The organism is Haloferax sulfurifontis (assembly GCF_014635105.1).
In the GTDB taxonomy this organism is placed as follows: domain Archaea; phylum Halobacteriota; class Halobacteria; order Halobacteriales; family Haloferacaceae; genus Haloferax; species Haloferax denitrificans.
The window spans coordinates 388,954-603,966 of the sequence record NZ_BMCI01000003.1 but is presented as its reverse complement, the minus strand read 5'-3'; the positions used below and the strand labels follow the sequence as shown (position 1 = coordinate 603,966).

238 protein-coding genes, 4 tRNA genes and 2 pseudogenes (1 of these 244 only partly in view) are annotated in these 215,013 nt (G+C 68.0%); 117 read left to right on the top strand and 127 right to left on the bottom strand.

Translation table 11 applies throughout. The features are described 5' to 3' along the window. The 3 genes from folP to IEV64_RS11460 form a co-directional block, all read left to right on the top strand. A protein-coding gene (folP, locus tag IEV64_RS11470; RefSeq protein ID WP_188423914.1) for a dihydropteroate synthase crosses the window boundary here: on the top strand, positions 1-1,155 show its end. Its footprint begins 1,359 nt before the window's first position; the window shows 1,155 of its 2,514 coding nt (coding positions 1,360-2,514); its start codon lies beyond the left edge, outside the window; the stop codon is at positions 1,153-1,155. Between the two features lie 66 nt (positions 1,156-1,221). Then, positions 1,222-1,974 carry an NRDE family protein gene (locus tag IEV64_RS11465; protein WP_188423913.1) on the top strand — a complete coding sequence of 251 codons (753 nt, stop codon included), beginning with the start codon at positions 1,222-1,224 and terminating at the stop codon, positions 1,972-1,974. Between the two features lie 25 nt (positions 1,975-1,999). Further along, positions 2,000-2,353 carry a helix-turn-helix transcriptional regulator gene (locus tag IEV64_RS11460; RefSeq protein WP_004970927.1) on the top strand — a complete coding sequence of 118 codons (354 nt, stop codon included), beginning with the start codon at positions 2,000-2,002 and terminating at the stop codon, positions 2,351-2,353. A gap of 168 nt (positions 2,354-2,521) precedes the next feature. On the opposite strand, the gene psmA is transcribed toward IEV64_RS11460, so the two are convergent. The 11 genes from psmA to dapA all read right to left on the bottom strand — a co-directional run bounded on the left by psmA (position 2,522) and on the right by dapA (position 11,607). Beyond that, positions 2,522-3,280 carry an archaeal proteasome endopeptidase complex subunit alpha gene (gene psmA / locus IEV64_RS11455; protein ID WP_188423912.1) on the bottom strand — a complete coding sequence of 253 codons (759 nt, stop codon included), beginning with the start codon at positions 3,278-3,280 and terminating at the stop codon, positions 2,522-2,524. Between the two features lie 6 nt (positions 3,281-3,286). After that, positions 3,287-3,766, bottom strand: coding sequence for an Rpp14/Pop5 family protein (locus IEV64_RS11450; RefSeq protein WP_188423911.1), 480 nt, complete (start codon positions 3,764-3,766; stop codon positions 3,287-3,289). 9 nt (positions 3,767-3,775) lie between these two features. Further along, positions 3,776-4,399 (bottom strand): class I SAM-dependent methyltransferase, encoded by a 624-nt coding sequence (locus IEV64_RS11445; RefSeq protein ID WP_188423910.1) that lies wholly within the window; start codon positions 4,397-4,399, stop codon positions 3,776-3,778. Continuing rightward, positions 4,383-5,078, bottom strand: coding sequence for an RNase P subunit p30 family protein (locus IEV64_RS11440; protein ID WP_007273421.1), 696 nt, complete (start codon positions 5,076-5,078; stop codon positions 4,383-4,385). The genes IEV64_RS11445 and IEV64_RS11440 overlap by 17 nt, the downstream gene beginning before the upstream one ends. Positions 5,079-5,247: 169 nt before the next feature. Beyond that, positions 5,248-5,805, bottom strand: coding sequence for a BGTF surface domain-containing protein (locus tag IEV64_RS11435; RefSeq protein WP_007273422.1), 558 nt, complete (start codon positions 5,803-5,805; stop codon positions 5,248-5,250). Positions 5,806-5,855: 50 nt separating this feature from the next. After that, positions 5,856-6,965 (bottom strand): M20 family metallopeptidase, encoded by a 1,110-nt coding sequence (locus tag IEV64_RS11430; RefSeq protein WP_007273423.1) that lies wholly within the window; start codon positions 6,963-6,965, stop codon positions 5,856-5,858. Beyond that, positions 6,962-7,828 (bottom strand): diaminopimelate epimerase, encoded by an 867-nt coding sequence (gene dapF, locus IEV64_RS11425; protein ID WP_188423909.1) that lies wholly within the window; start codon positions 7,826-7,828, stop codon positions 6,962-6,964. Before dapF ends, IEV64_RS11430 begins: the two co-directional genes overlap by 4 nt. Before the next feature lie 20 nt (positions 7,829-7,848). Continuing rightward, on the bottom strand, positions 7,849-9,096 hold the full coding sequence (gene lysA / locus IEV64_RS11420; RefSeq protein WP_007273424.1) for a diaminopimelate decarboxylase: 1,248 nt from the start codon (positions 9,094-9,096) through the stop codon (positions 7,849-7,851). Next, positions 9,093-9,935, bottom strand: coding sequence for a 2,3,4,5-tetrahydropyridine-2,6-dicarboxylate N-succinyltransferase (locus IEV64_RS11415; protein WP_007273425.1), 843 nt, complete (start codon positions 9,933-9,935; stop codon positions 9,093-9,095). Before IEV64_RS11415 ends, lysA begins: the two co-directional genes overlap by 4 nt. Further along, complete coding sequence (gene dapB, locus IEV64_RS11410) at positions 9,932-10,693, bottom strand: 4-hydroxy-tetrahydrodipicolinate reductase (RefSeq protein WP_188423908.1); 762 nt, start codon at positions 10,691-10,693, stop codon at positions 9,932-9,934. The genes IEV64_RS11415 and dapB overlap by 4 nt, the downstream gene beginning before the upstream one ends. Next, entirely contained in the window at positions 10,690-11,607 is a 918-nt protein-coding gene (gene dapA, locus IEV64_RS11405) for a 4-hydroxy-tetrahydrodipicolinate synthase (RefSeq protein WP_188423907.1), read from the bottom strand. Before dapA ends, dapB begins: the two co-directional genes overlap by 4 nt. Before the next feature lie 389 nt (positions 11,608-11,996). Here dapA and IEV64_RS11400 point away from each other — a divergent pair, with 389 nt between their 5' ends. Further along, positions 11,997-12,494 carry a LabA-like NYN domain-containing protein gene (locus IEV64_RS11400; protein ID WP_007273428.1) on the top strand — a complete coding sequence of 166 codons (498 nt, stop codon included), beginning with the start codon at positions 11,997-11,999 and terminating at the stop codon, positions 12,492-12,494. Between the two features lie 10 nt (positions 12,495-12,504). Here IEV64_RS11400 and IEV64_RS11395 read toward each other — a convergent pair whose 3' ends face one another. Then, positions 12,505-13,425 carry a DUF7847 domain-containing protein gene (locus IEV64_RS11395; RefSeq protein WP_007273429.1) on the bottom strand — a complete coding sequence of 307 codons (921 nt, stop codon included), beginning with the start codon at positions 13,423-13,425 and terminating at the stop codon, positions 12,505-12,507. A gap of 88 nt (positions 13,426-13,513) precedes the next feature. Beyond that, complete coding sequence (locus IEV64_RS11390) at positions 13,514-13,681, bottom strand: hypothetical protein (RefSeq protein WP_167321005.1); 168 nt, start codon at positions 13,679-13,681, stop codon at positions 13,514-13,516. A 119-nt stretch (positions 13,682-13,800) separates the two neighbouring features. Here IEV64_RS11390 and IEV64_RS11385 point away from each other — a divergent pair, with 119 nt between their 5' ends. Together IEV64_RS11385 and IEV64_RS11380 are read left to right on the top strand one after the other, a co-directional pair. After that, complete coding sequence (locus IEV64_RS11385) at positions 13,801-14,280, top strand: PUA domain-containing protein (RefSeq protein ID WP_188423906.1); 480 nt, start codon at positions 13,801-13,803, stop codon at positions 14,278-14,280. 144 nt (positions 14,281-14,424) lie between these two features. Beyond that, positions 14,425-14,826, top strand: coding sequence for a hypothetical protein (locus IEV64_RS11380; protein WP_188423905.1), 402 nt, complete (start codon positions 14,425-14,427; stop codon positions 14,824-14,826). Positions 14,827-14,908: 82 nt separating this feature from the next. Here IEV64_RS11380 and IEV64_RS11375 read toward each other — a convergent pair whose 3' ends face one another. The 4 genes from IEV64_RS11375 to IEV64_RS11360 all read right to left on the bottom strand — a co-directional run bounded on the left by IEV64_RS11375 (position 14,909) and on the right by IEV64_RS11360 (position 17,721). Next, on the bottom strand, positions 14,909-15,922 hold the full coding sequence (locus tag IEV64_RS11375) for a presenilin family intramembrane aspartyl protease PSH (RefSeq protein WP_188423904.1): 1,014 nt from the start codon (positions 15,920-15,922) through the stop codon (positions 14,909-14,911). Positions 15,923-15,970: 48 nt separating this feature from the next. Next, positions 15,971-16,195 (bottom strand): H/ACA ribonucleoprotein complex subunit GAR1, encoded by a 225-nt coding sequence (locus IEV64_RS11370; protein ID WP_007273433.1) that lies wholly within the window; start codon positions 16,193-16,195, stop codon positions 15,971-15,973. Then, a complete protein-coding gene (srp19, locus tag IEV64_RS11365; RefSeq protein ID WP_007273434.1) occupies positions 16,195-16,473 on the bottom strand; it encodes a signal recognition particle subunit SRP19 in 279 nt (92 codons plus the stop codon). Before srp19 ends, IEV64_RS11370 begins: the two co-directional genes overlap by 1 nt. Before the next feature lie 96 nt (positions 16,474-16,569). Next, positions 16,570-17,721: a PGF-CTERM-anchored ABC transporter substrate-binding protein gene (locus tag IEV64_RS11360; RefSeq protein WP_007273435.1), complete on the bottom strand. Its 1,152-nt coding sequence runs from the start codon at positions 17,719-17,721 to the stop codon at positions 16,570-16,572. Between the two features lie 60 nt (positions 17,722-17,781). Here IEV64_RS11360 and btuC point away from each other — a divergent pair, with 60 nt between their 5' ends. The 4 genes from btuC (at position 17,782) to IEV64_RS11340 (ending at position 22,380) form a co-directional block, all read left to right on the top strand. Further along, on the top strand, positions 17,782-18,876 hold the full coding sequence (btuC, locus tag IEV64_RS11355) for a vitamin B12 ABC transporter permease BtuC (protein ID WP_007273436.1): 1,095 nt from the start codon (positions 17,782-17,784) through the stop codon (positions 18,874-18,876). Further along, a complete protein-coding gene (locus IEV64_RS11350) occupies positions 18,873-20,354 on the top strand; it encodes a heme ABC transporter ATP-binding protein (protein WP_188423903.1) in 1,482 nt (493 codons plus the stop codon). The genes btuC and IEV64_RS11350 overlap by 4 nt, the downstream gene beginning before the upstream one ends. An 83-nt stretch (positions 20,355-20,437) precedes the next feature. After that, a complete protein-coding gene (cetZ3, locus tag IEV64_RS11345) occupies positions 20,438-21,607 on the top strand; it encodes a tubulin-like protein CetZ3 (protein ID WP_188423902.1) in 1,170 nt (389 codons plus the stop codon). Positions 21,608-21,681: 74 nt separating this feature from the next. Next, positions 21,682-22,380 carry an RNA ligase partner protein gene (locus IEV64_RS11340; RefSeq protein WP_007273438.1) on the top strand — a complete coding sequence of 233 codons (699 nt, stop codon included), beginning with the start codon at positions 21,682-21,684 and terminating at the stop codon, positions 22,378-22,380. Between the two features lie 27 nt (positions 22,381-22,407). Here IEV64_RS11340 and IEV64_RS11335 read toward each other — a convergent pair whose 3' ends face one another. Both IEV64_RS11335 and IEV64_RS11330 read right to left on the bottom strand, forming a co-directional pair. Beyond that, on the bottom strand, positions 22,408-22,608 hold the full coding sequence (locus tag IEV64_RS11335) for a DUF7511 domain-containing protein (protein WP_007273439.1): 201 nt from the start codon (positions 22,606-22,608) through the stop codon (positions 22,408-22,410). Further along, complete coding sequence (locus IEV64_RS11330) at positions 22,608-22,955, bottom strand: winged helix-turn-helix domain-containing protein (protein WP_007273440.1); 348 nt, start codon at positions 22,953-22,955, stop codon at positions 22,608-22,610. Before IEV64_RS11330 ends, IEV64_RS11335 begins: the two co-directional genes overlap by 1 nt. Positions 22,956-23,138: 183 nt before the next feature. Between IEV64_RS11330 and IEV64_RS11325 the strand changes: the two genes are divergently transcribed. Then, complete coding sequence (locus tag IEV64_RS11325) at positions 23,139-23,780, top strand: helix-turn-helix domain-containing protein (RefSeq protein WP_188423901.1); 642 nt, start codon at positions 23,139-23,141, stop codon at positions 23,778-23,780. Between the two features lie 94 nt (positions 23,781-23,874). Then, positions 23,875-24,009, top strand: coding sequence for a DUF7560 family zinc ribbon protein (locus IEV64_RS19975; RefSeq protein WP_004970899.1), 135 nt, complete (start codon positions 23,875-23,877; stop codon positions 24,007-24,009). Between the two features lie 89 nt (positions 24,010-24,098). On the opposite strand, the gene IEV64_RS11320 is transcribed toward IEV64_RS19975, so the two are convergent. After that, on the bottom strand, positions 24,099-24,620 hold the full coding sequence (locus IEV64_RS11320) for a halocyanin domain-containing protein (protein WP_007273442.1): 522 nt from the start codon (positions 24,618-24,620) through the stop codon (positions 24,099-24,101). A gap of 73 nt (positions 24,621-24,693) precedes the next feature. Here IEV64_RS11320 and IEV64_RS11315 point away from each other — a divergent pair, with 73 nt between their 5' ends. The 3 genes from IEV64_RS11315 (at position 24,694) to IEV64_RS11305 (ending at position 26,519) form a co-directional block, all read left to right on the top strand. After that, complete coding sequence (locus IEV64_RS11315) at positions 24,694-25,065, top strand: Htur_1727 family rSAM-partnered candidate RiPP (protein WP_188423927.1); 372 nt, start codon at positions 24,694-24,696, stop codon at positions 25,063-25,065. Continuing rightward, the gene (locus IEV64_RS11310; protein WP_188423900.1) at positions 25,062-26,270 is read left to right on the top strand and encodes a TIGR04347 family pseudo-SAM/SPASM protein; all 1,209 of its coding nucleotides are present in this window, start codon (positions 25,062-25,064) and stop codon (positions 26,268-26,270) included. The genes IEV64_RS11315 and IEV64_RS11310 overlap by 4 nt, the downstream gene beginning before the upstream one ends. Before the next feature lie 63 nt (positions 26,271-26,333). After that, complete coding sequence (locus IEV64_RS11305; RefSeq protein ID WP_004043815.1) at positions 26,334-26,519, top strand: hypothetical protein; 186 nt, start codon at positions 26,334-26,336, stop codon at positions 26,517-26,519. Between the two features lie 59 nt (positions 26,520-26,578). Here IEV64_RS11305 and IEV64_RS11300 read toward each other — a convergent pair whose 3' ends face one another. Continuing rightward, the gene (locus IEV64_RS11300) at positions 26,579-27,628 is read right to left on the bottom strand and encodes an NAD(P)/FAD-dependent oxidoreductase (protein ID WP_148413324.1); all 1,050 of its coding nucleotides are present in this window, start codon (positions 27,626-27,628) and stop codon (positions 26,579-26,581) included. Positions 27,629-27,769: 141 nt separating this feature from the next. Here IEV64_RS11300 and IEV64_RS11295 point away from each other — a divergent pair, with 141 nt between their 5' ends. Continuing rightward, complete coding sequence (locus IEV64_RS11295; RefSeq protein ID WP_188423899.1) at positions 27,770-28,054, top strand: DUF357 domain-containing protein; 285 nt, start codon at positions 27,770-27,772, stop codon at positions 28,052-28,054. A gap of 66 nt (positions 28,055-28,120) precedes the next feature. After that, on the top strand, positions 28,121-28,624 hold the full coding sequence (locus IEV64_RS11290) for a hypothetical protein (protein ID WP_188423898.1): 504 nt from the start codon (positions 28,121-28,123) through the stop codon (positions 28,622-28,624). Positions 28,625-28,632: 8 nt separating this feature from the next. Here IEV64_RS11290 and cysS read toward each other — a convergent pair whose 3' ends face one another. The 3 genes from cysS to IEV64_RS11275 all read right to left on the bottom strand — a co-directional run bounded on the left by cysS (position 28,633) and on the right by IEV64_RS11275 (position 32,607). Further along, positions 28,633-30,117: a cysteine--tRNA ligase gene (gene cysS, locus IEV64_RS11285; RefSeq protein ID WP_007273448.1), complete on the bottom strand. Its 1,485-nt coding sequence runs from the start codon at positions 30,115-30,117 to the stop codon at positions 28,633-28,635. Positions 30,118-30,234: 117 nt separating this feature from the next. Continuing rightward, entirely contained in the window at positions 30,235-32,046 is a 1,812-nt protein-coding gene (locus IEV64_RS11280) for a globin-coupled sensor protein (protein WP_188423897.1), read from the bottom strand. 66 nt (positions 32,047-32,112) lie between these two features. Continuing rightward, positions 32,113-32,607: a DUF7523 family protein gene (locus IEV64_RS11275; RefSeq protein ID WP_188423896.1), complete on the bottom strand. Its 495-nt coding sequence runs from the start codon at positions 32,605-32,607 to the stop codon at positions 32,113-32,115. 189 nt (positions 32,608-32,796) lie between these two features. On the opposite strand from IEV64_RS11275, the gene IEV64_RS11270 reads away from it, so the two are divergent. Next, a complete protein-coding gene (locus IEV64_RS11270; protein WP_188423895.1) occupies positions 32,797-33,675 on the top strand; it encodes a CbiX/SirB N-terminal domain-containing protein in 879 nt (292 codons plus the stop codon). Beyond that, positions 33,675-34,865, top strand: a complete 1,191-nt coding sequence (locus IEV64_RS11265) for a DR2241 family protein (RefSeq protein ID WP_188423894.1) — start codon at positions 33,675-33,677, stop codon at positions 34,863-34,865. The genes IEV64_RS11270 and IEV64_RS11265 overlap by 1 nt, the downstream gene beginning before the upstream one ends. A 62-nt stretch (positions 34,866-34,927) precedes the next feature. Here the strand turns inward: IEV64_RS11265 and IEV64_RS11260 are convergent, their stop codons facing one another. The 3 genes from IEV64_RS11260 to IEV64_RS11250 all read right to left on the bottom strand — a co-directional run bounded on the left by IEV64_RS11260 (position 34,928) and on the right by IEV64_RS11250 (position 37,202). Next, on the bottom strand, positions 34,928-35,509 hold the full coding sequence (locus IEV64_RS11260) for a DUF7524 family protein (protein WP_007273453.1): 582 nt from the start codon (positions 35,507-35,509) through the stop codon (positions 34,928-34,930). A gap of 57 nt (positions 35,510-35,566) precedes the next feature. Next, a complete protein-coding gene (locus IEV64_RS11255; RefSeq protein ID WP_013035425.1) occupies positions 35,567-35,752 on the bottom strand; it encodes a methytransferase partner Trm112 in 186 nt (61 codons plus the stop codon). 118 nt (positions 35,753-35,870) lie between these two features. Further along, on the bottom strand, positions 35,871-37,202 hold the full coding sequence (locus tag IEV64_RS11250; RefSeq protein WP_188423893.1) for an adenylosuccinate synthase: 1,332 nt from the start codon (positions 37,200-37,202) through the stop codon (positions 35,871-35,873). A gap of 232 nt (positions 37,203-37,434) precedes the next feature. Between IEV64_RS11250 and IEV64_RS11245 the strand changes: the two genes are divergently transcribed. After that, entirely contained in the window at positions 37,435-37,740 is a 306-nt protein-coding gene (locus IEV64_RS11245; protein ID WP_004043804.1) for a hypothetical protein, read from the top strand. Between the two features lie 265 nt (positions 37,741-38,005). Here the strand turns inward: IEV64_RS11245 and IEV64_RS11240 are convergent, their stop codons facing one another. Then, positions 38,006-40,243 carry a DUF7527 domain-containing protein gene (locus tag IEV64_RS11240; RefSeq protein WP_188423892.1) on the bottom strand — a complete coding sequence of 746 codons (2,238 nt, stop codon included), beginning with the start codon at positions 40,241-40,243 and terminating at the stop codon, positions 38,006-38,008. A gap of 177 nt (positions 40,244-40,420) precedes the next feature. On the opposite strand from IEV64_RS11240, the gene IEV64_RS11235 reads away from it, so the two are divergent. Next, positions 40,421-41,326, top strand: coding sequence for a class I SAM-dependent methyltransferase (locus IEV64_RS11235; RefSeq protein ID WP_188423891.1), 906 nt, complete (start codon positions 40,421-40,423; stop codon positions 41,324-41,326). Here the strand turns inward: IEV64_RS11235 and IEV64_RS11230 are convergent, their stop codons facing one another. Both IEV64_RS11230 and IEV64_RS11225 read right to left on the bottom strand, forming a co-directional pair. Continuing rightward, positions 41,327-42,151, bottom strand: coding sequence for a CDP-alcohol phosphatidyltransferase family protein (locus IEV64_RS11230; protein ID WP_188423926.1), 825 nt, complete (start codon positions 42,149-42,151; stop codon positions 41,327-41,329). 166 nt (positions 42,152-42,317) lie between these two features. Continuing rightward, the gene (locus tag IEV64_RS11225) at positions 42,318-42,671 is read right to left on the bottom strand and encodes a hypothetical protein (RefSeq protein WP_007273458.1); all 354 of its coding nucleotides are present in this window, start codon (positions 42,669-42,671) and stop codon (positions 42,318-42,320) included. Between the two features lie 53 nt (positions 42,672-42,724). Here IEV64_RS11225 and IEV64_RS11220 point away from each other — a divergent pair, with 53 nt between their 5' ends. Continuing rightward, positions 42,725-44,383, top strand: a complete 1,659-nt coding sequence (locus IEV64_RS11220) for a potassium channel family protein (protein WP_188423890.1) — start codon at positions 42,725-42,727, stop codon at positions 44,381-44,383. A 75-nt stretch (positions 44,384-44,458) separates the two neighbouring features. Here IEV64_RS11220 and IEV64_RS11215 read toward each other — a convergent pair whose 3' ends face one another. Both IEV64_RS11215 and IEV64_RS11210 read right to left on the bottom strand, forming a co-directional pair. Beyond that, a complete protein-coding gene (locus tag IEV64_RS11215) occupies positions 44,459-45,307 on the bottom strand; it encodes a cytochrome c oxidase subunit 3 (RefSeq protein ID WP_007273460.1) in 849 nt (282 codons plus the stop codon). Positions 45,308-45,518: 211 nt separating this feature from the next. After that, entirely contained in the window at positions 45,519-46,595 is a 1,077-nt protein-coding gene (locus IEV64_RS11210) for a phytoene/squalene synthase family protein (RefSeq protein ID WP_049918188.1), read from the bottom strand. Between the two features lie 117 nt (positions 46,596-46,712). Here IEV64_RS11210 and IEV64_RS11205 point away from each other — a divergent pair, with 117 nt between their 5' ends. Next, positions 46,713-47,855 carry an acyl-CoA dehydrogenase gene (locus IEV64_RS11205; protein ID WP_007273461.1) on the top strand — a complete coding sequence of 381 codons (1,143 nt, stop codon included), beginning with the start codon at positions 46,713-46,715 and terminating at the stop codon, positions 47,853-47,855. 2 nt (positions 47,856-47,857) lie between these two features. Here the strand turns inward: IEV64_RS11205 and IEV64_RS11200 are convergent, their stop codons facing one another. Further along, the gene (locus tag IEV64_RS11200) at positions 47,858-48,208 is read right to left on the bottom strand and encodes a DNA-binding protein (protein WP_188423889.1); all 351 of its coding nucleotides are present in this window, start codon (positions 48,206-48,208) and stop codon (positions 47,858-47,860) included. 120 nt (positions 48,209-48,328) lie between these two features. Here IEV64_RS11200 and IEV64_RS11195 point away from each other — a divergent pair, with 120 nt between their 5' ends. Both IEV64_RS11195 and IEV64_RS11190 read left to right on the top strand, forming a co-directional pair. Beyond that, positions 48,329-48,604: a DUF7111 family protein gene (locus IEV64_RS11195; RefSeq protein WP_007273463.1), complete on the top strand. Its 276-nt coding sequence runs from the start codon at positions 48,329-48,331 to the stop codon at positions 48,602-48,604. A gap of 71 nt (positions 48,605-48,675) precedes the next feature. After that, positions 48,676-48,939: a hypothetical protein gene (locus tag IEV64_RS11190; RefSeq protein ID WP_188423888.1), complete on the top strand. Its 264-nt coding sequence runs from the start codon at positions 48,676-48,678 to the stop codon at positions 48,937-48,939. Positions 48,940-48,953: 14 nt separating this feature from the next. Here the strand turns inward: IEV64_RS11190 and IEV64_RS11185 are convergent, their stop codons facing one another. Next, the gene (locus IEV64_RS11185; protein ID WP_049918186.1) at positions 48,954-49,625 is read right to left on the bottom strand and encodes a protein sorting system archaetidylserine synthase; all 672 of its coding nucleotides are present in this window, start codon (positions 49,623-49,625) and stop codon (positions 48,954-48,956) included. Between the two features lie 166 nt (positions 49,626-49,791). Between IEV64_RS11185 and IEV64_RS11180 the strand changes: the two genes are divergently transcribed. Beyond that, a complete protein-coding gene (locus IEV64_RS11180; protein WP_007273466.1) occupies positions 49,792-50,238 on the top strand; it encodes a cupredoxin domain-containing protein in 447 nt (148 codons plus the stop codon). Between the two features lie 128 nt (positions 50,239-50,366). Here the strand turns inward: IEV64_RS11180 and IEV64_RS11175 are convergent, their stop codons facing one another. The 4 genes from IEV64_RS11175 to IEV64_RS11160 are packed head-to-tail and all read right to left on the bottom strand — an operon-like array spanning position 50,367 to position 52,857. Continuing rightward, the gene (locus tag IEV64_RS11175; RefSeq protein ID WP_007273467.1) at positions 50,367-51,032 is read right to left on the bottom strand and encodes a 30S ribosomal protein S3ae; all 666 of its coding nucleotides are present in this window, start codon (positions 51,030-51,032) and stop codon (positions 50,367-50,369) included. Further along, on the bottom strand, positions 51,025-51,267 hold the full coding sequence (locus tag IEV64_RS11170; protein WP_004970863.1) for a KEOPS complex subunit Pcc1: 243 nt from the start codon (positions 51,265-51,267) through the stop codon (positions 51,025-51,027). The genes IEV64_RS11175 and IEV64_RS11170 overlap by 8 nt, the downstream gene beginning before the upstream one ends. Next, on the bottom strand, positions 51,264-52,385 hold the full coding sequence (locus IEV64_RS11165) for an exonuclease (protein WP_188423887.1): 1,122 nt from the start codon (positions 52,383-52,385) through the stop codon (positions 51,264-51,266). The genes IEV64_RS11170 and IEV64_RS11165 overlap by 4 nt, the downstream gene beginning before the upstream one ends. A gap of 4 nt (positions 52,386-52,389) precedes the next feature. Next, on the bottom strand, positions 52,390-52,857 hold the full coding sequence (locus tag IEV64_RS11160; protein WP_004970861.1) for a 30S ribosomal protein S15: 468 nt from the start codon (positions 52,855-52,857) through the stop codon (positions 52,390-52,392). Positions 52,858-53,091: 234 nt separating this feature from the next. Between IEV64_RS11160 and IEV64_RS11155 the strand changes: the two genes are divergently transcribed. Further along, a tRNA-Ala gene (locus tag IEV64_RS11155) sits at positions 53,092-53,163 on the top strand. 354 nt (positions 53,164-53,517) lie between these two features. Here the strand turns inward: IEV64_RS11155 and IEV64_RS11150 are convergent. Next, positions 53,518-53,730 carry a DUF8149 family protein gene (locus IEV64_RS11150; RefSeq protein WP_007273470.1) on the bottom strand — a complete coding sequence of 71 codons (213 nt, stop codon included), beginning with the start codon at positions 53,728-53,730 and terminating at the stop codon, positions 53,518-53,520. Between the two features lie 152 nt (positions 53,731-53,882). Between IEV64_RS11150 and IEV64_RS11145 the strand changes: the two genes are divergently transcribed. Both IEV64_RS11145 and IEV64_RS11140 read left to right on the top strand, forming a co-directional pair. Then, positions 53,883-53,954: transfer RNA gene (locus tag IEV64_RS11145), tRNA-Ala, on the top strand. Positions 53,955-54,500: 546 nt separating this feature from the next. After that, complete coding sequence (locus IEV64_RS11140) at positions 54,501-56,015, top strand: DUF7289 family protein (RefSeq protein ID WP_229722584.1); 1,515 nt, start codon at positions 54,501-54,503, stop codon at positions 56,013-56,015. A gap of 5 nt (positions 56,016-56,020) precedes the next feature. Here the strand turns inward: IEV64_RS11140 and IEV64_RS11135 are convergent, their stop codons facing one another. The 9 genes from IEV64_RS11135 to tatA all read right to left on the bottom strand — a co-directional run bounded on the left by IEV64_RS11135 (position 56,021) and on the right by tatA (position 65,627). Further along, a complete protein-coding gene (locus IEV64_RS11135) occupies positions 56,021-56,791 on the bottom strand; it encodes a DUF7289 family protein (RefSeq protein ID WP_007273472.1) in 771 nt (256 codons plus the stop codon). After that, on the bottom strand, positions 56,788-57,303 hold the full coding sequence (locus IEV64_RS11130; protein WP_188423886.1) for a DUF7266 family protein: 516 nt from the start codon (positions 57,301-57,303) through the stop codon (positions 56,788-56,790). Before IEV64_RS11130 ends, IEV64_RS11135 begins: the two co-directional genes overlap by 4 nt. After that, complete coding sequence (locus tag IEV64_RS11125) at positions 57,300-58,334, bottom strand: hypothetical protein (protein WP_188423885.1); 1,035 nt, start codon at positions 58,332-58,334, stop codon at positions 57,300-57,302. Before IEV64_RS11125 ends, IEV64_RS11130 begins: the two co-directional genes overlap by 4 nt. Next, positions 58,322-58,957, bottom strand: a complete 636-nt coding sequence (locus IEV64_RS11120) for a DUF7288 family protein (protein WP_007273475.1) — start codon at positions 58,955-58,957, stop codon at positions 58,322-58,324. The genes IEV64_RS11125 and IEV64_RS11120 overlap by 13 nt, the downstream gene beginning before the upstream one ends. Next, positions 58,951-59,454 (bottom strand): DUF7287 family protein, encoded by a 504-nt coding sequence (locus tag IEV64_RS11115; RefSeq protein ID WP_188423884.1) that lies wholly within the window; start codon positions 59,452-59,454, stop codon positions 58,951-58,953. Before IEV64_RS11115 ends, IEV64_RS11120 begins: the two co-directional genes overlap by 7 nt. Then, the gene (locus tag IEV64_RS11110; protein WP_007273477.1) at positions 59,451-61,493 is read right to left on the bottom strand and encodes a type II secretion system F family protein; all 2,043 of its coding nucleotides are present in this window, start codon (positions 61,491-61,493) and stop codon (positions 59,451-59,453) included. The genes IEV64_RS11115 and IEV64_RS11110 overlap by 4 nt, the downstream gene beginning before the upstream one ends. Further along, positions 61,494-64,742 carry an ATPase, T2SS/T4P/T4SS family gene (locus IEV64_RS11105; protein WP_188423883.1) on the bottom strand — a complete coding sequence of 1,083 codons (3,249 nt, stop codon included), beginning with the start codon at positions 64,740-64,742 and terminating at the stop codon, positions 61,494-61,496. A gap of 455 nt (positions 64,743-65,197) precedes the next feature. Beyond that, a tRNA-Arg gene (locus IEV64_RS11100) sits at positions 65,198-65,270 on the bottom strand. 81 nt (positions 65,271-65,351) lie between these two features. Next, on the bottom strand, positions 65,352-65,627 hold the full coding sequence (tatA, locus tag IEV64_RS11095; protein WP_004970850.1) for a twin-arginine translocase TatA/TatE family subunit: 276 nt from the start codon (positions 65,625-65,627) through the stop codon (positions 65,352-65,354). A gap of 261 nt (positions 65,628-65,888) precedes the next feature. Between tatA and IEV64_RS11090 the strand changes: the two genes are divergently transcribed. Both IEV64_RS11090 and IEV64_RS11085 read left to right on the top strand, forming a co-directional pair. After that, positions 65,889-66,389 (top strand): redoxin domain-containing protein, encoded by a 501-nt coding sequence (locus IEV64_RS11090; protein ID WP_188423882.1) that lies wholly within the window; start codon positions 65,889-65,891, stop codon positions 66,387-66,389. A gap of 81 nt (positions 66,390-66,470) precedes the next feature. Beyond that, positions 66,471-67,283: an HD domain-containing protein gene (locus IEV64_RS11085; RefSeq protein ID WP_188423881.1), complete on the top strand. Its 813-nt coding sequence runs from the start codon at positions 66,471-66,473 to the stop codon at positions 67,281-67,283. Positions 67,284-67,358: 75 nt separating this feature from the next. Here the strand turns inward: IEV64_RS11085 and IEV64_RS11080 are convergent, their stop codons facing one another. The 3 genes from IEV64_RS11080 to IEV64_RS11070 form a co-directional block, all read right to left on the bottom strand. Continuing rightward, entirely contained in the window at positions 67,359-68,267 is a 909-nt protein-coding gene (locus tag IEV64_RS11080; protein WP_188423880.1) for a mechanosensitive ion channel family protein, read from the bottom strand. Continuing rightward, the gene (locus IEV64_RS11075; RefSeq protein ID WP_007273482.1) at positions 68,264-68,512 is read right to left on the bottom strand and encodes a YhbY family RNA-binding protein; all 249 of its coding nucleotides are present in this window, start codon (positions 68,510-68,512) and stop codon (positions 68,264-68,266) included. Before IEV64_RS11075 ends, IEV64_RS11080 begins: the two co-directional genes overlap by 4 nt. A gap of 111 nt (positions 68,513-68,623) precedes the next feature. Continuing rightward, the gene (locus tag IEV64_RS11070; protein WP_004970845.1) at positions 68,624-68,899 is read right to left on the bottom strand and encodes a ribonuclease P protein component 4; all 276 of its coding nucleotides are present in this window, start codon (positions 68,897-68,899) and stop codon (positions 68,624-68,626) included. A gap of 123 nt (positions 68,900-69,022) precedes the next feature. Between IEV64_RS11070 and IEV64_RS11065 the strand changes: the two genes are divergently transcribed. Continuing rightward, positions 69,023-70,084: a glycosyltransferase family 4 protein gene (locus IEV64_RS11065; protein WP_007273483.1), complete on the top strand. Its 1,062-nt coding sequence runs from the start codon at positions 69,023-69,025 to the stop codon at positions 70,082-70,084. Between the two features lie 134 nt (positions 70,085-70,218). Further along, positions 70,219-71,334: a glycosyltransferase gene (locus IEV64_RS11060; RefSeq protein WP_188423879.1), complete on the top strand. Its 1,116-nt coding sequence runs from the start codon at positions 70,219-70,221 to the stop codon at positions 71,332-71,334. Between the two features lie 26 nt (positions 71,335-71,360). On the opposite strand, the gene IEV64_RS11055 is transcribed toward IEV64_RS11060, so the two are convergent. The 3 genes from IEV64_RS11055 to IEV64_RS11045 all read right to left on the bottom strand — a co-directional run bounded on the left by IEV64_RS11055 (position 71,361) and on the right by IEV64_RS11045 (position 73,666). Continuing rightward, on the bottom strand, positions 71,361-71,798 hold the full coding sequence (locus tag IEV64_RS11055) for a hypothetical protein (protein ID WP_007273485.1): 438 nt from the start codon (positions 71,796-71,798) through the stop codon (positions 71,361-71,363). A 58-nt stretch (positions 71,799-71,856) separates the two neighbouring features. Further along, positions 71,857-72,603 (bottom strand): DUF2797 domain-containing protein, encoded by a 747-nt coding sequence (locus tag IEV64_RS11050; RefSeq protein ID WP_188423878.1) that lies wholly within the window; start codon positions 72,601-72,603, stop codon positions 71,857-71,859. 115 nt (positions 72,604-72,718) lie between these two features. Then, positions 72,719-73,666, bottom strand: a complete 948-nt coding sequence (locus IEV64_RS11045) for an NAD-dependent epimerase/dehydratase family protein (RefSeq protein ID WP_007273487.1) — start codon at positions 73,664-73,666, stop codon at positions 72,719-72,721. A gap of 144 nt (positions 73,667-73,810) precedes the next feature. Here IEV64_RS11045 and IEV64_RS11040 point away from each other — a divergent pair, with 144 nt between their 5' ends. From IEV64_RS11040 to IEV64_RS11015, 6 genes are all read left to right on the top strand, one after another. Beyond that, positions 73,811-74,353: a tRNA (cytidine(56)-2'-O)-methyltransferase gene (locus tag IEV64_RS11040; RefSeq protein WP_188423877.1), complete on the top strand. Its 543-nt coding sequence runs from the start codon at positions 73,811-73,813 to the stop codon at positions 74,351-74,353. Between the two features lie 84 nt (positions 74,354-74,437). Continuing rightward, entirely contained in the window at positions 74,438-74,968 is a 531-nt protein-coding gene (locus IEV64_RS11035) for a transcription factor (RefSeq protein ID WP_004043767.1), read from the top strand. Next, positions 74,969-75,646 (top strand): DUF2110 family protein, encoded by a 678-nt coding sequence (locus IEV64_RS11030; RefSeq protein ID WP_188423876.1) that lies wholly within the window; start codon positions 74,969-74,971, stop codon positions 75,644-75,646. 4 nt (positions 75,647-75,650) lie between these two features. Beyond that, a complete protein-coding gene (locus IEV64_RS11025) occupies positions 75,651-76,406 on the top strand; it encodes a DUF5803 family protein (protein ID WP_188423875.1) in 756 nt (251 codons plus the stop codon). A gap of 84 nt (positions 76,407-76,490) precedes the next feature. Next, positions 76,491-77,183, top strand: coding sequence for a competence/damage-inducible protein A (locus IEV64_RS11020; RefSeq protein ID WP_188423874.1), 693 nt, complete (start codon positions 76,491-76,493; stop codon positions 77,181-77,183). 282 nt (positions 77,184-77,465) lie between these two features. Continuing rightward, positions 77,466-78,530, top strand: a complete 1,065-nt coding sequence (locus IEV64_RS11015) for an ATP-NAD kinase family protein (RefSeq protein ID WP_188423873.1) — start codon at positions 77,466-77,468, stop codon at positions 78,528-78,530. A gap of 78 nt (positions 78,531-78,608) precedes the next feature. Here the strand turns inward: IEV64_RS11015 and IEV64_RS11010 are convergent, their stop codons facing one another. Then, positions 78,609-78,983 carry a carboxymuconolactone decarboxylase family protein gene (locus IEV64_RS11010; protein ID WP_004970833.1) on the bottom strand — a complete coding sequence of 125 codons (375 nt, stop codon included), beginning with the start codon at positions 78,981-78,983 and terminating at the stop codon, positions 78,609-78,611. 314 nt (positions 78,984-79,297) lie between these two features. On the opposite strand from IEV64_RS11010, the gene IEV64_RS11005 reads away from it, so the two are divergent. Next, a complete protein-coding gene (locus IEV64_RS11005; protein ID WP_004970831.1) occupies positions 79,298-80,329 on the top strand; it encodes a phosphate signaling complex PhoU family protein in 1,032 nt (343 codons plus the stop codon). A 30-nt stretch (positions 80,330-80,359) separates the two neighbouring features. Here the strand turns inward: IEV64_RS11005 and IEV64_RS11000 are convergent, their stop codons facing one another. After that, complete coding sequence (locus IEV64_RS11000; RefSeq protein WP_188423872.1) at positions 80,360-80,803, bottom strand: DUF7528 family protein; 444 nt, start codon at positions 80,801-80,803, stop codon at positions 80,360-80,362. A gap of 183 nt (positions 80,804-80,986) precedes the next feature. After that, positions 80,987-82,153 carry an LEA/WHy family protein gene (locus IEV64_RS10995; protein WP_188423871.1) on the bottom strand — a complete coding sequence of 389 codons (1,167 nt, stop codon included), beginning with the start codon at positions 82,151-82,153 and terminating at the stop codon, positions 80,987-80,989. A 152-nt stretch (positions 82,154-82,305) separates the two neighbouring features. On the opposite strand from IEV64_RS10995, the gene IEV64_RS10990 reads away from it, so the two are divergent. The 4 genes from IEV64_RS10990 (at position 82,306) to IEV64_RS10975 (ending at position 84,010) form a co-directional block, all read left to right on the top strand. Continuing rightward, complete coding sequence (locus IEV64_RS10990; protein ID WP_007273494.1) at positions 82,306-82,488, top strand: DUF7525 family protein; 183 nt, start codon at positions 82,306-82,308, stop codon at positions 82,486-82,488. A gap of 61 nt (positions 82,489-82,549) precedes the next feature. Next, on the top strand, positions 82,550-82,774 hold the full coding sequence (locus IEV64_RS10985) for a DUF7123 family protein (protein WP_004043755.1): 225 nt from the start codon (positions 82,550-82,552) through the stop codon (positions 82,772-82,774). A 43-nt stretch (positions 82,775-82,817) separates the two neighbouring features. Next, a complete protein-coding gene (locus IEV64_RS10980; protein ID WP_188423870.1) occupies positions 82,818-83,249 on the top strand; it encodes an SRPBCC family protein in 432 nt (143 codons plus the stop codon). Between the two features lie 446 nt (positions 83,250-83,695). Then, entirely contained in the window at positions 83,696-84,010 is a 315-nt protein-coding gene (locus IEV64_RS10975) for a DUF7526 family protein (protein ID WP_188423869.1), read from the top strand. Positions 84,011-84,062: 52 nt separating this feature from the next. On the opposite strand, the gene IEV64_RS10970 is transcribed toward IEV64_RS10975, so the two are convergent. After that, positions 84,063-85,589, bottom strand: coding sequence for an aldehyde dehydrogenase family protein (locus tag IEV64_RS10970; RefSeq protein WP_007273497.1), 1,527 nt, complete (start codon positions 85,587-85,589; stop codon positions 84,063-84,065). A 132-nt stretch (positions 85,590-85,721) separates the two neighbouring features. Between IEV64_RS10970 and IEV64_RS10965 the strand changes: the two genes are divergently transcribed. After that, positions 85,722-86,441 carry a helix-turn-helix domain-containing protein gene (locus IEV64_RS10965; protein WP_004970824.1) on the top strand — a complete coding sequence of 240 codons (720 nt, stop codon included), beginning with the start codon at positions 85,722-85,724 and terminating at the stop codon, positions 86,439-86,441. 30 nt (positions 86,442-86,471) lie between these two features. On the opposite strand, the gene IEV64_RS10960 is transcribed toward IEV64_RS10965, so the two are convergent. Next, the gene (locus IEV64_RS10960) at positions 86,472-87,311 is read right to left on the bottom strand and encodes a proline dehydrogenase family protein (RefSeq protein WP_188423868.1); all 840 of its coding nucleotides are present in this window, start codon (positions 87,309-87,311) and stop codon (positions 86,472-86,474) included. A gap of 180 nt (positions 87,312-87,491) precedes the next feature. Here IEV64_RS10960 and IEV64_RS10955 point away from each other — a divergent pair. The 5 genes and pseudogenes from IEV64_RS10955 (at position 87,492) to IEV64_RS10935 (ending at position 92,454) form a co-directional block, all read left to right on the top strand. Then, a pseudogene (locus tag IEV64_RS10955) lies at positions 87,492-88,802 on the top strand (ABC transporter substrate-binding protein). A gap of 52 nt (positions 88,803-88,854) precedes the next feature. Further along, the gene (locus IEV64_RS10950) at positions 88,855-89,796 is read left to right on the top strand and encodes a branched-chain amino acid ABC transporter permease (RefSeq protein WP_004970821.1); all 942 of its coding nucleotides are present in this window, start codon (positions 88,855-88,857) and stop codon (positions 89,794-89,796) included. Continuing rightward, entirely contained in the window at positions 89,793-90,917 is a 1,125-nt protein-coding gene (locus IEV64_RS10945) for a branched-chain amino acid ABC transporter permease (RefSeq protein WP_188423867.1), read from the top strand. Before IEV64_RS10950 ends, IEV64_RS10945 begins: the two co-directional genes overlap by 4 nt. Next, entirely contained in the window at positions 90,914-91,720 is an 807-nt protein-coding gene (locus tag IEV64_RS10940) for an ABC transporter ATP-binding protein (protein WP_007273501.1), read from the top strand. The genes IEV64_RS10945 and IEV64_RS10940 overlap by 4 nt, the downstream gene beginning before the upstream one ends. Further along, positions 91,717-92,454, top strand: coding sequence for an ABC transporter ATP-binding protein (locus IEV64_RS10935; RefSeq protein WP_007273502.1), 738 nt, complete (start codon positions 91,717-91,719; stop codon positions 92,452-92,454). The genes IEV64_RS10940 and IEV64_RS10935 overlap by 4 nt, the downstream gene beginning before the upstream one ends. A 57-nt stretch (positions 92,455-92,511) precedes the next feature. Here the strand turns inward: IEV64_RS10935 and IEV64_RS10930 are convergent, their stop codons facing one another. Both IEV64_RS10930 and IEV64_RS10925 read right to left on the bottom strand, forming a co-directional pair. After that, on the bottom strand, positions 92,512-93,309 hold the full coding sequence (locus tag IEV64_RS10930) for an RIO1 family regulatory kinase/ATPase domain-containing protein (protein WP_007273503.1): 798 nt from the start codon (positions 93,307-93,309) through the stop codon (positions 92,512-92,514). Positions 93,310-93,348: 39 nt separating this feature from the next. Next, entirely contained in the window at positions 93,349-93,786 is a 438-nt protein-coding gene (locus tag IEV64_RS10925) for a universal stress protein (protein ID WP_007273504.1), read from the bottom strand. A 153-nt stretch (positions 93,787-93,939) separates the two neighbouring features. On the opposite strand from IEV64_RS10925, the gene IEV64_RS10920 reads away from it, so the two are divergent. Next, entirely contained in the window at positions 93,940-95,082 is a 1,143-nt protein-coding gene (locus IEV64_RS10920) for an acyl-CoA dehydrogenase family protein (protein ID WP_007273505.1), read from the top strand. A gap of 24 nt (positions 95,083-95,106) precedes the next feature. Here IEV64_RS10920 and IEV64_RS10915 read toward each other — a convergent pair whose 3' ends face one another. After that, entirely contained in the window at positions 95,107-95,562 is a 456-nt protein-coding gene (locus tag IEV64_RS10915) for a FlaD/FlaE family flagellar protein (RefSeq protein WP_004970812.1), read from the bottom strand. Positions 95,563-95,883: 321 nt separating this feature from the next. On the opposite strand from IEV64_RS10915, the gene IEV64_RS10910 reads away from it, so the two are divergent. Continuing rightward, positions 95,884-98,010, top strand: coding sequence for a histidine kinase N-terminal 7TM domain-containing protein (locus IEV64_RS10910; protein WP_188423866.1), 2,127 nt, complete (start codon positions 95,884-95,886; stop codon positions 98,008-98,010). Positions 98,011-98,107: 97 nt separating this feature from the next. Here the strand turns inward: IEV64_RS10910 and IEV64_RS10905 are convergent, their stop codons facing one another. The 6 genes from IEV64_RS10905 to IEV64_RS10880 all read right to left on the bottom strand — a co-directional run bounded on the left by IEV64_RS10905 (position 98,108) and on the right by IEV64_RS10880 (position 103,048). Further along, entirely contained in the window at positions 98,108-99,196 is a 1,089-nt protein-coding gene (locus tag IEV64_RS10905) for an actin-like salactin (RefSeq protein WP_188423865.1), read from the bottom strand. Between the two features lie 102 nt (positions 99,197-99,298). Beyond that, positions 99,299-99,841 (bottom strand): FlaD/FlaE family flagellar protein, encoded by a 543-nt coding sequence (locus IEV64_RS10900; protein WP_007273508.1) that lies wholly within the window; start codon positions 99,839-99,841, stop codon positions 99,299-99,301. Positions 99,842-100,145: 304 nt separating this feature from the next. Continuing rightward, positions 100,146-100,655 (bottom strand): chemotaxis protein CheD, encoded by a 510-nt coding sequence (locus IEV64_RS10895; protein WP_007273509.1) that lies wholly within the window; start codon positions 100,653-100,655, stop codon positions 100,146-100,148. 21 nt (positions 100,656-100,676) lie between these two features. Then, positions 100,677-101,864: a chemotaxis protein CheC gene (locus tag IEV64_RS10890; RefSeq protein WP_007273510.1), complete on the bottom strand. Its 1,188-nt coding sequence runs from the start codon at positions 101,862-101,864 to the stop codon at positions 100,677-100,679. Then, the gene (gene cheY / locus IEV64_RS10885) at positions 101,861-102,229 is read right to left on the bottom strand and encodes a chemotaxis protein CheY (RefSeq protein ID WP_004043735.1); all 369 of its coding nucleotides are present in this window, start codon (positions 102,227-102,229) and stop codon (positions 101,861-101,863) included. The genes IEV64_RS10890 and cheY overlap by 4 nt, the downstream gene beginning before the upstream one ends. Positions 102,230-102,370: 141 nt before the next feature. Next, complete coding sequence (locus IEV64_RS10880) at positions 102,371-103,048, bottom strand: DUF7500 family protein (RefSeq protein ID WP_007273511.1); 678 nt, start codon at positions 103,046-103,048, stop codon at positions 102,371-102,373. 132 nt (positions 103,049-103,180) lie between these two features. Between IEV64_RS10880 and IEV64_RS10875 the strand changes: the two genes are divergently transcribed. The 3 genes from IEV64_RS10875 (at position 103,181) to IEV64_RS10865 (ending at position 104,981) form a co-directional block, all read left to right on the top strand. After that, a complete protein-coding gene (locus tag IEV64_RS10875; RefSeq protein ID WP_004043733.1) occupies positions 103,181-103,519 on the top strand; it encodes an ArsR/SmtB family transcription factor in 339 nt (112 codons plus the stop codon). 214 nt (positions 103,520-103,733) lie between these two features. Continuing rightward, on the top strand, positions 103,734-104,375 hold the full coding sequence (gene flgA1, locus IEV64_RS10870) for an archaellin A1 (RefSeq protein ID WP_007273512.1): 642 nt from the start codon (positions 103,734-103,736) through the stop codon (positions 104,373-104,375). A 9-nt stretch (positions 104,376-104,384) separates the two neighbouring features. Next, positions 104,385-104,981, top strand: coding sequence for an archaellin/type IV pilin N-terminal domain-containing protein (locus IEV64_RS10865; protein ID WP_188423864.1), 597 nt, complete (start codon positions 104,385-104,387; stop codon positions 104,979-104,981). 325 nt (positions 104,982-105,306) lie between these two features. Here the strand turns inward: IEV64_RS10865 and IEV64_RS10860 are convergent, their stop codons facing one another. Beyond that, a complete protein-coding gene (locus IEV64_RS10860; RefSeq protein ID WP_004063737.1) occupies positions 105,307-106,047 on the bottom strand; it encodes an RAD55 family ATPase in 741 nt (246 codons plus the stop codon). A gap of 295 nt (positions 106,048-106,342) precedes the next feature. Between IEV64_RS10860 and IEV64_RS10855 the strand changes: the two genes are divergently transcribed. The 8 genes from IEV64_RS10855 to IEV64_RS10820 all read left to right on the top strand — a co-directional run bounded on the left by IEV64_RS10855 (position 106,343) and on the right by IEV64_RS10820 (position 114,388). Then, positions 106,343-107,806, top strand: coding sequence for a flagella accessory protein C (locus IEV64_RS10855; protein WP_188423863.1), 1,464 nt, complete (start codon positions 106,343-106,345; stop codon positions 107,804-107,806). Continuing rightward, entirely contained in the window at positions 107,790-108,227 is a 438-nt protein-coding gene (arlF, locus tag IEV64_RS10850; protein WP_007273515.1) for an archaellum stator protein ArlF, read from the top strand. Before IEV64_RS10855 ends, arlF begins: the two co-directional genes overlap by 17 nt. After that, positions 108,228-108,677, top strand: a complete 450-nt coding sequence (gene arlG / locus IEV64_RS10845; protein ID WP_007273516.1) for an archaellum stator protein ArlG — start codon at positions 108,228-108,230, stop codon at positions 108,675-108,677. Continuing rightward, positions 108,674-109,423 carry an archaellum protein ArlH gene (arlH, locus tag IEV64_RS10840; protein WP_004970800.1) on the top strand — a complete coding sequence of 250 codons (750 nt, stop codon included), beginning with the start codon at positions 108,674-108,676 and terminating at the stop codon, positions 109,421-109,423. The genes arlG and arlH overlap by 4 nt, the downstream gene beginning before the upstream one ends. After that, the gene (locus IEV64_RS10835; protein ID WP_188423862.1) at positions 109,424-111,088 is read left to right on the top strand and encodes a type II/IV secretion system ATPase subunit; all 1,665 of its coding nucleotides are present in this window, start codon (positions 109,424-109,426) and stop codon (positions 111,086-111,088) included. A gap of 4 nt (positions 111,089-111,092) precedes the next feature. Beyond that, complete coding sequence (gene flaJ / locus IEV64_RS10830; RefSeq protein WP_007273518.1) at positions 111,093-112,835, top strand: archaellar assembly protein FlaJ; 1,743 nt, start codon at positions 111,093-111,095, stop codon at positions 112,833-112,835. 101 nt (positions 112,836-112,936) lie between these two features. After that, entirely contained in the window at positions 112,937-113,950 is a 1,014-nt protein-coding gene (locus tag IEV64_RS10825; RefSeq protein ID WP_004970796.1) for a CheF family chemotaxis protein, read from the top strand. Positions 113,951-114,025: 75 nt separating this feature from the next. After that, a complete protein-coding gene (locus IEV64_RS10820) occupies positions 114,026-114,388 on the top strand; it encodes a hypothetical protein (protein ID WP_188423861.1) in 363 nt (120 codons plus the stop codon). Between the two features lie 56 nt (positions 114,389-114,444). Here IEV64_RS10820 and IEV64_RS10815 read toward each other — a convergent pair whose 3' ends face one another. Genes IEV64_RS10815 through cheB form a run of 4 tightly spaced genes read right to left on the bottom strand, consistent with a single transcriptional unit; the run spans position 114,445 to position 119,446 of the window. After that, positions 114,445-115,311 carry a CheF family chemotaxis protein gene (locus IEV64_RS10815; protein WP_188423860.1) on the bottom strand — a complete coding sequence of 289 codons (867 nt, stop codon included), beginning with the start codon at positions 115,309-115,311 and terminating at the stop codon, positions 114,445-114,447. A gap of 3 nt (positions 115,312-115,314) precedes the next feature. Continuing rightward, on the bottom strand, positions 115,315-116,157 hold the full coding sequence (locus IEV64_RS10810; RefSeq protein ID WP_007273522.1) for a CheR family methyltransferase: 843 nt from the start codon (positions 116,155-116,157) through the stop codon (positions 115,315-115,317). Further along, entirely contained in the window at positions 116,157-118,343 is a 2,187-nt protein-coding gene (locus IEV64_RS10805) for a chemotaxis protein CheA (protein ID WP_188423859.1), read from the bottom strand. Before IEV64_RS10805 ends, IEV64_RS10810 begins: the two co-directional genes overlap by 1 nt. A 2-nt stretch (positions 118,344-118,345) precedes the next feature. Then, entirely contained in the window at positions 118,346-119,446 is a 1,101-nt protein-coding gene (cheB, locus tag IEV64_RS10800) for a chemotaxis-specific protein-glutamate methyltransferase CheB (RefSeq protein WP_188423858.1), read from the bottom strand. A gap of 248 nt (positions 119,447-119,694) precedes the next feature. Between cheB and IEV64_RS10795 the strand changes: the two genes are divergently transcribed. Then, positions 119,695-120,168, top strand: coding sequence for a chemotaxis protein CheW (locus IEV64_RS10795; RefSeq protein ID WP_007273525.1), 474 nt, complete (start codon positions 119,695-119,697; stop codon positions 120,166-120,168). A 39-nt stretch (positions 120,169-120,207) separates the two neighbouring features. Here the strand turns inward: IEV64_RS10795 and IEV64_RS10790 are convergent, their stop codons facing one another. Beyond that, on the bottom strand, positions 120,208-121,557 hold the full coding sequence (locus tag IEV64_RS10790; protein ID WP_188423857.1) for an MFS transporter: 1,350 nt from the start codon (positions 121,555-121,557) through the stop codon (positions 120,208-120,210). Between the two features lie 133 nt (positions 121,558-121,690). On the opposite strand from IEV64_RS10790, the gene IEV64_RS10785 reads away from it, so the two are divergent. Together IEV64_RS10785 and IEV64_RS10780 are read left to right on the top strand one after the other, a co-directional pair. After that, on the top strand, positions 121,691-123,277 hold the full coding sequence (locus tag IEV64_RS10785; RefSeq protein WP_007273527.1) for a uracil-xanthine permease family protein: 1,587 nt from the start codon (positions 121,691-121,693) through the stop codon (positions 123,275-123,277). A gap of 75 nt (positions 123,278-123,352) precedes the next feature. Further along, positions 123,353-125,818, top strand: coding sequence for a DUF5059 domain-containing protein (locus IEV64_RS10780; RefSeq protein WP_188423856.1), 2,466 nt, complete (start codon positions 123,353-123,355; stop codon positions 125,816-125,818). Positions 125,819-125,836: 18 nt separating this feature from the next. Here the strand turns inward: IEV64_RS10780 and IEV64_RS10775 are convergent, their stop codons facing one another. Together IEV64_RS10775 and IEV64_RS10770 are read right to left on the bottom strand one after the other, a co-directional pair. Continuing rightward, positions 125,837-125,974: a hypothetical protein gene (locus IEV64_RS10775; protein WP_007273529.1), complete on the bottom strand. Its 138-nt coding sequence runs from the start codon at positions 125,972-125,974 to the stop codon at positions 125,837-125,839. 102 nt (positions 125,975-126,076) lie between these two features. Beyond that, positions 126,077-127,285 (bottom strand): mechanosensitive ion channel family protein, encoded by a 1,209-nt coding sequence (locus tag IEV64_RS10770; RefSeq protein ID WP_188423855.1) that lies wholly within the window; start codon positions 127,283-127,285, stop codon positions 126,077-126,079. A 96-nt stretch (positions 127,286-127,381) separates the two neighbouring features. Between IEV64_RS10770 and IEV64_RS10765 the strand changes: the two genes are divergently transcribed. The 3 genes from IEV64_RS10765 (at position 127,382) to IEV64_RS10755 (ending at position 128,812) form a co-directional block, all read left to right on the top strand. Next, positions 127,382-127,876 carry a metal-dependent hydrolase gene (locus tag IEV64_RS10765; RefSeq protein WP_007273531.1) on the top strand — a complete coding sequence of 165 codons (495 nt, stop codon included), beginning with the start codon at positions 127,382-127,384 and terminating at the stop codon, positions 127,874-127,876. Positions 127,877-127,951: 75 nt separating this feature from the next. Next, complete coding sequence (locus tag IEV64_RS10760; RefSeq protein WP_007273532.1) at positions 127,952-128,533, top strand: peroxidase-related enzyme; 582 nt, start codon at positions 127,952-127,954, stop codon at positions 128,531-128,533. A gap of 84 nt (positions 128,534-128,617) precedes the next feature. Continuing rightward, positions 128,618-128,812 carry a cold-shock protein gene (locus tag IEV64_RS10755; protein ID WP_004043709.1) on the top strand — a complete coding sequence of 65 codons (195 nt, stop codon included), beginning with the start codon at positions 128,618-128,620 and terminating at the stop codon, positions 128,810-128,812. Positions 128,813-128,934: 122 nt separating this feature from the next. Here the strand turns inward: IEV64_RS10755 and IEV64_RS10750 are convergent, their stop codons facing one another. From IEV64_RS10750 to IEV64_RS10735, 4 genes are all read right to left on the bottom strand, one after another. Further along, a complete protein-coding gene (locus IEV64_RS10750) occupies positions 128,935-130,431 on the bottom strand; it encodes a cryptochrome/photolyase family protein (protein ID WP_188423854.1) in 1,497 nt (498 codons plus the stop codon). A gap of 49 nt (positions 130,432-130,480) precedes the next feature. Beyond that, positions 130,481-131,275: a creatininase family protein gene (locus tag IEV64_RS10745; RefSeq protein ID WP_007273534.1), complete on the bottom strand. Its 795-nt coding sequence runs from the start codon at positions 131,273-131,275 to the stop codon at positions 130,481-130,483. Positions 131,276-131,344: 69 nt separating this feature from the next. Then, positions 131,345-132,961: an acetate--CoA ligase gene (locus IEV64_RS10740; RefSeq protein ID WP_007273535.1), complete on the bottom strand. Its 1,617-nt coding sequence runs from the start codon at positions 132,959-132,961 to the stop codon at positions 131,345-131,347. Between the two features lie 63 nt (positions 132,962-133,024). Further along, a complete protein-coding gene (locus IEV64_RS10735; protein WP_007273536.1) occupies positions 133,025-134,146 on the bottom strand; it encodes a bactofilin family protein in 1,122 nt (373 codons plus the stop codon). Positions 134,147-134,357: 211 nt separating this feature from the next. On the opposite strand from IEV64_RS10735, the gene IEV64_RS10730 reads away from it, so the two are divergent. After that, complete coding sequence (locus IEV64_RS10730; RefSeq protein ID WP_188423853.1) at positions 134,358-135,332, top strand: aldo/keto reductase; 975 nt, start codon at positions 134,358-134,360, stop codon at positions 135,330-135,332. A gap of 43 nt (positions 135,333-135,375) precedes the next feature. Continuing rightward, positions 135,376-135,869, top strand: a pseudogene (locus tag IEV64_RS10725) (hypothetical protein). Here the strand turns inward: IEV64_RS10725 and IEV64_RS10720 are convergent. The 3 genes from IEV64_RS10720 to IEV64_RS10710 are packed head-to-tail and all read right to left on the bottom strand — an operon-like array spanning position 135,845 to position 138,848. Continuing rightward, positions 135,845-137,062 carry an MFS transporter gene (locus tag IEV64_RS10720; RefSeq protein WP_188423852.1) on the bottom strand — a complete coding sequence of 406 codons (1,218 nt, stop codon included), beginning with the start codon at positions 137,060-137,062 and terminating at the stop codon, positions 135,845-135,847. The pseudogene IEV64_RS10725 and the gene IEV64_RS10720 sit on opposite strands and share 25 nt — an antisense overlap. A 56-nt stretch (positions 137,063-137,118) precedes the next feature. Continuing rightward, positions 137,119-138,180 carry an iron transporter gene (locus IEV64_RS10715; protein WP_188423851.1) on the bottom strand — a complete coding sequence of 354 codons (1,062 nt, stop codon included), beginning with the start codon at positions 138,178-138,180 and terminating at the stop codon, positions 137,119-137,121. Then, entirely contained in the window at positions 138,177-138,848 is a 672-nt protein-coding gene (locus tag IEV64_RS10710; protein WP_007273540.1) for an SCO family protein, read from the bottom strand. Before IEV64_RS10710 ends, IEV64_RS10715 begins: the two co-directional genes overlap by 4 nt. A 147-nt stretch (positions 138,849-138,995) precedes the next feature. Between IEV64_RS10710 and IEV64_RS10705 the strand changes: the two genes are divergently transcribed. Next, positions 138,996-140,294, top strand: a complete 1,299-nt coding sequence (locus tag IEV64_RS10705) for a DUF7405 family protein (protein WP_007273541.1) — start codon at positions 138,996-138,998, stop codon at positions 140,292-140,294. Between the two features lie 39 nt (positions 140,295-140,333). On the opposite strand, the gene IEV64_RS10700 is transcribed toward IEV64_RS10705, so the two are convergent. The 3 genes from IEV64_RS10700 to IEV64_RS10690 form a co-directional block, all read right to left on the bottom strand. Further along, entirely contained in the window at positions 140,334-141,026 is a 693-nt protein-coding gene (locus IEV64_RS10700; protein WP_188423850.1) for a cytochrome c biogenesis CcdA family protein, read from the bottom strand. Beyond that, a complete protein-coding gene (locus IEV64_RS10695) occupies positions 141,026-141,613 on the bottom strand; it encodes a TlpA family protein disulfide reductase (RefSeq protein WP_007273543.1) in 588 nt (195 codons plus the stop codon). Before IEV64_RS10695 ends, IEV64_RS10700 begins: the two co-directional genes overlap by 1 nt. 147 nt (positions 141,614-141,760) lie before the next feature. Further along, positions 141,761-142,444, bottom strand: a complete 684-nt coding sequence (locus IEV64_RS10690; RefSeq protein ID WP_007273544.1) for a DsbA family protein — start codon at positions 142,442-142,444, stop codon at positions 141,761-141,763. Positions 142,445-142,623: 179 nt separating this feature from the next. Here IEV64_RS10690 and IEV64_RS10685 point away from each other — a divergent pair, with 179 nt between their 5' ends. Then, the gene (locus tag IEV64_RS10685; RefSeq protein ID WP_007273545.1) at positions 142,624-143,010 is read left to right on the top strand and encodes a 2Fe-2S iron-sulfur cluster-binding protein; all 387 of its coding nucleotides are present in this window, start codon (positions 142,624-142,626) and stop codon (positions 143,008-143,010) included. Between the two features lie 13 nt (positions 143,011-143,023). On the opposite strand, the gene IEV64_RS10680 is transcribed toward IEV64_RS10685, so the two are convergent. After that, positions 143,024-143,602: an NUDIX hydrolase gene (locus IEV64_RS10680; protein ID WP_188423849.1), complete on the bottom strand. Its 579-nt coding sequence runs from the start codon at positions 143,600-143,602 to the stop codon at positions 143,024-143,026. Between the two features lie 161 nt (positions 143,603-143,763). Here IEV64_RS10680 and IEV64_RS10675 point away from each other — a divergent pair, with 161 nt between their 5' ends. Beyond that, a complete protein-coding gene (locus tag IEV64_RS10675; protein WP_004968012.1) occupies positions 143,764-143,973 on the top strand; it encodes a hypothetical protein in 210 nt (69 codons plus the stop codon). A 34-nt stretch (positions 143,974-144,007) separates the two neighbouring features. Further along, positions 144,008-144,436 carry an RNA-binding protein gene (locus IEV64_RS10670; RefSeq protein WP_007273548.1) on the top strand — a complete coding sequence of 143 codons (429 nt, stop codon included), beginning with the start codon at positions 144,008-144,010 and terminating at the stop codon, positions 144,434-144,436. A gap of 39 nt (positions 144,437-144,475) precedes the next feature. Here the strand turns inward: IEV64_RS10670 and IEV64_RS10665 are convergent, their stop codons facing one another. Continuing rightward, positions 144,476-145,039: a thioredoxin family protein gene (locus IEV64_RS10665; protein WP_089778254.1), complete on the bottom strand. Its 564-nt coding sequence runs from the start codon at positions 145,037-145,039 to the stop codon at positions 144,476-144,478. A gap of 82 nt (positions 145,040-145,121) precedes the next feature. After that, positions 145,122-145,547: an EamA family transporter gene (locus IEV64_RS10660; RefSeq protein WP_004968015.1), complete on the bottom strand. Its 426-nt coding sequence runs from the start codon at positions 145,545-145,547 to the stop codon at positions 145,122-145,124. Between the two features lie 197 nt (positions 145,548-145,744). On the opposite strand from IEV64_RS10660, the gene IEV64_RS10655 reads away from it, so the two are divergent. After that, the gene (locus IEV64_RS10655) at positions 145,745-145,942 is read left to right on the top strand and encodes a DUF7501 family protein (RefSeq protein ID WP_004063678.1); all 198 of its coding nucleotides are present in this window, start codon (positions 145,745-145,747) and stop codon (positions 145,940-145,942) included. A 38-nt stretch (positions 145,943-145,980) separates the two neighbouring features. Here the strand turns inward: IEV64_RS10655 and IEV64_RS10650 are convergent, their stop codons facing one another. From IEV64_RS10650 to IEV64_RS10615, 8 genes are all read right to left on the bottom strand, one after another. Beyond that, positions 145,981-146,427, bottom strand: coding sequence for an ester cyclase (locus IEV64_RS10650; protein ID WP_188423848.1), 447 nt, complete (start codon positions 146,425-146,427; stop codon positions 145,981-145,983). A 125-nt stretch (positions 146,428-146,552) separates the two neighbouring features. Beyond that, on the bottom strand, positions 146,553-147,791 hold the full coding sequence (locus tag IEV64_RS10645) for an MFS transporter (RefSeq protein WP_188423847.1): 1,239 nt from the start codon (positions 147,789-147,791) through the stop codon (positions 146,553-146,555). A 66-nt stretch (positions 147,792-147,857) separates the two neighbouring features. After that, positions 147,858-148,757 (bottom strand): DUF58 domain-containing protein, encoded by a 900-nt coding sequence (locus tag IEV64_RS10640; RefSeq protein WP_007273552.1) that lies wholly within the window; start codon positions 148,755-148,757, stop codon positions 147,858-147,860. A gap of 7 nt (positions 148,758-148,764) precedes the next feature. Then, on the bottom strand, positions 148,765-149,781 hold the full coding sequence (locus IEV64_RS10635) for an AAA family ATPase (protein WP_188423846.1): 1,017 nt from the start codon (positions 149,779-149,781) through the stop codon (positions 148,765-148,767). Next, positions 149,774-150,706 (bottom strand): DUF7502 family protein, encoded by a 933-nt coding sequence (locus tag IEV64_RS10630; protein ID WP_188423845.1) that lies wholly within the window; start codon positions 150,704-150,706, stop codon positions 149,774-149,776. Before IEV64_RS10630 ends, IEV64_RS10635 begins: the two co-directional genes overlap by 8 nt. Beyond that, entirely contained in the window at positions 150,699-151,322 is a 624-nt protein-coding gene (locus tag IEV64_RS10625; protein ID WP_188423844.1) for a chromosome partitioning protein, read from the bottom strand. Before IEV64_RS10625 ends, IEV64_RS10630 begins: the two co-directional genes overlap by 8 nt. Next, positions 151,319-153,781: a VWA domain-containing protein gene (locus IEV64_RS10620; RefSeq protein ID WP_188423843.1), complete on the bottom strand. Its 2,463-nt coding sequence runs from the start codon at positions 153,779-153,781 to the stop codon at positions 151,319-151,321. The genes IEV64_RS10625 and IEV64_RS10620 overlap by 4 nt, the downstream gene beginning before the upstream one ends. Next, positions 153,781-155,577 (bottom strand): vWA domain-containing protein, encoded by a 1,797-nt coding sequence (locus IEV64_RS10615; RefSeq protein WP_188423842.1) that lies wholly within the window; start codon positions 155,575-155,577, stop codon positions 153,781-153,783. Before IEV64_RS10615 ends, IEV64_RS10620 begins: the two co-directional genes overlap by 1 nt. Before the next feature lie 230 nt (positions 155,578-155,807). Here IEV64_RS10615 and arcD point away from each other — a divergent pair, with 230 nt between their 5' ends. After that, positions 155,808-157,265, top strand: a complete 1,458-nt coding sequence (gene arcD, locus IEV64_RS10610) for an arginine/ornithine antiporter ArcD (protein WP_188423841.1) — start codon at positions 155,808-155,810, stop codon at positions 157,263-157,265. Positions 157,266-157,328: 63 nt separating this feature from the next. Here arcD and IEV64_RS10605 read toward each other — a convergent pair whose 3' ends face one another. After that, complete coding sequence (locus IEV64_RS10605; RefSeq protein WP_188423840.1) at positions 157,329-157,976, bottom strand: PH domain-containing protein; 648 nt, start codon at positions 157,974-157,976, stop codon at positions 157,329-157,331. Beyond that, positions 157,973-158,626: a PH domain-containing protein gene (locus tag IEV64_RS10600; protein WP_188423839.1), complete on the bottom strand. Its 654-nt coding sequence runs from the start codon at positions 158,624-158,626 to the stop codon at positions 157,973-157,975. The genes IEV64_RS10605 and IEV64_RS10600 overlap by 4 nt, the downstream gene beginning before the upstream one ends. A gap of 136 nt (positions 158,627-158,762) precedes the next feature. Here IEV64_RS10600 and IEV64_RS10595 point away from each other — a divergent pair, with 136 nt between their 5' ends. The 5 genes from IEV64_RS10595 (at position 158,763) to IEV64_RS10575 (ending at position 163,957) form a co-directional block, all read left to right on the top strand. Continuing rightward, complete coding sequence (locus tag IEV64_RS10595) at positions 158,763-159,248, top strand: Lrp/AsnC family transcriptional regulator (protein WP_007273561.1); 486 nt, start codon at positions 158,763-158,765, stop codon at positions 159,246-159,248. Beyond that, complete coding sequence (locus IEV64_RS10590; protein WP_188423838.1) at positions 159,245-160,396, top strand: pyridoxal phosphate-dependent aminotransferase; 1,152 nt, start codon at positions 159,245-159,247, stop codon at positions 160,394-160,396. The genes IEV64_RS10595 and IEV64_RS10590 overlap by 4 nt, the downstream gene beginning before the upstream one ends. 97 nt (positions 160,397-160,493) lie before the next feature. Next, entirely contained in the window at positions 160,494-160,919 is a 426-nt protein-coding gene (locus IEV64_RS10585) for a universal stress protein (protein WP_188423837.1), read from the top strand. 153 nt (positions 160,920-161,072) lie between these two features. Beyond that, complete coding sequence (locus IEV64_RS10580) at positions 161,073-161,789, top strand: DUF7504 family protein (RefSeq protein WP_188423836.1); 717 nt, start codon at positions 161,073-161,075, stop codon at positions 161,787-161,789. A gap of 50 nt (positions 161,790-161,839) precedes the next feature. Further along, complete coding sequence (locus tag IEV64_RS10575) at positions 161,840-163,957, top strand: hypothetical protein (protein ID WP_007273565.1); 2,118 nt, start codon at positions 161,840-161,842, stop codon at positions 163,955-163,957. Here the strand turns inward: IEV64_RS10575 and IEV64_RS10570 are convergent, their stop codons facing one another. The 4 genes from IEV64_RS10570 to guaB all read right to left on the bottom strand — a co-directional run bounded on the left by IEV64_RS10570 (position 163,958) and on the right by guaB (position 167,820). Next, the gene (locus tag IEV64_RS10570; protein WP_007273566.1) at positions 163,958-164,098 is read right to left on the bottom strand and encodes a DUF7503 family protein; all 141 of its coding nucleotides are present in this window, start codon (positions 164,096-164,098) and stop codon (positions 163,958-163,960) included. Between the two features lie 218 nt (positions 164,099-164,316). Then, a complete protein-coding gene (locus tag IEV64_RS10565; RefSeq protein WP_188423835.1) occupies positions 164,317-164,907 on the bottom strand; it encodes a HalX domain-containing protein in 591 nt (196 codons plus the stop codon). Positions 164,908-165,060: 153 nt separating this feature from the next. Then, positions 165,061-166,149, bottom strand: a complete 1,089-nt coding sequence (locus IEV64_RS10560) for a TrmB family transcriptional regulator (protein WP_188423834.1) — start codon at positions 166,147-166,149, stop codon at positions 165,061-165,063. Between the two features lie 174 nt (positions 166,150-166,323). Then, complete coding sequence (gene guaB / locus IEV64_RS10555; RefSeq protein WP_188423833.1) at positions 166,324-167,820, bottom strand: IMP dehydrogenase; 1,497 nt, start codon at positions 167,818-167,820, stop codon at positions 166,324-166,326. A 418-nt stretch (positions 167,821-168,238) separates the two neighbouring features. On the opposite strand from guaB, the gene IEV64_RS10550 reads away from it, so the two are divergent. From IEV64_RS10550 to IEV64_RS10530, 5 genes are all read left to right on the top strand, one after another. Beyond that, the gene (locus IEV64_RS10550; protein WP_083874832.1) at positions 168,239-168,436 is read left to right on the top strand and encodes a DUF8099 family protein; all 198 of its coding nucleotides are present in this window, start codon (positions 168,239-168,241) and stop codon (positions 168,434-168,436) included. Positions 168,437-168,520: 84 nt separating this feature from the next. Next, positions 168,521-169,408, top strand: coding sequence for a DUF5794 domain-containing protein (locus tag IEV64_RS10545; protein WP_007273570.1), 888 nt, complete (start codon positions 168,521-168,523; stop codon positions 169,406-169,408). A 42-nt stretch (positions 169,409-169,450) separates the two neighbouring features. Continuing rightward, positions 169,451-169,837: a secondary thiamine-phosphate synthase enzyme YjbQ gene (locus tag IEV64_RS10540; protein ID WP_188423832.1), complete on the top strand. Its 387-nt coding sequence runs from the start codon at positions 169,451-169,453 to the stop codon at positions 169,835-169,837. 101 nt (positions 169,838-169,938) lie between these two features. Next, the gene (locus IEV64_RS10535; protein ID WP_013035372.1) at positions 169,939-170,166 is read left to right on the top strand and encodes a DUF5795 family protein; all 228 of its coding nucleotides are present in this window, start codon (positions 169,939-169,941) and stop codon (positions 170,164-170,166) included. Between the two features lie 56 nt (positions 170,167-170,222). Next, positions 170,223-170,399, top strand: a tRNA-Trp gene (locus IEV64_RS10530). Positions 170,400-170,507: 108 nt separating this feature from the next. On the opposite strand, the gene IEV64_RS10525 is transcribed toward IEV64_RS10530, so the two are convergent. Next, positions 170,508-170,765 (bottom strand): hypothetical protein, encoded by a 258-nt coding sequence (locus tag IEV64_RS10525; protein ID WP_188423831.1) that lies wholly within the window; start codon positions 170,763-170,765, stop codon positions 170,508-170,510. Positions 170,766-170,870: 105 nt separating this feature from the next. Between IEV64_RS10525 and IEV64_RS10520 the strand changes: the two genes are divergently transcribed. The 3 genes from IEV64_RS10520 to IEV64_RS10510 all read left to right on the top strand — a co-directional run bounded on the left by IEV64_RS10520 (position 170,871) and on the right by IEV64_RS10510 (position 173,229). Next, positions 170,871-171,251: a DUF7522 family protein gene (locus tag IEV64_RS10520; RefSeq protein WP_007273576.1), complete on the top strand. Its 381-nt coding sequence runs from the start codon at positions 170,871-170,873 to the stop codon at positions 171,249-171,251. A gap of 89 nt (positions 171,252-171,340) precedes the next feature. Then, positions 171,341-171,826: a dihydrofolate reductase HdrA gene (gene hdrA / locus IEV64_RS10515; protein WP_007273577.1), complete on the top strand. Its 486-nt coding sequence runs from the start codon at positions 171,341-171,343 to the stop codon at positions 171,824-171,826. A gap of 98 nt (positions 171,827-171,924) precedes the next feature. Further along, positions 171,925-173,229, top strand: coding sequence for an MFS transporter (locus IEV64_RS10510; RefSeq protein WP_007273578.1), 1,305 nt, complete (start codon positions 171,925-171,927; stop codon positions 173,227-173,229). On the opposite strand, the gene IEV64_RS10505 is transcribed toward IEV64_RS10510, so the two are convergent. From IEV64_RS10505 to IEV64_RS10485, 5 genes are all read right to left on the bottom strand, one after another. Next, a complete protein-coding gene (locus IEV64_RS10505) occupies positions 173,226-174,323 on the bottom strand; it encodes a glycosyltransferase family 4 protein (RefSeq protein ID WP_188423830.1) in 1,098 nt (365 codons plus the stop codon). The genes IEV64_RS10510 and IEV64_RS10505 overlap by 4 nt on opposite strands. A 1-nt stretch (position 174,324) precedes the next feature. Then, positions 174,325-174,702, bottom strand: coding sequence for a 6-pyruvoyl trahydropterin synthase family protein (locus IEV64_RS10500; protein ID WP_007273580.1), 378 nt, complete (start codon positions 174,700-174,702; stop codon positions 174,325-174,327). Positions 174,703-174,708: 6 nt separating this feature from the next. Then, positions 174,709-175,707: a zinc-binding dehydrogenase gene (locus tag IEV64_RS10495; RefSeq protein ID WP_007273581.1), complete on the bottom strand. Its 999-nt coding sequence runs from the start codon at positions 175,705-175,707 to the stop codon at positions 174,709-174,711. A gap of 3 nt (positions 175,708-175,710) precedes the next feature. Then, entirely contained in the window at positions 175,711-176,496 is a 786-nt protein-coding gene (locus IEV64_RS10490; RefSeq protein ID WP_007273582.1) for a GTP cyclohydrolase III, read from the bottom strand. Positions 176,497-176,566: 70 nt separating this feature from the next. Further along, complete coding sequence (locus tag IEV64_RS10485) at positions 176,567-176,821, bottom strand: hypothetical protein (protein ID WP_007273583.1); 255 nt, start codon at positions 176,819-176,821, stop codon at positions 176,567-176,569. A 78-nt stretch (positions 176,822-176,899) separates the two neighbouring features. Between IEV64_RS10485 and IEV64_RS10480 the strand changes: the two genes are divergently transcribed. From IEV64_RS10480 to IEV64_RS19970, 3 genes are all read left to right on the top strand, one after another. After that, entirely contained in the window at positions 176,900-177,682 is a 783-nt protein-coding gene (locus tag IEV64_RS10480; RefSeq protein WP_188423829.1) for an HAD-IIA family hydrolase, read from the top strand. A gap of 108 nt (positions 177,683-177,790) precedes the next feature. Beyond that, on the top strand, positions 177,791-178,387 hold the full coding sequence (locus tag IEV64_RS10475; protein WP_004063616.1) for a DJ-1/PfpI family protein: 597 nt from the start codon (positions 177,791-177,793) through the stop codon (positions 178,385-178,387). 78 nt (positions 178,388-178,465) lie between these two features. Next, complete coding sequence (locus tag IEV64_RS19970) at positions 178,466-178,600, top strand: hypothetical protein (RefSeq protein ID WP_004968055.1); 135 nt, start codon at positions 178,466-178,468, stop codon at positions 178,598-178,600. Between the two features lie 101 nt (positions 178,601-178,701). Here IEV64_RS19970 and IEV64_RS10470 read toward each other — a convergent pair whose 3' ends face one another. Both IEV64_RS10470 and IEV64_RS10465 read right to left on the bottom strand, forming a co-directional pair. Continuing rightward, the gene (locus IEV64_RS10470) at positions 178,702-179,100 is read right to left on the bottom strand and encodes an OsmC family protein (protein ID WP_007273585.1); all 399 of its coding nucleotides are present in this window, start codon (positions 179,098-179,100) and stop codon (positions 178,702-178,704) included. 104 nt (positions 179,101-179,204) lie between these two features. After that, entirely contained in the window at positions 179,205-179,921 is a 717-nt protein-coding gene (locus IEV64_RS10465; RefSeq protein WP_004968057.1) for a metal-dependent hydrolase, read from the bottom strand. Positions 179,922-180,251: 330 nt separating this feature from the next. On the opposite strand from IEV64_RS10465, the gene IEV64_RS10460 reads away from it, so the two are divergent. The 11 genes from IEV64_RS10460 (at position 180,252) to tpiA (ending at position 189,198) form a co-directional block, all read left to right on the top strand. Further along, on the top strand, positions 180,252-180,983 hold the full coding sequence (locus IEV64_RS10460) for a fumarylacetoacetate hydrolase family protein (RefSeq protein WP_188423828.1): 732 nt from the start codon (positions 180,252-180,254) through the stop codon (positions 180,981-180,983). A 48-nt stretch (positions 180,984-181,031) separates the two neighbouring features. After that, entirely contained in the window at positions 181,032-181,436 is a 405-nt protein-coding gene (locus IEV64_RS10455) for a DUF1648 domain-containing protein (protein WP_229722583.1), read from the top strand. Between the two features lie 26 nt (positions 181,437-181,462). Beyond that, positions 181,463-182,080 (top strand): gluconate 2-dehydrogenase subunit 3 family protein, encoded by a 618-nt coding sequence (locus tag IEV64_RS10450; protein ID WP_188423827.1) that lies wholly within the window; start codon positions 181,463-181,465, stop codon positions 182,078-182,080. After that, positions 182,073-183,653: a GMC family oxidoreductase gene (locus tag IEV64_RS10445; protein ID WP_188423826.1), complete on the top strand. Its 1,581-nt coding sequence runs from the start codon at positions 182,073-182,075 to the stop codon at positions 183,651-183,653. Before IEV64_RS10450 ends, IEV64_RS10445 begins: the two co-directional genes overlap by 8 nt. A gap of 78 nt (positions 183,654-183,731) precedes the next feature. After that, entirely contained in the window at positions 183,732-184,817 is a 1,086-nt protein-coding gene (gene hisC, locus IEV64_RS10440; protein WP_188423825.1) for a histidinol-phosphate transaminase, read from the top strand. Then, on the top strand, positions 184,814-185,323 hold the full coding sequence (locus tag IEV64_RS10435) for an adenylate kinase family protein (RefSeq protein ID WP_007273591.1): 510 nt from the start codon (positions 184,814-184,816) through the stop codon (positions 185,321-185,323). The genes hisC and IEV64_RS10435 overlap by 4 nt, the downstream gene beginning before the upstream one ends. Then, positions 185,320-185,922 carry a CDP-alcohol phosphatidyltransferase family protein gene (locus IEV64_RS10430; RefSeq protein ID WP_007273592.1) on the top strand — a complete coding sequence of 201 codons (603 nt, stop codon included), beginning with the start codon at positions 185,320-185,322 and terminating at the stop codon, positions 185,920-185,922. Before IEV64_RS10435 ends, IEV64_RS10430 begins: the two co-directional genes overlap by 4 nt. A 296-nt stretch (positions 185,923-186,218) precedes the next feature. Continuing rightward, a complete protein-coding gene (locus IEV64_RS10425) occupies positions 186,219-186,362 on the top strand; it encodes a hypothetical protein (protein ID WP_188423928.1) in 144 nt (47 codons plus the stop codon). Continuing rightward, complete coding sequence (locus IEV64_RS10420) at positions 186,362-187,789, top strand: sensor histidine kinase (RefSeq protein WP_188423824.1); 1,428 nt, start codon at positions 186,362-186,364, stop codon at positions 187,787-187,789. Before IEV64_RS10425 ends, IEV64_RS10420 begins: the two co-directional genes overlap by 1 nt. 75 nt (positions 187,790-187,864) lie before the next feature. Further along, entirely contained in the window at positions 187,865-188,386 is a 522-nt protein-coding gene (locus IEV64_RS10415) for a multiprotein bridging factor aMBF1 (protein WP_081909201.1), read from the top strand. Positions 188,387-188,553: 167 nt separating this feature from the next. Then, a complete protein-coding gene (gene tpiA / locus IEV64_RS10410; RefSeq protein ID WP_004043637.1) occupies positions 188,554-189,198 on the top strand; it encodes a triose-phosphate isomerase in 645 nt (214 codons plus the stop codon). A gap of 54 nt (positions 189,199-189,252) precedes the next feature. Here tpiA and IEV64_RS10405 read toward each other — a convergent pair whose 3' ends face one another. The 6 genes from IEV64_RS10405 to aroC all read right to left on the bottom strand — a co-directional run bounded on the left by IEV64_RS10405 (position 189,253) and on the right by aroC (position 197,256). Further along, a complete protein-coding gene (locus IEV64_RS10405) occupies positions 189,253-191,013 on the bottom strand; it encodes a helicase HerA domain-containing protein (RefSeq protein WP_188423823.1) in 1,761 nt (586 codons plus the stop codon). 63 nt (positions 191,014-191,076) lie between these two features. Next, a complete protein-coding gene (dinB, locus tag IEV64_RS10400; protein ID WP_188423822.1) occupies positions 191,077-192,417 on the bottom strand; it encodes a DNA polymerase IV in 1,341 nt (446 codons plus the stop codon). Between the two features lie 98 nt (positions 192,418-192,515). Next, positions 192,516-192,944: an HTH-type transcriptional regulator LrpA1 gene (lrpA1, locus tag IEV64_RS10395; protein ID WP_004968072.1), complete on the bottom strand. Its 429-nt coding sequence runs from the start codon at positions 192,942-192,944 to the stop codon at positions 192,516-192,518. Positions 192,945-193,061: 117 nt separating this feature from the next. Further along, entirely contained in the window at positions 193,062-194,000 is a 939-nt protein-coding gene (locus IEV64_RS10390; RefSeq protein ID WP_004043633.1) for a thiamine pyrophosphate-dependent enzyme, read from the bottom strand. 3 nt (positions 194,001-194,003) lie between these two features. Beyond that, positions 194,004-195,899: a 2-oxoacid:acceptor oxidoreductase subunit alpha gene (locus tag IEV64_RS10385; protein ID WP_007273597.1), complete on the bottom strand. Its 1,896-nt coding sequence runs from the start codon at positions 195,897-195,899 to the stop codon at positions 194,004-194,006. Between the two features lie 199 nt (positions 195,900-196,098). Next, positions 196,099-197,256, bottom strand: coding sequence for a chorismate synthase (aroC, locus tag IEV64_RS10380; RefSeq protein WP_007273598.1), 1,158 nt, complete (start codon positions 197,254-197,256; stop codon positions 196,099-196,101). 106 nt (positions 197,257-197,362) lie between these two features. On the opposite strand from aroC, the gene IEV64_RS10375 reads away from it, so the two are divergent. Then, the gene (locus IEV64_RS10375; RefSeq protein WP_188423821.1) at positions 197,363-197,899 is read left to right on the top strand and encodes a DUF6653 family protein; all 537 of its coding nucleotides are present in this window, start codon (positions 197,363-197,365) and stop codon (positions 197,897-197,899) included. 108 nt (positions 197,900-198,007) lie between these two features. Here the strand turns inward: IEV64_RS10375 and aroA are convergent, their stop codons facing one another. Further along, positions 198,008-199,300: a 3-phosphoshikimate 1-carboxyvinyltransferase gene (gene aroA / locus IEV64_RS10370; RefSeq protein ID WP_007273600.1), complete on the bottom strand. Its 1,293-nt coding sequence runs from the start codon at positions 199,298-199,300 to the stop codon at positions 198,008-198,010. A 323-nt stretch (positions 199,301-199,623) separates the two neighbouring features. Between aroA and IEV64_RS10365 the strand changes: the two genes are divergently transcribed. After that, entirely contained in the window at positions 199,624-200,799 is a 1,176-nt protein-coding gene (locus tag IEV64_RS10365; RefSeq protein WP_188423820.1) for a M24 family metallopeptidase, read from the top strand. Positions 200,800-200,838: 39 nt separating this feature from the next. Here IEV64_RS10365 and IEV64_RS10360 read toward each other — a convergent pair whose 3' ends face one another. Continuing rightward, on the bottom strand, positions 200,839-201,360 hold the full coding sequence (locus IEV64_RS10360) for a hypothetical protein (RefSeq protein WP_007273602.1): 522 nt from the start codon (positions 201,358-201,360) through the stop codon (positions 200,839-200,841). Positions 201,361-201,532: 172 nt separating this feature from the next. Then, a complete protein-coding gene (locus tag IEV64_RS10355) occupies positions 201,533-202,378 on the bottom strand; it encodes an SDR family oxidoreductase (protein ID WP_188423819.1) in 846 nt (281 codons plus the stop codon). 145 nt (positions 202,379-202,523) lie between these two features. On the opposite strand from IEV64_RS10355, the gene IEV64_RS10350 reads away from it, so the two are divergent. The 5 genes from IEV64_RS10350 (at position 202,524) to IEV64_RS10335 (ending at position 206,228) form a co-directional block, all read left to right on the top strand. Next, a complete protein-coding gene (locus IEV64_RS10350; protein WP_007273604.1) occupies positions 202,524-203,330 on the top strand; it encodes a prephenate dehydrogenase/arogenate dehydrogenase family protein in 807 nt (268 codons plus the stop codon). An 87-nt stretch (positions 203,331-203,417) separates the two neighbouring features. Then, a complete protein-coding gene (locus tag IEV64_RS10345; protein ID WP_188423922.1) occupies positions 203,418-204,821 on the top strand; it encodes a small ribosomal subunit Rsm22 family protein in 1,404 nt (467 codons plus the stop codon). 82 nt (positions 204,822-204,903) lie between these two features. Continuing rightward, complete coding sequence (gene surE, locus IEV64_RS10340) at positions 204,904-205,695, top strand: 5'/3'-nucleotidase SurE (RefSeq protein ID WP_007273606.1); 792 nt, start codon at positions 204,904-204,906, stop codon at positions 205,693-205,695. Between the two features lie 57 nt (positions 205,696-205,752). Next, positions 205,753-205,881: a hypothetical protein gene (locus IEV64_RS19965; RefSeq protein ID WP_268237538.1), complete on the top strand. Its 129-nt coding sequence runs from the start codon at positions 205,753-205,755 to the stop codon at positions 205,879-205,881. A gap of 122 nt (positions 205,882-206,003) precedes the next feature. Beyond that, on the top strand, positions 206,004-206,228 hold the full coding sequence (locus tag IEV64_RS10335) for a hypothetical protein (RefSeq protein WP_007273607.1): 225 nt from the start codon (positions 206,004-206,006) through the stop codon (positions 206,226-206,228). A 4-nt stretch (positions 206,229-206,232) separates the two neighbouring features. Here the strand turns inward: IEV64_RS10335 and IEV64_RS19840 are convergent, their stop codons facing one another. Next, positions 206,233-206,484 (bottom strand): hypothetical protein, encoded by a 252-nt coding sequence (locus tag IEV64_RS19840; RefSeq protein ID WP_007273608.1) that lies wholly within the window; start codon positions 206,482-206,484, stop codon positions 206,233-206,235. Positions 206,485-206,568: 84 nt separating this feature from the next. On the opposite strand from IEV64_RS19840, the gene IEV64_RS10325 reads away from it, so the two are divergent. Then, complete coding sequence (locus IEV64_RS10325) at positions 206,569-207,375, top strand: AAC(3) family N-acetyltransferase (RefSeq protein ID WP_188423817.1); 807 nt, start codon at positions 206,569-206,571, stop codon at positions 207,373-207,375. Positions 207,376-207,430: 55 nt separating this feature from the next. Here the strand turns inward: IEV64_RS10325 and IEV64_RS10320 are convergent, their stop codons facing one another. The 3 genes from IEV64_RS10320 to IEV64_RS10310 form a co-directional block, all read right to left on the bottom strand. Next, a complete protein-coding gene (locus IEV64_RS10320) occupies positions 207,431-207,856 on the bottom strand; it encodes an OsmC family protein (RefSeq protein WP_089778149.1) in 426 nt (141 codons plus the stop codon). Positions 207,857-207,955: 99 nt separating this feature from the next. Beyond that, positions 207,956-208,522 carry a LysE family translocator gene (locus tag IEV64_RS10315; RefSeq protein ID WP_229722611.1) on the bottom strand — a complete coding sequence of 189 codons (567 nt, stop codon included), beginning with the start codon at positions 208,520-208,522 and terminating at the stop codon, positions 207,956-207,958. A 202-nt stretch (positions 208,523-208,724) separates the two neighbouring features. Continuing rightward, positions 208,725-209,579: a hypothetical protein gene (locus IEV64_RS10310; protein ID WP_188423816.1), complete on the bottom strand. Its 855-nt coding sequence runs from the start codon at positions 209,577-209,579 to the stop codon at positions 208,725-208,727. A gap of 107 nt (positions 209,580-209,686) precedes the next feature. Here IEV64_RS10310 and IEV64_RS10305 point away from each other — a divergent pair, with 107 nt between their 5' ends. Further along, positions 209,687-210,073 (top strand): CopG family ribbon-helix-helix protein, encoded by a 387-nt coding sequence (locus IEV64_RS10305; RefSeq protein ID WP_007273612.1) that lies wholly within the window; start codon positions 209,687-209,689, stop codon positions 210,071-210,073. Positions 210,074-210,126: 53 nt separating this feature from the next. Here IEV64_RS10305 and IEV64_RS10300 read toward each other — a convergent pair whose 3' ends face one another. Further along, positions 210,127-210,435: a chorismate mutase gene (locus IEV64_RS10300; protein WP_007273613.1), complete on the bottom strand. Its 309-nt coding sequence runs from the start codon at positions 210,433-210,435 to the stop codon at positions 210,127-210,129. Next, on the bottom strand, positions 210,432-211,301 hold the full coding sequence (locus IEV64_RS10295) for a shikimate kinase (RefSeq protein WP_188423815.1): 870 nt from the start codon (positions 211,299-211,301) through the stop codon (positions 210,432-210,434). Before IEV64_RS10295 ends, IEV64_RS10300 begins: the two co-directional genes overlap by 4 nt. A gap of 146 nt (positions 211,302-211,447) precedes the next feature. Between IEV64_RS10295 and IEV64_RS10290 the strand changes: the two genes are divergently transcribed. Together IEV64_RS10290 and IEV64_RS10285 are read left to right on the top strand one after the other, a co-directional pair. Beyond that, complete coding sequence (locus IEV64_RS10290; protein ID WP_007273863.1) at positions 211,448-211,876, top strand: DUF5796 family protein; 429 nt, start codon at positions 211,448-211,450, stop codon at positions 211,874-211,876. Then, entirely contained in the window at positions 211,876-212,112 is a 237-nt protein-coding gene (locus tag IEV64_RS10285; RefSeq protein ID WP_049920405.1) for a DUF7508 domain-containing protein, read from the top strand. Before IEV64_RS10290 ends, IEV64_RS10285 begins: the two co-directional genes overlap by 1 nt. Positions 212,113-212,169: 57 nt before the next feature. On the opposite strand, the gene IEV64_RS19960 is transcribed toward IEV64_RS10285, so the two are convergent. Then, a complete protein-coding gene (locus IEV64_RS19960; RefSeq protein ID WP_004968097.1) occupies positions 212,170-212,304 on the bottom strand; it encodes a DUF7128 family protein in 135 nt (44 codons plus the stop codon). 78 nt (positions 212,305-212,382) lie between these two features. Here IEV64_RS19960 and IEV64_RS10280 point away from each other — a divergent pair, with 78 nt between their 5' ends. Together IEV64_RS10280 and IEV64_RS10275 are read left to right on the top strand one after the other, a co-directional pair. Then, positions 212,383-214,590 carry a CDC48 family AAA ATPase gene (locus IEV64_RS10280; protein WP_188423814.1) on the top strand — a complete coding sequence of 736 codons (2,208 nt, stop codon included), beginning with the start codon at positions 212,383-212,385 and terminating at the stop codon, positions 214,588-214,590. 100 nt (positions 214,591-214,690) lie between these two features. After that, positions 214,691-215,008: a hypothetical protein gene (locus IEV64_RS10275; protein WP_007273860.1), complete on the top strand. Its 318-nt coding sequence runs from the start codon at positions 214,691-214,693 to the stop codon at positions 215,006-215,008. The last annotated feature ends 5 nt before the right edge of the window (positions 215,009-215,013 follow it).

The window sequence follows — 215,013 nt, the reverse complement described above, 5'->3', positions numbered from 1 at the left end:
GAGCGCGCGAAGCGGGCGGTCAACCGAACGGTCCACACCCGCGTCCAGCGCCGGCAGGCCCGGATACTCCGCGAGGAACTGCTGTCGGTCGGCGGCGACTGCGCCGTCTCGGGCCACGAGTTCGGCGGGGAACTCGTCGACGTGGTTCTGACCGGGACGCTCAACCAGTTCGAGCGCCTGACGGCGGGCCTCGAAGCCCAGCCGTACGCGCTCGCGGGCGTCGCCGAGGAGATTCGCGGGACGCTCGACATCGGGGCGGCCGACGCCGGCGAAGACGACGAGGGCGGCGACGCGAGCGACGCCGGCCGCGACGAAGCCGGCGACTACCCGTGGGACGACGGCACGGCCGTCATGGGCATCCTGAACGTGACGCCGAACAGCTTCCACGACGGCGGGGAGTTCTACGACATCGACGACGCCGTCGAGCAGGCGCGGGCGATGGTCGACGCCGGCGTGGACATCATCGACGTGGGCGGCGAGAGCACCCGCCCCGGCGCGGCCGAGGTGCCCGTCGACGAGGAGATTCGCCGCGTCGCGCCCGTCATCGAGGCCATCGCCGACCTCAACGTGCTCGTGTCGGTAGACACCCGGAAGGCCGCGGTCGGCGAGGCCGCTCTCGACGCCGGCGCGGACATCCTCAACGACGTGACCGGCCTCGAAGACCCCGAGATGCGCTTCCTCGCGGCCGAGCGCGACGCGCCGGTAATCGTGATGCACAGCATCGACGCGCCGGTCGACCCGTCCCGCGAGGTCGACTACGACGACGTGGTCGAGGACGTCATCGACGAGCTGACCGAGCTGGTGTTGCTCGCCGAGAAGGCGGGCATTCCGCGGCGGAACATCATCGTCGACCCCGGCCTCGGCTTCGGGAAGTCGAAGGCCGAGAACTTCGAACTCCTCGGGCGCACCGACGAGTTCGCCGCGCTCGGCTGTCCGATTCTCGTCGGCCACTCCCACAAGTCGATGTTCTCGCTCGTCGGCGAGAAGCCGGGCGACAACCTCGCGGCGACCGTCGCGGGCACGGCCATCGCCGCCGACCGCGGGGCCGACATCGTCCGCGTCCACGACGTGCCGGAGAACGTCGCCGCCGTGAACGTCGCGCTCGCCTCGCGGGACCCGAGTCGGTTCGAAGACGACGCGGAACGCGAAGACTGAGAACCGACGCCCAGCGCGTCGGGGTGAAACCGGTGTTTTTCTGCGCCGGGCGTCTACTCTCTCCTCGTGTGCACACTCATCCTCGCGTGGCAGGTGTTCGAAGCCGCGCCGGTCGTCGTCGCCGCCAACCGCGACGAACTCCTCGGCAGGCCCGCCGAACCGCCCCGGCGGTGGGAAAACGGCGACGGCCCCGCAGTCGTCGCTCCGCGAGATGCCGAGGCTGGCGGCACATGGGTCGGTTACAACGACGCGGGCGTCTTCGTCGGCATCACCAACCGCTGGGTCGAGGTTTCGGGCGGCGGCGAGCGCTCTCGCGGTCACCTCGTCCGCGACGCGCTCCGCCGCGAGACCGCCGAGGACGCGGCGCGGTTCGTCGAGCGCGCGGTCGACAAGCACGTCTACGACGGCTTCAATCTCGTCGTCGCCGACGAGAACGCCGCGCTGTTCTTCGAGTGGGACGGCAGTCTGTCGGTTCGGAACTTCGACCCCGGCGTCCGCGTCGTCGTCAACGTCGGGACGCCCGACTCGTGGTTCGTCCCCGAGCGACGCCCCGAGGTGGGCGAACGGCAGGCCGACAACGCCCGGCGGCTAGAGGAGGCGCTTCAGCCCGAGCCGAGCGAGTCGGTGGGCGCGTGGCGCGAGCGGGCGAAAGCCGCGCTCGGCGACCACGACTTCGGCGTCTGCGTCCACGACTCGGAGGGTCGGTTCGGCACGCGCTCGTCGTCGGTCATCACGCTCGGCGAGGCGGAATTCGCGTACGAATTCGCCGACGGCCCGCCGTGTCAGACCGCCTTCGAACCGGTCGAACGTCAGGATTAAACCGCTCGCACGACGTGTACGTGGTATGAGCGCGAGCGAAGCCGAGCAAGACCTTTCTTCCGACGAGCGCGCGGGACTGGAACTCATCCGCGAGTCGGGCGGCATCCACCAGAGCGACTTCTGGAAAGAACTCGACATCTCCTCCCGGAAGGGGAGTCGCATCGCCGAGGTGCTGGAGTCGCTCGGTCTCATCAAGCGGACCGAGACGGTCTACAACGGCCACACCACCTACTACCTCGAACCGGCCGCGCGCGACCTCGACTTCGCGATGCTGATGGCGGGCGACATGCTCTCGCCGCTCATCGGCGAAGAGGAGATTAACGCCAACAGCAACGCCTTCTCGCAGTGGCTCATGAACCTCGCCTACGAGGAGTACTGAGCCGCCTGCGGTCTCTCTCCGCGGCCCGATAGCCGACCGTTTTCCAGATTCTGTTTCCGTTTTCCGTTCCCGCCTCGTCGTTCCGACCGCGAGCGACGCGGTCGCTCGCCGGACGGGGGTCGGAGAAGAACGCGCGGGAACCGAGAACCGAGAACCGCGGGACGCGGCTTACTCTTCGGTCTGTTCGTCGTCCTCGGTCGCCAGCAGGTCGTTGGCTTCGAGGTAGCTCTCGATTTCGTCGTTAGACAGTTCGACGAAGCGCTCGGACTCCGCGGAGACGGTCGCCACGTCGACGCCGTCGGGGGCGGTGCCCTCGTCGCTGGTCGAGGCGATGGCTTCGAGCGCGAGTTCGATGCCCTCGTCGAGGCTCAGGTCGTCGCGGAAGTTCTCTTCGAGGTGCTCTTGGTGGTCGCCGCGGTCCGCCCCGATGGAGACGGCCTTCCACTCGTAGGGGGTCCCCGAGGGGTCCGTCTCGTAGAGGCGGGGCGTGCCGTTTTCGACGCCGCCGATGAGGAGTGCGACGCCGAACGGGCGCGCGCCGCCGACCTGCGTGTACTGCTGGATGTGGTCGGTGACTTCCTTGGTCAGCGTCTCGATGCCGATGGGTTCGCCGTAGCGGAGGCGGTTGACCTGCGACTGGCGGCGGGCGAAGTCGATGAGCTGGCGGGCGTCGGCGACGTGGCCGGCGCTCGCGATGCCGATGTGGTCGTCCGCCTTGTGAATCTTCTCGACGCTCGTCGGTTCCATCAGTGGCGAGCGAGAGCGCTTGTCCGCCGCGAGGACGACGCCCTCGGGCGTTCGCACGCCGATGCTCGCGGTGCCGCGCTTGACGGCCTCGCGAGCGTATTCGACCTGATAGAGTCGACCATCCGGCGAGAAGATCGTAATCCCGCGGTCGTACGCCTGTTGTTGCGCTTGTCCCTGCATGGAATATCACTCGAAATCGAGTTGCGTCGCGCCCGTGAACCCGTCCGAACCGCGAACGTCGAAGAGGGAGTCGCGGACGACGGCGGTTCGGGATTCGTTCTCGAACACGACGGTTCTCTCCTCGGAAATTCCGGCCCGGCCGTGTAAATACCTTTCCGAACAGGCACGCACTGTCCCCGAGACGCCTCGCACTCTCACCCCCACTGGGTCGCCGCCGACGGCGTTGATGCAGGCGAGCGCGGCCCGGGCGTCTTCGACGTGACCGCGTCGGGCGCGGACGACGGTCTCGGCGACGCCGTCGGCGTAGTCGAACCCGAGGACGGTCAGGTCGGCGTCGGCGCTCCCGGCGTCGCCGTAGAGGTTCTGGGCGGCGTACCAGAGTTCGCGCTGGAACGGCCCGCGGGCGAGGTCGGCGTCGGGCCACGTCTCGACTTCGACGGCGAGGTATCGCCGCCGCGGCCGGAGGTGTTTGGGCAGGTGTTTCATCGGCTCAGCTCACTCGTCGGCGGTCGGCGCTCGCTCTGCGACGAGGACACCCACCTGCTCGTGGACCGATTCGACGGCCGTGAGGACGAAGCCGGCGTCCGTGAGCGCGTCGGCGAGGAAGCCGACGGTCGCGGGGTCGTCCACCTCGGGCGAGTAGAACGGCTCGTCGGGGTCGGGCGTCCCGAAGAACATCACGTCGCCGAGGACGAACCGCCGCGGTCCGAGGTCGGCGATGACGTCGATGGCCTCGCGCTTTTCCTCGTCCGAGAGGTGGTGCATGGCGAAGTTCGTGACCACGATATCGACCTGTTCGTCGCCGACGTTGGGGTCGCGGAACCGGCCCTCGCCGAACTCGACGTTCTCGATGCCGACTTCGGCGGCCTTGGTGCGGGCCTGTTCGAGCATTCCCTCGCTGATGTCGCGGCCGACGACGCGCTTCGCGTCGGGGGCGAGTGCGAGGGCGATAGCGCCCGTACCGGTTCCGAGGTCGAGCACCACGTCCTCGGGGGAGGGGTCGACGTAGTGGACGACGAGCGAGACGCACGCGCGGTACTCGTCGCTGTCTTGGGAGTCGTCGTACTCCGCGGCGATGTGGGAAAAGCGGGCGGCGTGTTCCTCAATCGTCTTCTTCATACCGTCCCCGTTTGACGCCGGGGGCTATGAACGACTCGGACGTGCGCTCGCGGTTGCGCGCCGCGAGGCGGCCCCACTCGCGGAGGCCGTCGAGCACCTGCTCGCGGTCGAAGCCGATGACCTCGCCCAGCCCCGCCAACTCGCGGGGGCTCCGCAGTTGGAGGTGCGACGACGGGGTCGCGGAGACGACGTAGGGCGCGTCGTAGTACTCGACGAGTTCGCGGAGTTTCCGGAGCGCCGAGATGGCCTGCACGCGGGTTCCCCCGTCGCTTCGGAGCACCGGCCCGAAGTCGAACTCGACGCGGACGCCGTTGTCGCGGGCGGCCTTGGCGAGGACGTGGTTGAAGTTGCCCTCGCCCGCCATCGGCCGGGAGAGCACGTCTATTCGCGGCTGTTCGACGGCGAATCGGTTGAGCGCGTTCGTCCCCCCGCGGAGGACGAGCAGTTCGCGCTGTGGCCGGTAGTTGCCGACCGCGCCGCTGGCTTGTTCCGGGTTCGAGGCGTCGATTTCGACGGCGTCGACGAGGTCAACGTCGAGCGCCTCGCGGAGACGGTCGTAGTCGGGGCGGGCGTCGAGCGCGCGGACGACGACGCCGTCGTAGTCGTACCGCCCGGCGGCGACGGCGACGCGACTGACCGTGCTCTCGCCGTCGGGGTGTGCGTAGACCGCCTCGTACATACGTCGACTCAGGTGCGGGTGGGAAAAGGGCGTTGCGTTCCGGAGCCGCGGGGCGGTCGGCGCGAGCGAACGGGTGAGTAGGCGAGCGAACGGTCGAACGGGCGAGCGGGTGAACAGGCGAACGGGCGAGCGGGTGAACAGGCGAACGGGTGAACAGGCGAACGGGCGCTCAGACGCCGCGGGCGGCGACGAGCGACGCGACGAGGAGCGCGGCGACACCGACGCCCACGCCGAAGCCGGGGATTTCGATTCCGGACGGCGAATCGCTCGTCGTCGCGGGCGACGAGGCCGCCGTCTCGGCCGTCGCGTCGGCCTCTCCGATATCGGGCGTGAGCGTCGAGTTCTCGGGCATGTCGTACGTCACGAGCGTGGCGTTTTCCTCGTAGGTGGTCTGTTGGTCGCGGCGAACCGAGACCTTGACCGGCCCGCCGCGGAGTCGCGCCAGTTCCGAGAGGTCGAACGTCACGTCGAAGCTTCCGTTTTCGCCGACGCGGACGGCCTTCGAGACGAGGAACGGGTGGGTGTCGCCGACGGACTGCACGCGGACGCCGATGAGCGTCCCGGTCGCGTACGGGGTCGTTCCGTGGACGTGCTCGCCGTCGACCGCGTCGAGCGTGAGTTCGTCGCCCGGGTGGTCGATGACGGTGCCGCTGTCGGCCGCGGCGACGCCGGACAGCGACAGCGCGACCACGACGAGGAGAGCGACGCTGAGGTGGGGAGGGCGCATCGTCCGAAACGTATCGTTCGGACAACAAGTACGTTGTGATTAGCCGACACTTAGGCGACGATTGCGGCGACCGCGGCTTCGAGCGCGGCGGCCGCGGTCCGCACGTCCTCGGTGCGCACGTACTCTCTGTCGGCGTGCGCGACCGCGCCCTCGTCGTCGGCGAGGTGGCCGGGTCCGAAGACGACGACGGGCGCGGGAGAGAAGTAGGAGGCCTCGGTCGCGGCGGTGAAGGGGCGGACGTCCGCCCGCCCGCCGGCGTCTCGGGAGGCCGCCGCGAGCGTCGTCACGAGCTCGTGGTCGGGGTCGGTCGCGAACGCTTCGAGGAACGGCGTCGGGCGCTCGGTGAGCGCGAAATCGACGCTCACGTCGTCGGACACGCCGTCCGACACCGCGGCCCGGAGCGTCGACTGGAGTTCCTCGCGGAAGCCGTCGGCCGTCTCCGGGGGAACGCTCCGGCGGTCGACCACGAGCCGGCAGTCGGCGGGGACCTGATTCGAGTTCGCGCCGCCGTCGACCATCGTCGGCGTCAGCGTCGCCGGGCCGAGTTCGGGGTGGGCCTCGCGGCCGTCGTCGAACGACCGGAGGGCGTCGAGCACCGGCGCGAGCGCGTCCACGGCGTTGGCGCCCGACTGCGGCTCGGCCGCGTGCGCGGCGACGCCCGACAGCGACACCGTTCCCTCGAACCGGCCCTTCGCGGCCGTACAGACGTCGAGGCCGGTCGGCTCGCCGACGATGTACATGTCGCCGTCGAGGTCGAGTTCGGCCGCGCCGGTCGAGAGGAGTTCCTCGTCGGGCGTAACCGCCAGCGTGACTCGGCTGTCGGGGCCGGGGTCGACGGCGAAAAAGGCCGATAGCAGGGCCGCGAGCGGCCCTTTCGCGTCGCAGGAGCCGCGGCCGCGGATGACGCCCTCGTCGCGTTCGTACGGGACGTGCGGCGAGACGGTGTCGATGTGCGTGTTGAGGACGAGGTGCGTCGCCGGCTCCGCCGCTCCCTTCGAGGCGACGGTGTTGCCGGCGTCGTCCACGGTCGGCGAGACGCCCTCGGTTTCGAGCGTCTCGACCAGCAGGTCGCGCATCTCGCCCACGTCGTCGTTCGACGCGACGGGGACGGCGCGTTCGAGGAACGCGACGGGGTCGAACCCGTCGGCGTCGCCGCTCATCGCTCGCGGAAGACGATGTCGGCTTCGCCGTCGCCCTCGTAGACGGCCGGTCCGCCGAGGAGTGCCGACCCCTCGTCGGGGACGGTCACGGAGAGCGCGCCGCCCGGCGGAGAGACGGTCACGGACTCGTCGCCGGAGACGCGACCGAGTCGCTTCGCGGCCGCGACGACGGCGACCGCGCCGGTGCCGCAGGACTGCGTCTCGCCTTCGACGCCGCGCTCGAAGGTGCGCTGGCGGAAGCCGCCCTCGCCGTCGGGGGAGGCGAGCGTGACGTTCGCGCCGTCCGGGAACACCGGGGCGTGGCGGACCGCGGGTGCGACCGATTCGAGGTCAACGTCGTCCACGTCGTCGACGAACGCGACGGCGTGGGGAACGCCCGTGTTGACGGCCGTGACCGTCAGGCCCTCGACCTCGGTCTCGACGAGTTCGTCGTCGGCCGAAAGCGGCACGTCGCGGGGCGAAAAGGAGGGCGCGCCCATCTCGACGGTCACGTCGGTGCCGTCGAGGTTCGCGCGGCGGGTGCCGGCGGGCGTGTCTATCATGACTTCGTCCGTGCCGGTTCGCTCGGCGGCCCACGCGGCCGCGACGCGAGCGCCGTTGCCGCACATGGCGGCGACCGAGCCGTCGGGTTGGACGAGCGTCATGACGACCCGCGGCGGGTCGTAACGCGATTCGAGCGCGAGAAACAGGACGCCGTCTGCGCCGCGTCGCTCGCTCTCGCTCATGGTGATTCCGGCCTCGCGGTCGCAGTGGGTGCGCGCGAAGGCGGGTCGGTCCGGGACCGGGTCGTCTGCGTCGACGACGAAGAAGTCGTTTCCAGTGCCGTGGAACTTTTCGAAGGGAACGGTGTTGAGTACGCTCATGATTCTGTGTTGGTGCTTGGTCAGTTGGGGATGTGCTCGGATGCGGTTCGTTCGAGTGCGGTGACGTCGTCGAGGGTCTCGCGCCGGCGGGCCAGTCGGGGGCCGTCGGCGTCGAGGACGACTTCCGGGGGGCGCGGTCGAGAGTTGTAGGTGCTGGCCATCTCGTAGCCGTACGCCCCCGCGTTGCCGAGCGCGAGACAGTCGCCGCGCTCGGGTTCGGGGAGGTCGCGGCCGTCGGCGAACACGTCGCTCGTCTCGCAGACGGGGCCCGCGACGATGGTCGAAACCGGGTCGGCGTCGGGCCGAGAGAGATTGGAAATCGCGTGGTACGCGTCGTACATCGCCGGTCGGAGCAGAGTCGTCATACCAGCGTCGATGCCGACGACGGTCGTCTCGGGGGTCTCTTTCACCGTGTTGACTTCCGAGAGGAGGACGCCCGCGTCGGCGACGACGTAGCGGCCGGGTTCGACTGCGAGTCGCGCGTCGACTTCGCCGAGCGCCTCGCGGGTCGCGTCGGCGACGGCGGCGAGGTCGAGCGGCGGTTCGTCCTCGCGGTAGGGGACGCCGAAGCCGCCGCCGACGTCGACGAATTCGAGGTCGCCGACCTCGCGGGCGAGGTCGCCCATCCGGCGGACCAACTCGCGGTGCGCCGAGAGGTCGTCGCCGGAGATGCCGCTTCCGGCGTGGGCGTGGACGCCGACGAGGTCGAACTCCTCGCGCACGTCGGTGGCGAGGTCGGGGACGCGGTCGATGGGGATGCCGAACTTCGCGTGCCCGCCGGTCGTGACCTTCTCGTGGTGACCCGCGCCGACGCCGGGGTTCGCCCGGAGGCAGAGCCGCCCGTCGAAGCCGCGCTCGCGCAGGCGGTCGATAGTGTCCGCCGCGCCGACCGTGACGGTCATCTCGGGGTTCGACTCCCAGCGCGAGACGACGTGGTCGAGGTCGGCGTCCGGCGGGTTGACCGCCGTGTAGCGGACGCGCTCGCCGGGGAAGCCCGCGTCGAGGGCGCGCTCGACCTCGCCCGCGGAGGCGCACTCGGCGTCGACGCCGGCCTCGCGGACAGCTTCGAGCACCGCTCGCCCGGCGTGGGCCTTGACGGCGTAGCTGACGTGCGCCTCGGGGAACGCCTCGCGGAGTCGGAAACAGTTCTCGCGGACGCGACGGAGGTCGGTCACGTACAGCGGCGAGCCGAACTCGTCGGCGAGCGACAGCAGGTGCTCGCGGTCCCAGTCCGAGAGCCGCCGGACGGCCGGCCCGCCGCCGCTCATTCGCGCAGTGCCTCCTCCCGACGGGTCGCGTCGAGGGTGTCGTCCTCGATGTCGAGGGCGACGACCGCGGGCTTGTACGCGCCGCCGGCAAAGAGGTCGTGGTCGCCGAGCGACGACTCCACGAACCGCGTGAAGGCGCGGCGGTTCGCGGGCAGGTGGCCGTAGTAAATCTCCTCGTCCACGAGGTCGTAGACGGGGATGCGGGGCGTCAGAAGCGTGTTCTCACCGACGATGGAGTTCTCGCCGACGACGAAGCCGGAGGTGACCCGACAGCCCGCGCCGAGCGCCGCGCCGTCTTCGACGACGACCGGGGCGTCCTCGACGGGTTCGAGCACGCCGCCGATGAGCGTGTTCGCGCCGAGCTTGACGTTCGCGCCGATCTGCGCGCAGGAGCCGACGGTGTCACAGGAGTCCACGAGCGTGCCGTCGCCGACGTGCGCGCCGACGTTCACGAACGAGGGGCTCATCATGATGCAGTCGGAGCCGAGGTACGCGCCGCGGCGGATGGCGGTGCCGTCCGGGGTGTTGCGCGTGCCGCGCTCGCCGAGGTCCTCGGTGTCGCGCAGGGGGAGCACGTCGTGATAGCGGACGTCGCCGTACTCGCGGGCGAGCGTCTCGCGCAGGCCGAAGTTGAGCAGGATGCCCCGCTTGACCCACTCGTTTGCCTCCCAGGAGGTCACGTCGGAGCCGGTCTTCTCGGCGGCGCGCACCTCGCCCGCTTCGAGGGCGTCGAGGAACGCGTCGAGCGTGTCGAGCTCGTCGACGGTCGCCGATTCGGCGTCGACGTCGCCGTCGTCGTATCGCTGCCACAGGTCTCGTACGTCGGATTCCAGATTCATTCGAGTACCTCGGTGAAGTCGTACCACCCGGCGTCGCGGTCGGCGAGCCACGCCGCGGCGTCGAGCGCGCCGGCGGCGAACACTCCCCGCGACCCCGCGCGGTGCGTGAGTGAAAGAGACTCGTGATTTCCAGCCAGTAATACCTCGTGCTCTCCGGCAATATCCCCCGCCCGGCGAGCGTGGACGCCCACCTCGCCTTCGGACCGGGGCGCTTCGCCCTCGCGGCCGTGGACGCGCTCGGACTCGCCGCGCACGTCGTCGATATCGTCCAAGAGGGTCAGCGCCGTCCCGCTCGGGGCGTCGCGCTTGGCGTTGTGGTGCGTCTCGGTGAGTTCGATGTCGTAGCCGTCGAGGGCCGGGACCGCCTCGCGGACGGCCCGGCGGAGCGCCGCGATGCCCCGCGAGAAGTTCGACGCGTACAGCACCGGGACTTCCGATGCGGCCTCGCGGAGCGCGTCGAAGCCGCCCTCGCTCAGCCCGGTCGTGCCGGTGACGAAGGCGACGCCCGCCTCGCCGCAGGCCGACGCGTACTCGATGCAGGACGCCGGACCGGTGAAATCGACGACGACGTCGGGCTGGTTCGAGGCGAGCAGGTCGGCGAAGTCGGCCGCGTCCTCGACGGCGACCCCTTCGACTGACTCGCCGGGCGAGCGACTGACCGCGAAGGCGACCGAGAGGTCGTCGCGGTCGGTGGCCACGGCGAGGACTTCCCCGCCCATGCGGCCGGTCGCGCCGGTGACGCCGACGGAGACCGTCACTCGTCGCTCCCCCCGTCCGGAATCGCCTGCCCCGCTTCGAGGTCGGACAGCAGGCGGCGCAGTTCCTCGGTGTTGTCCTCCGTGAGTCGGGTGAGCGGCGGGCGCAGGCGCGCCGGGCCGTAGCCCCGAATCTCCATGGCCTCCTTGACCGGGATGGGGTTCGTCTCGGAGAACAGGTGGCGGTTCAGCGGGGCGAGGTCGTGGTGGATGTCGCGGGCGCGCTCGTAGTCGCCCTGTAGCGCCGAGTGGACCATCGCGCCGACGCGCGCGGGTTCGACGTTCGCCGTGACCGAGATGGCGCCGACGCCGCCGACCGAGAGAATCGGGAGCGTGAGCGCGTCGTCGCCCGACAGCACCGCGAACTGCTCGTCTCGGGTCCGCTCGACGACCTCCGAAACCTGGCCGAGGTCGCCGCTGGCGGCCTTGTAGGCGGTGATGTTCGGGTGCTCGGCGAGCGTCGCGGCCGTCTCGGGCAGGATGTTGCTTCCGGTCCGGCTGGGGACGTTGTAGACGATCTGCGGCAGGTTGATTTCGTCGGCGATGGTCCGGTAGTGGTCGACGAGGCCGGCCTGCTCGGGCTTGTTGTAGTACGGCGAGATGAGGAGCAACGCGTCGGCCCCGGCGTCGGCGGAGCGCCGGGAGAGTTCGAGCGCCTCGCGGGTCGAGTTCGACCCGGAGCCGGCGATGACGGGCACGTCCTCGACGGCCTCGACGGCCGCCTCGACGACTTCGACGTGTTCGTCGTGGGAGAGCGTCGCGGACTCGCCGGTCGAACCGACGGGCACGACGCCGTCGACGCCGGCTTCTTCGAGGCGTCGCACGTCGGCTTGGAACTGTTCGAAGTCGATACTGCCGTCCTCGTGGAACGGCGTGGTCATCGCGGGATAGACGCCGCGGAAGTCGAGTGATGTCATTGTGGTTGGTGGGTGTGGTGACGGTCGTGGGAGCGTCGATATCGGTCGTGTGACCGGAACGTGCGTCAGCCGAAGGCCGCCCGAGACGGGGTCGCTACTCCCGCAACGAGCGATTCAGTACGCACGTTTTTTCGAAAAGAAAGCGGCACGCGACGCTGTCGAAGGTGTGGTGACCTGCGAGGGCCGCGTCGCGTCGTTCACACCGGATGCAGGTGCCGGAAGCGTAATATAACTTGCGTCGTCTGCAGGTCCTGCCGGAGCGAGTGGGCGGGCTGAAGGGCGTCTCGGGACGCCTTCCGCCGGTTCTCGGTCGCCGAGGTGGACGTCCGTCCGCCGCGTTCCCGTCTCCCCGGACGGTTATTAGTCCGCGCCGTCCAAGCGTCGTACGAATGACCGAGATTCACCCCGACCAGCGCGTCGCCATCCTGGCCGACGCACAGAACCTCTACCATACGGCACAGAGCCTGTACTCGCGGAACATCGACTACTCGTCGCTCCTCCAGAAGGGGACGGCGGGCCGCGCGCTCACCCGCGCCATCGCCTACGTCATCCGGGCGGATTCGCCCGACGAGGTGAGCTTTTTCGATGCACTCGTCGACATCGGTTTCGAGACGAAAATCAAGGACATCAAGACGTTCGGCGACGGCTCGAAGAAGGCCGACTGGGACCTCGGCATCGCGCTCGACGCGGTTAGCCTCGCCGACCACGTGGACACGGTCGTCCTCTGTTCGGGCGACGGCGACTTCGAGCGGCTCTGTACCCACCTCCGCCACGAGGGCGTCCGAGTCGAGGTGATGGCGTTCAGGGAGTCTACCGCCGAGGAACTCGTCGCGGCGGCGGACACGTTCATCGACCTCTCGGAGCGAAAAGAGACGTTCCTGCTGTAATCCCCGCCGACTACTCGAACTGCGGAATCGCCGAGTCGCCGTCGATGTCGGGGCCGGCGGTCCCGGTCGGGCCGTCGCTCCCGGCGTCGTGAGCCTCGAAGAAGGCGACCGCGTAGGTGTACTGGAACGCCGCGAGAACCGTCTGCGTCGCTATCGAGAGGACGGCGATGGCGGCGATTTCCGTCGGCGAGAAGCCGAGGCCGGCCTGCACCGCCGCCGGGTCAGCCGCGTTCTGTGCCTGCTGGACGTTCTGTATCGTCCGAAAGACGATGAGGCCCGTCGCGGGGACGCTAACCAGAATCCCGACCACGAACCGGATGGCGGAGTAGCCGAGCGAGGGGACGACGTTGTGCCGGACGAGCCGATAGCTCTCGCCGAACGCCTCGATTGCGCCCGCGTCGCCGACGACGACCGCGACGGGGTAGAACTGGACGAGGAAGATGACGACGAGGTACGCCAGTCCGAGGAGGCCGAGGACGGCGATGCCGACGAGGAAGCCGCCGCCGAGGGCGAGGTTGGGGACGCCGCCACCGCCCGTTGCGAGGCCGCCGAGGCCGAGCGAGACGGCCATGGCGACCATGATGATGACGAACACGATACCGAAGACGAGGACGATGCCGAGTTGGACGATGTTCGCGAGGAGCATGGGGACGTACTTCTCGCGGCCGACCGCCGTGAGCGTCGACAGCGAGGTCGAGCCTCCGCCCCCGCGGTCGACCGCCTCGTCGGCCATCCCGTAGAGACCGGCGGCGACGAACGGCGTGACGAAGAACGTCACCGCCGTGAGGACGGTCGGGACGAACGGTATCTGCGCCAACTGCGTGGCGAGTTGCGGGAGCGTGACGAGGCCCAAGGCGAGGCCGCCGAGGAACAGTACCGGGTTCGACCGGATGCCTCGGAGGGCGGTCTGGAGGGAGCTAATCGCGGCCATACCTCGACCTGTCGGTGCGGTAATACGTAAAACGGGAGGGTCGAGACGCCGGCGTGGTCGGGGGCGTATCCGGGCCCGCGAGTGGGAATCAGGCCGTCGGCGTCGCCAGCCGAGCGGCGGTGGCGACCGCGCCGACCCCCGCGATGGCGGCGAGCACCGTCGGGAGCCGCCAGTCGAGCGCCGTCTGCGTGAGAAGCGCACTGCTCGCGAGCAGTAGCGCGGTTCCCACGGCGGCGAGTCGAACGTCCACAGACATACTCCGAGGGCGGTCGGTCCCGTACTTAGGACTTTCCGTCTCGGGCGTGCGTGGTAGCTCGGCGCACGCGGTCGAACGGGACCGCGACCCACTTTAGCCGGCGGGGCAAAGGGCGAGGTATGACCGAAGGCCACGCGACCGATTTGGACGACCTCCGGGTCGTCGCCGACTACCAGTTCGGGGCCGGCGCGGGCGACGCGCTGTTCCCGGCCGACGCGGACATCGAACTCTCGCGCTCGCGGAGCGGCCGCCCGCGACAGGTGTACGTCGAGGGCGACCGCGTCACCTCCTACGGCACCGACGGCCGGTTCACCCTCGGCGTCGCCGGCGGCCGCCGCCTCTACGACGACCTCGGCGGCGACGCCTACGTCGTCCGCGTCGGCGACGAGTCGGTCCCGTTCGTCCGCGACGGCAAGAACGCCTTCGCTAAGTTCGTCACCGACGCCGACCCGGCGGTCCGCTCGGGCGACGAGGTGTGCGTCGTCGGCCCCGACGGCGACCTGCTGGGCGTCGGTCGCGCGGAGCTCTCCGCGGACGCGATGCTCGACTTCGGGGCGGGGATGGCGGTTCGCGTCCGCGAGGGCGCGGACGAGGAGTGAGGTGAAGCCGGGGAACTCGGGCGGTACGTCGCTGTTGAGATTCTAGCGGGGTGAGAGAAACGGCGTGCGAGACTGAGGGGTGAGTTCAGCACTTCTTCACATTCCCAGAAGACATATATCTTACACGGGGGTCGTTGATTTGTAATGCGTGGGACATTTTTTACCACTGCTTTGGTGATTCTGGTGATTAGCAGTGGGTGTCTTGGTTCTCCACCGAATCAAGGGAGAGATAACACTGAAACTGAAGGTACTGACCCCGAGATGAATCCCCCGGTGAATAAACTGATTATCGAAGATGACTACTCCGGCAACTTCTCTGTTGTAATTATTGACCCATCTGAGGGAGCGGTATTCAACGAGAGTTACTCTGCGAACAATACCGAAGACATTGATTTGAGTGGATATTTCCCGGCGAGGGAAACGAGGACAGTAGAGATATATATCAATGACACCCGTGCTTGGAGAAAATCCATCGCGTGGTATGAGGGATATATGTTGGAAATAAACGAAGACGGGACTATTCGTGAAGGAAACGTCGAAGTTTGAGAGGCATTGACCGACTTGCGCCCGCCAGTCAGCACAGCCTAAACAAACCAGCACCGGACGAGAACTTCGACGGAGCCGCGTTTCAGAGGTACGGCGCAAGTCCGAGCGCGGAGACGAGCGGGACGCCCGCGACGACCGAGCCGACGAGGTAGCCGCCGATTGCGCCGCCGTTGAGAAGCGGCAGGCCGGCGTGCGCCCGCCCTTTCATCACGGCCCACATCAGCCCGCTGAACCCGGCGAACGTCCCGACCATGGCGAGGAGCGCCGGGAGGTTGAGCGCCGGGAGCGCGCCGAGGCCGAGCGACGGCGCTTCGGAGAAGAACGCGCCCGAGGCGACCATCACGGTCGGCATGACCGCGTCGCCGAGGCCGATGAAGAAGGCGTCTCGCTCGCCGGAATCTGACTCGTTGTCGGCCGTCTCGGCGTCAGCCACCTCCGAATCGACCGCGCCCGTCGATTCGCCCCCGTCGGTCGCGTTCCCGCCGTCGCCGACGTCGTTGGCGTCGCTGGCGAAGTCGTCGCCGAGAATCGAGTACGACAGCGTCGTCGGGATGACGAGCACGACCGGGATGCGGAGGTCCATCACGCCCTCCGCGAGGTCGAGCATGTGTTTGGTCTTGTAGACGCTGATGGCGTCGTAGACGGCGAGGACCGAGAGGAGGACGATGGCGGGCAACAGGCCGAAGCTGATGCCGAACAGGGCGGCCGCGCCCGCGCCCATGAGCGTCCCGGCGGCGTCGATGACGTACCACTCGGGGTAGACGAGAAGCGCGAGCGCGACGGCCGCCGAGAGGCCGACGGCGACGAGCGCGCTGGGAATGAGCGCGGCGAAGACGTACCACGCGAGCAGGCCGCTCGTGAAGACGATGACGAGGCGGATGAGCTGGTCGAGGTCGTACTTGAACGCCGCGAGCATGAACGCGGTCATGACGATAATCGCGCCGATGTAGAGGAGGCTGTTCGTCGGGTCGGTGGGGTCTTCGACCGTCTGGTACCCCTGTTCGAAGAACGTCGGCACGAGGGCGAGCGCACCCACCTGCACGACGAGGAAGATGAGGGCGGCGAGGGCGACCCCCCGATAGGCGCGGCGTGACATGCAGGGGCGTTCCCACCCGAGGGGTATGGGGGTTGCGCTCTGGCGTCGTCAGCGAGCGTAGAGCTTGCTCCCGACGAGCCGGGCGGGCGAGCCGTCGTCGGCCGTGACGGCGACGTAGGGACGGTCGACCGGACCGAACACGTCCACGATGCGGCCCACCGTCGACAGCGACTCGTCGAGGACCATCGTGCCGATGTCCGGCGCGTCGTCGTCGTCGAGGCGGACGATAGCGAGGCCCTGCGCCGTCCGGGAGACCGTGCCGATTCGCCGCATCAGTCGCGGAGGATTCCGACGTAGGCGGCGACCGCCTGCACGATGTCGTTTTTCGTGGCGTCGTCGGCGTTGTTCACGAGGACGCGCCCGCGGGTTTCGAACTCGCGGGAGTATCGCTTGCCCCGTTCGATGACGGCGTCGTAGCCGACCTGCTGGACGGCCTTCGCGATTTCGTCGACGGTCGGTTCTTCGACCGCCGCGGACTGGGCGACCCGCCGACCCTCGCTACGCGAGAGAGAGGCGTCGAGGTAGGCGGGGTAGATGACGTTCTCGACCATACCCGTGTGTCCGCCATCCGACGGTAATACGGTTGTGGTCTCACGGAGCCGAGCGCGTGCGGTGGAGAAACAGAGACGGCGCGGGTGTCTGTGCAGTTATCGCCGGCGCGCGAGCAGGGCGACCGCGCCGACGGCCGCGAGGCCGACGACGGCGCCGAACCCGGGCGCGTCGCTCTCGGTGGTCGATTCCGAGGACTCGGCCGTCGCGGTTGCCTCGGTGGCGTCGGTTGCAGTCGCGGCGGTCGCAGTCGCGTCCGCGACCGTGGTCGTCGCGGTCGCGGTCGAGTCCGACTCCGTCGCCGACTCGGTTTCGAGTTGCCGGTAGCGCTCGTAGGCGTCGGGGTGGACCGCTTCGAGAATCACCTCGCTCGCCTCGATTGCTCGCGGGGCGGGCTGTTGGAGCTTGTGCGCCTCGATGACGATGACGTTGCCCTCCTGCATCGCGGTCGTGCTGTTGTACGCCGGACTGCTCGGGACGGGCGCGTGGTCGGGGACGACGATGTACTCGGGGTTCATCTCGACGACGAGCTCTTCGTTAATCTGTGCGAAGCCGGTGAGGTTCGCCTCCGCCGCGCCGTTGCGCAGGCCGGCGGTCGTCATGATGTCGGAGATGAACGTGCCCGACCCGGAGGAGTAGCCGAAAAAGGAGTTGAGACCGACCGGGCGCTCCGCGCCGTCGAGGGCCTGCCGCATGTGCCGAATCGACTCGCGCATCTCGGCCGCGCGCTCGACGCCGGCCTCGCAGTTGCCGGTCATGCGGCCGACGCGCTCGGTCTTGTCGGCGACGGCGTCGAGCGACTTCCCGGACTCGAAGACGACGACCGAGATGTCCGCCGAGCGAAGCTGTTCGATGCGGTCGGGCTCGGCGTTGTACGAGGAGTTCGGGACCAACACGAGGTCGGGTTCGAGACCGATGACCGCCTCGACGTTGAGCCCGCCGGAGCCGGAGACGTTCCCCTTTTCGGCCGCGCCGTCGAGGTACGTGGCGTACTGCGAGACGCCGACGACCTCGTCGCGCGCGCCGAGTTCCCACATGGTCTGGGCGGCGCTCGGGTTGGTCGTGACGACCCGCTCGGGGTCCTCGGCGATGGTGACGTCGGTCCCCGTGGCGTCGGTGACCGTCACCGGGAACGTACACGTCGCGGTCTGGTGCGGTGCCGCTTGCCCTACCGCGGCCGCGGCCGGTGCCGGAACCCCGGCGAACACGGTCGCGAACGCGAGCAGGGCGACGACGAGTTGTCGGTTCACGGTAGTGGCCTCAGCGGCTGTTCAATAAATATTTACCTACTGAAAGCGCGGTTGTGCTCAATGAGCGTTCGAACGCGGGCGACCACGTGGTCGCTCGGTCTCTCCGGGCTCCTGCTTTTGGTCGTCGTCGCGAGCGCCGGAATCGGGGCCGTGACCATCCCGCCGCGGACCGTCGCCGCCATCCTCGCGGACGCGTTGCCCGTCCCCGTCGGCGTCTCTCTCGGCGGCGCGACGGCCCTCCCCGTCGTCGGGCCGGTTCCGACGCCGACGCTGGAGTTCGCCTCGCCGTTCGAGTTCGCCGTCCCCAGACCCGCCCGCATCATCGTGCTCTCGGTCCGCCTGCCCCGCATCCTCCTCGCGGCGCTCGTCGGCTTCGCGCTCGCCACCGCGGGAACCGTGATGCAGGGCTTCTTCCGCAACCCGATGGCCGACCCCTCCATCGTCGGCGTCTCCTCCGGGGCCGCCGTCGGCGCGGTCGCGACCATCGTGCTGTCGCTTTCGATTCCGTTCGGGATGGAGGGCGCGGCGTTCGTCAGCGCCGTCGTCACCGCCTTCGTCGTCTACCTCATCGCCACCGAGAGCGGTCGGACGCCCGTGGCGACCCTGCTTCTCGCGGGGGTCGCCGTCCAGACGTTCCTCGGCGCGGTCATCTCGTTTCTCCTCCTCCAGAGCGGCGAGAGCCTCCGGCAGGTCGTCTTCTGGCTCATGGGCCACCTCGCGGGCGCGACGTGGAGCGAGGTCGGCATGCTCGCCCTCGTCCTGCCGCTTCCCTTCGTGCTCCTCGTGGCCCACGCCCGCGACCTGAACGTCCTGCTCCTCGGCGAGGAGGACGCCCACGCTCTCGGCATCGAAGTCGAGCGGACGAAACAGCTCCTCCTCGCCACCGCGAGCGTCGTCACCGCCGCGGCCGTCTCGGTCTCCGGCGTCATCGGCTTCGTCGGCCTCGTCGTCCCCCACATGCTCCGGCTCCTCGTCGGCCCCGACCACCGGGTGTTGCTCCCGGCGTCGGCGCTGGCGGGCGCGTCGTTCCTCGTCGCCACCGACACCGTCGCCCGCTCCGGCGGCGCGGAGATTCCGGTCGGCGTCGTCACCGCGGCCGTCGGCGCGCCCTTCTTCCTCTACCTGCTCCGCACGCGGGAGGTGCGCTCGCCGTGAGCGACCGCGACCCCGCCGCCGACGCGGATTCACCGGACTCAGACCCCTTCGGCGACGCCGACCCGGCGATTCGCCTCGACGACGTGTCGGTCTCCCTCGGCGGCACCCGGATTCTCGACGCCATCTCGGTCGACGTGGGCGAAGGCACGTTCGTCGGCCTCATCGGTCCCAACGGCGCGGGGAAGACGACGCTCCTCCGGGTCCTCAACGGCGCGCTCGCACCCGACGAGGGAGCGGTCCGCGTCGCCGGCGAGGACGTCCACGCCCTGTCGTCGAAGGCGGCGAGCAGGGTCGTGGCGACGGTCCCCCAGACCACGAGCGTCACCTTCGACTTCCCCGTCCGCGACGTCGTCGAGATGGGCCGCACGCCACACCGCGGGCGCTTCGAGGGTTGGCGCGAGCGCGACGAGACCGCCGTCGAGGCCGCCATGCGCCGGACCGCCGTCGAATCGCTCGCCGAGCGCCCCGTCACGGAAGTCAGCGGCGGCGAGCGCCAGCGCGTCCTCATCGCCCGCGCGCTGGCACAGGAGACGCCCGTCCTGCTCCTCGACGAGCCGACCGCCAGCCTCGACATCAACCACCAGGTCCGCACGCTCGAACTCGTCTCCGACCTCGTCGCCGACGGGACGACCGCGGTCGCGGCCATCCACGACCTCAACCTCGCGGCCCACTACTGCGACGCGCTGGTCCTCCTGTCGGGCGGGCGCGTCCTCTCGGCGGGCGACCCCGCGGCGGTGCTCTCCGAGGAGAACCTCCGCGAGGCGTTCGACGCCGAGGCGGTCGTCTCGCGGCACCCCGTCACCGGTTCGGTGTACGTGACCGCCCTCCCACCGCCTTCGGACGACGCCAACGGCCGGGTCCACGTCGTCGGCGGGGGCGGCACCGGCGCGCGGGCGCTCCACCTGCTGTCGGCGGCCGGCTACGCGCTGTCCGCCGGCGCGCTCAACGAGGGCGACACAGACGCCGAGGCCGCCCGCGGGGTCGGCGCGGACCTCGTGACCGTGCCGCCGTACTCGCCGGTCGACGACGCCGCGCGGGCCGCGGTCGAGTCGCGGGTCGAAGCCGCCGACGTGACCGTCGTCGCCGACGTGGAGGTCGGCGGCGGCAACCTCGCCAACCTCGAAGCCGCGGCCGGGGCCGACCGCCTCGTCCTCGTCGAACAGCGACCGTTCTCGGAGCGGAACTACGCCGGCGACGACGGCTTCGCGGTCTACGAGCGCCTGCGGGAGCGCGGCCGAGTCGTCGAACCGGGCGACCTCCTGTCTGTCGTCGGCGAACTCGCCTGCGACTCGTTCCGGGAGCGCGACGGCGGACCCACCGACTCCGACGACGGTGAAGGCGGTTCCGACGACGGTGCAACCGGCCCCGAGGACCGCGAGACGCCCGCGGGCGCCGACTTCACCGACTCCACCGACCGCGAATCGACCGACTCCGACACTGTCACCGACGGCCGAGCGTCGGACTTATTTTCCAGTTAAGCTGTCGTTGCGCGGTGCTACGGGCAGTATATTCAAGCCCTGAGCGCGCGTCTAGTAGTACGATTTCTGAGAGGAACACGGCCATGAAACTCGCACTCATCGGTATCGGACAGGCTGGCGGCAAGGTAGTCGACGCCATCGTCGACTACGAGCGACGGACGAACACGGGGTTCGTCGTCGACGTAATCGCCGTCAACACGGCCCGCTCGGACCTCCGGGGGCTCCGAAACATCCCCGAGTCGCGGCAGGTGCTCGTCGGCCTGACCCGCGTCAAGGGCCACGGCGTCGGCGCGGACAACGAACTCGGCGCGGAGGTGACCGCAGAAGACGTCGGCGAGGTGCTCTCGATGGTCGACGACCTCCCGGTCCACGAGATAGACGCCTTCCTCGTCGTCGCCGGCCTCGGCGGCGGCACCGGCTCCGGCGGCGCGCCCGTCGTCGCGCGCGAACTGAAGCACATCTACACCGAGCCGGTCTACGGGCTCGGCGTCCTCCCCGCGCGGGACGAAGGCGGTATCTACACGCTCAACGCCGCGCGCTCCTTCCAGACGTTCGTCCGCGAGGTCGACAACCTCATCGTCTTCGACAACGACGCCTGGCGGAAGACCGGTGAGTCGCTCGAAGCGGGCTACGGCAGTATCAACGCCGAACTCGCCCGCCGCCTCGGCGTGCTGTTCAGCGCCGGCGAGGGCGACGGCTCCGGCGCGGTGGCGGAGTCCGTCGTGGACGCCTCCGAGATAATCAACACGCTCGCCAGCGGCGGCATCTCGACTATCGGCTACGCCTCCGTCGAACTCGACCGCCCGAAGCGCGGGCTTCTCTCCCGGCTCTCCGGCGGGGCGGCCGACGCCGAGGACGGCGGCGACTCGACGAACCGAATCACCAGCCTCGTGCGCCGCGCCGCGCTCGGCCGGCTCACGCTCCCCTGCGAGATTTCCGGCGCGGAGCGCGGCCTCGTCGTCGTCGCCGGGCCGCCGGACGTGCTCTCGCGCCGCGGCATCGAGCGCGCGCGGACGTGGCTCGAAGACGAGACCGGGACGATGGAGATTCGCGGCGGCGACTACCCCGTCGGGTCGAACTTCGTCGCCGCGGTCGTGCTCCTGTCGGGCGTCTACGACGTGCCGCGGGTGAAAGAACTGCAGGCGGTCGCCATCGAGACCCAACGCGACATGCTCGCCAAGCGCGAGTCGAGCGCGGCGTCGCTCGACGACCTCATCTCGACCGGCGACGACCGCATCGAACCGCTGTTCTGAGCCGCCTCCGCACGGTTTCTCTCACCTTCGTCCACGGGGAAGGGTCATAGTGCCGCGGTACCAACTGACGAACGATGGCCGAGTACCCGCTGAAACAACGTTTCGTGCTCGACACCTCGCTGTTTCTCTCCGAGGAGATTCGAGACGACGACGAGACGTTCGAGGAGGGAATCGAACGGCTCCTCGACACCATCGCCGCCGCGCGACTGGACCTGAACATCTCGTGTTACATGCCGCCGTCTATCGCCGCGGAGTTGGAACACATCCTGCGCGACCGCGGCGTCTCGGAGGACGTGCTCGGCAAACTCGACACGTGGGTCATCAAGAAACACCCCGACCGCTACGAGGTGTACATCCCCGCCGAGGTCGTCTACCGCTTCATCGACGAGATGTCCGACCGCGTCAACCGCGGCCTCCGGGTCTCCGAGAAGGCCGTCCGCAAGGCCGAGGAGTCGAAACAGCGCTCCAACGGCGGGTCGAAGCTCTCCGACGTGGACAAGGTCATCTCAGACCTCCGGGAGGACTACCGCGGCGCGCTCAGACAGGGCGTCCTCGACTCCCGCGAGGACTTCGACCTCCTCATCCTCGCGCGCGAACTGAACGCCGGCGTCGTCACGGAAGACACCGGCATCATCAGTTGGGCCGCCGACTTCGGCCTGCGAAACCTCCGCGGACGGGCGTTTCCGACCCTCTTAGAAGAGTACCTCATGGCGCTCGACAGCCCGCGCCCGTGGAGCAGGGGCGACGACGGCGTCGACGCCGACCGACTGTAACCCGGCTGTCACGCTCACTGCAGACTGCTACTCCATCGAGTCGAGGTCGACGTAGCTCCCCTCGAACGCCGATAGCCACTGCGTCAGTTGGTCTTCGGGCGTCGCGTCAGCCGGGTAAATCGTACACTCCTCGCGCCCGTCGGGATGGGTGGTCAGCCGCGACGCGAGCCGCGGGCGGACGGGGTGTTCGCCCCCCGAGTCCGGCGGATGCACCGGCTCCGACCCCATCAGCGGTCTCCTCCGAGGGCGACTTCGAGCCCCCGGTCGTCGTTCAGCGACACCGTGACCGACTCGACGCTCGACCGGTACTGGTGGGTGTGGGTCCCGTTGGCCCGCAGTTGAAGCGTCTCTTCGAGCAGGCTCGCCTCCGAGAGCTGTTCGACCTTCCGGTAGGTCGTCGACAGCGGGACGTTGCACGCCTCGGAGAGGTCCTGTGCGGTCATCGGCTCGGTCGCACCCTGAAGCGTGGTGAGGATTCGCCGGCACGCGCGGTCCGACAGCGCTTCCAGCACCTGTTCCGCCTCCAGTTCGGCGGGCTTCGGTCCGGTCGGCTTGCGTCTGAGGCCGGTCTGCATGCTCACCCGTAGATTCGCCCGCGTCGCCCGTCGAAGGGCACCCAGAATATGCAGGGCGCTTTATACCTCACACGAGCGGCCGCGCCCCGTTCGACGGGGGCGACGACTGGAAACGGACCACGATATAAAGGCCCGGTGTATCGGGGGTGTTTATATCAGGGGCTGGGGCGACTTCGTACTCTTATGACGAGCGCAGCGGGCATCAGAGCGGAGTTGAAAGTGACGGGGCCGGACGGCTGTCCCGTCGCGGCGGTCTCCGAGGGCGACACCTCGGGCTACGCGCTCTCGCGGAGCATGGCTCCCAACGAGCGCGGGTCGGTCGTCGAGGAGTTCGTCTTCGACGACGACACCGAGGTCCCCGAAGAGATGGAGCGGCTGTTCGAGTACGGCGACGGGAGCGTCTACCGGTTCGACCGCGAGGGCGGCGTCGGCTGTCCCTGCGAGCGCGTCGAGGCGTTCGACTGCCCGGTCGTGGACGTCCAGACGCGCGACGGCGCGCTGTTTCTGACGTTCCACGCCCCCGACATCGACACGCTCCGCGACGTGGTCGCCTCCCTCCGGGAGTCGTCGGGGTCGGTGGACGTGCGCCGACTGCTCCAGTCGTCGGTCGACGAGTCGCGGGACCTCGTGTTGGTCGAGCGGGGCCAGCTCACCGACCGCCAGCGCGAGGTGCTGGAGACGGCCCACGAGATGGGCTACTTCGACCACCCGCGGCGCGCGAACAAAGGCGAGGTCGCGACCGAACTCGGCATCACGACCTCGACGTTCTCTGAGCACCTCGCCATGGCACAGAAGAAGCTCATGGGTGCCATCCTTCAGGGGTGACGAGATGAGACGTGTCGACGGGATATCAGTCCCCCGCGAATGCAGGGTGCGCCCCCTCGGGTCCCCGCGGCGTACCACTAGTCGGTGAGAAACGATGCGCGAGTTCGACGTGACCTGTCCCGAGTGCGGCGAGCGCTACCGGGTCAACGAGCCGATGATGCGGACGCTCCGGGAGACCGGCTGTGTCCTCTGTACCGCGCCGCTGAACGACGCCCCGAAGTCCGCGTGACGCCGACGCCGGACGACCTGCCCGCGGACTGAGGTGGTCGCTCGTCCGGAACGGCGCGAGGGCAGTGCCGACGCCGCGGCCGCTGACGCTTATTCGACGACGACGACCCCGACCATGCCGAGCGTCTCGTGGGGGACACAGACGTACCTGTACTCGCCGGATTCTTCGAACGTATACTCGAAGGTGTGGCCCTCCGAGACGGTGAGCTCCGACTCGAACAGCCCGTCTTCGCGGTTGACGACGTTGTGGGTGCCGCCGTTTCCGGTCCACTCCCAGACGACCGTCGTTCCCGGCGAAACTTCTATCGCGGCCGGAGCGAACGCGTAGCCGCCGCCGTTACCGCCCGCGCCGACCGCGACCGTGACGCTGTCCTGTCCCGTCAGGTCGTGGACGCCGTCGTAGTTCCCCGTCCGGTCGAACCAGCCGCCGAAGTCCCGCATCTCGTGTTCGGCGGTGCTCTCCCCACCGGACGAGTCGCCGCCGGCCCCGCCACCGTCGCCCGCGCCGCCGGAGCCGCCGCCGGACGAACTCGAACAGCCCGCCAGGAGCGCGATACCTGTCGACGCCGCCGTTGCGTGGAGAAACGACCGCCGGGAAACCCGTTGCGTCATTAGCTGGCGCTAGTGAGTGGCCGAACAAGTCGAAAGCTTCGATTCCCACGCGCTGAAAACGGGCGAAACGAGCGTGGCCGTCCCGCCCGAAGGCGACGGCATGGACGACGACGACCCGAGGCGACGACCGCGGATCGACGGCACCCGCCAGTGGGAAGTGTTCTACCGCGACACGCCGACCGAGCCGATGCGCCACGTCGGGAGCGTCACCGCCCCCTCCGAGGACCTCGCGACCGAGCAGGCGCGGACGCTGTTCGGCGACGGCGGCGACGGCGACGGCGACGCGGACCTCTGGCTCGCGCCGGCCGACGAGTTCCTCCGACTCGGCGGCAACGACCTCGCGGCGAAAGGCGAGGAGTCGACCGACGGGACGGAACACGGCGGGATGGAGCACGACGGCGCGGGAGACGCCCGCGGTGTCGAAAACGGGGTGTCCGTCGAGTGATTTCCATCAGCAAGCTCCTGTGCGGACAGGGAGCCGAGGGCGACGGGCTCCGCTACGACGACCCCGACGCGGACATCGAACAGATACGCGAGGAGAAACAGAAGCGCCCGGTCGTGGTCTGGAACACGACGCGGCGCTGTAACCTCTACTGCGAACACTGTTACGCCGGGGCCGACCTCGACCCCGCGCAGGGCGAACTGTCGACCTCCGAGGCGAAGGGCCTCATCGACGGCCTCGCGGCCTACAACGTGCCCGTGCTCCTGTTTTCGGGCGGCGAGCCGCTCGTCCGCGAAGACCTCGTCGAACTCGTCGACTACGCCACCGACGCCGGCATCCGGGCGGTGCTTTCGACCAACGGGACGCTCATCACCGAGGAGAAGGCGCGGGCGCTCCGCGACGCGGGGCTCTCGTATGCGGGCGTCTCAGTCGACGGGTTAGAGGAGCGCAACGACCGCTTCCGCGGGAAAGACGGCGCGTTCGACGCCGCCGTCCGCGGCATCGAAAACTGCCTGTCGGTGGGCCTCAAGACCGGCCTCCGGTACACCATCACCGAGCACAACGCCGCCGACATGGAGGACGTGGTGGACCTGCTGTACGACGTGGGCGTCGACCGCTTCTGTTTCTACCACCTCGACTACGGCGGCCGCGGCGGCGACATCGCCGACGCCGACCTCGACGACGAGGCCCAGCGCCGCGCCGTCCGCCGGCTGTTCGACATGACCCGCGAGTACCACGCCGAGGGCGAGGAGATAGAGACGCTTCTGGTCGGCAACTACGCCGACTCCGCCTACGTGGTCGAGTACGCCCGCGACGAACTCGACGCCGACCACGCCGAGCGGATTCACCGGTATCTCCGCGTCAACGGCGGCGACCCGACCGGCGAGCGCGTCGCCGACGTGGACTACCGCGGCGACGTGCACCTGACGCAGTTCTGGCAGGGCTACAGCCTCGGCAACGTCCGGGACCGCCCGTTCGGCGACATCTGGGACGACGAGTCGAACCCGCTTCTCGCCAAGCTCCGCGAGCGGGAAGAGCATCTGACCGGCAAGTGTGCTTCGTGCCAGTATCGGGACGTCTGCCGCGGCTCCTCGCGGCTTCGGTCGCTCGCGGCGACGGGCGAACTGTTCGGCCCCGACCCGCAGTGTTACCTGACGGCCGACGAGCGCGGCGCGGGTGCCGACGCGAGTCCGGGCGCGGCCGACTGAAGTTCCCTTTCACCCGCTGGGAACGCACCCTACGCTTATTTTTCGGCGAGTCCAACCGCGGCTATGGAAACCAAACGAGGAGTCCCGAACATCCTCGGGAACGGGCTCGTCGGCGTCGGTCTCGTCATCTTCGCCGTCGCGGTCGCGGACGCGGTCGGCGTCGTGGACGCGCGATTCTCGCCGGGCGTCTACCTGATTTTCGTGGCGATTAGCTTCGTCCTCGCGTGGCTGTTGCGGTCTTTGACGTAGGGCGCATCGAAAAGAAATCGAGAGAATACGGAACGCCGAGCGCGGGCCGTGTATGCCGCCTATTCGGCCGCGCCCGCGGCCGCCCGCTTCTCCTCGCGTTCGAGCTCTTCGAGGTAGTCGTCGGCGTCGAGGGCGGCCTTCACGCCCATGCCGCCGGCGGTCGCGGCCTGCTGGTAGTGGTAGTCGACCACGTCACCCGCGGCGAAGATGCCGGGCACGTCGGTCGCGGTCTGGCCGCCGCCGGAGCCGCCCTTCGCGATGATGTAGCCGTCGTCGTCGCGCTGGACGCCCGTGCCGTCGAGGTAGTCGGCGTTCGGCGTGTGGCCGATGGCGTAGAACACCGCGCCCACGTCGAAGTCGAACTCCTCGGTCTCGGGGTCGTCGAGCTTGTCGCTCGGGTGGCCCTCGGGGTTGCGGACGAGTGTCACGTGGTCGACGCCCTCCTCGGGCGAGCCGTGAAGCTCCGTCGCCTCGGTGTTGAGCATGAGTTCGATTTCGCCCTCGTCGACCTTCTCCATCAGGCGGTCGACCCAGTAGTCCTCGGCGCGGAACTCCTCGCGGCGGTGGACGAGGTACACCGTCGAGGCGAACTTGGTGAGGAAGTTGGCCTCCTCGACGGCGGCGTCGCCCCCGCCGATGACCATGATCTTCTCGTCGCGGAAGAACGCGCCGTCGCAGGTCGCACACGTCGAGAGGCCGTAGCCCATCAGGTTCTCCTCGCCGGGGATGCCGAGGGTGCGGGCCGACGCGCCCGACGCCGCGATGATGGCGTCCGCGGTGTACACGTCGCCGTTCTTGAGCGTGACCGTGAACGGGCGCTCGGAGGCGTCGACGTCCTCGATGATGCCGTGGCGAATCTCCGTGCCGAAGCGCTCTGCCTGCTCTTTCATGTTGTTGATGAGCTCCGGCCCGGAGATGCCCTCGGGGAAGCCGGGGTAGTTGTCCACCTCGGTCGTGAGCGTGAGCTGTCCGCCCGGCTCGTCGCCCTCCAGCACCAGCGGCTCGTTGTTGGACCGGGCCGCGTAGATGGCCGACGAGAGTCCGGAGATGCCCGAGCCGGCGATGATGAGTTTCCTGTGTTCCACGAACGAATCGGCGTCCTCTGTCATGTGCGATAGTTCGCTACACCGGCGTCTTAAGGTTTCGCTGTATTGCGAGGAGTGCTACACCACCGCCACGACAACGCATGCCACGGCGCTCGCGGCCCGCGGAGCGAAAGACCGGTATCCGTCGCCGACGCATCACTCCGCATGGCCGCCGACCTACGGGAGAAGACGAACCGCTACGAGGGGATGCTCGCCGACGCGCTCGACGAGGCGGTGCAGGCCGTCCCCGACGAGACGCCGCTCGGCGACGCCGCCGCCGACTGTCTGGAGATGGCCGAGTCATACCTCGACGACGGCCGACACTTCAAGGAGGCAGACGACTGGGTGAACGCGCTGGCGTCGTTTTCGTACGGCTACGGCTGGCTCGACGCGGGCGTCAGGATGGGGCTGTTCGACGTGCCCGACGACTCGCACCTGTTTACGATGTGACCGGCGTCGTACCTGTTCGCCGTGTGACTGATTTTTCTCCGACGGGCGCGTACGACACGCGAACAGATGTCCCCGACCGTCGTCGCCGCCGTCACTGCCGCCATCGCCCCCGCCGCCGCTCGCGTTTCGGACGCACAGCGAACGCTCGAACAGCGGTTCGCCAACCCGTTTCTGCGTCGCGTGCTCCGCTCGCCGCTCCGCCGACTCGCCAGTCGCTGGTTCGTGCTCGTCTCCTACGTCGGCCCCAAGAGCGGCCGACGGTACACGTTCCCCGTCGCCTACGCCGTCGCGGGCGGCGGCATCGTCGCCGTCACGCCGAAGGCGGAGAGCAACTGGTGGAAGAACTTCCGCCGGCCGATGGCGTGCCGCCTGTGGTACCGCGGCCAGCGACGCGAGGCGACCGGCGAGGTCGTCACGGGCGAGTTCGCCGTGGATCTCCTCGACCGCTACGCCGCGGCCCACGGCCTGTTGGCTCGCGAACTCGGACTTTCGGAGAACGGCGGCGGTCGCACCGGGGTCGACGAGACGGCGCGAGACGACTTCGCGGTCGTGCTGTTTCGGTTCGACTGACTCTCGAACTACTCGAACCGGAACGTCGCGCCGTCGGGGCCGTCTTCGACGTCGACGCCGAGCGCCGTCAGGTCGTCGCGCAGGTCGTCGGCGCGCTCGTAGTTGCCGGCCTCGCGCTCGGCCTCGCGGACGTCCAAGACGAGTTGGACGAGGTCCTCGGCGACCGACACGTCGCCGCCCTCGCCCGCGTCGCCGAACGAGAGGCCGAACACCTCGCCGCCGAGGTCCTCGAACGCCTCGACTGCGCGCCGGAGCGCGCGGTAGTCGTACTCGTCGGCGTCGGCGACGTGGCGGTTGACCGCGCCGGCGAGGCCGAGCAGTTCGGCCATCGCCTCGCGGACGTTGAAGTCGTCGTTCATCGCCTCGCGGAAGTTCTCGCGGGTCGCGGTCACCGTCTCGCGGAGAGCCTCGGCCTCGACTTTCGTCCGGGCGTCGGGGCTGTCGACCGCGTCGACGGCCGACTCGTAGGCGCGTTCGAGGCGCTCCCAGCGCTCCTCGGCCTCGGCGATGGTCTCCTCGGAGTACGTCTGCTCGGAGCCGTAGGCCGTCGAGAGGTAGAACGTCCGAATCACGTCCGCGCCGAACTCGTCGAGCGCGTCGCCGACGGTGAAGAAGTTGCCGAGGCTCGAACTCATCTTGTCGCCCTCCGTCTGGAGCAGGCCGACGTGGAGCCAGTAGCGAGCGAACTGCTGGCCGGTCGCCGCCTCCGACTGGGCGATTTCGTTCTCGTGGTGCGGGAACACGAGGTCGCGGCCGCCGACGTGGATGTCGAGGGTGTCGCCGAGGTGCGTCATCGACATCGCCGAGCACTCGATGTGCCAGCCGGGGCGGCCCTCGCCCCACGGCGACTCCCACGTCTCGCCGCACGGCTCGTGGAGCGGTTCGAGGTCGGGGTTCCGGTGTTCGGCGGCCGTCTTGGGGTCGACCGCGCCGGCCTTCCAGAGCGCGAAGTCGGTCGGGTTGCGCTTCTCGGAGCGCTCGTCTTTCGTCGCCCGCGACTCCAGTTCTTCGAGCTTCTGGTTCGAGAGCTTCCCGTAGTCGTCGAACGTGGAGACGTCGAAGTAGACAGAGCCGTTGGACTCGTAGGCGTGGCCGCGGTCGACGAGCGTCCGAATGAGGTCGATAATCTCGGGGATGTGCTCGGAGACGCGCGGATAGACCTCGGCGCGCTTCAGATTCAGCCCGCGCATGTCGCGAATCACGTCGCCGACGAAGTGCTCGGCGACGCCCGCCTCGTCGTCGCCGAGGTCGTCCTCGCCGATGCGGGCGGCTATCTTCTCGTTCACGTCGGTGAAGTTCTCGACGTGGCGCACGTCGTAGCCCTCGTAGGCCAGCCAGCGGTGCATCAGGTCGGCGTGCATCCACAGGCGGGCGTGGCCGAGGTGCGCGTGGTCCGAGACCGTCAGTCCGCAGACGTAGAGCAACACTTCGTCGCCGTGCGACTCGAACTCCTCGCGCTCTCCCGTCAGGGTGTTGGTCACGGACAGGGTCATCGGACTCGGCTACTCCCGGCACCACTTTCAACCCGTCGGAAACACGGTCGGTTCGGAGCCGATACGAAGTCGGCCCGACGAGGCGACCGCCGCGCCGTCGTCACCCCCTCGCGGCGGCTACTTCGTCCAGTCCGGTCGGTCGGCCTCGCCGCGGCGAATCTTCGCCAGCGTCTCCTCCGAGAGGAGTCGCTTGACGAACGCCGGAATCCGGTCTGTCGGGTCGCCGTCGGCTGGGTTGCCGTCGATCGAGTCGCCACCGGTCGAATCGCCACCAGTCACGCTCGACCCCGCGCCGCCGACTCGGTCGCCGGTCGCGCCCGTCGGCGCTGTCTCTCCGCCGAGCGCGCGGTCGGCGTTCGCCGCCGACGCGAGCGCGTAGTGCCCGCCTCTGGTGGCGACGCCGCCGTCGGTCGTCGTCTCCGCGCGCCGGCGGAACGATTCGAGGTCGGCCTCGCGGTCCAGGTCCTCGACCGCCGTGTCGAGGTCGGCGGCCTGTTCGGCCTGCTCGGAGACGCTCTCGGAGATGCGGTCTATCTCCGCTGTCACCTCGTCGACCTGCGTCGCCGCGTCGTCGACGAAGGTGGCGATGTCGGAGGTGAGCGTCGCCTGCTCGTCGGTCGCCCGCGCCACCTCGTCGATGCCGTCGGTCACGTCGGCGACCGAGTCGGTTATCTCGTCGAGGCTCTCGACGGTCGACTCGACCCGCTCGATGCCGTGGTCGATGTTCTCGTCGGCCGACGACAGCGCCTCCGCGGTGTCCTCGATGTGGTCGGTCACGTCCTCTATCATCTGGCCGATGCGCTCGGCCTGCGACTTCGACTCGTTGGCGAGCGACTTCACCTCGTCCGCGACGACGGCGAAGCCGGAGCCGGCCTCGCCGGCGCGGGCGGCCTCGATGGAGGCGTTGAGCGCGAGCAGGTTCGTCCGGTCGGCCACCTCGTCGATGACCTCGACGATGTCCTGAATCTCGTCGATGGCGGCCACGAGCGCCTCGACGTTCACGGTTATCTCGTCGCGGTCGTCGCCGACCTGCCGCATCGCGCCGATTGCCTCGCCGGCCTCGGCGCGGCCCTCCTCGGCCCGCGTGGTGGCCTCGTCGCTCCGGGAGGAGACGTCGTCGGCGGTGGCGGCGACCTCCTCGACGGTCGCGCTGAGGTTCGACAGTTCGGCGGCGATTTCCTCGGTCATGTCGGCCTGCCGGCCCGCCAACGCCTCGATTTCCGCGATGCTCTCGCTCGTGCCGGCGGTCTCCTCGTGGAGCTGGGACGCGACCGACTCTAGATTCCCGCGGCTCTCTCTGGCCCGGCGGACCTCCTCGCGGACGTCCAGCGAGTACGAGTAGAGGTAGGTGGCGTTGACGACCTGTCGGTCGAGGTTGAGCCCGCGGACGACTGCCATCATGTCCGCGAACGCCTCGTCGACGGCGTTTTCGACGCGGTCGGCGTCCTCGCCCGACAGCGACTCGGTGGCGTCGGCGACGGCGCGCCCGCGGAGTTCGTCCGCGAAGATGCCGGTGACGTTGGCGAACATCCCGCCGAAGTAGTGCAACGGCATATCGAGTTTGTCGTGGAGCAGGCCGATTCGCGTGCGCGCCGCGTAGTGGTTCTGGTCGTAGTTCCCGTCGGTGAACGAGCGGTAGTAGCCGGAGACGACCGCGCGGAGGCCGTCGAGGTCGCTCTTCGAGCGGTCGACGACGTCCGCCGTCCGCTCGTTGGCGAGAATCGGTTCGACGAAGCCGTCGACGAGCGCCTCGTCGCGGGCCTCGACGACGCTCCGGAGGTCGGCGAGACGCGCGGCGTCCTCGTCGTCGAAGCCGACGAACGACTGCCGCCAGCCCAACTCGTCGGCGTCGAGGTCGAGTTCGGCGAGGAGTTCCGTGGATGAAAGCGAGATGTTGCCGTCGTCGTCGCGGGGGCTGGGCGAAACCATTGACCGATTCAGCGACTCCGTGGTAATAAGCGCCGTCCGCCGGATATCACGGTTGATAGCCGGAAATCAGACGTATAAATCGCTGACGGCCGCTTCGACCACGCGGAGGGTGGCGGCCCCCTGTCGGCGCGGCACGACCACGGCGAGCGCGTCGCCCGCGACGCCCGCGGCGTCGACGACGACGGATTCGGCGTCCAGTCGGGAGAGGACGGCGGTGAGGACGGTCGGGTCCACCTCGCCCTCAGCGATGATAGCCGTGAGCGGGCCGCCGCTCGCGAGGTCGACGCCGGCGACCGAGAGCACGGGGTCGTCGTCGGATTCGTCGACGTCCTCGCCGACGAGGCCGACGCCGCTCCGCATCGTCACGGAAGCGTCTCGGGGGTCGGCTTCCAGCGGCGGGAGGTCGTCGGCGAACCGGCGGAGCGCGGCCGCGACCGCCTCGTCGTCGCCGAGGTCGAGTTCGGCCGCGGCGGCGGCGTAGTTGACGACGCCCGCGCGGAGCGCGGCGAGGAGATACGGTCGTTCGCGGACTGCGTCGCGCGCGTCGGCGGCGAGGGACATGGCTCAGCCGTGGTCGGGCGCGCGCAAAAAACCGCCGCTCGGCGGGCGCTGTCGCGGTCGTCGTGGGTCGCGACTCCCCGCGCCCCGTCTCGCGTTTCCTGAACGGGTGGCGAACGCGAGTTGTCCGAACCCGAAGATTCCTTTCCCCGATGCGAAGTTCATAAGACACTCCCCTCGTAACCCCCGGACATGCAAGCTCTGGTCATCGTGGCGCACGGGTCCCACCTGAACCCGGATTCGAGCGCCCCCACCTACGACCACGCGGACACGGTCCGCGAGGTGGGCGCGTTCGACGAGGTGCGGACCGGCTTCTGGAAGGAAGAGCCGTCAATCCGCGAGGTGCTCCGGACCGTGGAGGCCGACGAGGTGTACGTCGTCCCGCTTTTCATCAGCGAGGGCTACTTCACGGAGCAGGTCATCCCGCGGGAACTCCGCCTCGACGGGTGGGACGTGGCCGACTGGGACTCCGACGGCCTGTCGGCGTCGCACGTCACGCTCACCGCGACGGACGTGCCCGAGAAGACGATTCACTACTGCGGGCCGGTCGGGACGCACGCGGCGATGACCGACGTGTTGGTCCGCCGCGCCGAGACGGTCACCGGCGACCCGAACGTCGGCGAGGGCTTCGGCCTCGCCGTCGTCGGCCACGGGACCGAGCGCAACGAGAACTCCGCGAAGGCCATCGAGTACCACGCCGACCGCATCCGCGAGATGGACCGCTTCGACGAGGTGCAGGCGCTCTACATGGACGAGGAACCCGAAGTGGACGACGTGACCGACTACTTCGAATCGGAGGACGTGGTCGTCGTCCCGCTGTTCATCGCCGACGGTTTCCACACCCAAGAGGACATCCCGGAGGACATGGGCCTGACCGACGACTACCGCACGGGCTACGACGTGCCCGCCGAGGTCGACGGCCACCGAATCTGGTACGCCGGCGCGGTCGGGACCGAGGGGCTCATGGCCGACGTGGTGCTCGAACGCGCCGCCGACGCGGGTGCCGACATCGGGAACAGCCTCGAAGTCGTGCGCGAACGCACCCGAAAGACGGCTCAGGAGGCGAACTGATGGGACACCACCTCGACGCCCTCGTCGACGCCGCGACGACCGGCGACGGCGTCTCGCTCGACGGACTCTCGGTCGCCCGCGACGGCGACGGCTACCGCCTCGAAACGCCCGACTCGACGCTTTCGGGGCTCACGGAAGACGGGCTCCGCGAGGCCCTCGCCGACCACGACGACTACGCCACGAACTGGTACTTCTGGTCCGAGGTCGTCGGCGAGGTCAGCCCCCAGCGACGGGCGTTCCTCCGCTGGGTCGAGGGCGCGTCTGTCGATGCGGGCGGCGACGACGATGGAGACGGAGACGCCGACGACGATGGAGACGGAGACGCCGACGCCGATGCCGATGCCGACGCTGACGCCGCTTCGGTCCCCGAGCGCTACGACGCCCTCCGAGACGGCGCCAGCCGCGAGTGGGGCCAACTGCTCGTCACGGCCACCGTCGACGACCACGGCGAGCGGTCCTACGAACTCCGCCACGCCGACGAGGCCGACGCCGACCGCGACTACCTCGACGCCTACCGCGAACCGCTCGCGGCCCGGCAGTTGGCGACCTACGACGAGAAGGGTCGGTACCGCCCGCTGAAGTCCGGCAACAACCTCGCCGGCGGCTGGGTGTTCCCCGACCTCGGCGGCCGCGACCTCGTCGAGACCGTCGAGACGTTCTACCCCGCGTCGGTGCCGAACTGGTACCGCGAGCGCCGGGGCGAACTCGACGTGACCCACTGGGAGGACGCCATCGGCCGCCAGACCGGGATGTACAGCGTCGTGAAGACGTGGAACCGCGGCGACGGCCACGAGCACGTCGACTGGGTCGCGGAGGCCTGCTGTGACGACAGCCAGTGCGTCAAGCGCCGCGAGTGGGAGTACGACGACGACGCCGACCTCGACGTCGACGGCGGCGACGGCGCGTTCCCGTGCCGCGAGCCGTGTTCCGTCGTCATCGCGGCGTCCCGCAAGTGGACGCGGCTGGAGGGCGAAGAGACCCAGACGTACGAGTTCGAACTGACGCCCTCGGAGAAACAACAGGTCGAGGACATCATCGACGCCGTCGCGGACGACCGCACCGACGACATCCGCGAGGCCGACGTGTACGAGGGCGCGAACCGCTACCGGGCGCGGTTCCTGCGCGCGAAGCTGTTCGACGACGAGGGCAACCTCGGAGGCGTCCCGACCGACGCGCCCGACGGCGAGTAGGCCGCGCCGCGAGAAATCGGTCCGATTTCTCGGACGCGGACGCGCTCAGCGCGTCGTCAGCGTCATCGCATCGTCAGCACCAGCGCCGCGAGGACGCCGCCGACGACGACGCCGGCCCCGAGGGTGATGGCGAAGCTCTCGAACAGCGAGGCGAGCGCCACCGCGAGGACGAGCGCGACGAGCGCGAGGCCGAAAAGCGGGGCGGCCCGCGGGTCGACGCTCGGGAACACGTCGGCGATGCTTTCTGTCACGCTCGGCTCCGGTTCGGGTTGCTTGGGCTTCGAGAGCGTCTCGTCCACGTCGACCGGCGGTTTGCCGCCGGAGCCGGGTTCGACGGTCACGTCGACGTACCTCGTCTCCGAGCCGTGGCCCGAGACGATTTTGAGCTTCCCCGACACCGGTTCGGGCGGCGAGGTGACGAACACCTCGACGGTCTTCGTCTGGCCGCCGTCGACGAAGTGGTTTCCTTCGGACAGGCTCGCCGCGCGCGAGAGTTCGTCGTCGATGTGGAGGTGGACGTGCACCGCCTGTCCCTCGTTCGCGAGCTCGACCGAGAACGGCCCGTTCGTCGAGAACGACGGCGCTACCGAGAGGTCGTGAGGGCGCTCGTCGTTCAGCGTGACGGTGAGCGGCGCGTTCGACACGGCTTCACCGTCGAGACGAGAATAGAAAAACGTTCAGGTCCGATGAGGTGTCGCGCCTCAGTCGTCGCGCATGTCCGGCGGCAGGAGGTTCGGGATGCCGTCCTCGATGGGGTACACCTCGCCGGTGACCGTGCCGATGAGCCGCCCCTCGATGATTTCGTCGCCGTCGCGCTCGTCGACTTCCAGCTCGAGTTCGCTCTTGTCGAGGGGGTCACAGAGGATGTCCATCAGGGATTCTTTCATCGTCGTGACGGTGGATTGCGCGAAGTAAAAGCGTACGGGTTCGCCGCCGTCGCGGCGGTGGTCGCCGATGGTTGTCGGGCGACGGCCGGCCGTCAGCGGTCGGCCGACTGCGGGGCGCTCAGTCGTCGAACGGGTTCTCGATGTGGACCGTCTGCTCGCGGCCGGGGCCGACGCCGACGGCGTAAATCGCCACGTCGAGTTCGTCCGAGAGGTATTCGAGGTAGTCCTGTGCGGCGTCGGGAATGGCGTCGTAGCCTTCCTCGGCGACGGCCGCCCAGTCCACTTCGGGCCACGTGTCGAACTCCTTGAGAACGGGTTCGCACTCGCCCCAGCGCTCGGTCGTCGCGGGCATCGTCAGGCGTTCGTCGCCCTCCAGTTCGTAGGCGTGGCCGACCTTGACCTCGTCGAGGCCGGCGAGCACGTCGAGGTGGTTGACGGCGATGCCGGTGAACCCGCTGACGCGGGCGGCGTGGCGGAGCATCGGCATGTCGAGCCAACCGATGCGGCGCGGGCGGCCGGTGACGGTGCCGAACTCGCCGCCCTTCTCGCGGATGAAGTCCGCGAGCTCCTCCTCGCGGTCGTCGTCTTTCAGCTCGGTCGGCATCGGGCCCTCGCCGACGCGGGAGAGGTAGGATTTGACGATGCCGACGACCTCGCCCTGTCCGACGACGGTCGGGCCGACGCCGGTGCCGGTGGCCGCGCCGCCCGCGGTCGGGTTCGAGGAGGTCACGTACGGGTAGCTCCCGTGGTCGATGTCGATGAGGGTGCCCTGGGCGCCCTCGAACATCACGTTGTCGCCGGCCTCGCGGCGCTCGGCGAGGAAGTCGCCGCAGTTGACGGCCATGTCGTCCTCGCGGAGGCGGCGGCCGATTTCGGTGTACTCCTCGACGAGCGCTTCCACGTCGCACTCCTCGCCGGCTTCGAGGCCGTACACGTCCTCGATGAGCGCCTGCTTCTGGGGGACGACGTACTCCAGTCGCTGGCGGAGCACGTCGGGGTCGAGCAGGTCGCCGACGCGGATGCCGCGGCGGCCGGCCTTGTCCTCGTAGGTGGGGCCGATGCCGCGGCCGGTCGTGCCGACGGTGAGGTCCGAGTCGGCTTTCGCCTCCTCTTCGATGTTGTCGAGGCGGCGGTGGTACGGCATGATGACGTGCGCGCGCTTGGCGAGGCGCACGTCGGGGTCGAGGCCGCGCTCGCGGAGGTCGTCAATCTCGGAGAACAGCGTCCGTGGGTTGATGACACAGCCGTTTCCGAGGACGCCGACCTTGTCGCGGACGGCCCCGCTCGGGACGAGCGACAGCTTGTACTCCTCGCCGTCTTCGACGACGGTGTGGCCGGCGTTGTCGCCGCCCTGATAGCGGACGACGATGTCAGCGTCGCCGCCCCACAGGTCGACGAGCGCGCCTTTGCCCTCGTCGCCGAGTTGCGAACCGACGATGGTAACAGTCATACGTCGGCCGTTCCCCGCGCCGGACTAAACAGATTACGGTCGCGGCCGACGAGCAATACACGTTCGTGGCTAATTCTCCCGAAGTCGCCGAGGAATACGCCATGAACACGCATTGGCGTGGCGACGGATAACACAACGGTTAATTAGTGTCCTCAGTAAGGTCGGGTTACCGGATTTTTCGCCGGCTCGGAGGGCAAGGCTTAAAGCCTACCAAGAAGAGTTAACAAATGGCATGATAGACCGACTTGAGAAGGAAGTCGATATGTTGGAGCGCCATCTCCAGGTCCTGAAGATGGTCATCGAAAGTGAGCCAATCGGCATCGTGAAGATGTCCAACGAGACGGGCTACCCGCACCACAAGGTCCGCTACTCCCTCCGCGTTCTCGAAGAAGAGAACCTCATCGAACCCTCCAGCCAGGGCGCAATCACTACCGAGCGCACCCAGGAGTTCGTCGACGAACTCGACGACAAGCTTGACGAAATCGTCGGCAAGCTCGAATCGATGAAAATCGAGGAAGCGGCCGAAATCGAGAACTAACCACACTTCAGGCGCACGCGGTCGTTCTATCCTGTTTCGTCCGACGAGTCTTTCCGGGCACGACATCGGACCGACCGCGGTAGCGACGCTTCGACGCGCGGTACCGGCTGTACCGACACGACACGACACCACGGACACTATCCGCGGTCGCTCTCCAAGCACCGCGGTCGTTTCACTATTGCTCAGTCGCACCGCCAGCCGCGGCGCTCCGCGGGCGTAGAACACCACAGCGACAGCGACCGACGACGGTCGAAGCTGGGCCGACTCAGAGGTCGGGGACGTTCAGGTGGAACTCGCCGCCCCGCGCTTCGACCAGACAGAGGTGGTAGCCCTGCTTCCGCGAGAGCTTCACGAAGCTCTTGCGCTTCGACCGGCTCAGGAGGCCGCCGCCGGTCTCCTCGGTGGCGGCTTCCAGCGCCCCCGGCTCGAAGAAGCTCTTCGTGACCATGAACGCCGAGCCGAGCGTCTCCTTCGCGTTGGCGACGCCCTTCGAGTCCTTGATGAGCTGGGTGACCATCGGCCGGGTCGCCGGGTCCCGCGAGTCGTTCAGGTTCGCCACGAACAGCGGCTCGCCCATCTGGTCGCGGACGATGATGTCGAACTGGCGCGACTCGGCTTCGCCGTCACCGAGGGGTATCGAGACGCTCCCGTACAGCTCGATTCGGTCGGCCTTCGGAATCGAGTCGAAGACGCCGGCGAGGCTCGACCGATTGCCCGTCTCGCCGATTTCGTAGAGCAGGTCGGTGACGACCCACTTGGCGAAGCCGTACTCGGGCGTCTCGTGGAGGAACTCCTCGTAGGGCTGGCCGTCGATGCCGAGCCCCTCCGTGTCGAACGTGGTGTGGTGTTCGAGCCGGAGGTTCTCGACGACCTCCTCGCGGGAGGCCTGCCCGTCGTGGGCCTTCTCCAGCGTCGCCTCGCCCTTCCGGGCGTAGCGGACGAACAGGTTCGTCCCGCGGAGCGCCTCGTCGGCCGACATCGAGCGGTCGGTCGACCGGATGCCCGCCTCGTCGAGCTGTCCCCGAAGCCGCTCGACCTCGGATTCGAGTTCGGCGACGCGGCCTTCCAGCTCCTCGGCGCGCGAGCGGTGTTCGTCGCGCTCCTCGCGGAGGGCGTCGCGCTCGGATTCGAGCCGGTCGCGCTCGGACGCCAGCGCCTCGACTCGCTGTTTCAGCGACTCGGCTTCCACCGGGTCGACCGCGGGCTCCTCCGACGTCTGTTCGTCCGGCTGAGACCGCCGCTGGGGCGGCTGGTCTTCCGACGACGGCCGCGACTCGGCGGCCGCCCCGCCCCGCGACGGTCGGCGGTGCGTCGCGTGCGTCGTGTTCCGCTGGTGGCTCCGGGGCGTCCCGGGGCGGCCGTCGACGGACTCGCCCTCGGCGTCGCGGGGGTCGAGCGAGGGAATCGACCGGGCGTTTCGCCACTGCGCCTCGGCGGAGAACACGTCGTCGCCGGTCGCGTCGTCCGCCGCGGGCGGTTCCGGAGACGTCTGCTCGCCGTTCTTCTGCGGGGCGTCGACGACGACCGACCCCTCGGCCGTCGGGGACCGCGACTCGGCGTCGGCCTGCGCGGACCGGCTCGCGGACGGCGCGGTCGCCTCGGTCGACTCCGACGACTGCAACCCGCTCGCGGGTTCAGACGGGTCGGATTCCGACCCAGTCGGCCCATCGTCGGGAGTCGACGGTTCGGTCGGCTCGGCGTCGCTCGCGGCCGCGTCGGCCGAGGCGGCAGGGGCCGGCTCTTCGTCCGCCGGCTCCGGCTCGTCACCGACGAGGTCGCCGTCGCCGTCGTCGACCTCGGGGGTCTCGTCGCCGTCCTCGTCGGCAGTGGCGGTCGCTCCCGGCTCGTCGGTGGCCGTCGGGGCGTCCGCGTCCTCGGCCCCTTCGTCGCCCGTCGGAGCGACACCGCCAGCGACGCCGCCAGCGGCGACTCCCGCCGTCTCGTCGGCCTCCTCGTCGGGGTCGCCCCCGGGAATGTCGACGAGGTCGATGTCCACGTCGTAGACCTTGTAGATGCCAACCTCGTCGCTCGCGCGCTCGAACGCCTCGTCGCCGGTGATGAGTCGCCTGCTGTTGCCGACGAAGGCGGCGCTCATCGACTTCCCCCCGTGGTAGACGACGTAGTAGTCGCCCGAGAGCACGTTCTCCGACAGTTCGACGTAGCCGGTGAAGCCGCCCGCCGAGAGCGTTCCGTCGGCGTCCTGTAGCGGCGTCTCCTCCGTGTAGTACTGCGCGCGGACGTCGCCGCCGGTCTCCCGCATCGCGTACAGAAGCGGCAGGGCCGGGTCCGGTGCGCGATACGCCTCTATCGATTCACCCTCGAAACCGTCGACCGTCCCGTCGAAAACCCCGAGGAGACGGCCGTTGAGCATGAATCCCCACGTCATGCCTGCGACGACGGCTCCTGTGAAGCCGTCGTCCGCGAGCGACCGGAGACCACCGTAGCCTCGTTCGGCGGGCGCGGAGTCCCACCCGGTCACCGCGTCAATAATCTCGCTATCCATTTGGCGTTACATCACCGGAACCGAATCAAATACTTTCCGGGCGAATCGAGTGAACGTTTAGCTCAGTTCACACTTGAGCGTGTCCGCCGTGACCGATTCGCTCGCCGCGCCCGAGGCCGGACCGGGCGGAGTCGGGCCGGGAGAACGGTTATACGAGTCCGCCGAGACGAGTCGGTCGTGACCAGCCACGACGACCGGTTCGTCCACTACCTCCGCGCGAAGGAGTCCGTAGACGACCGCGCGCTACACCGACCGACGCTGGCGAGCCTCGAAGACCGACTGGAGGCGCGCGCCGAGTCGCGGTCGGGAGAGCCGCTCCGCGTCGTCTCGGTCGGGGCTGGGACGGGCGCGATGTGTCGGCGACTCCTCTCGTGGGGCGTCTTCGACGCGCACGACGAGATAAAGTACGTCCTCGTCGACCGAACGCGCGGGATGGCCGACAACGCGGCCGCGGCGTTCGCCGAGTGGGCCCGCGCCGCCGGCTGGACCGCCGAGCCGACGTCGAACGGGTTTCGCATCGACCGCCACGGTCGCTCCGTCTCTCTCACCTACGTGACGAGCGACATCTTCGAGGCGATGACGGTCCTCCCGAAGGCCATCGACCTCGTGGTCGCCCACGCGGTCCTCGACGTGCTCCCGCTTCGCCGCGCGGTCGCCGCGCTCCTCTCGCGGCTGACCGACGACGGCCTCTTTTACGCGCCCATCACGTTCGACGGCCGAACCGCGTTCCGCCCGAGCCACCCCGACGACGACGCGGTGCTCGGCGCGTACCACGAGACGATGCGCGACGACGACCGCGCGGGCCCGGACACCGGCTCCGACCTCCTCACGGCGCTCCCCGACCTCGGCGCGCCGGTCGTCGCGGCCGGCGGCTCCGACTGGGTCGTCCACCCGCCGCACGACGACGAGGCGCGAGTCTTCCTCGACCGCATCCTCGGCTTCGTCGAGGAGGCGGTCGGCGAGTCGGACGCGGTCGACCGCGAGACGCTCGACGGGTGGCTCCGCGCCCGACACGATGCCCTCGCGGGCGACGAACTCGCGTACGTCGCCCACAACCTCGACGTGTTGGCCGAACTGGACTGATTACTCCGCGACTGACGCGTCTCCGCCGGCCTCGCTCCCGAATCGCCCCGAGACGTAGCCCCAGTCCCGAGCGAAGCCGACGAGGAGCGCCGCGGCCGCGACGCCGGTCACGAGGGGCATCGACGGGTCGAAGACGCCGGGCGCGAGCGCCAGCGGGACGACGCCCATCTGGACGCCGGCGAGGACGCGGCGCGAGGCGCGGGGCGGGAGGTCGAACGTCGCCCGGCCCGCCCGCTGGCGGAGCCTGAGGCCGAGGAGAAACACGTACCGCGCCGCGCCGACCGAGAGGTACCACCACGCGAGTTCGCCGAGGAGGACGCCAGCGAGGGGGGCGACGAGCAGGCCGAATGCGTCGACCGCGGTGTCGAGTCGCGCGCCGAGTCGGCTGACGCGGTCGAGCCTGCGGGCGAGCGCCCCGTCGAGCGCGTCGAGCGCGGCGGCGACCCCGTAGCCGACGGCGGCGGCCCACGCCCACGGCGGACTCAGCGGCCCGTGGAGCGCCACGCCGGCGACGCCGGCGACTCCCGCGACGAGAAACCCGCGGGTGAGTGTGACCGCGGTCGGCACTCCGAGGCCGTCGTAAGCGCGGGCCTGCTCCGCCGCGGACTCGGCCGTCTCGCCGCCGCGGGGCGCGACGTTCTCGTTCGCGTTCGCGTAGGTGTACGCGCAGAGTCCGACGACGACGAACAGCGTCCCGGCGGCCCACGTCGCCGCGGCGGTCTCGGGCGAGGGTTCGGCCCGCGAGACGAGCCAGACCCACTCGGTCGCGAGCAGTCCGCCGAACACGAGCGTGGCCGCGGCCGCCGCGCCGCCGGTTTCGAGCACGCGGCGTCTCGTCCGGCGGGTCGGCGGTGGGGTCGCACCCCCGTCGGCCGAGGCCGTCACGGTCGCCGTCCGTCGTCTCGGCGGTCGAAGGCTGTGCTACGCATACCCGTACTGGGGGACGGATGTCGGTTAAGTATTCCTCGCGTAACAGGTTCGAGGGGCCGAATCACGGACGGCGCTCGGGACCGGAGCGGCGACTTTGGAGCTCGACCACCGCGAGGAGAAGCAGATACGTCGAGAGCCCGGCCGCGACGACGAGGAGCGACGCCGGCCCGAAGACGACGACGGCGAGGGCGGTGCCGACGATGGCGAGCGCGACGGACGCGGCTCGCACGCCCCGTCGTTCCCACAGTCTACGGGCGCTCGACGCCCGCATCGAGAGCGCGAGTTCGAGCGCGAGCGCCCCGACGACGCCGACGAAGGCCGGCTCGGCCGTCACCGGGGTCCGCAGGAGGGCCGCCGCGACCGCGACGGGGACGAGCACCGCTCCGGCGAGCGCGGCGTCTCGACGGCGGGTCATGGAACTCCTACCGCGTCAGGACGCTTTTAGCCACCGGCGGTCATAGCGGGAGTATGTCTATTTCGGGCGACGGCCCCGGGTTGTCGAAGGCGAAGCGACGACTCGGCCGCTATCTCGCGGGTGCCGGGCTGTTGATGCTCTCGTTCTCTATCGCGTACCAGTGGGCGGCTGGCTTTTTCGCCGGCGAGGACGTCACCTTCCTGCAGGCGGTCCACGTCGTCGTCGAGACGTTCACGACGACGGGCTACGGCGAACAGACCCGGTTTTGGGTCGACCACCCGCCGTTGCTCGCGCTGTCGATTCTGATGCAACTCACGGGCGTCACGACCGTCTTCCTCACGCTCCCGCTGTTTCTCGTCCCGCTCGTCGAAGACGCCCTGCGGACCGCGCCGCCGACGGCGTCGACGCACACGGGCCACGTCGTCATCTGCACGTTCACCCCCCGCGGCGACGCCCTCGTGGACGAACTCGACTCGATGGACGTCCCCTACGTGATTCTCGAAGCCGACCGCGACCGCGCCGAGGAGCTGTACGGCGAGGGCTACGAGGTCGTCCACGGCGACCCCGAAGAGGTCGAGTCGCTGGAGGCGGCGAACGCGCCCGAGGCGCTCGCCATCGTCGCCGACGACGACGACGAGACGAACGCGAGCATCATCCTCGCCGCGAAGCAGGCCGCGCCGGACGCCCGCGTCGTCAGCCTCATCGAGGACCCCGAGGTCGCCGACTACCACCGCTACGCCGGGGCCGACCGGGTCGTCTCGCCGCGCCGGCTCCTCGGCGAGAGCCTCGCGAGCAAGGCGACCACGTCCATCTCCTCGGAGCTCGGCGACGCCATCGAAATCGGCGAGGACTTCGAGGTCGCGGAGTTGCTCGTCCAGCGCGGCAGTCCGGTCGAGGGGCGGAGCATCGCCGAGAGCGGAATCGGGCAGGTCACCGGCGTCAACGTCATCGGCGCGTGGTTCACCGGGGAGTTCGTCTCCCCGCCCGGCCCGGACGCCGTCATCGACGAACACACCATCCTGCTCGTCGTCGGCCGCGAGAAGCAACTCGAAGAGCTCCGCGCGCTGACGCTGTCGTCGGCGCGGCGCTTCCGCCGCGGGACCGTTATCGTCGCGGGGTACGGCGAGGTCGGCTCCACCGCGGCCGAGACGCTGGCGAGCGCCGGCGTCCCGCACCTCGTCGTGGACAAGCGGGACAAACCCGGCGTAGACCTCATCGGCGACATCACCGACCCCCAGACGCTCGCCGAAGCGAACGTCTCCGAGGCCCGCGGCGTCCTCCTCGCGCTCGACAACGACACCACAGCCGTCTTCGCCACGCTCGTCTCCGAGCGCGTCTCCGAGGAGACGGAGGTCATCGCCCGCGCCAACGAGACCGAAAGCATCGCCAAGCTCTACCGGGCCGGCGCGGACTACGTCCTCGCGCTCTCGACGGTCGCCGGGCGGATGCTCGCCTCGACGGTGCTCGACGAGGAGGTCATCGCCCCGCAGTCCCAGATAGAAATCGTCCGGACGAACGCCCCCGGCCTCGTGGGGCGGACCCTCGCCGGGGCAGACGTCCGCGCTCGGACGAACTGCACCGTCATCGCCGTCGAGCGAAACGGCGACCTCGTCACCGAAATCGAACCGGGGTTCCGGGTGGAAGCGGGCGACGACCTCGTCGTCGCCGGCATCGACGAGGACATCTACCGGTTCAACGAACAGTTCGGGTGAGCGGCCGCGGCTCTCGGAGGACAGAGCGCTTCGAAAGAATCGGTGCCGCGGCGTCGCGGCGACGGACGAGGACGGTTACGCGCCGACTTCCGCGCCGACGTAGAGAACGACGACGAGGAAAATCCAGACGACGTCCACGAAGTGCCAGTACATCGAGGCCGTGCTCACGGAGACGTGGCGCTCGGCGGAGTACTGCCCGCGGAGCGCGCGGACGAAGACGATACCGAGAAGCACCGCGCCGAGGCTGACGTGGAGGCCGTGCAGGCCGGTGAGGCCGTAGAACGCCGACCCGAAGATGCCGTCGGTGATAGAGAAGTTCGAGTGGACGATGAACTCGTAGTACTCGTACACCTGCCCGCCGATGAACACCACGCCGAGCAGGAGAGTGACCGCGAGGCCGAGAACGAAGTTACGGTGGTTCTCCTCGCGGATGGCGACGTGCGCCCAGTGGAGCGTGAAACTGGATATGATGAGGATTGCGGTGTTGGCCAACACTAACGACCCGGTTAGCTCCGGCAGTTCCTGCGGCGGCCACGTCCCCGCGCGGATGAAGAAGTAGTAGGTGAACAGCGCGCCGAACGTCCCGAGTTCGGAGCCGAGGAAGGCAATCATCCCCCAGCGGAGCTTCGAGGCGCTCTTCTGGTTCGCGTCGCGCGACCAGAAGTGGCTCACGAACGCGTGGTACAACCAGCCGTAGAGTCCGGCCAGGAAGAGGAAGATACTGCCGATGAACACGGCGGGACCCGCCGTCTGGCCGACGATTCCGTCCTGTCCCATGACGTACAGCCCGGCACCGGCGTAGATGCCCGCGCCACCGACGGCGGTGACGAACGGCCACCAGCTCGCCTCGCCGAAGCCGCGCGGCCAGTCCTGAACCGCCGGCAGGTGATGGCCGTGGTCGTCGTGTGCTTCTTCGGTACTCATAGACGCCCGTTATGCTTGGGTTACTAAAAATCCTCCCAAACTGCGTTCGTCACGGGACCGCATGGGTCTCGAACCGCGGCTCCGACGGCGACCGCGACGGCTCCGACACAGAGCGCTCGCGAGGGTCGGTTGCTCGGCGGGTTGGCGGCGCTCGGCGCGAGAAGAGACGCGAAAACGGAGCCGGGGCCCGACCGACGGTGCGGCGGTGTCTTCAGTCGGCGTTCGTCGTCGCCCGGTGGAACGGCTGTCGCGAGATAATCTCGCGCATCTCCGCCAGCGACTCGGAGCCGGAGCCGTTCATCTCGGTGACGACGGCGAACACCTCTTGGCGGGAGATTTTGACGCCCTCACCCGTCACCGCGTGTTCGGGGTTGGCGACGAGTTCGCGGAGCGTCCCGACCGCGAGCAGGAACGGAATCGCCCACGCGGCGAGCGTGTTGCCCTCGCGGAGCGGCACCGTCTCCAAGTAGGTCTGGGCGTCGTCGAGGAACGACTTGGCGTGGTCGGCGGTCCGCTGGACCACCGAGGCCGTCCGGTCGTTGTGCTCGGGGGCGACGACCTCCTCTTGGGGGACGCCGGCGTCGTCGAGCCAGTCGGCGGGGAGGTAGACGTTGTTCTCGGAGGTGTAGTCGTCGTGGACGTCCTTCGCGATGTTCACGAGCTGGAGGAGTAGGCCGAACTCCTCGGCGGTGTCGTAGAGCCGCGACCGGCGCTCGCTGTCGATGTTGCCGCGAGTCACGAGGTTCGTGATGAGGTTGCCGACGGTGCCGGCGGCGTAGTAGCAGTACTCCTCTAACTCCTCGCGGGACTGGATGCGGAGCCCGCCGGTCTGGGAGTAGCGTTCGACGAACATCGCCATGCCCGAGACGAGTTCGCGGACCGGCGGCGTGACCGCCTCCCGAACGTCCTCCGGAAGCGCCTCGAACGTCCGGAAGACCCGAGCGGTGTTGGCGACGACCATCCAGTCGTCGGACTGTTCGCCCTCCGGGGGGAGGTGCGGCTGTACTGCGTGCACGAACTCGTCGACGGTGGTGTCGTCGTCGGGGTCGAGCGCGCGGTCGTAGAGTCGAAGGAGGTGTGCCTGCTCGTCGGGCGCGATTGAAGACGAATCCTCCACGGTGTCGGCGATTCGACAGAGGAGATATCCGATACAGATGTGCGACGCCATCGGTTCGTCGAGGACGTCGACCGTGAGGGCGAAGGTCCGAGAGACCCCCTGAACTGCATCGTGACACCAATCGAGGTCGTCATCAGTTGCCGGTGGCCGGGCATCGGCGTGTCGAGACATTCGAAGCGTACCCGTATTACGGAAGGGGGGATAAAAAGTCTCGTGGGGAACCGAACCCAGCGGCGCTCGGCGGCGGCACAGGAGAAAACATAAGCATAGTCGATGACAGACTCACGTATGGACTTCGCGCTCACTGCGGAGCAGAAGCAAATCAAGGAGATGGTCTCGGAGTTCGTCGACGAGGAGGTCAAACCTCGCGCGGCGGAGATAGACGAGACCGACGAGTTCCCCGCCGACCTCGTGGCCGAGATGGGCGAACTCGGCTTGATGGGCATGCCCTTCCCCGAGGAGTACGGCGGTGCCGGCCTCGACTACCACTCCTACGCCATCGGCCTCGAAGAGATTTCCCGCGGCTCCGGCGGCCTCGGCACCATCGTCGCCGCCCACACGAGCCTCGCCGGCAACATGCTCTACGAGTTCGGGAACGAAGACCAGAAACAGACCTACCTGACCCCGCTCAACGAGGGCACCGATATCGGCGCGTTCGCGCTCTCCGAACCCGGCGCGGGAAGCGACGTGCCCGCCATGGAGACGACGGCGAAGAAAGACGGCGACGAGTACGTCGTCGACGGCGGCAAGCTCTGGATTTCGAACGGCTCCGTCGCCGACACGGTCGTCGTCTTCGCCAAGACCGACCCCGACGCGGGGAACAAGGGCATCTCGTCGTTCGTCGCCCGGCCCGAGGCGGACGACGGCTTCGTCGTCGAAGGCACGGAACACAAGCTCGGCGACAAGGGCTGTCCGACAGCCGAACTCCGCTTCGACGACATGCGCATCCCCGAAGACCGGCTCCTTGGCGACGAGGGCGACGGCTTCGTGCAGGCGCTGAAGACGCTCAACGGCGGCCGCATCACCATCGCGGCGCGCTCTATCGGCATCGCCCGCGCCGCCCTCGACGACGCGGTGAAGTACGCCGGCGAGCGCGAGCAGTTCGACCAGCCCATCGGCGACTTCCAGGCCATCAAGCACAAACTCGCCGACATGGACACGAAGGTGCAGGCCGCGACGCTCCTCATGCACAAGGCCGCGGACCTGAAGATGCGCGACGAGACGTTCATCAAGGAGGCCGCGCAGGCGAAGCTCTACGCCAGCGAAATCAGCCGCGAGGTGGCCAACGAGGGCATCCAGATTCACGGCGGCTACGGGTACACCAAGGACTTCGCCGCCGAGCGCTACTACCGCGACGCGAAGCTCAACGAAATCTACGAGGGGACGAGCGAGATTCTCCGCAACACCATCGGCGACTGGCTCCAGAAGTAACGTCAGTCGACGACCGACTCGCCAGCGTCGCCCAGTTCGTCTGCACCGCCCATCTCGTCCGCGCCGGCCGTTCGTCGCTCCCCGTTTTCGACCCGCGCCGCGAGCCATTCGTAGTACGATTCGACCCGGCTCGCGCCCGCGTCGGTGAGGCCGTACACGTCGTAGATGCCCTCGGTCCGGCGTTCGAGGTGCCCCGACTCCACGAGCGCGTCGAGCGTCCCGTAGAACAACTGGGGGTCGAGTCGGAGGTCGTAGTAGCGTTCCAACCGGGTCTTCAGCTTCTGTCCGCGGAGTTCGCCCGCGTCGTAGAGGACGGCACACAGGTCCCGGCGGCGGCCGCTCTGAAACCACATACCACCACCTCGGCGGAGAGACACACGTCACTTTCGTTCCGCGGTCCGCCGCGCCTCCGGTCCCGTCTCCCGTCCGCCGGAACCGGTAGTTTAGACAGTCCCGACTCCCTAGCGCCTCGCATGACCGACGCAACCGCCGAGGCGAACGGCGTCACCGCCCGCTACTACGTCACCGACTCCGAGCGCGTCCTCGAATTCGACCGCGACGGCCGGACCGCCGCCGTCGCTCAGAACGTCGACGGCTACGCGATGCTGAAGGTCCGCCCGACCGTCGACGGCGACGAGCTCGAACGCTACTACGGGTTCGACATGGCGCTCGACCACGCCGCGGAACTCCTCGGCGTCTCGCCGCACGACCTGCCGGTCCCGGAGGACGCGGCGGACATGGGGATGTGACTCCGGGCGTCGACCGCGAGCCTCCGCGAACGGGAAACCACTTTTCTCCGAGGCAACTGTGAGTTGCGGATATGTCAAACGAGGGACTCCCCCAGCGAGCGACCCGCGCCGCGAAAACCGGCGGTCCGCCGGCGCTTATCACCGCGGGCATCGGCGTCGGCGCGACCGGCGCTGTCGGCTCTCGCATCGAGTCGCGGACGGCCCCCGTCGCGCGCGGTGTCGCACAGACCGTCGGCGTCGCACCGGAACTGGGGCCGGCCGTGTTGGTGGTCGCCGCCGCCCTCGTGGTAGTCGTCGCGCTCTTCGTTCCGGAGCTGTTCGACCGCCGCCGATAGCGCCCGCGGTCGGGTTACCCCCAGTAGAACCGCGGGCCCAAAAACAGGTAGCCGAGCGCCAAGAACAGCAGGCCGAACGAAAACCCCTCGCCGAGCGTCCCGGAGCAGACGATCGCGAGGCCCTGCACCGCGCCCATGACGAGCGCGTCCTGCGCGTGGAGGTCCGGGTAGCACACGTCGGAGAGCATGAGCGCGGCCATAATCGCCGAGAGGCCGACGAGCAACATCGGCTCGACGAAGCCGACGAGCACGCCCGCCGAGAGAATCGTCGCCGCGAGCGTCGTCGGCACCCCAATCGTCTCGTCGGACCCGCTGTCGTAGGCGGTGTACAGCGCCAGCCGGACGACCGCGGCCGCGACGAACAGCGCGGCGACGCCGACGCCGGCTACGACCCGGACCCGGTCGAAGCCCCACATCTCGCGAACGACGGCGACGACGAGCAGGGCCGGGGCGACGCCGAAAGAGGCCACGTCCGCGAGCGAGTCGAGGTACGGCCCGGCGTCGGTCCCGCCGTAGCGTCGGGCGACGACGCCGTCGAGACCGTCGGCCATCGCGGCGAGGAGGATGACCTTGGCGGCGAGGTGCACGTCGACCGCGGTTAACACCGCCGCGACGAATCCCAGCGCCGCGTTCCCGGCGGTGACCACGTCGGCGGGGCCCAACCGGCCGACGAATCGGGGTCTCATACCGATGCGATTGCGTACCTTCCCTTTCCCTCTTACGTTCCGTCCGTCGGCGGCCGACGCCGCGTCGCCGCCGCCCGAACCGGACAGAGACGGCGTGTTTCGCTTCGTTCGGCGGTTCGGCGGGCGAACCATGCGACCTTTATCGGTCGCGTCCCGAGGGACGGACATGCGAGACCACGGGTCTTCGGACGGCGGTCGGACGCGGCGTCGATTCCTCGCGGCGGCCGGTGCGGCGGCGACCGCCGGCCTCGCGGGCTGTGCGACCTTGATGGCTTCGGGCGACGACTTCGATATCGGGATGACCGCCGTCGCGTTCGACCCGCCGACGCTGACCGTCGAGGTCGGCGACGAGGTCGTCTGGCGCAACACGAGCTCGCGCGGGCACACCGTCACCGCCTACGAGGGCGTCCTCCCCGAGGACGCCGCGTTCTTCGCGAGCGGGGGCTACGAGAGCGAGCAGGCCGCCCGCGACGCCTACTCCAACTCCCTCGGCGGCCTCATCGGGAGCGGCGAGACGTACGCCCACACCTTCGACGTGCCGGGCGAGTACGAGTACCTCTGTATCCCCCACGAACAGGCCGGCATGGTCGGCACCATCGTCGTCGAGGAGTAAGCTCGGCGCACGGCGTCGAATTCTGAGGGTTAGTTTTTCGCATCCGACCCGAGAGCGACGTGACTCTCGCTCAGCGCGCAGTCGGCGAAAAAGTCGGGATTCGAAGTCGAGCCGTCGGCGAGACGGGCTTACGCTTCGGTCGCTTCGTCCTCGTCGACGTCGACCGCGACGTCGCCTTCGTCGACGCTGACGGCGGCTTCCTCTTCGGCCTCGACCTCTTCGGGGTGGGCTTCGAGGGAGAACTTCTTGACCTCGACGCGGCGCAGGGGGTAGATGACCTTCGCGTCGCCGTAGATGGCCGACGAGAGGCGACCCTCGACGACGCTCTCGGTGAGCGCGTCGTAGGTGTGGCCCGTGATGGCCTCGCGGGTGAGCTCCGTCATGATGCGACGGATCTCGTGTTCCTGGCTCCGGTCCGCCTTCTTCGTGGTGAAGGCGACGGGCTGGAGCTGGACGCGGTAGTCGTCCTTGGTGATGGCCGTGACGTTGGCCTCGATTTTGGACGCGCCGCGGCGGACGAGACTACGGAGGTAGTCTCGGGTGAGCTCCTGCTGGATGAACTCGGTGTAGGCGGCGTCGCTACCGACGTCGGTGATCTTGAAGGTGAGCTTGACGTTGTTCGCGCCCTGGTCGTCGTTGAGGTCGCCGAGGGTGGACTCGACGGTGCGACCGTTGATTTTCTCGGGTTCGTCCGCGAAGGTCGAACCGAGTTCCTTACGGTCGAAATTCTCGGGAGCGATGACGGTGTACCATCGCTTTCCGCGCTTCTGCTTGGAGACGGATCGTTCACTCATGGTTAGTGTCTGTGTGCGTTCGTGTGGCTTCGATGACGGTCTCGGCGACCGTCACGTTGACGACGTAGTCATCGACCGTGGCGTGCAGGCCGCCGGTCGAATCGCGTTCGATTGTGGTGACGAGTTCGTCCCCCTCGACTCGGCTGTGCATCGACTCCGTGTTGTCCGGTTCGAGCGCGCCGGCGACGATACCGGGGTCGTCGTGGGTCGTCCGCAGGGTCGCACGCCGGGTCATCGGCGCACCTCCCTGACGGCCGCGACGACGTCGCTCGGCTCCGCCGCGGAGTCGAACGTCATCGTCGCCTCCGACGGCGACCCGGTCGCGGACGCGTCCGGCAGGTCGCTCGCGGCCGCGGCGACGTCCTCGTCCAGTCCGGCGGGGCCGGTCGAGACGAGGGCCGCGGCACCGACGCCGACCGCGAGAACGGTCGGCTCGGGCGAGCGGAAGTCGCGGGCGAGCCTCGCCACCGTGGCGAGCCGCCCCGGCGACGACAGGTCACAGGAGAGCGCGTAGAGGCGCTCGTAACGGCCCGTCGTCGCCTCGCGGAGCGCGGCGTGGGTCGCCCGCGCGTGGTCGCGCCACGCGTCGAGCGCGGCGTCCCGAACGTCGTGTCCGAGCGCCAGCGCGACGGCGGTCCCGGGCGACTCCCGGACGGTCGCGTCGAGCACGTCGGCGAAGCCGCCGACGGTTTCGAACGGTCCGTTCGGGGTCGCCTCCGGGCCCAAGACGCGTTCGACGGCGGTCGCCGCGCGAGCGGTCGCCTCGCCGCTCGTCGCGTCGATGGCGACGAGGGACGCGACGCGCCTGCGAGCGTCCGCGTCGAGTTCGGCCGGGAGCGACAGTTCGGCGAGCGTCGCCTGCGCGCGCTCCCTGTCGGCCGAAAACGGCGCGTGGACGAGCGTCGAGTGCGCCAGCCCGTCTGCGAGGTCGCCCGTGGGGACGGCCACGCCGGGTCCGGCTTCGACGCCCGCGTCGGCCGCGGCGCCCGCGAGTTCGGTGTCGTCGTCCGGCGTCTCGCCGGCGGCGTGGAAGCCGGCCAGCGCGACCGCCGGGTCGGGGTCGACGCCGAGTTCGCGGACGACCGAAACGGCGTCGGTCGGGTCGAGTTCGAGGTCCGCATCGGCGTCCGACAGCCCGATGACCGCCACAACGTCGTCGTTTGCGACAGTGTCCGGGTCGTCGGTCGCGCGGATGCGGAAGGGGACGTCGAGTGTCCTGAGCGCCCGTCCGACGACACCGGCGGCCGCGACGGCGGCGCCGCTCCCGTGGACGCGGAGACGAACGAACGTCGCCTCGCGTAGGGTCGCGGCGGCGTCGGCGGCGGGTGTCTGTTCGGCGGGGCTCACGGACATTCAGTTACTCTTCGAGGAGTTCGACAGCGACGTCGTAGCTGTAGGTGAAGTCGTCGTCGAGCTTGTCGCCGCGGTAGTACGAGACGAGGCGGCGAATCTTCGACTCCGTGTTCTGGAGCGCGCGACGGTTGGACTTGTCCTGCTGGTTCTCCTCCATGTGCTCGCGGAGGCGGACGGCGCGCTCCATGAGGTTACGGAGGTCCTCGGGGAGGTCGCCTGCGGCGTCGTTCTCCTCGAGGATGGCGGTGACCTTCTTGCCCGTGGCGAGCTTGACGTCGGGGACGGGAACGCCCTTGACGCCTTCGTCGCGCAGGGACAGGCCGATCTGGCTCGGGTCCTTGCCCTGTTCTGCAAGTTCGACGACGCGGGCTTCGATGTCAGCCGCGTCGACGTCGCTCCACTCCGGTGCTTCGTCTGCCACCGGCTTGTCCGAGCTGGACGAGCCACGGCGGCGGGTGTGCATTCGTGCCATTGTTGCGGGTTGGAACCGCACTGACCGCAGAAACGAGTACCCCGCAGTCGTATCACCGACTACCGGGGCACTACCGCAATCCCAAGCCCAAACTGGGCGAGTCAGATTTGCGGCCGTGCTGGATTCCCATCGGGTTGTCCACGCGCGCCGGGTTAAACCGTTTCGACTCGGTCCCGACTCGACCCCGGTCGGAATCGAAGGGCTTCTAAACGGGCGACGGCTATCGGAAGTTGCGGGCTCGTAGATCAGGGGTAGATCACTCCCTTGGCATGGGAGAGGCCCCGGGTTCAAATCCCGGCGAGTCCACTAATTTCTCTCTGGACTTCCGACGAGCGGAGCGAGTCGCGAAGCCAGAGTAAATTAGTCCTGTTCGAGACGGGATTTGAGCAGCGAGCAAATCTTCGATTTGCGAGTGAGTTCAAATCCCGGCGAGTCCACTCACTTCCTTTCGGTCACTTCGTTCCCTTCAGTCGTTCGTGGACTCGCCGACGTCACGTTCGTTTCACTCACGTGACTCCCGGCGAGTCCATTTCTGAACGAAGTGAAGAACTGAGAATGAGCGCTCGGTTCGTCTACAGGCAACTCATTCGTCCGGCAACCGCGTTCGAGCAGTCGCGACAAACACGCCGATTCGACACGCTGTCGAGCGCGTCTGCGACCTCACCCCTCGTCTTCGAACACGCTCATGTCTTTCGCCGCGAGGTCGGTCACGTGCTTGACGATTTCGGGGTCGACCTGCGCGACGTCGTCGCCGTCGTGGACCTGTTCGTTGTGGCGCTCGATGGCGTCCGCGACCTCGGAAAGCGGAACGCGAGTGGTCGTGTCGCAGGTCTCGCACACCACTGGGACTTCGGGGGCGTCGTCGTCAGTCATACCGAGTCGTTCCGTCAGCGACGGAAAAAACGAGTCGGTTCGTCGCCAGGAGCGCCGAGTTCGGGTGTGTGGGACGCACGCGATCACTCCACAGCCGTCGAACGATTCGAAGCCCTTATTTATCCGACCGGGGAATGGATGATTGCGTTTGAGGGCTCGTAGATCAGGGGTAGATCACTCCCTTGGCATGGGAGAGGCCCCGGGTTCAAATCCCGGCGAGTCCATTTCTGAACGAAGTGAAGAAATGACGAGCCGAGCGCTCGCCGTAGCGAGCGCGTGGATTTGAAGCCCTGGAAGTCGCGTGGAGCGAACAGCGTGAGCGAGCACGTCTTCCTCCGGGTTCAAATCCCGGCGAGTCCACTCACTTCCTTCCGTCGCTTCGCTCCGTCAGTCGTTCGTGGACTCGCCGACGTCACGTTCGTTTTACTCACGTGACTCCCGGCGAGTCCATCTCTGAACGAAGTGAAAAGATGTCAAGCCGAGCGCTCGCCGTAGCGAGCGCGTGGATTTGAAGCCCTGGAAGTCGCGCGGAGCGAACAGCGTGAGCGAGCACGTCTTCCTCCGGGTTCAAATCCCGTGAACTCCGTTCACGACCGTCGCAAACCTCCGGTTTGCTCAGTCCCGGCGAGTCCACTCACTTTCTCTCTGGACTTCCGACGAGTCCACTGTTCTGCTTGACGGTCGCGTGAACACGCCTCTCGAACGATTCTACTTACCAGATTGTCAGGTACCCCGCGACGTTTTGTCCCCGCATCGCCTTCAGTCAGGTAATGAGCGGTCGCCCCCGAGTCCCACTACTCTATCGCGTCGTCAGAGACCGGACGGCGCAGACCTCGCCGATTGCGGTGGTGCTTCTGTTAGCGGTCACGGTCGCCGGAACGACCGCCGTCGTCGCCCTCGGCGGCGTCGCCCTCGACGAGACGAAACAGGCGTCCCAACTGACGCGCGCCGAGCACTCGATGACGCTTTTCGACTCGCGGGTCGCCATCTCCGCGCTCGGCGAGGGCGAAACGCAGTACGTCGACCTCAGCGGCACCGGCGGCGGTGCCTACGTCGTCGACGACGACAGCGGCTGGCTGAGCATCACGCACAAGAACTACACCGACGACGGCGACGACCAAGAGCTCTACAACGAGTCGCTCGGGACCGTCGAGTACCGCAACGGCGACGCCCGCATCGCCTACGAGGGCGGCGGCGTCTGGCGCACGCAGGACGGGGGGACGACGATGGTCTCGCCGCCGGAGTTCCACTACCGCGGTGCGACGCTGACGCTTCCGGTCGTCCGCGTCGCCGGCGACGGGTCGTCGTCGGGCGACGTGTCCGCGAGGGTCGCGGCGACCGAGCGCGCCCATCGCATCTATCCGAACCAGACGGCGCGTTACGACGACCTACCGACGGCCAGCTACGACAACCCGGTCAGTAACGGGACGATCGTCGTGACGGTCCACAGCGACCACTACCGAGGGTGGGCAGGGTTCTTCGAGTCGCGGAGCGAGGGCACCGTCACGGTCGACGACGCCAACCAGACCGCGAGCGTGGAACTGGAGACGCTCGGTCTCGTCGGCGAGTTCCAGATGCCGAACGAGGGAACCTCGGTCGACGTGCGCGGGATGGCCGGGAACCACAACGTCTCGACGTTCACCCTCACGCTCTCGAACGACCAGCACCTCCAGAACATGGAGTGGGGGATGTACTACGACGGCGACCAGCGCGACCTCGAACTCCACGTGCAGGCCGACGACAAGTGTAGCGGCGATAGCTACGACGGCACGTTCGACCTGACGCTCTACTACGCCACCGAGGACGGCAAGTACCACGGCTGGCAGGCGACCGACCTCGACCCCGACACGAGCGACGCGGTGAGCATCGACTGCTCGTCGAGCAACCCCGAAATCAGCGTCGACTTCACCAGTTCGCAGACGATGACCTACGGCGACATCCAGTCGGACAAGGGCTTCGGCAACCAGAACAAATGGCAGTTCGCCCCCGAAATCACGGACGGCGAGGCCTACGACAGCGTCACCTTCGACGAGCACGCCGCCGACAGCGGCCAGACGTTCTCGAAGGCCGCTGGGGACACCGCCCAGATGGAGTTCGTCGTCAACCACTACTTCTCGCTCGCCGCGCCGCAGTTCGAACTGACCGTCACGGACGGGCCGGGCAACAGCCAGAGCGTCGACGAGTCGGGGTCGCGCGGCGAACTCGACTACGACCAGGCCGAAGGCGGCCAGTTCATCACCTTCCTACACGTCACGGAAAACGAGGTCGAAGTCGACGTCGAGTGAGGTACTCAGTCGGCGAACGTCATGTCGACCGATGTCGAGACGACGTGGACGCGCGCCGTCCCGTTGACGTGACACGAGACGCTCGGGTAGGCGTCCGGCGGCTCAACCACATCGCCGCAGGTCACGTCGGGGCGGCTCGATAGCTCTCGCTCCCAGAGCGCCGCACGGGGGGAGCGAACGGTCAGGTTCACGTCGTACGGCCCATCGGTCCGCGCGGCCAACACGTCGCTCGCGGCCTTGTCGGCGCGGATGAGGAACGTCCCCGACCCGCCGACGGAGGTCGTCGCCCCCTCGTCGGGCCGCGTCACGAACGCCGGAATCAACACCCGCTCGTCGGTGAGCACCAGCGACGGTCGCCGGACGAACGTCCCGCTGTCGCCCCGCGTTCTGAACAGCGCGTCGAACGCGTAGACGACTCGCTCGTCGCTGGAATCCGCCTCGTAGACGATTGGCGACACCTCGTAGGTGTTGGTGAAGACGACCGACGAACCCCCCGACCGCTCTCCGGAGACGACGAACTCGACGGGTCGGTCGAGCGTCAGGCTGGCGTCCTGAAGCTTCACCTCGGTCGCCCGACTCGGCGCGCCGCGGTCGGCGATGTCCTCCATGTTGTCGCCGAGGATGTCCAGCGCGCGCTCGGCGTTGTTGACGCGCTCGACGTCGCGGGCGTCTTGGAGGCCGGTCATCCCGACGGCGGTGACGAGACCGACCATCGAGAGGACGATGGCGAAGACGAAGACGAACCCGAGCGTGTCGCTCACGGCGCGGTCGCTCACGACACCACCTCCAGCGTCCCCGACGACGAGTCGTAGGTGATGGTCACGTCGCCGCCGTCGAGGCGGCTCGCCGCCAGCGACGTTTCGTTCTTGACCGGCACGCGGACCGTCACCTCGGGGTCGGTCGAAGTGAGTACGAGTTCGGTCGGCGGACCGGGTTCGACCTCGATGGTGTAGGTCGTGCCGGCGACCCTCGGCGGCAGTCGAATCGTCGCCTCGACCCGCGACTCGCCGGGGGCGGCCCCGATTCGGTCGACCGACTCGATGCCGGCCGCGAGCCGGTTGCCGACGACGTCGAGCTCCGTCTCTGTCACCCGCTCGCGCTCGTCGGAGACGAACCCGCCGGCGGCGACCATCAGCCCCGAGATGAGGACGACCGTGATGGAGAGCGTGAGGACGTAGCCCAGCGCCGTCGAGACGCCGCGGTCGGTCGAGCGACCCCGAGCGCGAAGCGCGCGCTTCCCGCGCCGAGCGCGGTCTCCTGGGTCGTCCGGGAGCGTCGGCGGCGTCACGCAATCTCACCCGGGGCGACCCGAACCTCGCGGGAGACGTACGTCTCGCCCGACTCGTAGACGTACGAGACGGTGACGGCGTACAGCGCCTCCTGTGCGACCGGCGACGACCCGCTTCCGGCGGGTTCGTACTTCGTCGCGTCGAAGACCGTGGCGTTCGTCTCGTCCACGTACAGTTCGTAGGACCCCTCGGCCGCCGCCGCGTTCCGATACGAGACCGTGACCGGGGCGTCGAGGTCGGTGTGGACCGCGTCGAGCGGGTCGCAGGCGGTCCCGTTGAGTCGGCCGTCGGCGACGTCGACGGTGACGTAGTCGCCCGCGTCGGCCGCGACGCTACAGGTCGTCCGGGTCCCGCCGGCGTCCACGACGGTCACGAAGACACGCCCCTGCGTCGTATTTTGGTAGAGCTCGGCCTCGACGACGTCGGACCCGTCGTCGACGACGAGTTCGAACGCCGACCCGCTACTCGTTGCGAGCGAGTCGCGCGAGACGTTGAACCGGACGCCGCGGACGCCGACGTCGCTCGCGAGGGTCCAGTCGGCCGTCTCGTTCCTGTCGGTGAAGTTCCGCGCCGCGTCGGTCTGAGAGATGCGCGTGCCCCGGACGTGGCTGACGCGCTCGGCGTCCGTCGCGGCCCCCCTGACCGCGGCGAGCGTCGCGGCCGCGTCGCTCCAGTTGCCGAACGTCTCGTCGAACTCGTCGGCGAGTTCGCCGTACGTGCCGCCCTCGCGGTTGGTCTCGTCGAGGACCGCCCCCGCACCCGCCTCCACCGCGCCGCCGTGGGTGACCGCGCCGTCGAGGTTCGTGTCGGTCGTCCGGGTTGCGAGGTTCTCCGTGTAAATCGCGGTGTTGAGCGTCAGCGCGAGACCGACGAGGAGCACCGCGATTGCGAGCGCGGCGACGAGCATCAGCTGGCCGCGGTCGTCGCCGCCGAGAGCCCTCGCCCCGAGCGACTCTCTCACCTCACCCGACTCCCTCGCCTCGCCAACCGCGTCGCTCGCGCGGTCGAACGCGTCGGTCACATCCGCCATACGACCACCTCCACGTCGACGACGCCGTAGAGCGGCCCCGCGCTCCCGTCCTGCACGAAGTACTCCTCGTCGGCCGCGGCGTCGACCGAACCGAGCGTCTTCGGCGTCTCGACCGCGCGGGGGTCGCCGCCCGGCGAGGTGCCCGGTTCGGTCAGCGCGTCGTCGTCCGTGAGCGTCACGAGCCGGGTCCGCGAGACGGCGTGGTCGCTCGGCTCGCCCATGTACACGAGGCGGGTCGTCCGTCGGACCTCCCGGTCGCGCAGGTAGTGCAGGTAGACGTTGAACGCGATGCCGCGGTCCAAGAAGGACTCGTCGAGCATCCCCCCGAAGGCGGTCGGCGGCCCGCCGTCGACGTAGTAGCCCCGCTCGTCGATGCCGTAGAAACTCCCGTTTTCGGGGTGCGTGAACAGGAGCGTCCGCTTCAGCGCGTCGGTCTCGGCGGCCGCCGTCAGGACGCCGTCGGCGACGGCGGCCTGCTGGTTTTCGATGTGTTGGCTCGACGTGCTCGCGGTCAGGGGCGTCACCGCGGTCACCTGCAACGCGAACGTGACGCTGGCGAGAAGCACCATCGCGGCGACGAGCGCTTCGAGCGCGTGGGCCTGTGCGCGAGCCACGGTCACCACACCCTCACCGAGAGTTCGTGGAGGTCGCCGTCGAGGAGGATGGCCCGCCGCGCGGTGACGACGCTCCGGGTGGTCGGAACCGGCTCGCCGGTCGTCTCGACGACGCTCCCGTCCCGCGAGAGCGTGACGTTGAGCCCGTAGGACGCGTCGATGCCGGTCGCGGTGTTGGGGTCGGCACTGCCGTAGTCACAGCCACCGGGGGGCTCGTCGGGGGAGTCCCCGTCGAAGAACGCCTCGGTACAGACCGAGTCGAGCACGTCGGGGTTCTCGTCGTCGACGAGCAGGCGCTGGGTGAGCGAGTCGGCGGCGCGGTTGGCGACGAGCGGGCGGTCCTGTTCGGCCTCGAAGGGGTCGAGAATCTGCGGGATGGTGCCGACGACCCACGCGACCGCGAGGAGGAAGATGCCGACGCCGACGGCGAAGTCGATGGTCGTCTGGGCGCGGGCGCTCCGGCCGCTCGTCTCGCGGCGACCGTCACCGCGGCCGCGCCGCGTCATCCGACCACCATCCACACCGCGAGCGAGAGCGTCTGGAGGATGACGACGAACTTGACCCCCGACAGGAGGTCCGCGTTGCGGATGTAGCCGCTGATGAATCCCGACAGCATCGCCTGGATGGTGACGCCGTGGAAGAACAGAAGCGACAGCAGGTCGGGGTCGATGCCGCCGCCGAAGCTCGGCCCGCCGGTCGTCGCGCCGCCGGAGCTCGACGCCTGCGACGAGAGCCCGGCCATCACGTCGAGGAACTGCGTCTTCAGGATGGCCATCACCGCGAGTAGCGTCACGTAGGTCATGAGGATGATGGCGACCTGCATCCGGGTCCGCGAGATGCGCTCGCGCTCGATGTCGTCTTGATTCTCGGAGGCCTGCGCGGCCGTCGTCAGGACCTCGGTAATCTGGCTCGACGCCTCCTGGGCCTTCGTGATGAGCTTGACCGTCCGGGCGAGCCGCGGGATGTGGTACTTGTTGTTGAACTCGACGAGCGCCTCTTTGAGGCTCATCCCGTAGTGGACCTTCGCGTACATCACCTCGAACTCGTCTGCGAGCTTCCCCGACGAGGTGTCGGAGACGGTCTTGACGGATTCGAGGAGCGTCTGGCCGGTGTCGTTCGCGCTCGACAGCTTGCGGAGGTTGTCGGAGAGCTTCCCCGTGATGGCCGCCCGCGAGTGGACGTTCCACTCGTGGAAGACGGTCAGGGGCACCGCGACGAGATAGACCGGGACGTAAAACCAGATGAACGTCCCCCAGACGGGGCTGGCTATCATCCCGTCCCACGTCGTCGGGGCGGCCCCGCCGACGACGGAGACGGCGAGGAGCGCGAGCGCCGCCGGAACCGTCAGCGCGAGGGTGAAAAGCGGATGCTGTTTGAAAAACAGGTGCGGCCGGCGCAGGAGCTCTTTCGTCTTGAACGTCCCCTCGCGGGACTTGATGCGCGAAAAGAGGCTGAACTCGCCGACGTAGCTCTCGACGAGCCCCATGTGGATGAGCCCCTCGCGCTGTTGGCCCTGCAGGCGGTCGCTCTCGTCTTCGGGGCTGAGGAAGCCGTCGCCGATTTCGTCCTGTTTGACCGTCGAGACGAGCACGAGGAAACCGACGCCGGTCAGCGGGATGAGCCCGTAGACGGTCGCGTACAGCAGGCTCGACTGGGCCTCCCCGAGCATGCTCATGATGACGAGGATGATGATGAGAAGTAGCGGGAACAGCGACAGCGTCATGTACATCTCGCCGAACAGCTCCATCGTCTCCAGCGTCTGTTCTTGCTGTTGTTTCGCGGTCCGGAGGTGCTTGTCCTTCTTGTCGTCGAGGAACCCCTGCATGTCGCCGCCGGAGTTGACGATAGAGAGCATGTCCGTCAGGAACTGCGAGAGCTCGTCGGAGGGGGTCAAAATCGCCTGGTGGCGGATGGCGTTGCGGTAGTCGGTGCCGAAGTACTCCGTCTCCTGGACGATGCTCTGGAACTCCCGGGAGACTTCGCCGTAGGTGTCTTCGGCGCGGGCCATCGCCTCCAGAATCTCCAGTTGGTTCAGCCCGCCCACGGAGAGGGCGTACATGAACGAGACGGCGTCGGACAGGAGCATGTTTATCTCGCGTTTCCGCGCGGACGCCGTCGAGTACGGGATGGCGACGAGCGTCCCGAACCCGCCGGCGAAGCCGAGCGACCCGAAGACGACCCCCGAGACGACGACCGCCGCGGGCATCGCGAGCGACCGGAGCGTGTCCGCCGTGGCCTCGCTCCCGACCGGAATCCCGAGACTCAGCGAGTCGGACGAGACGAGGCCGAGCGCGAAGACGCCGTAGCCGACGACCATGCCGACGAGCCACAGTACGAGACCGACGAGCACGCCGACCGCGAGCGCCCGCGAGAGGTAGAGCTCGACCGTGTCGGGCATCCGGGCCTGCTGGAGCTTCTCTTCGACGTCGGCGACGAACTCGCCGTCCGTGTCGAACAGAAGCTGAAACAGCGGGTAGAAGGCGTCGCCGAGGGTGTCGGTACTGCGGTCGAGCCCGCCCGAGGTGTTCGAATCGAGGTTGCTCATCTACTCCCCCTCACCGGAGTCCGGACCGCGCGCGTCCGCGTCGTCGTCCGGTGGGTCGTCGGCCTCTGCCGCCTCGAAGCCCCCCCACGTCTCGTCTTCGGGGCCGCTCTCGTCGTCCGGCTTCGACCCGTCGTCTGCGTTCGCGGCCCGCCCCGACTCTGACCCCGACCCCCCGTCGATGCCGAACGCGCCGAAGAAGTCGTCGAGGTCGGCGTCGTCGTTGGGGTCGGATAGCGAGGGGGCGTCGTCGCGGAAGCTGAACGGCCCGTCGGCGTCGTCCCGGTCTGCCGGCTCGCGGTCCGCGTCCGTCTCGTCGCGACCCGCCTCCAGCGCGGGCGTCTCGTCCTCGCCATCGAGCGACGAGGGGGCGCTCTCGCCCTCGATTTCGGGCGTGTCGTCGCCGGGTCCGAGTTCTGACCGGTCGCACCCCTCGCCGAGTTCGGGGTCGCTGGTCGACGCTTCGAGCGAGTCGAGTTCGCCTCGCTCGCCGGGCGTCGCCTCGACATCCGGCTCGTCGCGCATGTGGTTGAGCGCCTCCGCGACTTCGCCGACGTCGCGGCCGCGGTAGTCGGGAAACAGCTCGTCTTCGGCTCGACGGAGGATGTCTTGCGCCAGCTTCCGGACGTGTTCGGGCGGGTCGGGTCGGGGGACCATCGCCTCGCTTTCGGGGTCGATGTTGATGTGGACCGACTCCATCTCCCGGAGGTCTTCGAGGCTCCGTTCGAGGTCGTCGGTCGCCATCAGCCCGAGGATGGTGTCCTGGTCGTTGATGAACGCCTGGAACGTCGCCGCGACCTGCGTGTAGGTGTTGAGCCCGCGGTCGATGAGGTACGCGAGGACGACCTGCCGCTTGAAAATCTCCAGTTCGAGCGTCTCGTGGTTCCAGCCGCGGTCGAACTTTATCTCTTCGAGCGTGTTCGACGAGCCCATCTGGAGGAACTCGTCGGTCTCGGCCTGCCACTGGTAGACGTCTTGGACGTTAATCTCGTCGTTCTCGGGGTCGTAGTGGTTGATTTCGGTGAGCGACTTGTTCCGGCGCACCTTGTTGCCGCCGACCCGCGTCGACGTCTGGATGGACACGAGGTCGAGGGCGCTGAACATCGTCTTCGAGACGTTGATGGGCGCGGTCGTAAACCGCTTGAGCACCTCGCCGACCGAGTCGGCGTGGAACGTCGTGTAGGTGGTGTGGCCCGTGGACATGACCTGAAACAGCGTCCGGCCCTCCTCGCCGCGGATCTCGCCCATGACGATGTAGTCGGGGCGCTGACGGAGCGCGGCTTCGAGCAGGTCGAACTCGTCCACGTCGCCTTTGTCGTCGTCCGCGAACGACGGCCGGGTGACCGAGGCAATCCAGTTCCGCTGGGGCAGTTCGACCTCGCGGGTGTCCTCGATGGAGACGATTTTCGTGTTCGACGGGATGAAAAGCGAGACGGCGTTGAGCGAGGTGGTCTTGCCCGACGCCGTGCCGCCCGCGAAGATGAGGCTCTTGTCGTTTTCGATGCAGAGCCAGAGGAACGCCATCTCCTCCAGCGAGAACGTCGACCAGTTGATGAGGTCGATGGGCGTGAACGGGACGTCCTTGAACTGGCGGATGGTGTAGTTCGTCCCGTGGTCCGACACCTCGCGGCCGAGGGTGAGCTGTGCGCGCGACCCGTCGGGAAGCGTCGCGTCTACCTGCGGGCGGCGCTTCGAGATGCCCTTCCCGGAGCGCTGGGCGAGTTTCACGACGAAGTCGTCGAGTTCGCCCTCGCCGTGGTAGACGTTCGAGATGATCTGCTCGTAGTCGGAGTGGTAGACGAACACCGGCGAGTTGTAGCCGTCGCAGGAGATGTCCTCGACGTTGATGTCGTGTTTGATGCCGTCGATGCGCTCGTAGCCGATGAAGTCCCGTCGGAGGTAGTACTGGAGCTTCCGCACCTGGTAGTCGTTCAGGTCGTCGGCGTCGTCGGCGAGGACCGCGGACTCGGGCCGGGCGGCGATGCCGTCGATTCCACCGAGCGGGGCGTCCCCGCCGGTGTCTCGGGAGCGACCGCCGAAGACCGAGCCCAGCCCGAGACGGCTCCCGAGGCCGCCGAACCGCCCGGTGGTCGCGTCGGCCGCCGACGCGTCGGCCGCCGAGCCGTTTCCGCCGCCGAAAAGACCGCCCAGTCCGAGTCGAGACGCGAGCCCGGAGGACTCCGCCGCGGATTCCGCCGTCGCCCCGTCGGCGGCCGATTCGTCGTCGCTTTCGCCGCCCGCCGCCGACGCCGGCGGGTCGTAGAGGTCGTACCGCGAGAGCAGTTCGTAGGTCTCGGCCTCGATGACTCGCCCGCGGTTGTCGCGGCCGCCCTCGACGACGCTGTCGTCGCCGTACTTGATGGCGGTCCGGAGCTTGTTCGTGAGAAACTCCGTCAGGTCGTCTTCGATGCGGTTTAGGTACGGTTCGACGACGTAGTACTTCTTCTCGTTTTCCTTGACGGAGTGGAAGATGATGACGAACGCGTAGGGCTTGTTCACCCAGTAGCGCTCGACCTCGCGGAAGTGCGTCTTCTTCTCCATCGGGACGGCCTTTTCGAGGTCGTAGCGGTTCGCCAGCGTGGTCGTGCCGTCGACGCTGGAGAAAAACGCGTCCTCGTCGAACTCGGGGTCGACGTCGACCGTGCGCTCGTCGACGACCGCGCCGAGTTCCTTGCCGCGCTGTCCGGCCCGCGCCAGCGCGTTCTCGATGTGGTCGGGGTCGAAGCCCAGCGCCGCCTCGCCGTCGAAGGGGACGATTTCGCCCGCCGAATCCCGCGGGCGAGAGCCGTCGTCCTCGTAGTAGTACTCGCGTTTGTAGTGTTCCCACAGCCACACGTCCTTGATGACGGGCGTCGTCTCGGGGTCGCAGAAGGCCTCGAACTGCTCGGAGATGTCTTTCGCGTGCGCGCCGCGTTCGCCGACGACGGCCGACACGTCGACCGGGTGACAGTCGAGGAACTCCTCGGGGTCGAGGTCGACGCGGTCCCAGTCGGCCCGAGTCAGCGCCGCGACCGCCCGGTCGTCGTCTTCCCACCGGGACGTTCCGGGCGCGTCGCGTCCCGTCCGCGGGTCGGTCCCGTAGAGCGCTTCTACGTCGCCGTCACTGCCGTATTCGTCGAGAAAATCCGCCCACGTGTACGACCCCACGCGAGCGTTCGACGCCTGCTCCGGAGCGGTGTCGCTCTCCTCGGGTGACGTCACATCACCCGTTAACGCCTTTTGGTCCCCTCCGTCGGCGTCGTCGGTTGCCATTGTGACGGGGTATTCGGGCCGATGGAAAAGTCTTTTTCTCAATTAACTCACAATTTAAGTCCTTTTTAAGTTCCATTTTTATACCCCTTTATAAGAGATGGCCGATCCGCACGCGGAGCGACGGGCCGGTAAATCAGGGCTTAATGATCGCGTGAGTCACCCGCCGGGGTGACGGACCACCGTCTGAAGCCAGCGCCTCGTCTGCCGGGGGTAGGTCGGCGGGGCGGTCGACGAACTGGTCAAAACAAAGCGAGACGGCGGGGGAATTTCGGACGGGATGCGGGCGTGACGGGAGTCCCGCGAGCGGAGCGAGTGGGACTCAGGAACGCCCGCGGAACGAACGAAGTGAGTGAAGGGCTGGCGGGATTCGAACCGGACCGAGACTCGCTTCGCTCGTCTCGTAGGATTACGAATCCCGTCACGCCGGTTCGCTCGTCGCTACGCTCCTCACTGCACGGGCGTGACGGGATTCGAACCCGCGATCGAGAGGTTAGGAACCTCTCGCCCTGTCCACTAGGCCACACGCCCCACGGCGCTATCTCTCAGGACCGGTCAAAAATCGCGTGGTTCACACTGGGGCGGGCAGAAGAGAGAGAAAGTGGGCCGCGTTTACTTCGAGGATTCGGTCGAAGCGGACTCGGTCGAAACCGAGTCAGCCGAGCTCTCGTCGGTCGCGTCGTCTTCGTCGTCGTCGCCCGCCACGTCCTGCAGTTCGTCTTCAATCTCTTCGCGGCCGCGCTGGAACTCGCCGATGGCCTGCCCGGAGGACCGTGCGAGCTTCGGAATCTTGTTGGCGCCGAACAGCAAGACGACGATGAGCAGGACGACGAGCAGCTCGGGCCCGCCCGGGAGTCCCGGGAACAGTGGGGTGATGGTATCGAACATCGCTATCTCTGCGTTACCTAGTGGCAATTATAGGCTTTTTGCCTTCTACGGGTTCTGGAAAGACGGAATATCGTCGCCTCGGAACTCTCGAATCGGCCGAATCGACGCGTCTCGGCGCGTCACTCCTACGAAAAGCTTGTGGCCGGTCGTCGGACGCCCTCGCTCGTCCCGCTGTTGGCGACCGTGTCGGGCCGCCGTCGGCGGTCCCCCTGAATTTCCGCCGACGGTGAAATAATGTGGGCGGAGTCGAATGGCACCCGTATGGTATCAGTCGGCGACGCCGCCCCGGACTTCACCGCACCGCTTACCGACATCGACGGCGACATCGAGTCGTTCACGCTCTCGGAGAACCTCGACGACGCGCCGCTCGTCCTCGCGTTCTTCCCCGCGGCCTTCACCGGCACGTGCACCACCGAGATGTGCACCTTCCGCGACCAGATGGCCAACTTCGAGGACGTCGGCGCGACGGTGTACGGCATCAGCATCGACACGCCGTTCACGCTGACGGAGTTCGCCGAGCAGAACGGCCTCACCTTCGGCCTCATCAGCGACACGAACCGCGAACTCGTCGACGCCTACGACGTGGCGATGGACTTCGCGGAGCTCGGCGTCAACCGCGTGGCGAAGCGCGCGGTGTTCGTCGTGGACGGCGACGGCGAAGTTACCTACGCGTGGGTCAGCGACGACCCCGGCGTCGAACCCGACTACGAGGCGGTCGAGGCCGCCGCCGGGAAACTCGAAGAGCCGAGCGAGGCCGCGTAGAGCCGAGACACCGCGTGACGCGGTAGCGCACCTGATTCGGAGCCCAAGTCCTTTTCTCTCCGTGCGACTACCTTGCGGGTCATGAGCGATACTGAAGACGCCCTCAACGGCGGCCGCGTCTACGACCCCGAGGCGGACCACGCCTTCCCCGACGAGAAGCTCAACGAGGTGCTTCCCGCGCTCCTCGACGACGAAGAGGTGACGACGCTCCTCGAAGCGCAGAACGTGAACGCGGTGACGCGCAAGGGCTACAACGACCACGGCCCGAAGCACATCGAAATCGTCCGCAACCGCGCGTTCCGGCTGTACGACCTGCTCAAGGCCGGCGGCTGTGAGTTCAACGGCGCGGCCGAACAGGGGCTCGACGAGGCCGACGAGGCGGTCATCGTCGCCCTCGCGGCGCAACTGCACGACATCGGCCACATCGTCCACCGCGACAACCACGCCTACTACTCGATTCCGCTCGCGTCGGACGTGCTCGACCGCTTCCTCCCCGAGTTCTACGGCGTCGCCGACGCGGTCCGCGTCAAAGCCGAAGTCCTCCACGCCATCCTCTGTCACCACCGCGAGGAGGACCCGCTGACGCTCGAAGCCGGCGTCATCCGCGTCGCCGACGCGCTCGACATGGAGCGCGGCCGGTCGCGCATCCCCTACGAGAAGGGCGGCCGCGGCATCAACACGCTCTCCAGCCGCGCCATCAACAACGTCGTCCTGAAGCCCGGCGAAGAGTCGCCCGTCCTCGTCGAAATCGAGATGGTCAACGCCGCCGGCGTCTATCAGGTCGACAACCTCCTGAAGGCGAAACTCGACGGTTCCGGCCTCGAAGACCACGTCCGCATCGTCGCGGTCAACACGAAGTCCGACGACAGGCTCGTCGAGCGCATCGAGCTCTAAGCGGCGCGTCGGGCGTCGAAAAATAGTCGCGGACGACGTCCGCGGGTCGGTCCCGCGGTCGGCGCTGTGTCTCTCTCAGTCGTTGGACTGCGCGAGGCGGTCCATCCCGCCGACCGAGAGCTCGCCGCTGAGGGTGCGGTTCGGGTAGGGGATGTCGATTCCCTCCTCGTCGAACCGCTGTTTGACGGCGGTGACGTACTCGCCGCGGGTCTTGACGAAGTCGGCGCGGCTGGGCTGGGAAATCCAGATGCGCGACTTGAGCGTGACCGACGAGTCGCCGAGCTCGGTCAGTCTGACCGACGGTTCGGGCGTCGTCATGATGCCGTCGTGCTTTTTGGCCTCGTCGAGGATGATGTCGGTCGCCTGCTGGATGTCGTCGTCGTAGCCGATGCCGAACGGCACCTGCAGGCGGAGTTTGTCCTTCGCGACGGGGTTTTTGATGACGCCGTCAGTGAGCTGTGAGTTCGGCACGGTGAGCAGTTCGTTGTCGAACGTGCGAACCCGCGTCACGCGGAAGGAGATGTCTTCGACGACACCGGAGTTACCGTCCCATTCAATCCAGTCGTTGATGCGGAACGGCTTGTCGGTGAAGATGAAGATGCCGGCGACGAAGTTGGCGATGACGTCCTGCATCGCGAAGCCGATTGCGAGCGTCGCGGCCGCGCCGATGGTGGCGAGCGACTGCAGGATGTTGCCGAGGCCGGCGAACGCGAACCCCGCGCCGAGCGCGACGAACGCCACGACGAGGGTCGCGATTTTCATCAGGGGCTTTTTCGCGTGTTCGTCCGCGCCGCGGCGGTCGAGGACGCGGTTGAGCGCGGACGAGACGACGGCCTTGCCAACGACGTAGACGACGGCGAAGCCGAGAACGAGGCCCAAGAGCGTCCCGAGCGTCTCGGCGTACGGGACGTTCTGCTGGGTGAGGAGCCGGCCGATTGCGCCGCCGTCACCCTGCAGTTGGAGCGGGAGTGCGAGCGCGTTCATCGGTGGAAAACCGCTGTCTTCCCCCTCGTCTCTATCAGCTCGGCGTTCACCCGCTCGGCGAGGTCATCGGCCGCCTCGTCGACCGTCGTCCCCCCGAGCGCCGCTCGGAGGAACTTCGCTTTCACGAGGTTCCGGTCGGCCAGCTGGTCGTTGAGTTCGCCGACCACCGATTCGATTCCGCTCTTACCTACCCAGACGGTCACGTCGAGGTCGTGGGCCTCCTTTCGAAGCTCCTGCGTGTTCATGCGTGGCCTCCACTATGTGCCGGAGGGCTTCAATAGTAAGGCTTTGACGGCCGTTTGGTTGTCGTGCACACGCGAGAACGAGCCGATTCTGCCGGAATCGCCGCAGGGCGGTCAGTACGGGTAGCGTTTCGTCGCCCCGCAGTCGCATCTGACGACGACGTGACCGCCGGCGCGGGTCCGGACGCGGGCGTTGACGCCCGGGCGGAGGTAGGCGTCGCAGTCGTCGCAGGTGAACCGGCGGAACGCCTTCGGGAGGCCACAGCGGTTCCGCTCCGCGACGCGACGGGCGAGGCGGACGTACTCGCGGGCGCGCTCGTGGTCGCGGTCGCTCGCCGCCTCGCGGGCGAGGGCGTGGAGTCGGTCGATGCGCTCCTCCGCGATGTTCATACACGTTCGGGCGAGCGGCCCGGACAAAGACGTTCCGAACCGCGACGCGGGACCGACACCGGAGGACCGACGCCGGAGGACCGAAGCCGGTACTGTGATACCCCGGCCCGAAAAACGACGACCGTGCGCGTCCTGAACTACCTCGAGTTCGCCTCGCAACTCGACCGTAGCGGCATCGGCACCGCCACCGACCAACAGCGGGCGGCGCTCGCCACGACCGACGTGGAGGTCGTCACCTCCCCGTGGCCCGAGTCGGTCGCCGCGGGTGCCGCGGGCCTCCTGCGGGGCGACGGGGTCGTCCGCGACTACGACGTGGCCCACTGCAACCTCATCGGCCCCGGCTCGCTCGCCGTGGCCAGACACGCCAAGCGGAACGACATCCCGCTCGTCCTCCACTCGCACGTCACCCGCGAGGACTTCGCCGAGAGCTTCCGCGGGTCGACCGCGGTCGCCCCCGCCCTCGGGAAGTACCTCAAGTGGTTCTACTCGCAGGCCGACGTGGTGCTCTGTCCGTCCGAGTACACGAAGCGAACCCTCGAATCCTACCCGGTCGACGCGCCGATTCGCGCCGTCTCCAACGGCGTCGACACCGAGGCGCTGGCGGGGTTCGAGGACCTCCGCGACGAGTACCGAGCCGAGTACGACCTCGACGGGATGACCGTCTTCACCGTCGGCAACGTCTTCGAGCGCAAGGGCCTGACGACGTTCTGCACGCTGGCGCAGGAGACCGACTACGACTTCGCGTGGTTCGGCCCCTACGACACCGGCCCGCACGCCTCGAAGAAGGTGCGGTACTGGGTCGAACACGCCCCGGAGAACGTCACGTTCTCCGGCTGGATAGACGACATCCGCGGCGCGTTCGGCGCGGGCGACGTCTACCTCTTTGCGACGAAAAACGAGAATCAGGGCATCGCGGTCCTCGAAGCGATGGCCTGCGGGAAGGCGGTCGTCCTCCGCGACATCCCGGTGTTCGAGGAGTTCTACACCCACGGCCACGACTGCCTGAAGTGCTCGACCGACGCGGAGTTCCGCCGGGCGCTCGACCTGCTGGCCCGCGACCCCGACCTCCGGCGGCGACTCGGCGAGAACGCCCGCGAGACGGCGGCCGAACACAGCCTCGACCGCGTCGGCGACAGGCTCGTCGAGACGTACGAGGACGCGCTGTCCGGGCGACTCGAAGGCTGAGCGACCGGGCCGACGCGGGCGACCCCCGCTCCATATCCGACGTTGCCGACGCCGGCGACCGACAGGTTCGGTAACACACGACAGTCCAGCGAGAAGTCACAACGGTTTATCCCGTCGGGGTCACAGGAACGGCCATGCAGTCGGTCGCCGCGTTCACCGACACGTACTTGCCGACCGTCAACGGCGTCACCTACACGATTCAGACGTGGCGCGAGCGGTGGCACCGCCGCGGCGGCCGCATGGACGTGGTGTTCCCGGCGGACGACGACTACGACCCCGAACCGGGTGAGTACGGCGTTCGAAGCCTTCCCTTCCCGTTCTACGAGGGGATTCGAATCGGCGCGCCGCGGATTCCGGGGGCCGTCGACGACGTCGACGTCGTCCACGCCCACACCCCGTTCGGCCTCGGGCTGGCCGGGCTCCGACTCGCCCGCCGGCGCGACCTCCCGCTCGTGGCGACCTACCACACCCCGACCGGCGAGTACGCCGAGTACCTCAGCTCCGTCGGCGCTATCGAGCGCGGCGTCGAGCGCACCGCCGAGCGCTACGAGCGGTGGTTCTTCGACCGCGCCGACGCGGTCATCGTCCCGAGCGAGGACGCCGAGCGCCGCCTCGTCGACGAGGTCGGCGTCGAGGCCGAAATCGTCGTCCTCTCGAACGGCATCGACGTCGAGCGGTTCGAACCGGTCGCGGGCGACGACTTCCGCCGCCGGTACGACCTCGGCGACGGGGCGCTCATCGGCTACACGGGCCGACACGGCTACGAGAAGCGGCTCGGCGAACTCGTCCGCGCCGCGGCCGACCTCGACGACCTCGACGCGACGCTCGTCTTCGGCGGCGACGGCCCCGCCCGCGACGAGCTGACCGCCCTCGCCGACGACCTCGGCGTGGACGCTCGCTTCCTCGGCTTCCTCGACCGCGAGGAACTGCCGGCGTTTTACTCCGCGCTCGACGTGTTCTGTTTCCCGAGCCCCGTCGAGACTCAGGGGCTCGTCGCGCTGGAGGCCAACGCCTGCGGGACGCCCGTCGTCGGCGTCAACGAGGGCGCGCTGGAAGACACCGTCCTCGACGGCGTGACCGGCTACCACTACGAATCCGGTGATTTAGCGGGGTTCCGCCGCGGGATTCGGCGGGCGCTGGCCGAGCGCGAGGGGCTCAGCGCGCGGTGTCTCGACCGCCGCGACGAGGTGAGCGTCGACCGCTCCGTCGACCGGCTCGCGGCGCTCTACGAGCGAGTGGCGTCGAAATAAAAAGCGAGACCGACTGCGAAACCGCGTTAGTCGCGGCCTTCGAGCGCGTCGGCGATGCGGCGCAGTTCGCGATTCACGTCGCGGACCTCGTCGCGGAGCTGTCGGACCTCGCGGACGAGCTGTTCGTCGCTGCCGCTTCCCTGCTCGGGGTCGCGCGGGCCGCCGCCCATGCTTCCGGGGCCGCCGCCCATGCCGCCGGGACCGCCGCCGCCGCCCATACCGCCGGGGCCGCCGCCGCCCATCATGCCGCTCATCATCTGCGCGAAGGGGTTGCCGCCGCCGCCCATGCCGCCGGGGCCGCCGCCGCCCATCATCTCCTCGGGCTCGGGGCGTTCGCCTTCCTCGCGCTCTTTCTCGCGGCGCTGTCGAATCTCTTCGACCCGCTCGCGGAACGACTTCTCCTCTTCGCCGTCGTCGCCCTCGTCGGGCGTCTGCGTCTCGTCTGCGGGTTCGTCGTCAGCCATGAGAGCGAATTGGCCGTCCTCCCGGAAAGTGCTGACGGTCTCTGAAATTCGTGACCGCTCACCCGAACGCGCCGAGGCTCGACTGGAGGTCGCGGTCGGTCCCGCCGTCTTCGAGTTCGTGGCCGACGAGGTCGCGCATATCGACCGCGTAGGTCGTCCCGCGGTGGTCGAGGACGAGCACGCGCCCCTTCACGCCGCGGACGGTCCCCGTGGCGACGGTTTCTGCGACCGGCGAGCCGTCGAGGTCGAGGCCGTAGTCGAACGCGAACGTCTCGATGGGGGCGAACTGGGCGCGGAGCGCGTCCCACGCCGCGGCGTCAACCGACCGGCCGAACCCTTCGATTTTGGTCGGGACGCGGATGCGGTCGGGAATCTCGGTCGCCAGTTCGGCCTCGTACTCGCGGGCGACGCGGCCGTCCGAGAACGTCCGGACGTGGGCCGCGCGGTCCGCGCCCTGCTCGCGCAGGCGGGTGTCGAGCCGCCACTCGCGGGTGACGCCGACCTTGAACGTGTCGGGGGCGAACGCCGCGAGGTAGACCGCGTGGTCCTCGTAGCAGTCCATCTCGTCTTTCAGGCACGTCCCGGTGCACTTCGCGCAGACCCACGTGTGGCGGTGGTCCGAACAGTACGGCGCGCGGTCGTTGTCGCAGGCGACGTGGCGGTCGTCGTGGATTGTGCCCGCGCAGTGGCGGTCGCCGAGGCGGTAGTCGAGTTCGGTGCCGGGGGCGAGCGCGACCGAGTCGACGCCGCCGCTCGCGCTCACGAACAGCGCGGGGGTTCCGGTATCGTAGCCGACGACCTGCACGCTCCGGGGTAGGAAGTCGCGGTAGAAAGGTGGCTCGCTCCGGGGGCGGGCTGTCGGGCGTCGGCCGCGGGTCACGGCCGTGGTCGTGGGGTTCGGCCGCGGCTATCGGCCGCCGTTATTCGTACTCGGCGCGAAGCTCCTCGGCGAGCTCCTCGGCGGCGCGGCGGACGGCCTCGTCGCTCGACCCGTCTGGCTCCCAGCCGAGCGCCGAGAGCTTCTCGATGGACAGCCGCATCTTCGGCACGTCGCCGGTCCAGCCGCGGTCGCCGCCGGTGTACTCGAACTCGGGGTCGAGGTCGAGCACGTCGGCGACGATGTCGGCGATGGTCGTCACCGAGGTGGTCGTCCGCGTGCCGAGGTTGTAGACGTTGTAGTCGCGCTCGGCGTGTTCGACGACGTGGCACATCGCGTCGATGCAGTCCTCGACGTGGAGGTAGGACTTCTCCTGGCGGCCGTCGCCGAGGATTTCGAGCGTCTCGGGGTCTTCGAGGAGCTTCTCGATGAAGTCCGGGATGACGTTGCCGCGCTGGTTCGGGCCGACGATGTTGGCGAAGCGGTACATGTAGACGGTGAAGTCGTAGGAGTGGGCGAACGTCGAAAGCAGGCCCTCGTCGGCGAGCTTGGAGGAGCCGTAGATGCTGATGGGTTCGAGGGGGGCGTAGTCCTCGGGGGTCGGCCGCGGGGCCTCGCCGTAGATGGTCGACGAGGAGGTGAAGGCGACGTTCGACACGCCGACCTCCTGCATCCGTTCGAGGACGTTGTAGGTCATCTCGGTGTTCTCCTCGAACAGCTGACGGGGGTTGCCGTAGTTCGTGTCGGTGTAGGCCGCGAAGTGGAAGACGATGTCGAGGTCCTCGGTGACGGCCTCGGCGACGTCGTCGGCGTCGGTCATGTCGGCCTGTACGAACTCGACGCCGTCGGGGACCTGCTCGCGGACGCCCTTCGAGAGGTCGTCGGCGACGACGACGTGGTTGTCCTCGGAGAGGCGCGCGGCGAGGTGAGACCCGACGAGACCTGCGCCCCCGGTCACGAGGACGCGCTTGTCGGAGAGTTCCAGCGACATGGCACAGATGATTCGGCCGAGTGATAAGTCCGTTTCCCCTCCGCGTCGCCGACGGGCGTCGAACGCGAACCCGCGAGGCCCGCCGTCGACCACCGACGCCCGCGTTCCGAAAGCACCACTTTCCCCCGCCGTCTTCGGAGAGACATGCACAACGAACCCGAGGTCGCCGTCCTCCGGTACGGACACCGACCGGGGCGCGACGACCGGATGACGACGCACGTCGGCCTGACGGCCCGCGCGCTCGGCGCGGACCGGGTCATCCTCCCGGACAACGCCGGCCACTCGATGGAGACGGTCGAGGACATTACGGGCCGGTTCGGCGGCCCCTTCGAGGTCGAACTCACCGAGGCGCTCAACGGCGTCATCCGCAACTGGGAGGGCAAGGTCGTCCACCTCACGATGTACGGCGAGCGCGTTCAGGACGTGGAAGCCGACATCCGCGAGGCGCACGCCGGGGAACCGCTTCTCGTCGTCGTCGGCGGGGAGAAGGTCCCCTTCGAGGTGTACGAGGGGGCCGACTGGAACGTCGGCGTCACGAACCAGCCGCACTCGGAGGTCGCCGGCCTCGCGGTGTTCCTCGACCGCCTGTTCGACGGGCGCGAACTCGACCGCGAGTGGGAGGACGCCGAAAATCGGGTGGTTCCGATGGCGACGGGCAAGAAAGTCGTGCCGGCCGACGAGGAGTAATCGGCGCGTCGGCGCGCCCGCTGGCGGTTCTCCACTGTCCGGGAGTAATAAGACTTAATGGCGTTCCTGACGCCATTTCGCACAATGGCTTTTGAGGAGTTACTGAACGACCCTGTTATCCAGAAGTACCTCCACGAGTTGGTCGGGCCAACCGGGATGCCGGTCGCGGCGGCACCCCCGGACGGCGAGGTCACCGACGAGGAACTCGCCGAGGAACTGCGGCTCGAACTCAACGACGTGCGACGCGCGCTGTTTATCCTCTACGAGAACGACCTCGCGTCGTATCGTCGCGTCCGCGACGAGGACTCCGGCTGGCTCACCTACCTCTGGACCTTCCACTACGAGAACATCCCCGAGAACCTCGAAGAGGAGATGTACCGCCTCCTCGACGCGCTCGAAGAGCGTCTCGACTACGAGCGAAACCACGAGTTCTACCTCTCGGAGCCCGCCGGCATCCGCTTCGAGTTCTCCGAGGCGATGGAACACGGCTTCCAGTGCCCCGAGACGGGCGCGCAACTCGAACCGATGGACAACGACGACCTCGTCGACGCGATGGAACGACGCATCGAAGAGCTTCGCGACGAGCTCAACGTCGAAGTGACGGGGACGAACTGAATGGTCGTTCTCGCAACGAAGTGCTACATCGATGGTGACGCCCGCGAGCGGGCGCTCGACAGCCTCACGTCGCTCGTCGCCAACGACATCGGCGACCTCGACGTCGAGTACGACATCGGCGTCCGCGACGACGGCTTCATCTCCGTGACGGTCTCCGGCGACGACGAGACGGTCGCGCGGAACGTCCTCCGCGAGGAGTGGGGCGAGGTCACGCCGCACCTGTCGGCCGGCGAGACCTACGTCGGCACCCTCGAACACTGGGACGACGACGGGTTCGTCCTCGACGCGGGCATCGAGGTCCGTATCCCGACCGAGGAACTCGGCCTCGGCCGCGGCTCCGCGACCCAGGTTCGCGACCGCTTCGGCCTCGTCCAGCACATACCGCTGACGTTCGTCTACGGCGGCGACGAGGGGCCCTCGCGGCTGGCCGACGAGCAGATAGACCGCCTCTACGACTGGACCCGCGGGAGCGGTCGCGTCAACGTCAACAGCGCGACCCGCGGCGAGGTCCGCGCGACGGTCAACCGCGCCGGCCACGCGAAGGACATCGTAACGGTCGAGCGCCTCGGCCTCCTCGAACAGAGCATCGTCTGCCGGGACGAGACCGACCCGCCGGGCCTCCTCGCGAGCATCGGCTCGTACCTCCCGTCGGAGCTGAAGTGCGTCATCGGCCAGTAAGACGATGAACAGGCGACTCCTCGTCGGCATCGCCGCGCTCGCCCTCCTCCTCGTGACCGCCGGCTGTCTCGGCGGCACCTCAAGCGTCTCGAACGACCGCCTCGACGCCGCGCCCGACGGCGACTACGCGTGGTCCGCGGAGACCGACGCGCACATCACGGTACAGGACAACGGCCGGTTCCGCGCTGTCTACGAGGTGAACAGCTCGTCGGTCGAACTCTACCGGTTCGACGGCTTCGGCAGTCGGACGCCGCTTTCGGTCGAGGCGGTCCGCTACCGCTACGAGAACGGGACCGTCGTCAACGGGACCGAACTGAAGGCCCGCGGCGGCGACGTGACGCAGAACGACCGCATCACGAACGTCACGCTCCCCGCGGACGCCGAGAGCGACGGCAAAATCGCGTTTAGCTCGCCCTCGACGCCCAAGCGGTTCTCGCTTCCCGTCTTCGTCGAGGGGAGCTACGAGGTCGTCCTGCCCGCGGACCGCCGCGTCGACTTCCCGGTATTCGGGTCGGTCCGGCCGTCGGGATACGACACCGAAGTCGTCGACGACCGGCTCCACATCCGGTGGGACGAGGTGACCGATGGGAACGTCGTCGTGCAGTTCTACCTCCAACGCGACCTCGGCATCTTCGCGGCCGTCGCGGCCGTCTCGGTGCTGGTCGGCGGCGCGGGGATACTGTACTACCGCCGGCAGATTCAGGCGCTCCGCGACCGCAGGCAGGAACTCGGTCTGGACGTCGAAGACGACGACCGCTGACGGACGCCCGCCCGCGGCGTCGGCCGGTCGACCCGGATCGCCGGTGTGAACGCTTTTTTGCCTCGCAACCCGCTAGCTCGGGATATGCAAGTCGCCGTGGTCACCGTCGGGGACGAACTCCTCGCCGGCGACACCGTCAACACGAACGCCGCGTGGCTCTGCGAGGAACTGACAGAGCGGGGCGTCTCCGTCGAGCGCGTGACGACGGTCCCCGACCGCGTCGCCGACATCGCCCGCGTGGTCAACGAGTACCACGCCGAGTACGACGCCGTCGTCGTCACCGGCGGGCTGGGACCGACCCACGACGACGTGACGATGGAGGCCGTCGCGGCCGCGTTCGGGCGCTCGCTGGAGCGCAACGCCGACGCCGAGGAGTGGCTGGAGGCCAACGGCGGCTACTCCGCGGCCGACCTCGTAGAGGGGACGACCGACCTCCCCGCGGGGTCGCGGATGCTCCCGAACGACGAGGGCGTTGCGCCCGGCGCGGTCGTCGGGTCGGTGTACGTGCTCCCCGGCGTCCCCGGCGAGATGAAAGCCATGTTCGCCCGCGTCGCCGACGAGTTCGCCGGCGAGCGGACTCACGTCCGGTTCGTCCACACCTCGGAGCCGGAGAGTTCGCTCATCGAGCGGTTCGAGGCCGTCCAGTCCGAGTTCGACGTGACCGTCGGGAGCTACCCCGGCGACCACGTCAGAATCAAGCTCGCCGGGGCCGACGAGGAGGCGGTCGAATCGGCGGCCGCGTGGCTCGAAGCGCGCGTGGACCTGTACGAAGAATAGGGTCGGTCGGCCGGCGGGTCAGCGCTGGAGGTACCAGAGCCACCCGGCGGTCATGAGGATACCCACGAGAAGCACGGTCGCGGCCGTCTCCGAGGTCGGCAACACCTGCTCGCTGGCTGATAGCGGAATCATAGGTGACAGTTCCCACGTCCGGTTCTTAAACGGTGAGGTTCTGGCGACAGTTGTCGGTGCGTGAGCGTCCGCAAATCCGTAGGGGCGCGACCCGGTCGCCTCTCGTCGGCTACCGCGTCGCTTTTCCCCCGGGCGCGGGTTCGTTCAGCCATGCGAATCGGTGTCGTCGTCAACCCCGTCGCGGGGATGGGCGGCCGGGTCGGCCTGAAGGGAACCGACGGGAAAGTCGCGGAGGCCAGAGCGCGCGGCGCGGAGCCGCGGTCGCCAGAGCGGGCGCGGCGGGCGCTCTCCCGGCTCTTCGAGGCCGCCCCCGAGGAGGAACTGCTCGCGTGGGGCGGCGAGATGGGCGCGGCGGCCGCCCGGGACGCCGGCTTCGACCCCGAGGTGCTCGGCGAGCCGTCCGGTGACGAGACGAGCGCGGCCGACACCGTCGCCGCCGTCGAGGCGTTCGTCGACGCCGACGCGGACCTCGTGTTGTTCGTCGGCGGCGACGGCACCGCGGCGGACGTCGCCGAGGCGCTCGACGGGACCGACGTGCCGATGCTCGGCGTCCCCGCGGGCGTGAAGGTCTACTCCTCCGTGTTCGCCGTCTCACCGGAGGACGCCGCCCACGTCGTCACGTCGTTCGAGCGGACCGAGGCCCGCGAGGTCATGGACATCGACGAGGACAACTACCGCGCCGGCGAGGTCAGACCGGAGCTTCGGGCGGTCGCGCACGTCCCCGTCGCCGAGGACCTCCAGTCGTCGAAACAGACCGGCGGCGGCACCGTCGAGGCGCTCGCCGCGGGCGTCGCCGACGACATCCGCGCGACCGAGGGCGTCACCTACGTCCTCGGCCCCGGAAGCACCGTCGGCGCGGTGAAAGCCGAGTTGGGCATCGACGGGTCGCCGCTCGGCGTCGACGTCTACCGCGATGGCGAAGTGCTCGCCCGCGACGCGACGGAGGCCGAAATCCTCGATAATCTCGGCGAGGAGAACGTCATCGTCGTCACGCCCATCGGCGGACAGGGGTTCGTCTTCGGCCGCGGAAATCCTCAGCTCTCGCCGGCGGTGATTCGCCGCTGTGACGTGTCGGTCGTCGCCTCCCGGTCGAAACTCGACGCGATTCCGGTCCTCCGGGTCGACACCGACGACCCCGACCTCGACGCCGACCTCCGCGGGTGGACGAAAGTCCGCGTGGGCCGCGTCGAGCGTCGGATGATGAAAATCGAGTGAGCGGCGCACGTCGGTCGCGGCCGACCCGCCGCGCCAACGGAAAAATCGAGCGAGAGACCGTTTCCGTCGGCCGTCTCGTCAGTCGTCCGCCGGTGCCTGTCGTTTCGTGATGTACTCGACGATTTCGTCCGTTTCGGCCTTGAAATCGCCGAGGTCGGTCTCGTTCCCGTGGAGCACCGTCGAGAAGTACTTCGTGTCGGCGGCGAGGTTGACGGCCTCTCTGAGTTCCTCGTCCGTGACGCCGCTCAGCCGCGCTTCCTCGGTGTGGAAGTAGGTGCAGTACGGGCAGTTAGTCGCGGCCGCGACGCCGACGCCGATGAGCGCCTTCTCTCGCCCGGACAGTTCGGTGTCTTCCCCCAGATTGAGGTCGCGGAAGAGTCCCCAACTGTGTTCGCTCGCCGGCTCTGCCACGTCCTCCATCCAACTCGGGACCTGGCCGAGCATCCCCTCCATCTCTTGTCGTGTAGCTTTCGATACCATCTCTCCTCTCCACCTCCGCTATCCCGTAGCTTGGAGGCTCTTATTACGACGTTCCGAAGCAGTAAAGTTATGAATCTGCTGAACGAGTATAATCTACTCGCATCGACGACGTTCCGTCGAAACGCGCGGTTAATACGTCGCTCTTCGCGACGGTTCGCCGCCCGGTCGAAGCCGAGTGACGCAACTGATTTAATATTTTGAATCGTGTACAATGACACCTGCAACCCATTATTCACAGAGGGTGTAATATAGTGAGATTTAAGGTCATTGGATGGGTTCTGACTACCATGGAGACCCGGAAAGTCCAGCGTCTCGGTCCCTCCACGCTGGCGATGACGCTTCCAGCGGAGTGGGCCAAGGAACACAACGTCGAGAAGGGCGACGAAGTGACCATTCGGACGAGCGGGAAGGGAACGCTGACCGTTCTTCCCGAGTCGGTCAACACGGAGGATTCGAAGGCGACGATTCGCGCCGACAGTCTGAACGCGGAGGCGCTCGAACGCGCCATCGTGGCGCAGTACGTGCTCGGACGGCGCGTCATCCACATCGAGAAAAGCGAGGGCGCGCTCGACTCGGACCACATCAACGCCGTCTACAAGGCCGAGACCCAGCTCATGGGCCTCGGCGTCATCGAGGAGACGCCCGAGCGAATCGCGATTCGCTGTTCTGTCGACGCGGAGGACTTCACCCTCGACAACCTGCTCGAACGCCTCGAAAACACGGGGAGCACGATGCGCGGCGAGGCCGTCAAGGCGCTCGCCCACGGCAACCCCGACCTCGCCCAGCGGGCGCTCAACCGCGAGCGGCAGGCGAACAAGATTTTCGTCCTCCTGCTCCGGCTCATCTTCACGTCCTACCAGAACCCCAACCTCGCGCGGGCGGTCGGCCTTGACTCCGGCTTCCCGCTCATCGGCTACCGCTCGGTGGCGAAGAACCTCGAACTGACCGCCGACAACGCCGAGGACATCGCCAACATCGTCATGGACGCCGAGGGCCACACCATCGACGTCGACCAGTCGACGATGCGGCGCATCCGCGAGTTCACGGACCACGTCGACGAGATTACGACGACCGCGGTGCGGGCCGTCGTCGAGCGCGACTACGACCTCACCATCGAGTGCCGAGAGCTGTTCCGCGAGATAAGCGACCGCGAGCGCGACATCCTCAACGACCTCCCGGAGATGGAAAACCAGAAGCTCCTCCAGATTCGCGAGGTGCTCGTCAGCCTCCAGCAGACCGCGCAGTACGCGATGCGGAACGCCGAAATCGCGTCGAACCTCGCGCTCAACGAGGAGTCCGACCACGTCACGATAGACTGAGGAACCGAAAAGCGGCCGCGGCCGTCTCGCTCAGTCGGCGACGACTTCTATCGCCTCGTTGTTCTCGGTCTCGGACGACTCTTTTTCGCCCGTCAGCGGGTTCCGACTGGCGATGCGGCAGTCGAACCCCGGATGCTCGCCGAAGTGCCGGAGTATCATGTGGCGGCGCGACCCGGTGATGCCGGTGCGACCGATGTCCTCGGCGGTAAAGCGCTCGGGCAGGCGGTCGTACAGGCGGCGCAGTTCGTCGAAACTGGTGAACACCTTCGCGTTGCCGGTGGAGTCCGCGCCGCGGCGGGAGACGACGTAACTGCCGTCCCGGCGGTACTCGCCGGCCGTGCGGAAGAACTCCCGTTTCTCGGTCAGCGCCGAACCGATGGCCTCCTGTAGGTCGGCGGCGGCGTCTCGGGACAGTTCACAGGACTGGTCGCCAAAGGAGACGACGATGGTTTCGTCGTCGCTCTCGACGGACACAGGGTTCTCATTACGGGAGAAGAACTCGATCAGGAGCGTGGGTACTCCGTGTCATATCACCGAGTATCGTAGCCGAGGGTAAAGAGTTGTCGGCTGAGTCAGGAATCACCGAAGATTTCTCGGCGAATCGGGGCCGTCGAACGGCGGTTCGACGAGCGTCCCGCGGGCGGTGTGGCCCGGCCGCTACAGCAGGCCGTCGTCGGTCGTGGTGGTCCCGCCGTCTGACGACGTCGTCGTTGCGGTCGTCGTCGTGGTTGTGGGTGCGGTCGCGGTGTCTGTCGAGGTCTCGGTTGCGGTCGCGGTCGAGGTGGTGGTCGCGGTTCCCGCGGCCGTCTCGGTCGCCGTCGTCGTCTCAGTCGCCGTTGCCGTTTCGTCCGCCGTCTCGTTTCCGCCTGACGCCGCCTTGTTTCCGAAGATGTCCGTCTCGAACGTCTTCTCGTAGGTCAGCGGGTCGAGGGGGACGCGGAGCGTCGTGCCGCCGGCGTCGAGGTTCGCGTAGAAGTCGATGCGCAGGTCGGTCGTCTGGTCGCGTTCGAGGTGCGTGACCCACCACTCGTCGAGCCTGTCGTTTTCGATGTGGGTCGTCGCCTCGATGGTCTCCGTCGACTGCGGGGAGATGACGTACTCGGAGTTCGTCGTCCCCTCGCCAACGTCCACGTCGTTCATCGAGATGTCGTAGCCGAGTTCGGAGACCGCGACCGGGTACGGCTTGGGATTGTGGACGACGAACGTGAGTTCGAGCGCCGTGCGCTCGTCCGTGGACTCGCCCCACTCGGCGCTCGTCTCGTTGATGTACAACACGGGGTCGGAGACGACCGGCGACTCCGCGTTTATCTCGCGGGTCTCCGTGGAGTTGAACGCCGACAGCAGGTCGGTATCGATGCTCCGGGTAATCTCGGGCGCTTCGAAGGTCCGGCCGAGCGTCTCCGAGGTGACGGTGGCATTCACGGCGAGGTCGGTGTGTTCGCCGTTCTGGATGTGCGAGACCCACCACTGGGGGATGCGCTCGTTTTCGAGTGTCGTCCGGAGCGGGACCGCCGAGGTCCCGCGTCCGACTGAGACGCCGTCCTTCTCGCCGGTCGCCATCCGAATCCCGTTCATCTCGACGCCGTAGTCGACTTCGAGCCCAGAGAGGTTCGCCGAAAGCGGGTTGGGGTTCGAGACGTACAGGTCGGTCTCGACGACCGTCGCGGTCTCGTTGACGCCGGCGAACCGGTTGTCGACTCGGTCGACGCTCGGCGCACCGATGACGCCGGCCGCGAACGCGCCGCCGACGCCGGCCGCGACGAGCACCAGCGCGACGAGCGCGATACGGAGTTTCCCGCCGAACAGCGCGGATGTCAGTCCCATCGTTGTGGACACACGAGACTGGTGGTACATATGTCGAACGGCCGAGCGCGACGCCGGCTCGTGGGACCGTACCGCACGCCTCGCCCCCGTCACGTCGCCCCACGGCAGGCGGTGTCGAATGAACTAAGTGCGCACCCGCGAAGGTCGGAAACATGGAAACCAAGACGGTGCAATCCGACAAGTCCATCGGCTTTGCGGCGTTGTTCGGCGCGCTCACGCTCGTCGGCGCAGGGCTGATGGTCGCCGGACCGGACCAGTTGACGAAGGCGCTCGGGTTCATGGTGGCGATTATCGCGGCCTCGCTGGCCGTCTCCGGCGCGCATCTGTTCCAGTAATTATCGACGCTGAGGAACACGGGTAACCGTTAATAACGCCCATTCCCTAGACGGTCCGAGGATGACTGAGTACACCGACGAGGAACAACGCATTCTCGCCTATCTCCGCGACAGCGTTAGCCGCGGCGAGGGCTACTTCCGGGCGAAGAACATCGCCGAGGCTATCGGTCTCACCGCGAAACAGGTCGGGTCCCGCCTGCCGCGGCTGGCCGAGAAGTCCGAAGACGTCGAAATCGAAAAATGGGGACGCGCCCGCTCGACGACGTGGCGCGTCACCCGAAGCTGAAGCGATTCCACGGCTTTTTACTGTGGAGGTGTGATGGTATCCCATGACCGTCCGCGTGAAACGAACGTTCGAGTTCGACGCTCCCGGCGAGCGCGTCTGGGAGTTCATCGCCGACCCGGCCAAGCGAGCGGGGGCTATCAGCGTCGTCGACCGCTTCGACGTGGCCGACGACGGCCGCCACGCGACGTGGTATCTCGAACTCCCGATTCCGCTCGTCCGTTCGACGGTGACCGTCGAGACGGAAGACATCGAGGTCGACGAGCCGACCCACGTCAAGTTCGTCGGCAAGTCGCGGGTGATGCGGGTGACGGGCGAACACACTATCGAAGAGCGCGACGGCGGGAGCCGGCTCGTCAACGAGTTCACCGTCGACGGCCGACTGCCCGGCGTCGAGACGTTCTTCGAGCGCAACCTCGACCGCGAACTCGACAACCTCGAAGCGGCGCTCCGACGCGAGTTCGAAGCGACGGCCTGAGGCCGGCGACGGGTTCGCCGGTCGCCGCCCCCGTCGGCGACCGGGCGACCGATACCGCGAGAATCGTGTTCTCACGGGGTATGAGAACGGGTGTTGCGGTGGGTTTATACATCGCGGCTCCTTAGCGAAAGTCGCCGACGCAATAGGCGCTTTTCTCGCCAGTCGTCGGCGACTCCACATCCGCCGCACCCGCCGCAACGTTTCGGGGTCCGTTGCGGCATCCGAAACGGCGTGGCCACGTCGTTTCGCGCTCCCAAGCCCGGTGGGAGCGCACTCCCCTCGTCTCACTTCGCCAACTGGTGACACGAGATTCGGCGGGAGGCGAATTCGCCTCCGCCTTTTGACGACCGCTTCGCTCCGAGCGACAGCCCCGTCGTGCCCCGACGGCGGCCGACCGACGGCCCCGAGAGCGCACGCTTCTTTCCTCCGGACCTCGTGGAGCCACCATGACCGAGACGATTCGAGGCGACGTACTACACGCCATCTCGCCGGACGAACTCGACGACGAGGACCTGTCGCCCGAACTCCGGGCGCTGGCCGACTCGCGCTACGTGCTCGTCATCAGGAAGGGCGGCCATCCCTCGATGCTCGACCTCGTCTGGGCGTTCGTCCGCCGCGACCCCATCGAGGCGGTGACCGTCGTGACAGACCGCCCGGCCGAGGAGGACGAGGAAGTGACGCTGACCGTCGAGGAGACGGACATGCCCGGCGTCTACGTCGCGGCGGACGCTCGCGAGCAGACAGCGTCGGACGACGGGTGAGACGACGGAACGGAAAAGCGAGACAGATGCGGGGCCGTGGTGGGCGACGACCTTACTCGTCTTGTTTGGTCTTGATGTCCGCCGAGAGGCCCTGAGCCATGCGAATCTCCTTGGAGTTGTTGAGCGTCCACGCGGTGCGCTCGGTGACGGCCTCGATGATTTCGCGCGCCGAGGGGTAGCCGTTGCCGGACTTCTTCACGCCGCCGAACGGGAGGTGGACCTCCGCGCCGATACACGGGAGGTTGCCGTAGGCGAGACCGACCTCGGCGTGGTCGCGGAAGTAGTTTATCTGGCGGTAGTCCTCGGAGATGACGGCACCGGCCAGCCCGTAGTCGGTGTCGTTCTGAATCTCGACGGCGTCCTCGATGTCGCCGGAGTACTTCAGCAGGGCGACGTGGGGGCCGAAGACCTCCTCGTGGGTACAGCGGAGGTCGTCGTGGGGGTCAGCCTCGTAGACGAACGGCCCGACCCAGTGGCCCGCCTCGTGGCCCTCGGGAATCTCGTCGCCGTCGAGTTCGGTGCGGTCGACGAGGACGTTCACGCCCTCCTTTTTCGCGAGTTCGTTGTACTTCGTGACCTTCTCCCTGTGGCCCTCCTCGATGAGCGGCCCCATGAACGTGTCCTCGCGGAGCGGGTCGCCGACCGAGACGTTCTTCGCGTTCTCGACGAAGCGCTCCTTGAACTCGTCGTAGACGTCCTCGTGGACGACGATGCGCTCGGAGGAGACACAGCGCTGGCCGGTGGTCTTGAACGACGACATCGTCGCGGAGTGGACCGCGATGTCGAGGTCCGCCTTCTCGGTGATGACGATGTTGTTCTTGCCGCCCATCTCGCACGCGGCGAGCTTGCCGGGCTGTTGGGCCACCTTGCTCGCGACCTCGTGGCCGACCTCGGCGGAGCCGGTAAACAGCACGGAGTCGACGCGTTCGTCGTCGACGATGCTCGCGCCGGCGTCGCCGAAGCCCTGTACCATGTTGAACACGCCGTCGGGGATGCCGGCGTCCTCGAACATCTCGGCGATAATCTGGCCGCACCACGGCGTCTGCTCGGCGGGCTTCCAGACGACGGTGTTGCCCTCGACGAGCGCGACGGCCATGTGCCAGAAGGGGATGGCCACGGGGAAGTTCCACGGGGTGATACAGCCGACGACGCCGCGGGGCTTGCGGCGCATGTAGGCGTCCTTCGCGGGAATCTCGGAGGGAATCACGTCGCCCTTGGGGTGGCGGGCGTCGCCCGCGGCCCACTCGACCATGTGGTACGCCTCGATGACGTCGGCGCGGCCCTCGGAGATCTCCTTGCCGCACTCCTTGGTGACGACCTCCGCGAGCTCCTCCGTGCGGTCGCGCAGTTCGTGGTAGATGTCCCAGAGGTACTCCGCGCGGTCGATGTGCGAGAGTTCGCGCCACTCCTCGTACGCCTCGTCGGCCGCGGCGGCCGCCGCGTCGATGTCCTCGGGCGTGCCGCGTCGGAACGTCCCCAGCGACTCGCCCGTCGCGGGGTTCGTGCTCTCGAACGTCTCGTCGCCGGTTCCGTCCGTCCACTCGCCGTCGATATAGTGCCGATATTCGTCTTCCGCCATATGACTCTAGAGTCACGACTAAGATTAATAACCCCGGACCCTCCCATGGAAGGGCCGCGTCCGAACCGACGCGTCACCGCGACGCCGCGTGACCACAGACAACATCTTACGTAACGACGTGTTACCCGGTGTATGAGCGAGCGCACGTCAGGTGAAGGTACGCGCCTCACGCTCGACCTGTGGCATCCGAACTGTTGGGCCATCGAATCGACCAGCGAGTACGACGGCGGCATCCTCGCACACGCCATCTACGACGCGCCCACCGCGGGCGTCGAGCGGTCGAACGGACTGTTCACCGCCTACGGCGAGTCGCTCGACGAAGTCGAGACGCTCCTCGACGTCATCGCCGACTCGGACCTCACAGGCGAGGTGTTGGAACTCCAAGAGCGGTTCGACTCCCGCGGGAAGCACGTCGCGCCCGGCCCGGTCGCCCGCGAGTTCTTCCTTGAGTACGACCCGAGCGACATGATGTGTCCGGAGCTACTCAAGCAGGGCTTCGTCCACAGCGCCCCCACGCAGATAGAAAACGGCCGCGAGCGGTGGGAGGTCTGGTTCGCCGGCGCGCGCGAGGAGATACAGCCGAGCATCGAGACCGTCATGGACGAGACCGGCGCGGAGATTCGCGTCGCCTCCATCTCCACGTCCGAGGGCGCGGAACCGGAGCGCAGTCGGCGGCTCGACACGCTCACCCGAAGCCAGCGGCAGGCGTTCGAACTCGCGCGCGAAGAGGGATACTACCGCTGGCCCCGCGAGGTGTCGACCCGCGAACTCGCCGCCGAGATGGACATCTCGAAGACGACGCTCCTCGAACACCTGCGCAAGGCGGAATCGAAACTGCTCGACCCGCAGTAGCGCGGGGCGAATCGAGGGTTCGGCCCCGGCTCAGATGCCGGCGACGGCCCGGAGCGCGAACAGCGCGTTCGATTTCTGCTCGCGGACGCGCCGGTAGAAGTAGGAGAACCACTTGTCGCCGTAGGGGACGTACTGCCACATCTCGATGTCGGCGGCCGCGAGGTCGCGCTGGCCGTCCTCGCGCACGCCCATGAGCATCTGCACCTCGTAGGGCGTTCCGTACTGTTCGTGGAGGCGGCGGGCGTGCGCAATCATGTGCGGGTCGTGACTGCCGACCGCGACGCCGTCGTCGAACTCGGTGAACATCTGTTCGAGGAGGTCCCTGTACACCTCGTCCACCTTCGACTTCTCCTTGTACGCGATGGACGCGGGCTCGTTGTACGCGCCCTTGACGAGACGGACCTTCCCGGGCACCTCCGCGAGGCGTTCGAGGTCGTCACGCGTGCGCTTGAGGTTCGCCTGCACGCAGACGCCGACGTTTCCGCCCGTCCGGTGGCCGAGGTCGTCGACGGCGTCGAGGGTCACGTCGGTCGTCTCGTGGTCCTCCATGTCGACCCAGACGAACACGCCCTCGGCGTCCGCGGCGTCGACGATGCGGTCGAGGTTCTCCCGGAACGCGCGGTCGCCGACGTCGAGACCGATTTGCGAGGGCTTCACCGAGACACAGCCGTCGAGGTCCGTCGCGCCGAGTTGGCGGACGAGGTCGACGTACGCGTCGGCGTCGGCGTCGGCGGCCGCCCGGTCGGTGTAGTGCTCGCCGAGTAAGTTCAGTATCCCCGCGATGCCGTCGCGGTTCAGCGACTCGACGTGCGAGACCGCCCCGTCGGCCGTCTCACCCGCCACGAAGTTGTTCGCGATGGGGGGTATCATGCCCCGCTATTGTGAGACACCTACCCTAAAGAGAGACCCTACCAAATCATTCTGAAAAATATTGGTGAAATAATCCGTTGACGCCCGTTTCGTTCGACGGAGTCCGCGGTCCCGACCATGGACGGTTACAGGTATATTTAGGATAATTCGAGAGGAATGTTTGTTATGTCACCGCACGACATGGACCGCAGAACGCTACTGAAACTGTCTGGACTCTCGCTCGTCGGAGCGACCGCCGGCTGTCTCGAAGGGGAGGAAGAAGAGACCACCGCGGCGACGACCACCGAGGAAAGCGGCGGTGGCGGCGGCGAAGAGACCACCACGACCACCGAGGAAAGCGGCGGTGGCGGGTCGTCGTACACCATCGGCATGGTCGACTCGCTCACCGGGTCGCTCGCCCCGTACGGCGAGCGCAACACCCGCGGCCGCGAACTCGCGCTCGCCGCCGTCAACGAGGTCGGCATCGGCTCCGAGGGCGCATCCCTGAACATCTCCGTCGAGGACGACGAGAGTACGAACCAAGGCGGCGTCAACGGCGCACAGAAACTCGTCAACCAAGACGGCGTCCCGCTCCTCATCGGCTCTGTCGGCTCGGGCGTCTCCATCGCCATCCACGACAGCGTCACCAACGACGCCGGCGTCGTCCAAATCAGCCAGAACAGCACGAGTCCAGAACTCACGACGCGGCCGGAACTGCTCCGCATGAGCCCCTCGGGGGCCGCGAAGGGGCAGGCGCTCGCCAGCCTCGTCAGCGACGACGGCCACGACACCGTCGCCGTCACGTGGATCAACAACGACTACGGGACGGGGCTGTCCGACGTGTTCGCCGAGACGTTCGAGTCCGAGACCGGCGGCACGGTCGCCTACAACGAGCCCCACGACCAGGGCCAGTCGTCGTATAGCGGCATCCTCACCGAGATGGCCTCGACCGACGCCTCGGCGTAGATCTTCCTCACGTACGCGAACGAGTACACCGTCATGGTCAACGAGGGCTTCGACCAGGGTTACAACACGTCCGTGGACTACTACGGCGCGGAGTCCACCGTCGCCGACTCCATCATCGAGAACACGCCTGCGGGCAGTATGGACGGGATGAAAGGCATCACCGAGAGCGCCCCGCAGGACCAGGAGAACTACCAGAACTTCGTCTCCGCGTTCGAGGAGAACTACGATGCGACGCCGACGGTCTGGTCGGCGTACGCCTACGACGCCGTGACCGTCGCGGCGCTCGCGATCGAGGCGGCCGACGAGTTCACCGGCGAGGCGCTGTCGTCCGTCGTCCGCGACGTGACCCGCCCCGAGGGCGAGGAGGTCTTCAACTTCGAGGAGGCCGCGGCCGTCCTCCGCGACGGTGGCTCACCCAGTGACATCAACTATCAGGGCGTCAGCGGTCCGGTCGACCTCGACGAGAACGGCGACCCGCCGGGCTACTACCAGATTTACAGCGTCGAGGACCACGAGTACGTGTTCGGCGACTACATCACGAGCTAACCATGCACGCACGGAACGGACGACGAACGACCCTCGGGAGGGTTCCGGAGCCGTGATACCGCTCCAGATCAGCCCCTTCCAGTACGTCGCAAACGGCGTGGTGTTTTCGAGCATCATCGTCCTCGCGGCCATCGGACTGTCGCTCGTCTACAGCATCGCGGACTTCGCGAACTTCGCCCACGGCGACCTCATGACCGTCGGGGCGTTCTCCGCGCTGTTCTCGGTCGGCTTCTTCCGACCGATGCTGGGCGACGCGGGCGTGTTCGGCCTGCCGCTTTGGTTCTTCCTCGCCCTCGCGTTCGGCATGGGAACGGCGGCGGTCATCTCCGTCATCACCGACCGCGTCATCTACCAACCGGTGAAGGGGTCCGACTCCATCGGCCTGCTCATCTCCAGTATCGGGGTCGCACTCGTCTATCGCGCGCTCGTCTTCCTGTCGTTCGGCACCGAGGCCGAGCGCTACGGCGTCCCCAGACAGGGACCGATTCCGTGGGTCCGCGAGTCGCTCGGCATCGCCGTCACGCCGCGCAACCTCGTCGTCGTGACGCTCACCGTCGTGCTCGTGGCGGCGCTCCACCTGACGCTGACGCGGACGACCCTCGGCCGGAAGATGCGCGCGACCGCCGACAACGCGGACCTCGCGCGTATCAGCGGGATTCGGACCAGCGAGGTCATCATCGCGATGTGGCTCATCGGCGGCGCGCTCGCCGCGGCCGGCGGCGTCTTCCTCGGACTGGAAGAACTCGTCCGCCCGCGGATGGGCTTCGACATCCTACTCATCGTCTTCGCCGCGGTCATCCTCGGCGGCATCGGCTCCGTCTACGGCGCGATGCTCGGCGGTCTCGTCATCGGGATGGTCCACGAGCTGGTCCCGCTTTTCAACCAGTGGGGCGTCATCCCGGTCGGCTCGCGGTACGCCGCGGCCGTCGCGTTCGTCATCATGGTCGCCATCCTGCTCGTTCGCCCGAGCGGAATCGCGGGTGATAGCGGATGAGCGCCGTCTCCTCTTGGGTGAGCGAGACGCTCGTCCGCGACGCGACCGAGCGGCGCATCTTCGCGGTGCTCGGACTCATCACCGTGTTGCTCGTCGCCGGCGTCTTCGCCGGCGTCATCGGGCCGCGGTTCCTCCTGTTCCAAATCGCGCTCGTCGGGATGTACGCCCTGCTGTCGCTCGGACTCAACGTCCAGTGGGGCTACGCCGGCCTCATCAACTTCTCCGTGGCCGCGTTCTGGGGTATCGGGGCGTACTGCGCCGCGCTGTTGACCGCGCCGAACTCCCCGCTCGGACTCGGACTCCACCCGGTGTTCGGGTTCCTCGCGGCAATCGTCGTGAGCGCGTTCATCGCGGTGCTCATCGGCATCCCGACGCTCCGCCTGCGCGAGGACTACCTCGCCATCGCCAGCCTCGGGCTGGCCGAGGTCATCCGCGCCATCATCCTCAACGAGCGCCAGTGGACCGCCGGGTCGAGCGGTATCAGCGGCATCCCGAACCTCATGTCGTGGTTGCCGCTGACCGACGCCGCGACGACGGCCGCAATCGTGGTCGTCCTCATCGCTGTCGTCTACCTGTTCCTCCGGCGCGTCCACCGGTCGCCGTGGGGGCGTGTCCTCCGGACCATCCGGTCCGACGAGGACCTCGCGAAGGCGCTCGGGAAGGACACCTACCGGTTCAAGATGCAGGCGTTCGTCATCGGCTCGGTCATCATGGCCGTCGCCGGGGCGTTCTACGCCCACTTGAACCTCTACATCGACCCCTCGGACCTCGTCCCCCTGACGACGTTCTACATCTGGATCGCCGTCATCCTCGGTGGGACCGGGTCGAACCGCGGGGCGGTCGTCGGCGCGGCCGTCGTCATCGCCATCCGCGAGGGGACCCGATTCCTCAACGACATCGGGTTCATCCAGACGCTCGGCATCGACTTGGCCCCGCTTCGACTGCTGTTCGTCGGCGGGCTCATCATCCTCATCATGCGCTTCCGGCAGGACGGACTCCTTCCCCCGAAGGACGAACTCATCTGGCCGGCGGCGCGCGACGGCAGTCGTTCCGGCGGCGCGTCACCGTCGGGTGCCGCCCCGGACGGCAGCACCGCCTCGAACGGGGGTGACGACCGATGAACGACGACGCGTACGAGGGCGCGCGCCTCGACAAGGACGACGTCGTCCTGAAGACGACTGGCTTGGAGAAGGCGTTCGGCGGCCTCGTCGCCACCGACGGCGTCTCCATCGAGGTCGACCGCGGGACCATCACCGGAATGATAGGGCCGAACGGCGCGGGGAAGTCCACGCTGTTCAACCTCATCTCCGGCTTCTACGACAACGACGCCGGCCACGTCACCGTCAACGGCGAGGAGGTGACCGACCTCGAACCGCACGAGCGCGCCCGAAAGGGACTCGTTCGGACCTTCCAGACGCCCCGGCGGCTGGAGGGGATGTCCGTCCGCGAGGCGATGCTCGTCGGGCCCGGGCCGCAGAAAGGCGAGTCCATCTTCTCGCTTTTCTTCTCCGGCTCAGACGTGACCGAAGAGGAGCGGGCGAACATCGAACAGACGCGCGAGTTGCTCGAACGGTTCGAAATCGGGCACCTCATCGACCAGCCGTCGACCGACCTCTCCGGCGGGCAGATGAAGCTCGTCGAGCTGGCGCGGGCGTTCACGACGGACCCCGACATCCTGCTCCTGGACGAGCCGGTCGCCGGCGTCAATCCGACGCTCGCAAACGACATCAAGCGGTTCATCCGCGAACTCAACGAGGAGGGCCAGACCTTCCTCATCATCGAACACGACATGCCGTTTATCATGGACCTCGCAGACCCCATCATCGTTCTCGACCAAGGGAAGGTGCTCATGGAGGGCTCGCCGGACGAAGTCCGCTCTGACGACCGCGTCATCGAGGCGTATCTCGGGGGGGCCGGCCCGTGACCAACCGCGCACTCGACGTCGCCGGCGTCGACAGCGGCTACGGCGAGGTGCAGGTCCTCCGCGACCTGACGCTCCACCTCGAATCTGACGAAATCGTCTGCATCATCGGGCCGAACGGCGCGGGGAAGTCGACCGTCCTCAAGACGGTGTTCGGCCTCCTCAAGCCGTGGACCGGCTCGGTCGAACTGAGTGGGCAGGACATCACCGGCGAGGAGCCAGAGGACCTCGTCCGCGTCGGGATGGGCTACGTCCCGCAGGTGGACAACGTCTTTTCGTCGCTTACCATCGACGAGAACCTCAAGATGGGCGGGGTCGCCCGCTCCGAGGGCCTGCAGGCCCGAATCGACGAGCTGTACGACCAGTTCACGATTCTCGACGAGAAGCGCTCGGCGAAGGCGCGGACGCTCTCTGGCGGCCAGCGGCAGGTGCTCGCGTTCGCCCGCGCGCTCGTGATGGAGCCCGAGGTGCTCCTCATCGACGAGCCCTCTGCGGGCCTCGCGCCCAACATCGTCCAGTCGGTGTTCGAGGACGTGAAGAAGGTGAACGAACTCGGGACGGCGGTCCTGATGGTCGAGCAGAACGCCCGCGAGGGGCTCGGAATCTCCGACCGCGGCTACGTCCTCGACCAGGGGACCGTCGCCTACGAGGGCGACGCGGCCGGCCTCCTCGACGACCCCGAAGTCTCGCGGCTCTACATGGGCGGCGCGGACTACGAGGGCGTCGAGGGCGAGTAGCGCGGTTCGTGCCCCGCATCCCGGCGTTTTTCGTTCTGTTTTCGCGGGGCCCGACGACTACGCCGCGTGCTTTTCTATCTCGCCTTTGAGCGACGCGGCGTCGAAGTCGTGGTCGGGCCGGATGTTGACGAAGTCGAGGAAGTCGACGGCGTCCAACAGCGCGTCCGCGTCGTAGGCGTCGAGCGCCGCGGCGACCGCGCGCTTGGGACCGACGAGCGGTTCGAGCGCGGCCAGCCCGCAGGCGAGGTCGTACGCGCGAGCGTCGCGCATCCCCTCGTCGTTGACGTTCGTCGCGTCGATGAAGTAGATGCCGTCCTCGCGGACGAGGACGTTCTCGGCTCTGAGGTCGCCGTGAGCGAGGTGGTTGTCGTGCATCTCCGCGAGCGCCGCGAACAGCTCGGGCGCGAGCCGCGAAACCTCCTCCCGCGGGGCGGTGTCGAGGGTGTGGAAGTTCGGCAGGTATTCGAGGACGAGGACGCCGAGGCCGTCCACCTCGAACGCCTCGACCGGCGCGGGCGCTTGCAGGCCGATGTCGCGGAGTCGCTTCGTCGCGTCGAGTTCGTGTTCGGCCATCTCCAGCGGCGTTCCGAAATGTCCGAAAAATCCCTCCGTCCCGCTGGAGAACGCGCCGAGGTTCCGCCCGGTCGTGAACACGGCGTGGACGAGCGAGTTCTGTTTGGAGATGACTTTCACGAACCACTCGTCGTCGACGACCATCGGGGTCGAAAGCCAGTTGTCCGCCTCGAGAAATCGGATGTGGAGGGTGTCGCGGTCGTATCGCCGGGCGAGTTCGCGGGCGACCGTCTCCAGACGCGGCCACCCGAGGCGGCCGCGGACGAGCCGACGGAGGTCCATGCACCCCCGTAAGACGAGGGGCGGCTTAACCTCGTGGGCCTACGACGATTCCTGTCGGACTGTCAACACGGGCGCGTCGGAGCCGCGGACGACCCGCTCGGCGACGCTCCCGATGAGGTAGCGGTCGATGCCGCTCCGGCCGTGTGTCCCCATCACCACGAGGTCGGCCTCCTGCTCGTCGGCGTGGCGGATAATCTCGCTCGCGGGCGTGCCCTCGGTGACGACTGTCTCGACCTCGACGTCGGCCTCGCGGGCCCGCTCGGCGACGCGGCCTAACACCTGTTCGCCGCTTTCGAGGAGCGCCTCGCGGACCCGTTCGAGCGAGAGCGCGGGCGCGGCGTAGCCGACCTCGCGCACGTCCGCGACGTAGAGCGCCACGAGCGTCGCGTCGTAGGTTCGGGCGTGTTCGAGCGCGTGGTCCAAGGCGGCGTCCGCGCAGTCGCTTCCGTCGGTCGGAAAGAGGATGTGAGAGTACATACGAGCGTCTCGGAGCGCGGCGCAAAAAGACCCGGCCGGCCATTCCCACGCGGTGGGAGCGTCCCGGAGCGGGCCGCCGCTTTCGCCCCCCGCGACGCACATCCTTCATGGTCGTTCGATTGGTTTATGTTCGGCACGGCGATAGTTTGCCGCATGGACTTCGACATCCCGGCCGAACACCGGATGATTCGGGACACCGTCCGCGAGTTCTGCGAGGAGGAAATCGCGCCCATCGCGCAGGACATCGAGGACGAACACCGGTTCCCCGCGGAGATATTCGACCAGTTGGCCGAGTTGGACGTCATGGGCGTCCCCATCGACGAGGCGTACGGCGGCCTCGGCGGCGACCAGTTGATGTACGCCCTCGTCGTGGAGGAACTCGGCCGCGTCTCGGGCGGTATCGGCCTGTCGTACGCCGCCCACGTCAGCCTCGGGTCGAAGCCGATCGAGCTGTTCGGCACCGACGAGCAGAAGGAACGCTGGCTCACGCCGTTGGCGACCGGCGAGCACCTCGGCGGGTGGGCGCTCACCGAACCCGGCTCGGGAAGCGACGCCAGCGACATGGACACGGTCGCGAGAAAGGACGGCGACGGCTACGTCATCGACGGCACGAAGCAGTTCATCACGAACGCGAGCGTCGCCGGCTCGATTCTCGTGAAGGCCGTGACGGACCCCGGCGCGGGCTACGACGGTATCTCGACGTTCATCGTCGACCCCGAGAACGACGACGGCTTCGAGGTGACGACCGAGTGGGACAAGATGGGACTCAACTCCTCGCCGACCTGCGAGCTCTCCTTCGACGACTGCTGGGTGCCGGAAGACCGCCTGCTCGGCGAGGAAGGCGAGGGCTGGACGCAGACGATGAAGACGCTCGACGGCGGCCGCATCTCCATCGCGGCGCTCTCGGTCGGCCTCGCCGAGGGCGCGTACGGCCACGCCAAATCGTACGCCCGAGAGCGCGAGCAGTTCGACCGGCCGATTGCGAAGTTCGACGCCATCCGCGACAAGCTCGTCTCGATGCACCGCAAGACCGAGCGGGCGCGACTGCTCACCCACAAGGCCGCGACGCGGTACGACGCCGGCGAGCGGGTCAGTCGGGAGTCCGCGCTGGCGAAACTCGACGCCTCGGAGGCCGCCCGCGAGGTCGCCGAAGACGCGGTGCAGGTGCTCGGCGGCTACGGTTACACGACCGACTTCGCCCCACAGCGGTTCTACCGCGACGCGAAACTCATGGAAATCGGCGAGGGGACGAGTGAGATTCAACACCTCATCATCGGCCGCGAACTCGGCCTCTGAGGGGCGCTCGGAGTGGGCTGAGGCTCAGTCCGACTCGGCCATCGCCGACAGCCGGGCGACGTACGAGAAACTGCGGACGTGGTCTTCTTCGGTCGGCGCGTCTTCGAAGTCCGCGGGAACCGTAAACGAGACGACGCGCTCGCGAATCGCGTCGTGGGCCCCGTCGCCGATCCAGCCGATGTCGCGGTAGTACGACACCATCTCCAGCGCGCCGCGCCCGCCGAGTCGCTCGACGAGGTGGACACACCAGTCGAGGAGCACGCGCTCGGCCCGCGGCGTCCGCGGAACGTCGTCGAGGAACGGTTCGCCGTCCGAGGTGACCGCCGCGGTCGTCGCGAGGAGGCGCTCGTGGGCCACGTCGCGCCACGTCCGGTTCGTCGGCGGGTCCGCCCAGTCGAACGTTCGGTCGCCGGTCCCGCGGCGGGGCCTCGACCCGGTCGGGTCGTCGGCGTCGGCGGGGTGACGTGACTCGCGCGGCATCTATCCCTGCGTGTGCGTCCAGCCGAATTAAGCGTTCGGGCGTACGTCCGACGCGTGACAGGTCCGTGGTCAGGCGAGCCGATGGAGTCGTCCGAACTGGTCGATTGATAACCGGCTGACGGGGCGAGTAGACGATGGAAATACAGCACGCGACTGGGGCGTGTAGGGCCGCATCGACGGGAATCGTGCCGGTATCATCGTTGATAGACAGAGCGAACTGCTTAAGTTCCGAACCAGCTACACGTTTGATATCGATCCGATGTGACACTCATCGGAAAGAACAGTTCCAAGAGAGTCACAGATGCGAGCCACGACCTACTCATGACCAGCGTCGGGCAGTCCCCGCACGCGTACGCGCTGTTCGCCGCGGGCATCCTCGCGGGTGCCGTGACGCTCGTCGTTCTCGGTCGGTTCCGGCTCTACTCCCGGCGCGTCCGTCTCCCCTTCGCGCTCTTGACGCTCTCCGGGAGCATCTGGGCGACCGCGTACGGCTTCGTCTTCCTCGCGGTGACGCCGACAAGCGAGCTGTTCTACGCGCAGTTGGCGTGGGTCGGCGCGGCCGTGCTCCCCACGATATGGCTCGTCTTCACGCTCGTCTATGCCGGCGAGGACCAACTGCTCTCCTCGCAGATGCTCGGCTTTCTGGCCGTCGAACCCGCCGTCGCTATCGCCCTCAAGTTGACGAACGCTTCCCACGGACTGCTCGGGTCGCCGCTCGACCTCTGGCGGGCCGCGAAACCGAACCGATTCGCCGTCTCCGGCGCGGACTTCCTCGGTCCGTTCGGTCCGGACCTCGTTCTCGCCGCACACGCCGTGTACGGGTTCGGTGTCGCCATCACCGGCGTGAGTGTCATCGCGCGGACCTACCTGAAGAGTTCGAACATCCACCGGCGACAGGCCGGGTTTCTCTTCGTCGCCGGCGCGATTCCGCTCGCCGCGCTCGGCGGCGAGTTCTTCTTCCCGTTCCGAATCAACCCCGTCCCCGTCTCGATCGGCGTCAGCTCGGTCGTCGTGCTCTGGGCGCTCTTCAGACACCAGCTGTTCGACATCACGCCCATCGCCCGCGACGCGATTCTCTCGGAGATGCGCGACGCGGTCGTCGTCCTCGACGAACAGGACCGAATCGTCGAATCGAACGGTGCCGCCTCGGAACTGCTGGCGCAACCGGTCGCCGACTGCATCGGCGAGTCCGTCCTCGAAAGCGTCCGCGTCCCGGCCGAGGTCCGGACGGTGCTGGAGGGCCGCGACAGAGCCGAGGCGGTCGTCGAGGACGGCGACAGCTGTCGGTATTTCGAGGTCCGCGCCGAATCTCTCGGCGACCGGACGCGCGACCGGGCGCGTTTGCTCCTCTTCTACGACGTGACGGAGCGCCGCCGCACCGAAGAGGAGTTCCGCGCGCTCATCGAGAACTCGCGGGACGTCATCACCGTCCTCGACGCGGACGGCGAGCGGACCTACACGAGCCCCTCGATGACGGAGGTGCTCGGCTATCGGACCGAGGCGCTCGTCGGCGAGTCGGTGCTCGACCTCGTCCACCCCAAGGACAGAGACCGAGTCGCCGACTCTCTCGACGAAGTCGTCACCGGCGACTCGCCCGTGCTCGCGGAGTTCAGAATCCGCCACAAGAACGGCACGTGGCGGCGGTTCGAGACGGTGGGCGTGAACCTCCTCGACGACCCCGCCGTCGGCGGCGTCGTGTTGAACTCCCGGGACGTGACGAGTCGGCACCGCTACGAACAGCGCCTCCGGGTGTTGAACCGCGTCCTTCGGCACGACCTCAGAAACGATATGAACGTCATCCTCGGCCACGCCGACCTCCTCCTCGACGAACGCATCCCCGCCGAGTCGAAAGACCACGCCCGGACGATAAAGCGGAAGGCGTCGTCGCTGGTCGAACTCGGCGAGCAGACCCGGCACATCGACACGACGCTCACCCGCGAGTCGTCCGGCCTCGAACCCGTCGAGGTGGTCGAGCGCATCGAGACGCAGTTGGACGACGTCGAGTCCGACTACCCCGAGGCCATCGTCCATCGGAACCTCCCCGACGAGATGTGGGTCTCCGCGGACGACCTCATCGAGTCGGCGCTCAAGCACCTCATCGACAACGCGCTCGAACACAACGACCGCGTCATCCCGGAGGTCGCGGTCACCGTCGAGCGGAGTCAGACCTCGACCGACTACGTCGAGATTCGAATCGCCGACAACGGACCGGGCGTCCCCGACGCCGAACTGTCCGTTCTCGAATCGGGGACCGAGACGCCGCTCCAGCACATAAGCGGGCTCGGCCTCTGGCTGGTCCAGTGGATAATCGACCGCTCGAACGGCCGGCTCCGGTTCGCTGAAAACGAGCCACGGGGGACCGTCGCAGTCGTCGGCCTCCGGAGCGCCGACCGAGCGGTCTCCGTCAGCGACGGCGGCACGGTGACGAGCGGGTCAGAGACGGATTGATTGGCAGGCGGAGTCACTCAGTAACGCGGAGCCGGCGTACGAACGAGGAAAACGGGAACCGAGGCCGAGAGAACGAGACGCCCAGAGCACCGAGCGTTCAGGCCGCGTCCCGGAGTCGCACCGCGAGTCTGTGTGCGCCCTCGGCCGCGGCGGTCGTCGGGTCGTCGGGAGCGACCACGTCGACGGGGCGGTCGAGTTCCGCGGCGAGACGAGATTCGAGCTCTCCGACCAGCCCGGGGATGCACGCCATCCCGCCGGAGACGACGAGCGGGCGGGCGCGAGCGAGCTGATAGGTCTTCATGTGCGAGTTCGCCAACCGCGAGAAGAAGTCGCCGAGCTCGGCGACCGCGTCGTCGAGGTAGTCGTCCAGCGGTTCCATCACACCCCGTTCGACGGTGAACTCGTGGACGCCTTCGCTCCCCTGTTCGACCGCGTCGGTGAAGGGTTCGAACCCGCCGAAGTCGGCGTGAATTTCCTTGTACTCGCGGGCGGTTGCGGGGTCGATAGTCACTCGCCCGTCGGTCTCGGCTTCGACCGCCTCGGCGATGCGCCGGTCGACGCGGTCGCCGGACACCTCTGCGGAGACGAACGGGAGTAGCCGCGTTCCGTGTCGGTACGCGCACGCTTCGAGGTTCCTTGCACCGAGGTTGACGGCGACGAAGACCTCGTCGACCGCCTCGATACCGTCGCCGAGCGGCGGAATCGACGCGCACAGCGATTCGGGGACCCCGCGCGTGAGCGCCGCACCGAGACCGCACTCGCCGACCGCGGTCCCGAAGTTCGCGAGGCCGACTCGGTCGTCGACAGTCGGCATCGCGTACACGACGGCGCTCTCCGCGGGGAGGTCGTGTCGCTCGCAGAGTTCGCGGACGAACCGCTCGAACCGCTCGGCGTCGCGGGCGGTCGCGGGCACGCCCGACCGGAGCATGAACTCGCCTCGTTCGGGAGACCGCCCGGCCGCTCTTTCGCCGTTGGGGCCGCTCCCGTCGCCGATGAGCGCGCCGTCGCCGTCGTCGTCATCGGCCAGACACGAGGGGAGGCAAACCGTCGTCTCCGCGTCGCAGTCGTCGAAGACGAGCGCCGTCCGGCAACTCCCGAACTTGACGCCGATGGCCCTCGGCACGTCGCGCTCGGCGGACTCGCGCGTCGCGCCGGCGCGGTTGGCCGCGGCCGCGTCGTTCGTCATACGGTATCAACTCGATTCGGACTCGGCGGGGTGGTTCGCGCAGTCATGGAATTCACTCGGTTGTCGCAAGGAGAGACCGTGTTCGAGACCCGGCGGTCGGCGTCACACCATCGAGGAGAGACGGGCGACGTAGACCAGGCTCAGCAGGTGGTCGTCGACGTCGAGGTCGGTCGGTTCGTCGACGTCGGCGGAGAAGCCGAGGAGGTAGTCACGGAGCGTCTCCTCGACGCCTGGCGTGACCCAGTCGACCGTCTGGTAGTACCGGAGGGCGTCCATCGCCCGCTTGAACCCGCCTTTGAGGACGAGGAACTCCAGCCAGTCGAAGACGACGCGCTCCGCGCCGTACTTGTCCGGTAGCGAGCGGAGATACGGCTTTTCGACGCCGTCTTCCTCCCCGCGGGACTGGTGGACCAGCAGGTGTTCGAGCTGGCTCGACCGGAGCGCCTCGGACGCCTCCTGTCGGCTCCGGTCGAAAAGCGGGTTGTCGAACCGGAACGGTCCCCGGTCGTCGAACCGACCGTCGTCGTACCGGCTATCGTCGAATCTATCGTCGAATCGGCCGTCGCCGTTCCGTCTGGGCCGTGGAGCGTCACGCGCGATACGTCGGAGTTCGTCTGGGTCGTATTCGTCCGGGTCCAAGTACATAGGTCACCTCGTTCAAGACGGCACGACCCCCGAGTCCCCCTGACTCCGGGCGGCGGAGAGCGCAGGGCGCTGTCCGGTGTGTCACACGCGTTGTCGTACCGTTTCGGTGAAAGCATTCGAAGGAGGCGACATAAATCTATTCGAGCCATTATCAACAGTGATACCGCACTGTCTCGGAGGTCGAAATCCGTCGTCCTCGCCCACCTCAATATCTCCGGTCACCTACGCGGATGCGAGGCGCGGTTTCGACGCGACCTGCGGGGTACGGTTTCGACACAACCGCGTCGAGAAGAGAGAAACCCGCTCAGAGCACGTGGGTGCCGCTTTTCGCGCTCCGCACGCGGAGGTCGCCGGTCTCGCTTTCGAGCTCCAACGAGCGGCCGTGGGAGCCGCCGACGTCCTCGGCGACGACGTCGATACCGAACCCGGCGAGCGCCGTTCGCGTCGCCGCGACGTTTCGGTCGCCGATACTGCCGTCGCCGTCGGCCGAGGTGAAGTCGAACATGGTGCTTCCCCCGGCGATTTTGGCGACGATTCGGTCGGTGTCCGCGCCGACCGCCCGCATCTCTTCGAGCAGGAGTTCGACGCTGGTGTCGACGAACTTCGCCGGCTCGCTGTCGTCGTCCCCGTTCGGGAGCATAGCGTGTGCGAGACCCGAGATGCCCGTCTCGGGGTCGTACAGCGCGACGCCGATACAGGAGCCGAGACCGCTCGTCGTCAGCGTGCTCTCGTCGCTGGAGACGGCGAAATCGGCGATTCCGACCTTGATCCGACCGGAGCGGGCCGCGGGCGTGTCCGTTGTGTAAACTTGCATTGAGATACCTCTACGGGGGGTTCACGCGGCGGGTGAGAGTTGCTTGAGCGCCTTGCGCAGTTCCGTCTCGTCGGGGAGCGCGTAGATGTCGCAGGTGAACTCGTCGTCGTCCGTTCGGATGGTCGAGTCGATGAGGAACGCGTACTCTTGAGACTGCGCGAGGTCCGTCGCGAGCGGGTCGATGATGGCCGACCCGATGTCGTGGACGTGCTTTGGCGGCGAGATGTCGATAGTCGTTTCGAGCGCGTTGGCCCAACCGTCGAGGAAGCCGGAAGTCGTGATGTTTCCGATCTCCTGAATCGCGCTCTGGCGCATCGCCTCGTCGCCCTCCATGCCCGGCAGGAGACTGCTGGCGATGTTCTCGGCCGACGGCTCGTCGAAGAGGATGGCGATGTAGCCGCTCGGCGTTCCGCTGAACTCCAAGACGACGCCGCGACGGACCGCATCTGTCAACGACATCGGCACTCCCTCGATGGGGACGAAGCTCAGCCGACTCACCTCGACGGTCGTGTCGATGCCCGTCATCGCCGTGATGTCCTCCGAGGCCTGATTCGCGCCGTCGTTTATCATCTCGGAGAAGGCGGCGAACGACTCGACCGGGAGCGCGCCGTCGTCGCCGCTCGCCTCGACGATGGTCCCGATAGACGAGGCGGTCGGCACCATGTACAGGTCGAACTCGATGGCGTTGTCCGCGGCCTCCAGCTGGTTGCGGAAGACGAGGACGTGCTCGTCGTCGCCGCCGTTTTCGAACCCCTCGGCCTCGATGTGGTCGAGCGGCCCGTCGTTCTCGTCGTCGACGTAGGTCGGCGTCGTGATGTCGACGGTGGTGTCGAGGTAGTCGGCCCAGCCGTCGATGAAACCGCCGAGCATGATGTTCGCGACCTCCTTGAGGCTACTCTCGGCGAGTTCGCCCTCGGCGTCGGTGGCGTCGATGCCCGGCATCAACGCGTCGACCAACCGCTCTGCGGACTCGGGCGAGAACGCCAACACGGTGTGGCCGTCCAAGCCACCCGAAAAGCCGATGTGGACGCTCACGAGGTCGCGTTCGGCGAACTCGTTTTCCACGTCCGACTTCGTCCCGAGCTCGACCTTGGTGACGTTGACGTACGTGTCGATGCCCGCGAGCGTGGTCAGCGAACCCGCGGCTTTCTCCGCGCCCGAGTGAGCGAGCCGACTGAACGTGCGAAGCGACCGGACGTCGAGATTCATGCCTCTGCCTGAATCACGTCGGCGATGGCCTGGAGCACGTTCGGCTTCTGGAACGGTTTCGTGATGTAGCCGTCGGCCCCCGCCTCGACCGCTTCGCGCATCTTCTCTTCCTGTCCGACCGACGTGCACATGATGACCGATGCGCCGGCGTCGAGCGACTTGATCTCGGACGTCGCTTCGATGCCGTTACGAATCGGCATCACGACGTCCATCGTGACGACATCGGGTTCGAGTTCGCGGTAGAGTTCCACCGCTTCGACCCCGTTTTCGGCTTCGCCGACGACTTCGTGTTCACCCTCGAGGAGCTGTTTGAGGAGATTCCGCATGAACGCGGAGTCGTCTACGACCAGTACCTTGCTTGCCATACCTCCAGATTTCCGAAAATCACACCATAAACCCTTCCTCCCCATTATCAAGGCTGATACGGGATATGACGCGTCAATCGCCCACGTCACGCCGTGTCGACGCCGGTTCTCGGAGAGCGCTCGCAGAGCATGTCACCGCCGTCAGCGTTGACGTGGTGGGAACGAAGCCCCCGTCTCTTCGACGGCGTCGAGAAGGTCACCGATGCTGTCGTCGCGGCCGAGTCCGTTCGCGGCCGCGAGCGCCTCGACGGCCCGACTGGGGTAGGTGACCTGAACCTCCGAGGCTAAAAGCAGGATACCGAGCACCTCGTCGGGCGGCGTGTCGGCGCTACCGACGGCCTCGGCGTACCACGTGAGAAACGAGTGGACGACGTCGGTCACGTCGTCGGAGACGGTCTCGTGTCGGGCGACCTCGCCGTCGACGAGCGCGGTCGTGACGAGCGCGTGGTCCGCGCGGACCGCCCCGACGCGCTCCGCGAGCAGGCGGCGGGCGAGCACGGCCCGTTTTTTCGGGTCTTTCGGGAGGACGAGCTCGGGTGCGCTGGTGCTCGTGTCTCTCTCGTCGTCTTCACCGGCCGCCTCCGTACCGGGGCGGGTGGCCCCGTCGGAATCGGAGTCGGAGTTGGAGTCGGAGGGTCCACTCTCGCCACCGGCCTCGTCGTCGACCGGTGTTGGCGGCCTGTTTTCCCCCGTCGAGATGACGTACCGACCCGTGTCGAGCGCCGCGACGTGCTCGTCGCGGCTGATATCGAGTTCGTCCGTCCCGACGACCCCCTGCTCCTCTGGGTGAGCGGGGGGACGTTCGTCCTCGTCGTCCATCGGCGGATGCTCGGTGCCGTGGCATATAATCCCATCGTCACCGCGCGTGGCGACCTCACTACTACGACTGAGAACGTGGCAGATAGACAACCAACACATTGACAAGCGGCGCGTCCTGATGAATCTCTATCTATGGAGTCTGACAGGACCCTCTCAGCGCTGGGGAACGAATACAACCCGGATATCCTCCGTGCCGCGGACGAGCCTCACTCGGCACAGGAGTTCAGCGAGATGTTGGATATCCCCATCGCCACCTGTTATCGCCGGATCGAGGAACTGACGGCCGCGGGCCTCCTCGAACTACACGACCGGGTTCTCTCCGACGAACATCGACGGACGAACGTCTACCGCCGCGAAGTCGACGAGATCGTCGTCCGCTTCGAGGGCGACGATTACACCGTCAGTGTGACTGAGCGCCCGGAGGTGAAGAACAAACTCGACGACGTGTGGCGGAAGATTACGCAGGACTGAACCTGCTCCGGCTCCGGTCTTTTCCCCTACGTTTTCTGAGACGAGTGCTGACTAGTGCCTCGCGTGAGCGTGCGAAGAACCTTACTTATCGACGCACCGCGCTACTGATATCAGTCTTGATATTGAAGGCCGTAGCGTTATGTAGGGCCTCTCCAAGTTGACGAGTGACGGTTCCCCGCTCCCCACCGAGTGTGGGACCAAACCCACGAAACCCATGTTCGAAAACATCAACGAAGACCGGGGTCAGGTCGGTATCGGGACCCTCATCGTCTTCATCGCGATGGTTCTGGTCGCCGCAATCGCGGCGGGCGTCCTCGTGAACACGGCTGGCTTCCTGCAAGCCACCGCCGAGGACGCCGGACAGCAATCTGTGAACAAGGTCACCAACCGCGTCGACGTCGTCAACGCCCACGGCTTGGTCAATCAGACCGGTGAGGAACGCACCGTCGACCAGGTTTTCCTGACGGTTCGCCTCGCGGCCGGCTCCGGGAGTGTCTCTCTCGAAGACACGACGGTCAAGTACCTGAGTGAGACGACCGCACGGACCCTCACGTACAACGACACTAATGACGCTAACGACCAAGCGGACCCGGTCAACCTGACGACTGGGAATAACTTCACCGCGGGCGTTCTCGAAGACGGCGACGGCTCCTTCGAAGTCCTGAACGAACAGTCCGACCGCGCGGAGATCGTCATCAACACCTCCACGGTCGAAGGCTCCACAGCCAACGGGACGGCCACGGGTCAGACCGTCAAGCTCGACATCACTAGCCGCAACGGTGGCACGACGCAGGTCATCCTGACGATGCCCCAGCAGCTCGCTGGCAAGGACAACAACGACCCCATCGCACTCTAGGTGATTCACATGTTCGACAACATTACTGACGACGACCGCGGTCAGGTCGGTATTGGCACGCTCATCGTCTTCATCGCGATGGTTCTGGTCGCCGCAATCGCGGCGGGCGTCCTCGTGAACACGGCCGGCTTCCTGCAGGCGACCGCCGAAGACGCCGGAGAGCAGTCCGTGAACAAGGTCACCAACCGCGTCGAAGTCCTCAACACGCACGGCACGGTCGGCGATGGAGACCACATCGACAACATGACACTTACTGTCCGTCTCGCAGCTGGTTCGGACGCGGTGGACATGAACGAAACGTCGATTAAATACCTCAGTGGCGATAACGTGGTCACCCTTACGAACAGTACGTCTGCAACGGCGACTGCTACGGAGTTCAACCTCTCGAGGGTGACTGATAATGATGATTCCTTCGGCGTGCTTAACAGCATGAACGACCGCTACGAGGTCGAAGTCAACACGGATGCAATCGAGGGAACTGGCCTCGAAACGGGTGAGCAGGTCACCCTCGAAATCACCTCCCGCACGGGTGGTACGACGCAGGTCATCCTGACGATGCCCCAGCAGCTCGCCGGCAAGACGCAGGGCGAACCCGTCGAACTGTAACCCGGTTCCGCGGCTTTCCTTCTATTTTACCGACGCCGACTCCCGAGCGGCGGCGCTGTCGTTTGTTCGGAGTACACGGCTTACGGCGCAACTCGGTCGGAGTGACGCTATCGGAGGCCGCGCTCACTCGACAGGCAACCGCCGTAGGTGAGTTGCGGGGATGAGAAGAGACGAACTGAAAGGAGACGGTAACCGGCGAGACGAACACGAACGATGTCGACGAGTTCGGCGCGTTCCCGTGTGCGGGGGAGCCGGAACGGTCTGACGGCGAAGACAGAAAAAGAGCCGCCGGGATGGAGCCACGCCGGTCTTCGAGGCCGACCCGTTACTCGGTCTCTTCGCCGAACCACGGCGGGGATTCGCCGACCATCGAGAACCCGGCCGCCTGCTCGTATATCTTGATGCCGCCCTGTGCGATTTCTAGCGGGAACATCGAGTTCTTGATGCTCTGCTTGCGCATCTTCGCCACCCAGATGTAGCGGTTGCTCGTCGCGCCCGCGGGACTCTGGATGAGGTAGATGTTCCCGTCGGTCAGGAAGTTTTCGAGGCCGATGTCGGTCTCGGGGAAGATGGCCGACTGCTCGGTGGTCAGAAGCGAGGTGAGACCGCTGTCCTTCAGGATGTCGATGAACTTCAGGAGGTACTGGCGCTGTTCTTTCTCGTCGTCGAAAAACAGCTGGAACATCGTCAGCGAGTCGAGGACGAGCCGGTCGTAGTTGGTGTCCTGGAGATCGCCGAGGATGCGGTCGAGCGTCGTCGAAAAGTCACCGTCGCGGAGGAGCGTTCGCTTGTCGTAGACCTTGATCTCGCCGGACTCGACGTACTCGTGCCAGCGGTCGAACCCGATGGACTCGGCCGCCTCGCGGATGTCGTCTTCCGTCTCTTCGAAGGTGAGATACAGGCCGCCTTCGTCGAACTGGTCGACGCCGTTGTAGAGATACTGGAGTCCGAGGATACTCTTCCCCGTCCCGGGATTGCCGCTTATGAGTACCGCGGCGTTCTTGACGATACCGCCGTTCAGGATGGAATCGAGCCCTTCGACACCGGTCTTGACTAGTTCTGTCATGATTGTGTTAAACCGTGTGTTGACTGTCGGACGAACGTCCGTGCCGACGCCGGATAATTCTTCTTACCGCCGCTACGGCGTCGTCTGACTTTTATTACACGTTCGTGGGAGAGAAACCCAGAGCCGTTCGAATATCGGGACTGATAACGGGACGGGAACTTTCTTGTACCGACTTACGTACCTTTGCATCAATGTTACCTGCTCCCCCGAGTCCGTCGGACCGCCCCGGCCGGTCCGCCGCTCGGCCGGGTGACAGGCCGTCGCTCCAACGAGCACCCCCGCAGACGGTGGGGAGGTGCTCGCTGCGAGCATGATGGAGTGGCAGAACGACGAAGACGCGGCCGACGCCGGGGACGAAACGACGGAAGGACAACACATGTCATCAGACGATGGACTTGGATTCGAGGAGGGGATCGACGACCTCTCGGACGAGTTTGGTGACTTCGGCGACGACCTCGACGACGGATTCGACGACGACGATTTCGGCGGATTCGGCGACGACAACAGCGAGGAACTCGCAGAGCTCGAAGATCGCATCGGCGAACTCGAGAACGAAGTAAGCGCCATCTCGTCGGGGATGAACACCGTCCGCGAAGAGAACAAACAGATCGGAGAGACCGTCGAAGAGCTCGACGACACGATTCGCAAACTACTCGACATCTACGAGATGGTCACCCGCGGCATCAACCCGTTCGTCGACGACGCCCGCGAGATGGGCGGCCTCGACGGCGGCGGCGCGTTCGGGCTCTTCGAGGCGGAAGCCGAGGACGAAGAGCATCTCGACCCCGAGGTGGCGAACGCCGACGCCGAGTCGTTCTTCGACGACGACTTCGGCGAGCTCGACGCCGAGGAGGGCGCGAAAGAAGCGGAGCTCGCCGCCGAGGACGAACTCGTGGAAGCGGAGCGCGAAAGCCCCGCTGACGCCCTCGACGACGGCGACGACGAGGCCGACGAGACCGACGAGGCTGACGACTCGGGCGGCGCGGGCGGCGCGAGCTTCGACGACCTCAAAGAACAGTACGAGGAGGGCGGCGGCTGGGACGACGAGGACGACGCGGAGGCGGATGACGCGGGGACCGACCTCGACGACGACCTCGACGCTGAGACGGACCTCGACGACGAATTGGCCGACCTCGAAGACGAGAGCGAAGACGAGGCGCTCGACGACGTCGACCCGGTCGAGGCCGAGACCGACGACGACGAGGAAGCGGACGTCGAAGCGGTCGACGACCTCGATGACGCCTTCGACGACGAACCGCTCGACCCCGAAGCCGAGGTCGAAGACGCCGACGGCGACGTCCGCAAGACGCTCGACGAACTGGAGGCCGAGTACGCCACCGCGGCGGCCAACGACGAGCCCTCGGGCGACGACGAGGCGGCCGCCGAACCCGAGCCGTCCGCGTCGGTCGAAGCGTCGGACGCCTACCTGACGGGACTCCCGTCGAACTACGTCTCCGAGGTGCTCGTGCTCGAATGGGCCGAACACCTCGTCTCCGTCGGCGGCGCACTCGGCGCGTCGCGCGCGCTCCGCCAGTATCGGGAGCAGGACTGGATATCGCGCGCCGTCGAGAGCGAGCTGAACGCCCACATCGGGCAGATAGCGCCGTCGGTCGAGGACGCCGACGACCACGAACTCCGCATCGACGACCACCAGACGAGCCTCGCGTACGTCTGCCGACTCGCGGAGGACGTTCCGCGGGGACAGCTGTACGAGGAGCTGGTCGCCTACGGGGGGAGATTCGATGGGATTCGGTGTTAGCGGCTCGACCGCCATCATCTTCCTCGGCGTCCTCGTCGCCACGGGGTCGCTGTACACAGCGACGTCCAACGCGTCGGAGAACGTGCTCGAAGCGCAGGACGCCGACGCGGAGCGGGCGCTCGAACGGACGAACACGGACATCGCGGTCACGAACGCGACCTACGACGCGAACAACACGACCCTCACGGTGAACCTGACGAACGTCGGCTCGGAGACGCTGTCAGTGAGCGAGACAACTCTGCTCGTCGACAACGCCTACGTCGACGTGCCGCCGGCCAACGCGACCGTCGACGGCGACGCCGCGACCGACCTCTGGTACGCCGGCGAGAATCTCAGCCTCGTGGTCGACGCCGATCCCACGCCCGCACGGGTGAAAGTCGTCACCGGAAGCGGCGTCGCCGCGACGGAGGTGGTGAGCTAGATGGCCGACATCTCCGTTCCGAGCCTCATCCTGTTCATCGCCAGCATCGTCGTCGCCGCCGGTGTTTCGGGTGTCCTCATCGACACCGTGACCGGAATCAGCAATTCGGTCGACGAGCGCGGCGGCGACGTGAGCACGGAGATCAGAACCGACATCGAAGTCATAAGCGACCCGGAGGCGGGCGTCTACGACGGCGCGAGCGACAACCTCTCGATATACGTCAAGAACACCGGCCTCAGGACGCTCCCGGCGACCAGCGGCGGCTTCGACATCATCGTCGGTGGACAGTATCAGACCAACGTCACGGTGAACGTCGTCGACGGCACCGAGTGGCGGCCGAGCAACGTCATCGAACTCACGGTGACGGACATCGCGTTGACCTCGGGCGACTACCGGATGACCGTCGTCGTCGACGGTGACGAAGAGGTGTTCGAATTCCGCGTATCATGAGCAGTCAATTCTCTCTCGGGCTATCCGGGCACGACCGTCTCGAAAAGGAACTCGGCGGTGGCATCCCAAAGGGTGCAATCGTCCTCATCGAAGGGGACTACGGCGCCGGCAAAAGCGTGCTGTCGCAGCGGTTCAGCTACGGCTTCTGCGACGAGGAAACGGTGGTGACGCTCGTCTCGACCGAGCTGGGCGTCCGCGGCTTCCTCGACCAGATGCACTCGCTTTCGTACGACATCGTCAAGCATCTGCTCGACGAGCGAATCCTGTTCCTCCAGGCCGAAATCGACAGTAGCGGCGCGCTCTCCGGGGGGAGCAGTCAGAAGGAGCGCAAACAGCTCCTCCGGCGACTGATGGACGCCGAGACGCTCTGGGACGCCGACGTCATCATCATCGACACGTTCGACGCCATCCTGCGCAACGACCCGCAGTTCGAGGCGCTGGTCCGGCAGAACGACGAGCGGCAGGCCGCCCTCGAAATCATCTCGTTTTTCCGTGAGCTGACGACGAAGGGCAAGACCATCATCATCACCGTCGACCCGTCGTCGGTCGACGAGGGCTCCATCGGTCCGTTCCGCTCTATCGCCGACGTCTACTTCGAACTGGAGATGGTGGAGGTCGGAAACGACGTTCGCCGGAACATCTTCGTGAAGCGCTTTGCGGGGATGGGCCAGCAGGTCGGCGACCGCGTCGGCTTTTCGGTCCGGTCGGGTATCGGACTCGTCATCGAGTCGAGGAGCGTGGCGTAGATGGCGACCGAACACGGCTCCGCCAGGCTGTCGGACGACCTCAAGCGCCTCGCAATGCAGTGGCCGCATCTCCGGGACCACCTCAAGCGGTTCCGGCAGATCACCGGGGAGTTCCCGATGCTCGTCGACGAGCCGGGCGACTACGAGTCCCGGCGTCCGAACATCATCTACCCGCTGGGCGGTCCCGTGTTCTGCCAGATATACGGCAACTTCGGCGAGACGACGAAGTACTACACCATCGAACCCGAGATGGACGACGACGAACTCGAGGTGTTCGCTCGGGTCAAGGACAAACTGCTCGAACGGAGCGTCTCGAAGCCGGCGCCCGAAGAGAGCGCCGACTACGAGGAGCGCATCGAGGAGTTGCTCTCCGAAATCGTCCACATCGAGGGCGACGACCGCGGGCCGCTCGGCTCGGTGGCGAAACGCCTCGACGTGGCCGGCATCGAGGTCTCGCAGACGACCTACGACAAGATTCAGTACCGACTCGTCCGCGACATCGTCGGCCTCGGCCCGCTCGAACCCATCATGCGCGACCCGGAGAACGAGGACATTCACGTCATCGGTCCCAGTCAGGTCGACGTCGACCACGGGACCTTCGGGCTGTTGGAGACGAGCGTCGAGTTCGACGACACCGAGCAGTTCGACAACTGGCTCCGCAACATGGGTGAACGCATCGGTGACCCCGTCTCCGACGCCCACCCCATCGTCGACTCCACGCTCCCCGACGGCTCGCGTATCAACATCATCTACTCCGACGACGTGTCGCTGAAGGGGTCGTCGCTCACCATCCGTCAGGGCGACGACGTGCCGCTTTCGGTGTTCCAGATCGCCAAGTGGGGGACGCTCTCACCCGAACTGGCCGCGTACCTCTGGATCGCGCTGGAGAACGAGCGAACCATCTTCGTGGTCGGCGAGACGGCATCGGGGAAGACGACGACGCTCAACGCCATCCTCTCGTTCATCCCGCAGGACTCGAAGATTTACACCGCGGAGGACACCGCCGAGGTGCTCCCGCCGCACGACACGTGGCAGCAGCTCCTCACCCGCGAGGGCCGCGGCTCCGACTCCGAAGTCGACATGTTCGACCTCGTCGCGGCCGCGCTCCGCTCTCGCCCCGACTACATCATCGTGGGGGAGGTCCGTGGCGAGGAGGGGCGCATGGCGTTCCAGGCGGCCCAGACCGGCCACCCGGTGATGCTCACGTTCCACGCGTCCGACATCGTCTCGATGATTCAGCGTTTCACCGGCGACCCCATCAACGTCCCCGAGACGTTCATGGACAACTGCGACATCGCGCTGTTCCAGAACCGCGTCCGCCGGGGCAACGACATCCTGCGCCGAGTGACGAGCGTGCAGGAAATCGAGGGCTACTCGAAGGAGATGGGCGGCGTCGTCACCCGCGAGGCGTTCTACTGGGACCCCGTCCAAGACGAGATCATCTTCCAGGGGATGAACAACTCCTTCATCATGGAACAGAAGGTCGCGACGCTCCTCGGTTACGACGACACGCGGAAGATATACGACGACATCCAGTTCCGCGCCGAACTCGTCCGCCGGGCGATTCAGGAGAACGTCCTCGGCTACCACGAGGTGAACGAACTCATCGAGGACTACCAACGCGACGGCGTCGAGGGACTGCCGTTCGACATGGCGAGGGTGTAGCGAGATGGCAGGGGAACAGAGCGCGTCGATGCAGGCGGTGCAGGTCCGGGACTTCATCAGCGACATCATCGAGTCGTACGAGCAGATGCCGATGGAGCTTTCGCGCTACCTGCTCGCGGTGCTCGGCCCCGCCATCGTGTTTTTCGTCCTCTCCCTGGCCGGAGCTATCGCGCTTCCGTTCCCCCTCCTCGTCCGCATCCCCGTGTTCCTCCTCGGCGTGTTGCTCTTGGGCGGGGCCGTCCTCTACCCGCGGCTCCTCGTCGAGCAGACCCGCCGCAGTCTGGAGAACCAGCTCCATCTCCTCATCACGCACATGACCGTGCTCTCGACGACGAACATCGACCGCGTCGCCGTGTTCCGAACGCTCGCGCGCGAGGAGGAATACGGCGAGTTGGCGACCGAGATGAACCGCATCGTCCAACTGGTCGACGCGTGGAACCAGTCGCTCGACGACGCCTGTCAGCGGCGCGCGCGGGAGGTGCCGTCGAAGCCCCTCGCGGACTTCCTCGACAGGCTCGCGTACTCCATCAACGCCGGCCAGAGCATCGACGACTTCCTCCTCGGCGAGCAAAACGCGATGATTCAGAAGTACATCACCGTCTACGAGAGCGCGCTGGGGAACCTGGAGGTCATGAAGGACCTCTACCTCTCGATGATTCTGTCGATGACGTTCGCCATCATCAACGCCATCGTGCTCCCCATCCTGACGGGGACCGACGCGACGATGACCATCGGCGCGGTCATCGTGCTTTTCGTCTTCGTGCAGTTGGGCTTTTACTTCGTCATCCGGACGATGTCGCCGTACGACCCGCTTTGGTTCCACCAGCCCGAGTACCGGACGAAGGCGAACCGGCAGATAGACATCACGCTGTACGGCGCGGTCGGCCTCTCTATCACGATGGTGCTCGTGCTCGCGTTGGGCACGTTCGACCTGACCCCCGTCGGCGCGACGGTCCGGCCAATCATGATTGAACTCCCGATTCCGCTTCTCATCTCGACGCCGCTGACGCCGCTTGCGGTCCCCGGAATCGTCGCGCGTCGCCACGAAAAGCGCATCGGCGAGCGCGACGAGGAGTACCCCGGCTTCATCCGCGCGCTCGGGGCCTCGGAGACGGCGAAACAGAGCACGACCACGGCCGTCCTGAAGACGCTCAAGACCAAGGACTTCGGCGTCCTCTCGCGTGAAATCTCCCGGCTGTACACCCGGCTTCGGATGCGGCTCGACCCCGACCGTTCGTGGTTCTTCTTCACCGCGGAGACGAACTCGTACCTCGTCCAGAAGTTCTCCGAGATGTACAACGTCGGCCGGTCGATGGGTGGCAAGCCGAAGCTCCTCGGCGAACTCATCAGCCGCAACATGAACGAGATTATCAAGCTCCGCCGACAGCGAAAGCAGTCGACCGTCACGCTCATCGGCGTCCTCTACGGCATCACGGCTTCCGCGTCGTTCGCCTTCTTCATCGGGCTGGAAGTCGTCGAGATTCTCGCGTCGTTTTCGACGCAGATGAACCTCGACAGCCTCCAGTTCGGGACGCTCATCTACGCCGGCGTCTACGACGTGCCCTTCATCGAGTACATGCTGACGCTCATCATCCTGTTTAACGCCCTGCTGTCGTCGCTCATGATTCGGATGGTCGACGGCGGGCACAAGGCGAACGCCTACCTCCACTTCGTGATGCTCGTCTGGGTGGGCTCGCTGATGGCGGTCGCCACCTCGTCGCTCGCAGGAGCGCTGATTAGTGTATGACTGACGACGGACCACAGAGACAGACCCGAGATACGATGCCAGACACAGGAGGCGAACAGACCGCACAGGAGGCTCGTTCCCGCGCGCCCGAGGGGGGCGACGTGGCGAAAAGCGACCTCCTGCAGGCGTACCGTCGGAAGAAGTCCGAACCGTCGGACGAACGCGAGGAACAAGAGCGGGAGCGCTCGAAGAAGCAGACGGAAAAACGGACCAGCGACGGCGAGTCCATCGTCGTCGACTTCGTCGCCAACTTCGTCGCCGGCGGCAACGCCTCGTTCGAACCCGTCAAGGGCCGCGTCCTGATGAGCCAACGGCGGCTCATCCTCGCCACGTCGAAGGCGAAGACCGTCATCCCCATCACCTCCATCTTCGACATCGCCGTCGGGCAGGTCCCTCCGGAGGTCGAGGAGTTCTTCGACTACACGGTGATGGTGGGCTACATCATCGGCCGCCAGCGCCGGACGACCGTCATCGGCGGCGACCGCGAGACCATCGAGAAGTTCTCGCTGTTGCTGTTCCGCGCGGCGCTCAACGGCTCGCGCGCGCAGGTCACTCACCCGGCCCGCATCGGCGGGCGCGTCCTCGACACGGAGCGCCGCCCCTCGGGCCTGCATCTCGACTACGAGGCCGTCACGTTCCCCGACGACGACGGCCCGCTCACCGAGAACGGCGAGCCGTTCCACATCGACCTCGCGAGCGTCATCTTCTTCGAGGTGCTCGAACGGACCGTCGACGGCGAAACGCGACTGGTGCTTTCGGTCCAGCACGTCAAACAGGGCCAGACGGTCACCTCCGAGATAACGCTCGACTCCCGGCGGAAGATGAACATCCTCGGGCGCTACCTCCGACTCGTCTACCACTGGATAAAGTCGGGCGTCCGCGACGTCGAGGTCACAGAACAGGGCCTCGAAGTCCTCGTCGGGCTGTACTCCGCAGGCGAGATGGCCGCAGAGGTCGACTTCAGCGAACTGCTCGGCGTCGACGAGGCGGTCCTCGACGCGGAACTGGAGAAGCTCCACGATGAGGAACTCATCGGCGACGACGAGCTCCCGACCTCGCTGACGCCGCAGGGTCGGTTCGTCGTCAACGAGGAAATCGAAGACGTGAACGTCTGAAACCGTTTTTCTGTCGGAATCAGTGCCGTCCGGTGGTTGCGAAGAACTATCAGCCGCGCAACTGATTCTGTCACCATGCGGACGCGGACTTCGTCGCTCGTCGGGCTGGGACTCGGAAGTGCAGTCAGCTATTTCTTCGGCTTCCGACACGGCCACGCGTTGGTCGGTGTCGTCCTCCTTCTCACGTACACAATCGTGGGTTTCGGAGTCGCCGCGTTCCCCGCGTACCGCTGGCGGTGGTCCGGGCCGAATGACCACTTTTGGTACACGATAGTCGGCGTCTTGAGCGCTCTGTTACCGATTCTTGCGATTTACGGTCTAGGCTTCGAACCCGGAGAGCGCGTGCGGGGCATCGTTCTCTTGGCCGGAGTCTGGTTAGGAGGCGTCTACGCCGGAATCGCGCTCGACCGGGCCTCGCGGCGCGCGAGCGACGACTGACGAGCGCGACGCGTCGCTCTCCGTCGGTGACTGCGCCGCGAAAATCCGAGTGTCGGTTACTGCTCGTTGATGGCGTCCGAGGCGATACTGCGGCCGCGAGCGTTGAGTTGCACCTCGTGGCGCACGCGAATCTCCTCGACGACGTTGTGGTCGATGAGTCGCTGAAAGAGCTCTTCGACCTCGTCCACGTCGAGGCCGAGGAAGTTCGGGATGTCGAACGGCGAGACGCCGGAGTACAGCGCCGTGAGGACCTGCTTGTCCGTCTCGCTCAGGTCGATAGAGGTCTCGGAAAGCTCCTCGCCCTCGCGGAGGAGCGTGTAGAGGAAACTGATGGCGCGGTCGGAGCCGGAGATGTACGTCTGGAGGCTCGTCCCCTCGTCGTCGGAGTGTTCGACCTCGATGACGCTCCGGTGTTCGTCGACGATGGTCCGCTCGCCGGTCTTCACGTCGCCGATGTCGTCGAGGCGGATTTCGACGAACTTGCCGCCGACGGTCGCCATGCTCACGGCCTCCGTCTCGACTTTGAGCCGGGATTTCTCCCACTCGGTGTTCTGGACGACGCCGCCGGCGACCGCGGGGTGTCGCGCGAGGAACTGCTCGGTGTTGAGGAGCGCGCCGAAGAAGTCCGTCTCGAACTCGTCGTAGTCGACGGGCGCGAGCAGGACGACGCCCGACGGGATGTGGACGCTGAAGTAGTCGGAGACGGTCGCGATGCGCTGGTTCACGTCGTATCGGCCGCCGAACTCCCGTATCTTCGAGAGCTGAATCGTCCGCTTGCCGCCGGTGCCAGCGAGGATGAGCCGCCTGTTCGAAAGCAGGATGCGACCGCTCGTCCAGTCCACGTCGTGCATCTCCCGGCCGTTCTTGACGACCTGGAGGAACCGCCCGCGGGTGTCTCCGAGCTTTTGCTCACCGGGCTTCATCGCTCACCTCCCGACCGCGGTGTCGCTCGCGCGGTAGATGCGGAGTCGTTTCTCGACGGGGTCGAACTGCTGTCGACACGTCGGTGGGATGGTTTCGGTCATGCCGATGGTGAGGTAGCCGTCCGGCTTCAGCGCGGAGCCGAGCGTCTCGAAGACGGCCCGTTTCGACTCGGTGTTGATGTAGATGAACAGGTTCCGGCAGACGACGAGGTCGAACGTCCCCGGCGGCTCCTCGCGGATGAGGTCTCGCCGCTCGAAGCTGACCATGTCGGTGACGGCGTCTTTCACTTGGAAGCTGTCGCCGTCGCGGTCGACAAAGCGCTCCCACCGGCCGATGGGGTCGAGCTGTTCGGCCACGTCGTTGGTCTCAGACGCGCGGTACTCCCCCGCTCTGGCGGCGCGAAGAATCTCGCGTTTGATGTCCGTGCCGACGATTTCGATGCGGCGCTCGTCGACGCGGTCGTCGTCGTGGGCGAGCATCGCCAGCGAGTAGGCCTCGCGGCCGTCGGAGCAGGCGGCGCTCCACACCTTGATGGGGTCGTGGCGGCTCCCCCGCGAACTCAGGTCGCGGAGCACCTCGCGGAGCGCCTCCCACACCTCGGGGTTCCGGAAGAAGCTCGTCACGTTGACCGAAAGCGCGTCGAGGAGCGCCTGCTGTTCCTCCTCGTCGTCGGTGAGCAGGTCGTGGTACGTCCCGTAGTCGTCCACGCGCCGCCGCCGCATCCGGGCGGAGATTCGGCGGTCGAGATAGGCGTCGTTGTACGAGCTCGTCTGGAACCGCAGGGCGTCTTCGATGTAGTCCAAGAGCCGGCCGAACGCCGGGTCGTCGGTCGCCGACGAGGGCATCAGTCGGCCGCCTCCTCGGTGGTCCCGGGGAGCTGGCTCGGGTCGAACTCGCGCATCGCCTGCTCGCTTTCGGCCGGGAGCGCGAGCGTCGACACGTCCAGAATCGGGATGACGTTCCCGTCGCCGATGACGGCCGTTCCCGACAGCCCGCCGACGCCCGAAAGCGGCCCCTGCAGGGGCGTCACGACGACTTCCTCCTGTTTCGTCACGCCGTCGCAGTGGAGCGCGACCTGCCTGTCGTCGGGGCGGATGCGGACCACCATGCCGTCGTCGGGCTCGGGCGAGTCGATTTCGAGCGCCTCGCGGAGCCGAATCAAGGGGAAGATGGTCTCCTCGTGGACGATGACCTCCGCGCCGTTGACCGTCTGGACGCGGTCGCGGCGGCTAATCTCGTCGATGTACTTGATGGGGACGCCGAACTCGCGGTCTTCGACCTGGACGAAAAGCACCTTGATGATGGCGACCGACACCGGAAGCCGGATGTTGAACGTGCTTCCCTCGCCGGGTTCGCTGTCGACCGACACCGAGCCGTCGAGCGACTCGACGGTCGTCTTCACCACGTCCATGCCGACGCCGCGGCCGGAGACGTCCGTGATTTCGTCGTTGGTCGAGAAGCCGGGGTGGAAGATGTAGTCGTACACCTCGCTGTCGGGCATCTGGTCCAGTTCCTCGCGGGTCGCCACGCCCTTGTCGACCGCCTTGTCGCGGACGGCGTCGGCGTCGATACCGCTCCCGTCGTCCTCGACGGTCACGATGACGGTGTCGTGTTGGCGGCGCGCGGAGAGCCGGATGGTCCCCGTTCGGGACTTGCCGTTCGCCTCGCGCACGTCGGGTTCCTCGATGCCGTGGTCGACGGCGTTCCGGAGGACGTGCATCAGCGGGTCGGAAATCTCGTCGAGGATGGTGCGGTCGAGTTCGATGTCCGCGCCCTCGACTTTGAACGAGACGCGCTTGTCCTGCTCGCGGGCGAGGTCGCGCACGAGCCGGGGGAACTTGTCGAACACCTTCTTCAGCGGGATGAGCCGCATGTCCATCACGGTGTTCTGGAGGTTCGACGATATCTTGTCCAGCTCGTCGAGCGTGTCGAGCGCGGTCGTCTGCCCCACGTCGATAGCGTTTCTGAGCTTGATGCGGCTCGTCACCAACTGCTCGACGAGCTCGTGGAGTTCGTCGAGCTGGTCGACGTCCACGCGGACGGACTTGACCGCCGAGATGGAACGAGCCTCTTTTTTGTTCTCCTCCTCGTCGGCGTCCGACGGCGACTCGTCGTCCGCCGTCGCTTCCTCGTCGCTTTCGCTTTCGGGCGACTCGGAGTCGGGCGACGCGGTTTCGTCGGCGTCGCCTTCGGCCCCGTCGTCGCTCTCGGAAGCGTCGGTGGCGTCCACGTCGCCAACGTCTATGCCGTCAGCGTCGGCCGCCGGGGCGGACTCGTCGCCGCCGGCGAGCGCGTCGGACACGTCGGTCGTCTCGACCGTCGAAACCTTCCAGAGGCCGTCGAGTTCGCTCTCGACGACCGCGGCGTCGCGCTCGGCGACGAACAGGTCGAAGCCGTCGCCGAACTCGCCGTCCTCGATGGCGTCGCGGCTCGGGTTCGCCCCGACCACGTCGAGGTCCTCGGGGATGCTACTGAGGAAGATACCGGCGTCGACGCCCTTCATCTGGCCCGCGTCGAGTTCGACGTGGGCGTGGGTGAGCGTGGTCGCGTCGAGGGTGTCCGCGTCGACGCAGTTGGCGGCGAGCGTGTCGAGGTCGACCGACTCGCGGTCGGCCTCGTCAGACGCCGCCGTGTTCGAGTTTCCCGCGTCACCGCCGTCCTCGACGGCCGCGCGAATCTCCTCGACCGTGTCGGTCGGGTCGATGGTGGACTCGCCGTTCTCCTCGATGTCGTGGAGGATTTCCACGATGAGGTCCATCCCGTCGAAGACGAGGTCCATCCGCTCGGCCGTCACGTCGAGTCGCTCGTGGCGAATCTCGTCGAGGAGGTCCTCGACGGCGTGGGCGACCGTCGCGGCGTTGTCGAAGCCCATCGCGCCGAAGTTGCCCTTCAGCGTGTGGGCCTGCCGGAAGATGTCGTCGATTGCCTCGGTGTCGTCCGGGTTCGACTCCAAAGACAGAAGCGAGTTGTTCAACTGCGTGATGCTCTCTTCGCTCTCGGTGATGAATGCTTGGTAGAGTTCTTCGTCCATGGTCAGGTAGTGAGCCCGCTGAGTGCTTCGTCTGCGATTCGCTCGTCGGCGGAGACGGTGTCGACACAGCCGGCCTCGATGGCCCGCTTCGGCATCCCGAAGATTGCGGACGTCTCCTCGTCCTGTGCGACCGTGTGGCCGCCCGCCCGCTTGATTCGGGTCATCCCCTCGACGCCGTCGCGGCCCATGCCCGTCAGCAGGACGCCGGCCAGCGGCGCGTCGACCGCCTCCGCGGCCGACGCCATCGTGAGGTCGATGGCCGGTTTGACGCCGTGGAGCGGCTCGTCGTCGGAGAGTTCGAGCCGGAGGCGTCCGGCGCGGTCGCCGGTCACGAGGAGGTGCGAGCCGCCGGGTGCGATTCGAATCTGTCCGGGGCCGATTCGCTCGCCGTCTTCGGCCTCGCGGACCTCGTAGTCACAGCGGCCGTCGAGCCGCGCCGCGAAGCGCTTCGTGAACCCGGCCGGCATGTGCTGGACGACGAGCACGCGGAGCCCGGCCTCCTCGGGGAGCGCCGCGAGCAACCGCTCGACGACGTTCGGTCCGCCCGTGGACGCGCCGATAATCAGCGTCGAACCCTCGGTCGGAAGCGACTCGGCGGCCGCCGCGGTCGAGGTCGTCGCCGCCGCGGTCGCCGCCGGCTTCTGTCCCGTCTTCGGCGGGCGAGCCCCCCGGCGCGTCGCCGAGAGGTCGACCGCCGCGGCGGACTGAATCTTCTCGACCAGTTCCCGCTTGACGCGGGGCATCTCCGAGGTGACTTCGCCGCCCGGCTTCGTCACGAAGTCGACCGCCCCGCGGTCGAGCGCCTCGAACGTCACGTCGGCGTCCTCCTCGGCGTGCGCCGAGAGCATGAGGACGGGCGTCGGACACTCCTCCATGATGGCCTCGACCGCGTCGAGCCCGTTCATCTCGGGCATCTCGATGTCCATCGTCACCACGTCCGGTCGGTTCGCCTCGACCACCGATACCGCCTCGCGGCCGTCTGCCGCCTCCGCGACGACCTCGACGTCGGCGTCTTCGAGGAGCGTGCGAATCAGCGTCCGCATGAACCGCGAGTCGTCGACGACGACCGCTCGCGTCGAGTCCGCGCCGGCGGCCGAACTCATCGCCCCCACCTCCCGGTGTGGGAACGACGGGCGCGACGGGTCGCCGAGCGGGCCCCCCGTCGAGGGGTCGGTGGATTGTTTCGTGTGCCGTTTCGTAGACCGCTCATCTACCCCGAGGTTCGGAAATCGGGTATATAAACACTCGGCGAGGATAATCACGGCTGATAATCGGGTACGTACCTTTATACGCTGAATCTGACCACTCTGAAGCGATCAGGTGGCGGCGTCTGTCGCCGCCGGGGTTGACCATGCGACAAGATGCAATCACGACCGAGGTGAGCGCGGACGAGACCGACGCGGAGGACTCCGCCGAAGAAGTACAGGTGCTGGAATTCCAACTCGGCCCGGAGACGTACTGCGTCGACATCGAGTACGTGAGCGAAATCGTCGACAAGGGCCAGCTCACGGCGGTGCCGAACGCGCCGGACTACGTCGAGGGCGTGATGGACCTCCGCGGCCGGACCACGTCCATCATCAACCCGAAGTCGCTTCTCAACATCGACGCCGAGGGCGAGTCGAAGCGCATCGTCATCTTCGACCCCAACAAGTTCGAAGACGAGGCGGCGACCGGCTGGCTCGTCGACGAGGTGTATCAGGTCGTGCGCGTCTCGATGGACGACGTGGAGGACCCGCCGCTCGAAAAGGACGACTCCATCGAGGGCGTCATCAAACGCGACGGCGACCTCGTCGTCTGGATTTCGCCGGTGCACGCCATCGAGTAAGGCGGTTCGACGACCGGCCCCGCATTCGTTTTCGAGACCCTAGTCGGCGAGCGACTGCTCTCCCGCCGCGACGCCCCGACCGCTTGTGAGCAACACGACGACGAGCGCACAGCCCACGACGACCCCCGCGAGCCCGAACGCCGCGACGTAGCCGGCGGCGTCGGCGACGAAGCCGCCGAGCGCCGAGCCGACCCCGCCGCCGAGGCTCGAAAGCGCCGTGTACGCGCCGAGGGCCTCCCCGCGAATCCGGTCGGGCGCGAGCCGCGTCACCATCCCCGTCGCCGTCACCGCGATGATAGCCCACGTGACGCCGATGACGAGGAACGTCGCGCCGAGGGTGACGAGCGCGGCGAGCGCGGCGAACTGTGTACCGACCACGGCGACAGCCGGGAAGGCGAATCCGCGGGTCGCCAACGCGCCGACCTGCAGGCGACGGGGGTCGTGTCGCGCCGCGAACGCGCCGACCTTCGCGTAGCTCACCGCCGACCCGAGACTCGAAAGCACGAACAGGGCGAACACCTCGTCGGCGGTCCGCCCGGAACCGACGAGGTACGCCGGGAGCGGCCCGAAGAAGACAGAGAAGCCGACGAAAAACAGCGTCGCGGCCGCGAGGTACCGGAGGAGCTCGGGTGTCATCCGCTTCCGGAAGTCGTCGAGGTCGAAGCTATGGAGCGCCCAGTAGAGCCGCGAGGGGCCGTACGGGACCGCGCGGACCGAGCGCCCGACGAGACCGCTCCGCCGGCGGATGCCCGCCGAGACGCGGGCGAACCGCCGCGCCGACACCGTCGAGCGCTCGGGGTACCAGACGCGGACGAGGATGGCCCCGAGGGCGGCGGCGACCGCGGCGGCGACGAGGAACCGCCGTTGCACGGCGAGCGCGTCGAGGCCGAACAGCCGCGGGGCCAGCGCCGACCAGACCGCGCCGACGACGAGGCCGCCGAGCCAGCCGTAGCCCTGATAGTGGTTGAGGACGCCGAACCGGCGGTTCCAGTCCTTCGAGGGGACGCCCTCGACGACGATGAGGTTCAACACCGGCGCGGCCGCCGCGACGACGAACCACAGGAGGGCGTTGGCGACGAGGACCGCGGCCGGCGACGACACGGCGGCGGTGAGAGAGAGCGCGCCCGCGGTCGCCGCGAGCGCGACGAGGATGAACGGCCGTCTGCGCTTCGCGCGGGCCGCCAGTCGGCCCCAGAGCACCGCGCCCGGCGCGCCGGCGAAGGCGGCGGTCGCGGCGATGAGGCCGACGAACAGCGCGTTCGCACCCAGTTCGATGGCGTACAGCGGGACGACGAGCGACGACGCGCCCACCGCGGCGTAGCCCAGCGCCCAGCCGAACAGCCATCGGTCGCGGTTCCTCGCCTCCGAACGCCCGTGTCGGTCGGTCACACGTCACGAATGAGACCGGTGAAACAAAGTCGTTACTCCCCGAAGGCGCGCGAAAAGCAGGACATATATAGTCTGAACAAAATCCTCGGACAACCATGCTCGGGAGCGAACCACCACATACGGGGGGACGGTCGTGACGGACGACTCCTCTCCCTCCTCGTTCGTGCAGTACGGTATCGACGACAAACCACCCCTTCCGACCGCTCTCCTTCTCGGCGCCCAACACTACCTCACCATGGTGGGCGCGAACATCGCCGTCCCCCTCATCCTCGCCGGAGCCCTCGGCATGCCCGCCGACGTGGTGCCGCGGTTCGTCGGAACGTTCTTCGTCGTCTCCGGCATCGCGACGCTGATGCAGACGACGTTCGGGAACCGCTACCCCATCGTGCAGGGCGCGCCCTTCTCGATGCTCGCGCCGGCGCTCGCCGTCGTCGGCGTGGCGACGGCGGCCGACCAGTCGGGGGTCGCGTGGCAGAGCGCGCTGTTACAACTGCAGGGCGCGATTATCGTCGCGGCCGTCGTCGAGGTGTTCGTCGGCTACTTCGGCCTGCTCGGACGCCTCCGGAAGTTCATCTCGCCGGTCGTCATCGCGCCGACCATCGCGCTCATCGGGCTGTCGCTTTTCAACGCCCCGCAGGTCGCGTCCGCCACGAACAACTGGTGGCTCCTCGGCCTGACGCTCGCGCTCATCGTCCTGTTCTCGCAGTACCTCGACACCGCCCATCCGGCGTTCAAGCTGTTTCCGGTGTTGCTCGGCGTCATCGTCTCGTACGTCGTCGCCGCCGGCCTCTCGGTCGCGGGCGTCATCGCCCCCGGCGCGGCGGGCTACGTGAACCTCCAGACGGTCATCGAGGCCCCGGCGCTCATGCCCATCTACCCCCTGCAGTGGGGCTTCGCGGGCGGCCCGGGGGCGACGACCGTTTCGCTCCCCGTCGTGGGCTCGGTCGCGTTCGGCGTCCCGCAGTTCACGACCTCCTTCATCATCGGGATGCTCGCGGGCGTCGCGGCCTCGATGGTCGAATCGTTCGGCGACTACCACGCCGTCGCCCGGCTCTCGGGCGTCGGCGCGCCCTCCGAGCGCCGCATCAACCACGGCATCGGCATGGAGGGCCTGATGAACGTCTTCTCGGCCGTCATGGGCGGGAGCGGCTCGACCTCCTACTCCGAGAACATCGGCGCAATCGGCCTCACGGGCGTGGCCTCCCGCTACGTCGTCCAAATCGGTGCCGCCGTGATGCTCGTCATGGGCTTCGTCGGCTACTTCGGCCAGCTCATCGCGACGATTCCCGACCCCATCGTCGGCGGCCTCTACGTCGCCATGTTCGGCCAAATCGTCGCCGTCGGCCTCTCGAACCTGAAGTACGTCGACCTCGACTCCTCCCGGAACGTGTTCATCGTCGGCGTCGCCATGTTCACCGGCCTCGCCGTCCCCGCCTACATGGGGAACGTCGGGAGCGCGGCGGCGTTCCGCGAGGGGATGCGGCAGGTCGCGCTCGTCGGCCCCGTCCTCGGGACGCAACTCGTCGCCGACACGGTGTTCGTCATCGGCTCGACCGGCATGGCCGTCGGCGGCCTCATCGCCTTCTTCTTCGACAACACCATCGCGGGCACCCGCGCCGAGCGCGGCCTCGAAGAGTGGGAAGACACCGTCGAAGACGACAGCGACTTCGAGTCGGCGCTTGACCGCTTCCGCGGCGACGAGTCGGCGACGGCCGACTGAGCCGACCGACGCGCGGACTTTTTCGGGTCGCCTAAAAATCGATGCGTTTTTCTATAGTTAGGCGCGCCTAAAACCATGAACTACAGCAGACGGCGTCTCTTGCAGACGACGGGACTCGCAGTCGCGACCGCCGGACTCGCGGGCTGTAACGGCCAATCGAGCGATGAATCGACCACCGCCGCCGAGACCGATTCGGAGACGGAGACCGCGGACGGAACGACCACCGAGGACGCCGAGTCGTCGGTGAGCGTCGACGCCACCGTCGCCGTCGCGGCCGAGTGGAACGCGATGCGCGCTCGGCTCTACGACACCGTCGCGCTGGCCGCCGCGGGGCGACTGGGCACGGCCGCCCGCGTCACCGGCGACGTGTTCGCCCGGTTCGAACAGTCGTCGGGCGAGTGGGGCGCACACGAGCAGTTGGAGGCGACGAACGAACAGAACTACGAGACGTTCGAATCGCACCTCGGCGGCGCGCGAGAGGCGTACGCCGCCGGCGACGCCGAGCGCGGTGCGGACCTCGCGGTGCAGGCGGCCGACAACCTGCTGGCGGCCCAGCGCGGCCGGGTCGACGCCGCCGTGGTCGACGCGCTGGACGTCCTGCTGTTCGGCGCTCGCGCCCGCGACGCCGGTCTGCTCGCCGCGGCCGGCGAGGTCGACGCCGCGGCCGAACTGGCGAACGCGGTGTACGAGGGCTTCGAGGACGCGCCCGCCCACTCGGCGCTCGAGTCCGCCTCGGGCGAACTGTACGAGACCTTCGAGGCGGCCGTCGAGGGTGCGGCCGACGCCGGCGACGCCGAGACGCTCGCCGCCTCGGCCCGGACCGCCGCCGCGGCGACGGTCGACGCGAGCTACGAACTCGCCCCCGAGACGGTCGCGGGCGCGGGCCACCTCGCGCTCATGCAGGCGGTCGGCTTCGACGCCGAGGTGCTGGCCGGGCTCGGCGGTCCCGGCGACGAGTTCGCCCACGCGGCCGCGCTGTCGCTCTACCGCGCCCGCGCCGCCGACGTGCCCCGGTTGGTCGCCGCGGGCGAGGCCGACTTCGCCGCGACGGTGGCGAGCGACGTGTTCGCCCACTTCGAGGGCGCCCGGGCGCACGAGGCGTTAGAGGAGGCCGACCACGACGCCTACGAGGGCTTCGAGGGCGGACTTGAGTCGCTGACTGAAGCCGCCGAGTCGGGCGACGTCGCGGCGGCCGAGGAGGCGGTGGCGACGGTCGACGAGAACCTGCTCGCGGGAATCTCGGCGCTCGTCGGCGGCGAGGCCGCGACCGTCCTCGAAGCGGCGTTCTTCCGCGCCCGCCTCGGCGACGCCCGCGAGCTGGTCGCGGTCGGCGAGACGGACCGCGCCGCCGCGGTCGGCGAGGACCTCTTTTCCCGCTTCGAGGAGAACGAGGCGGACCTCCACGAGTCCGTCGAGGAGGAGTCCGAAGAGCTGTACCACCGCTTCGAGGAGGAGCACCTCGCGGGGCTCGTCGAGGACGCGGCCGCCGGGAACGCCGGCGCCGCCGCGGCCCACGCCGAGGGCGCGACGGACGCGCTGTTCGAGTTCGAGGCGGCCGTCGGCGCGACCGCCGAGGTGTCGGCCGCCGAGGCCGCGTTCTTCGGTGCTCGCGGGTTCGACGCCGCGGCGCTCGCGCAGGTCGGTGCGTCGGCCCGTGCCGCGACGGTCGTCCAGTCCACGTTCGCCTTCTTCGAGGCCGGCGCGGGCGGCTACCACGAGACCTTGGAGGAGGCCGACCACGACCTCTACGAGTCGTTCGAGGGCGCGCTCGGCTCGGTCCGAACCGCGGCCGAGGAGGGCGGCGACACCTACGGCGCGGCCAAGACCTACGGCCAGCGAGCGGTCGATTCGATGTACGCCGTCGTCGCCACCGCGGCCGCGGACGCCGGTCTCGGAGCCGCCGCGTCGGAGCGCATGACCGGCGTCTTCCAGACCTTCGAGGAGGCCCGCGTCCACGAGGCGTTAGAGGAGGCCGACCACGACGCCTACGAGGGCTTCGAGGCGGCCCTGTCGGACTACGTCGCCGCGCTGGAGGACGGAAGCGAGGTCGACGCCGCCGCGGAGACGTACGCGACGGCGACGGCTCGCGCCCAGTTCGCGGTCGTCGGCGAAGTCGGGAAGGCCCCCGAGGCCGGGAGTACCGATGAAAGCGGCTCCGCGGACACGTCACTCACCGGCGGTCCGAACGTCGTCGAGGGCGTTCCCGAGGAGGCAGACCACGTGGTGAAGATGAGCGCCGTCGCGTTCGAACCGGCGGAACTGACCGTCTCCGTCGGCGACACGGTCGCCTTCGAGCACGCCGCCGGCGAGGCGCACTCGGTCACGGCCTACGGCGACGACCTCCCCGAGGGCGCGGCGTACTGGGCCTCCGGCGGCTTCGAGTCCCAAGAGTCGGCCGAGACCGGATGGGGCGAGGGGAAGGGTGCGGTCCAGTCGGGCCAGTCCTACGTCCACACCTTCGAGACGGCCGGCGAGCACGCGTACTTCTGCGTGCCCCACGAGGCCGCGGGCATGACCGGAACCGTCGTCGCCGAGGAGTAGCGTCGTCGAGAAGCGGACTTAGTCCCCGTCGCGCCCGGTCCGCCCGAGCGCGACGAGCACGAGGTAACCGACGAACCCGGCGGCGAACAGCAAGACGGGAATCGCGAAGGGGCCGAACGTCTCGATGAGCCCGTCCACGGGACCGAGTTGAAGCATATCCGAGCCACGGCCGCGCCGCGGATAACGTTCCCGGCGGCGGCCGGTGCGGGCGACCGAACCGGTTCGCGGCGGGCGCACCCACCGAGCGACGCCGGGCGCTCACTCGTCGTAGGCGCTGTCGTCTACGTCCGGGTCTGCCGCCGCGTCCGCGACGTCGTCGGCCACCGTCCCGTCGGCCGCGTCGCGGGTGCGAGCCGGTCGCCGAACGCCGCCGTTCGAGAGTCCGGCCGCGGGCGATTGCCGGGTCGCCTCGGCGTCCGCCGAGTGGACGTGCACGTCCCGCTGGGGGAACGGAATCCCGATGCCCGCGTCGTTCAGGCGCTTGTATATCTCGCGGTTGAGGTTGTGCGTCGCCTTCCCGCGTTTGAGCGGGCTGTTGACCCAACAGACGAGTTCGTACTCCAGCGCGTCGGGACCGAACCGGCGGAGCCGCGGCCGCGGGCGGGGGCTGTCGAGGACCAGCGGCTCGTCGAGGGCGATGTCGGTCAGGAGTTCTTCGAACTCGTCGACGTCGGTGCCGTAGGCGACGCCGACCGGGACTTTCAGCCGGCGGCGGCGGTTCGGCGCGGACTCGTTGATGATTTTGGCGGCGTTGAGCACCGAGTTCGGCACCGTCACGAGCAGTTCGTCGCGGGTGAGAAGCGTGGTCGAGCGGATGCCGACCTTGACGACGGTGCCCGCCTCGCCGGAGTCGAGGACGACGTAGTCGCCGATTTTGTAGGTGTCGTCGAAGTACAGCGCGATGCCGCCGAAGAAGTTGGCGACAGTGTCCTTGGCGGCGAAGCCGACGGCGATGCCGGCGATGCCCGCACCGGCGAAAAGCGGCGTGATTTCGATGCCCCAGATGTACAACAGCGCGCCGATGGTGCCGACCGAGACGACGATGGTCCAGACGTTCGAGAAGACGGGCGCGAAGTCGTAGCGACTGCCCTTGTCCTTGACCGCGTCGACGAGGCGGTTGACGAGGCGGTTGAGCGCCCACGCCCAGATGACGATGCCGACAGACAGCGACGGCAGGCCGAAGAAGTCGTTGAGCGTCGCCGCGTCGACGACGAGCGCCTCGGCGACCGCGGGCGCTCTGGAGAACAGGAAGACGCCGGTCAGCGAGACGGTGACGACGATTGGCCACCGAAGTTCTTGGACGACGATGTTGTCCAGAGAGGTCTCGGTCCGGCTGGTGTACCGAAACAGGAGTCGGATGACCACCGTCTCCATGACGAACGCGCCGCCGACGGAGATGAGAAGCACGAGGGCCGTCACCTCAAGCGCCGACAGGCCCGAGAGGAACGACGAGAGGTGTTGGCTCATGCCGCGGAAATCGCGGCCACCGGGGATAACGATTGCTCCGCTGACGGTCGCGGCGGCCGAAAGGTTTTGTTCGCCGGGGGCGCGAGGGCACACCAGATGTACCGATTCGGTCACTGGGGCGTCTCGCTCCTCGTGTTCGCCCCGCTCGGCTTCGCGCTCGTGCAGGCCGGCCGCCCGGAACTCGCCTTCGCCGCCGGCGCGGCGATGTGCTGGCTGGCGATGCTCCCCGACTACGACATGCGCGTCCCCGGCATCTCCCACCGCGGGCCGACCCACACCGTCCTCTTCGCCGCCCTCGTCGGCGGCGTCGGCGGCGGCGGCGCGTACCTCCTCGCCAGCAACGCGGGCCAACCCGAGACCGTGGCGACGACGCTCGGCGCGTTCGGCTTCGCCGTGGGCGCGCTCACCGTCCTCGCACATCTCCTGGCCGACGTGCTCACGCCGGCCGGCATCCGCCCCCTCTGGCCGCTTTCGTCCCGGAAGTTCACGCTCTCGCTTTGGACCGCGGACAACACCGTCGCCAACTACGGCCTGTTCGCCGTCGGCGTGTTCGCGGTGGCCGCGTCGGCGTACCTCTCGGTCGCGCTCTGAGCCCCGGAACTCGGGACGGCGAGCGCCTCTCGAACCTGAGGAATCGTTAAGGTCTGTCCGGGAGAGCGGAGACGCATGGACGACGACGCCATGCGCCGCTTCCCCGTTCCCGACCGCGACGACCTCCCCGAAGACCTCCGCGAGCGCATCGACGACGAGACCGAGCGCGCCGGCTTCACCCCGAACGTCTTCGCCGCGTTCGCGTACAAGCCCTCGCACTTCCGGCCGTTTTTCGAGTACCACGACGCCCTCGTCGAGGACACCGACCTCGAACGCCACGAGGTGGAGATGATAATCGTGGCCGTCTCCGGCGTCAACCACTGTTACTACTGCAACGTCGCCCACGGCGCGCTGGTCCGCATCTACGCGAAAGACCCGCTCCTCGCGGACCAGCTGGTCGCCAACTACCGCACCGCCGACATCCCCGAGAAACACAAGACGATGCTCGACGTGGCGGTCAAACTCACCGAATCCCCCGTCGAGGTCGGCGAGGACGACCTCCAGCGACTCCGCGACGCCGGCTTCTCCGAGGAGGCGGTCTGGGACATCGGCGCGGTCACGGCCTTCTTCAACCTCAGCAACCGCATGGCGATGTTCGCCGATATGCGGCCGAACGAGGAATTCCACACACTCGGCCGCCAACCGCGCGACGACTGACTCTCGGGAGCAGAACCAATACCACGGTCATTGGTGTCAATTGCCGGAATCCTTATGCCACCGACCGGCGAGGTTCGACACGCAATGGCGAAAGGTAAGGTTGCATTCTTCAAGTCCTCCGGGGGCTACGGCTTCATCGAGACCGACGACCACGACGACGACGTGTTCTTCCACATGGAGGACATCGAGGGTCCCGACCTCGAAGAGGGTCAGGAAGTGGAGTTCGACATCGAGGAGGCCGACAAAGGTCCGCGGGCGACGAACGTCACCCGACTCTGAGGCCGGCGCGTTCCGCCCGACGACGACTCGACAGCGAATCAGAGTTCTGCATTTTCAGCCCGTCAGCCGCGGCGCTCGCGCGTCGGCGGCCGCCAACTTCGGACGGCCGGTCGTCGCCCGCCTCAGAGCGTCCCCGCCCGCCCCATCCGCCGAATCTCGTCGGCCCGCGTCCGGATGGCCTCCCACTCCTCGTCGTCCTTGCGGTCGACGTGGGAGTACATGAGCCCCATCCGGCCCGTTCCGCGGAGGCGCTGTTCGTTCTCCTTCAGGAAGTCCCAGTACAGCGCGTTGAACGGGCAGGCGTCCTCGCCGGTCGTCTTCGACACCGCGTAGGGACACGACGAGCAGTAGTCGGACATCTCGTTGACGTAGTTGCCCGACGAGGCGTAGGGCTTCGACGAGAGCACGTCGGTGGCGAACGACCCCATCGCGACCACGTTCGGCGTCGTCACCCAGTGGAACGCGTCGACGAAGCCGAGGTGGAACCAGCGGTCGAGTTCCGCCGGGTCGACGCCGTAGACGAGCGCGAAGTTCGAAAGCACCATCAGGCGCTCGATGTGATGGGCGTAGCCGCGGTCCCGAACGTGGCCCACGGCCTCCGAGAGACAGCGCATGTCCGTCTCGCCGGTCCAGTACGCCGCCGGGAGCGATTCGGTCTGGTCGAGTTGGTTCGCCTCGGCCAGTTCGGGCATCGACCGCCGGTAGACGTGCCGCACGAACTCCCGCCAGCCGAGGACCTGCCGGACGAACCCCTCGACGCTGTTGAGCGGGGCGTCGCCCGCCTCGTAGGCATCTTCGACGGCCTCGACCGCCTCGCGCGGGTGAAGCAGACCGAGGTTGATGGCCGCCGAGAGCAGGGAGTGACAGAGCGCCCACTCGCCGTCGACCATCGCGTCCTGATACGGGCCGAACTCGGGGAGGCGGACCTCGACGAAGTGCGCCAGCGCCTGTCTCGCCTCTTCGCGCGTCACCGGCCAGACGAACGGCTCGGGCGACCCCCACGCGTCGGGGTAGCGCTCGCGGACGAACGCGATGACCTCGCGCGTCGTCTCGTCCGGGTCGAACCGCGGTGCCTCCGGCGGCGTCCACCCCTCCGGTGGCGTCTCTCGGTTCTGGTCGTCGTAGTTCCACTCGCCGCCGACGGGGTCGTCGCCGTCCATCAGGACGCCCGTCTCCCGGCGGGCGTGCCGGTACCACTGTTCCTGTCGGTAGCTGTCGGCGTCGCCGGCCCAGTCGTCGAAGCCGGCGGGCGTCGTGAGAAACAGGTCGTTCTCGACGAGCGTGAGCGACCCGCCGCGGGCGGAAACGAGCTCCCGAAGCCGCTCGCCCGCCCCGTGGCTCGGCGGGTCGAGCACGACGAGGTCGTCGCCGGGCGCGGCGTCGAAGTAGCGGTCGAGGCCCTCGCCGAACGTCTCGACTTGGAGGTAGGTCACCTCGTAGCCGCGCTCGCGGAGGTCGTCGCGGAAGTGCCGCATCGCCGAGAAGACGAGCGCGAGCTTCTGGGGGTGGTACGGCAGTCGATCGCCGAAGGCGTACGCCTCTATCATCAGCACGCGGTCGTCGGACTGGAGCGGCGCGGCCGACGGGTCGAGTTGGTCGCCGAGGACCCAGACGGTCATAGGCGTCCCTTCGGCGGTGGAGAAAAGAGCGTGTCGGCCAGTCGAGGGATCAGCGACGCGACCCCGGCTGGGGGTCGACGTGGGCGGGCGCGAGCAGGTCGTCTATCGGCTGGTCGTCGAGCCACGACAGCAGGCGAACGAGCTGGTCGGTCGCGGCCTCGAACAGCTCCTCGCCGGCCTCGGGCGACGCGTCGGTCTGGTCGCCGAAGACGCCGTTTCCGGAGTTCTCGACGGCGTCGTAGAACGTCCGCGCACCGTGCTCGCGGAGGTGGTCGTCGCTCAGGTCCGGGACGCCGCCGTCGCGGGCGGATTCGAGTTCGCCCTCGCGGACGAGGTCGCGGGCGATGTGCATAATCATCGAGGTCTCCTTCGGCCCGCCGTGGGGGCCGGGGTGGTCGAACAGGTCGGTCACGAGGTCCGGAATCGACTCGTCCCACATCCACTCGATGGCGTACATGGTGCCGTCGTCGCGGAGGCGGCGGCCGACCTCCCGGAGGTGCTGGACGTTGCCGCCGTGGGCGTTGACGAACACGACCCGGTCGACGCCGTGGTACGCGAGGTTGCGCGTCATCGACTCCACGTAGTCGCGGAACTGCGGCGGGTCGACCCACATCGTCCCGTGGAACTGGCGGTGGTGGGGGCTGACGCCGACGTTGACGGTCGGCGTGCAGAGGAAGCCGGTCCGGTCGGCCGCCTCGCGGGCCAACGCCTCCGCGATGAGGTGGTCGGTTGCGAGCGGGAGGTGCGGGCCGTGCTGTTCCGTCGAGCCGAGGGGGACGACCGCGAGCGACGACTCGGCCACGTAGTCGCCGAGTTCGGGCCACGTCTGGTCCGCGATGTACATGGGCGTCACCAGGCGACGACGCCTAAAGAAAGGTGCCAAAGGGGAAATGGACTCCCGGAGCGCGCCGGCTCAGTCCCGCTCTTGGGACCGCAGTTCGATGCGCCGAATCTTCCCCGAGGAGGTCTTCGGCAGTTCCGCGACGAACTCGATTTCGCGCGGGTACTTGTACGGGGCCGTCTGCTCTTTCATGAACGCCTGTAACTCCTCGACGAGGTCGTCGGAGCCCTCGTAGCCGTCGATGAGGACGACGAACGCCTTGACGATACTGCCGCGCTCCTCGTGGGGGCTGGCGACCGCGGCGGCCTCGGCGACCGCCTCGTGGGAGACCAGCGCGTCTTCGACCTCGAAGGGGCCGATGCGGTAGCCCGCCGAGATGATGATGTCGTCGGCGCGGCCCTCGAAGAAGAAGTAGCCGTCCTCGTCGCGGGAGGCGAGGTCGCCGGTGCGGTAGTAGTCGCCCGAGAACGTCTTCTCGTCGAGGTTCGGCTTCTCGTAGTAGCCGTCGAAGATGCCGGGACAGCCGACCGGGACGGCGATTTCGCCGATTTCGTCGACGCCGACCACCTCCTCGTTCTCGTCGATGATGGTCGTGCCGAGGCCGGGCGTCGGCTTGCCCATACTGCCGGGCTTCACGTCGATGCCGGGGTAGTTCGTGAGGAGCGCGACCGTCTCGGTCTGGCCGTAGCCGTCTCGCGGGATGACGCCGAACGCCTCGCGGAACGCCTCTATCGGCTCGCGGTTGAGCGGTTCGCCCGCCGACAGCGCCTCGGTCAGTTGCAGGTCGTACGAGCCGAGGTCGCGCTGGGCGAACATCCGGTACTGGGTCGGGACGGCGCAGAGGCGGGTGACGCCCTCTTCTTCCATGATGTCGAGGAACGTGTCGGGTTCGAAGTCGCCGCGGTAGACGAACTGGGTCGCGCCGGTCGTCAGGCCGACGCCGACGGGGCTCCAGAACCACTTGGCCCAGCCGGTGCCGGTCGTCGCCCAGAGCAGTTCCTCCGAAAGGTCGTCGTCGGCCGTGACGCCCCACCAGTAGGGGGCGTTGACGAGTTCGAAACACCGCATCCAGCGGTGGCGGTGGCGGACCGGCTTGGGCTGGCCGGTCGTCCCCGACGTGTAGTTGATGGACATCGGGTCTTCGGCCCGGAGGTCGGGGCCGTCGTGTTCGGCGGACGCGTCGGCGACGAGGTCGGAAAAGGAGGTCCAGCCGTCGGCGTCGTCGGCGTCGCCGCCGAGGACGACGAAGTTCGAAAGCGGCGTCTCGTCGCGCACCTCGTCGACCATGCCGACGAGCGACTCGTGGACGACGGCGGTCGTCGCCTTACAGTCGTTCGCGCGGAACGCGATGTCCTTGGGCTTGAGCATCGAGGAACTGGGGACGAGAAGCGCGCCGCGTTTGAGCGCGCCGAGTTGGACGGCGAACACGTCGGGGTCGCGGGGGAGGAGGTGGATGACCCGGTCGCCCTTCCCGACGCCCATGGATTCGAGCGCGTTGGCGAAGCGGTTCATGTCGTCGCGGAGGTCGCCGTAGGTCCGCTCCTCGCGGCCGCCGTCGGCGTCGCGGAACTTCAGGGCGACGCGGTCGCCGAAGGCGTCGGCGTGCGATTCGATGACCGCGGGGATGTTGTACCCCTCGGGGATGTCCCACTCGAACGATTCCGACTCGGCCGCGTAGTCGACTGCCATGGCTCGACAGACAGAACAGACCATAATAATTGTTCGTCCGGGTTGTGCGAGGGAGCCGCGCCGTCAGGCCATCGGCGAGCCCTCTTGTGGGCCCTCGTCCGGCGCGCTCACGCTCTCGTCGCCGTCGTCGCCGGACTCCCCGCGGAGCGCCAGCGCGAACGCGCCGAGTCCGACGAGGAGGACGACGAATTCGAGGACGCCCCCGAGCGGGACGAAATCGAGGACGGCCAGCACGAACAGGCCGGCGAACAGCGCGACCCAGCGGTTGTCGTAGTCGGCGAGCGACAGGAGCCACGTCCCGAGGACGAGCGCGCCGTAGATGCCCGCGACCCAGAGGACGAGCAGGAAGCCGACCCCGCCGGCCAGCGAGAGCGGGATGCCCACGATGGTCAAAAGCAGGAGCAGGAGGACGATGGGCACCGCGACGATGGCGAGCAGGCCGACGCCGCCGCTCCGCACGGCCTTCTTCGTTCCGAGACCCGTCACGCGGCGGGCGAAGTCGGGGGCGACGAGGACGATAATCGCGCCGACGACGAAGTTAGCGAGGAGCCAGTAGCCCGAGACCACCCAACCGGGGATGACCGGGCCTTCGAACTGGCCGACCTGGAACGGCGTCCCGGCGACGACGGGCGCGGCGACCGCGAGGTCGTCGACCTGTCGCACGCCGCCGTCGACGACGGCCGCGGCGTCGACGGTCGCGGTCGCGGCGTCGTATTCGAGCGACCCGCCGACCCGAGCGGTCGGGCCGACCGCGAGCTCTTCGGCCCCGACGCGGACGTTTCCGTCGACCGCGCCGTCGAGTCGGACGGTGCCGCCGGCGGCGTCTAACGACCCGTCGATGACGGCGGTGTCGCGGACGAACACCGCGCCGCCAGCGAGGCTCACGTCGCCGTTGACGGTGCCTTCGAGGGTCGCGGAGCCCGCGACTGCGTCGAGGTTCCCGTTGATGACGCCCGTCTCCGTCACGAGGACGGTCCCGGCCGTCGCGGACACGTCGCCGGTTACCGTCCCGGCGACGACGACCGTGCCGCCGACCGCGTCGAGGTCGCCGTCGAAGGTCTCGCCTTCGTCGACGACGACGGCACCGCCGGCTGACGGTCCCTGTTGTGCGGCCGCGACGCCCGCGAGCGACCCCACCACGAGGAGGCTCACGAGGAGCGCGACCAGTTGTTTCGCTGTGAACATCGGAATCACCGAGGCTACGCCTCGGATTAATGATACGACTCCGGAGAGCATAAACCGAGACAGACGGTTTCAGACGCCGGGAAACGGCCTGTTCGCCTGACTGTCAGCAATCGCCGCTCGGGCGCGCGGACGCGCTCCGGCTGTCGGCCCGGTTCCCCACCGAAGCTACCGCTTGGTCCACCTTTTTGCCGACTCGCGGAGATGTTCGAGCATGGAGTACACGACGCTCGGAGACACCGGCATGGAGGTCTCCCGAATCTGTCTCGGCTGTATGAGCTTCGGCACGCCGGAGTGGCGCGAGTGGGTCTTAGACGAGGAGGCGGGGCTCGAACTGGTCGACCGCGCCATCGAACTCGGTATCAACTTCTTCGACACGGCGAACATGTACTCGAACGGCGAGTCCGAGCGCGTCCTCGGGAAGGCGCTTGAGGGCCGCCGCGACGAGGCGGTCGTCGCCTCGAAGGTCTACTTCCAGATGGACGACGAGGACCCGAACTCCGGCGGTCTCTCGCGGAAGGCCATCGAGCAGGAACTCGACAACTCGCTTTCCCGCCTCGGGATGGACAGCCTCGACCTGCTCCAGATTCACCGCTACGATTACGACACGCCCATCGAGACGACGATGCGCGCGCTCGACGACGCGGTTCGGCGCGGCAAGACGCGCTACGTCGGCGCGTCGTCGATGTGGGCCCACCAGTTCGCGGAGGCGCAGTACACCGCCGACTCGCTCGGACTCGACCGCTTCGCCACGATGCAGAACCACTACAACCTGCTGTACCGCGAGGAGGAACGCGAGATGCTCCCGCTCTGCGAGAAGCAGGGCGTCGGCGTCATGCCGTGGTCGCCGCTCGCCCGCGGCTATCTCACCCGCCCCCACGAGGAGTTCGAGGCGACGACCCGCGGTCGGACCGACGAACACGCCAAGGGCCACCCGTACTTCGAGGGCGGCGGCCGCGAGGTGAACGAGCGCGTCGAGGAACTCGCCGACGAGAAGGGCGTCAAGATGGCGCAACTCGCCCTTTCGTGGGTTCTCCACAAGGACTGGGTGGACGCGCCCATCGTCGGCACGAGCAGTATCGAACACCTCGAAGACGCGGTCGAGGCGCTCGACATCAAGCTCTCGGACTCCGACATCGACTACCTCGAAGAACCCTACCAGCCGGTCCGCGTCTCCGGCCACGACTAAGGCTAAGGGAAACAGCCTTCAGCGCCCGTCGAGAGAGTCGGTTGTGTACGGGACACTCGCTCGAATCGCCCGCGACGAGCCGGAGACGGCGATTCTCGGCGTCGAGTCGCTCCTCGCGGCCGGCGTCCTCCTCGGCGTCGCGCTGACGCTCGTCTCGCCGCTCGCGTCGGCGCTCCCGCTCGCCCACGTCGGCTTCACGCTCGCGGCCGCGGCGACGCTCCTTCTCACGGTCGTCTCGCTTTGGCCGCGTCGCGGCGAATCGCCCTCCTCCTCACCGGCCGCGGCGGCCTGCGAATCGAGACGTTCTGGCGGCTCCTCGAACTGATGCTCGCGTTCCTCGTCGCCGGTATCGTCGCCTTCGCGGTTCAACTCGGCGAGTTCGCGGCGGCCGTCCCCGACCCGCGGGGCGGCGGCGTCTTCGTCGGTCTGTTCTTGGCGTTCGTCCTCGCGGGCGTCGGCCTCGCCGTCGTCGTCTGCCTCCGCGGGATGTGGCTCGTCGTGAACGCCGAGCTTCAGTCGGCGCTCGACGGCGTCTGAGCCGCGTCGATACCGTCGAGCCGCTTCACCGCCCGGAGCGCGACGACGGCGATGGCGACCTCGGCGAAGCCGACGACGAGGAACGACGGGAGGTAGCCGACCGCGTCGGCGACGACGCCCCCGATGAGGAAGCCGGCGAGGAAGCCGAGGCTCCCGAAGACGTTGAAGCCGCCGAGGGCCGCCCCGCGCTCGCCCGAGTCGGCGAGGTCGGTCACGAGCGCCATCGTCGCGGGGGCGACGAGCGCGCCGAAGACGCCGACGACGACCATGAGGGCGGCCGCGAGTTCGAAGGCCGGAGCGACGCCGACGGCGACAATTGCGACGCCGTAGAGCATCGACCCCGCGACGACGGGGACGAACCGGCCGACGCGGTCCGAAAGCGATCCCAGCGGGTACTGCAAGAGCGCGAAGGGGACGAAAAAGAGCGCGAGCACTCCACCCGCAACAGCGGCGCCCACGCCGAACGCCTCGCGGAAGTAGTACACGCCGACGAGGGCGAAGAAGCCGGCGGTCATGCGGTCGATGAAGCCGAAGGCGTACGGGACTGCGAACGCCGGGCGGGCGGCCAGTTTCTTGAGGACGACGCCGACGCCGACGCGGGTCGAGTCGGGCGTCCGGTCGGTGACGGTCGTGACGAGCAGGGCGACGGCGGTGAGCGACGCGGCGGACGCGTACAGCGGCGCGAGCGGGTCGATAGTGGTGAGTTGGCCGCCGACGACCGAGCCGAGCGCCGCGCCGAGGCCGATGGCGATACCCGCCGCGCCCATGTTCCGGCCGTTGCCCCCCGAGAGGTCCGCGAGCATCGTAATCGACAGCGAGAACGCGCCGATGGTCATCGCGCCGCCGACGAGGCGAACCGCGAGGACCGCGCCGAACGTGGCGTCGAGCCACGGGAGCGTGGCGAGCGCGAGGAGCGCGACGTAGCTGGCCGCGCCGCCGAGCGCGCCCGCGACGATGAGCCGCGTCCGCCGGCCGAGCGCGTCCGAGAGCGCGCCCCAGACGCTGGAGAAGGCGACGAACGAGGCGAACTCGGCGACGAGAAACAGCATCCCGGCAGAGAGGTCGTACTCCCCCCGCCCGCCGCCGAGGGCGGTCACGAGGTCGGAGACGCCGGGATAGAGGAGCACCTGCGAGACGAGGACGCCCCAGACGGCGAGCGCGAGCGTCGCGCGTTCGCGGCGCGTCGAGTCCATACGGGTTCGGTCGGTCCCGACGAAAATAGCCCTGTCCTTGTTCGATTCGGTTGCCGTTACCCGAGGCGGACGGGGTCGAAGTCGAGGAAAGCCGTCTCGTAGCCCTCGTGGCGAGCGACCTGCGGCGGCACGTCAACCGCGAGGTCGACGGTCGCGTCGCCGCCGGCGAGCCCCGGCACCGACACGCCGTAGTGGAACCCGAGGTCGGCGTCGAGGCCGGGTTCGAGGCGGCCATCGAAGCGGGTCGAGCCGCCGGACGCGACGGTCGCGGTGAGGCCCAGCCGCGGGACGAGAAGGCGGTTATAGGGCGTCAGCGGGAAGACGGCGAGGTACGGGTCGTCGCTGAAGCGGTCGGCGTCGAGGGCGGTGCCGACGAGTCGGAGGCCCCCAGTCGCCGCGGCCCCCAGCGCCGTCCCCGGAAGCGTCGCGGGGCCGAGGCCGAGGGAGAGACCGTCCATCTCCATCGGCCTGACCGCGCCGGGGTCGCCCTGCTGGTCGTCGAACGTCGTGTACGGGATGTCGTCGCGGTCACCGGAACTGTACTCGAAGTCGAGCGTCGCGCTCGCGGGGGAATCGAACCGGCCGGCGAGGTCGCCGAAGGGGCGCAGGGAGGGCGCGCCCACGTCCACCGTCACCTCGTAGGTGCCGTCGCCGTCGAGGCCGAAGTTCGAGCCGTAGTGGAAGCCCATCTGCTGGGAGAGCATCGCGTAGACGACCTCCTCGCTCACGAGGTCCCCGTCGCGGGCGATTTCGATAGAGAGGCCGGTGTCGGGGACGACGACGCCCGTCTCGGGGTCCCAGACGGACGCCATGAGATGCACGTCGTCGCCGGCCTCGACCGAGATTTTCGACGTGCCGAAGCCGTCGCCCTCGTCGGCCATCACCCAGAATCGGTGGGGGTAGCTGTAGAAGACGCCCACGCGGAGGTCGCCGGCGTCGGCGCTTCCGACCATGCCCATCCCCTCGGTGTGGGTCGGGACGTACACCTCGTCGGGACGGTTCGAGACGACCGGCGGCTCGTTCGACGTGTAGAGCCGGCCGAGCTCGGCGAGACAGCCGGAGAGCCCGGCGGCTCCGACGGTCCCGCTCGCCGCGAGGAATCGACGCCGACTCGTCATGCCTCCCGGAGCGCAGTGAGGTCGTCGATGAGCGCCTGTTCGTCCGGCTGGTTGCCGCGGTAGGTCCGCTCGACGTAGCCGTCGCCGTTGACGAGCGAGACGAGACCGAGGTGGGTGAACATGTAGTTGCCCTCGTCGTTCGGCTCGTTCTTCTGGAAGAAGACGCCGAACTGGTCTTCGACGACGGACTTCGCCTCGGCCTCGTCGGCGGGCCGGAGGAAGTGCCAGTTACCCGCGTCCATGTCGACGTTCATCTGGTCGGCCTCCGCGCGGAAGGCGTCGGCGTCGTCGCGGGCGGGGTCGAACGTGATGGGGTAGAACGACACGCCGTCGGCGTAGCCCTCGGAAATCGAGTGAATCTGGACCTCGCGGAGCGCGCTGATGAGGACCGGACAGACGGTCATGCAGTTGGTGAAAAAGTACGTGTGGAAGTGCGGCCCGTCGATGTCGCGGACCGACACCTCGCTCCCCGCGATGGGGTCCGAAAGCGTCACGTCGGGGACCCGCTGGCCCCACGCCGGATACGGGAGGTCCTCGCTGGACACGTCGTTCTCGCGGTCTGGCTTCGACAGCGACACGTTCGGGTTGGCGTCGCCGCCACCGAGACAGCCCGCCAGCCCGACGGCCGCGCCCGCCCCGGCGGCGCGGAGATACGTTCGTCGTTTCATTGCTCCTCGCTAGAGCTCCGGTACTGAAATGCCGTTTGGTGTGCCTTTCGAACGCCAGCGCGCGTGTTCTCGTCTCGCACGACCGTGGATGAAAGCTTCGACGCACACACCAGAACGGACTTCCCCGCGAGGTGCCTAGCCGGGCGTATGTTCGACGGGCCTCCGTCCCGCCGGGAGTTCCTGAAGGCCGCGGTCGCCGCCGGCGGCGCGGCGGCGCTGTCCGCCTGCCTCGACAGGGCACCGGACGCCCCCGTCCCGGCGGGGACCGACGCGTTCGAGACGCTCCCGAGCCGACAGCACGCATGGAACGAGTTCTGCCGTGAGGACGACCACGGCAACGCCGAGATGCCCAGACATCAGGTGCTCCTCTACCTCGACCTCGACGGCGAGGGCCCGCCCGACGAGGCCGACCGCGAGACCGTCGAGCGCGCCTTCCGCGTCCTCGACCGCGCCTACGAGCGGAGCCACGAGGGCGTCGTCTGGTCGGCCGCCTACTCCCCGCGGTATTTCGACCGCTTCGACGACCCGCTTCCCGACAGCGTGGACCTGCCCGAACCGCGGGCGCTGTCGCCGTTCGAGACGCCCGAGTTCGACCGGCAGGACGCGCTGGTCCACCTCGCGTCGGACCGCGCCGACGCGGTTCTCGAAGCGGAACAAGCCCTCCTCGGCGAGGCGGACGAGGCCAACGGCGTCGCCGTCGACGCCGACCTCTCGGGCGTCTTCTCGGTCGCCTCCCGGCGAACGGGGTTCGTCGGGGCCGGCCTGCCCGCCGAGCACCAGTCCGACCTGAACGGCATCCCCGACGGGAACCCCGTCCCCGAGGAATCGCCGCTTTTCATGGGGTTCAAAGCGGGCTTCGCCGGGAATCAGGCCACCGAGGAGTACGTCACCATCGACGAGGGGCCGTTCGCGGGCGCGACCACGAAGCACGTGGCGAACATCCGCCAGCGCCTCTCGGACTGGTACGACGAGGAAGACCGCTACCACCGGGTCATGAAGCTGTTTTCGCCCGCGCACGCCGAGCAGGACCTCGTCGACGGCGTCGGCGACAACCTCGGCGACGACAGCGGTATCGACGCGATGCTGGACGGCCTCCGCGACGACGCCTTCGAGTTCGGCCACGTCGGCCACGCCCAGAAGGCCGCCCGCGCCAACCGCGACGAGGAGGGGAACGTCAGACTCCTCCGCAGGCACTTCGAGTCGGCCGACGACGGCGTGGCGAGCCTGCACTTCCCGTCGCTCCAGCGCGGTATCTCGGCGTTCGAGGAGGTCCGCGAGGCGATGAACGGCACCGACCTGACCGACGTGCCGACCGTCCGCCAGCGCGTCAACAACGGGATTTTAGAGTACATCTTCGTCAAGCGCCGCGGCAACTTCCTCGTGCCGCCGCGGGAGATTCGCGCGTTGCCGACGCCGACGGGCGAAGCGCCGGGACTGGACGGCTGAATCGAGCGCCTCCCGTTACGTCTCTGGTCGGCCGCGCCCTCAGACGTGTCCCAAGAACGACAGCGCCAGCCAAATCTGCCAGAGGCCGGCCAGCACCATCACGACCGCGGCGACTTTCTGAATCGACCCGACGTAGCCCGACAGCGACCGAATCCGGTCGCCGCCGAGCGCGGCCGCGACGGTGACGACCGCTAGCGGGAGCGCCGCGGCGGCGGCGTAGGCTCCGAGCGAGACGACCGCCTGCGCGGTCGGGAGTGCGAGCGACTGGGTGACGACGCCGAGGAAAATCGGGACGACACAGCCGGCGGCGGCGAGGCCGTACACCCCGCCGAAGACGGCGAAGCCGGTGACTGACGACCGGTACTCCGGGAGGACGACGTGGAGGCTCGGCGCGCGACCGGTGAACATGAGGACGCCGAAGCCGACGAGCGCCGCTCCGACGAGCGGTTCGAGGAGCGCGAGGTGCGAGGCGATGCGGCCGCCGACGACCGCGAGGGCGCTCCCGATAGCGCCGAGAACGACCAAGGCGGCGAGCGACGCGACCGCCCCGCGGACGACCGCGCCGCCGAGGTCGGCCTCCTCGCTGGAGAGGTAGTAGCCGACGTAGCCGGGCAAAAGCGGGTAGGCGCAGGGCGCGAAGAAGGTGGCGACGCCGGCGCTGACGGCGAACGCGAGCGTGCCGGCGAACGCGGAGTCGAACCCCAAGGCGGGGCCGAGACCGAACCCGGGCATCAGGCGACGTCCTCGACGGCGGCGCGGAGGTTCTCCTCGCTGGCGAGGCCGCGGTGGGTCCACGCTATCGACCCGTCGGCGTCGAAGACGACGAGATACGGGAGACCGTTCGCGCGGACCGCGCGCATCAGGTCGCTGTCGGGGTCGTGGCCGACCGTCCAGTTCCCGTCGTGTTCGGTCCACCAGTCGCGGATATCGTCCATCGTGAGGCCGCCGCCGAGGCGCTCGTTCGTCACCGAGACGAACGCCACGTCGTCGCCGAACTCATCGTGGAGCGCCCGGAGCGACTCCATCTGGGCGACGCAGGGCGCACACCACGTCGCGAAGAGGTCGAGGACGGTCGGCGTCCCCTCGGCGGGGATTCGGACCTCGCCGGCCGACGATCCTTGCGCGTCGACGGTGTCGATGACGAGCGGGAGGTCGCCGGCCTCGGACGACGCCGTCGCTGAGGCGGTCTCGGTGCTCTCGTCCGCGGCTCCGGCCGTCGTCTCGGTCGCGTCCGCGGGTGCGGACCCGTCGCCGAGACAGCCCGCGACGCCGGCGACGCCCGCGCCCGCGAGAAGAGAGAGGAGGGCGCGTCGTCTCACGGGTCGTCACCTCGGCGGAGTCGGGAGCGCGGTCGCGTCGTGTGCATACTCGTGGCTAGTGAATCCCATCGTAAAGCGTCGCTGGTGTCGTGCGCGAATCCCGCGTGAGAGATGGTGTGGGCGTCGAATCGTGGGACTCGCGTCCGATTATCGGGCGTTCTCGACGGCGCTCCGGAGGTCGGACCACCGCGGAGCGACCTGCTCGCCGTCGACGAGGACGGTCGGCGTGCCCTGAAAGCCGCGCTCGTCGACGGCCTCGGTCCGCTCGGCTTCGACGAGCGGGCGGTAACGCTCGCGGGAGGCGGCCGCGGCGACAGAACAGCCGTCGAGGTCGGCGTCGTTCGCGAGAGACTGGAGCGTCGACAGCGAGCCCTCGGCGTCGCCGCCGCTGAACTCCGACTGGTTCTCGTAGAGCGTGTGGGCGAAGTCGAAGAAGGTCTCGTCGTCGGCCTCGTCCTGAGCGGCGCGGGCCGCCGAAGCGCCCTTCCACGACCACCAGTCGTCGACCGGAATCGGGAAGTCGTGGTGGCGGTAGCGGACGACGCCCTCGGAGACGTACTCGGACCGGAGTTGCGGGGCGACGTCGACCGCGAACGTCGCGCAGTGGGGACAGGCGAAGTCCTCCCAGACGTCGACGACGACGCTCGCGTCCTCGGACCCGATGACCGGCGTGGGGAGGGAGCTGACCGTGTCGCGCTCGGGGACTTCGCAACCGATGGCGGCGACGGCGTCGTTTCCGGAACCGCCGCTTCCGCCGCCGAGGCACCCGGCGGTGCCCAGCGTCAGCGCACCCGCCGTCGCGGCGAGATACGCGCGTCGTGTGTTGCGCATGGTCGGGTTCGGGGGCGAACGAACTTAGATTCTCCGAGGCGAATCGAGGGTTTCGGAGGGCGTTGCCGCTTTTCGTGGTTCGGTTCGGGAACCGCGATATCGGCGGCCGCCGACGTCGCCGCGATTTCCGTCGTCCCCCAAGCGACACTGATTAACCCCCCTGCGGCGTCCCCTCACACGTGCCAACCGTCCACTTCCGCGGCCGGGAAATCGAGTGCGACCGCGGGGACGTCCTCCGCGACGTGCTCCGCGCGGCCGGTGAGTCGCCGCACAACGGTCACTCGTCGTGGTTCAACTGCCGCGGCGGCGGCTCGTGCGGGACCTGCGCCGTCGAGGTCCGCGGCCCCGTGACCTACCGGACGAAAAAGGAGCGCCGCCGGCTCCGGTTCCCCCCGCACGACCCCGACTCGGGGCTCCGACTGGCGTGCCAGACGGTCGTCCTCGGCGACCTCTGGGTGGAGAAGTACCCCGGCTTTTGGGGCCAACACGCCGACGGCGACGACGGCGACGAAGCTGAGGTGCGCGACGGTGCCGACGCGCGCGGAACGCCGAAACGGGCCGACTGAGTCGGCGACCCGGTCAGTCGCCGGCGACGTGGTCGTACCACGAAAGCAGGTCGTCGCGGTCGCGGGTGTCCGCCGGGAGCTCCGAGACGCGGAACCACCGCGCGGCCGATATCTCCTCGTCGGGGTCGTTCACGCTGAGTTCGGCGGCCGCGTCGGCGCGGGCGCGGTAGACGGGCATCACGCCCCACGTCTGGTGGCCGTCACAGCGGATGTCGATTCTGGTGGCCATCGCGAGGCCCCCGTAGTCGGCGCTGATACCGGCCTCCTCGGCGAGTTCGCGCCGGGCGGCCTCGGTGAAGCCCTCGTCGTCGCCGTCGACGCCGCCGCCGGGGAGGACCCAGAGGTCGACGCCCTCGTGGCGGACGAGCAGTATCTCGTCGTCGCGGCGGCGGACGACGGTGTGGACGCCGTAGGGCGTCCCCGTGGACTTCACGCGGGAGGCGAGCGTGCGGAACCGCGGGCGGGAGACGCGGCGGGTGTGGACCGGTTCGAGGTAGTCGGCGTCGGCGTGGCTCCGGCGCAGGCGGTGGTAGGCCTGCTCGGCGCGCTGTCGCGCCTCGTCCGCGAGGAACCACAGGTCGTCGACCGTCATCGGCGCGCGTCCGGCGGTCGATGTGCGAGCGGGCGACTCGGCATACTCCACGGTTCGGCGCGACTCCACAAATCGGCTTCGACACGCGCCGTCCTGAGGGGGAGCCGGCGACTTCGCGGCCAATCATCGCCCTTTTATCCGGTGGCGCGGAACCTGTGCGTATGAGCTTCGAGAAAGACGACAAGGTCGTTCTGCACGACAAGCACAGCGAGTTCGACGGCGAGACCGGCACGGTCACGCAGGTCATCGAGAGCATGTTCGGCGAGCCGACCTACACCATCAGCTTCGACGAGGGTCAGGAGGTCGGCATCGCGCAGGACCAGCTCGAAGCCGCCGACGCCGACGAAGCCGACGAAGCCGACGAAGAGTAACGCGACCCACCGACCGACGCCTCCCAGACCCACTATGCCACGCGTTCCGTTCCACTACATCGACCTCCGAACGTTCTGCTACGAGACGGAAGACGAAAAACGGGTCGAGGAGGCGCTTCGGGCGTTCCTCCCCGACGAGTTCGACGTCGACCGCGTCGAGAGCGCCGGCCACCACGGCGACCGCATCATCGTCTTCTCCGCGCGCGTCGAGCGCGCCAACGACGTGCGGCACGTCCTCGACAAGATTCGCGACCTCCCCGACTTCGAGACGCTCCTCGACGAACTCGACCAGCGCGTCACGGACAACACGGAGTTCTTCCTGCGGCTGGACAAACAGGCCGCGTTCAAGGGCGAGGCCCGCCGCGGCGGCGGCCTCACGCTCCGCGCGAAAGTCGAGGCCTACCCGGCGAAGAAGGAAGCCGCGGTGGAGAACGCCCGCGAAGCCCTCCTCGGCGACGAGTAGGGTCGTCCGAAGTCGGTCGAATTCCCGCGGTGAACTATTCTACGCGTCTTTCCACTTGATGGAACAGCCCTGCGAGGGGTACTCCTCGACGGGGATGTCGTCGCCGGCGAGAAGCGCCTCGACGGCCGTGCGCATCTCGTAGTCGGTCACCTCGTCGTCGGGGCTCATCGCGTCGTCGATGCGGGAGTGGAACGCGAGTTCGAAGTCGTCGCCGGTGTTCTCGAAGAGGAACGGGTCGGGTGTGCAGACCGCGCCGTACTCGGCGGCGACCGCCTGTGACTCGTCGCGGAGATACGCGGTGTACCCAATCGTGCCGTCCTCGACGAGTTCCTGCATCCGCTCGAAGGAGTCCTCGGGGCGGTCCTCGGCGTCGTTGGGGTTGATGCCGACGACAGCGAGGTCGTCGTAGGCGCTGGCGAGGTGGTTCAGTTCCTCGAACTTCGCCTTCGCGTACGGACAGTGGTTACACGTGAAGACGAGGAGGAGGGCGTCGTAGTCGGCGAACGACGAGAGGGAGTACGTCTCTCCGTCGGTGCCGGGGAGTTCGAAGTCGGGCGCGGCGTCGCCGCGTTCGAGCTCGGAGTCGGATTCCAGGAGTACCATGCCGCCACGTTGGCCCGCGAGCATGAAAAGCGGTTGGCCCGCGGCAGTCCCGCGTCGGCGTCGGCGGCCCCGGGACGCCCGCTCAGTCGAGGGAGACGAGGGCGATTGCGAGGACCGCGAAGCCGATGCCGGCGACCTTGCGAACCGTCAGCGGCTCGCCGAGCGCGACGATGCCGACGACCGACGAGACCGCGAGGAACATCCCGAAGATTGGCGCGACCACGGAGACGGGACCGAGCGCGAGCGCCCGGTAGTACGCGAGGATGCCGACCGCGAGGCAGACACCGGCGGCGAGGACGTAGGGGAGGTTCGGGCTGACGACCGAGTCGGTGACGCGCTGGCCGGAGACGACGATGACCCCGGCCGTCGCCACGACGAGGACGCCGTTGGCGACCAACGCGGCCACGTCGCTCGGGATTTTGTCCTGGCCGGTCGTCGCCACTTTCATCAGCGGTGCGACGAGCGAGTAGGCCCCGAGCGCGACGACCGCCCACGAGATGTAGTTCACGGATAGAACGCGGCCCCGAGTCGTGTATAGGGTTACGATTCAGCGCCGAGTCGGCGCGAACGAGCCGTGATAACACGGAGACGGGCCAGTGAAACCAGATTTAGAATCGAGTACATGCCCCCATCATGTATAGACAAACGAAAACTCATACAGTCACCAGCCAAATTTTTATCAAGTATTATCCCGTAATGGTGTGTATGTCCCAGGAAGTACAACCCTCGGTCATCGCGCACACGTGGGACGACCCGACTCGGTGTCCGTTCTGTCTCGACGAACTGGAGAGCGAAGGGGAGGGGTTCATGGACCACCTCGAAGAGAGCCCCATCTGTCAACAGGGGTTCGGCATGTGGCGCGACGCGGTCGCCGACGACGTCCGCGGCGAGTGGTCCGGATAGGCGGCCAAAAAACGGTTGTTTTTCGCGGTTCGGCCTGCTCACTCGGGAGCGACGCCGAGTTGCGACAGCATCGACATGATGTCGGTGCTGTTCCACTCCTCGACGCACAGGCCTCCCTCGTAGCGCGCCTGCACGATTCCCCACGTATCGAGTTTCCGGTGGGTCGCCGGGATGTCGCCGCGGGCGCTCCGAAGCGTCCCGTCGTGCGTGCCGGTCAGGCGGTACCGACCGTAGACGCTGTCGTCTCGCGCCGTCACGTCGAACAGTTCGACGTGGAAGTCGGAGAAGGCGTCGTGATACCGGCGCGCCCACTCATCGACCGCGTCGGTGCCGATGAGCCCCTCGGGCTCCGAAAACGTGTGAACCTCGACCAGCGGGTCGTACTCCTCGTTGATAACCTCGTAGTCGCGTTTGTTCCACAGTTCGTCCGCCACGCGCATGAACGAGTCTCGGTGCTGTTGTTCTCTCTCGGATGTTGCCGACATTTCCACCACCGTTCGGAGAGACGGCCGACAGCGGCTTAGTTATGGATTCTTGCTCTCACGAACGTCGCCGGAGAAGGGAACCGAAGACCGGTCGCACCTGCCGGTCGCTCCGCGCGCAACCGCCCTCAGTCGCTCGGGGCCGCCTGCGGCCGCCGCGCCGACCCGTCGACCCGTCCGAGGAGCCACCGGGTCAGCCCGAACGAGAGCAGGCCGAGGACGGCGACGACGCCGAAGGTGACGCGGACGCCCGCGAGGTCGATGAGCGCCCCGAACGCCGGGGGCGCGACGGCCCCGCCGAGCGAGATGCCGATAGTGACGACGGCGAAGTTCTTCCCGAGGTCGGCGCGCTCGGAGAGGCGGTCGGCGAGCGTCGAGCGCGCGGGCCGCGAGACGCTGATGGTCCCGCTGAAGGGGAGAATCAACACGACGAGCGCGAGCGGGAGCGACCCGCTCGCGAGGAGCGTCGCCAGTCCGGCGAGCGCGGCGTAGCCGCCGAGGGCGACGGTGCCGGGGCCGACCCGGTCGGTGAGCGCGCCGCCGACGAGAATCGTCCCCGCGCCGACGACGAGCATCGCCGAGACGAGGAGGTTCGCCGTCCCCGGCGCGAGGCCGTAGCCGGCGGTGAGCAGTTGCGGCGCGTACGTCCGGATGCACCACGCGGCCGCCGAGGTGAGAAACGACAGGAGCGTGAGACCCATCAGCCCCGACGACGAGAGGAGCTCCGACGCGCCCCGCCGAATCCCCGCGAGCGTGGGGCGCGACGACGGGCGGTCCTCCGCCGCCGGCTTTCGGATTCGCTCGGGGAAGCCGCGGGCGACCGGGAGCGCGACGAGCGCGAACGCCGCGCCGAAGACGGCGATTCCCGCGACGGTCCAGCGCCAGCCGAGGCCGAGCGCGCCGACGCCGGCGGCGATGGCGTACGAGACGGCGAAGCCGAGCGACCCGCCGAGCGCGTGGAGCGAGTACGCCCGCCCGCGGTTCGTCTCCGAGGAGGCGGTCGCCAAAAGCGGGTAGTGGGCGGGGTGGTGGCCCGCGATGCCGACGCCGAGAAGCGCCTGCGAGGCGAGGAGCCACGGGTACGAGGGCGCGAGCGCGGTGGCGACGATGCCCGCCGCGCCGAAGCCGAGCGAGATCTCGAGGACGAGCGTCCGGCTCCGCGCGTCGGAGAGGTAGCCGAAGGGGAGTTGCAGGAGCGTCACGACGCCGCCTTGGACGCCGATGGCGAGGCCGACGGCGGCGATACTCACACCGAAGTCGTCGGCGACGAGGCCGATAACGGGCGCGAGCGCGACCAGATACGCGTGGTTGACAACGTGCGAGCCGGCGACGAGGCCGACCACGCGGCGCTCCTGTGTCTCCGTCACACCGGTCAATGGGAGGTGATTCGTGAAAAGCCCGCCGTCCGCGGCGACGTTGGTCCTGCGTGTGGGTCAGCCGCCACCCCGGCCACCGCGGCGCTCGCCGCCGAGCCGCGCGCCGAGCCAGAGGTCGGCGAACGTGTCGAAGAAGTCCGCGCCGGTGTCGACGAGTTCGCGCTCGACGCCGAGCGCCTGACACCGCTCGTCCACCGCCGCGAGATGCGATTGGAGCCGGTCTGTGTACTGCCGCGCCGCCGACCCGCCGAAGTAGGTCCGCCGGGTCGCCTCGGACTCGGGGTCCTCGAAGATGGCGTCGCCCGTCGCCTCCGGGCCGAGTTCCTCCGAGGTGAGCACCTGTGCGACGAGCACGTCGTTTCGCGCGAGCGCGGCGAGGCCGGAAGCGACGTCGTCGGGGTCGAAAAGCAGGTCGCTCACGACGACCACGAGCGACCGCGAGTGGATGGTCTCGGCGTAGGTCGACAGCGCGGCCGTGATGTCGCCGTCGCCGCCGGGCGTCGTCTCGTTGAGCCGCTCGACGAGCCGGAGCACCTCGCCGCGGCTCGACGCGTCGGTGTCGATGCGGTCGGGTAAGTCGCCGAGGAGGGAAAACCGGAAGTCGTTGTTCTCCTCGGCCGTCAGGTGGCAGAAGCCGAGGCCGAGCTTCGCGCCGTACTCGAACTTGTTCGCGTCGCCCTCGCCGAAGTCCATCGACGCCGAGGCGTCGAGGAGGACGTGGACCGTCAGGTTCCGCTCGGCCTCGAACCGCTTTATGAACAGCTCTTCGGTCCGGGCGTACACCTTCCAGTCGATGAGCCGCGGGTCGTCGCCGGCGGCGTACCGGCGGTGGTCGCTGAAGGTGAGCCCCTCGCCCACGTCCGGCGACTCCTGTTCGCCCTGCCGCCGGGCGTTCGAGACGCGCTTCAGCGAGGTGTCGAACCGGTCGAGTTCGTCGAGGAAGCCGGGGTCTATCATCGCTCAGTCACTCGTTCAACAGCCGCCGAATCACGTCGTCGGGGTCGAGTCCCTCGCGCTCCGCCCGGAAGTCGAGGATGATGCGGTGTCTGATGACCGGCGGGGCCATCTCGACGACGTCCTCCCACGAGACGTGGGTGCGCCCGTGGACGAACGCCCGCGCCTTCGCGGCGAGGACGAGCGCCATGCTCGCGCGGGGGCTCGCGCCGAACTCGACCTGCTCGTCCTCGCGGGTCTTGCGGACCAGTTCGATGGTCCGGTCGCGGATGTCGTCGGAGATGGGGACCTGCCGGACGAGCCGTTGGGCCGCAAGCAGGTGCGTCCGCGGCAGGACGCGCTCGACCTCGGGCGACGCCGCGCCCTCGGCGTACTGCTTGACGATGGTCCGCTCCTCGTCGAACTCGGGGTAGCCGACGAGAATCTTCATCAGGAAGCGGTCGGTCTGCGCCTCCGGGAGCGGGTAGGTGCCGCCCTGGTCGATGGGGTTCTGCGTGGCGAGGACGAAAAACGGGTCCGGAAGCTCGTAGGTCTCGCCCGCGGCGGTCACCTGCTTTTCCTGCATGGCTTCGAGGAGCGCGGCCTGCGTCTTCGGCGTCGCCCGGTTTATCTCGTCGGCGAGAACGACGTTGGCGAAGATGGGGCCGCGCTCGAACACGAAGTCCCGGCCCTCCGGCGTCTCGCGAATGATTTCGGTGCCCGTGATGTCCGAGGGCATCAGGTCGGGCGTGTTCTGCACGCGCGAGAACTGCAGGTCGGTCGCGTCCGAGAGGGCGCGCACGAGCGTCGTCTTCCCCAGTCCGGGGTTCGATTCGAGGAGCGCGTTGCCGTCGCAGAGGACGCAGACGAGCAGTCGCTCGACCACGTCGTGCTGGCCGATGATGCGCTTTCCGACCTCGTCTCTGACCGCGCCGACGCTCGCTTGGAGCTCCTCGATGCTGAGGTCGTCGTCTGTCGGGGCCGCGGCGTCGCCGTCGACCGCGGTCCGCTGTCCGTCGTCTCCGAGCCGGTCTGGGTTGTCACTCATCTTCGGTCTCTCGTATCTCTAAGGTGTAGTCGCGAATCAGGTCGGCCTCTTCGAGCGTGTCGTCGGCGAGGTAGCCGGCGCGCTGACTCTCGACGGCGCTGTCGCCGCCGTAGCCGGTCGAGTCGTAGGCCGCGGCCGCCGACTCCGGCCCGTCTCCGTCGCCACTGCCGCCGGTGCCGGCGACGGTGGCGTTCAACTGCTCCGACCCGGCGGCCACGTCCTCGGGGTCGCCGAGGATGGAACTCCCGTTCTGGAGCCGCGTCTCCTCGTCGGAGAACCGGTCGGGGCGGTCGCCCGCGGAGGCGCCGTCGCCGGCGAGCCCCTCGAACTGGATGTCCGAGATGGCGACCTGAATGCTCCCCGCCGAGAGGAGCAAGGCGACCACGAGCGCGCCGACGATGCGGCGGGTCGGAAGCAGTTCCACCGACGACGACTCCCGCAGGCGGGACAGCACGTCGTCGTAGAGCGCGGCCGACATGCGCGAGTCTCGGTTCGGGTTCCCGTCGTCGGCGACGAGGTCGCGGGCGGTCCGCAACGCCTCGGCGACCGACGGGTTCACCGCCTCGAACTGCTCGACCGGCGGCTCCCGCATCAGAATGAGGTACTCCGCGACGCCGACGAGGAGGCCCACCGCGAGGGCGAGCGGGACGGCGACGTGGACCGAGATGGCCGGGTCCACCCGCGGGAGGAAGCCGAGCGACACCGACGACTCGACGGGGAGTTCGACGACCCGGAACGCGACGTTCGCCAACAGCGTCGCCACCGCCGCGTCGACGACGCTGGAGACGGCGGCGGCCTTCGCGGCCTCGCGGCGAACCTCGCGGACGGCGTCGGCCATCGCCTCGCGGCGGGGAGTTCCCGCGTCGTCGGGCGGCCCGCCCTCGTCAGCGCCGGCGTCGTCGGGGGTCGAGGTCGGTTCAGACACCGCTACACACCGCCGGTTCACTGCCGTCTTGGTAGCCGGCACAGGCCTCCCGGAGGTCGACTTCGAGCGCGTCGACCCGGTCTTCGAGGCGGGAGACCTCGGACTGAAGCGAATCAATCCGGTTCTCCAGTCGGTCGTTCGTCGCTTCGAGCTCCTCGTTGTCCGCTTCGAGGTCGTCTATCTGGTTTTCGAGGCGGTTGCGCTGTTCTTCGAGGTCGTCGAGCGTCGCTCGGAGGTCGTTGATTCGGTTGCGGGCGTCTTCGAGGCTGTTTTCCGTCTCCTGAAGCTCCCCCCGCGTCGACGACAGTTCGCTCTGCGTCGACGACAGTTGCGACTCCGTGTCTTCGAGGCTGTCGGAGACCTGCGAGACGTCGCCGCGGGTGCGTTCGAGGCTGTTGTTCAACTCCCGTAGCTCCGTCCGCGTCGCCGACAGGTCCTGTCGGGTCTCCGAAAGGTCCTCTTCGAGCGCCTCGTTTCGCTCGCGCAACTGCTCGTTCTGTTGGTCGAGCGAGTCGACCGAGTACTGGTAGAACATCGTCGCGCCGACGGTTCCGGCGGTGAGCAGGACGACGATGACGACGAGACCGAGGTTGAGGGACCGACCCAGCGCACTCATATCAAACCACCTTCACTTTGCGTTCGACCCCGATACACTTGAAGACGCCGGGCGAGCACCTCGGTGAGATACAGGAGGAACGCGGCGGCGACGAACGCGACCGCCCAGTCGTCGCGCACGGGCTGGACGCCGGCGGCGTTGTCGCGGGCGGATGCGGCGATTTCGTCGGCGTCGTTCGGGCCGTATATCGTCCCGCCGCTGTCGGAGACGGCGGCTTCGAGCGCGGCCGACCGGCCGAATCCCGCGTACTCGACGGGGTAGTTCACCGCGAAGGCGGTGTCGAGCACGTCTCGGTAGCCCGTCTCCGTGGGGACGACGGTCGCCTCGTAGACGCCGGGACTGACCGCCGAGAAGCTCAGTTCCTCGACGCCCCGCGGGCGCTCGCCGCCGCGGTAGACGACGGTCGTCGGTTCGCCGACGCGGGTGTCAGACACCTCGGCGACGCCGGACGCCTTCCGCTCGGGGTCGCCGATGACGTAGTTCGTGGTCTTCGTGAGCAGAAGCGAGTCGGGGCGCTGGAGCAGGCCGTCGAGCGTGCCGTCGCCCGCGTAGGCGGTGACGGTGGCGACGCGGCCGAGCCCGTAGCGCCACGAGGCGACCGCGGGGGTGCCGTCGTCGGCCGCGACGAGGAAGTTCGCGCCGCTCCTGACCGACACGTCGTTGACGCTCCCGGGGTTCGCGGTCAGCTCCACCCCGGCGGTGACGAAGTCGTTCTGGTCGACGACCGTGAGGCCGTCGCCGGCGTACTGGCGGTTCGACCCGCCGAAGAGGATGCGGAGCCGGTCGGTCTCGTCGGCTCTGAGGTAGTTCCCGCCGGACGCCCGCGCGATGGCCCGGAGGGTCCGTTCGTTCGGGCTCGGGCCGGTCCCGATGGCGATGACGCGGACCCCGTCGCGGCCGAGTTGGTCCGCGAGCGTCGCGGCGTCTTGGAACCGGTCGTGGCCGTCGCTGATGAGGATAATCGTCCCGCGCCTGTCGCCGAGTTGCTGGGCCGCGCCGTCGAGGCCGACGGCGATGTCGGTCGCGCCGCCGGACTGGAGCCGGCGGATGAGGTCGGCGGTCGACTCCCGGTTCGGCCCGAGCGGGCGGAGCGGTGCGACGTCGTAAGCGCGGTAGTTGAAGCCGACGATGCCGACTCGGTTCTCGTCGCCGAGCTGGTCGAGCGCGTCGAGGGCGACCGACTTCTGGACGCGCATGCCGCTTTCGGCGCTCCCCGAGACGTCGATGGCGAAGACGAGGTTCGTCTGCTGAGACGCGCCCTCGCCGGTCGTCACCGGGAGCATCGACGCGAGGCTCGACCCGTCGTACCCGCCGTTTTCGAACGAGTTGCGCCCGCCGACGGTCAGCAGGCCGCCGCCGTCGATGACGAACCGCTGGAGCGAGTCGGCGTTGCCCACGTCCTCGGCGCGGAGGTCCTGGAGGACGACGGCGTGGTACGACGAGAGGTCCGCGGGAACGGTCTCGGCGGTCTCCACGTCGTACAACTGCGAGAGGTAGTCGCGGAACGGGTAGTCGCCGCGGGAGACGTACAGCACCCGCGGCGGCTCGACCACGCGGACCGTCTTGCGGAACACGTCGTTCGTCTCGAAGCGGTCGTCGCCGGCGATGCGGGCGGTGACGCGGTGGGTTCCGGTCGTCTCGAACGTCCGCGTGAACTCGACGCCGTCGGTGGTGTTGACCGTCTCGCGGGCGACCTCCTCGCCGTCGATTTCCACGGCGAGTTCGACGGTCGCGGTCTCGACGTCGTCGGGGACGACCCCGTCGACCTGCGCGAGGAACGCGTTCTCGACGCCGACGCTGGTCTTCGACGGGCCGCTGACGGTGACGTACTGTTCGGTCTCGGTCGGTTCGACGCCGACCGCGCTCACCGTCGCGTTGAGGTCGCGGGCGAGCGTCGTCGCGGACGCGAGGCTCCGCCCCGAAGTGACCTGTCCGTCGGAGACGAGGACAACCGTCCCGTCCGGTCTGAGGTTGGCCGCGACGGCGTCGCCGATGGGCGACTCGTCGCCGCGGGCGACCGTCGAGGTCGTGACGGGGACGCCCTCGTCCTCGATGTCGGCCGCGAGTTGCGACGCCACGTCCTCGGTGACCGCCGCGCTGTCGGAGTCGTCGACGAGGAGCGTCACCTGCGGGTCGCCGTCGGTCATCCGGGTCGTGACGGTGTACGGCCCCGCGGCCGCGACGACCAACAGGAGGACGACGAGGAACCGGGATGCGAACAGGAGCCGCCGGGAGCGCCCGCCGGCGGTCCCGTCGGCCCCGCGGAAGATGAGCGCCCACGCGAGGAGCGCGGCCACCGGGAGCGCGACGAGGAACAGCGGGCGCTGGAGGCCGAAGGTCCGGCCCGCGGCCTCGGCCGTCCACGCGAGGGGCGTCGTCGCGGCGGCGGGAGCCGTGCCGGCGACGGCGACATCCGCCAGCGCGGTCAGCGCGGCCGACGCCGACCCGAGCGCCGCCATCAGAGGTCACCCCGCCGGCGCAGGTAGGCCAACTCGACCATCGTCGCCGCGAGCGCGACCAGCGCGGCCCACTCGGTCAGCGGGTCCGGGACCTCGCGCTCTTCGACCCGCGTCGGGTAGTCTCCGGGGGCCGACTCGCCGTCCAGCGGTGCGGCGGCCACGTCGGACTCGGCCTCGCTGAGGAGCGACGCCGCGAACCGCTCGTCGCCGACGCGGTAGAAGCCGGCGTCGCCGAGGCGGACCTCCGGGCCGGTCGCCTCGCCGGCGGGCGTCTCGACGGTCTGGTTCGCGCCCGCCGCGAGCGACCCGCCCGTCTCGCGGTTCAACTCTGAGAGCGTCGAGCGCCCGGCGAGGTAGAACACCGAGCGCTTCCAGAACACGGGGTACTGGTAGTTGTACTTGAACGCCGAACTGTCCTCCATGAAGCCGTAGTAGAGGACGCGACCGGCCCCGCGGCGCTCGACGGCGACGAGCGAGGTGCCGCCGGTCGTGTTCACGAGCGACTGGCCCGACCGGAGGTCGCCCGCGACGTACTCGGTCGGCGGCGGGAAGGTGATGTCGCGGGTAATCGGGTGGCTCTCGACGGTCCCGATGGTCGGGTTCGTCTCGACGCTCCCCTGCGAGACGAGGCGCAGGTCGCCGTAGTTCGGCGACTCCTCTTGGGCCTGAATCGCCACGCCGCCGCCGTCGGCGACGATTTCCCGGCCGGCCTCGACGTTGCCCGCGAGCAGGCGACCGGGGTTGACGTTGCTGTAGATGACGACGTCGTAGTTCGTCGAGACGGCCGTCGGCGGGTTGTCCACGGTCAGAGACACCTCGGGGATGACGGACAGCGCGGCCGTCAGATAGCGGTTCTCGTCGTTCGTGAGGACGAGCACGTCCACCGAGGCGTCCTCGGGGGCCGCGACGAACAGCGCGTCGTCGGTCGGGAAGGCGTCGCCCGGCGAGAGCGCGACGCGCCCGCCGCCCGCGGGGACCGGGAGCGTCGCGGTCGCCACGTCGCCGGGGTCCATGCGGACCTCGCGGGTAGCGCCGGCGAGCGAGAGCGTCCGAGTAACCGCCGACTCGCCGTAGTTCTTCACCGTCACGGTGACGTTCGCGCCGGAGAAGCGCCGGTCGACGATGCCGACGTTGCCCCGTCCGCCGCCCGCGAACTGCTGGAGTTGGACGACGAGGCCGCGGGCGCGGGCCTCGCGGACCGCGTCGCTCCACGGCGAGTCGTCGGCGAAGTCGCTCAGAACGACGACGCGGGCGTCCTCGCCGGCGACGGAGGCGGCGGCGGTAATCGCGGAGCGGAGGTCGCCCGGCGCGTCGCTCGCTTGCAGACCGTCGAGGGCGGCGCGGGCGTCGGGCGCGCTCCCCCGGCGGAGCACCACGTCCGCGTTCGCCCCCGCCGCGACGACCGACGTCGTGCCGGAGACCTCGTCTCGCGCCGCGGCGAGGGCGCTGTCGAATCGCGTCCCACCGCCGTCGCGGACGCCCATGCTCGCGCTCGTGTCCACGACGAGGACCGTCTCTTGGACGGTCTCCGACTCGGGGACCAGCACGTACGGCGTCGCCAGCGACCCGACGAGCGCGACGAGCGCGACCAGCTGGATGAGGAGGAGCAGGCTCCGAAGCAGGCGGTCGAAGATGGGGTTCGAGGCGTTTCGTCCGGCCGAGTCCGCGAGGAACCGGAAGGTCGGGAGCGTGCGCCGGACCGGCTCCGGCCGGAGCAGATAGAGGACGACGAGCGGGACCGCCCCCAAGAGGGCGACCAACCCGAGAGGGAACAAGAAGAACTCGGAGAGGGCCATGCCCGACCCGTGGTGCGCCTCCAGTATGGCTGTTTCCCTACTCGTTGACACGTTCCGCATTATCGACCTGTCCGAGTACGTGAACGATGGGGTCGCTCGCGCGGGTCGATTTCGGCGAGATATTATCGATAGTCATTATACTGTCAGCTAAAAGTACGTCATTGCATAACAATGCTCTTGAATCATAACACGACACAATTTTATGCTCTAAAGTTATTTGTCGAGCTACGATGGGAACTGATAGGTACACACCGCGGTCGTACGACGACATCGCTCCGGACCAGCGTCCGACGCTGAAACAGGCGCTCGTTCCGGTGCTCGGACTCGTCGCCTTCCTCGGCCTCGGGTCGGCGTGGCTGGGACTCGACCCGCACATCCCGCTCGTCTGGAGTATCGCGCTGGTCGGCCTCCTCGGCCGGTTCGTCTGGGGCTACACCTGGGAGGACCTCTACGAGGGCATCGAACGCAGTCTGTCGATGGGGCTACAGGCGATTCTCATCCTGTTTACCATCTACGGCGTCGTCTCGACGTGGGTCGCCGCGGGGACGATTCCGACGCTGATGTACTACGGTCTCGACCTGCTGTCGCCGCAGGTGTTCCTGCCCGCGACGGCGCTTCTCGTCGGCATCGCCACCTTCGCCATCGGCTCGTCGTGGACCGCGGTCGGCACGCTCGGCGTCGCCTTCATCGGCATCGGCTCGGGGCTCGGCGTCCCCGAACCGATGACGGCCGGCGCGATTCTCACCGGCGCGTACGCGGGCGACAAGCAGTCGCCTCTGTCGGACACGACGAACCTCGCGGCCGCCGTCACGAACACCGACCTCTACGACCACATCCGCGCGATGCGGAGCGGAACGGCCGTCGCGTTCGGCCTCTCGCTCGTCGGCTTCGTCGTCCTCAGCCTCGGAATCACCGGGACGATTCCGGCCGGTCAAATCGCCGATATTCAGACCGCGCTCGCCTCCTCGTACGACATCACGCTCCTCGCGTTCCTCCCGCTGGCGGTCACGTTCGGCCTCGCCGCGGCGGGCTACCCCGCGCTGACCGTCCTCCTCGCCGGCGCGTTCGCCGGCGCGTTCACGAGCGTCCTCGTGCAGGGCGCGTCGTTCGTCGCGGCGTGGCAGACGTTCATGAGCGGCACCGGGCCGGAGACCGGCTCCGAACTCGTCAACAGCCTGCTCGCCTCCGGCGGCGTCTCCGGCTCCGCGTGGACCATCGCCGTCGTCGTCGCGGCGCTCACCCTCGGCGGCCTGCTCGAACAGACGGGCGTGCTCGCGGTCCTCGCCCACCGCCTCCAGCGCGGGATTCGGAGCCCGCGCCTGCTCGTCGCCTCGACCGGCGTCTCGGCGATTCTGACCAACGCGCTCACCGCCCAGCAGTACATGAGCATCGTCGTCCCCGGCATGACGCTCCGCGACACCTACGACGAGTTCGGCCTCGGCAGTTCGGACCTCTCGCAGGCCATCGAGTCCGCGGGGACGCCGACCGGCGCGCTCCTCCCGTGGCACGCCGGCGGCGCGTACATGGCCGGCGTCCTCGGCGTCTCGACGCTCCAGTACGCCCCGTACTACTTCTTCGGCTACCTCTCGCCGCTCGTGCTGTTCGCCTTCGTCCTCGCGGGCGTCGGCTTCTCGGGGAACAGCACGGCACGGCCCGGCCCCGCCGCTACCGCGTCTGACGACGACTGACGCGACGCGAAACCTTCCCTGCGTCGCGATACCGATACCGAACCGAAAACTATCGCTTTTCTACTATCGCTCTAGGGCCGCTCTGAGCGCCCGCACCTCGTCGCGAACGGCGGCCCACTGCTCGACCGTGCCGGGGAGTTCGTCGCCATCGCGGTCGTCGCGGCCCTCGATTCGGTCGCGCACGGCACCGGGGTCGTCCACGTCATCGAAGCGGATTGCGCCGCCGCCCGCGGCCTCGACCGCGACGGTCCCGTAGCCGAACAGCGACCCGGTGACGCCCTGCGAGAGCGCGCTGTTCTGGACGCGGTCGAGGGAGACGCGCTGGACCGTCCGGGAGAGGACGCCCGTCTTCCGGTAGAGCGCCCGGTCGGTGACCACGTAGCGGGTGTTGGTGACGCGGAGGTACGACCACGCGGGCAAGAGGAAGCCGACGAGGCCAGCGACCGCGAGTTCGGGCACGCCGTTCGCGGCGGCCGCGACGGCCGCGACGACGACGATGGCGAGACCGACGACCGCGGCGGGGATGACGGTCTGTATCCGCGGACGGCCCTCCCAGCGGACGGTCTCGTCGTCGCCGCGAGCCAGCCAGTCGTCGATGGCCGCGACGGGCTCCGAGTCGGTCGCTGAGCCGGCCGTCGAGTCGGTCGCGGCGCTCTCTGCGGCGGAGTCGTCCGGCGTCGACCCGGCGGGTCCCGAATCGCCGCCCGTCATCGCTCGTCGGTCGTCGCGTCGAACTCGAAGTCGCTCGGTTCGATGGCGTCGGAGTCGGGGTCTGTGTCGGGTTCGTCGCCCGCTCGGTCGGTCGCGTCGTCGGTCACGTCGTCGGTCGCGTCGTCGCTCCCGGTCGTCTCGTCGTCGCCCTCGACGGCCCGCCGAATCGCGCGGAGTTCCGTCAGGATGTCGTCGAGGACGGCCGCCTTCCCCTCCGCGTCGGTCTCCGGCCCGGCGCGGCGCTTGATTCGCTCGTTGACGAGCGTCTGGAGCGACTGCGGGTCGGCGACGTTCTGGAAGCTCATCTCGATGCCGCTCCCGCCGGCCGTGCTGATGTTGACGGAGCCGTAGCCGAACTGCCCGCCGAGGAACGTCTGGCTGTAGGAGGTGTCCTGTACCTTGTCGAACTCGATGCGCTGGACGCTCCGGGAGAGGACGCCCGTCTTCCGGTAGAGCGCGTCGGAGGTGACGACGTAGTTCGTGTTCTTGTGCGAGAGGTACGACCCGACGAGGAGCGGAATGCCCACGAGGACGAACGAAAGCGGGACGCCGACGATGAAGGAGGGAACGAGGCTGTAGGGATGCGGGGTGTCGGCCCAGAGGACCGTTTCGTCGTCGTCGAGGGTGAGCCAATCGAACTCGGTGTCCATGGCGGACAGGTTCCCGCCGGCGGTGGAATAGTGTTCCGCCGGAGGGGACCGCCATCCTTGGTCCACGGTACCGTCTAACACGACAATTCCGCCCGGTTGGGCAAACCATTTTACGGATGCCTGCAACGGACTGTCCATGGACAAGCAGTCACTGCTCGACTTGCTGCGTCACGACGCTCGCGAGAGCGTAGATGACATCGCCCGCCAACTGGGCGCAGACGCCGAAGCAGTGGCAGCAGCGCTCGAGGAACTCGAAGACGACGGGGTCATCCGCGGCTACCAGGCGGTCGTCGACTGGAACAACGTCGAGGAGGAACGCGTCCGCGCGCAGGTCGAAGTCGACGTCGAACTCGACCGCGAGACGGGCTACGAGGAGATCGCCCGCCGCATCGCGCGGTTCCCCGAGGTCGCCACGCTCAGACTCGTCTCCGGCGACTACGACTTCTTCATCGAGGTCGAAGGCGAGTCGATGCACGCCGTCTCGAACTTCGTCTCCGAGCGCATCGCCCCCATCCCCGAGGTCACGAAGACGGTCACGCACTTCGTGATGGACTCCTACAAGGAGGAGGGCATCGAACTCGGCGACGGCGACGACGACGACCGGCTGTCAGTGTCGCCATGACGCTCGGCGACCAGCTTTCGGACCGCGTCAAACAGGTGCCGCCGTCGGGCATTCGGAAGTTCTTCGAACTCGCCGAGGAGGTCGACGACGTCATCTCCCTCGGCGTCGGCGAGCCCGACTTCTCCGCGCCGTGGGCCGCCCGGACCGCCGCCATCGACTCGCTCGAACGCGGCAAGACCTCCTACACGTCGAACCGCGGGATGCGCGAACTCCGCGAGGCCATCTCGGAGCGCGTCACCCGCTACGGCCAGGAGTACGACCCCGAAGACGAGATTATCGTCACGACGGGCGCGAGCGAGGCCGTCGACCTCGCGTTCCGGGCGTTCGTCGACCCCGGCGACGTGGTGGCGATACCCCAGCCGTCGTACATCTCGTACACGCCGGGAGCCATCTTCGCCGGGGGCGAGCCGCTTCCGGTCCCCACCCGCGCCGAAGACGAGTTCACGCTCACGCCCGAGGCGCTCGAAGCCGCCGGGGCCGACGAGGCCGACGTGCTGGTGCTCTGCTACCCGAACAACCCGACCGGCGCGGTGATGACCGACGACGAACTCGCCGACGTGGCCTCGTTCGTCAGGGACCACGACCTCGTCGTGCTCTCCGACGAAATCTACTCGGACCTCCGGTACGAGGACGACCACGCCTCCATCGCCACCCATCCCGGGATGCGCGAGCGGACCATCGTGTTCAACGGCTTCTCGAAGGCCTACGCGATGACCGGCCTGCGCCTCGGCTACGCCATGGGGCCGCCGGGGGCTATCGACGCGATGAACAAGGTCCACCAGTACGCGATGCTGTCGGCGCCCACGACGGCGCAGTACGCGGCGCTCGAAGCCCTGCGGTCCTGCGACGACTCCGTCGAGGAGATGCGCCGCGAGTACGACCGCCGCCGCCGGTTCGTCCTCGCCCGCTTCGAGGAGATGGGACTCGACTGCTTCGAGGCGAAAGGCGCGTTCTACGTCTTCCCCGAGGCCCCCGACGGCGACGACGAGGCGTTCGCCGAGGGGCTCCTCGAAGAACAGAACGTCGCGCTCGTCCCCGGAAGCGTCTTCGGCGAGGGCGGCGCGGGCCACCTCCGCGTCTCCTACGCGACGGGGATGCGCGAACTCCGCGAGGCGATGGACCGCATCGAAGCGTACGTCAGCGACTGAGCCGACCGGGCGACACCCGCAACCCGCTTTTTTTCGAACGAGCGCCGCACCACGAGTATGCGAAGCATTCACACAGTTCGGGCGCGTACGTTCAGCGATGTACGACGAAATCCTGCTCCCCGTCGACGGGAGTCCGGCGGCAGAACAGGCGTTGCCGCACGTGTTCGACCTCGCGGAGCGGTGCGACGCGACGGTTCACGTGTTGTTCGTCGTGAACACGACGCGGGACAACGCGGGCATCGTCGGCGGGACGGTCCTCGAAACGCTGGAGCGAGAGGGCAACCGCGTCGTCGACGAACTCGTCGGTCGTGGCGAGAGCCGCGGTATCGAGACGGTTGGGGCCGTGCGTCGAGGCGCGCCGCACGACGTCATCCTCGACTACGCGACCGAACACGGCGTGGGGGTCATCGCGATGGCGACTCACGGCCGAACGGGCGTCGAGCGCGTGCTCCTCGGGAGCGTCACCGAGCGCGTCGTCCGCACCGCGCCGGTTCCCGTGTTGACGGTCCGCGCCGCCGAGTAGGCGGTCCGAAGCGGATACGTCGGCTCGACCGGGCGAACTGACCGTTGACACCGCCGGCTGGCGAAGTGTGTCATCGATTGTCATATACGGCGGTACATTTCGGGAGACCAACACGCAAAGTCTTATTAAATATCGTTTCGTCGTGCAAAACGAATGGTTTCGGGAGGTGACGCGGACACCGCCGTAACAGATGACACGTCGACGTTCCAACTCGGGTTGGACGACCTCAAACGACGGGGGAGCGCGCTCCTCGTCGTCGGGTCGGTTCCGACCGAGCTCTACTCGCGGGCGTCTAAGCAGATGCTCGGCGCTCCCGACGAGCCGCGGCGTCGTCTCTTGGTTCTCAACGACTCGACGCCGCTCGACGACCGGCTCGACGTCGACATCCAACGCACCACGGAGTGGACGCGCGTGGTTCGGTACGGGTCGCTCGAACGGAGCGCGGCGGCATCGCCGTCACCGTCGTCCGCCGTGCCGAGTGCGGTCGACGCGTGCGAGCGCCGAGTCAGCGGCGGTCTCGGCAAACTCGGCGCGGCACTCGCCAACGACGTGACCGAGTTCGACACGCTCGCCGGCGGGCTCTCTCCGGCCGAACTCCGCGTCGCGTTCGACTGTCTCCCGTCGCTCCTCTCGCGGTACGACCGAGACCGCGTGTTTCGGTTCCTCCACGTCATGACCACCCACATCCGCTCGCGAAACGGGATGGTCCACGTCTGGTCACCCGGTGAGCGCGAAGGCGAGGTCAACCGACTGTTCGAGCCGCTTTTCGACGCCGTCGTCGAACTCGACGTCGAGGGTTCCGAGGCCCGTCAACGCTGGCATCTCCGGCAGAAGGACGTCTCGTCCGGCTGGTTCCCGTTGGAGTCGTGAACTTCTCACGACCAGTACGTTTTTCACCTTAATCGTGTCACGTAGACACAATGGAACCGACCGGGGAGGGCGAGCGGGCCGACGCGTCTTCGACGCTGGAAGTCGGCTTTTCGCTCCCTTCAGACGGGGCGGGGTTAGTCGTTCGGGACAACGTCGAACGCCACCAGTTCGTGCTCCGAACGCCGTCACCCGTCGACCCGGAACCGACAGATAGCAGTCGGTTCTCGCTTCCGACGGACGCCGCGGTTCGCATCGAGACCGGCCGCATCGGGCTGGCGGCGAACACGGTCGTCTGCGTCCGCGACGAGGCGGGGTCGATGCTCGCACAGGTCGACCAACAGGGGCGCGAGGAACTCGGGTCGGGAACCTACAGCATCGAACTCTTCGGCGCGGTCAAGACGTATCTCCGGGCCGACGGGCCGCTGACCGTCGACGCGCAACCGCTCGAAACCGTGCTCTCCTTCGAGGAGCCCCAGACGGTGTCCGTCGGCGCGCGGTCGTCTCACGAGAGTCCCGCGACGACGATTACGACGACCGACGACCCCCTCGACGTGATGGCGGCCGTCTCGGCGTTCAGCTCCGCGCTCAAGACCACGAGCGTCGAGCGGTCGTACCCGACGCTCCGGGGACATCCGCCGCTTCTCGAACTGGGCGACGAACTCGACGTCCCCGATGCTCTCGATGTCCCCGAGACCGGCGTCCGAATCGAACTCCCGCCGACGCTGAGCCACGTCTTCGTGGCGACGCCGCTGGCGTACTACCTCGGCGCGCGGCTCGTCCCCGGCGACTCGCCCCGACTCGTCACCGAAGGCGGGTTCGCCCACGACTTCGACGGCCCTCACGGCTTCGAGGAGGCGGTCGAACGCGCGCTCAAACGGACGTTCTTCCTCGACTGCGTCGTTCGAACGGAGGGAATCTACGACGTGCCGCTCCACGAGCGCCAGACCGTCGAGTCGCGGACGGACATCGACGTCGAGGGGTTGTACGACGCGTCGCTCGGCGAACGGCTCTCGGCGTACTTCGAGATACCGTACGAGGACATCGCCGACCTGCTCCCGGAGTGGAAGCTGACGACGCACGTCGCGCCGCGGGCCGACAACATCGAGCTTCTCCCCTTCGTCACGAACGACCTCGCGGTCGTCCGGACGCCGTCGGGGACCGAAGTCCCCCACTCGGAGGTGCAGGCGGCGGTCGTCGACGACTTCCTCCGGGGCGACGCCGACGCCGACGACATCGTCAGGAGCGCAGGGACGACGACGCCGAGCGAGACGTACGTCAAACCCAGTTCGACCGACTCGGTCGAGCAGGCGTGGATTAGCGACGGGACGCCCGTCGGCGCGAGCAAGACCACGCCCGCCGCCTACCGGAATCGCCTCCAACGGGAGCCGGCGCAGGGCGACATCGGCATCACGGTCGTCTGTAACGACCCCGAGATGCTCGCCGAGACGGACATCGTCGACGAGGTGTACGGCTCGCGCGACGGGCTCTCGTTCGACGTCGACGCCCACTACGACCTCAGCAGGGCGGAGCTTCGGGCAACGCTCGCGGAGTCGACCGACTTCCTCCACTACATCGGCCACATCGACGACGACGGCTTCCAGTGTCGCGACGGCAAGGTCGACGCGGAGACGCTCGACACCGTCGGAACGGGGGCGTTTTTCCTCAACGCGTGTCAGTCGTACGACCAGGGGTTGGCGCTCGTCGAGGCCGGCGCAATCGGCGGCATCGTCACGTTCAGCGAGGTCATCAACAGTCAGGCGGTCGGCGTGGGGCGCACGCTGGCTCGACTCCTCAACGGGGGGTTCCCGCTACAGGCGTCGCTGGAGGTGGTCAAGGTCGACAGCGACGTGGCACACCAGTACGGCGTCGTCGGGGACGGTAGTCTCTCCGTGGTACAGTCTGAGAGCGGAGTCGCAGTCTACTGCGAAGTATCTGACAAACCGGGCGACCAGTTCGAAGTGTCGTATCACGCATTCAACACATCGAGGGCAGGAATCGGGTCGCTGATTAGGCCCGCCCTCACCGATAGTATGCCGTACTATCTCTCTTCTTCCGGCGTCTCGAATACGGACCTGACTGAGGACGAACTTCGGGACTTCCTCGCGCTAGAACAAATTCCGGTTATCTACGACGATGCCGTCTACTGGGACCGCGAGTTCCTTTCGTGATTACGGCCCGTAGATGACGCTGGTGTTTCCGGCCGCCACGCTTCCCGCCTGTGAGAGCAGGAGCGCGAGCGTGAACAGGACGCCCATCATCCGGGGGTTCTGACGCAGGTACGCGAGCATCTGGTTGCTGTCTTCCGACATGTGCACTTACCCCAAGGAGCGAGTCCAAAATATAATTTTTCGTGTATATCTGATATGAAATTAAATGAATTAAGTGACCGAGACCCGCAAGTAATCGTCAGTCAGACGAACGGTACCCGTCAGAGACGAGAACGACCCGGCAGAGACGAGAACTACCCGTTAACCGACGAACACGGAGAACAGAGAAAACGGTCGGCGTCCGAAACGGGCGGGTTCGTTCAGGAGCTGTCGACATCGGCTTCGCCGCCGATGTCCCGGTACACCGCGGAGATGCCTTCGGTCTCGTCGAGCTGGCCGAGCGTCTCGTCGAGCTCGTGCCGGAGCTCGGTCAGGCGGGCGGTGAGCCGCTGGTACTCCTCGTTTTCTTCGAGCGCCGCCTCGTCCTTTTCGGACTCCAACAGCGCCTTCTTCGATGCGAGGGAAAACAGGTCCTGGATACCCACGTCGTAAGCGTTTCGCAGGATGAGGTTCGAGACCGTCTCGGTCAGCGCTTCGCGCGAGACGGGCTTGACGAGGTAGTCGTCGAAGCCCATCGCGATGATGTCGAAGTCGGGTTCGACCGCGGTCACCATCGCGACGCGGCACTCGAAGCCACGGTCCCGAATCTCCGAGAGCGCCTCGTCGCCCGAGAGGTCGGGCATCCGACGGTCGAGGAGAACAACGTCAACCTCGTCGTCGAGCTTATCGAGCGCCTCGCGGCCGCCGTAGGCGACACGAACGCTGTAGTCGTTCCTAAGCCAGGTTGCGTACAGGTCGGCGAGGTCAGGCTCATCTTCAACGATGAGCACCAGTGGCTGTTCTGCGCTCATTGGTATTGTAGTGGTGTTCCGGGGACGCTCACGAAACTCAATGTCGTGCAGTGGTATATCAAAATACCTCTTGTCTAACGCCGTCCGAAACCGCGCTTGTGGGCACTAATTACCCCCCGGAGTTGTTATACATTCCGGCGAACCGAACAGATACTACCCGTCAGGCGTCCCCGAAATCGACTCGATAGTGATGCGGTTCGCCTCGACGTCTTCCAACACCGCACCCCACCCGCCGACGGTGTAGGTCTCGCCGTCGGCCTCGACGGTCAGACAGACCTGTCCCGCGAGTTCGGAAAACGACAGCGTGTCCGTCGGCGTAGAAACGGCCGTGTAGTACACGTCGGTCACCTCACCGGTGAACTCGATGGGGTCTCGACCGTCGGTCTCGTAGCCCTTGATGTGCGCGACGATTCGGTTCCCGTCGCGAACGAGCGGTTCCGCGTCCTGAACGAAGTGTCTGATATCAGAGTACACGATCGGCGGTTCGCCGGTCTGGGCGTCGTAGACGACGTCCCAGACCTCCCACAGCGCCGTCTGGAAGTACCAGTGGAAGACGTACGCCAGCGTGTAGTCGTCGACGAGGACGCCGTACTGGTTCACCGAGTTGTCGTGCGGCGCGAAACACGCGCCCGTCCGGTCGACGATGGCGACGAACGGCGTCGGCAGTGTCCGGTGTCTGACTTCCGTGGCGACCCCGCGGTACTCCCGCTGTGCGAGCGCTTCGAGGTCGTCGGTCCGCTCGGGGTGGAGCACGACCTTCACCAGCGCGCCGTTCTCGTACGCCTCCGAGAGCGCCGGCTTGAGCTCGTCGAACTGCTCGGGGGTGACGGACAGTTGGACCTCGCCGTCGGCCTCCCGAATCATCTCTTCGGCCCGGTTGAACACCGTCTCGAAGCGCTTGACGATGCTCAGCATGTGCCGGTCGACCGCGGGCTGTTGCCAGCGAGCCTCGATTTCCTCCGCCGCCTCGTCCAGTTGGACGGCGCGGCTCTTGAGGTCCTCCATCACCGATTTCGGGTCGCACGCCCGCGCGTGGAGACTGTCCTGCTCGTAGGTCTCGATGTAGCCCTTCGATTCGAGGTCGCGGAGAACATCGTAGATGCGGGCGGTCGGTACGGCGCAGGCGTCGGCGAGTTCGGTCGCACTCGCCGCTCCGAGTTGGAGGAGCGCGACGTACGCCTCTGCCTGATACTGTGACAACCCGGCGTTCCGAAGTGCGGTGCGTAGCTCCGCGGTATCCATCGCTTGTGGATGGACGATGTACATCCCTATTAATTATCGCATGTCCTCGTCTCGCGGCCGTTCGGGAGTCACGCCGGGGGCGACGAACTCGAGCGGAGCGGACACGAGAGAGACGGGGAAATCGGAAACGGAAGAACCGAGAGACGAGAGAAACGACGGAGTCGCGAGAACGCGTTACTCGCTCGGGCTGTAGTTCGGCGCTTCGTCGGTAATCATCACGTCGTGGGGGTGGCCTTCGGTCTGGCCGGCAGACGAGACGCGGACGAAGCGAGCGCGCTCTTTGACCTCGGAGATAGTCTCCGCGCCGACGTAGCCCATCCCGGACTGCATGCCGCCGACGAGCTGGTGGAGTTCGGACGCGAGCGAACCCTTGTACGGCGTCGCGGCCTCGACGCCCTCGGGGACGTACTCCTCGTCTTCGTTGTCCTCTTTGAGGTAGCGGTCGGCACCGCCGGACTGCATCGCGCCGACGGAGCCCATGCCGCGGTACTGCTTGTACTTCTTGCCGTTCATCGTGATGACGCGGCCGGGTGCCTCGTCGGTGCCGGCGAAGTAGGAGCCGAGCATGACGGCGTCGGCACCGGCGGCGACCGCCTTGATGGCGTCGCCGGAGTAGCGGATGCCGCCGTCGGCGATGACGGGGATGTCGTAGTCGGCGGCGACGTCGGCGACTTCCGCGACGGCCGAAATCTGGGGCATGCCGGAGCCGGAGACGACGCGGGTCGTACAGATGGAACCGGGGCCGATGCCAACCTTGATGCCGTCCGCGAAGTCGACGAGTTCGGCCGCGGCCTCGCGCGTGCCGACGTTCCCGACGACCACGTCCGCTTCCACGGACTCCTTGATTTCGCGGGCGGTGTCGATGACGTTGAGGTTGTGCGCGTGGGCGCAGTCGATGAAGATGACGTCGACGCCGGCGTCGTCGGCCATCTGCGCGCGCTCGTCGTCGAACGGGCCGACGGCGACGCCGCAGACGAGGCGGCCGTCGTCGTCGCGGGCGGCGTTCTCGTACTCGCGGCGCTGGAGAATACCCTGCATCGTGACGAGGCCGACGAGGTGGCTCTCGTCGTCGATGATGGGGACGCGCTCTATCTTGTGGTCGTACATGAGTTCGAGCGCGTCGCGGGCGGTCACGTCGCGCTCGGCCGTGATGACCTCGTCCGTCATGGCCTCGACGACCTCGTCGGACTCGCCGACTTCGAGGTACGGGCGGATGTCCGTGCCGGAGATGATGCCGAGGACCACGTCGTCGTCGTCGACGACGGGCGCGCCGGAGACGCCGGCGCGCTCCATCATCTCGTCGACCTCGCTTATCGTCTGGCCGGGGTTGGCCGTGACCACGTCTTCGCGGCGGATGACGAGTTCGTCGGCGCGCTTGACGCGCTCGATTTCGCGGACCATCTGCTCGGCGTTCATGTTGCGGTGGAGCACGCCGAGACCGCCCTCGCGGGCCATCCCGATAGCCATCCCGCTTTCGGTGACGGTGTCCATCGCCGCAGAAAGGATGGGAATGTTGAGTTCGACGTTCTTCGAGACGCGCGTCGACACGTCGGCGTCGTCGGGTTCGACGCGACTCTCCATCGGGCGGAGCAGTACGTCGTCGAATGTGAGGGATTCGGGTACCCGTAGCTTCTCGGTGAAGGGTTCTCGGTCAGGAACGTCGTTCGCCATATCAAGCGTGGTTGCGGCGACGACAAAAGGGTTGCGAGACAGCACGGGCGTGTCGATGTATCGCAAACCACATCAGCGATATGTACACGTGTGTGCTTACGCGGTCGCCTCGCGCACACCTACACGACCGCCCCTCTCTCGGCGGGCGGGGTCGCAATCGGACGACGTGGTCGTCGCCGCATCGGGGGATTCCCTCGACACGACTGTCGAGACACTCGTCCCCTCGTCACGGTGTACCGAACCGCAAGACCTTCGTGAATAATCACCATATTCACGAACGTGTGCCACGAGTTTTCCGAGATTTCAGAGTACAGCCGACGAATCATTGCCTTCGTTTATAAACAAGGCAGAAATTCCTGTGTCCCGTGCGGTCGTATCCCACACAACGTTTAATACTCCTGTCCTATTGTAATCTCGTATGGACTCCACGCGTCCCGCCGCATCGCGCATTGCCGGTCAAACGACCTCCGACTCCGGCATTCTCTTTACAGCGATGTGGCAGACATTTAAACGGGAGTTCAATATCGGACGAAACGGGCTTCGCGTGCGGAGCGCCCGTACCCCGTTGTCCGAATTGCGATCCTATCGCCGCTTAGGCCATGGTGACGGCCAGTAACATCGAATGAGTGTCTCACGCCACCCAGTCGCCCTTCGCCTCGAGCAACAGGTCGGGGGTGCCACCCGACTGCTCGCCACCGTCATGGGACTGCCCCTCATCGACGGTATCTTCCCCGCACTCATCATCGCGGGGGCGTTGACGACTTCAGCGGGCGACCCCTCGATTGCGGGCATCCTCCAGACCGGGCTCCTCATCTTCGGCGGCTCCGCGACGGTCGCGGTCATCCTCGCCGAGATGGACGGCACGCGCCGCGAACAGCTCACGTCCATCCTCCTGCTCGGCGCGCTGCTCATCCCGGTCGCCGTCGCCGAAGCCGCCGTCGCCGAGACCATCGAGACGCTCCTGAACTTCGAGGTGTTCCACCGCTTCGCCGGCCTCGTCATCCTCGCCGTGGCGGCGAAGACGGCCTCCTCGAAGGTCGGCGAGTACCTCCCGTCGCCGAGCGTCATCATCGGCCTCGGCCTCGTCGCGAGCTTCAACCCCGCCGGGTTCGAACTCATCGTCACCCCCGACCCGATGCGTCTGCTCAGCGCCGGCGCGGCGGCCGGCACGGGCGTCGGCTTCGCCGGTGCCGTCGCGCTGTTCGCCCCGCGGCTCCGCGGCAACGTCGACATCGACCTCTTCCGCTTCGGAAGCTCGGTCGCCCTCGGCATGCTGGCGCTCGAAGTGCTCGGCCTGATGCCGACGCAGGCGCCCGTCGCCCTCGGCGTCCTCGGCGTCACCGCGCTGTTCGCGTTCGACCCCGGCTCCGACGGCGCTGACCTCGACGAGTTCGTCGACGACGCCCCCGCCACCGAGTCGGCCACGCCCGACGCCAACGCCAACGGGGCGGTCGCCGACGGCGGCGACGACGTCGAGACGTCCGAGGACTACGACGCGCTGGTCGACGACGACGACGACGATAACGACGGCTCCGCTCCGGGGTACGGCTACCCCGGCGAAGAGGAGTCCCGCGCGCCCTGGCTGTAACCCGCCGGGCGACTTTTTCTCCCGGCAGACCAAGCCCGTCGCATGCGACGGACTTTCGATATCCGAACCGAGCGCCGGCTTCAGGTCGTCGATGTGACCGACGAAGTCGAGGCGGCGCTTCCGCTGGGGGACGACGGCGCCTGTACGGTCTTCTCGAGACACACGACGACCGGCGTCTGCGTCAACGAGGCCGAGTCGCGGCTTCTCGGCGACATCGAGTCGATGCTCGCCGAGGCGGTCCCCGACGACGGCTGGGCCCACGACGAACTCGACGGCAACGCCGATGCGCACCTCCGGGCGCTCCTCGTCGGCAACGGCGTCTCGATACCCGTCGCCGACGGCAACCTCGACCTCGGCCGGTGGCAGTCGGTCCTCCTCGTGGAGTGCGACGGCCCGCGCACCCGGACCGTGACGGTAGCGACGCCCTGAATCCTCTCGGGGTGCGGTCTCGTGGACGACGGGGTTGTCGACTCCCAACCGACGCCGACCGCTGGCGGAGGGCTTACTTACTTCGGGACGAGTGCACGGATATGAGCAACCGCGTCGTACAAGGACGGATGGTCACGCCCGAGACGCTCGCCGAACTCGTCGAGGGCGAGCGCCCGATGGACGCCGAGCCGATTCAGGACGCCGACTTCGACTGCCCGGAGTGCGGCGAGAACGTCATCCAGGTGGGCTACATGCCGAGCGTGACGGAGTTCGTGACAGCCTACAAGTGTCAGGAGTGCGACTGGGCCGACGACGACCGCGACGAGTAGAATCGAAACCCCTTTAAGAAAAATCGCCATACGAGAGAGTGCAGACAGAACGAATCGGGGCTGTGGCCAAGCCCGGCATGGCGACTGACTCCAGAGGCTTGGCGCCCGGGACGACACTCCAGCTGATATACTGAGCGACCGACTGATCATCGGTCGTGTTGACGACCCTCTGGAGTTCCGAGGTGCCCACCGGAGATATCAGTCGATCGGGGGTTCAAATCCCTCCGGCCCCACTCTAACCTTAATCCTTTCGCAGGGTTTTAACACGGAGTAGCGACGCTCTCGCGTGGGTTCTCTCCCACTCGGGAGACGGTTGTCCCACGAGACTCACGAACCCGTACTCACAGGAGAAGCGCGAGGGTACCCAGCGCGACGCCCGCGGCCACGACGACCACCAGCCGAACCGCCTGCTCGTCGGGCACGCGAAAAACGCCCGCCGCCATCACCGAAACGAACCCGCCGAGGAGCGCGCCCCGGAGGAACTCGGGAACCCCCGCAATTGAGTCCGCCGGAACCAACACGCTGAGCGCGACCAGTCCCGCGAGTCCGACGAGAACCAACGCACCGTCACGCCGGAGGTCACGCGGCTGTTTCTCCATCGCGTCGAGTTAGTGTGCTCTGTTTGAAAAGTATTGGTGCCCGTCCCGGAAGATATTACCACAAAAATACCAATCGATTATAGTCGCTCGGGGTGACGGCGCGGTATGGTACGGGACACAGCGCATCGACTCGCCGAGTATCTGAGCAGGCGCATCGGCGACGGGCTTCGGACGGTCGTCATCGCCGCCGGCGACGACTACGAACTGGAATACATCCGCGACGACCTCTCGGAGCGGTACACCGAACGGACGCTGGGGGAGGCCGTCTCCGACCTCAGCGTCGAGACGCCGTTCACAACTCCCGGTGCCGACTCGCATCCGGCCGGCGAGCGCCGCGCCGTCGTCTACTACTACGAGAACGCGTTCGTCCTGCAGTTTCCCTTCTCCGAGGCGGAGCGAATCATCATCAGCATCGGAACCGACGCGGGGACCGACCTCCTGCGGTTCATCGAGGACTGCCGGCGCATCGTCGACCGGAACAACTGAGCACCGGGGCGTTCGCGTCGCGGGCCCGCCGGCCGCGGCGACGTCGCCGGGGCACAACGATTTTCTCTCAGGCGGCCGAGGGGAGAGTGATGGAACTCGTCTCTGTCGCCGCGCTCGCCGAGAACCGCGTCATCGGCCGCGACGGCGAACTCCCGTGGCCGAGTATCCCCGCCGACAAGGAGCAGTACCGCGCCCGCATCGCCGACGACCCGGTCGTCCTCGGTCGGGCGACGTTCGAGTCGATGCTCGACGACCTGCCGGGGAGCGCCCAAATCGTCATGAGCCGAAGCGAGCGGTCGTTTTCGGTCGACACCGCCCGCCGCGCGGCGAGCGTCGAGGACGCGGTGGACATCGCGGCGTCGCTGGGCGCGGAGACGGCCTACGTCATCGGCGGCGCGGCCATCTACGCCCTGTTTCAGCCCCACCTCGACCGGATGGTGCTGAGTCGCGTCCCCGGCGAGTACGAGGGCGACGCGTTCTACCCCGAGTGGGACGACGACGAGTGGGAACTCGACTCGGAGACGGACTACGAGGGTTTCACGCTCCAAGAGTGGGTCCGGGCCGACCGCGACTGAGGTCGAGGCCACGCCCGCACGGCCGGCATCCGCGTACCTCGCGGCGAGGGTCGTTGGGTCACGTAGCTTGATACGCCGGAATGCCGTAGCGGGCGACGATGCGTCCGAACGTCGACACGCGGATTCTCGCGCTCGCGTTGGCTCGGATGGTCGACGCCCTCGCCAACTCGTTTCTGGTCGTCGTCCTCCCGTTGTACATCGGGAGCCAACTGGTGTCGATGCCGTCGTTCGTCGGGACGACGCTCTCTCTCGGTCCCGTTGGGGTGCCCCTCTCGACCGAACTCCTCATCGGAATCGTGCTCTCGCTTTTCGGCTTTCTCAACAGCTTGAGCCAGCCGTTCACGGGGTCTCTGTCTGACCGGACGGGACGCCGGCGGGTCTTTCTCCTGACCGGCCTCGCGCTCGTCGCCGTCGGGAGCGCCGGCTACCTCGTGTTCACGGACTACGGCTCGATACTCGTCATGCGCGCGTTGCAGGGCATCGGCGCGGCGTTCACCATCCCGGTCACGGTGGCGCTCGTGAACGAACTCTCCGGCGAGGACGAACGCGGCGGCAACTTCGGGCTGTTCAACACCTTCCGACTGCTCGGCTTCGGGACCGGCCCGCTCGTCGCCGGCGGGGTCGTCACCGCCGGCCCCTACTCGCTCGCCGGCGTCGAGCTCTCCGGCTTCGACGCCGCGTTCCTCGTCGCCGTCGTCGGCGCGGCGGTCAGCTTCGTCCTCATCGTACTGCTCATCGAGGACCCCGAACGGACCGACAGCGAGGCGGCCGACGACATCTCGCTTTCGGTGCGGAACCCAGACGGGTCCGGCCTCGACCCGGTGTTCGCCCTCGGCGTCGCGACCGTTGTGATGGCGCTGAGCATCGCCATGTACGCCCCGCTGGCCAACGTCATCAACGAGCGCCTCGACCAGGGGACGTTCCTGTTTTCGGTGCAGTTCGGCGCGACCGTCCTCGCCAACGTGGTCTTCCAGTACCCAATCGGCCGGCTGAGCGACCGCTACGGGCGGCGACCGTTCCTCGTCGGCGGCTTCGTCCTCCTGTTGCCGACGACGCTCGCACAGGGGTTCGTCCAAACGCCGGGGCTGATGATTCTCGCGCGGTTCCTGCAGGGCGTCGCGGTCGCGGCCGTCTTCGCCCCCTCGCTCGCCCTCGCGGGCGACCTCGCCAAGGCGGGGCAGTCGGGGTCGACGCTCTCGATTCTCACGATGGGGTTCGGCCTCGGCGTCGCCATCGGCGCGCTGTTTTCGGGCGTCCTCGTCGGCTTCGGCTTCGCGGTCCCCTTCGTGGCCGCGACGGCGCTCGGCGCGGTCGGACTCCTCCTCGTCTACACGCAGGTGGGAGAAACCGTCGATGCCGACGGCGGTGGCGGCGGTGGCAGTCCCGCGCCCGCCGGCGGCTAATCGCGGTTCGGGTGCGACGCCGCGTCTGCATCCCCAACGATATCGCACAGGAATGACCGAATCGCCGCCGCCGTCTCGTCCCACGTCGGATGCGCGAGGAATCGGTCGCGCGCCGAAAGCGACAGCGACTGCAGTCGCCGGCGATTCCGACACAGCGGCGACACGGCGTCGGTGATTTCGGCCGAGTCGGTCGGGTCGACGAGAAAGCCGTTTTCGCGGTGGGTGACGAGTTCGCTCGCGCCGCCGGCCGACGAGACGAGCGCCGGGAGGCCGAACCCCATCGCCTCGACCGTGGCGATGCCGAACCCCTCGTAGTGCGAGGGGAGCGCGAACAGGTGCGACGCCCGGAGCGCCGCCGCGAGGTCGGCGTCCGAGAGCCGGCCCGCGAACGTCACGCGGTCGTCGATGTCGCGGTCGACCGCGAGGTCGGAAAGGGAGTCGGCGTAGTCGGCGTCGACCGCCGCGCCGACGACCGTTAGCTCCCAGTCGCCGCGAACGCGGGCGAGGCCGCGGAGCAGGCCGTCGACGTTCTTCCGCGGTTCGAGGTTGCAGACCGTGACGATTCGGAGCGCCCCGTCGGCGGCGCGCGCCCGTATCTCGTCGGCGCCGAGGGGAGCGCCGAACGACGAAAAGCGGTCGCCGGCCGGGTACGCCACGACGCTCGGGTCGGGGTCGGTGACGGCCGCGACCGTCCGTTTCGTCGTTTCGCTGTTGAACACGAACGCGTCCGCAGAACGGAGGTAGCGACGCTCGACCGCGCGGCGGGCGCGTCGTCGCCACGCCCACAACGGCTCCAGCGAGCTGAGGTGGTGGACGACCGAGACGACCGGAACGTCGTCGGCGAGCAGGGCGTTCGGGCCGACGAGCGAGGGGTGACACAGTTCGTCCTGCAAGAGCACGTCCGCGTCGAGGTCGCGGAGGCGGCGGACGGCGGTGAGATTGTCTCGGAGCCGCTTTCGGTACGGCCGCTCGGGGAGCGAGACGACCGTCACGTCGTCGCCGGCGGCGCGGAGCCCGCGGACGAGTTCGGTGTCGTAGCGATAGCCGCCGGAGCGGCCGTCGAGCGGGCCGTAGACGACGAGGGCGACTCGCACGTCAGAGCGGGGTCTCGTAGGTCGCGCTCGCCACGTCGTCCTCCCAGACGCGGACGGAGACGTGTTCGGGGGCGTCGAGCGAGGCCGCCTCGACGAATCGCTCGCACACCTCGCGCGCGAAGCGCTCGACGCTCGGGTTCTGCCCGGCGAACTCCACGAGTTCGTTCATCGTCTCGTCGCGGTAGCGGGACAGCGTCGCGTCCAGCGCGGCCTTCACGTCGTCGATGTCGACGAGGTAGCCGTACTCGTCGAGCTCCGGGCCCGAGAGTTCGACCTCGACGGTGAACGCGTGAGAGTGCAACTCACCCTCCGGGCCGGGGTTCGGAACCGTCAGGTAGTGCTGGGCGATGAGGTCCCTGCGAACCGAGACGCGGTACATGAACTGTCAACAGTTCCGGTAGGTAAAGAGGATTTGGACGGCCTCGTCGGGGGCGTCTTCGAGGAGTCGGTAAGCGCGCGCGGCGGCATCGACGTCGATTCGGTGGGTCACGAGGGGGTCCAGCGGGAGGTCTTCGAGGTGGTCCCACGCCAACGAAAAGCGGCGGTCGGCGTCCCAGCGCCCCCGGAGGTCGGGGTCGATGGTGCTGACCTGACTGCTCTCGACGCTGATGCGCGAGCGGTGGAACCGCCCGCCGAGGTCGAGCGTGGCGGGCTTCGTGCCGTACCACGACCCGACGACGACCCGGCCGTCGTACCGCGTCACCGACAGCGCGTCGTCGAGCGCGTCGGGGTCGCCCGAGAGTTCGAGCGTCAGGTCGGCCCCGTCGGCGGGGGCGTCAAGCGACTCGGGGTGGACCGCCTCGTCGGCGCCGAGCCCCTCGGCGATGGCCCGGCGCTCGGCAACGCAGTCGACCGCGGTCAGGCTCCCGAGCGGGAACTGTGCGAGGAGCGCGGTGGTCACGAGGCCGACGACGCCCTGTCCGAAGACGACGACGTGCTCGCCGATGAGCGGCCGGCCGTCCATCACGAAGTTGAGCGCGGTCTCCATCGTCGGCAACAGCGCGGCGCGCTCGTCGGTCACGCCGTCGGGGACGGAGATGAGTTCCGAGGGAGCGGCGAGAAAGCGGCTCTCGTGGGGGTTGAACGCGAAGACGCGGCTCCCGAGCCGCGAGTCGGGCACGTCGTCGCCGACGGCCTCGATTTCGCCGACGGCGGCGTAGCCGTAGCGGAGCGGAAACGAGAGGTCGCCGTCGAGCGCCGCGATTGACTCGTCGGCGTCGAGGTCGGTCGGGGCCTCGCCGCGGTAGACGAGCCGCTCGGTCCCGGAGCTCACGGCGGAGGTCAGCGTGCGGACGCGGACCTCGCCGGGGCCGGGGGCGGGCACGTCGCGGTCGCGGACCTCGACGCGTTCGGGGGCCACGAAGTAGACCGCGCGACCCTCCATCGCTCAGTCGTCTGCGGTCTCGACGGCGGCGTCGGCGAACTCGACGGTCGTGCCGCGGTGGCGGCAGTCTTCGAGCGCGTGCTTCGCCGCGAAGCCGGCCTCGTGGGCGTTCGACGCCGTGCCGACGCCGACTTTGAGTTCCACGTCCGCCTCGGCCTCGACGTGGTCGATGGCGTCGCGGTACTGGTCTTCCGTGAGGTCGGGCGTGACCGAGATGATGTTGTCGCCGCCGACGAAGAACGACAGCGCGCCGTGTTCCTCCCGCAGGTGGCGCATGAGCGACGCGTAGCCCTGTTCGATGTGGATGAACGTGTCGAACTCGTTGAGGCGGTCGGTGTACTTGCCCGTCGCGTCGTTCACGTCGAAGTGCGCGATTTGGAGGTCGGTGTCCGAGCGGTCGGCCTCTGGGAGGGTCTCACCGGAGAGGACTTCGCGGCGGTCGCCGTCCTGTGCGCTCCCGACGCGCTGGATGCGGTCGGTGGCGCGTTCGAGCGCCACCGCGGGCGACCGGTCGACGCCGATGCCGAGACTGAGCGTCACGGGATAGCGGTTCGCGATAGACTCCTGCAACAGTTCGTGGTCGTCGCGGTCGAGCCCGTTCGTGACCGCGACCATGTTGTCGAACCGGGTGAAAAACGCGTACCCGTCGCGAGAGCCGACGAACTGGGCCAAGTCGGCGAAGAGCCGCGACTGGAGCGTCTGGAGGTCCATCTCCCGCCGCGGGTCCGGAGTGACCGTCCACGGCCCGTAGTTGTCGATTTGGACGAGTGTCAACTGCGTGTTCGTCACGGTAGACGAGTAGGGCGACGCGCATATTGGTCTTTGGTTCTGTGACGGTTCCGCCGCAACCCCGAGCCGCTCAGCCCCCCGACTCCCGAATCGTCCGGCTGGCGACCACGTCGAGCACCGCCCACGTCACCAGCCACACGCCGACCGACAGGAGGGCGATAGCCGTCGTCGACAACAGCGGGACGACGACGGAGACCGTGGCCACGATGGAGAAGGTCAGAAACACCGCGACCATCGCGGTCACGAGCCCGTAGACGCCGACGGCGCTGTTGCCGGTCGCCGGGCCGCGAAGCCACCCGGTCAATCGCTTCGAAGAGACATCCATGCGACGACATATGTCACCAACGAACATAATGGTTCTCTCGGGCGAACGTTCAACAGCACCGACTCCCTATCGAGGACGATGGACTACCGAGGTGTCGTCTTCGACGTCGACGGAACCGTCGTCCGCGGTGACGAAGCGATTCCGGGCGCGCTCGACGGGCTCGCCGCCGTCGACGCCGCCGGACTCGACCGACTGTTCGTCTCGAACAACCCGACGAAAGCGCCCGTCGCCTACGAGGCGCGGCTCCGCCGGGCAGGCATCGAGGCGACCGCCGACGAGGTGGTCACCTCCGGCACGACGACGACGGCGTACCTCGCCGACCGGCATCCCGGCGCGCGGACGTTCGCCATCGGCGAGGCGGGCTTCCGCGACCAACTCCGCGACGCCGGCCTCGAACTCGTCGGCCCCGGCGACGACCCCGCGGTCGTCGTCGTCGCCATCGACCGCGAGTTCCACTACAACGACCTCAGCGACGCCAACCGCGCGCTCCGCGGCGGGGCCGCCTTCTACGGCACCGACCCCGACGTCATCATCCCGACCGCCGACGGCGACATCCCCGGGTCGGGCGCGATTATCAACGCCGTCGCGGGCGTCGCCGAGCGCGACCCCGACGCGATTCTCGGCAAGCCCTCGCGGGTCGCACAGGAGTACGTCCTCGACAGGCTCGACCTGCCGCCCGAGGAGGTGCTCATCGTCGGCGACCGCCTCGACACCGACATCGCGTTCGGCCTCGACGCGGGCATGGGCACCGCGCTCGTCCGAACCGGCGTGACCGACGACGCGACGCTCGCGGCGAGCGAGTACGAACCCGACCACGTCCTCGACGACCTCGGCGACATCGGGCGCATCGTCTCGGAATAGCTCGGGTCGGCCGTGAGAGTGGCCGAACCTCGACTTTCGGGCCGCCGCCATCCCCACCTGCACAATCGTTATCGTTCTGACGCGACAACTACCGACTGGGTGATGCCCATGTCCGGAAAGAAGATTCTGCTCCTCGCCGGCGACTTCGTCGAGGACTACGAGATTATGGTACCGTTTCAGGCGCTCCAGATGGTGGGTCACGAGGTCCACGCGGTGTGCCCCGAAAAGGAGGACGGCGACCGGTGTAAGACCGCCGTCCACGACTTCCGCGGCGACCAGACGTATCTGGAGACCCGCGGCCACGACTTCGCGCTGAACGCGACGTTCGCCGATATCGACCCCGCGGACTACGACGCGCTTGTCGTCCCCGGCGGCCGCGCGCCGGAGTATCTCCGCGGCTACGACGAGGTGCTGGACGCCGTCCGGCACTTCTTCGACGAGGGCAAGCCGGTCGCCGCAATCTGCCACGGCCCGCAGATTCTCGCCGCCGCGGGCGTCCTCGACGGCTACGAGATGACCGCCTACCCCGCCGTCCGCGCGGAAGTCGAGCGCGCGGGCTGTTCGTGGGTCGACGAGGTGACCGTCGACGGCAACCTCGTCACCGGACAGGCGTGGCCGGACCACCCCGAGTGGCTGGCGGCGTTCCTCGACGTGCTCGGCACCGAAATCAGCCACGAACCGGCCGCGGCGGCCGCGGACGACTGATTCGGCGCGACGCTCACACGATATCGCGTGTGAGAATGTCTGACAAAGATTTTTATTAGGGGCGACGAAGGGAGTGGTATGGAAGAGCCGAACAGCCCGTACTTCCGCGAACAGGTCGACGACGTCGTCGAATCGGACCCCCAAGACCGCGAGGTTATCATCGTGGAAGGCGAGGCTATGAGTCTTCGAAGCTATAAGAAGCGCCGCTACTGACCGGCGGGGCGGCCCCGAGTCCGCCGCGACACCCGTCGCTGGCGGCCTTCGATTTCTGCGAAAGAATGCGAGTGCGTGTCGGCGCGGGCCGCGAGCGACGCTTAGAACGCGTCGCCGACGACGGTCACGTCGGCCTGAAGCTCGTCGCGGAGCGCGTCGTGGACGTGGCAGATGTCCTCGGCGAGTTCCGCGATTTCGGCGAACTCGTCGTCCGAGAGGTCGGACTCCACGTAGACGTCGAAGCTGATGCTCGTGAGGTCGTCGCCGTCGTCGAGGTCGGCGTCGGCGTCGATCTGGACCTTACCGAGGTCGTCGAAGCCCGTCTTCTGACCGCCGACGCGGAACGCGGGGAGGAAACAGGAGGCGTACGTCGCGACGAGCGCGGCGTTCGGGTTCGGTCCCGTCTCGTCGGTGGCGTCGATCTGGAGGTCGAAGTCGCCGACCTGGCTCGTGCATGCGAAACCTTCCTCGCTGACAGTAGAGGTCTGGATGTCGGACATTCACTCCGAAGGAAGGAGCGACCGACCCTAAAAGTTCCTCAATAGGACAACGGTGTGCACAAGCGCCGACCCCAAAACGGGTCGCCGCCGACCGGGGCGCGGGGTTATTCGAGCGTGAACGACTCGTCGCCGTCGAGGGCGTGGACCTCGGCGTGACTGCCGGCGGCCTTGACCTCGCGCTCGAAGTCGCGCACGTCGATTTCGATGGCCGGGAACGTGTTGTAGTGCATCGGGAACACGTGGTCGACGTCGAGCCAGTCGGCGGCGATTGCGCCCTGCCACGGGCCCATCGTGTAGTGGTCGCCGACCGGGAGCGCGGCCGCGTCGGGTTCGAAGTACGCGCCGAAAATCTCGCGCATGTCGGTCATGAGCCCCGTGTCGCCGGCGTGGTAGAACGTCGTGGAGTCGGCGTCGGACTCCTGTGTCGGCACCGTGTCGCTGATCATGTAGCCGCCCGGCATGCCGGCCTCGTGCTCGTAGCCGGTGTTGATGCCGTTCGTGTGGTCGGCGCGGACCATCGTGACGAACGCGTCGCCGAGTTCGACCGTCCCGCCGATGTTCATCCCGATGGTGTCGTCGACGCCCATCTCGGCTTCGACGTAGCCGGTGAGTTCGGGCGTGCCGACGACCGTCGCGCCGTCGAACTCGCCTGCGTGGGCGATGTGGTCCGCGTGCCCGTGGGTGAGAAGCACGTAGTCCGGCGTCTCCACGTCGCTCGGGTCGAGAGACGTGGCGGGGTTGTCGAAAAAGGGGTCGATGAGAAGCGAGGTGTCTCCGACCGTGACGTACCACGTCGAGTGACCGTGCCAGGTGAGTTCCATAGCGCCCGAAACTACACGCGAAATACACAAAAAGCTATTCGCAGGGGGCGGTGTGACCGCTTTTCGGCGGGCGCGCTCGTCGGCGGGTCGCGGCGAGGCTCGCCGGATGTTTCGCGGCGACGGTCGGCGAGACGGCCCCGCCGCTCTCGCGTCGAGTTCGACAGCAGAATCGGCCGCCGGAGTCCACTCGAACGAACTGTCCGGGGCGGCCGATACAGGTCCGTCATCCCACGACTACAAAAGCGATGAGAATCGTGCAAGAACGTCGCACGTCACTGGCTGTCTCGCGCGATGTAAAAGCCTATCACGCCCCCCACCGAGGCGTGGGGCATGCATCACGTTCGATTCCGCGACCCCGCGGGCGCAGTGCGAACCGGTGAATGGCACGGCGATTCCGTCTCGTTCGGCGGCGAGGGCTACGACCTCGACGAGGTCGACGTGCTCCCCCCGTGCGAGCCGTCGAAAATCGTCTGTATCGGCCGCAACTACGCCAAGCACGCCGAGGAGCGCGACGAGGAGGTCCCCGACCGGCCGCTTTTGTTCCTCAAGCCGCCGAACGCGGTCGCCGGCCACGGCGACACCGTGACGCTCCCCGCGGGCAAAGAGAACGTCGAACACGAGGCCGAACTCGCGGTCGTCATCGGCGAGCAGTGCCGGAACGTCGCGCCCGAGGACGCCGAGGACGTCATCGCGGGCTACACCGTCATGAACGACGTGTCCAACCGCGACGACCAGGACATCGAGACGAACTGGGTCCGCGGGAAGGCGTTCGACGGCTCCGCCCCGCTCGGGCCGGTCCTCGCCGACCCCGACCACCTCCCCGACGACGCGAGCATCTCGCTTCGCGTGAACGGCGAGACGCGACAGGACTCCAGCATCGAACACCTCATCTTCTCGATTCCCGACCTCGTCCCCGAAATCACGACCTACATGACGCTCGAAGCCGGCGACGTCATCTCGACGGGGACGCCCGAGGGCGTCGGCCCGCTGGAAGACGGCGACCACGTCGAAGTCGAAGTCGAGGGCGTCGGCGTCCTCGAACACGACGTGCGACAGGACTGAGCGCGACCGTCAGCGCGTTTTTTCATCGCCGAGTCACAACCCGGCCGTATGCGCGCCCCTCGGTTGACACTCGTCGGCGTCGCGATACTCGCGCTCAGCGCCGTCGCGGGCGTCGTTCTCCTTCCCGTGCTTCCCTCCTCGGTCGCGATTCATTTCGGCGGCGGCGACCCCGACTCCTTCGTCGCCGCCCCGCTCGGCGTGCTTCTGGTCCCGACCATCGGCATCGGCGCGCTCCTCGTCACCCGGTTCGCCGGGGCGACAGCCATCGGAAATAGCGTCCCGCCCGTCTTCGACTCGGTACTGGCGACGTTCCTCGCGTACGTGCAGGCGCTCGTCCTCGCGTACAACCTCGGCGCGCGGTTCGATATGCTCGTCGCGGTCGTCCCCGCCGTCGTCACGTTCGGCGTCGTCGCCGTCGTCCTCGACCGCGCGGGCCGAGAGGACAAGGCCTAAGATTAGGCTGGCCTAATCCCCGTCGAATGCGACTGACCCGACGGGACGCGCTGGCCGTGCTCGCCGGTCTCGGCGTCACCGCCGGGGCTGTCTCGCTGACGCAGTTCGACCCGTCGACCGCCGATTCGACCGGTGAGGGGCGCGGTTCGGGCGGCGAGCGCGGTGGTGACGGCGACGGTGACACCCCACCGACCGCGGTGCGCGAGACGATGGTCGCCGCCGGCGAGGTGGTCTACCCGAGCGCCGTCGAAGGAATACCCGAGTTCGTCGAGACCTACGTCGTCGGCCGCGCCCGCGACGACGCGCGCCGGGATGCGATGGTCGACGCCGTGGCCGAGTTAGACGGCGTGGCCCACGACTGGGAGAACGCGGCCTTCGCCGACCTGCCGGCGGGCGACCGCGACCGCCTCCTGCGCGAACTCGGCGTCAACACCGCCGACCCGGTTCCGGACGGGACGCTCTCGGAGCGCCTCCGGTTTCACGTCGTGAACGAACTGCTGTACGCCTTCTACGCCTCGCCGACCGGCGGCCGCCTCGTCGGCATCGAGAACCCCATCGGCCACCCCGGCGGAACCGAGAGCTACCGGCGGGCGACGATGGACGGGGGCGAGGCAACCGACTCCGGCGGTGAGAGCGATGGATAGAACCCCCGTCTCAGACGCCGACGTGTGTATCGTCGGTGCCGGCCCGGCCGGCGGCATCGTGGCCCATCGACTCGCCGAGTCGGGGGCGTCGGTCGTCGTCCTCGAAGCCGGGCCGCGGTTCGACGGCGACAGGCGGGAGCAACTGGAACGGCACATCCGCCCCGGCCTCGGCGGGCCGTGGGAGATGGGCGGCCCGCGGGACGCGTTTTCCTCCTCCGGCGAGTCGTTCTACCCGCTGAACGCCGCCCGCGTGAAGGGCGTCGGCGGGACGACGCTCCACTGGCAGGGGATGGTGATGCGCCTCCACGAGCGCGACTTCGAACTCGACGCCAGACACGGCGTCGGGGCGGACTGGCCCATCGGCTACGACGACCTCCGGCCGTACTACGCCGCCGCGGAGCGCGAGTTGGGCGTCGCCGGCGCGGCCGACAACCCCTACGCGCCGCCGCGGGACGAGCCCTATCCGCTTCCCGCCTTCCGGCCGTCGCACTCGGACTCCATCTTCGCCGAGGCCTGCGAACGCCTCGGCATCGACATGCACTCGGTGGGCAACGCCCGCAACTCCGAACCCTACGACGGCCGGTCGCCCTGCGTCGGCTACGGGACGTGCAAGCCGGTGTGTCCCTCCGGCGCGAAGTACACCGCCGAGTCCCACGTCGAGAAGGCCGAAGCCGCCGGCGCGCGGGTCATCGACCGGGCGCGGGTCCGGCGACTCGAACACGACGCGGCCGGCGAGCGCGTCGTCGCCGCGGCGTACACGACGCCCGACGGCGAGACCCACAGGCAGACGGCGACCCAGTTCGTCCTCGCCTGCGGCGGCGTCGAGAACGTCAGACTGCTCCTGCTGTCCGACTCCGACCGCTATCCCGACGGCCTCGCCAACTCCTCGGGGGCGGTCGGACGGTACTTCATGGACCACCTGTTCGCCGGGGCGGGCGGCCGCCTCGACCGGCCCACGCGGCAGAACCACGTCGGCTTCAACACGAGCGAGTGCCACCAGTTCTACGACGACGCCGACCCGGTCAACGGCCTCAAACTGGAGTTTCTCAACTACGCCGGCCCGTCGCCGGTCATCGACGCCCTCCACGCCGACACGTGGGGCGACGACCTGCGCGACCAGTTGGACGAGCGCTACGGCACGCACGTCTCGATGGGCGCGCTGGTCGAACAGCTCCCCCGCGAGGACAACTACGTCGGCCTCGACCCCGAGACGACCGACGACCTCGGCGACCCCGTCCCCGAGATACACTGGTCGGTCGGCGAGCGGACGAGGGCCGCGCTCTCGCGGGCCAACGAGATTCAGACGCGGGTGCTGGACGAACTCGGCGTCGAGGACCGCTGGACCGTCGGCTCCGACGAGACCGGCCCCGCGTACCACCACATGGGGACGACGCGGATGGGCGACGACCCCGAATCGAGCGTCGTGGACGCCGAGTGCCGCGCGCACGACCTCGGCAACCTCTGGATTTCGGGGTCGAGCGTCTTCCCGACCGGCGGCGCGATGAACCCGACGCTCACCATCGCGGCGCTCTCCCTCCGGCTCGCCGAGTCGCTTCGGGCGGAACTCGGATGACGGCTGTCGGCGCGTCCTTTCGGTCTGCGGCGACCCGGAGTACGCACGCTTAAGAACCGCGACCCGCATTTTCCGACCATGCAACCACGGGACCTCTCCGCGCACGCTCCCTACGTACCCGGCCGCGGGACAGAGGAGGTCGCCCGCGAACTCGGGATGGACCCCGAGGACCTGACGAAACTCTCCTCGAACGAGAACCCCCACGGCCCGAGCCCGAAGGCGGTCGCCGCCATCGAAGACGCCGCGCCGACCGTGAGCGTCTACCCGAAGACCGCCCACACGGACCTGACCGAGCGCCTCGCCGAGAAGTGGGGCCTCGCGCCCGAACAGGTGTGGGTGTCGCCCGGCGCGGACGGCTCTATCGACTACCTGACCCGCGCGATGCTCGAACCGGACGACCGGATTCTCGAACCCGCGCCCGGCTTTTCGTACTACTCGATGAGCGCCCGCTACCACCACGGCGACGCCGTCCAGTACGAGGTGTCGAAGGGCGACGGCTTCGAGCAGACCGCCGACCGCGTCCTCGACGCCTACGACGGCGAGCGCATGGTCTACCTCACGACGCCGCACAACCCGACGGGCTCCGTGCTCCCGCGGGACGAACTCGTCGAACTCGCCGAGTCCGTCGAGGACCACACGCTCCTCGTCGTCGACGAGGCCTACGGCGAGTTCGCCGAGGAGCCGTCGGCCATCGACCTCCTCTCGGAGTACGACAACGTCGCGGTCCTGCGGACGTTCTCGAAGGCGTACGGGCTGGCCGGCCTCCGCATCGGCTACGCCTGCGTGCCCGAGGCGTGGGCCGACGCCTACGCCCGCGTGAACACGCCGTTCGCCGCCAGCGAGGTCGCCTGCCGCGCCGCGCTCGCCGCGCTCGGCGACGAGGCACACGTCGAGAAGTCCGTCGAGTCGGCCCGGTGGTCCCGCGCGTACCTCCGCGAACACCTCGACGCGCCGACGTGGGAAAGCGAGGGCAACTTCGTCCTCGTCGAGGTCGGCGACGCCACCGCCGTCACCGAGGCCGCCCAGCGCGAGGGCGTCATCGTCCGCGACTGCGGGAGCTTCGGCCTGCCGGGGTGCATCCGCGTCTCCTGCGGCACCGAAGCCCAGACGAAGCGCGCCGTGGACGTGCTCAACCGCGTCGTCTCGGAGGTGCCGCCGGCGTGAGAGTCGTCGTCACCGGCACGCCCGGCACCGGCAAGACCACGGCGACAGAGCGCGTCGCCGCCGACCTCGACCTCGACGTGGTCCACCTCAACCGACTCGTCAAAGACGAGGGCCTCTGGACCGAGCGCGACGAGGACCGCGACACGCTCGTCGTCGACCTCGACGCCGCCCGCGACGAACTCGGCGACTGGGACGGCATCGTCGAGAGCCACCTCGCACACCACTTCGAGGCCGACCGCGTGGTCGTGCTTCGCTGTCGCCCCGACATCCTCGAACAGCGCCTCCTCGACCGCGGCGAGTCGGAGGCCAAAGCGCGCGAGAACCGCGAGTCCGAGGCGCTAGACGTGATTCTCGGCGAGGCCGTCGAGTTCCACGGCGAGGATTCGGTGTACGAAATCGACACGACCGACCGCGACCCCGACGCCGTCGCCGGCGACATCGCGGCGGTCGTCGCGGGCGAGCGCGACCCCTCGGCGGGGACCGTCGACTTCATCGAGTATCTATGACGCTCGACCAGTACCGCGACACCGCCGACAAACTGCTCGCCCCGTTCGTCTCCGTCGCCGACGCGGTCGGCCTCTCGCCGAACGGCGTGAGCGTCGTCGCGTTCGGGTTCGCCGTCGCCGCCGGCGTCGCCTTCGGCCTCGCCGACCCGCTTTGGTACGGTCTCGGCGCGGTGTTCGTCTTCTGTAACGGCTGGCTCGACCTCGTGGACGGCGCGCTCGCCCGCGAGCAGGGCGTCTCCTCGAAGGCCGGCGACCTGCTGGACCACGTGCTCGACCGCTACGCCGACATCGTCGTCCTCGTCGGCCTCGCCGCCGGCATCGACTCGTTCGCGCTGGGCCTCGCGGCCGTCACGGGCGTCCTCATGACCTCCTACCTCGGCACGCAGATTCAGGCGGTCGGCCTCGGGCGCGCCTACGGCGGCCTCGTCGGACGCGCCGACCGGCTGGCGCTCATGGGCCTCGTCGGCCTCGCGGCCGCCGTCTATCCCGACGCGGTCGGGGGACTGACGCTCGTCGGCTGGCTCCTCGTGTTCTTCGCCGTCGTCGGCCACCTCACCGCAGTCCAACGGTTCTGGGGCGCGTGGGGCGACCTGACCTGATCGGAATCACCCGACTCGACCACCAGAGCCCACCCGACCGACCTCTAATCCCTCGAACCGGTCGCGTCTGCGCTTTCCGCTGATTCGTTTCGAGAGACCGTGTTCACTCGCAAGCGGGTAGTCTCCCCCAGCCCTGCGTGTGGATGTTGCCCGCTAAACCAGATTTATATGATTGAAATTATCACTGGTTACCATCTTCAAATGGTTCTGAATTACACCACACGTCGTCTGAATCGGCTACGATTCCAGAGTCAGCTTCGGTTATGTTCAGTTTTGAATCTGGGGTGTGTGCGGCCGTGACGTGCTCGGAACAGGGTGGCCTCAGCGCGGGGGCCACCCCGAGACGCACCGAGGGGACCGAGACGCAGGCCGGCGTCTCCGAGGCGACCCGCCGACTCCGAACGCGGGACCGACCGCCGTACGCGACGCTCGTCGACTGATGTTCGTCCTCGACGCGGCGGGAACCGTAATTCACGCGAGCGACGAGTTCGCGGCGCATCTCGGCGCGGACGCCGCGGCGCTCCGGGGGCGACCGCTTTCCGACTTCGTCGCCGACGGCGACTGGCCGGACGTTCGCGGGACGCTCGACGCCGTGCGAAGGGCGAGCGGGTGGGAGAATCATCGGTGCCGCTGTCGGCTCTCGGGGGGGAGCGGCGGGACCGCGGCCCGAGCCACCGAGGCCGAAGCCGACGTCGAAATCGAGTTCAGCCCGTATCCCGGGGGCGACGGCGGTGGAGGTGACGACGGCGGTGAGGGCGACGGATGCCGCGCCCCCGGCTCCGATACGGAGCGGGTCGTCGGCTCGCTCTGTCGCGAGCCGTCCGAGCCGACGACCGCGCGACTACACACCGAGCGCGACCGCTTCGACCACCTGTTCGACCTCATCGACGACGCCGTCATCGAGTTCGAAATCGTCGGCATCGAGCCGGTCGTGCGGGCGGTCAATCCGGGGTTCGAGACCGTCTTCGGCTACGACGCCGCCGAGGTGCGCGGCGAGTCGCTCAACGACTTCATCGTCCCGCCGGACGCGGACGACGAGGCGGTCGACTTCGACCAGCGGACGGCCGACGGGAAGGCGAACCACGCCATCGTCACCCGGCAGACCGCGTGGGGCAGACGGGAGTTCCTCTACCGCGGCATCCCCTACAGCCGCGGCGACGGGAAGCAGTACGGGTTTTCCATCTACTCCGACATCACCAGCCAGCGCCGGGCCAGAGAGCACCTGCAGGTGCTCCAGCGCGTCCTCCGGCACAACCTCAGAAACGAGATGAACGTCGTCCTCGGCATGGCGGAAGAGATACGCGAGGCGACGACGGACCCGCGCGTCGACCACGCGGCCGTGCGAATCGCCCAGCACACCGAAACCCTCCTGCGGGTCAGCGAGAAGGCTCGTACCGCCGCCGCCGTCCTCGACGACCAGCGGCCCGACGAGGTGGTCGACGCGACCGAGACGGTCCGCGCCGTCGTCGAGCCGCGGCGGACTCGGTTCCCCGCCGCGACGTTCGACCTCGACCTCCCGCCGTCGCTCCCGGTGTCAGTCGGACCGAAGCTCGCGCAGGCGCTCGCCAACGTCGTGGAGAACGCGCTGGAACACACCCCCGACGACGTGACGGTCCGCATCGAGGCGAAGCGGTGCGAGAACGACGCGACGCTCCGCGTCAGCGACGACGGCGACGGCATCCCCGAAATCGAGTGGGCGGCCGTCTTCGGCGACGAGGACATCACGCAACTCAGCCACGGCTCCGGGCTGGGGCTGTGGGTCGTCAAGTGGGTCGTCGAGTCCGCGGGCGGCCGGGTCGACTACGACCGGCGCGACGGATGGAGCACCGTCGAACTGACGCTCCCGCTGGCGGACGAGAGTCGGTAGCGACCTCGTCGCGTCCCGGGAGATTCGGTGGCCGGTGGCGTGCCTTTTATACGCGGCGGGCGGGTACGTGAGTGTATGCCTCAGTGCGAGATGTGCGGCTCCGACCAAGCCTCTCTGAAGACTGTGAAGGTCGAAGGCGCAGAACTACAGCTGTGTGACGACTGCGCCGAGTTCGGCACGGAGGTCCGCACCGAGTCGACTTCCAGCGCGAGCACGAAGTACTCCACCTCCTCCTCGTCGGGCTCGAACTCCTCTCGCTCCTCGGGGTCGTCTTCCTCCTCGTCGTCGAAGCGGCGTCGCCGCGACATGTTCGACGACATGGACGAAATCGCGACCGACTACGACGACCGCATCCGGCAGGCACGGGAGTCCCGCGGAATGAGCCAAGAAGAGCTCGCCCAGTCGCTCAACGAGAAGGCGAGCCTCATCCGCAAGCTCGAACGCGGCGACATCATGCCGCCGGACTCCGTCCGGAAGAAAATCGAGCGCAAGCTCGACATCTCGCTCGTCGAAGGCGAGAGCGACGACGACTCCGAGTGGTCCGGCGGCGGCTCCACGACGACCACCCTCGGCGACGTGGTCAAGCGTAAGGACTGACTCGACCCGGCGACCGACGGCGACGCCGATTCCGCCGACCCGCCGCGGGAACGACGCGCCCGAGTCCCCGCCCCATTCATCACGATTTTCCGCCCGCGAGACGCCGTCTCGTGGCAATCGCGTCCCCGAAAACCAATTTATTAGTCTCGCCGGACCCGAGTTCGATTGTGTTCATCCTAGTCAACCTCAAGGCGTACCCGTGTGACCCCATCGAAGTCGCCACCGCCGCGCGCGACGTGGCCGAGGCGTCCGGCGTCCGCATCGCCGTCTCCCCGCAGGCGGCCGACATCTCCCGCGTCGCCGACACCGGCGTCGAGACGTGGGCCCAGCACGTCGACCCGAACGGCCACGGGAGCCACACCGGCAGTACCCTCGCCGAGGCCGTCGCCGAGGCCGGCGCGGTCGGCACGCTCATCAACCACTCCGAAAAGCGCCTGAAGCTCGCCGACATCGACGGCTCCGTACAGGCCGCCGAGCGAGCGGGCCTCGAAACCTGCGTCTGCGCCAACAACCCCGCACAAATCGGCGCGGTCTCCGCGCTCGGCCCCGACTCGGTCGCCGTCGAGCCGCCGGAACTCATCGGCGGCGACGTCTCCGTCGCGACGGCCGACCCCGGCATCGTCACCGACGCCGTCGACGCCGCGGCCAACGTCGACGAGGACGTCGAGGTCTACTGCGGCGCGGGCATCTCGACCGGCGACGACGTGGTGACCGCCGAGGAACTCGGCGCGTCCGGCATCCTGCTGGCCTCCGGCGTCGCCAAGGCCGACGACCCGCGCGCGGCGCTCGAAGACCTCGTCTCCGGGCTGTAAGCGCGTCGAAAAACCGCTCCGACTCCGACCGACGGCCCGCGTCGCGTCTCGCGTCTACTCGCCGTCGGCTTCTTCTTCGACGAACGACGCCTCGATAGCCGCGACCGTCTCCCGGAGTTCGTCCTCGTCCAAGAGGTCCGCGTACTCGTCGCTCACGAGGTCGGGGAGCGCGTACTCGTATTTCCCGCGGCCGGCGTGCCGGATGAACCCCGCCCGGCGAAGCGACCGATTTCGCCCGTAGGCGAGGTGCTGGTCGCCGGTCTCGCCGGCGGCGACGTGGGCGGCGAGCGGGTCGGAGACGCCGCGCTCGCGGTAGTGCGCGAGCATCCCGTGGTGGGCGTCGCCCAGCGCCTCGACGATGGCCGTCATGCGGTCGACGACGTCGCGGCGGCTCTCCGCGCCCGGCGCGGGGTGGAGTTCCGCCGGCTCGAAGTCGCCCATCTCGGCGTCAGCCAGCCACGACTCGTCGTCGGTCGGGTCGGCCGCCGCGTCGGCGGTGGTCGCGCCGTCGGCCGCCGCATCGTCGCGTTCCGAGAGCAGTCCGTGGGTCGGCCACGGCGGCCCGGAGGGCGCTTCGAGCGGCTGTCGGGGCGGCGCGTCGTCCGCGTTCCCGGTCCCGCCGTCGCCGTCGTAGGCGTCGCCGTCGGTCGCGGCGTCTGCCGCCTCGCCCTCGGCACGCTCGTTGTACTCGCCGAGCGCGGCCTGCTTTTCCGTGGGGCGATTGAGGTTGCGGCCGCCGCCGCCGCGGTAGGGCGCTTCGGCCTTCTGGAACATCGCCTGCGCGAACTGGTCGGCCATCCGCGAGAGGTCCTGTGCCTCCTCTAACTCGCGTTCGAGCTGTCGAATCCGCGCGTCTTTCTTGTCTAGTTCCTGTCTGAGGTCGGCGATGCGGCTCTCCTGTCTCGCCTTCTCGTCGGATATCTCCTTGAGGTCCGACACGAGGTCGCCGTCGACGGACTTCAGGTCGGGGCGCTCGAAGTCGTCGAGGCCGGGCGTCGCGCCCGCGTCGAACGTCTGTTTCTTGTGGAACTGCACGCGCCGAATCGACTCGGACCAGTCGGTGACGAGAAAGCCCTCGCCGTTGCCCATGTCCTCGATGGCGTCGGCGTACTCCGAGCCGAGGATGCGTCCGACGACCTTGGTGTCGTTGCGCCACGTGAGGCGGTGCCAGACGAGCCAGTCGCACTGGGTGATGAAGTCCTTTTTCACGTCGGCGGGGCGCTGAGAGATGCCGACGACGCCGAGGCCGTGTTTTCGCCCGCGCTTTCCGATTTTGATGAGCATCTTGCCCGCCTCGTCCATCCCGCCCTTCTCGGGGATGTACTCGTGGCACTCCTCGATGAGCATCAAAAACGGCTTCTTGAGCTTCTTTTCCTTCGCGAAGAGGTGTTTTGCGACCTCCGTCACCAGTTCGTCGGAGGCCGCGTCGTCGAGGTAGCCGGACACGTCGAGGATGATGGGTACGTTCTGTTCGAGCGCGAGCGTGGCGAGTCGCTCCGCGTGCTCGGGGCTCACCTGAATGTCGCACTCGTCGTCGGCCCCGGCGTGGAGCAGTTCGAACTCCTGTTTGAGCCCGTAGTACTCGCCGTCGGTGTCGACGATGAGCACCGGGAAGTTCGCCGACAGCAGGTTCTCGATGATGACCGACGCCGTGTTCGACTTGCCCGACCCCGACTTGCCCGTGACGAACCCCCGGCCGGTGAGGATATCCACCACCGGCAGGTCGACCGTCGTCCCCGGCTCTTCGGTTCCCTCTCCCCCTGGACCGTCGCTGATCTCGGCGACCGAGATGGTTTCCGTCTCCGAATCCGTCATCCGGTTTGGTGGACTCCCTCGGACGCCATAGTTCCTCCCCCTCGCCCCGTCGCCCCCGCGAAGTCAGTCGAACTCGACGAGCGACGACTGACCGCCGCGCGAGGGGGTCTCACCGCCGGTGTTCGGTGGCTCGTCGTCAACGTCGTCGCCGGCGCTCGCTTCGGGTTCGTCGCCGACGCGGCCGTCGCCGTCGCCGTCACCACCGCCGTCCGCTCTGCCAGCCCCGGCGGACTCCCACCCGTCGAGACTCGACTGGTCGGCGTCCGCGAAGGAGAGCTTCGAGACGCGGACGCCGAGCTTTCTGACGGTCGTCTCTTCGAACTCGGCGTCGAGTAAGTCGAGCGCGACCGACTCGACGAGTTCGGGGTCGTCCACGGGCCCGGAGAGCGACGTGGCCCGCGTGTTGATGTCGAACGGCGGGACGACCACCTTGATGCCGATGGTCCGGTACATCGCCCCGCGGGAGCGCGCGCGGTCGGCCACGTCGGCCGCGAGGGCGCGGACGACCTCCCGCTTGTCCTCGATGCCGTCGGTCGGCTCGGTGAACGCCGACTCCCGCGAGAGGCTCTTGGGCCGGCCCGTCGGCGTGACCGTCCGGTCGTCGTAGCCGCGCGCCCGCTCGTGGAGTTCGCGGCCGCGGGAGCCGAACTCGGCTTCGAGGACCGCGGCGTCGGCGTCGGCGAGGTCGCCCGCCGTCTCGATGCCGAGCGAGCCGAGCTTTCGGGCCGTGACGGGGCCGACGCCGTGGACCTCCTCGACCGGGATGGGCGCGAGAAAGGACCGCACCTCGCCGGGGCGGACGACGACCAACCCGTCGGGTTTGTCGAAGTCTGAGGCGATTTTCGCGGTCGACATATTGGGCGCGACGCCGATGGAGGCCGCGACGCCGACCTCGCGGGCGATGCGCTGTTTCACGTAGCGGGCGAAGCCCTCCGCCAGCGTCCGGTCGCCCGAGGCCGCGAGGTCCCACGCGGTCCGGTCTGTCACGTCGAGGTAGGCCTCGTCGATGCTCACCTCGCGGACCACGTCGGCGCAGTCGTGGAGAATCGCCTTCACGTCGGCGGCGACGCTCTTGTAGAAATCGAGGTCGACGGTGCGGTAGTGGCCCGCCGTCGCGGGGTCGTCGTCGGGGGCGAGACTCTCGATTCGCGGGAGTCGTTCGAGCGCCGTCGAAATCGGCTGGGCGCTCTCGACGCCGAACTCGCGGGCCTCGTAGCTCGCCGTGGCGACCGCGCCGTGGCCCTCGCCGGGTTCGTAGCCCATGCCGACGACGACCGGCTTCCCTTCGAGTTCGGGTTCGCGCAGGCGCTCGCAGGCGGCGTAAAAACAGTCCATGTCGACGTGAAGGACGATGCTGTCGGGACCGTCGTCGTCGGTCGTCCCCGGCAACGTCTCCTCCGCCATGGTCGAGGGGACGGGCGCGACGTACCTGAAGCTTCAGATAGCGCGGCGAAAGTAAACGGGCACGGAGGAACGCGGCGGGCCGGTCGCGGTCGGTCGCGTTACTTCAGTCGCTCTTGGAGGAACGAGGGGTGTGCGGCCGTGACGCCGTCGATAGACAGAATCTCGTCGGAGATGACGTCGCCGAGGGAGTCGCCGTCGACGGCGCGGACCTCGGCCATCAGCATGTGGTCGCCGGAGGAGGTGTACAGCGCCTCCACCGAGTCGAGTTCCTTGAGGATGCGCGTGACTTCGACGTAGCGCTCGCTCGTCGCGTCGATGCCGACCATGGCGATGGACTGCCCGGCGAGTTTCTTCGGGTCGATGTCGGCGGAGTAGCCGATGATGACGCCGTCGTCTTCGAGTTTGCGAATGTACTTTCGAACCGTCGGCTTCGACACGCCCGCCCGATCTGCAATCTGGGCGTACGACGCTTTCGCGTCTTCCTCCAAGACGGCGAGGATGCGTCCCTCCGTGGACGTGGTTTCCATGCCCGTTGGTTTTCTCACGGGAGAAAAATATCTTGCGAATCCGAAAAGGGTTCTCGGTCACATCGAACCGGCGCGGCTACCGGTCGGAAACCGAACGCCGAGACGGCGTCGGCGGCGTTACTTGTGCTTGTCGAGGAAGTTGTCGAACGTCCGCTCCCACTCGTAGGAGTCGTCGAAGTAGCGCTCCGCGAGCGGCTCTTCGGGCATCTCGCCGATGCGCTGTTTCTCCTGCTGGTAGGACGGGCGGTCTTCGTCGACGTAGTACCGGCCGGTGAGGACGGTGCCCTCGTGGAGGGCGTTCTCCGTCTCGAACATCATCTCGGAGGCCTCCGAGCGGTTCGTGTTATCGAACTCGTAGTCGTCGGAGTCGTTGATGTCGATGTACGGGACGTACTGACGGGCGTCCTTGTTCCACGTCGGACACTGCGTGAGGAAGTCGACGTGGGAGAAGCCGTCGTGCTGGATGGCTTCCACGATGATGTCTTTCGCCTGGTTCGGGTTGACGGCGGCCGTCCGCGCGACGTACGACGCCCCGGCGTTCAGGGACATCGACAGCGGGCGGAGCGGCGTCTTGGCCGAGCCGTGGGGCTGGGTCTTCGACTTGTGACCCATCGGCGACGTGGGCGAGGTCTGGCCCTTCGTGAGGCCGAAGATCTCGTTGTTGAACACGATGTAGGTGATGTCGTGGTTCTCACGAGCGGTGTGCATGAAGTGGTTGCCACCGATGCCGTAGCCGTCACCGTCGCCGCCGGCGGCGACCACGGTCAGGCCGGGGTTCGCCAGCTTCGCGGCGCGGGCGATGGGGAGCGAGCGGCCGTGGATAGTGTGGAAGCCGTAGCTGTTGAAGTAGCTGTTGAGCTTGCCGGAACAGCCGATACCGGTCGTCACCATCATCTCGTCGGGCGAGAGGCCGAGTTCGGCCGCCGCGCCCTTGAGCGCCTTGAGGACACCGAAGTCACCACAGCCCGGACACCACGTCGGCTGGGGTTCGAGTCCGGGGGTGAACTCGTTTTGATCCTGCTCCGTTTCTTCACCGATTGCGCTGAATGCACTCATGATTTATTCACCCACCTTGGGGACGAACTTCGTGCGGTTGTCTGGGAGCTCCTCGCCTTCGAGGAGCGCCGTCTCGAAGCCCTCGACGATGTCGGCGGGCTCGAACGGGTTGCCGTTGTACTTGAGGAGACTCGACATCTGGTCGCCGTAGCCGCCGAGTTCCTTGGAGATGAGTCCGCGGAACTGGGCGGAGGCGGTCATCTCGACGACGAGCGCCTCGTCGACGCTGTCGAGGAACTCCGCGACCTGCTGTTTCGGGAACGGCATCATCTCGGAGACGCCGAGGACCTTGACCGAGTGGCCCTTCTCGTTGAGGACGTCGGCGGCCTCTTCGACGGTGCCCTGCTGGCTACCGAAGGTGATGAGGCCGAGGTCGGCGTCCTCGTCGCCGTGGACCGTGTTGAACTCGCCGTCGGCGTCGAGTTCGGCGCGGATGTTGTCGACCTTCTGCATGCGGCGGTTCATCTGCGCGACGCGGTTCTCGGGGGACTCCGAGATGTGACCCGCGGGCATGTGCTCGTTACCCGTCGCGAGGTAGCGACCGCCCTTCTGGCCCGGCAGCGAACGCGGCGAGACGCCGTTTTCGGTGTCGTGCTGGAAGCGCTGGTACTTGCCGGAGTCGTCGTGCGGCGCGTCTTCGAGTTCCGCTTCCGTCAGCACCGAGCCGAGGTCGGCGTTCGGCTCCTCGTCGAAGACCGACGCCGGGACGTTCGAGAGCTCGCCGCCGAGCTTCTGGTCGTAGAGGACGATGGACGGAATCTGGTACTCGTAGGCGATCTGGAACGCCTTGCGCGTCTGGTAGTACGCCTCGGCGGCGTTACCGGGCGCGAAGACGATGCGGTGGGAGTCGCCCTGCGAGGTGTACAGAACGTGTTCGAGGTCGGACTGCTCGGGCTTCGTCGGCATCCCCGTCGAGGGGCCGGCGCGCATGGCCTCGACGAGCACGAGCGGCGTCTCGGTAATCTCGGCGAGACCGAGCGGCTCGGACATGAGCGAGAAGCCGCCACCGGACGAGCCGGACATCGCCTTGACGCCCGCGTGGGAGGCACCGATTGCCAGCGCGGCGGCGGCGATTTCGTCCTCCACCTGCTCGGAGATGCCGCCGAGCTCGGGGAGGTTCTGGGTCATGATGGTGAAGACTTCCGTCCACGGGGTCATCGGGTAACCCGCGATGAAGCGACAGCCCTCGTCGATGGCACCGTACGCGATGGCGTCGGAGCCGGACAGAAGCACCTGCTCTTCGTCGTGTTCGCCGGTCGGCGCGGACACGTCCGGAGCGTCGACGTCGTACTCCTCCTGGACCATCTCGTAGGCGTCGTCGAAGACGGTCAGGTTGGGTTCGAGAATCTTGTCGGGCATCGCGTCCGACATCAGGCTCTTGATGACGTCGGGTTCGATGCCGGCGATGGCGCACGTGACGGCGACGCCGGCGGTGTTGCGCATGACCTCGCGGCCGTGCTCGCGGGCGATGGTGCGCAGGTCGATGTCGTAGACGTGCCAGCCGTTCTCCTCGACGCGCTCGTCGAAGTCCTCGATTTCCGAGGCGTCGAGCAGACCGGAGTCGTAGACGATGACGCCGCCTTCGTTGAGTTCGTCGAGGTTCTCCGACAGCGGCTTGATCTCCTCGTTGCCGTAGTAGGCACCCTCGCTCGGGTTGCGGGCGAAGGAGTCACCGAGGGCGAGGAGGAAGTTGTACCCGTCGCCGCGAGACTTGACGGGGTCGGCGCTGACGCGCACTTCCGTGTACGTGTGGCCACCGCGGATGCGCGATGGATAGTGTCGATGCGTGAAAACGTGTAGCCCCGCTCGCATCAGGGCTTTGGCGAAGTTCTGGCTCGTCGAGGCGATACCGTCACCGGAACCCCCTGCGATACGCCAGATAAGTTCGTGGTCAGTCATATGTTGAGCTCACGGCCCCGCTGGGGCGCTACCTGAAAAGTTGGGGAGGGTCCGATTAAAGACTTTGCTATGGATTAACAAGGAAAGATAATGAAGGACTTAATATTGTTAAACTGACTCACCCTCCCACCATCGAAAGTGGACGAACGGACTGTCACGCCCGCCGAATAGAGTGAACGATAACGCGGAATCGCGTTCGCTACTCGTTATCGGGACTCGACGGGTGGTACGGCGTGTCGTACTCGCCGGCCTGCCCGTCGAGGCGGTCGGGATTGATGCGTCCGCCGAGGAGCATGAAGTCGAGGATGGTCACGTAGAGCATCGCCTCGACGACGGGGACGCCGCGGGGCGGGAGCACGGGGTCGTGACGGCCGACGACCTGAATCTCCTTTTCCTCGCCGGTCTCCCAGTCCACGGTCCGCTGTTTCTTCGGGATGGACGTGGGCGCGTGGAGCGTCAGTTCGCCGTACACCGGCTCGCCGGTCGTGATGCCGCCCTGGATGCCGCCGTGTTTGTTGCCGACGGGTCGGGGGTCGCCCTCTTCATCAAATTCCCAGTTCTCGTTGCGGTCGTGGCCGGTCCACTCGCGGGCCTCGCGGCCGAGGCCGAACTCGAAGGCCGTCGCCGCCGGCACCGACATGAGCGCCTGTCCGAGCCGCGCCGAAACGGAGTCGAACCGCGGCGCGCCGAGCCCGCGCGGGACGCCCTGCGCCTCGAAGTAGATCGAGCCGCCGATGGAGTCGCCTTCCTTCTGGTACTCCTCGATGAGTTCCTGCATCTCCGCCGCCGTCTCGGGGTGGGCACACCGCACGTCGTTTTCCTCCGTGTGCTCGCGCAGGTCCTCGAACGAGACCTCCGGCGCTTCCACGTCGCCGATTTGGTTGACGTGCGCCTTCACCTCGATGTCGTAGTCGCTCTGCTCGATGACCTGCTTGGCCACCGCGCCGGCGGCGACCCAGTTCACCGTCTCGCGCGCGGACGAGCGACCGCCGCCGCCCCAGTTGCGCGTGCCGAACTTCGCCGAGTACGTGAAGTCGCCGTGGGAGGGCCGCGGCGCGGTCACGTACGGTTCGTACTTGCCCGAGCGGGCGTCCTTGTTCTGGACGACCATCCCGATGGGCGTGCCCGTCGTGTAGCCGTCCTGCACGCCGGAGTTGACGACGACGGCGTCCGGTTCGCCGCGGCTCGTCGTAATCATCGACTGGCCCGGCTTGCGTCGGTCCAGTTCCGCCTGTACGTCCTCGACCGACAGCTCCACGCCGGCGGGACAGCCGGACACCGTGACGCCCATCGCGTCGCCGTGGCTCTCGCCGTAGGTGGTCATCCGAAAGAGACGACCGAATTCGTTGCCGTTCATTACCCGCCCCTCGGGGGGCCGCCCATTTAGTGTTTGTAGAAAGCCGCAATCGTGGGCGGGGGTTCGGCGACCCCACGTTCATGCTCGACGCCGACGAACCGGGCGTATGGACTCGCCGCCCTCTACCGACCCCGCCGGCTCCGCCACCGACTCCGACCCCGCCGCCACCGACGCGTCCGCTTCCGGCCTCCGCGACCGCTTCGAAGCCGCGTTCTGGGAGCGCCACGCCAACCCGTGGAGCGCCGGCACGCGCATCCTCGTCTACCCGGTGTTGATGTACGCCGTCTACCGGCGGGACCGCCGGCTCTTTCTCGCCGCCCTCGCGTTCACCGCGGTCAACCCGGTGTTGTTCCCGCGGCCCGCGCGCACGGACAACTACCTCAGCCGAATCGTCCTCGCCGAGCGGGAGTGGCTCGACGACGAGCGGGGGACGGTGGGACTCGACTACCCGAACGTGCTCAACCTGCTCAACGTCCCCGTCACGCTCTACGCCTTCGCCTCGGCCATACGGCGTAGACCGGTCGGAACGCTCCTCGGCACGCTCGGCGTGATGGCCCTCAAGCTCTGGTGGGTCGACGCCGTCGTGCGAGAGACGGGCGTGACGGGGCACGGGCCCGACCTCGACCCCGACTCGGCGGAGTGAGCCGAGCGTCGCCGTGGCGAACGGAATCACCATCTCGTCGGGGTGGAGGCCGGCGTCCGGACGGGCGAAAAAGGTTCCGTCCGGGTGGGTCGCTGTGAGATCGCGCCCTCAGCGCTCGGTCATCTCGGCTCCGAGGTCGCGCATCGCCTCGAAGAAGTTCGGAAACGACACGTCGACGTGTTCGCTTCCCGCAATCGTCGTCTCGCCGTCCGCGACGAGACCGGCGACCGCGAGCGACATGACGATGCGGTGGTCGCCGCGGCCGTCGACCGCCGCGCCGACGAGGTCGGTGTCGCCGCCGTGAATCGTGAGTCTGTCCTGTTGCTCGGTGACGTTCGCGCCCATCTCCGCGAGTTCCTCCGCCATCGCGCTCACGCGGTCGGTCTCCTTGAAGCGGACGTGCTCGCAGTTCTCGATGACCGTGTCGCCGTCGGCGATAGCACCGAGGACCGCGATGGTCGGAAGCAGGTCGGGCGTGTCGCCCACGTCCACGGTCGTGCCGGTGAGGTCGGCCGCGGAGACCACCAGTTCGCCGGCGTCCTCGTCCCAGTCCACCGTCGCGCCCATGTCGCGGACGATGTCGACGATGGCGCTGTCGCCCTGTGCGGACGGTCGCGCGCCCTCGATGACCACGTCTTCGCCCTCCGCGCCGGCGACCGCGCCGGCCGCGAGCAGGTACGAGATAGACGAGAAGTCGCCGGGGACGCTGTACGCGCCGCCCTCGGGGGCGTACGACTGGCCGCCGGGGACCGAAAAGCCGTCGTCGGTCCGGGTCGCCTCGACGCCGAAATCGGCGAGGAGTTCGAGCGTGATATCGACGTACGGCGAGGACTTGAGTTCGGTCGTGAGTTCGACGTCGATGCCCTCATCCGTCACCGCGCCGGCCATGAGGAGCGCCGTGATGAACTGCGAGGAGACGTCGCCGGGAATCTCGACGGTGCCGCCGGTCATGCCGTCGCCGACGACGAGCGGGGCCTGCCCGTTTCGGCGCGTGCTCTCGGCGCGGCCGTCGAGGTCGAAGACGGCGTCGAGAAGCGGGCCGTGGGGCCGCGAGCGGAGCGACGCGTCGCCCGTGAGGACCGTCAGGCCCTCGCCGAGGGCGGCACAGCCGGTGACGAGGCGCATCGTCGTCCCCGAGTTCTCGCAGTTGACCACGTCGTCGGGCGTGCCCGGGCGGCCGCCGAAGCCGACGACCTCGACCGTCTGTCCGTCGCGGTCGACCGACCCGCCGAACGCCTCGACCGCGCGCATGGTCGCCTTGGTGTCGGCGCTGACGAGCGCGTCGCGAACGACCGCCTCGTCGCTGTATCCCGCGGCGAGGACGGCTCTGTGGGTGTAACTCTTCGACGGCGGCGCTCGGGTGCGTCCGGCGACCCGAGACGGGGAGACGTGGGCGTCCATACGCGAGGGGTCGGCAGGGTCCGGTATCAGGGTACCGGACGCGGCGACGTTCTCCCGGACGGCGACGGCGACGCTGTCGCTCTGTTTCGTGTTTGCCAACAAACATATATCGTGAGCGAGCGTACTGTACGTCGGTAGAACAGCGCCGGTGACACGAACAGTTGCGACGCCGACTCGCGCGGCGCTCGCACGGCGCTCGCGGCGAGTTCCGGCGGTCAATCCGCGGCGCGTCTCCCGCCCGAAGGGGCGTGTCGCGGAGCCGATACCGGAACCCGCCGACCGCGACGCGAGAGCTTTACTACCGGCCGGGCGAACTCCGGCGTATGGACCCCGATTTCTCACCGCTGGCCGAGTTCCTCGGCGACGAGTTCGACGGCTATCTCATCTCGGCCGACGGGAGCGACTCCAACCAGCTGTACCTCTCCGGGTTCGACGCGCCGGACCCGTACGTGACGCTCTACACGCCCGCGGGCATCCACCTCCTCGTCTCGACGCTGGAGTTCGGCCGCGCGAAGAAAGAGAGCCGCGCCGACACCGTCTCGCGGCTCTCCGACTACGACTACCGCGACAACTACGCCGAACACGGCGCGGTCGTCGGGAAGGCGAAGACGGTCGCGGCGTTCCTCGCCGACCACGACGTCGACTCGCTGGCGGTCCCCGCGGACTTCCCGCTCGGCACCGCCGACGCCCTGCGCGAGGAGGGCGTCGCGGTCGAAGCCGAAATCGACGACGTGCTCACGAACATCCGCGCGGTGAAGACCGACGAGGAAACCGAGCATATCCACGCCGCACAGGACGCCAACGAGGCCGCGATGCGCGCCGCCGAGGGGCTCATCCGCGACGCCGAGGTGGCCGACGACGGCACGCTCATCCACGAGGGCGAACCGCTGACGAGCGAGCGCGTCAGAGAGGAAATCGAGGTGACGCTCCTGCGACACGGCTGTGCCCTCGACGAGACAATCGTCGCCTGCGGGGCCGACGCCGCCGACCCCCACGACCGCGGGAGCGGCCCGCTCCGGGCCGACGAGGCCGTCATCATCGACATCTTCCCGCGCGACAAGGAGACGAAGTACAACGGCGACATGACCCGGACGTTCGTGAAGGGCGAGCCGTCGCCCGAAATCCGCGCGTGGTTCGACCTCACCGAGGAGGCGTTCGAGGCCGCCCTCGACGCCGTCGAACCCGGCGCGACCGGCAAAGACGTCCACGACGCCGTCTGCAACGTGTACGAGGCGGCCGGCGAGAACACGCTCCGCGCCGACCCCGCCGCGGAGACCGGCTTCATCCACAGCACCGGCCACGGCGTCGGTCTCGACGTACACGAACTCCCCTCGCTGAGCCCGAGCGGCGAGGAGCTTCGGCCCGGCCACGTCATCACCATCGAGCCGGGGCTGTACGACCCCGACATCGGCGGCGTCAGAATCGAAGACCTCGTGGTCGTCACCGAGGACGGCTACGAGAACCTGACGGAGTACCCGATCGAACTCGTCGTCGAGTAGCCGGCGCGGCGGACGCGAAATCGCGGTCGGCGCGGGAAATCAGCTGTCGAGAGCGTTGTCGCCCGTCGGACTGCCGACGGCCGACGCGTCGGTCCACCCGGAGTTGGCCTCGCGCCACTGTTTCAGCAGGTCCTCCAGCGCGTCGGCCGTCTCGGACGTGAGAACGCCCGCGGCCTGCCGGACGACCGTCCCGTCCTCGATGAGAAGCGCGTAGATGTTGCCCTCGCCGAGCAGTCCGAGGCGGCGCTGGAGCGCGGTCTTGTCCACCCGCGCGATGAGCGCGTTGTCGTGGGGGCGGCTCCGGGCCGCCTCCGGAGACATCCCGCCGCCGGCCATCGGCGGCATCATCCCGCTTCGCCCGCCGAGGACGAGCAGTTCGTAGTAGCCGAAATGGCCGTACGTCTCGCACAGCTCCTTCGCGAACCCGCGCCACGACCCGACCAGCGACTGCTGGCGGCGGTCGAAGCTGATGAGCACGAGCGTCTGTTCGCCCTCTAAGTCGTCGGGGAGGACGACCTTCTGGCCGCTCGTGTCTCGTGACGGGAGGCGAGGGAACTCCATGCGCTATGCGATTCCCCACCGGTAGATAAGTCTAATTGCCGATTCGGTAAACTGTCGCGTCGGGGAGACCGTTTTCGCGGCTTCGACGACGCATAAACACACCGCACAGCATTTCGGGTTCATCGAACATAAACGTCCGCCCCCGAGTCTCAGCGCCGATAACCGAAGCGCGTCAGCGTTCGTAGTCGGGGTCGAACAACTGCGCCGACATCGGGCCGGGGTCGCTCCCCTCGACGACGGCGTACGAAGAGAAGTCGTCGACGCCCGCCTCGGACAGCAGTTCCTCGTCGTAGAACGCGTTGCCGGTGCAGTCGGTCGGGTCGCGCGAGAACAGTTCCCCGACGGCGTCGCACATTATCTGCGGGGTGCGCCAGTCTTCGGGCGCGCCCATCCCGAAGTGTCGGGTCGCCTCGGACTCGATGGCGGCGACCGGCCACAGCGCGTTCACGCCGATGTCGTCGGCGGCGAGTTCGCCCGCGAGCGACTGCGCGATGAACGTCATCCCGTACTTCGAGAGCGCGTAGGCGACCTTCCCCGGCGCGGGCCGGGCGGGCATCGGCGGCGAGAACGTGACGACGTGGGCGCGGTCGCTCTCGCGGAGATGCGGGAGCGCGGCGTGCGTGGTCGCATAGGCCCCGCGGGCGTTCACGTCCATGAGGAGGTCGAACCGCTTCGGCGGCGTGTCCTCGAAGCCGGCGATGTGAATCGCGCCCGCGTTGTTGACGACGAAGTCGATGCCGCCGAAGGCGTCGACCGTCTCGTCGATGGCCGTCCGCACCGAGTCGTCGTCGCGCACGTCGAGTTGACACCAGATGGAGTTCCCGCCACGCTCGCGTATCTCCTCCGTCGTCTCGACGATGGTTCCGGGGAGGTCCTCGCGCCCGTCGACGGTCTTGCCCGTCGAGACGACGTTTACGCCTCGGTCGGCGAGATCGAGCGCGATGGCCTTCCCGATGCCGCGACTGGTTCCCGTGATGAAGGCCGTCCGGCCCTCGAAATCCGCATCATCGACTGACATAGTTTCCTATCGACCATCGACCACTTGACGGTTCGGACACCGGGAATCGGTTGAACGTGGTTTTCGGGCCGACCGCGGGCGGCCGTCTCGCCACACCCGCCGCCACCGATTCCCTTTTGCCCGCCGCACCTCCACACCCGTACCGATGGACGTGCTTATCGTCGGCGCGGGCGCAATGGGACGCTGGTTCGGCCGCACCGTCGACGCCGACCTCGCGTTCGCCGACGCGGACCCCGAGAAAGCGGTCGCCACAGCGGACGCGCTCGGCGGCCGTGCGGTCCCGTTGGACGGCGACGAGCGGTTCGACGTGGTCTGTCTCGCGGTTCCGATGCGACTCGCGGCCGACGCCGTCGCCGACAACGCCCACCGCGCGGACGCCGCGATGTGCGACGTGACCGGCGCGATGAAACCGCCGGTGGCGGCGATGCGCGACCACCTCCCCGACCGCGAGCGCCTCAGCCTCCACCCGCTTTTCGCCCCGCACAACGCCCCCGGCAACGTCGCCGCCGTCGCCGACGAACCGGGGCCGTACACCGACGCGCTCCTCGCCGACCTCGACGCGGCCGGCAACCGCGTCTTCGAGACGACGCCCGAGGAACACGACGCCGCGATGGAGACGGTGCAGGCGGCCGCCCACGCCGCCGTCCTCTCGTTCGGCCTCGCCGCCGACGGCGTGCGCGAGGAGTTCGCCACGCCGATTTCGGCCGCGCTCGACGAGCTCGTCGCCTCCGTGTCCGGCGGCACCCCGCGCGTGTACGCGGACATCCAGTCCTCGTTCGGCGAGGGGACCGACCGCGTCGCCGACGCGGCCCGCGCGCTCGCGGCGGCCGACGACGAGGCGTTCGCCGACCTCTACCGGCGCGTCTCCCGCGGCGACACCGGAGTCGGCGCGGGAGCCGACGCGAGCGCCGCCGACCGCGACCAGACCGACAAGCACGACCCTGTCGAGTGACGAGTGAAGGGAGACACCGACGCCGACGCCCCGCGGCGGGTCGACACCTCCCGCGCGGGCGACGGCGACTCGCTCCACAGCCCACCGATGATAGACAGAGACGCCGTCCGCGACAACGCGAAGTACCTCAGAAACGTCCGCCCCATCGACCCCGACGAGATAGCCGACTACATCGAGGGCGCGCCGCACCCCGCCGTGGTGAAACAGACGCTCCGCGAGGAGGCCCACGACCTCGGCCTGTTCGAGCGCGAGGACGGCACGTTCGTCCCCGCGAGCGACGACCCCGCGCCGTCTCGGAACTGGTCGCCCGCGGCCTTCCCCGACGACTACTCCTTCGCCCTCGAAGACCTGCTCATCGGGCGCTACGGCGCGAACTGGCACGTCGGCGAGTCGGGCGACCGCCTCCGGGAGCGCGTCCGCCAACTGAAGGAGGACTACTACCGGGGCAACCCCGTCGAGTACGACGAGGACGCCGCGCTCGGCTACGCGATTTACCATCTCCCGGACTACTACGCCGCCGTCGGCTACGTCCTGTCGGACCTCGCCGAGCGGAGCCTGCTCCCGCGAAACCCCCGCGTGCTCGACGTGGGTGCCGGGACGGGCGGCCCCGCGCTCGGCCTCCACGACTACCTCCCCGACGATTCGGTCGTCGACTACCACGCGGTCGAGCCGAGCGCCTCCGCCGACGTGCTCGACCGGATGCTCGGCGAGACGCGCCGGAACTTCCGGACGACCGTCCACCGCGAGACCGCAGAAGCGTTCGACCCCGACGGCGAGTACGACGTCGTCCTCTTCGCCAGCGTCCTGAGCGAACTCGACGCCCCCGCCGCGGTCGTCGAGAAGTACCTCGACGCCCTCGCCGACGACGGCGCAATCGTCGCCATCGCGCCAGCCGACCGGAACACGAGCATCGGCCTCCGCGAGGTCGAACGCGAGGTCGCGCCGGCCGACGGCGACGTGACGGTGTACTCGCCGACGCTCCGTCTCTGGGACGGCTACGCGCCCTCGGACCGCGGGTGGTCGTTCGACGTGAAACCCGACCTCGACGTGCCGGGGTTCCAGCGACGCCTCGACGAGGGCCGCGACGCCGACGAGGACGAGGGCACCTTCGTCAACGTGGACGTGCAGTACTCCTACAGCGTCCTCCGGACCGACGGCGAGCGCCGCCTCGACGTTCGCGGGACCCCCGCGCGGTTCGCCAAGATGGCCGAGATGGAGCGCCACGTCACGAACCGCATCGACCTGCTTGCGGTCAAGTTGAGCCACGACCTCTCGGAGGGGAACAATCAGGTGTTCAAAATCGGCGACGGGAGCGAGGCGGTCGACCACTACGCCGTCCGCACGCGCGAGACTGTGCTGAACGCCGATTTGGCCGACGCCGACTACGGCGACGTGCTCGTCTTCGAGAACGTCCTCGCGCTCTGGAACGACGACGAGGAGGCGTACAACCTCGTCGTCGACGACGAGACGCTCGTCGACCGCGTCGCCTGAGCGGGTCGCGTCGGCGACGCGGTCGGCGGGGCACGTCGTGTCCGACGGGTGGCTTTTTGCGCGCTCCGTCCCCAGTCGGACCATGAGCGAACCCAGCATCCTCCTCACCAACGACGACGGTATCGAGAGCGTCGGCTTCCGCGCGCTCTACGACGCCCTCTCGGAGTTCGCCGACGTGACCGCGGTCGCGCCCGCAACGGACCAGAGCGCGGTCGGCCGGAAGATGTCCACCGACGCGGTCGTCTCCGAGCACGAACTCGGCTACGCGCTGGAGGGGACGCCCGCCGACTGCACGGTCGCCGGCTTGGAGGCGCTGTGTCCCGACGTGGACATGGTCGTCTCCGGCATCAACAAGGGAGCCAACATCGGCGCGTACGTCCTCGGCCGGTCGGGGACCGTCAGCGCCGCCGTCGAGGCCGCGTTCTTCGACGTGCCCGCCATCGCCCTCTCGCTGTACGTCCCCGCCGGCGGCGACCTGCCGTGGCACGAGAAGGCGACCGACCCGCGGGACTTCCGCGAGGCGACCCACGCCGCGTCGTACCTCGTCAAACACGCCGAGCCGGCCGGCGTCTTCGACCAGTGCGACTACCTCAACGTCAACGCGCCCATGCGCGACCCCAGCGGCGACCCGGCGGACATGCAGGTGACGGTTCCCTCGGAGCTGTACGACATGACCGCGGAGTTCGAAAACGGCACCGTGAAACTCCACGACCGCGTCTGGGAGCGGATGCGCACCGGCGACATCCCGGACCCCGACGGCACCGACCGCCGGGCCGTCGTCGAGGGCCGCGTGTCGGTCTCGCCGCTGACCGCGCCGCACACGACCCACCGACACGAGGCGCTGGACGCGCTCGCCGAGACGTATCTGGAGTGAGCCTCAGCCGGGGCAACAAAGCGTATATCTGAAGAGCCTGAAACGCCGACGAGACCGATGAACGCGATTTTGCAGGCCGCGGCCGAGTCGGGAAGCGTCACCGACTTTCTCGTCGCCACCGCGGTGCTGTTCAGCCTCCCGCTCGTCGTCCTCCTCCTCGGACGGCTGTTCGAGCAGTTCTTCTGAGGCCGCGACTCCGGGTCCCGACAGACGGAACGACCTACTAGCGGTGATTCGCGGACCACTTCACACCCGACAGCCCGACAGCCACCGCAGTCTTTTCATCGATAGGATATCCGTTAGATGATATGAACCGCGACGAGCTCAACGAGTACCTGAAAGAGCGGCCGCTCTTGGGAGGTCTCTGGCTCGTGGCGATGCTCGGGGTGGGCATGCTGGTGTGGCTGAAACTGCTCCGACCGGCGCAGTCGGTCGTCGACATCCTCTCGAACACCGGCTACCAGTTCGTCTTTCTCGTGATGGGCGGGCTCTGTTACGTGACCTACGTCGGCTTCTCTCGGGCGGTGAACTGATTTCTCACTCCGTCGCCGCCCGCCGGCTGTCCACCAGCAGTTTGTACGCGAGGCCGACGACGCCGGCGAACACCGCGAGCGCCCCGGCGAGCGAGGCGAGGATGCCGAGAGCGAACATCAGCCCGAACCCGTGGCCCGCGAGGGCGAAACTGCCGACGGTCAAAAACACCCAGCCGCCGGCGATGACGGCAAAGAGGACGAGTACGTCGTCTTCGGTCGCGTAGCGGAGGGCGTCGCGGGCGGAGACGCGTGACATATCGAACGCGTCGCCGGGGGCGAACCTGTTCCTTTCGGTCGGCCGACACCAAAGCTTGAATCCCGGGCCGGCCGACGAACGAATATGTCCGAAGCAGACGCCATCGAGTGCGTGGACGAACCCGGAACCGTCGAGTCGCTCGCCGCGGACCTCCGCGCGCTCGGCGTCGCGGCCGGCGACACCCTCCTCGTCCACTCGTCGCTCAGTTCGCTCGGCTGGGTCGCCGGCGGCCCGCAGGCGGTCGTGGACGCCCTCCAGACGGTGCTGACCGACGACGGGACGCTGGTCATGCCGACCCACACCGGCCAGTACACCGACCCGTCGGCGTGGGAGAACCCGCCGGTCCCCGACGACTGGGTCGAAACAATCGGCGAGTCGATGCCGCCGTTCCGCCCCGAGGTGACGCCGACCCGCGGGATGGGCGCGATACCCGAGTGCTTCCGCAACTACCCCGGCGTCGTCCGTAGCGAACACCCGACGGTCTCCTTCGCGGCGTGGGGCGCGGCCGCCGAGGAAATCGTATCCGACCACGAACTCGACGGCGGCCTCGGCGACGGGTCGCCGCTGGCGCGGGTGTACGACCGCGGCGGCGACGTGCTCTTACTCGGCGTCGGCCACGGAAACGACACCTCGCTCCACCTCGCCGAACACCGCGCCGACTTCGAAAAGGAGCGGACGACCGAGCGCGCGCCGCTTCTCCGAGACGGCGAGCGCGTCGTCGTCGAGTACGACGACATCGAGGTCGAGACCGACGACTTCGGGGAAGTCGGCGAGGCGTTCGAGAGGGCCGTCGGCGCGACCGAGGGGTCGGTCGCGGCCGCGACGGCGACGCTCCTCGACCAGCCCGCGCTGGTCGACTTCGCCGAAGACTGGTTCGAGTCGAACCGCTGAGCCGAGGGCGCGGCCGACTCGGTCGAGTCACAGAAACAGCGGGCCGCGCGCCCGCTCAGGCGAGCGTCGCGGTCAGCGTGATTTCCGGTCCGGCGAGCGCCTTCGACACCGGACAGCTCTCCTTGGCGCGCTGGGCGAGTTCGGCGAACGTCTCCTCGTCGATGTCGGGCACGTCGGCGTCGAGCGTCAGGTCGATTCGAGAGATTTCGAAGCCGCCGCCGTCGGCCGGGTCGAGGTGCACGTCGGCCGCGGTGTGCAGGCTCGTCGGCGCGTAGCCCTCGCCTTCGAGGAATGCGGTCAACTGCATCGAGAAACAACCGGAGTGGGCCGCGCCGATGAGTTCCTCGGGGTTCGATCCGAGTTCGTCTTCGAACCGCGTCGGGAACGTGAACGTCCCCTCGACGGTCCCGCTCTCCGTCGAGAACTCGCCGCTCCCGTCTTTGCCACCGGTCCACGTCGTCTCCGCCTTGTGCGTGGGCATGACACGCACACCTACGGTCGCGAGCGATATGGAGGTGACGGCGAACGGAGCGTTCGAGGGAACAGGACCGGCGGGACGCGGAGGTCCCGAGGCGGCGCGCTACAGGCCGCTCCAGAGCGCCGCGACCCCGAACCCGACGATGACGACGCCCGCGAGTTGGTTCACTCGGCGGAGGACCGCCGGGGTGACCCGCTCCCGGACGCGGTCGACGGCGGCGCTCAGGACGAACCACCAGAGCGCCGAGCCGGCGAAGACGCCCGCGACGAGGACCGCCGCTCCGAGGTAGTCGCCCGAGACGCCGACGCCCAGGCCGGCGAAGATGCCGACGAACGCCAGTATCGTCACCGGGTTCGTCAGCGTCAGGAGGAACGTCGACCCGAAGTCTGCCGCGAGGCTCCGGGCGTTCGAGTCGGGCGGTGCCACGGCCGACTGCTCGGTCGTCGGTGCCGACTCGACCGACGCCGGGTCGCCCCGAATCGACTGGATGCCGATATACAGGAGAATCGCCCCGCCGGCGAGGGCGATTCCGTTGCGGTGGCCGAGCAGGACCGACGAGAGCGCGGCGAGGCCGAACCCCGCGATGGCCCCGTAGACCGCGTCCGCAGACGCCGCTCCGAGTCCGCTGACGAAGCCTGAACGGCGGCCCTTAGAAAGCGTTCGCTGAATGCACAGTACACCGATTGGACCGACCGGCGCGGCTATCGAGACGCCGAGAACGAGTCCGCGGACGAGGATTCCGATTGTGGTGGTTAATAGACATCACCTCGTGACCGAGTCGATGCGTCACCGGGTGATAGCTCTATCGTCTGTCCTGACCGGCCCGCCGGGGCAATCGGCGTCGGTGCCGGTGCCGGTGGGCCGGAACCGATTAGAACAGCCCCGTGATGAAGCCGATACCCATCAGCACCAACACGGCCGCCGAGAACGCCGGGAGGTACGGGGTGTACTTCTCCACTTCGTCCTCGTAGTGCTGGTAGCCCGCAATCAGCACCATCGTCAGGCCGACGATGCCGACGATGACGGTGATAGCGTACGCGCCCATCAGTTCGAGGCAGTAGTTCGACCCGGCGCAGAGCGCGATTATCTCGAACTCCTCTTCGTGGGCGAACCCGAGGACGAACGCGAACCACGCGATGCCGAGGAGGCCGCGCTCCGCGGCGTCGTCGGGGGTGTCGTGCGAGTGGGAGCGTCCGCCGACGAAGGGAACGAAACCCATCAGGCGAGCGAACAGTCCGCTGTCGCGGTCGTGGCTATGTCCGTCGTGGTCGTGTGAGTGGCTATGGCCGTCATCGTGTGAGTGCCCGCGGTCATGACCACCTTCATGGCCATCTCCGTGACTGTGACTCCCGTGGTCGTCGTGCCCGTGAGTGCCGTGCGAGTGTCCGTGGGCGTACTCGCGGACGCCGAGCGCGATGAGCAAGACGCCGGCGACGAGACTGACCGGGCCGCCGATTTGGACGCCGCCGAGTGTCGTAATCGGCTCGTTGACCTGCGTGAGGTCGAAGTACGACTTCGCGTAGAAGAACGCGCCCACCATCGCGATACTGCTGACGAGGTGGCCGACCCCGAGGATGAGACTCGCCGCGAACCCGTAGGCCCACTTGTTCGCTTGGTCGAGCGCGTACGACGCGGCGACGGGCCAGCCGTGACCCGGTTCGACGCCGTGGACGGCTCCGAGGAGTACCGCGCCGGCGACGAGTCCGAGCAGTTCGTTCGAGGCCATGTGCTTACCGTAGCCGTGGCAAACGAGGGGTATAGGGGTTGTTAATACCGAATCGCGGGTATCGTCATAACGGGGACTCTTGTAGCTGTACGCGTCAGTTGGAGGTGATGCGGACGAGTTTCAACATCCCCGACGAACTGGTCGCGGAGTTCGACCGGGCGTGGCGCGACGAGGGCATCGAAAACCGGTCGCGGGCGGTCCGAGAGGCCATGCGGGAGTTCGTCGAGTCCCACGACCGACTCGAAGACGTCTCCGGCGAGGTCGTCGCGCTCGTCGGCTTCGACTACCGCCACCACGACGTGATTCGCGAGCTTCACGGGGCGCAACACGAGTTTCAGGACGTCATTCTCAACACGAGCCACACCCATCAGGGCGAGTGGTGCCTCGAATCGCTGTTCTGCCGCGGCCCCGCCGAGCGCGTCCGGGCGCTGACCTATCGACTCCGCGACTTCGACGCGGTCCGGCGGGTGAAAGTGATGGTCATTCGCGAGTGACGCGGCGTGTATGACTCAGACGAAGCGCGGGCGGAAAATAGGGGTCCGTCGGGCTACCGATTCTGCCGCTGTTCGGCCTTGTTCATCTCGATGAGCAGTCGGAAGATAGCCTTCACGAGGTTCGAGTCGACCTCGAAGTGGGCCGCGTTCTTCCCGGCGCGCTCCATCACGCGCTCTTCTTGGGACTCGTCGGTCGTCGGCAGGTCCTTCTCGGCTTTGACCTTCGCCACCGTGTCGGCGACGTAGGTCCGGCGGGCGATGAGTTCGACGATGCCGCGGTCGATATCCTCTATCTCCTCGCGGAGTTCGTCGAGGGACATGTCCTGAAACGGTTCGGCGGCGTCTGGGGTGTCGTCTGTCATTGGATTCGTGCTCCGTCGGTTCGGGTGGTCGTCAGTCGGGTCTCTCCCTCGCGGGCGACCCACAGTGCCTCGACGCGTTCGAGGTCGGCGCGGTCGCCGACGGCGACGACGCTCGGGCCGGTCCCGGACAGCGAGACGCCGTCGGCGATGGGCATCGCCTCGACGGCGGGGTCGGTCGGGAAGTCGAGGGCGGCCGAGAAGGCGAGGCCGTTGACGGTCATCGCCTCGGCGTACCGGCCTTCGAGCGCGAGGTCGGCGACGAGGTCGGCCATCGGGGCGACGTTCTCACAGCGGCTCACGTCGGCGTCGGCGCTGTAGGCGCGCTCCGGCGGCGTCCACACGAGCACGTCCCAGTCGACCTCGTCGCGGGCGATGAGGTCGTCCTCGGTGTTGTCGGTGACGACGACGCCGCCGACCATGGAGGCCGCGGCGTCGTCGAACGCGCCGGTGGCGGTGACGCCGACCTCGCGGGCGGCGCGGACGCCCATCCGACAGGCGTCGAGCCGGGAGATGTCGGCGTCCGGGCCGGGACCGACCGAGCGGCCGAGCGCGGACAGCGTCGCCAGCACCGTCGCGTTGGCCGCGGCGCTCGAACTCTTGAGGCCGGCGGCCATCGGCAGGTCGCTTTCGGTCTCGACGGTGCCGCCCTCGCCGTCGCCGAACGCCTCGACGGCGAGTTCGACACAGCGTTCGATGAGTCGCGTGTCGGCGTCGGGGGCCTCCGCGATGCTCCCGCGGACCGCGCCGGAGTCGTCCAGTTCGACCGACGCGGTCGTCTCCGCGTCGATGGCGAACGCGGAGCCGGTCGCCGTCGCCAGGGCGTTCAAGACGGTGCCCGCCCCGAGGGCGGTGGCTCGGCCGTGCATACTTCGGGGAGGTCGGCACACCGTGTTATGTGTGGCGGTCCGTGCCGTTTTCGCCCGTAGCTCGGGGACGCGACGGCGGGAGCAGCGCCCGACGCGGGCCGCCCCGAGACGCGACGTTTTTGCCGTCCCCGAAGCAACGGTGAGCCATGAGCGCCCGCAACGACATCGCCCCGAGCACGCTCGGCGTCGAACTCCACGACTACGGCGTCGAAGTGGAGTACCTCGACAACCGAACCACGGTCTATCGGGGCGTCCCCGAGCCGGTCACGGGCACGCTCGCCACCGCCCCCGGCAAGGAGGTCCACGTCCTCGTCACCGACCCCACCGAGACGGAGGGCGTCATGATGTACGTCAACGACCTCACGAGCCACGACGACGTGCTCGAATCGAGCGGCGTCGGCCGCGTCATCCTCGGCGAGGACGACGAAGAGGAGCTGTTCCCCGGGGTCCTCGTCCGCCGGGTGCCCGGCCACCGCTTCGAAATCGAGGCCGACCCGGAGGTCGCCCGCGGCCGCGTGTTCGTCTTCGTCGAGGACGACTGGGGCGAGGACTCCTACGAGTTCGTCTCCGAATGATGCTCCGGAAACGCTGGGAGCCGCTGGAAAAACGGACCGTCGGCAAAGCGCCGGAGGCCTACGGCTACTACGAACTCGGCGACGCCGACGGCGACCTCGTCGGCCGCGGCGTCGGCGTCCTCCGCGACGAACTGAAGGAGGCGCTCGCCTACGGCGACGCCGAACGCGTCCGCTGGGAGCGCGCGACCTCGCTGGACCACGCCGAGCGACTCGCCGAGGAACACGACCCGGCGTAGGCGTCGGGGTCGGCGTCGCCGAGTCGCCGAGTCGCCGCCGACGCTCTCGCTCCTCCGCTACTGCAAGTACGACGGACTGTCCGTGTCGCAGTTCTCCTCGTGGGCCTCGGCGTCGGACCGCACGTCGAACAGCATCTCGCACTCTTCGCACCGGTACCACGTCGCCCCGTCTTTCTCCGTCGTGGTGACCATGACTAGTGTTACCGCGCCGTCCCGGAAAACGGTTACTCCGGGCGAACCCTCAAGGGTCGAGCGGGCGAACCGGGGAGTATGTCAGAAGATGGGGTGACGCTCGTCGTCCGCGCCGCGGAGAAACGCGACGCGGGCCGCGGCATCGCCCGCCTCCCCGAAGCCGCCCGCCGGGAACTCGGCGTGCTCAGCGGCGAGACGGTCGTCATCGAGGGCTCCCGAGAGACGGTCGCCAAGATGTGGCCCGCCCGCCCCGGCGCGCCCGCCGGCGAGATGCTCGTCGACGCCGACACGCGGGCCAACGCCGGCGTGAAAATCGGCGACAGCGTCCGCGTCAGGAAAATCGACGTCGAGGACGCCCGGTCGGTGACGCTCGCCGGCCCCAGCGCCTTCGAGCGGACCAGCGTCGACCGCGAGACCATCGAGGAGGTCGTGAAGGCGGAGCTTCGGAACCGCCCGCTCCGCGCCGGCGACCGCGTCCGCGTCGAGCGACTCGGCGGGGCCGCGCTGGTCGTCAGCGAGACCAGCCCTGAGGGCGTGGTCCGCGTCACCGACGCGACGACCGTCTCGGTGACGGCGGCGAGTTCGAAGGGCGCGAGCGAGACCGTCCGCGACGCCGTCAAGAGCGTGACCGGCGGCGACGACGACGCCGGGAGCCGCGGTCGGGCGACGGGCGTCACCTACGAGGACATCGGCGGCCTCGACGACGAACTCGACCTCGTCCGCGAGATGATAGAGCTCCCGCTGTCCGAACCCGAGGTGTTCGCCCACCTCGGCATCGAGCCGCCGAAGGGCGTCCTCCTCCACGGCCCGCCGGGCACGGGGAAGACCCTCATCGCGAAGGCCGTCGCCAACGAGGTCGACGCGAGTTTCACCACGATTTCCGGGCCGGAGGTGCTCTCGAAGTACAAAGGCGAGTCCGAGGAGAAACTGCGCGAGGTGTTCCAGTCGGCCCGCGAGAACGCGCCGGCCATCGTCTTCTTCGACGAAATCGACTCCATCGCGTCGAAGCGCGACGACGGCGGCGACCTCGAAAACCGCGTCGTCGGCCAACTGCTGTCGCTCATGGACGGCCTCGACGCCCGCGGCGACGTGGTCGTCATCGGCGCGACCAACCGCGTCGACAGCCTCGACCCGGCGCTCCGCCGCGGCGGCCGCTTCGACCGCGAAATCGAAATCGGCGTCCCGAACGAGACGGGCCGCCGCGAGATTCTCGACGTGCACACCCGGCGGATGCCCCTCGCCGAGGACGTGGACATCGACCGGCTGGCCTCCCGAACCCACGGCTTCGTCGGTGCCGACCTCGAATCGCTGGCCAAGGAGGCCGCGATGACCGCGCTCCGGCGCGTCCGCCGCGAGGGCGGTGGAAGCGGAAGCGAGGGCGGAGACAACCGGGTCGCCGTCGCGGACATGACCGTCACGCGCGCCGACTTCGAGTCGGCGATGGCGACGGTCGAACCCTCGGCGATGCGCGAGTACGTCGCCGAACAGCCGACCGAGGGGTTCGAGGGCGTCGGCGGCCTCGACGACGTGAAGCGGACGCTCGAACGCGCGGTGACGTGGCCGCTGACCTACGCGCCGCTGTTCGAGGCGGCGTCGACGGACCCGCCGACCGGCGTGCTCTTACACGGTCCGCCGGGGACCGGCAAGACGATGCTCGCCCGCGCCATCGCGGCCGAAAGCGGCGTCAACTTCATCCACGTCGCCGGTCCCGAACTGCTCGACCGCTACGTCGGCGAGTCCGAGAAGTCCGTCCGCGAGGTGTTCGACCGCGCCCGACAGGCCGCCCCGAGCATCGTCTTCTTCGACGAGATAGACGCCATCGCAACGAACCGCGACAGCGCCGGCTCCGACTCGGGCGTCACCGAGCGCGTCGTCTCGCAACTCCTGACGGAGATGGACAACGCCGCAGACAACCCGAACCTCGTCGTCCTCGCGGCGACGAACCGCCGGGGCGCGCTCGACCCCGCACTCCTCCGCCCCGGTCGGCTGGAGACCCACGTCGAGGTTCCCGTCCCGGACATCGAGGCGCGCCGCGCCATCCTCGACGTGCACGTCCGCGACAAGCCGCTCGGCACCGACGTGGACCTCGGCGACGTGGCCGCGCACATGGACGGCTACACCGGGGCCGACGTGGCCGCGGTCTGCCGCGAAGCGGCCCTCAGGGCGATTCAGGACGTGGCCGACGCCTACGACGGCACCGAGGCGAACAGCCACGCCGACGAGGTGCGCATCACCCGCGCGCACTTCGAGGCGGCGCTGGAATCGGTCTCGCCGACGCAGGTCTGACGGGCGGCGACCGGCGGCGAAGGCCGTTCCCGCTCACCTGCGAGATTATCTCGTCTCACCGCGTACTGTGTCTCATGTTCACTCGCAACAGGGGTGTGTCGTGAACGCGGCGTGGCGGCGGAAAGTCCGACGGGAGTGGGGCGCGCTCACCGGTGGCCCGCTGTCCGCGACGTGGTGGGTGACGAAGGCCGGCCTCCGGGTCGCGTTCGCCGAGGCGATGTTCATGTTTCTCGTGTTGCTGAACAACGATGCGGCCGCGTTATCGGCCGTCGCCGACGGCGAGGCGTCCGTGTTTTCGCTCGTCGGGCTCGTCCTCGTGACGCCCGAGTACCTCGCCATCGCGGCCATCGTCTTCGCCGTCGCGCTCTTTCTTCCGTTCCTCCCGCGGCGCAACGAGGCGACCAACCGCTGGGAGTAGGAATC

What these genes read in the sequence shown, in the direction of transcription:
- IEV64_RS11460 (WP_004970927.1), top strand. Translation starts at nt 2,000, where the DNA reads ATGAGCGCGAGCGAAGCCGAGCAAGACCTTTCTTCCGACGAGCGCGCG.
- psmA (WP_188423912.1), bottom strand. Translation starts at nt 3,280, where the DNA reads ATGCAGGGACAAGCGCAACAACAGGCGTACGACCGCGGGATTACGATC.
- IEV64_RS11450 (WP_188423911.1), bottom strand. Translation starts at nt 3,766, where the DNA reads ATGAAACACCTGCCCAAACACCTCCGGCCGCGGCGGCGATACCTCGCC.
- IEV64_RS11445 (WP_188423910.1), bottom strand. Translation starts at nt 4,399, where the DNA reads ATGAAGAAGACGATTGAGGAACACGCCGCCCGCTTTTCCCACATCGCC.
- IEV64_RS11440 (WP_007273421.1), bottom strand. Translation starts at nt 5,078, where the DNA reads ATGTACGAGGCGGTCTACGCACACCCCGACGGCGAGAGCACGGTCAGT.
- IEV64_RS11435 (WP_007273422.1), bottom strand. Translation starts at nt 5,805, where the DNA reads ATGCGCCCTCCCCACCTCAGCGTCGCTCTCCTCGTCGTGGTCGCGCTG.
- IEV64_RS11430 (WP_007273423.1), bottom strand. Translation starts at nt 6,965, where the DNA reads ATGAGCGGCGACGCCGACGGGTTCGACCCCGTCGCGTTCCTCGAACGC.
- dapF (WP_188423909.1), bottom strand. Translation starts at nt 7,828, where the DNA reads ATGAGCGTACTCAACACCGTTCCCTTCGAAAAGTTCCACGGCACTGGA.
- lysA (WP_007273424.1), bottom strand. Translation starts at nt 9,096, where the DNA reads ATGAGCGGCGGCGGGCCGGCCGTCCGGCGGCTCTCGGACTGGGACCGC.
- IEV64_RS11415 (WP_007273425.1), bottom strand. Translation starts at nt 9,935, where the DNA reads ATGAATCTGGAATCCGACGTACGAGACCTGTGGCAGCGATACGACGAC.
- dapA (WP_188423907.1), bottom strand. Translation starts at nt 11,607, where the DNA reads ATGACATCACTCGACTTCCGCGGCGTCTATCCCGCGATGACCACGCCG.
- IEV64_RS11400 (WP_007273428.1), top strand. Translation starts at nt 11,997, where the DNA reads ATGACCGAGATTCACCCCGACCAGCGCGTCGCCATCCTGGCCGACGCA.
- IEV64_RS11395 (WP_007273429.1), bottom strand. Translation starts at nt 13,425, where the DNA reads ATGGCCGCGATTAGCTCCCTCCAGACCGCCCTCCGAGGCATCCGGTCG.
- IEV64_RS11390 (WP_167321005.1), bottom strand. Translation starts at nt 13,681, where the DNA reads ATGTCTGTGGACGTTCGACTCGCCGCCGTGGGAACCGCGCTACTGCTC.
- IEV64_RS11385 (WP_188423906.1), top strand. Translation starts at nt 13,801, where the DNA reads ATGACCGAAGGCCACGCGACCGATTTGGACGACCTCCGGGTCGTCGCC.
- IEV64_RS11380 (WP_188423905.1), top strand. Translation starts at nt 14,425, where the DNA reads ATGCGTGGGACATTTTTTACCACTGCTTTGGTGATTCTGGTGATTAGC.
- IEV64_RS11375 (WP_188423904.1), bottom strand. Translation starts at nt 15,922, where the DNA reads ATGTCACGCCGCGCCTATCGGGGGGTCGCCCTCGCCGCCCTCATCTTC.
- IEV64_RS11370 (WP_007273433.1), bottom strand. Translation starts at nt 16,195, where the DNA reads ATGCGGCGAATCGGCACGGTCTCCCGGACGGCGCAGGGCCTCGCTATC.
- srp19 (WP_007273434.1), bottom strand. Translation starts at nt 16,473, where the DNA reads ATGGTCGAGAACGTCATCTACCCCGCCTACCTCGACGCCTCTCTCTCG.
- btuC (WP_007273436.1), top strand. Translation starts at nt 17,782, where the DNA reads ATGAGCGTTCGAACGCGGGCGACCACGTGGTCGCTCGGTCTCTCCGGG.
- cetZ3 (WP_188423902.1), top strand. Translation starts at nt 20,438, where the DNA reads ATGAAACTCGCACTCATCGGTATCGGACAGGCTGGCGGCAAGGTAGTC.
- IEV64_RS11340 (WP_007273438.1), top strand. Translation starts at nt 21,682, where the DNA reads ATGGCCGAGTACCCGCTGAAACAACGTTTCGTGCTCGACACCTCGCTG.
- IEV64_RS11335 (WP_007273439.1), bottom strand. Translation starts at nt 22,608, where the DNA reads ATGGGGTCGGAGCCGGTGCATCCGCCGGACTCGGGGGGCGAACACCCC.
- IEV64_RS11330 (WP_007273440.1), bottom strand. Translation starts at nt 22,955, where the DNA reads ATGCAGACCGGCCTCAGACGCAAGCCGACCGGACCGAAGCCCGCCGAA.
- IEV64_RS11325 (WP_188423901.1), top strand. Translation starts at nt 23,139, where the DNA reads ATGACGAGCGCAGCGGGCATCAGAGCGGAGTTGAAAGTGACGGGGCCG.
- IEV64_RS19975 (WP_004970899.1), top strand. Translation starts at nt 23,875, where the DNA reads ATGCGCGAGTTCGACGTGACCTGTCCCGAGTGCGGCGAGCGCTACCGG.
- IEV64_RS11320 (WP_007273442.1), bottom strand. Translation starts at nt 24,620, where the DNA reads ATGACGCAACGGGTTTCCCGGCGGTCGTTTCTCCACGCAACGGCGGCG.
- IEV64_RS11305 (WP_004043815.1), top strand. Translation starts at nt 26,334, where the DNA reads ATGGAAACCAAACGAGGAGTCCCGAACATCCTCGGGAACGGGCTCGTC.
- IEV64_RS11300 (WP_148413324.1), bottom strand. Translation starts at nt 27,628, where the DNA reads ATGACAGAGGACGCCGATTCGTTCGTGGAACACAGGAAACTCATCATC.
- IEV64_RS11295 (WP_188423899.1), top strand. Translation starts at nt 27,770, where the DNA reads ATGGCCGCCGACCTACGGGAGAAGACGAACCGCTACGAGGGGATGCTC.
- IEV64_RS11290 (WP_188423898.1), top strand. Translation starts at nt 28,121, where the DNA reads ATGTCCCCGACCGTCGTCGCCGCCGTCACTGCCGCCATCGCCCCCGCC.
- cysS (WP_007273448.1), bottom strand. Translation starts at nt 30,117, where the DNA reads ATGACCCTGTCCGTGACCAACACCCTGACGGGAGAGCGCGAGGAGTTC.
- IEV64_RS11280 (WP_188423897.1), bottom strand. Translation starts at nt 32,046, where the DNA reads ATGGTTTCGCCCAGCCCCCGCGACGACGACGGCAACATCTCGCTTTCA.
- IEV64_RS11275 (WP_188423896.1), bottom strand. Translation starts at nt 32,607, where the DNA reads ATGTCCCTCGCCGCCGACGCGCGCGACGCAGTCCGCGAACGACCGTAT.
- IEV64_RS11270 (WP_188423895.1), top strand. Translation starts at nt 32,797, where the DNA reads ATGCAAGCTCTGGTCATCGTGGCGCACGGGTCCCACCTGAACCCGGAT.
- IEV64_RS11265 (WP_188423894.1), top strand. Translation starts at nt 33,675, where the DNA reads ATGGGACACCACCTCGACGCCCTCGTCGACGCCGCGACGACCGGCGAC.
- IEV64_RS11255 (WP_013035425.1), bottom strand. Translation starts at nt 35,752, where the DNA reads ATGAAAGAATCCCTGATGGACATCCTCTGTGACCCCCTCGACAAGAGC.
- IEV64_RS11250 (WP_188423893.1), bottom strand. Translation starts at nt 37,202, where the DNA reads ATGACTGTTACCATCGTCGGTTCGCAACTCGGCGACGAGGGCAAAGGC.
- IEV64_RS11245 (WP_004043804.1), top strand. Translation starts at nt 37,435, where the DNA reads ATGATAGACCGACTTGAGAAGGAAGTCGATATGTTGGAGCGCCATCTC.
- IEV64_RS11240 (WP_188423892.1), bottom strand. Translation starts at nt 40,243, where the DNA reads ATGGATAGCGAGATTATTGACGCGGTGACCGGGTGGGACTCCGCGCCC.
- IEV64_RS11225 (WP_007273458.1), bottom strand. Translation starts at nt 42,671, where the DNA reads ATGACCCGCCGTCGAGACGCCGCGCTCGCCGGAGCGGTGCTCGTCCCC.
- IEV64_RS11220 (WP_188423890.1), top strand. Translation starts at nt 42,725, where the DNA reads ATGTCTATTTCGGGCGACGGCCCCGGGTTGTCGAAGGCGAAGCGACGA.
- IEV64_RS11215 (WP_007273460.1), bottom strand. Translation starts at nt 45,307, where the DNA reads ATGAGTACCGAAGAAGCACACGACGACCACGGCCATCACCTGCCGGCG.
- IEV64_RS11210 (WP_049918188.1), bottom strand. Translation starts at nt 46,595, where the DNA reads ATGTCTCGACACGCCGATGCCCGGCCACCGGCAACTGATGACGACCTC.
- IEV64_RS11205 (WP_007273461.1), top strand. Translation starts at nt 46,713, where the DNA reads ATGGACTTCGCGCTCACTGCGGAGCAGAAGCAAATCAAGGAGATGGTC.
- IEV64_RS11200 (WP_188423889.1), bottom strand. Translation starts at nt 48,208, where the DNA reads ATGTGGTTTCAGAGCGGCCGCCGCCGGGACCTGTGTGCCGTCCTCTAC.
- IEV64_RS11195 (WP_007273463.1), top strand. Translation starts at nt 48,329, where the DNA reads ATGACCGACGCAACCGCCGAGGCGAACGGCGTCACCGCCCGCTACTAC.
- IEV64_RS11190 (WP_188423888.1), top strand. Translation starts at nt 48,676, where the DNA reads ATGTCAAACGAGGGACTCCCCCAGCGAGCGACCCGCGCCGCGAAAACC.
- IEV64_RS11185 (WP_049918186.1), bottom strand. Translation starts at nt 49,625, where the DNA reads ATGAGACCCCGATTCGTCGGCCGGTTGGGCCCCGCCGACGTGGTCACC.
- IEV64_RS11180 (WP_007273466.1), top strand. Translation starts at nt 49,792, where the DNA reads ATGCGAGACCACGGGTCTTCGGACGGCGGTCGGACGCGGCGTCGATTC.
- IEV64_RS11175 (WP_007273467.1), bottom strand. Translation starts at nt 51,032, where the DNA reads ATGAGTGAACGATCCGTCTCCAAGCAGAAGCGCGGAAAGCGATGGTAC.
- IEV64_RS11170 (WP_004970863.1), bottom strand. Translation starts at nt 51,267, where the DNA reads ATGACCCGGCGTGCGACCCTGCGGACGACCCACGACGACCCCGGTATC.
- IEV64_RS11165 (WP_188423887.1), bottom strand. Translation starts at nt 52,385, where the DNA reads ATGTCCGTGAGCCCCGCCGAACAGACACCCGCCGCCGACGCCGCCGCG.
- IEV64_RS11160 (WP_004970861.1), bottom strand. Translation starts at nt 52,857, where the DNA reads ATGGCACGAATGCACACCCGCCGCCGTGGCTCGTCCAGCTCGGACAAG.
- IEV64_RS11150 (WP_007273470.1), bottom strand. Translation starts at nt 53,730, where the DNA reads ATGACTGACGACGACGCCCCCGAAGTCCCAGTGGTGTGCGAGACCTGC.
- IEV64_RS11140 (WP_229722584.1), top strand. Translation starts at nt 54,501, where the DNA reads ATGAGCGGTCGCCCCCGAGTCCCACTACTCTATCGCGTCGTCAGAGAC.
- IEV64_RS11125 (WP_188423885.1), bottom strand. Translation starts at nt 58,334, where the DNA reads ATGGCGGATGTGACCGACGCGTTCGACCGCGCGAGCGACGCGGTTGGC.
- IEV64_RS11115 (WP_188423884.1), bottom strand. Translation starts at nt 59,454, where the DNA reads ATGACGCGGCGCGGCCGCGGTGACGGTCGCCGCGAGACGAGCGGCCGG.
- IEV64_RS11110 (WP_007273477.1), bottom strand. Translation starts at nt 61,493, where the DNA reads ATGAGCAACCTCGATTCGAACACCTCGGGCGGGCTCGACCGCAGTACC.
- IEV64_RS11105 (WP_188423883.1), bottom strand. Translation starts at nt 64,742, where the DNA reads ATGGCAACCGACGACGCCGACGGAGGGGACCAAAAGGCGTTAACGGGT.
- tatA (WP_004970850.1), bottom strand. Translation starts at nt 65,627, where the DNA reads ATGTTCGATACCATCACCCCACTGTTCCCGGGACTCCCGGGCGGGCCC.
- IEV64_RS11090 (WP_188423882.1), top strand. Translation starts at nt 65,889, where the DNA reads ATGGTATCAGTCGGCGACGCCGCCCCGGACTTCACCGCACCGCTTACC.
- IEV64_RS11085 (WP_188423881.1), top strand. Translation starts at nt 66,471, where the DNA reads ATGAGCGATACTGAAGACGCCCTCAACGGCGGCCGCGTCTACGACCCC.
- IEV64_RS11080 (WP_188423880.1), bottom strand. Translation starts at nt 68,267, where the DNA reads ATGAACGCGCTCGCACTCCCGCTCCAACTGCAGGGTGACGGCGGCGCA.
- IEV64_RS11075 (WP_007273482.1), bottom strand. Translation starts at nt 68,512, where the DNA reads ATGAACACGCAGGAGCTTCGAAAGGAGGCCCACGACCTCGACGTGACC.
- IEV64_RS11070 (WP_004970845.1), bottom strand. Translation starts at nt 68,899, where the DNA reads ATGAACATCGCGGAGGAGCGCATCGACCGACTCCACGCCCTCGCCCGC.
- IEV64_RS11060 (WP_188423879.1), top strand. Translation starts at nt 70,219, where the DNA reads ATGCAGTCGGTCGCCGCGTTCACCGACACGTACTTGCCGACCGTCAAC.
- IEV64_RS11055 (WP_007273485.1), bottom strand. Translation starts at nt 71,798, where the DNA reads ATGGCTGACGACGAACCCGCAGACGAGACGCAGACGCCCGACGAGGGC.
- IEV64_RS11045 (WP_007273487.1), bottom strand. Translation starts at nt 73,666, where the DNA reads ATGTCGCTGGAACTCTCCGACAAGCGCGTCCTCGTGACCGGGGGCGCA.
- IEV64_RS11040 (WP_188423877.1), top strand. Translation starts at nt 73,811, where the DNA reads ATGCACAACGAACCCGAGGTCGCCGTCCTCCGGTACGGACACCGACCG.
- IEV64_RS11035 (WP_004043767.1), top strand. Translation starts at nt 74,438, where the DNA reads ATGGCTTTTGAGGAGTTACTGAACGACCCTGTTATCCAGAAGTACCTC.
- IEV64_RS11030 (WP_188423876.1), top strand. Translation starts at nt 74,969, where the DNA reads ATGGTCGTTCTCGCAACGAAGTGCTACATCGATGGTGACGCCCGCGAG.
- IEV64_RS11025 (WP_188423875.1), top strand. Translation starts at nt 75,651, where the DNA reads ATGAACAGGCGACTCCTCGTCGGCATCGCCGCGCTCGCCCTCCTCCTC.
- IEV64_RS11020 (WP_188423874.1), top strand. Translation starts at nt 76,491, where the DNA reads ATGCAAGTCGCCGTGGTCACCGTCGGGGACGAACTCCTCGCCGGCGAC.
- IEV64_RS11015 (WP_188423873.1), top strand. Translation starts at nt 77,466, where the DNA reads ATGCGAATCGGTGTCGTCGTCAACCCCGTCGCGGGGATGGGCGGCCGG.
- IEV64_RS11010 (WP_004970833.1), bottom strand. Translation starts at nt 78,983, where the DNA reads ATGGAGGGGATGCTCGGCCAGGTCCCGAGTTGGATGGAGGACGTGGCA.
- IEV64_RS11005 (WP_004970831.1), top strand. Translation starts at nt 79,298, where the DNA reads ATGGAGACCCGGAAAGTCCAGCGTCTCGGTCCCTCCACGCTGGCGATG.
- IEV64_RS10995 (WP_188423871.1), bottom strand. Translation starts at nt 82,153, where the DNA reads ATGGGACTGACATCCGCGCTGTTCGGCGGGAAACTCCGTATCGCGCTC.
- IEV64_RS10990 (WP_007273494.1), top strand. Translation starts at nt 82,306, where the DNA reads ATGGAAACCAAGACGGTGCAATCCGACAAGTCCATCGGCTTTGCGGCG.
- IEV64_RS10985 (WP_004043755.1), top strand. Translation starts at nt 82,550, where the DNA reads ATGACTGAGTACACCGACGAGGAACAACGCATTCTCGCCTATCTCCGC.
- IEV64_RS10980 (WP_188423870.1), top strand. Translation starts at nt 82,818, where the DNA reads ATGACCGTCCGCGTGAAACGAACGTTCGAGTTCGACGCTCCCGGCGAG.
- IEV64_RS10975 (WP_188423869.1), top strand. Translation starts at nt 83,696, where the DNA reads ATGACCGAGACGATTCGAGGCGACGTACTACACGCCATCTCGCCGGAC.
- IEV64_RS10970 (WP_007273497.1), bottom strand. Translation starts at nt 85,589, where the DNA reads ATGGCGGAAGACGAATATCGGCACTATATCGACGGCGAGTGGACGGAC.
- IEV64_RS10965 (WP_004970824.1), top strand. Translation starts at nt 85,722, where the DNA reads ATGAGCGAGCGCACGTCAGGTGAAGGTACGCGCCTCACGCTCGACCTG.
- IEV64_RS10960 (WP_188423868.1), bottom strand. Translation starts at nt 87,311, where the DNA reads ATGATACCCCCCATCGCGAACAACTTCGTGGCGGGTGAGACGGCCGAC.
- IEV64_RS10945 (WP_188423867.1), top strand. Translation starts at nt 89,793, where the DNA reads ATGAGCGCCGTCTCCTCTTGGGTGAGCGAGACGCTCGTCCGCGACGCG.
- IEV64_RS10940 (WP_007273501.1), top strand. Translation starts at nt 90,914, where the DNA reads ATGAACGACGACGCGTACGAGGGCGCGCGCCTCGACAAGGACGACGTC.
- IEV64_RS10930 (WP_007273503.1), bottom strand. Translation starts at nt 93,309, where the DNA reads ATGGACCTCCGTCGGCTCGTCCGCGGCCGCCTCGGGTGGCCGCGTCTG.
- IEV64_RS10925 (WP_007273504.1), bottom strand. Translation starts at nt 93,786, where the DNA reads ATGTACTCTCACATCCTCTTTCCGACCGACGGAAGCGACTGCGCGGAC.
- IEV64_RS10920 (WP_007273505.1), top strand. Translation starts at nt 93,940, where the DNA reads ATGGACTTCGACATCCCGGCCGAACACCGGATGATTCGGGACACCGTC.
- IEV64_RS10915 (WP_004970812.1), bottom strand. Translation starts at nt 95,562, where the DNA reads ATGCCGCGCGAGTCACGTCACCCCGCCGACGCCGACGACCCGACCGGG.
- IEV64_RS10910 (WP_188423866.1), top strand. Translation starts at nt 95,884, where the DNA reads ATGACCAGCGTCGGGCAGTCCCCGCACGCGTACGCGCTGTTCGCCGCG.
- IEV64_RS10905 (WP_188423865.1), bottom strand. Translation starts at nt 99,196, where the DNA reads ATGACGAACGACGCGGCCGCGGCCAACCGCGCCGGCGCGACGCGCGAG.
- IEV64_RS10900 (WP_007273508.1), bottom strand. Translation starts at nt 99,841, where the DNA reads ATGTACTTGGACCCGGACGAATACGACCCAGACGAACTCCGACGTATC.
- IEV64_RS10895 (WP_007273509.1), bottom strand. Translation starts at nt 100,655, where the DNA reads ATGCAAGTTTACACAACGGACACGCCCGCGGCCCGCTCCGGTCGGATC.
- IEV64_RS10890 (WP_007273510.1), bottom strand. Translation starts at nt 101,864, where the DNA reads ATGAATCTCGACGTCCGGTCGCTTCGCACGTTCAGTCGGCTCGCTCAC.
- cheY (WP_004043735.1), bottom strand. Translation starts at nt 102,229, where the DNA reads ATGGCAAGCAAGGTACTGGTCGTAGACGACTCCGCGTTCATGCGGAAT.
- IEV64_RS10880 (WP_007273511.1), bottom strand. Translation starts at nt 103,048, where the DNA reads ATGGACGACGAGGACGAACGTCCCCCCGCTCACCCAGAGGAGCAGGGG.
- IEV64_RS10875 (WP_004043733.1), top strand. Translation starts at nt 103,181, where the DNA reads ATGGAGTCTGACAGGACCCTCTCAGCGCTGGGGAACGAATACAACCCG.
- flgA1 (WP_007273512.1), top strand. Translation starts at nt 103,734, where the DNA reads ATGTTCGAAAACATCAACGAAGACCGGGGTCAGGTCGGTATCGGGACC.
- IEV64_RS10865 (WP_188423864.1), top strand. Translation starts at nt 104,385, where the DNA reads ATGTTCGACAACATTACTGACGACGACCGCGGTCAGGTCGGTATTGGC.
- IEV64_RS10860 (WP_004063737.1), bottom strand. Translation starts at nt 106,047, where the DNA reads ATGACAGAACTAGTCAAGACCGGTGTCGAAGGGCTCGATTCCATCCTG.
- arlF (WP_007273515.1), top strand. Translation starts at nt 107,790, where the DNA reads ATGGGATTCGGTGTTAGCGGCTCGACCGCCATCATCTTCCTCGGCGTC.
- arlG (WP_007273516.1), top strand. Translation starts at nt 108,228, where the DNA reads ATGGCCGACATCTCCGTTCCGAGCCTCATCCTGTTCATCGCCAGCATC.
- arlH (WP_004970800.1), top strand. Translation starts at nt 108,674, where the DNA reads ATGAGCAGTCAATTCTCTCTCGGGCTATCCGGGCACGACCGTCTCGAA.
- IEV64_RS10835 (WP_188423862.1), top strand. Translation starts at nt 109,424, where the DNA reads ATGGCGACCGAACACGGCTCCGCCAGGCTGTCGGACGACCTCAAGCGC.
- flaJ (WP_007273518.1), top strand. Translation starts at nt 111,093, where the DNA reads ATGGCAGGGGAACAGAGCGCGTCGATGCAGGCGGTGCAGGTCCGGGAC.
- IEV64_RS10820 (WP_188423861.1), top strand. Translation starts at nt 114,026, where the DNA reads ATGCGGACGCGGACTTCGTCGCTCGTCGGGCTGGGACTCGGAAGTGCA.
- IEV64_RS10815 (WP_188423860.1), bottom strand. Translation starts at nt 115,311, where the DNA reads ATGAAGCCCGGTGAGCAAAAGCTCGGAGACACCCGCGGGCGGTTCCTC.
- IEV64_RS10810 (WP_007273522.1), bottom strand. Translation starts at nt 116,157, where the DNA reads ATGCCCTCGTCGGCGACCGACGACCCGGCGTTCGGCCGGCTCTTGGAC.
- IEV64_RS10805 (WP_188423859.1), bottom strand. Translation starts at nt 118,343, where the DNA reads ATGGACGAAGAACTCTACCAAGCATTCATCACCGAGAGCGAAGAGAGC.
- cheB (WP_188423858.1), bottom strand. Translation starts at nt 119,446, where the DNA reads ATGAGTTCGGCCGCCGGCGCGGACTCGACGCGAGCGGTCGTCGTCGAC.
- IEV64_RS10795 (WP_007273525.1), top strand. Translation starts at nt 119,695, where the DNA reads ATGCGACAAGATGCAATCACGACCGAGGTGAGCGCGGACGAGACCGAC.
- IEV64_RS10780 (WP_188423856.1), top strand. Translation starts at nt 123,353, where the DNA reads ATGAACTACAGCAGACGGCGTCTCTTGCAGACGACGGGACTCGCAGTC.
- IEV64_RS10775 (WP_007273529.1), bottom strand. Translation starts at nt 125,974, where the DNA reads ATGCTTCAACTCGGTCCCGTGGACGGGCTCATCGAGACGTTCGGCCCC.
- IEV64_RS10770 (WP_188423855.1), bottom strand. Translation starts at nt 127,285, where the DNA reads ATGAGCCAACACCTCTCGTCGTTCCTCTCGGGCCTGTCGGCGCTTGAG.
- IEV64_RS10765 (WP_007273531.1), top strand. Translation starts at nt 127,382, where the DNA reads ATGTACCGATTCGGTCACTGGGGCGTCTCGCTCCTCGTGTTCGCCCCG.
- IEV64_RS10760 (WP_007273532.1), top strand. Translation starts at nt 127,952, where the DNA reads ATGGACGACGACGCCATGCGCCGCTTCCCCGTTCCCGACCGCGACGAC.
- IEV64_RS10755 (WP_004043709.1), top strand. Translation starts at nt 128,618, where the DNA reads ATGGCGAAAGGTAAGGTTGCATTCTTCAAGTCCTCCGGGGGCTACGGC.
- IEV64_RS10750 (WP_188423854.1), bottom strand. Translation starts at nt 130,431, where the DNA reads ATGACCGTCTGGGTCCTCGGCGACCAACTCGACCCGTCGGCCGCGCCG.
- IEV64_RS10745 (WP_007273534.1), bottom strand. Translation starts at nt 131,275, where the DNA reads ATGTACATCGCGGACCAGACGTGGCCCGAACTCGGCGACTACGTGGCC.
- IEV64_RS10740 (WP_007273535.1), bottom strand. Translation starts at nt 132,961, where the DNA reads ATGGCAGTCGACTACGCGGCCGAGTCGGAATCGTTCGAGTGGGACATC.
- IEV64_RS10735 (WP_007273536.1), bottom strand. Translation starts at nt 134,146, where the DNA reads ATGTTCACAGCGAAACAACTGGTCGCGCTCCTCGTGAGCCTCCTCGTG.
- IEV64_RS10730 (WP_188423853.1), top strand. Translation starts at nt 134,358, where the DNA reads ATGGAGTACACGACGCTCGGAGACACCGGCATGGAGGTCTCCCGAATC.
- IEV64_RS10720 (WP_188423852.1), bottom strand. Translation starts at nt 137,062, where the DNA reads ATGGACTCGACGCGCCGCGAACGCGCGACGCTCGCGCTCGCCGTCTGG.
- IEV64_RS10715 (WP_188423851.1), bottom strand. Translation starts at nt 138,180, where the DNA reads ATGACGAGTCGGCGTCGATTCCTCGCGGCGAGCGGGACCGTCGGAGCC.
- IEV64_RS10710 (WP_007273540.1), bottom strand. Translation starts at nt 138,848, where the DNA reads ATGAAACGACGAACGTATCTCCGCGCCGCCGGGGCGGGCGCGGCCGTC.
- IEV64_RS10705 (WP_007273541.1), top strand. Translation starts at nt 138,996, where the DNA reads ATGTTCGACGGGCCTCCGTCCCGCCGGGAGTTCCTGAAGGCCGCGGTC.
- IEV64_RS10700 (WP_188423850.1), bottom strand. Translation starts at nt 141,026, where the DNA reads ATGCCCGGGTTCGGTCTCGGCCCCGCCTTGGGGTTCGACTCCGCGTTC.
- IEV64_RS10690 (WP_007273544.1), bottom strand. Translation starts at nt 142,444, where the DNA reads ATGCGCAACACACGACGCGCGTATCTCGCCGCGACGGCGGGTGCGCTG.
- IEV64_RS10680 (WP_188423849.1), bottom strand. Translation starts at nt 143,602, where the DNA reads ATGACGGTCGACGACCTGTGGTTCCTCGCGGACGAGGCGCGACAGCGC.
- IEV64_RS10675 (WP_004968012.1), top strand. Translation starts at nt 143,764, where the DNA reads ATGAGCTTCGAGAAAGACGACAAGGTCGTTCTGCACGACAAGCACAGC.
- IEV64_RS10670 (WP_007273548.1), top strand. Translation starts at nt 144,008, where the DNA reads ATGCCACGCGTTCCGTTCCACTACATCGACCTCCGAACGTTCTGCTAC.
- IEV64_RS10665 (WP_089778254.1), bottom strand. Translation starts at nt 145,039, where the DNA reads ATGGTACTCCTGGAATCCGACTCCGAGCTCGAACGCGGCGACGCCGCG.
- IEV64_RS10655 (WP_004063678.1), top strand. Translation starts at nt 145,745, where the DNA reads ATGTCCCAGGAAGTACAACCCTCGGTCATCGCGCACACGTGGGACGAC.
- IEV64_RS10650 (WP_188423848.1), bottom strand. Translation starts at nt 146,427, where the DNA reads ATGTCGGCAACATCCGAGAGAGAACAACAGCACCGAGACTCGTTCATG.
- IEV64_RS10640 (WP_007273552.1), bottom strand. Translation starts at nt 148,757, where the DNA reads ATGATAGACCCCGGCTTCCTCGACGAACTCGACCGGTTCGACACCTCG.
- IEV64_RS10635 (WP_188423846.1), bottom strand. Translation starts at nt 149,781, where the DNA reads ATGAGTGACAACCCAGACCGGCTCGGAGACGACGGACAGCGGACCGCG.
- IEV64_RS10625 (WP_188423844.1), bottom strand. Translation starts at nt 151,322, where the DNA reads ATGAGTGCGCTGGGTCGGTCCCTCAACCTCGGTCTCGTCGTCATCGTC.
- IEV64_RS10620 (WP_188423843.1), bottom strand. Translation starts at nt 153,781, where the DNA reads ATGGCGGCGCTCGGGTCGGCGTCGGCCGCGCTGACCGCGCTGGCGGAT.
- IEV64_RS10615 (WP_188423842.1), bottom strand. Translation starts at nt 155,577, where the DNA reads ATGGCCCTCTCCGAGTTCTTCTTGTTCCCTCTCGGGTTGGTCGCCCTC.
- arcD (WP_188423841.1), top strand. Translation starts at nt 155,808, where the DNA reads ATGGGAACTGATAGGTACACACCGCGGTCGTACGACGACATCGCTCCG.
- IEV64_RS10605 (WP_188423840.1), bottom strand. Translation starts at nt 157,976, where the DNA reads ATGACGGGCGGCGATTCGGGACCCGCCGGGTCGACGCCGGACGACTCC.
- IEV64_RS10600 (WP_188423839.1), bottom strand. Translation starts at nt 158,626, where the DNA reads ATGGACACCGAGTTCGATTGGCTCACCCTCGACGACGACGAAACGGTC.
- IEV64_RS10595 (WP_007273561.1), top strand. Translation starts at nt 158,763, where the DNA reads ATGGACAAGCAGTCACTGCTCGACTTGCTGCGTCACGACGCTCGCGAG.
- IEV64_RS10590 (WP_188423838.1), top strand. Translation starts at nt 159,245, where the DNA reads ATGACGCTCGGCGACCAGCTTTCGGACCGCGTCAAACAGGTGCCGCCG.
- IEV64_RS10585 (WP_188423837.1), top strand. Translation starts at nt 160,494, where the DNA reads ATGTACGACGAAATCCTGCTCCCCGTCGACGGGAGTCCGGCGGCAGAA.
- IEV64_RS10580 (WP_188423836.1), top strand. Translation starts at nt 161,073, where the DNA reads ATGGTTTCGGGAGGTGACGCGGACACCGCCGTAACAGATGACACGTCG.
- IEV64_RS10575 (WP_007273565.1), top strand. Translation starts at nt 161,840, where the DNA reads ATGGAACCGACCGGGGAGGGCGAGCGGGCCGACGCGTCTTCGACGCTG.
- IEV64_RS10570 (WP_007273566.1), bottom strand. Translation starts at nt 164,098, where the DNA reads ATGTCGGAAGACAGCAACCAGATGCTCGCGTACCTGCGTCAGAACCCC.
- IEV64_RS10565 (WP_188423835.1), bottom strand. Translation starts at nt 164,907, where the DNA reads ATGAGCGCAGAACAGCCACTGGTGCTCATCGTTGAAGATGAGCCTGAC.
- IEV64_RS10560 (WP_188423834.1), bottom strand. Translation starts at nt 166,149, where the DNA reads ATGGATACCGCGGAGCTACGCACCGCACTTCGGAACGCCGGGTTGTCA.
- guaB (WP_188423833.1), bottom strand. Translation starts at nt 167,820, where the DNA reads ATGGCGAACGACGTTCCTGACCGAGAACCCTTCACCGAGAAGCTACGG.
- IEV64_RS10550 (WP_083874832.1), top strand. Translation starts at nt 168,239, where the DNA reads ATGGACTCCACGCGTCCCGCCGCATCGCGCATTGCCGGTCAAACGACC.
- IEV64_RS10545 (WP_007273570.1), top strand. Translation starts at nt 168,521, where the DNA reads ATGGGACTGCCCCTCATCGACGGTATCTTCCCCGCACTCATCATCGCG.
- IEV64_RS10540 (WP_188423832.1), top strand. Translation starts at nt 169,451, where the DNA reads ATGCGACGGACTTTCGATATCCGAACCGAGCGCCGGCTTCAGGTCGTC.
- IEV64_RS10535 (WP_013035372.1), top strand. Translation starts at nt 169,939, where the DNA reads ATGAGCAACCGCGTCGTACAAGGACGGATGGTCACGCCCGAGACGCTC.
- IEV64_RS10525 (WP_188423831.1), bottom strand. Translation starts at nt 170,765, where the DNA reads ATGGAGAAACAGCCGCGTGACCTCCGGCGTGACGGTGCGTTGGTTCTC.
- IEV64_RS10520 (WP_007273576.1), top strand. Translation starts at nt 170,871, where the DNA reads ATGGTACGGGACACAGCGCATCGACTCGCCGAGTATCTGAGCAGGCGC.
- hdrA (WP_007273577.1), top strand. Translation starts at nt 171,341, where the DNA reads ATGGAACTCGTCTCTGTCGCCGCGCTCGCCGAGAACCGCGTCATCGGC.
- IEV64_RS10510 (WP_007273578.1), top strand. Translation starts at nt 171,925, where the DNA reads ATGCGTCCGAACGTCGACACGCGGATTCTCGCGCTCGCGTTGGCTCGG.
- IEV64_RS10500 (WP_007273580.1), bottom strand. Translation starts at nt 174,702, where the DNA reads ATGTACCGCGTCTCGGTTCGCAGGGACCTCATCGCCCAGCACTACCTG.
- IEV64_RS10495 (WP_007273581.1), bottom strand. Translation starts at nt 175,707, where the DNA reads ATGGAGGGTCGCGCGGTCTACTTCGTGGCCCCCGAACGCGTCGAGGTC.
- IEV64_RS10485 (WP_007273583.1), bottom strand. Translation starts at nt 176,821, where the DNA reads ATGGATGTCTCTTCGAAGCGATTGACCGGGTGGCTTCGCGGCCCGGCG.
- IEV64_RS10480 (WP_188423829.1), top strand. Translation starts at nt 176,900, where the DNA reads ATGGACTACCGAGGTGTCGTCTTCGACGTCGACGGAACCGTCGTCCGC.
- IEV64_RS10475 (WP_004063616.1), top strand. Translation starts at nt 177,791, where the DNA reads ATGTCCGGAAAGAAGATTCTGCTCCTCGCCGGCGACTTCGTCGAGGAC.
- IEV64_RS19970 (WP_004968055.1), top strand. Translation starts at nt 178,466, where the DNA reads ATGGAAGAGCCGAACAGCCCGTACTTCCGCGAACAGGTCGACGACGTC.
- IEV64_RS10470 (WP_007273585.1), bottom strand. Translation starts at nt 179,100, where the DNA reads ATGTCCGACATCCAGACCTCTACTGTCAGCGAGGAAGGTTTCGCATGC.
- IEV64_RS10465 (WP_004968057.1), bottom strand. Translation starts at nt 179,921, where the DNA reads ATGGAACTCACCTGGCACGGTCACTCGACGTGGTACGTCACGGTCGGA.
- IEV64_RS10460 (WP_188423828.1), top strand. Translation starts at nt 180,252, where the DNA reads ATGCATCACGTTCGATTCCGCGACCCCGCGGGCGCAGTGCGAACCGGT.
- IEV64_RS10455 (WP_229722583.1), top strand. Translation starts at nt 181,032, where the DNA reads ATGCGCGCCCCTCGGTTGACACTCGTCGGCGTCGCGATACTCGCGCTC.
- IEV64_RS10450 (WP_188423827.1), top strand. Translation starts at nt 181,463, where the DNA reads ATGCGACTGACCCGACGGGACGCGCTGGCCGTGCTCGCCGGTCTCGGC.
- IEV64_RS10445 (WP_188423826.1), top strand. Translation starts at nt 182,073, where the DNA reads ATGGATAGAACCCCCGTCTCAGACGCCGACGTGTGTATCGTCGGTGCC.
- hisC (WP_188423825.1), top strand. Translation starts at nt 183,732, where the DNA reads ATGCAACCACGGGACCTCTCCGCGCACGCTCCCTACGTACCCGGCCGC.
- IEV64_RS10430 (WP_007273592.1), top strand. Translation starts at nt 185,320, where the DNA reads ATGACGCTCGACCAGTACCGCGACACCGCCGACAAACTGCTCGCCCCG.
- IEV64_RS10420 (WP_188423824.1), top strand. Translation starts at nt 186,362, where the DNA reads ATGTTCGTCCTCGACGCGGCGGGAACCGTAATTCACGCGAGCGACGAG.
- IEV64_RS10415 (WP_081909201.1), top strand. Translation starts at nt 187,865, where the DNA reads ATGCCTCAGTGCGAGATGTGCGGCTCCGACCAAGCCTCTCTGAAGACT.
- IEV64_RS10405 (WP_188423823.1), bottom strand. Translation starts at nt 191,013, where the DNA reads ATGACGGATTCGGAGACGGAAACCATCTCGGTCGCCGAGATCAGCGAC.
- dinB (WP_188423822.1), bottom strand. Translation starts at nt 192,417, where the DNA reads ATGGCGGAGGAGACGTTGCCGGGGACGACCGACGACGACGGTCCCGAC.
- lrpA1 (WP_004968072.1), bottom strand. Translation starts at nt 192,944, where the DNA reads ATGGAAACCACGTCCACGGAGGGACGCATCCTCGCCGTCTTGGAGGAA.
- IEV64_RS10390 (WP_004043633.1), bottom strand. Translation starts at nt 194,000, where the DNA reads ATGAGTGCATTCAGCGCAATCGGTGAAGAAACGGAGCAGGATCAAAAC.
- IEV64_RS10385 (WP_007273597.1), bottom strand. Translation starts at nt 195,899, where the DNA reads ATGACTGACCACGAACTTATCTGGCGTATCGCAGGGGGTTCCGGTGAC.
- aroC (WP_007273598.1), bottom strand. Translation starts at nt 197,256, where the DNA reads ATGAACGGCAACGAATTCGGTCGTCTCTTTCGGATGACCACCTACGGC.
- IEV64_RS10375 (WP_188423821.1), top strand. Translation starts at nt 197,363, where the DNA reads ATGGACTCGCCGCCCTCTACCGACCCCGCCGGCTCCGCCACCGACTCC.
- aroA (WP_007273600.1), bottom strand. Translation starts at nt 199,300, where the DNA reads ATGGACGCCCACGTCTCCCCGTCTCGGGTCGCCGGACGCACCCGAGCG.
- IEV64_RS10365 (WP_188423820.1), top strand. Translation starts at nt 199,624, where the DNA reads ATGGACCCCGATTTCTCACCGCTGGCCGAGTTCCTCGGCGACGAGTTC.
- IEV64_RS10360 (WP_007273602.1), bottom strand. Translation starts at nt 201,360, where the DNA reads ATGGAGTTCCCTCGCCTCCCGTCACGAGACACGAGCGGCCAGAAGGTC.
- IEV64_RS10355 (WP_188423819.1), bottom strand. Translation starts at nt 202,378, where the DNA reads ATGTCAGTCGATGATGCGGATTTCGAGGGCCGGACGGCCTTCATCACG.
- IEV64_RS10350 (WP_007273604.1), top strand. Translation starts at nt 202,524, where the DNA reads ATGGACGTGCTTATCGTCGGCGCGGGCGCAATGGGACGCTGGTTCGGC.
- IEV64_RS10345 (WP_188423922.1), top strand. Translation starts at nt 203,418, where the DNA reads ATGATAGACAGAGACGCCGTCCGCGACAACGCGAAGTACCTCAGAAAC.
- surE (WP_007273606.1), top strand. Translation starts at nt 204,904, where the DNA reads ATGAGCGAACCCAGCATCCTCCTCACCAACGACGACGGTATCGAGAGC.
- IEV64_RS19965 (WP_268237538.1), top strand. Translation starts at nt 205,753, where the DNA reads ATGAACGCGATTTTGCAGGCCGCGGCCGAGTCGGGAAGCGTCACCGAC.
- IEV64_RS10335 (WP_007273607.1), top strand. Translation starts at nt 206,004, where the DNA reads ATGAACCGCGACGAGCTCAACGAGTACCTGAAAGAGCGGCCGCTCTTG.
- IEV64_RS19840 (WP_007273608.1), bottom strand. Translation starts at nt 206,484, where the DNA reads ATGTCACGCGTCTCCGCCCGCGACGCCCTCCGCTACGCGACCGAAGAC.
- IEV64_RS10325 (WP_188423817.1), top strand. Translation starts at nt 206,569, where the DNA reads ATGTCCGAAGCAGACGCCATCGAGTGCGTGGACGAACCCGGAACCGTC.
- IEV64_RS10320 (WP_089778149.1), bottom strand. Translation starts at nt 207,856, where the DNA reads ATGCCCACGCACAAGGCGGAGACGACGTGGACCGGTGGCAAAGACGGG.
- IEV64_RS10310 (WP_188423816.1), bottom strand. Translation starts at nt 209,579, where the DNA reads ATGGCCTCGAACGAACTGCTCGGACTCGTCGCCGGCGCGGTACTCCTC.
- IEV64_RS10305 (WP_007273612.1), top strand. Translation starts at nt 209,687, where the DNA reads ATGCGGACGAGTTTCAACATCCCCGACGAACTGGTCGCGGAGTTCGAC.
- IEV64_RS10300 (WP_007273613.1), bottom strand. Translation starts at nt 210,435, where the DNA reads ATGACAGACGACACCCCAGACGCCGCCGAACCGTTTCAGGACATGTCC.
- IEV64_RS10295 (WP_188423815.1), bottom strand. Translation starts at nt 211,301, where the DNA reads ATGCACGGCCGAGCCACCGCCCTCGGGGCGGGCACCGTCTTGAACGCC.
- IEV64_RS10290 (WP_007273863.1), top strand. Translation starts at nt 211,448, where the DNA reads ATGAGCGCCCGCAACGACATCGCCCCGAGCACGCTCGGCGTCGAACTC.
- IEV64_RS10285 (WP_049920405.1), top strand. Translation starts at nt 211,876, where the DNA reads ATGCTCCGGAAACGCTGGGAGCCGCTGGAAAAACGGACCGTCGGCAAA.
- IEV64_RS19960 (WP_004968097.1), bottom strand. Translation starts at nt 212,304, where the DNA reads ATGGTCACCACGACGGAGAAAGACGGGGCGACGTGGTACCGGTGCGAA.
- IEV64_RS10280 (WP_188423814.1), top strand. Translation starts at nt 212,383, where the DNA reads ATGTCAGAAGATGGGGTGACGCTCGTCGTCCGCGCCGCGGAGAAACGC.